208 protein-coding genes, 4 tRNA genes and 1 pseudogene (2 of these 213 running past the window's edge) are annotated in these 230,686 nt (G+C 48.6%); 106 read left to right on the top strand and 107 right to left on the bottom strand.

Annotated elements, in window-relative coordinates:
* Positions 1-172 carry the 3' end of a DMT family transporter gene (locus BMW65_RS06495; protein WP_090603766.1) on the top strand. Its footprint begins 704 nt before the window's first position, so 172 of the gene's 876 nt are visible here — the last part of the coding sequence; its start codon lies beyond the left edge, outside the window; the stop codon is at positions 170-172.
* A 24-nt stretch (positions 173-196) separates the two neighbouring features.
* On the opposite strand, the gene BMW65_RS06490 is transcribed toward BMW65_RS06495, so the two are convergent.
* The 3 genes from BMW65_RS06490 to BMW65_RS06475 form a co-directional block, all read right to left on the bottom strand.
* On the bottom strand, positions 197-367 hold the full coding sequence (locus BMW65_RS06490; protein ID WP_090603764.1) for a type II toxin-antitoxin system antitoxin: 171 nt from the start codon (positions 365-367) through the stop codon (positions 197-199).
* A 43-nt stretch (positions 368-410) separates the two neighbouring features.
* Positions 411-1,265 (bottom strand): SPFH domain-containing protein, encoded by an 855-nt coding sequence (locus tag BMW65_RS06485; RefSeq protein ID WP_090603763.1) that lies wholly within the window; start codon positions 1,263-1,265, stop codon positions 411-413.
* 264 nt (positions 1,266-1,529) lie between these two features.
* Positions 1,530-2,075, bottom strand: a complete 546-nt coding sequence (locus BMW65_RS06475) for a hypothetical protein (RefSeq protein WP_090603761.1) — start codon at positions 2,073-2,075, stop codon at positions 1,530-1,532.
* Between the two features lie 87 nt (positions 2,076-2,162).
* Between BMW65_RS06475 and BMW65_RS06470 the strand changes: the two genes are divergently transcribed.
* On the top strand, positions 2,163-2,885 hold the full coding sequence (locus BMW65_RS06470; RefSeq protein WP_090603760.1) for an SDR family NAD(P)-dependent oxidoreductase: 723 nt from the start codon (positions 2,163-2,165) through the stop codon (positions 2,883-2,885).
* 3 nt (positions 2,886-2,888) lie between these two features.
* Here BMW65_RS06470 and BMW65_RS06465 read toward each other — a convergent pair whose 3' ends face one another.
* From BMW65_RS06465 to BMW65_RS06455, 3 genes are all read right to left on the bottom strand, one after another.
* Entirely contained in the window at positions 2,889-4,133 is a 1,245-nt protein-coding gene (locus tag BMW65_RS06465; RefSeq protein WP_090603759.1) for an RNA polymerase sigma factor, read from the bottom strand.
* 6 nt (positions 4,134-4,139) lie between these two features.
* A complete protein-coding gene (locus tag BMW65_RS06460; RefSeq protein WP_090603758.1) occupies positions 4,140-4,487 on the bottom strand; it encodes a YciI family protein in 348 nt (115 codons plus the stop codon).
* Between the two features lie 65 nt (positions 4,488-4,552).
* A complete protein-coding gene (locus BMW65_RS06455; protein WP_090603757.1) occupies positions 4,553-6,382 on the bottom strand; it encodes a CocE/NonD family hydrolase in 1,830 nt (609 codons plus the stop codon).
* A 122-nt stretch (positions 6,383-6,504) separates the two neighbouring features.
* On the opposite strand from BMW65_RS06455, the pseudogene BMW65_RS24825 reads away from it, so the two are divergent.
* A pseudogene (locus BMW65_RS24825) lies at positions 6,505-6,852 on the top strand (DoxX family protein); the annotation flags it as partial.
* Here the strand turns inward: BMW65_RS24825 and BMW65_RS24425 are convergent.
* A complete protein-coding gene (locus tag BMW65_RS24425) occupies positions 6,736-9,357 on the bottom strand; it encodes an OstA-like protein (RefSeq protein ID WP_218145353.1) in 2,622 nt (873 codons plus the stop codon). The pseudogene BMW65_RS24825 and the gene BMW65_RS24425 overlap by 117 nt on opposite strands.
* Here BMW65_RS24425 and tilS point away from each other — a divergent pair.
* The 5 genes from tilS (at position 9,298) to BMW65_RS06415 (ending at position 12,959) form a co-directional block, all read left to right on the top strand.
* On the top strand, positions 9,298-10,626 hold the full coding sequence (tilS, locus tag BMW65_RS23845; protein WP_143053829.1) for a tRNA lysidine(34) synthetase TilS: 1,329 nt from the start codon (positions 9,298-9,300) through the stop codon (positions 10,624-10,626). The genes BMW65_RS24425 and tilS overlap by 60 nt on opposite strands.
* A gap of 6 nt (positions 10,627-10,632) precedes the next feature.
* Complete coding sequence (locus tag BMW65_RS06430) at positions 10,633-11,124, top strand: hypothetical protein (RefSeq protein WP_090603754.1); 492 nt, start codon at positions 10,633-10,635, stop codon at positions 11,122-11,124.
* A gap of 91 nt (positions 11,125-11,215) precedes the next feature.
* A complete protein-coding gene (locus BMW65_RS06425; protein ID WP_090603752.1) occupies positions 11,216-11,524 on the top strand; it encodes a DUF4834 family protein in 309 nt (102 codons plus the stop codon).
* Positions 11,525-11,550: 26 nt separating this feature from the next.
* On the top strand, positions 11,551-12,669 hold the full coding sequence (gene recF / locus BMW65_RS06420) for a DNA replication/repair protein RecF (RefSeq protein WP_090603750.1): 1,119 nt from the start codon (positions 11,551-11,553) through the stop codon (positions 12,667-12,669).
* Positions 12,666-12,959 carry a DciA family protein gene (locus BMW65_RS06415; RefSeq protein ID WP_090603747.1) on the top strand — a complete coding sequence of 98 codons (294 nt, stop codon included), beginning with the start codon at positions 12,666-12,668 and terminating at the stop codon, positions 12,957-12,959. Before recF ends, BMW65_RS06415 begins: the two co-directional genes overlap by 4 nt.
* A gap of 5 nt (positions 12,960-12,964) precedes the next feature.
* On the opposite strand, the gene BMW65_RS06410 is transcribed toward BMW65_RS06415, so the two are convergent.
* From BMW65_RS06410 to BMW65_RS06400, 3 genes are read right to left on the bottom strand one after another with little or no spacing between them, the layout of a single operon-like run.
* Positions 12,965-13,330: a DUF1304 domain-containing protein gene (locus BMW65_RS06410; protein WP_090603745.1), complete on the bottom strand. Its 366-nt coding sequence runs from the start codon at positions 13,328-13,330 to the stop codon at positions 12,965-12,967.
* A gap of 17 nt (positions 13,331-13,347) precedes the next feature.
* On the bottom strand, positions 13,348-14,046 hold the full coding sequence (locus BMW65_RS06405) for a response regulator transcription factor (RefSeq protein WP_090603743.1): 699 nt from the start codon (positions 14,044-14,046) through the stop codon (positions 13,348-13,350).
* A 14-nt stretch (positions 14,047-14,060) separates the two neighbouring features.
* Positions 14,061-15,485 carry a sensor histidine kinase gene (locus BMW65_RS06400; RefSeq protein ID WP_090603741.1) on the bottom strand — a complete coding sequence of 475 codons (1,425 nt, stop codon included), beginning with the start codon at positions 15,483-15,485 and terminating at the stop codon, positions 14,061-14,063.
* Positions 15,486-15,750: 265 nt separating this feature from the next.
* On the opposite strand from BMW65_RS06400, the gene BMW65_RS06395 reads away from it, so the two are divergent.
* The gene (locus tag BMW65_RS06395; RefSeq protein ID WP_090604286.1) at positions 15,751-16,467 is read left to right on the top strand and encodes a basic secretory protein-like protein; all 717 of its coding nucleotides are present in this window, start codon (positions 15,751-15,753) and stop codon (positions 16,465-16,467) included.
* 31 nt (positions 16,468-16,498) lie between these two features.
* Positions 16,499-18,787, top strand: a complete 2,289-nt coding sequence (locus BMW65_RS06390; RefSeq protein WP_090603739.1) for a GH92 family glycosyl hydrolase — start codon at positions 16,499-16,501, stop codon at positions 18,785-18,787.
* Positions 18,788-18,951: 164 nt separating this feature from the next.
* Here the strand turns inward: BMW65_RS06390 and BMW65_RS06385 are convergent, their stop codons facing one another.
* From BMW65_RS06385 to BMW65_RS06360, 6 genes are all read right to left on the bottom strand, one after another.
* Positions 18,952-20,469, bottom strand: coding sequence for an ATP-binding cassette domain-containing protein (locus BMW65_RS06385; RefSeq protein ID WP_177181023.1), 1,518 nt, complete (start codon positions 20,467-20,469; stop codon positions 18,952-18,954).
* 23 nt (positions 20,470-20,492) lie between these two features.
* Positions 20,493-21,113 carry an L-threonylcarbamoyladenylate synthase gene (locus tag BMW65_RS06380; RefSeq protein ID WP_090603735.1) on the bottom strand — a complete coding sequence of 207 codons (621 nt, stop codon included), beginning with the start codon at positions 21,111-21,113 and terminating at the stop codon, positions 20,493-20,495.
* Positions 21,114-21,138: 25 nt separating this feature from the next.
* Positions 21,139-22,584: an asparagine--tRNA ligase gene (asnS, locus tag BMW65_RS06375; RefSeq protein ID WP_090603733.1), complete on the bottom strand. Its 1,446-nt coding sequence runs from the start codon at positions 22,582-22,584 to the stop codon at positions 21,139-21,141.
* A 44-nt stretch (positions 22,585-22,628) separates the two neighbouring features.
* The gene (lgt, locus tag BMW65_RS06370) at positions 22,629-23,462 is read right to left on the bottom strand and encodes a prolipoprotein diacylglyceryl transferase (RefSeq protein WP_090603731.1); all 834 of its coding nucleotides are present in this window, start codon (positions 23,460-23,462) and stop codon (positions 22,629-22,631) included.
* Between the two features lie 89 nt (positions 23,463-23,551).
* Positions 23,552-24,742 carry an ADP-forming succinate--CoA ligase subunit beta gene (gene sucC / locus BMW65_RS06365; RefSeq protein ID WP_090603729.1) on the bottom strand — a complete coding sequence of 397 codons (1,191 nt, stop codon included), beginning with the start codon at positions 24,740-24,742 and terminating at the stop codon, positions 23,552-23,554.
* 72 nt (positions 24,743-24,814) lie between these two features.
* Entirely contained in the window at positions 24,815-26,755 is a 1,941-nt protein-coding gene (locus tag BMW65_RS06360; RefSeq protein WP_090603727.1) for a KUP/HAK/KT family potassium transporter, read from the bottom strand.
* A gap of 136 nt (positions 26,756-26,891) precedes the next feature.
* Here BMW65_RS06360 and BMW65_RS06355 point away from each other — a divergent pair, with 136 nt between their 5' ends.
* The 5 genes from BMW65_RS06355 (at position 26,892) to BMW65_RS06335 (ending at position 31,328) form a co-directional block, all read left to right on the top strand.
* The gene (locus BMW65_RS06355) at positions 26,892-27,554 is read left to right on the top strand and encodes an ABC transporter ATP-binding protein (RefSeq protein WP_090604284.1); all 663 of its coding nucleotides are present in this window, start codon (positions 26,892-26,894) and stop codon (positions 27,552-27,554) included.
* A gap of 17 nt (positions 27,555-27,571) precedes the next feature.
* Positions 27,572-28,060 carry an ATP-grasp domain-containing protein gene (locus BMW65_RS06350; protein ID WP_143053828.1) on the top strand — a complete coding sequence of 163 codons (489 nt, stop codon included), beginning with the start codon at positions 27,572-27,574 and terminating at the stop codon, positions 28,058-28,060.
* Between the two features lie 82 nt (positions 28,061-28,142).
* A complete protein-coding gene (locus BMW65_RS06345) occupies positions 28,143-28,757 on the top strand; it encodes an HAD family hydrolase (protein WP_090603723.1) in 615 nt (204 codons plus the stop codon).
* A 37-nt stretch (positions 28,758-28,794) separates the two neighbouring features.
* Entirely contained in the window at positions 28,795-30,237 is a 1,443-nt protein-coding gene (locus tag BMW65_RS06340; RefSeq protein ID WP_090603721.1) for a S41 family peptidase, read from the top strand.
* An 80-nt stretch (positions 30,238-30,317) separates the two neighbouring features.
* Positions 30,318-31,328 (top strand): LacI family DNA-binding transcriptional regulator, encoded by a 1,011-nt coding sequence (locus BMW65_RS06335; RefSeq protein WP_090603719.1) that lies wholly within the window; start codon positions 30,318-30,320, stop codon positions 31,326-31,328.
* Positions 31,329-31,336: 8 nt separating this feature from the next.
* Here BMW65_RS06335 and BMW65_RS06330 read toward each other — a convergent pair whose 3' ends face one another.
* Positions 31,337-32,410 (bottom strand): acetate and sugar kinases/Hsc70/actin family protein, encoded by a 1,074-nt coding sequence (locus BMW65_RS06330; RefSeq protein ID WP_090603718.1) that lies wholly within the window; start codon positions 32,408-32,410, stop codon positions 31,337-31,339.
* Positions 32,411-32,576: 166 nt separating this feature from the next.
* Complete coding sequence (gene lpdA, locus BMW65_RS06325; protein ID WP_090604282.1) at positions 32,577-33,965, bottom strand: dihydrolipoyl dehydrogenase; 1,389 nt, start codon at positions 33,963-33,965, stop codon at positions 32,577-32,579.
* Positions 33,966-34,151: 186 nt separating this feature from the next.
* Between lpdA (BMW65_RS06325) and BMW65_RS06320 the strand changes: the two genes are divergently transcribed.
* Positions 34,152-34,460, top strand: a complete 309-nt coding sequence (locus BMW65_RS06320) for a DUF3817 domain-containing protein (RefSeq protein WP_090603716.1) — start codon at positions 34,152-34,154, stop codon at positions 34,458-34,460.
* Here BMW65_RS06320 and BMW65_RS06315 read toward each other — a convergent pair.
* From BMW65_RS06315 to BMW65_RS06280, 8 genes are all read right to left on the bottom strand, one after another.
* On the bottom strand, positions 34,457-34,846 hold the full coding sequence (locus BMW65_RS06315; RefSeq protein WP_090603713.1) for an acyl-CoA thioesterase: 390 nt from the start codon (positions 34,844-34,846) through the stop codon (positions 34,457-34,459). The two genes, BMW65_RS06320 and BMW65_RS06315, sit on opposite strands and share 4 nt — an antisense overlap.
* A gap of 120 nt (positions 34,847-34,966) precedes the next feature.
* A complete protein-coding gene (gene lpdA, locus BMW65_RS06310; protein ID WP_090603711.1) occupies positions 34,967-36,373 on the bottom strand; it encodes a dihydrolipoyl dehydrogenase in 1,407 nt (468 codons plus the stop codon).
* Positions 36,374-36,490: 117 nt separating this feature from the next.
* Entirely contained in the window at positions 36,491-37,024 is a 534-nt protein-coding gene (locus BMW65_RS06305) for a plastocyanin/azurin family copper-binding protein (RefSeq protein ID WP_090603709.1), read from the bottom strand.
* Positions 37,025-37,164: 140 nt separating this feature from the next.
* The gene (locus tag BMW65_RS06300; protein ID WP_090603707.1) at positions 37,165-38,778 is read right to left on the bottom strand and encodes a response regulator; all 1,614 of its coding nucleotides are present in this window, start codon (positions 38,776-38,778) and stop codon (positions 37,165-37,167) included.
* A 2-nt stretch (positions 38,779-38,780) separates the two neighbouring features.
* A complete protein-coding gene (locus tag BMW65_RS06295) occupies positions 38,781-39,398 on the bottom strand; it encodes a chemotaxis protein CheB (RefSeq protein WP_177181022.1) in 618 nt (205 codons plus the stop codon).
* Positions 39,391-40,203, bottom strand: a complete 813-nt coding sequence (locus BMW65_RS06290; protein ID WP_090603704.1) for a CheR family methyltransferase — start codon at positions 40,201-40,203, stop codon at positions 39,391-39,393. Before BMW65_RS06290 ends, BMW65_RS06295 begins: the two co-directional genes overlap by 8 nt.
* Positions 40,204-40,210: 7 nt before the next feature.
* Positions 40,211-41,746 carry an ATP-binding protein gene (locus tag BMW65_RS06285; protein WP_090603701.1) on the bottom strand — a complete coding sequence of 512 codons (1,536 nt, stop codon included), beginning with the start codon at positions 41,744-41,746 and terminating at the stop codon, positions 40,211-40,213.
* 56 nt (positions 41,747-41,802) lie between these two features.
* Positions 41,803-42,969, bottom strand: coding sequence for a hypothetical protein (locus BMW65_RS06280; RefSeq protein ID WP_090603699.1), 1,167 nt, complete (start codon positions 42,967-42,969; stop codon positions 41,803-41,805).
* Between the two features lie 166 nt (positions 42,970-43,135).
* Here BMW65_RS06280 and BMW65_RS06275 point away from each other — a divergent pair, with 166 nt between their 5' ends.
* The 5 genes from BMW65_RS06275 to BMW65_RS06255 all read left to right on the top strand — a co-directional run bounded on the left by BMW65_RS06275 (position 43,136) and on the right by BMW65_RS06255 (position 47,347).
* Positions 43,136-43,855: a head GIN domain-containing protein gene (locus BMW65_RS06275; protein WP_177181021.1), complete on the top strand. Its 720-nt coding sequence runs from the start codon at positions 43,136-43,138 to the stop codon at positions 43,853-43,855.
* Between the two features lie 114 nt (positions 43,856-43,969).
* Complete coding sequence (floA, locus tag BMW65_RS06270) at positions 43,970-44,956, top strand: flotillin-like protein FloA (RefSeq protein WP_090603695.1); 987 nt, start codon at positions 43,970-43,972, stop codon at positions 44,954-44,956.
* A 418-nt stretch (positions 44,957-45,374) separates the two neighbouring features.
* Positions 45,375-45,875 (top strand): KdsC family phosphatase, encoded by a 501-nt coding sequence (locus tag BMW65_RS06265; protein ID WP_090603693.1) that lies wholly within the window; start codon positions 45,375-45,377, stop codon positions 45,873-45,875.
* A gap of 1 nt (position 45,876) precedes the next feature.
* On the top strand, positions 45,877-46,440 hold the full coding sequence (locus BMW65_RS06260) for a Maf family protein (RefSeq protein ID WP_090603691.1): 564 nt from the start codon (positions 45,877-45,879) through the stop codon (positions 46,438-46,440).
* Positions 46,441-46,504: 64 nt separating this feature from the next.
* Positions 46,505-47,347 carry a VOC family protein gene (locus tag BMW65_RS06255; RefSeq protein ID WP_090603689.1) on the top strand — a complete coding sequence of 281 codons (843 nt, stop codon included), beginning with the start codon at positions 46,505-46,507 and terminating at the stop codon, positions 47,345-47,347.
* A gap of 70 nt (positions 47,348-47,417) precedes the next feature.
* Here the strand turns inward: BMW65_RS06255 and BMW65_RS06250 are convergent, their stop codons facing one another.
* The 4 genes from BMW65_RS06250 to BMW65_RS06235 form a co-directional block, all read right to left on the bottom strand.
* Entirely contained in the window at positions 47,418-49,979 is a 2,562-nt protein-coding gene (locus BMW65_RS06250; protein ID WP_090603687.1) for a TonB-dependent receptor, read from the bottom strand.
* 111 nt (positions 49,980-50,090) lie between these two features.
* Entirely contained in the window at positions 50,091-50,465 is a 375-nt protein-coding gene (locus BMW65_RS06245) for an HYC_CC_PP family protein (RefSeq protein ID WP_090603685.1), read from the bottom strand.
* 178 nt (positions 50,466-50,643) lie between these two features.
* Complete coding sequence (locus tag BMW65_RS06240) at positions 50,644-52,218, bottom strand: flotillin family protein (RefSeq protein WP_090603683.1); 1,575 nt, start codon at positions 52,216-52,218, stop codon at positions 50,644-50,646.
* Positions 52,219-52,255: 37 nt separating this feature from the next.
* Positions 52,256-52,849 (bottom strand): hypothetical protein, encoded by a 594-nt coding sequence (locus tag BMW65_RS06235; protein ID WP_143053827.1) that lies wholly within the window; start codon positions 52,847-52,849, stop codon positions 52,256-52,258.
* Positions 52,850-53,017: 168 nt separating this feature from the next.
* Between BMW65_RS06235 and BMW65_RS06230 the strand changes: the two genes are divergently transcribed.
* Entirely contained in the window at positions 53,018-53,467 is a 450-nt protein-coding gene (locus tag BMW65_RS06230) for a PepSY-like domain-containing protein (RefSeq protein WP_177181020.1), read from the top strand.
* An 11-nt stretch (positions 53,468-53,478) separates the two neighbouring features.
* Here the strand turns inward: BMW65_RS06230 and trpA are convergent, their stop codons facing one another.
* The 4 genes from trpA to trpD all read right to left on the bottom strand — a co-directional run bounded on the left by trpA (position 53,479) and on the right by trpD (position 57,129).
* The gene (trpA, locus tag BMW65_RS06225) at positions 53,479-54,252 is read right to left on the bottom strand and encodes a tryptophan synthase subunit alpha (protein WP_090603677.1); all 774 of its coding nucleotides are present in this window, start codon (positions 54,250-54,252) and stop codon (positions 53,479-53,481) included.
* 3 nt (positions 54,253-54,255) lie between these two features.
* On the bottom strand, positions 54,256-55,440 hold the full coding sequence (gene trpB, locus BMW65_RS06220; RefSeq protein ID WP_090603675.1) for a tryptophan synthase subunit beta: 1,185 nt from the start codon (positions 55,438-55,440) through the stop codon (positions 54,256-54,258).
* Positions 55,433-56,035, bottom strand: a complete 603-nt coding sequence (locus BMW65_RS06215; RefSeq protein WP_245747520.1) for a phosphoribosylanthranilate isomerase — start codon at positions 56,033-56,035, stop codon at positions 55,433-55,435. The genes trpB and BMW65_RS06215 overlap by 8 nt, the downstream gene beginning before the upstream one ends.
* A 107-nt stretch (positions 56,036-56,142) precedes the next feature.
* Positions 56,143-57,129, bottom strand: a complete 987-nt coding sequence (gene trpD / locus BMW65_RS06210; protein WP_090603671.1) for an anthranilate phosphoribosyltransferase — start codon at positions 57,127-57,129, stop codon at positions 56,143-56,145.
* Positions 57,130-57,366: 237 nt separating this feature from the next.
* On the opposite strand from trpD, the gene BMW65_RS06205 reads away from it, so the two are divergent.
* Both BMW65_RS06205 and BMW65_RS06200 read left to right on the top strand, forming a co-directional pair.
* Positions 57,367-58,023, top strand: a complete 657-nt coding sequence (locus BMW65_RS06205; protein WP_143053826.1) for a TatD family hydrolase — start codon at positions 57,367-57,369, stop codon at positions 58,021-58,023.
* The gene (locus BMW65_RS06200) at positions 58,024-58,815 is read left to right on the top strand and encodes a tRNA threonylcarbamoyladenosine dehydratase (protein ID WP_090603667.1); all 792 of its coding nucleotides are present in this window, start codon (positions 58,024-58,026) and stop codon (positions 58,813-58,815) included.
* Positions 58,816-58,962: 147 nt separating this feature from the next.
* Here BMW65_RS06200 and BMW65_RS23840 read toward each other — a convergent pair whose 3' ends face one another.
* The 8 genes from BMW65_RS23840 to BMW65_RS06160 form a co-directional block, all read right to left on the bottom strand.
* Entirely contained in the window at positions 58,963-59,310 is a 348-nt protein-coding gene (locus BMW65_RS23840) for a hypothetical protein (RefSeq protein ID WP_143053825.1), read from the bottom strand.
* Entirely contained in the window at positions 59,307-59,702 is a 396-nt protein-coding gene (locus tag BMW65_RS06190; protein WP_090603663.1) for a hypothetical protein, read from the bottom strand. Before BMW65_RS06190 ends, BMW65_RS23840 begins: the two co-directional genes overlap by 4 nt.
* 154 nt (positions 59,703-59,856) lie before the next feature.
* Positions 59,857-61,341, bottom strand: coding sequence for an FAD-binding oxidoreductase (locus BMW65_RS06185; RefSeq protein ID WP_090603661.1), 1,485 nt, complete (start codon positions 61,339-61,341; stop codon positions 59,857-59,859).
* A gap of 153 nt (positions 61,342-61,494) precedes the next feature.
* Complete coding sequence (locus BMW65_RS06180) at positions 61,495-62,088, bottom strand: Crp/Fnr family transcriptional regulator (RefSeq protein WP_090603659.1); 594 nt, start codon at positions 62,086-62,088, stop codon at positions 61,495-61,497.
* Positions 62,089-62,164: 76 nt separating this feature from the next.
* Positions 62,165-62,386: a DUF2795 domain-containing protein gene (locus tag BMW65_RS06175; RefSeq protein WP_002996718.1), complete on the bottom strand. Its 222-nt coding sequence runs from the start codon at positions 62,384-62,386 to the stop codon at positions 62,165-62,167.
* Positions 62,387-62,606: 220 nt separating this feature from the next.
* Positions 62,607-63,365, bottom strand: a complete 759-nt coding sequence (locus tag BMW65_RS06170) for an ABC transporter ATP-binding protein (RefSeq protein WP_090603657.1) — start codon at positions 63,363-63,365, stop codon at positions 62,607-62,609.
* 40 nt (positions 63,366-63,405) lie between these two features.
* A complete protein-coding gene (locus BMW65_RS06165) occupies positions 63,406-64,137 on the bottom strand; it encodes a lysophospholipid acyltransferase family protein (RefSeq protein ID WP_245747519.1) in 732 nt (243 codons plus the stop codon).
* Positions 64,138-64,169: 32 nt separating this feature from the next.
* Positions 64,170-65,537, bottom strand: a complete 1,368-nt coding sequence (locus BMW65_RS06160) for a dipeptidase (RefSeq protein WP_090603653.1) — start codon at positions 65,535-65,537, stop codon at positions 64,170-64,172.
* 267 nt (positions 65,538-65,804) lie between these two features.
* Between BMW65_RS06160 and BMW65_RS06155 the strand changes: the two genes are divergently transcribed.
* The 3 genes from BMW65_RS06155 (at position 65,805) to BMW65_RS06145 (ending at position 70,804) form a co-directional block, all read left to right on the top strand.
* Positions 65,805-68,597, top strand: coding sequence for an outer membrane beta-barrel family protein (locus BMW65_RS06155; RefSeq protein WP_090603652.1), 2,793 nt, complete (start codon positions 65,805-65,807; stop codon positions 68,595-68,597).
* 4 nt (positions 68,598-68,601) lie between these two features.
* Complete coding sequence (locus BMW65_RS06150; protein WP_090603650.1) at positions 68,602-69,381, top strand: GLPGLI family protein; 780 nt, start codon at positions 68,602-68,604, stop codon at positions 69,379-69,381.
* 112 nt (positions 69,382-69,493) lie between these two features.
* Complete coding sequence (locus BMW65_RS06145; RefSeq protein WP_090604280.1) at positions 69,494-70,804, top strand: PQQ-dependent sugar dehydrogenase; 1,311 nt, start codon at positions 69,494-69,496, stop codon at positions 70,802-70,804.
* Between the two features lie 107 nt (positions 70,805-70,911).
* On the opposite strand, the gene BMW65_RS06140 is transcribed toward BMW65_RS06145, so the two are convergent.
* The 8 genes from BMW65_RS06140 to BMW65_RS06105 form a co-directional block, all read right to left on the bottom strand.
* Entirely contained in the window at positions 70,912-72,402 is a 1,491-nt protein-coding gene (locus tag BMW65_RS06140) for an NADH-quinone oxidoreductase subunit N (protein ID WP_090603648.1), read from the bottom strand.
* Between the two features lie 13 nt (positions 72,403-72,415).
* Positions 72,416-74,020 carry a complex I subunit 4 family protein gene (locus tag BMW65_RS06135; protein ID WP_090603646.1) on the bottom strand — a complete coding sequence of 535 codons (1,605 nt, stop codon included), beginning with the start codon at positions 74,018-74,020 and terminating at the stop codon, positions 72,416-72,418.
* A complete protein-coding gene (gene nuoL, locus BMW65_RS06130) occupies positions 74,017-76,062 on the bottom strand; it encodes an NADH-quinone oxidoreductase subunit L (RefSeq protein ID WP_090603644.1) in 2,046 nt (681 codons plus the stop codon). The genes BMW65_RS06135 and nuoL overlap by 4 nt, the downstream gene beginning before the upstream one ends.
* 12 nt (positions 76,063-76,074) lie before the next feature.
* Positions 76,075-76,380: an NADH-quinone oxidoreductase subunit NuoK gene (gene nuoK, locus BMW65_RS06125; RefSeq protein ID WP_090603641.1), complete on the bottom strand. Its 306-nt coding sequence runs from the start codon at positions 76,378-76,380 to the stop codon at positions 76,075-76,077.
* Positions 76,377-76,919 carry an NADH-quinone oxidoreductase subunit J family protein gene (locus BMW65_RS06120; RefSeq protein ID WP_090603640.1) on the bottom strand — a complete coding sequence of 181 codons (543 nt, stop codon included), beginning with the start codon at positions 76,917-76,919 and terminating at the stop codon, positions 76,377-76,379. Before BMW65_RS06120 ends, nuoK begins: the two co-directional genes overlap by 4 nt.
* Positions 76,920-76,925: 6 nt before the next feature.
* Positions 76,926-77,486, bottom strand: a complete 561-nt coding sequence (locus BMW65_RS06115; protein WP_090603638.1) for a 4Fe-4S binding protein — start codon at positions 77,484-77,486, stop codon at positions 76,926-76,928.
* 20 nt (positions 77,487-77,506) lie between these two features.
* Entirely contained in the window at positions 77,507-78,583 is a 1,077-nt protein-coding gene (gene nuoH / locus BMW65_RS06110; protein WP_090603636.1) for an NADH-quinone oxidoreductase subunit NuoH, read from the bottom strand.
* A 110-nt stretch (positions 78,584-78,693) separates the two neighbouring features.
* Entirely contained in the window at positions 78,694-79,980 is a 1,287-nt protein-coding gene (locus BMW65_RS06105) for a citrate synthase (protein WP_090603634.1), read from the bottom strand.
* Positions 79,981-80,140: 160 nt separating this feature from the next.
* On the opposite strand from BMW65_RS06105, the gene BMW65_RS06100 reads away from it, so the two are divergent.
* Both BMW65_RS06100 and BMW65_RS24755 read left to right on the top strand, forming a co-directional pair.
* On the top strand, positions 80,141-80,506 hold the full coding sequence (locus BMW65_RS06100; protein ID WP_090603632.1) for a BlaI/MecI/CopY family transcriptional regulator: 366 nt from the start codon (positions 80,141-80,143) through the stop codon (positions 80,504-80,506).
* A gap of 2 nt (positions 80,507-80,508) precedes the next feature.
* Positions 80,509-82,122 (top strand): M56 family metallopeptidase, encoded by a 1,614-nt coding sequence (locus BMW65_RS24755; RefSeq protein ID WP_090603630.1) that lies wholly within the window; start codon positions 80,509-80,511, stop codon positions 82,120-82,122.
* An 8-nt stretch (positions 82,123-82,130) separates the two neighbouring features.
* On the opposite strand, the gene pth is transcribed toward BMW65_RS24755, so the two are convergent.
* From pth to BMW65_RS06075, 4 genes are all read right to left on the bottom strand, one after another.
* On the bottom strand, positions 82,131-82,697 hold the full coding sequence (gene pth, locus BMW65_RS06090; protein ID WP_090603628.1) for an aminoacyl-tRNA hydrolase: 567 nt from the start codon (positions 82,695-82,697) through the stop codon (positions 82,131-82,133).
* 90 nt (positions 82,698-82,787) lie between these two features.
* A complete protein-coding gene (locus BMW65_RS06085; RefSeq protein ID WP_090603626.1) occupies positions 82,788-83,378 on the bottom strand; it encodes a 50S ribosomal protein L25/general stress protein Ctc in 591 nt (196 codons plus the stop codon).
* A 70-nt stretch (positions 83,379-83,448) separates the two neighbouring features.
* Positions 83,449-84,393, bottom strand: coding sequence for a ribose-phosphate pyrophosphokinase (locus BMW65_RS06080; RefSeq protein WP_090603624.1), 945 nt, complete (start codon positions 84,391-84,393; stop codon positions 83,449-83,451).
* Positions 84,394-84,611: 218 nt separating this feature from the next.
* Positions 84,612-84,682: transfer RNA gene (locus tag BMW65_RS06075), tRNA-Gln, on the bottom strand.
* Positions 84,683-84,886: 204 nt separating this feature from the next.
* Here BMW65_RS06075 and BMW65_RS06070 point away from each other — a divergent pair.
* The 17 genes from BMW65_RS06070 to BMW65_RS05990 all read left to right on the top strand — a co-directional run bounded on the left by BMW65_RS06070 (position 84,887) and on the right by BMW65_RS05990 (position 107,897).
* The gene (locus BMW65_RS06070) at positions 84,887-87,916 is read left to right on the top strand and encodes a glycosyltransferase family 117 protein (RefSeq protein ID WP_090603622.1); all 3,030 of its coding nucleotides are present in this window, start codon (positions 84,887-84,889) and stop codon (positions 87,914-87,916) included.
* Positions 87,917-87,925: 9 nt separating this feature from the next.
* Positions 87,926-88,618 (top strand): helix-turn-helix transcriptional regulator, encoded by a 693-nt coding sequence (locus tag BMW65_RS06065; protein WP_090603620.1) that lies wholly within the window; start codon positions 87,926-87,928, stop codon positions 88,616-88,618.
* A 129-nt stretch (positions 88,619-88,747) separates the two neighbouring features.
* Entirely contained in the window at positions 88,748-91,765 is a 3,018-nt protein-coding gene (locus BMW65_RS06060) for a protein O-mannosyl-transferase family (protein ID WP_090603618.1), read from the top strand.
* A gap of 77 nt (positions 91,766-91,842) precedes the next feature.
* On the top strand, positions 91,843-93,267 hold the full coding sequence (locus BMW65_RS06055) for a TlpA family protein disulfide reductase (RefSeq protein WP_177181019.1): 1,425 nt from the start codon (positions 91,843-91,845) through the stop codon (positions 93,265-93,267).
* 39 nt (positions 93,268-93,306) lie between these two features.
* Positions 93,307-94,296 (top strand): WD40/YVTN/BNR-like repeat-containing protein, encoded by a 990-nt coding sequence (locus tag BMW65_RS06050; protein WP_177181018.1) that lies wholly within the window; start codon positions 93,307-93,309, stop codon positions 94,294-94,296.
* A gap of 119 nt (positions 94,297-94,415) precedes the next feature.
* Complete coding sequence (locus BMW65_RS06045; RefSeq protein ID WP_090603612.1) at positions 94,416-95,897, top strand: M56 family metallopeptidase; 1,482 nt, start codon at positions 94,416-94,418, stop codon at positions 95,895-95,897.
* A 52-nt stretch (positions 95,898-95,949) separates the two neighbouring features.
* Positions 95,950-96,387 carry a type II RES/Xre toxin-antitoxin system antitoxin gene (gene parS / locus BMW65_RS06040; protein WP_177181017.1) on the top strand — a complete coding sequence of 146 codons (438 nt, stop codon included), beginning with the start codon at positions 95,950-95,952 and terminating at the stop codon, positions 96,385-96,387.
* 2 nt (positions 96,388-96,389) lie between these two features.
* Positions 96,390-96,854 carry an RES family NAD+ phosphorylase gene (locus BMW65_RS06035; protein ID WP_090603608.1) on the top strand — a complete coding sequence of 155 codons (465 nt, stop codon included), beginning with the start codon at positions 96,390-96,392 and terminating at the stop codon, positions 96,852-96,854.
* A gap of 89 nt (positions 96,855-96,943) precedes the next feature.
* The gene (gene pyrR, locus BMW65_RS06030) at positions 96,944-97,492 is read left to right on the top strand and encodes a bifunctional pyr operon transcriptional regulator/uracil phosphoribosyltransferase PyrR (RefSeq protein ID WP_090603606.1); all 549 of its coding nucleotides are present in this window, start codon (positions 96,944-96,946) and stop codon (positions 97,490-97,492) included.
* A 21-nt stretch (positions 97,493-97,513) separates the two neighbouring features.
* A complete protein-coding gene (locus BMW65_RS06025; protein WP_090603604.1) occupies positions 97,514-98,449 on the top strand; it encodes an aspartate carbamoyltransferase catalytic subunit in 936 nt (311 codons plus the stop codon).
* Positions 98,450-98,609: 160 nt separating this feature from the next.
* The gene (locus BMW65_RS06020; RefSeq protein WP_090603602.1) at positions 98,610-101,639 is read left to right on the top strand and encodes a tetratricopeptide repeat protein; all 3,030 of its coding nucleotides are present in this window, start codon (positions 98,610-98,612) and stop codon (positions 101,637-101,639) included.
* An 18-nt stretch (positions 101,640-101,657) separates the two neighbouring features.
* On the top strand, positions 101,658-103,391 hold the full coding sequence (locus tag BMW65_RS06015) for a TonB-dependent receptor (protein WP_177181016.1): 1,734 nt from the start codon (positions 101,658-101,660) through the stop codon (positions 103,389-103,391).
* Positions 103,392-103,479: 88 nt separating this feature from the next.
* Complete coding sequence (locus BMW65_RS06010) at positions 103,480-104,505, top strand: SPOR domain-containing protein (protein ID WP_177181015.1); 1,026 nt, start codon at positions 103,480-103,482, stop codon at positions 104,503-104,505.
* Between the two features lie 55 nt (positions 104,506-104,560).
* Positions 104,561-105,262: a MotA/TolQ/ExbB proton channel family protein gene (locus BMW65_RS06005; protein WP_090603597.1), complete on the top strand. Its 702-nt coding sequence runs from the start codon at positions 104,561-104,563 to the stop codon at positions 105,260-105,262.
* Positions 105,263-105,276: 14 nt separating this feature from the next.
* Entirely contained in the window at positions 105,277-105,684 is a 408-nt protein-coding gene (locus tag BMW65_RS06000) for an ExbD/TolR family protein (protein WP_090603595.1), read from the top strand.
* Positions 105,685-105,751: 67 nt separating this feature from the next.
* Positions 105,752-106,573 carry an energy transducer TonB gene (locus BMW65_RS05995; protein WP_090603593.1) on the top strand — a complete coding sequence of 274 codons (822 nt, stop codon included), beginning with the start codon at positions 105,752-105,754 and terminating at the stop codon, positions 106,571-106,573.
* A gap of 31 nt (positions 106,574-106,604) precedes the next feature.
* Complete coding sequence (locus BMW65_RS05990) at positions 106,605-107,897, top strand: bifunctional folylpolyglutamate synthase/dihydrofolate synthase (protein ID WP_090603591.1); 1,293 nt, start codon at positions 106,605-106,607, stop codon at positions 107,895-107,897.
* Here BMW65_RS05990 and BMW65_RS05985 read toward each other — a convergent pair.
* The 4 genes from BMW65_RS05985 to BMW65_RS05970 all read right to left on the bottom strand — a co-directional run bounded on the left by BMW65_RS05985 (position 107,886) and on the right by BMW65_RS05970 (position 111,787).
* Entirely contained in the window at positions 107,886-108,902 is a 1,017-nt protein-coding gene (locus tag BMW65_RS05985; RefSeq protein WP_090603589.1) for an asparaginase, read from the bottom strand. The genes BMW65_RS05990 and BMW65_RS05985 overlap by 12 nt on opposite strands.
* A 38-nt stretch (positions 108,903-108,940) precedes the next feature.
* Positions 108,941-109,708: a TatD family hydrolase gene (locus BMW65_RS05980; RefSeq protein ID WP_090603587.1), complete on the bottom strand. Its 768-nt coding sequence runs from the start codon at positions 109,706-109,708 to the stop codon at positions 108,941-108,943.
* A gap of 90 nt (positions 109,709-109,798) precedes the next feature.
* On the bottom strand, positions 109,799-110,755 hold the full coding sequence (locus BMW65_RS05975; protein ID WP_090603585.1) for an FKBP-type peptidyl-prolyl cis-trans isomerase: 957 nt from the start codon (positions 110,753-110,755) through the stop codon (positions 109,799-109,801).
* Positions 110,756-110,776: 21 nt separating this feature from the next.
* The gene (locus tag BMW65_RS05970) at positions 110,777-111,787 is read right to left on the bottom strand and encodes a DHH family phosphoesterase (protein WP_090603583.1); all 1,011 of its coding nucleotides are present in this window, start codon (positions 111,785-111,787) and stop codon (positions 110,777-110,779) included.
* A 283-nt stretch (positions 111,788-112,070) separates the two neighbouring features.
* On the opposite strand from BMW65_RS05970, the gene BMW65_RS05965 reads away from it, so the two are divergent.
* Complete coding sequence (locus BMW65_RS05965; protein ID WP_090603581.1) at positions 112,071-113,786, top strand: IlvD/Edd family dehydratase; 1,716 nt, start codon at positions 112,071-112,073, stop codon at positions 113,784-113,786.
* A 20-nt stretch (positions 113,787-113,806) separates the two neighbouring features.
* Entirely contained in the window at positions 113,807-114,571 is a 765-nt protein-coding gene (locus tag BMW65_RS05960; protein ID WP_090603579.1) for an SDR family NAD(P)-dependent oxidoreductase, read from the top strand.
* 2 nt (positions 114,572-114,573) lie between these two features.
* Here the strand turns inward: BMW65_RS05960 and BMW65_RS05955 are convergent, their stop codons facing one another.
* The 5 genes from BMW65_RS05955 to BMW65_RS05935 all read right to left on the bottom strand — a co-directional run bounded on the left by BMW65_RS05955 (position 114,574) and on the right by BMW65_RS05935 (position 120,800).
* Positions 114,574-115,779, bottom strand: coding sequence for a DUF763 domain-containing protein (locus BMW65_RS05955; RefSeq protein ID WP_090603577.1), 1,206 nt, complete (start codon positions 115,777-115,779; stop codon positions 114,574-114,576).
* 598 nt (positions 115,780-116,377) lie between these two features.
* On the bottom strand, positions 116,378-117,007 hold the full coding sequence (locus BMW65_RS05950) for a tetratricopeptide repeat protein (protein WP_090603575.1): 630 nt from the start codon (positions 117,005-117,007) through the stop codon (positions 116,378-116,380).
* Between the two features lie 13 nt (positions 117,008-117,020).
* On the bottom strand, positions 117,021-119,159 hold the full coding sequence (locus tag BMW65_RS05945; RefSeq protein WP_143053823.1) for a TonB-dependent receptor: 2,139 nt from the start codon (positions 119,157-119,159) through the stop codon (positions 117,021-117,023).
* Positions 119,160-119,344: 185 nt separating this feature from the next.
* Positions 119,345-119,713, bottom strand: coding sequence for an aspartate 1-decarboxylase (gene panD / locus BMW65_RS05940; protein ID WP_090603571.1), 369 nt, complete (start codon positions 119,711-119,713; stop codon positions 119,345-119,347).
* A 25-nt stretch (positions 119,714-119,738) separates the two neighbouring features.
* Positions 119,739-120,800: a DUF6695 family protein gene (locus BMW65_RS05935; RefSeq protein ID WP_090603569.1), complete on the bottom strand. Its 1,062-nt coding sequence runs from the start codon at positions 120,798-120,800 to the stop codon at positions 119,739-119,741.
* A 185-nt stretch (positions 120,801-120,985) separates the two neighbouring features.
* Here BMW65_RS05935 and BMW65_RS05930 point away from each other — a divergent pair, with 185 nt between their 5' ends.
* On the top strand, positions 120,986-124,024 hold the full coding sequence (locus BMW65_RS05930; protein ID WP_090603567.1) for a ThuA domain-containing protein: 3,039 nt from the start codon (positions 120,986-120,988) through the stop codon (positions 124,022-124,024).
* Positions 124,025-124,049: 25 nt separating this feature from the next.
* The gene (locus BMW65_RS05925; protein ID WP_090603565.1) at positions 124,050-125,195 is read left to right on the top strand and encodes an acyltransferase family protein; all 1,146 of its coding nucleotides are present in this window, start codon (positions 124,050-124,052) and stop codon (positions 125,193-125,195) included.
* Here BMW65_RS05925 and BMW65_RS05920 read toward each other — a convergent pair.
* Positions 125,192-127,825, bottom strand: a complete 2,634-nt coding sequence (locus tag BMW65_RS05920; protein WP_090603563.1) for a hypothetical protein — start codon at positions 127,823-127,825, stop codon at positions 125,192-125,194. The two genes, BMW65_RS05925 and BMW65_RS05920, sit on opposite strands and share 4 nt — an antisense overlap.
* A gap of 150 nt (positions 127,826-127,975) precedes the next feature.
* On the opposite strand from BMW65_RS05920, the gene BMW65_RS05915 reads away from it, so the two are divergent.
* Together BMW65_RS05915 and priA are read left to right on the top strand one after the other, a co-directional pair.
* Complete coding sequence (locus BMW65_RS05915; RefSeq protein ID WP_090603561.1) at positions 127,976-128,365, top strand: DUF423 domain-containing protein; 390 nt, start codon at positions 127,976-127,978, stop codon at positions 128,363-128,365.
* Between the two features lie 24 nt (positions 128,366-128,389).
* A complete protein-coding gene (gene priA, locus BMW65_RS05910) occupies positions 128,390-130,873 on the top strand; it encodes a replication restart helicase PriA (protein WP_090603559.1) in 2,484 nt (827 codons plus the stop codon).
* On the opposite strand, the gene BMW65_RS05905 is transcribed toward priA, so the two are convergent.
* Entirely contained in the window at positions 130,867-131,601 is a 735-nt protein-coding gene (locus BMW65_RS05905) for a hypothetical protein (protein ID WP_143053822.1), read from the bottom strand. The genes priA and BMW65_RS05905 overlap by 7 nt on opposite strands.
* A 105-nt stretch (positions 131,602-131,706) precedes the next feature.
* On the opposite strand from BMW65_RS05905, the gene BMW65_RS05900 reads away from it, so the two are divergent.
* Genes BMW65_RS05900 through BMW65_RS05890 form a run of 3 tightly spaced genes read left to right on the top strand, consistent with a single transcriptional unit; the run spans position 131,707 to position 134,652 of the window.
* A complete protein-coding gene (locus tag BMW65_RS05900; protein ID WP_090603555.1) occupies positions 131,707-132,363 on the top strand; it encodes a protein-L-isoaspartate(D-aspartate) O-methyltransferase in 657 nt (218 codons plus the stop codon).
* 53 nt (positions 132,364-132,416) lie between these two features.
* A complete protein-coding gene (locus BMW65_RS05895) occupies positions 132,417-134,228 on the top strand; it encodes a MutS-related protein (RefSeq protein WP_090604278.1) in 1,812 nt (603 codons plus the stop codon).
* 19 nt (positions 134,229-134,247) lie between these two features.
* Positions 134,248-134,652 (top strand): acyl-CoA thioesterase, encoded by a 405-nt coding sequence (locus BMW65_RS05890; RefSeq protein WP_090604276.1) that lies wholly within the window; start codon positions 134,248-134,250, stop codon positions 134,650-134,652.
* Positions 134,653-134,678: 26 nt separating this feature from the next.
* Here the strand turns inward: BMW65_RS05890 and smpB are convergent, their stop codons facing one another.
* The 4 genes from smpB to BMW65_RS05870 all read right to left on the bottom strand — a co-directional run bounded on the left by smpB (position 134,679) and on the right by BMW65_RS05870 (position 137,569).
* Positions 134,679-135,134: an SsrA-binding protein SmpB gene (smpB, locus tag BMW65_RS05885; protein WP_090604274.1), complete on the bottom strand. Its 456-nt coding sequence runs from the start codon at positions 135,132-135,134 to the stop codon at positions 134,679-134,681.
* 53 nt (positions 135,135-135,187) lie between these two features.
* Positions 135,188-135,850 carry a metal-dependent transcriptional regulator gene (locus tag BMW65_RS05880; RefSeq protein ID WP_090603553.1) on the bottom strand — a complete coding sequence of 221 codons (663 nt, stop codon included), beginning with the start codon at positions 135,848-135,850 and terminating at the stop codon, positions 135,188-135,190.
* 140 nt (positions 135,851-135,990) lie between these two features.
* On the bottom strand, positions 135,991-136,869 hold the full coding sequence (sucD, locus tag BMW65_RS05875) for a succinate--CoA ligase subunit alpha (protein WP_090603551.1): 879 nt from the start codon (positions 136,867-136,869) through the stop codon (positions 135,991-135,993).
* 151 nt (positions 136,870-137,020) lie between these two features.
* Positions 137,021-137,569, bottom strand: coding sequence for an RNA methyltransferase (locus BMW65_RS05870; protein ID WP_090603549.1), 549 nt, complete (start codon positions 137,567-137,569; stop codon positions 137,021-137,023).
* 151 nt (positions 137,570-137,720) lie between these two features.
* Here BMW65_RS05870 and rpsT point away from each other — a divergent pair, with 151 nt between their 5' ends.
* Positions 137,721-137,975, top strand: coding sequence for a 30S ribosomal protein S20 (gene rpsT, locus BMW65_RS05865; RefSeq protein WP_090603547.1), 255 nt, complete (start codon positions 137,721-137,723; stop codon positions 137,973-137,975).
* Between the two features lie 60 nt (positions 137,976-138,035).
* On the opposite strand, the gene BMW65_RS05860 is transcribed toward rpsT, so the two are convergent.
* From BMW65_RS05860 to BMW65_RS05850, 3 genes are all read right to left on the bottom strand, one after another.
* Positions 138,036-138,806, bottom strand: coding sequence for an alpha/beta hydrolase (locus tag BMW65_RS05860; protein WP_090603545.1), 771 nt, complete (start codon positions 138,804-138,806; stop codon positions 138,036-138,038).
* 83 nt (positions 138,807-138,889) lie between these two features.
* Positions 138,890-139,738, bottom strand: a complete 849-nt coding sequence (locus tag BMW65_RS05855) for a 3-keto-disaccharide hydrolase (RefSeq protein ID WP_090603543.1) — start codon at positions 139,736-139,738, stop codon at positions 138,890-138,892.
* Between the two features lie 36 nt (positions 139,739-139,774).
* The gene (locus BMW65_RS05850; protein WP_090603541.1) at positions 139,775-140,587 is read right to left on the bottom strand and encodes a helix-turn-helix transcriptional regulator; all 813 of its coding nucleotides are present in this window, start codon (positions 140,585-140,587) and stop codon (positions 139,775-139,777) included.
* Positions 140,588-140,726: 139 nt separating this feature from the next.
* On the opposite strand from BMW65_RS05850, the gene BMW65_RS05845 reads away from it, so the two are divergent.
* The 7 genes from BMW65_RS05845 to BMW65_RS05815 all read left to right on the top strand — a co-directional run bounded on the left by BMW65_RS05845 (position 140,727) and on the right by BMW65_RS05815 (position 148,896).
* On the top strand, positions 140,727-142,217 hold the full coding sequence (locus tag BMW65_RS05845) for a succinate CoA transferase (protein WP_090603539.1): 1,491 nt from the start codon (positions 140,727-140,729) through the stop codon (positions 142,215-142,217).
* A gap of 270 nt (positions 142,218-142,487) precedes the next feature.
* Positions 142,488-144,905, top strand: coding sequence for a TonB-dependent receptor (locus tag BMW65_RS05840; protein ID WP_090603537.1), 2,418 nt, complete (start codon positions 142,488-142,490; stop codon positions 144,903-144,905).
* Positions 144,906-144,937: 32 nt separating this feature from the next.
* Positions 144,938-146,110 carry a PepSY-associated TM helix domain-containing protein gene (locus BMW65_RS05835; protein ID WP_090603535.1) on the top strand — a complete coding sequence of 391 codons (1,173 nt, stop codon included), beginning with the start codon at positions 144,938-144,940 and terminating at the stop codon, positions 146,108-146,110.
* Complete coding sequence (locus BMW65_RS05830) at positions 146,100-146,285, top strand: hypothetical protein (RefSeq protein WP_090603533.1); 186 nt, start codon at positions 146,100-146,102, stop codon at positions 146,283-146,285. The genes BMW65_RS05835 and BMW65_RS05830 overlap by 11 nt, the downstream gene beginning before the upstream one ends.
* A gap of 62 nt (positions 146,286-146,347) precedes the next feature.
* A complete protein-coding gene (locus BMW65_RS05825; RefSeq protein WP_218145351.1) occupies positions 146,348-147,451 on the top strand; it encodes a serine hydrolase domain-containing protein in 1,104 nt (367 codons plus the stop codon).
* Between the two features lie 109 nt (positions 147,452-147,560).
* A complete protein-coding gene (locus BMW65_RS05820; protein ID WP_090603531.1) occupies positions 147,561-147,752 on the top strand; it encodes a cold-shock protein in 192 nt (63 codons plus the stop codon).
* 76 nt (positions 147,753-147,828) lie between these two features.
* Positions 147,829-148,896, top strand: a complete 1,068-nt coding sequence (locus BMW65_RS05815; protein ID WP_090603529.1) for a fatty acid desaturase family protein — start codon at positions 147,829-147,831, stop codon at positions 148,894-148,896.
* A gap of 43 nt (positions 148,897-148,939) precedes the next feature.
* Here the strand turns inward: BMW65_RS05815 and BMW65_RS05810 are convergent, their stop codons facing one another.
* Positions 148,940-150,190 (bottom strand): DEAD/DEAH box helicase, encoded by a 1,251-nt coding sequence (locus BMW65_RS05810; protein ID WP_245747517.1) that lies wholly within the window; start codon positions 150,188-150,190, stop codon positions 148,940-148,942.
* Between the two features lie 169 nt (positions 150,191-150,359).
* Between BMW65_RS05810 and BMW65_RS05805 the strand changes: the two genes are divergently transcribed.
* Complete coding sequence (locus BMW65_RS05805; protein WP_090603525.1) at positions 150,360-151,859, top strand: acyl-CoA dehydrogenase family protein; 1,500 nt, start codon at positions 150,360-150,362, stop codon at positions 151,857-151,859.
* Here the strand turns inward: BMW65_RS05805 and BMW65_RS05800 are convergent.
* Positions 151,852-154,455 (bottom strand): hypothetical protein, encoded by a 2,604-nt coding sequence (locus tag BMW65_RS05800; RefSeq protein ID WP_090603523.1) that lies wholly within the window; start codon positions 154,453-154,455, stop codon positions 151,852-151,854. The two genes, BMW65_RS05805 and BMW65_RS05800, sit on opposite strands and share 8 nt — an antisense overlap.
* A 223-nt stretch (positions 154,456-154,678) precedes the next feature.
* Here BMW65_RS05800 and BMW65_RS24100 point away from each other — a divergent pair, with 223 nt between their 5' ends.
* Positions 154,679-154,849: a hypothetical protein gene (locus tag BMW65_RS24100; RefSeq protein WP_177181014.1), complete on the top strand. Its 171-nt coding sequence runs from the start codon at positions 154,679-154,681 to the stop codon at positions 154,847-154,849.
* Between the two features lie 50 nt (positions 154,850-154,899).
* On the opposite strand, the gene BMW65_RS05795 is transcribed toward BMW65_RS24100, so the two are convergent.
* The 5 genes from BMW65_RS05795 to BMW65_RS05775 all read right to left on the bottom strand — a co-directional run bounded on the left by BMW65_RS05795 (position 154,900) and on the right by BMW65_RS05775 (position 157,593).
* Positions 154,900-154,985 (bottom strand) — tRNA-Leu (locus BMW65_RS05795).
* Positions 154,986-155,305: 320 nt separating this feature from the next.
* Positions 155,306-156,064 carry a nuclear transport factor 2 family protein gene (locus BMW65_RS05790; RefSeq protein ID WP_090604270.1) on the bottom strand — a complete coding sequence of 253 codons (759 nt, stop codon included), beginning with the start codon at positions 156,062-156,064 and terminating at the stop codon, positions 155,306-155,308.
* Between the two features lie 43 nt (positions 156,065-156,107).
* Positions 156,108-156,770, bottom strand: a complete 663-nt coding sequence (locus tag BMW65_RS05785; RefSeq protein ID WP_090603521.1) for an SDR family NAD(P)-dependent oxidoreductase — start codon at positions 156,768-156,770, stop codon at positions 156,108-156,110.
* 69 nt (positions 156,771-156,839) lie between these two features.
* The gene (locus BMW65_RS05780; RefSeq protein ID WP_090603520.1) at positions 156,840-157,202 is read right to left on the bottom strand and encodes a nuclear transport factor 2 family protein; all 363 of its coding nucleotides are present in this window, start codon (positions 157,200-157,202) and stop codon (positions 156,840-156,842) included.
* A gap of 19 nt (positions 157,203-157,221) precedes the next feature.
* Positions 157,222-157,593 carry a VOC family protein gene (locus BMW65_RS05775; protein WP_090603518.1) on the bottom strand — a complete coding sequence of 124 codons (372 nt, stop codon included), beginning with the start codon at positions 157,591-157,593 and terminating at the stop codon, positions 157,222-157,224.
* Between the two features lie 161 nt (positions 157,594-157,754).
* On the opposite strand from BMW65_RS05775, the gene BMW65_RS05770 reads away from it, so the two are divergent.
* On the top strand, positions 157,755-159,188 hold the full coding sequence (locus BMW65_RS05770; protein ID WP_090603516.1) for a hypothetical protein: 1,434 nt from the start codon (positions 157,755-157,757) through the stop codon (positions 159,186-159,188).
* Positions 159,189-159,370: 182 nt separating this feature from the next.
* Here BMW65_RS05770 and BMW65_RS05765 read toward each other — a convergent pair whose 3' ends face one another.
* The 3 genes from BMW65_RS05765 to BMW65_RS05755 all read right to left on the bottom strand — a co-directional run bounded on the left by BMW65_RS05765 (position 159,371) and on the right by BMW65_RS05755 (position 161,665).
* Positions 159,371-160,177, bottom strand: a complete 807-nt coding sequence (locus tag BMW65_RS05765; protein WP_090604268.1) for a helix-turn-helix domain-containing protein — start codon at positions 160,175-160,177, stop codon at positions 159,371-159,373.
* A 20-nt stretch (positions 160,178-160,197) separates the two neighbouring features.
* Positions 160,198-160,695, bottom strand: a complete 498-nt coding sequence (locus BMW65_RS05760; RefSeq protein ID WP_218145349.1) for a nuclear transport factor 2 family protein — start codon at positions 160,693-160,695, stop codon at positions 160,198-160,200.
* 88 nt (positions 160,696-160,783) lie between these two features.
* Positions 160,784-161,665 (bottom strand): oxidoreductase, encoded by an 882-nt coding sequence (locus tag BMW65_RS05755; protein ID WP_090603514.1) that lies wholly within the window; start codon positions 161,663-161,665, stop codon positions 160,784-160,786.
* A 766-nt stretch (positions 161,666-162,431) separates the two neighbouring features.
* Between BMW65_RS05755 and BMW65_RS05750 the strand changes: the two genes are divergently transcribed.
* Positions 162,432-163,106 (top strand): TetR/AcrR family transcriptional regulator, encoded by a 675-nt coding sequence (locus tag BMW65_RS05750; protein ID WP_143053821.1) that lies wholly within the window; start codon positions 162,432-162,434, stop codon positions 163,104-163,106.
* 216 nt (positions 163,107-163,322) lie between these two features.
* Positions 163,323-163,658 carry a hypothetical protein gene (locus BMW65_RS05745; RefSeq protein ID WP_143053820.1) on the top strand — a complete coding sequence of 112 codons (336 nt, stop codon included), beginning with the start codon at positions 163,323-163,325 and terminating at the stop codon, positions 163,656-163,658.
* Here BMW65_RS05745 and BMW65_RS05740 read toward each other — a convergent pair.
* The 12 genes from BMW65_RS05740 to BMW65_RS05685 all read right to left on the bottom strand — a co-directional run bounded on the left by BMW65_RS05740 (position 163,648) and on the right by BMW65_RS05685 (position 177,222).
* On the bottom strand, positions 163,648-164,508 hold the full coding sequence (locus BMW65_RS05740; protein ID WP_090603508.1) for a hypothetical protein: 861 nt from the start codon (positions 164,506-164,508) through the stop codon (positions 163,648-163,650). The two genes, BMW65_RS05745 and BMW65_RS05740, sit on opposite strands and share 11 nt — an antisense overlap.
* 12 nt (positions 164,509-164,520) lie before the next feature.
* Entirely contained in the window at positions 164,521-165,579 is a 1,059-nt protein-coding gene (locus BMW65_RS05735; protein WP_090603506.1) for a glycosyltransferase family A protein, read from the bottom strand.
* Positions 165,580-165,708: 129 nt separating this feature from the next.
* Positions 165,709-166,731: a redoxin domain-containing protein gene (locus BMW65_RS05730; RefSeq protein ID WP_177181013.1), complete on the bottom strand. Its 1,023-nt coding sequence runs from the start codon at positions 166,729-166,731 to the stop codon at positions 165,709-165,711.
* A 263-nt stretch (positions 166,732-166,994) separates the two neighbouring features.
* A complete protein-coding gene (locus BMW65_RS05725; protein WP_090603502.1) occupies positions 166,995-167,180 on the bottom strand; it encodes a hypothetical protein in 186 nt (61 codons plus the stop codon).
* A gap of 255 nt (positions 167,181-167,435) precedes the next feature.
* Positions 167,436-169,076 (bottom strand): vitamin K epoxide reductase family protein, encoded by a 1,641-nt coding sequence (locus tag BMW65_RS05720; protein ID WP_090603500.1) that lies wholly within the window; start codon positions 169,074-169,076, stop codon positions 167,436-167,438.
* 163 nt (positions 169,077-169,239) lie between these two features.
* Positions 169,240-170,517 carry an HlyD family secretion protein gene (locus BMW65_RS05715; RefSeq protein WP_090603498.1) on the bottom strand — a complete coding sequence of 426 codons (1,278 nt, stop codon included), beginning with the start codon at positions 170,515-170,517 and terminating at the stop codon, positions 169,240-169,242.
* 6 nt (positions 170,518-170,523) lie between these two features.
* Positions 170,524-172,701 (bottom strand): peptidase domain-containing ABC transporter, encoded by a 2,178-nt coding sequence (locus BMW65_RS05710; RefSeq protein ID WP_090603496.1) that lies wholly within the window; start codon positions 172,699-172,701, stop codon positions 170,524-170,526.
* A 571-nt stretch (positions 172,702-173,272) separates the two neighbouring features.
* Entirely contained in the window at positions 173,273-173,929 is a 657-nt protein-coding gene (locus BMW65_RS05705) for a TetR/AcrR family transcriptional regulator (RefSeq protein WP_090603494.1), read from the bottom strand.
* Between the two features lie 56 nt (positions 173,930-173,985).
* On the bottom strand, positions 173,986-175,239 hold the full coding sequence (locus tag BMW65_RS05700; protein ID WP_245747516.1) for an aminotransferase class I/II-fold pyridoxal phosphate-dependent enzyme: 1,254 nt from the start codon (positions 175,237-175,239) through the stop codon (positions 173,986-173,988).
* A 434-nt stretch (positions 175,240-175,673) separates the two neighbouring features.
* A complete protein-coding gene (locus BMW65_RS05695; RefSeq protein WP_090603491.1) occupies positions 175,674-176,429 on the bottom strand; it encodes a phage integrase N-terminal SAM-like domain-containing protein in 756 nt (251 codons plus the stop codon).
* A 192-nt stretch (positions 176,430-176,621) separates the two neighbouring features.
* Positions 176,622-176,697 (bottom strand) — tRNA-Gly (locus BMW65_RS05690).
* A gap of 63 nt (positions 176,698-176,760) precedes the next feature.
* Positions 176,761-177,222, bottom strand: a complete 462-nt coding sequence (locus BMW65_RS05685) for a regulatory protein RecX (protein WP_090603490.1) — start codon at positions 177,220-177,222, stop codon at positions 176,761-176,763.
* A 23-nt stretch (positions 177,223-177,245) separates the two neighbouring features.
* Between BMW65_RS05685 and BMW65_RS05680 the strand changes: the two genes are divergently transcribed.
* Together BMW65_RS05680 and BMW65_RS05675 are read left to right on the top strand one after the other, a co-directional pair.
* Positions 177,246-179,735: a bifunctional UDP-N-acetylmuramoyl-tripeptide:D-alanyl-D-alanine ligase/alanine racemase gene (locus tag BMW65_RS05680; protein WP_245747514.1), complete on the top strand. Its 2,490-nt coding sequence runs from the start codon at positions 177,246-177,248 to the stop codon at positions 179,733-179,735.
* 43 nt (positions 179,736-179,778) lie between these two features.
* Entirely contained in the window at positions 179,779-180,375 is a 597-nt protein-coding gene (locus BMW65_RS05675; RefSeq protein ID WP_090603486.1) for a DUF502 domain-containing protein, read from the top strand.
* Here the strand turns inward: BMW65_RS05675 and BMW65_RS05670 are convergent.
* From BMW65_RS05670 to BMW65_RS05655, 4 genes are read right to left on the bottom strand one after another with little or no spacing between them, the layout of a single operon-like run.
* Positions 180,349-181,371, bottom strand: coding sequence for an LLM class flavin-dependent oxidoreductase (locus BMW65_RS05670; RefSeq protein ID WP_090603484.1), 1,023 nt, complete (start codon positions 181,369-181,371; stop codon positions 180,349-180,351). The two genes, BMW65_RS05675 and BMW65_RS05670, sit on opposite strands and share 27 nt — an antisense overlap.
* Before the next feature lie 43 nt (positions 181,372-181,414).
* Positions 181,415-182,605 (bottom strand): THUMP-like domain-containing protein, encoded by a 1,191-nt coding sequence (locus tag BMW65_RS05665; RefSeq protein WP_090603482.1) that lies wholly within the window; start codon positions 182,603-182,605, stop codon positions 181,415-181,417.
* The gene (locus tag BMW65_RS05660) at positions 182,602-183,810 is read right to left on the bottom strand and encodes a polysaccharide pyruvyl transferase family protein (RefSeq protein ID WP_090603480.1); all 1,209 of its coding nucleotides are present in this window, start codon (positions 183,808-183,810) and stop codon (positions 182,602-182,604) included. Before BMW65_RS05660 ends, BMW65_RS05665 begins: the two co-directional genes overlap by 4 nt.
* A 31-nt stretch (positions 183,811-183,841) precedes the next feature.
* The gene (locus tag BMW65_RS05655; protein WP_090603478.1) at positions 183,842-185,029 is read right to left on the bottom strand and encodes a cysteine desulfurase family protein; all 1,188 of its coding nucleotides are present in this window, start codon (positions 185,027-185,029) and stop codon (positions 183,842-183,844) included.
* Between the two features lie 74 nt (positions 185,030-185,103).
* On the opposite strand from BMW65_RS05655, the gene BMW65_RS05650 reads away from it, so the two are divergent.
* The 9 genes from BMW65_RS05650 to BMW65_RS05610 all read left to right on the top strand — a co-directional run bounded on the left by BMW65_RS05650 (position 185,104) and on the right by BMW65_RS05610 (position 191,038).
* Positions 185,104-185,520, top strand: coding sequence for an OsmC family protein (locus tag BMW65_RS05650; protein ID WP_090603477.1), 417 nt, complete (start codon positions 185,104-185,106; stop codon positions 185,518-185,520).
* 81 nt (positions 185,521-185,601) lie between these two features.
* A tRNA-Thr gene (locus BMW65_RS05645) sits at positions 185,602-185,674 on the top strand.
* Between the two features lie 139 nt (positions 185,675-185,813).
* Positions 185,814-186,593, top strand: coding sequence for an SDR family oxidoreductase (locus BMW65_RS05640; protein WP_090603474.1), 780 nt, complete (start codon positions 185,814-185,816; stop codon positions 186,591-186,593).
* The gene (locus tag BMW65_RS24095) at positions 186,590-186,793 is read left to right on the top strand and encodes a hypothetical protein (RefSeq protein WP_090603472.1); all 204 of its coding nucleotides are present in this window, start codon (positions 186,590-186,592) and stop codon (positions 186,791-186,793) included. Before BMW65_RS05640 ends, BMW65_RS24095 begins: the two co-directional genes overlap by 4 nt.
* A gap of 1 nt (position 186,794) precedes the next feature.
* Positions 186,795-187,148, top strand: coding sequence for a hypothetical protein (locus BMW65_RS05630; RefSeq protein ID WP_090603470.1), 354 nt, complete (start codon positions 186,795-186,797; stop codon positions 187,146-187,148).
* Between the two features lie 63 nt (positions 187,149-187,211).
* Complete coding sequence (locus BMW65_RS05625; RefSeq protein WP_317040417.1) at positions 187,212-188,075, top strand: helix-turn-helix domain-containing protein; 864 nt, start codon at positions 187,212-187,214, stop codon at positions 188,073-188,075.
* 174 nt (positions 188,076-188,249) lie between these two features.
* Positions 188,250-189,617: a sensor histidine kinase gene (locus BMW65_RS05620; RefSeq protein WP_090603466.1), complete on the top strand. Its 1,368-nt coding sequence runs from the start codon at positions 188,250-188,252 to the stop codon at positions 189,615-189,617.
* Position 189,618: 1 nt separating this feature from the next.
* Positions 189,619-190,002: a response regulator gene (locus BMW65_RS05615; protein WP_090603464.1), complete on the top strand. Its 384-nt coding sequence runs from the start codon at positions 189,619-189,621 to the stop codon at positions 190,000-190,002.
* Positions 189,995-191,038 (top strand): adenylate/guanylate cyclase domain-containing response regulator, encoded by a 1,044-nt coding sequence (locus tag BMW65_RS05610; RefSeq protein WP_090603463.1) that lies wholly within the window; start codon positions 189,995-189,997, stop codon positions 191,036-191,038. Before BMW65_RS05615 ends, BMW65_RS05610 begins: the two co-directional genes overlap by 8 nt.
* Positions 191,039-191,051: 13 nt before the next feature.
* On the opposite strand, the gene BMW65_RS05605 is transcribed toward BMW65_RS05610, so the two are convergent.
* Genes BMW65_RS05605 through BMW65_RS05590 form a run of 4 tightly spaced genes read right to left on the bottom strand, consistent with a single transcriptional unit; the run spans position 191,052 to position 193,763 of the window.
* On the bottom strand, positions 191,052-191,924 hold the full coding sequence (locus BMW65_RS05605; protein ID WP_245747513.1) for a YitT family protein: 873 nt from the start codon (positions 191,922-191,924) through the stop codon (positions 191,052-191,054).
* 20 nt (positions 191,925-191,944) lie between these two features.
* Complete coding sequence (locus BMW65_RS05600; RefSeq protein ID WP_090603461.1) at positions 191,945-192,514, bottom strand: HD domain-containing protein; 570 nt, start codon at positions 192,512-192,514, stop codon at positions 191,945-191,947.
* 32 nt (positions 192,515-192,546) lie between these two features.
* Positions 192,547-193,101 carry a DUF6266 family protein gene (locus tag BMW65_RS05595; RefSeq protein ID WP_090603459.1) on the bottom strand — a complete coding sequence of 185 codons (555 nt, stop codon included), beginning with the start codon at positions 193,099-193,101 and terminating at the stop codon, positions 192,547-192,549.
* A 5-nt stretch (positions 193,102-193,106) separates the two neighbouring features.
* Complete coding sequence (locus BMW65_RS05590; RefSeq protein WP_090603457.1) at positions 193,107-193,763, bottom strand: DUF6266 family protein; 657 nt, start codon at positions 193,761-193,763, stop codon at positions 193,107-193,109.
* A gap of 317 nt (positions 193,764-194,080) precedes the next feature.
* Here BMW65_RS05590 and BMW65_RS05585 point away from each other — a divergent pair, with 317 nt between their 5' ends.
* Positions 194,081-195,019, top strand: a complete 939-nt coding sequence (locus tag BMW65_RS05585) for a hydrogen peroxide-inducible genes activator (RefSeq protein ID WP_090603455.1) — start codon at positions 194,081-194,083, stop codon at positions 195,017-195,019.
* Between the two features lie 6 nt (positions 195,020-195,025).
* Positions 195,026-196,819, top strand: coding sequence for a chloride channel protein (locus BMW65_RS05580; protein WP_090603453.1), 1,794 nt, complete (start codon positions 195,026-195,028; stop codon positions 196,817-196,819).
* Positions 196,820-196,923: 104 nt separating this feature from the next.
* Here the strand turns inward: BMW65_RS05580 and BMW65_RS05575 are convergent, their stop codons facing one another.
* Complete coding sequence (locus BMW65_RS05575; protein ID WP_245747512.1) at positions 196,924-197,664, bottom strand: 3-keto-alpha-glucoside-1,2-lyase-like domain-containing protein; 741 nt, start codon at positions 197,662-197,664, stop codon at positions 196,924-196,926.
* A 295-nt stretch (positions 197,665-197,959) separates the two neighbouring features.
* Between BMW65_RS05575 and BMW65_RS05565 the strand changes: the two genes are divergently transcribed.
* Positions 197,960-200,299: a TonB-dependent receptor gene (locus BMW65_RS05565; protein ID WP_090603450.1), complete on the top strand. Its 2,340-nt coding sequence runs from the start codon at positions 197,960-197,962 to the stop codon at positions 200,297-200,299.
* Between the two features lie 3 nt (positions 200,300-200,302).
* Positions 200,303-201,082 carry a DUF4249 domain-containing protein gene (locus BMW65_RS05560; RefSeq protein ID WP_090603449.1) on the top strand — a complete coding sequence of 260 codons (780 nt, stop codon included), beginning with the start codon at positions 200,303-200,305 and terminating at the stop codon, positions 201,080-201,082.
* A gap of 18 nt (positions 201,083-201,100) precedes the next feature.
* On the opposite strand, the gene BMW65_RS05555 is transcribed toward BMW65_RS05560, so the two are convergent.
* The gene (locus BMW65_RS05555) at positions 201,101-201,709 is read right to left on the bottom strand and encodes a polysaccharide deacetylase family protein (RefSeq protein WP_090603447.1); all 609 of its coding nucleotides are present in this window, start codon (positions 201,707-201,709) and stop codon (positions 201,101-201,103) included.
* Positions 201,710-201,783: 74 nt separating this feature from the next.
* On the opposite strand from BMW65_RS05555, the gene BMW65_RS05550 reads away from it, so the two are divergent.
* From BMW65_RS05550 to BMW65_RS05520, 7 genes are all read left to right on the top strand, one after another.
* On the top strand, positions 201,784-203,136 hold the full coding sequence (locus tag BMW65_RS05550) for a TolC family protein (RefSeq protein ID WP_090603445.1): 1,353 nt from the start codon (positions 201,784-201,786) through the stop codon (positions 203,134-203,136).
* A gap of 29 nt (positions 203,137-203,165) precedes the next feature.
* Entirely contained in the window at positions 203,166-204,518 is a 1,353-nt protein-coding gene (locus BMW65_RS05545; RefSeq protein WP_090603443.1) for an efflux RND transporter periplasmic adaptor subunit, read from the top strand.
* A 73-nt stretch (positions 204,519-204,591) separates the two neighbouring features.
* Positions 204,592-204,954, top strand: coding sequence for a hypothetical protein (locus BMW65_RS05540; RefSeq protein ID WP_090603441.1), 363 nt, complete (start codon positions 204,592-204,594; stop codon positions 204,952-204,954).
* Positions 204,955-205,051: 97 nt separating this feature from the next.
* Positions 205,052-205,576 carry a ferritin gene (locus BMW65_RS05535; protein WP_090603439.1) on the top strand — a complete coding sequence of 175 codons (525 nt, stop codon included), beginning with the start codon at positions 205,052-205,054 and terminating at the stop codon, positions 205,574-205,576.
* Between the two features lie 176 nt (positions 205,577-205,752).
* Positions 205,753-208,482, top strand: coding sequence for an outer membrane beta-barrel protein (locus tag BMW65_RS05530; RefSeq protein ID WP_245747511.1), 2,730 nt, complete (start codon positions 205,753-205,755; stop codon positions 208,480-208,482).
* On the top strand, positions 208,479-209,453 hold the full coding sequence (locus tag BMW65_RS05525; RefSeq protein ID WP_317040414.1) for an NAD(P)H-quinone oxidoreductase: 975 nt from the start codon (positions 208,479-208,481) through the stop codon (positions 209,451-209,453). The genes BMW65_RS05530 and BMW65_RS05525 overlap by 4 nt, the downstream gene beginning before the upstream one ends.
* Positions 209,454-209,569: 116 nt before the next feature.
* Positions 209,570-211,855, top strand: coding sequence for a GH92 family glycosyl hydrolase (locus BMW65_RS05520; protein ID WP_090604256.1), 2,286 nt, complete (start codon positions 209,570-209,572; stop codon positions 211,853-211,855).
* A gap of 98 nt (positions 211,856-211,953) precedes the next feature.
* Here the strand turns inward: BMW65_RS05520 and BMW65_RS05515 are convergent, their stop codons facing one another.
* From BMW65_RS05515 to BMW65_RS05505, 3 genes are all read right to left on the bottom strand, one after another.
* On the bottom strand, positions 211,954-212,340 hold the full coding sequence (locus BMW65_RS05515; protein WP_090603435.1) for a type II toxin-antitoxin system VapC family toxin: 387 nt from the start codon (positions 212,338-212,340) through the stop codon (positions 211,954-211,956).
* Between the two features lie 2 nt (positions 212,341-212,342).
* The gene (gene vapB, locus BMW65_RS05510; protein ID WP_090603432.1) at positions 212,343-212,555 is read right to left on the bottom strand and encodes a type II toxin-antitoxin system VapB family antitoxin; all 213 of its coding nucleotides are present in this window, start codon (positions 212,553-212,555) and stop codon (positions 212,343-212,345) included.
* Between the two features lie 116 nt (positions 212,556-212,671).
* Positions 212,672-213,535 (bottom strand): AraC family transcriptional regulator, encoded by an 864-nt coding sequence (locus BMW65_RS05505; RefSeq protein ID WP_090603431.1) that lies wholly within the window; start codon positions 213,533-213,535, stop codon positions 212,672-212,674.
* Between the two features lie 160 nt (positions 213,536-213,695).
* Here BMW65_RS05505 and fucP point away from each other — a divergent pair, with 160 nt between their 5' ends.
* The 16 genes from fucP to BMW65_RS05425 form a co-directional block, all read left to right on the top strand.
* Positions 213,696-214,961, top strand: a complete 1,266-nt coding sequence (gene fucP / locus BMW65_RS05500) for an L-fucose:H+ symporter permease (RefSeq protein WP_090603429.1) — start codon at positions 213,696-213,698, stop codon at positions 214,959-214,961.
* 22 nt (positions 214,962-214,983) lie between these two features.
* A complete protein-coding gene (locus BMW65_RS05495) occupies positions 214,984-215,337 on the top strand; it encodes an L-rhamnose mutarotase (RefSeq protein WP_090603428.1) in 354 nt (117 codons plus the stop codon).
* Positions 215,330-216,988, top strand: a complete 1,659-nt coding sequence (locus BMW65_RS05490; protein ID WP_177181012.1) for a UxaA family hydrolase — start codon at positions 215,330-215,332, stop codon at positions 216,986-216,988. The genes BMW65_RS05495 and BMW65_RS05490 overlap by 8 nt, the downstream gene beginning before the upstream one ends.
* A gap of 38 nt (positions 216,989-217,026) precedes the next feature.
* Positions 217,027-217,797, top strand: a complete 771-nt coding sequence (locus BMW65_RS05485; protein WP_090603427.1) for an SDR family NAD(P)-dependent oxidoreductase — start codon at positions 217,027-217,029, stop codon at positions 217,795-217,797.
* 30 nt (positions 217,798-217,827) lie between these two features.
* Entirely contained in the window at positions 217,828-218,670 is an 843-nt protein-coding gene (locus BMW65_RS05480) for a fumarylacetoacetate hydrolase family protein (protein ID WP_090603425.1), read from the top strand.
* Positions 218,667-219,497: an amidohydrolase family protein gene (locus BMW65_RS05475; protein WP_090603424.1), complete on the top strand. Its 831-nt coding sequence runs from the start codon at positions 218,667-218,669 to the stop codon at positions 219,495-219,497. Before BMW65_RS05480 ends, BMW65_RS05475 begins: the two co-directional genes overlap by 4 nt.
* Positions 219,498-219,506: 9 nt before the next feature.
* Positions 219,507-220,286, top strand: a complete 780-nt coding sequence (locus BMW65_RS05470; RefSeq protein ID WP_090603422.1) for an L-fucose dehydrogenase — start codon at positions 219,507-219,509, stop codon at positions 220,284-220,286.
* Between the two features lie 195 nt (positions 220,287-220,481).
* Positions 220,482-220,871, top strand: coding sequence for a helix-turn-helix domain-containing protein (locus BMW65_RS05465; protein ID WP_090603421.1), 390 nt, complete (start codon positions 220,482-220,484; stop codon positions 220,869-220,871).
* Between the two features lie 110 nt (positions 220,872-220,981).
* Positions 220,982-221,368: a hypothetical protein gene (locus tag BMW65_RS05460; protein WP_143053819.1), complete on the top strand. Its 387-nt coding sequence runs from the start codon at positions 220,982-220,984 to the stop codon at positions 221,366-221,368.
* A gap of 161 nt (positions 221,369-221,529) precedes the next feature.
* Positions 221,530-224,862, top strand: coding sequence for an RHS repeat domain-containing protein (locus tag BMW65_RS05455; protein ID WP_090603418.1), 3,333 nt, complete (start codon positions 221,530-221,532; stop codon positions 224,860-224,862).
* Between the two features lie 10 nt (positions 224,863-224,872).
* Positions 224,873-228,457, top strand: a complete 3,585-nt coding sequence (locus BMW65_RS05450; RefSeq protein WP_090603416.1) for a DUF6443 domain-containing protein — start codon at positions 224,873-224,875, stop codon at positions 228,455-228,457.
* A gap of 12 nt (positions 228,458-228,469) precedes the next feature.
* The gene (locus BMW65_RS05445; protein WP_090603415.1) at positions 228,470-229,354 is read left to right on the top strand and encodes a hypothetical protein; all 885 of its coding nucleotides are present in this window, start codon (positions 228,470-228,472) and stop codon (positions 229,352-229,354) included.
* A gap of 101 nt (positions 229,355-229,455) precedes the next feature.
* Positions 229,456-229,677, top strand: a complete 222-nt coding sequence (locus tag BMW65_RS05440) for a hypothetical protein (protein WP_090603413.1) — start codon at positions 229,456-229,458, stop codon at positions 229,675-229,677.
* Positions 229,653-230,093: a hypothetical protein gene (locus BMW65_RS05435; protein WP_090603412.1), complete on the top strand. Its 441-nt coding sequence runs from the start codon at positions 229,653-229,655 to the stop codon at positions 230,091-230,093. Before BMW65_RS05440 ends, BMW65_RS05435 begins: the two co-directional genes overlap by 25 nt.
* Before the next feature lie 8 nt (positions 230,094-230,101).
* Positions 230,102-230,401 carry a hypothetical protein gene (locus BMW65_RS05430; RefSeq protein WP_090603410.1) on the top strand — a complete coding sequence of 100 codons (300 nt, stop codon included), beginning with the start codon at positions 230,102-230,104 and terminating at the stop codon, positions 230,399-230,401.
* A 218-nt stretch (positions 230,402-230,619) separates the two neighbouring features.
* On the top strand, positions 230,620-230,686 hold the start of the coding sequence (locus tag BMW65_RS05425; RefSeq protein WP_143053817.1) for a putative toxin. The gene runs 317 nt beyond the window's last position; 67 of the gene's 384 nt are visible here — the first part of the coding sequence; its start codon is at positions 230,620-230,622; its stop codon lies beyond the right edge, outside the window.

Below are 230,686 nucleotides of genomic sequence, written 5' to 3'. Positions count from 1 at the left end.
TGCCGTGAAACTCATTGGTGCTCAAAAGACAAGCCTATTGGCTGCCGCAGAGCCACTTTCCGCTGCCATCATTGCCGTATTTTGGCTCGGTGTTTCGTTTACGCTGTCCGATTGGGTAGGCAGCATGCTCGTAGTCTCCACCGTGTTTTTATTAGCCCGATCAAAAGGATAGGGGCACGAGCGGTATGCGCCGTGTTTACTTTTTTTCCTTTTTTGTACGCTTCCGATGTGCCAAAGCTTGGGCAAGCAGGAATTCAATTTGGCCATTGGTGCTTCTGAATTCTTCTGCTGCCCATTCTTCTAGTGCTTTCAGCATCTCTGCATGTATGCGAAGTGCAAATGCCTTTTTATCCGCTTTATCAGCCATTAAAAAAAATCCCTGTTTATGATGATGAAACGCAAAGATACCATTAATGATACAAGGTGCCTGCGTTGACTATCGGAGCAACATTCCGTTCACCGCACAAGACCACCAACAGGTTGCTTACCATGGCAGCCTTTCGTTCCTCATCGAGCTGTACGATGTCTTTTTGCGACAGTTTTTCCAACGCCATTTCTACCATACCTACGGCACCGTCTACGATTTGCCTCCGCGCAGAAACTACAGCGGTGGCCTGCTGGCGCTGGAGCATGGCACTGGCGATTTCCGGTGCATAAGCCAAATGGGTGATCCGGGCCTCAATCACATCAATCCCGGCCATCGCGAGTCGTTCATTCAGCTCTTTTTCCAATATGCCACTGACCTGCTGTGCCCCATCTTTGAGGGTGATTACAGCGTCTTCATCCTCAAAATTATCATAAGCAAATTGGTTCGCTAAGTGCCGAACAGCGGCCTCGCTCTGTATTTGCACATATTTGGTATAATCGTCTACAGCAAATAATGCTTTGGCGGTGTCACGTACCTGCCAAACCACTACAGCGGCGATTTCGATCGGATTGCCCAGCTTGTCGTTTACTTTGATTTTCTGGCCATCAAGATTTCGAGCCTTTAACGATACCGTTCGTTTCACGACAAACGGATTCACCCAGAAAAAACCGTCTTTTCGCACCGTGCCCTGGTAGCTGCCAAACAAAATCAGTGCAGCAGATTCATTGGGATTGACAATAAGCCAGCCTTTCAACATGATCAATGCAAGCACAATGCCTACTGCAATGAGCCAAATCACTTGGCTGTAAATTCCATAAGCAACCAAGCCGAGGGCGGATAGGAGAATGAAGAAGGACAAGTATCCCGAAATTGCAGTCGTGTTTTTTTCGTGTATCATGGTTGTTTTTTTGATATTATATTGATATCACAATAATATTAAAAAATATACAGAATCAAAAATAATTTGATCAAAAAAATACACCAAAATAGGTATTGCCTATCCAAGCTGTCTTCTCTAACTTGCATACGATCATCCCAAGCGTTCTTTTTCTTGCATGAGATGCATGGAGTATTGGGAACGCCCCATGCGTTATTTAGTGTCACTAACACTTGCATATGTGCAGGATAAAATATCCTGCACATTGCAAATTTCAATGCATCTTCAAAAAAGCAGTGGATAGTCCAACCATCGCTTCCTTTCCCCGTTTTCTATTTCTTTTATTTGGATGTGCAGGTATGTCTGGCCACTTCGATCGAGCCTGCCAAGGGTAAACCTATAGCGTCGACTATCCCGCCCATCATGTTCCTCAAAAGACCAGCAGTGGCCTTGCCATTTGCTTTGCAAGTTGTTTTTGTCATCGGTTACGATTACTTTGCCCGCATAAACCAATTCCAAACCACCGATGATAACCACGTTTTTTTCGAGATTAATGGAAGTCAAATCCAGCATTGAAGGTTGCGGGGAAGAACTGTCGTAGGTGTAAAACCAGATTTTGGTTCCATCGCTTGCGATGGATAAGGTCAGTTTATATTTCATGTTGTCTGCGATAGCTGCCGTCATTTCGCCTTCGGGAAGCATGGCTTCGATAGCTCGTTTTATGTCTTCTGCGGGTAAGGCGGTGGGCTGTGCAAGTACGGTAAAACCCCCGCTAAGGAAAATAAAGCTTGGTATTAGGATTTTTGTCAACGAAAAATACATGGTGTTCATCGGTCGAATATACTATTTTAAGCTTCTTTTACTGATACTTTGATTTTCTGTTGCTATATTGAACCGTTTTTTAGCGCAGCTGAGACGATGAATGAGAAAAAAATAATGGTTATAGGTGCCTCTTCGGGGATAGGCCGTGCATTGGCCGACACGTTGGCATCAGCGGGTAGCATTGTAGGCATCGCGGGTCGGCGGGAGGCGCTGTTGCACGATTTAGCGGCGACGCGGCCGGATCGCTATCGCGTACATGCTTTTGATGTCACGGAGGCTAATACCTGTATTGCTCACCTGGAAACCCTTGCCAAGGCGATGGGTGGTGTTGATGCGGTCGTCATCAGTGCGGGCGGGGGAGATGTCAATGAGGCACTTGATTTTGAGGTTGAACGCAAAATGATAAACCTGAATGTCTTTGCCTTTACACAGCTGGCCGACTGGGCATTCAACTATTTCAAGCGCCAAGGATTTGGCCACTTGGTAGCCATCACGTCCATTGCAGGTATTCGGGGCAGTAGGCAAGCACCGGCTTATAGTGCAACAAAGTCTTATCAAATCACCTACCTGCAAGGATTACGGCAAAAGGCCCATAAGGAGCGGGCATCCATTACCGTTACGGACATCTGTCCCGGTTTCGTGGATACCCCATCGGCCAAGTCGCCCATGCGTTTCTGGGTAGCACCGCTGTCCAAAGCTGCCGGGCAGATTTACCACGGGATGCACAAACGCCGGAAAGTGGTATATGTCACCAGGCGTTGGCGCTTTATCGCCTGGCTCTACCGATGGTTGCCCGCACAATTGCATGAACGGCTGTAATCGTCATAATGCGCGCATCCGTTTTCGGATAAACTTGATGTCCAGGGGGTTTTGTGCTAATGGAAGTGCTGCACTGTAAGCGTTGTTTGCCTGTTCGCTACTACCTATACGTTCATATACGTGTGCTTTCACCATTTGCAGGAGAAATGCCGTGCCCGGACGCTCATCAGGCGTAATAGCCTCCAGTTCGGCAATGACGGCGAAGGGCCCGCAGGCATAACTTTCCGCAACCAGCCGGTTGAGTTGGATCAACGTAGATGGTTCAAGATCTTCCAATAGGCGATACAGGCTAAGAATAATTCCCCAATCGGTTTCCTCAAAATACTTTGCCGTGCAATGCAGCGACGCAATTAAGGCTTCAAGGTAGTATTTGCCTGCGAAATCGCTTTGCTTCGCACATTCCAGGTAATGAAATCCCTCGGCAAGCAGCTGCCGATCCCATAGCGTCCGATCCTGTTCGGCCAATGGAATCCAATCACCATAAACCATCAGCCGTGCAGGAAAACGGGCGGCATTGAAAAACATTAATGCCAGCAACGCATTTACTTCTGCCGAAGGAGGAGCAATAGGGCACAGGAGCTTTGCAAGGCGCATCGCTTCATAGCAGAGGTCGGTATTGATACCTTTTTCGTCGCGCGTGGCCTTATATCCCTCATTGAACATCAAGTAAAGGATGGTGCAGACGGTAGCCGATTGCCGGGTTGCCCGTTTTGCAGCTTGCGGATCCAACTGGATGTTTCTGCGCAATAGTGCAGCTTTGCTACGTTGCAAGGCTTTCTTGACAGCTTCATTATTCATTCGCAGGGCATTAGCCAGCTCGGGAACCCCGAAACCACATAAGATATGCAGGGTGATGAGGATACGGTCACGTTCGCCGAGTGCGGGATGGCAGCAAGCCACCAACAGTTGTACTTGGCTGTCTGTGGCCGTCCCGTCCCCGATCGAAAAAAAAGGATCGCCATCCGCAGTGGATACTTGTGCCATATGGACGTCTTTCAATGGGACTTGCCGGGCAGACCGTTTGATGGTGTTGACGAGCTTATTGCGCGCCACGCGCAATAGCCAGGCCGGTGGATCTGCGGGCATCCCATGGTAACGCCAATGCGACACGGCGGTTTCAAAAGTGTCCTGCACGGCATCAAGGATATTATCCAACTGGGCTATGCCAAACACCCGGGCGAGGGACGCTATCATCCTGCCCGAGTGTTCCCGGAAAAAATGAGCAAGCAATTGTCCGGTGTCCTCCATCACGGCTTATTGTTCGTCCATCGGCATGATTTCCCGAACCTCCACCGTACGATCCCAATCCAGATCAGGGTTCCCTTTAGCGATTTCAACGGCTTCTTCAAGGGATGTGGCCAAGAGGATGTAGTAGCCGCTGACACATTCTTTTCCCTCTAGGAAAGGGCCATCCGATACGATTTTTTTTCTTCCCTTAATGTAGGCACCTCCGGCATCAAGCGGCTGGGCTTCCTTGTATTGGCCCTTTTTCTTGAGTTCTTCCACCCAATGGTAATGTTTTTCGATACACGCTTGCATTTCTTCCGCAGACAATTCGCCGTAATTGGCTTCTTCACGGATCAACATCAAAAATTCTTTCATAACGTTTTTGTTTTGTTTATACCCCTTGACAATCAATACCGTCGTTTGGGGACATTTTTTTTACGTTATTTCAGTATCTGCACGGTGATGTGGCTTGAGTGCGTCGCATCGTGGTACACCTTGTGTTCAGCCTTGGTATAGTCCGTTGGCTTGGCCTTGTAAGGGTTTTCGGTGAATTTCTGTGGATTGCGGTCAAACAATGGGAACCATGTACTTTGCACTTGCACTTGGATGCGATGACCCTTTTTGAACGTATGGAAAATGTCCTGTAAGTGCACAGGTACTTCGGTCACACGGTTTGGCGTGAAAGCTTCGGGCCGCTCAAAACTATTGCGAAAGCGGCCGGGCATGATGTCACCCCGTACCAGCATGTGATAGTTGCTCAACGTTTCGCTTCCGGGAAAAACATCAACTAACTTGACTACCCAATCGGCATCTGTACTGCTGGTGGATACCCACATGTTGGCCAGCAGGTTGCCACTGAGCGTGATGTCTTCCGTGAGCGTATCCGTCTCGAAGACCAGTACATCCGGTCGGCGGGCATTGTCGCGCTGATCGCTGGTCATGTAGCTACGTGGGGTAAAGACGATCTCTTCAGCTTGTGAATAAGGTACCGGCTTCAACGGATCACTAATAAAAGCGGACGACGCCTCGCCAGCAGCGGGTTTGTTAAAAGTAAGCTTTCCATCGGGCTGCAAATATAGCGAGGTCGCAGTGGCTGTCGCTGGCGGCCATTGCTGGAAATCCTGCCACTGCTTTTTGCCGGTATCAAACATATGGGCTTCGGGAAGATCAGTTTGTCCGTCGCCTTCTCCTTTAAGGAAATGGTCAAAAAATCGAAATTCGATGTCACGCTGGTAGGCCGTGGAAAGGCTGTCTCCAAAGTAGATATCGCCAATTTCTTGCCTGCCCCGTTCGCGCGCCCAATCGCCATGGCTCCAGGGACCCATCACAATGGTATTGTAATTGCTGCTGTTTTTTTCAATGCCCCCATAAATGTGGAGTGGGCCGTATAAGTCTTCAGCGTCAAACCAACCCCCTACCACCATGATGGCAGGCTTCACGTCATTCAGGTGCTGGATAAGTCCCCGGCGCTGCCAGAATTCGTCATAGTTGGGGTGATCCAGCAGCTCGCGCCAGAAAAAATTATCCTTGCCCTGGTAAGGGGTAGCATTTTCGATGGCACCAAGGCGCAGGAAGAAATCATACGAATCTTGCGTATCCGGGCGTGCCGTGGGATACCAGCCCTTTTGCTGGGGACCATCTTTATGAAAACCAAATACAGGCACAGCAAAGAAGTAACTGGCCAGCATGCTGCCATTGTGATGGAAGTCATCAAAAAAGAAATCACCGATGGGGGCTTGCGGAGAGGCGGCTTTTAATGCGGGGTGGTTGCTCAATGCGCCTGCAGCGGTATAGAAGCCGGGATAAGAACCACCCCATAGGCCGACACGGCCATTGTTGCCAGGCACGTTGTTGACCAACCAGTCAATCGTGTCGTATGTATCGGTGCTTTCGTCGATTGCGGTCTTGTCACGCCGTTCTTCCGCAGCAAGCTGCGGCCGCATGTTGGTAAATTCACCTTCGCTCATGTAACGGCCCCTTACATCTTGGTATACGAAAACATAACCGTCGCGCATGAGCAATGCATTGGGACCGAGGGCGGCCTTCAGGGCATCGCCATAGGGTCCGGCGGAATAGCATGTACGCTGCATCAGGATGGGATAGGACAGGCTTTTGTCTTTAGGCGAATAGATGACGGTGTAAAGCCGTACCCCATCGCGCATGGTGATGTAGGTTTCGGTCTTTTCATAGTGGGTTTTTACATAGTCGTCTTGTGCAAAACTTACGCTGAGATACACAACGAAGGCGACTAAAAGAAGGATACGTTTCATGTTGCTTGGTTTTTCTAAGGGTTTTTATACCGATGGTAAAGTTGCATTTTTTTTGCGAACGTTCTGCCTTGTTGTGTATAAAAATTATTTAGATAATTTCTAAATAAACATACATTTGTGCCATGAAAAGATTAACGACTAGCGGATATCGTGCGCTTTCCCATGATTTGGCGGCATTGATTTTACGTTTGGGTGTCGGCGTATTGATGATTCCCACTTATGGTTACGGAAAATGGGTAAATTTTGCGGCGAAGAAAAACGATTTTTATGATTTCCTTGGTTTGGGTGGTACCATTTCCATGGGGCTGGCGATTTTCGCAGAATTGTTTTGTTCTATTTTATTGATTCTGGGATTATTTACTCGTTTGGCTACCATTCCGCTTATCATCACGATGCTGGTGGTCATCTCGGTGCATGATTGGCAACTGTTTGGCAAGCATGAGCTGGCTCCGGCCTTCCTGACCATGCACTTGGCGATACTGTTGCTGGGACCGGGCCGATACAGCCTTGATGCGTGGATTACCAAGCGGCAGGCGTACCGCCGATGAATTTCCCAAGCTATCTTTACCGATGCGTTGCCGCGGGATAGTATCCGGTACAGCGGGCAGGGAGTCATTTCCTGGCGTGACCGGACGTCCGCCAGGCGGCTGAAGCACATCGGTTGAGTCCGGAGCAATCGCAACCTCTGCCGCCGGACGTCTTCGGGCGAGCAGATCTTCTTTGGAGGTGGGGCGATCACCGGGTTTCCACACGAAGCCTTCAAGTATCTCGACATCCTGCGGAATGAGGTGCATGGGGTAGACTTTTCCATCCACTCGCCTAATGGGGTTAAAATATGTGATCTGATTGCTGTCGACCAATATTTTTATGCGGCTGCTGCGGCTATGATACATGTTGGTATATATCTTCCGCTTTTCATCCACGGTGTAATAGATGCTTTCCGCATTGCCATCAACAAACATTCGATCCAGGGCATTGCTCGTGAAAAATCCTGTAATCCGCCGCCCTTTGATTTGGTTGTACTTACTCGAATCCAATTGGGTATTTACCATGAAGCTATTGCTCACCAGCAGCATATTGTCCAATTGCTCATTACGGATTTGCATGTAAATCGTATCTGCTGTCATCTGCGACCCCTGTGCCCATATCATCGGGCGGCCGAAAAAACGCATCATGGAATCTGGATAACCATAATAAACGGAATCGGCCACGGCTTGTAAGTCCGATTTAAAAAGCCGGACGTTGTAATAGGCCTTGATGATGCGCGTTTTTACCGTATCGCTGGCCAGCGAATCGCTTGGCAGGGTCTCTGCCGTTGGCGGACGCGAAACAGCGGCCACGGCCCCTAACAGCAGGCTGTCGGCCTCACCGCCGATAGGTATCACTGCCTGGTCGCGGAGTATGCTATCTGCCTCGAGATTGCGTGTCAATGCGTCCAATCCGGTAGTGGATAGCCGTACAGCAGCCACGGAATCTACAGCCTTGGCCAGGCTAGCACTATCCGGTGGCGCTTTTAGCACATCCAACAGGGAATCTGGCGATGTTGTCAACGTATCCACAGGCTGTCGTTGGAGGCTGTCGATAAAATTAGTGTCCGCGCCCAGCGAATCCCTGCTTAATGTTGGTTTGCCCAAGTCGGTGGACAAATCCATGTCGTCCATGGTGCCGAAATCTTCCCCATAAACCTCGTCCTCATAATCATCAATTTCACCGCCTTCGCGATCGAGATCGAATTCCTTGGGAATGTAATCTTTCAGCAGGATGAGCTGCGAAAACAGCGTATCAGCGGTCATATAGATCGTGTCTACGGCTGGGCGTTGCGGTTGTTGCAAGGTATCGAGCTGGCGCAGGGAAGAATCTATCGGGGTTGTGCGGATGCTGTCTATGGGTGTGACGGTGCTATCCGAAGCGGCGCTATCCGTCGCGGTGCTGTCATTGCGGGTCACGGTCATGACCAGTGGATTTCTGGTCATCGTGATTGATTCGTTGCTCCGGTCATATACTCCCTCGCCGCCATAGGTAAAATATTGCTGCGCAGTATCAATGAACACCACATTCTGCACGGCGCGCCCGTTGCCCGACGTGCCATCGTAGTAGAGGCTATCACCGCGGAGGAAACGACTCCCTTCCGTATACAGGTTGTTACGGTCAAACCAAGCCTGTTCCGTATCGGTATTGTATTCACCACGTTCCGTATAGAGGTTTTCGCCGTCATTGCCCTTGATATTGGTAGGCCCATAAAAATAAGTCATTTTGGTGCCCGAATTGTAGCGCATCGTATCCGTGTATATTTTCACGTCCGGCGTACGCACGACCACGTCGTAGCGGAAATAGGCATCTTTTGTATTATCAAAATAGTAGGCGTTTTTGCTCGTGATGGTATCCGTTGTGTTGACGATGCGGCCCCCGCCAGTATAGGTTCCCACGCTACTTTTCATATTGTATGTCAGGTGGTTGGTGGTGAGCACGGAATTGTCATCCACCATGCGCACGTTGTTGGTGAGCGTAGCCAGCTGGGTTTCGGCAATGTAATGCAGCTTGTCTGCATAGATGACCGTGCCATTGGGCTGGGTGATGATCACCTTGCCAAATGCATCGAAAAATTGCCTGCCGTCATCGTCATTATAGACATAGCCGCTATCCGCGGAGAGGGTAGAGCCGTGGTGTTCGTATACTGGCCGGTAGTTCATCATGTTGCCCGTGGTGGCATTGAGACGGCTATGCGAAGACGATATCAGCCGCAGTTCATCACGCTGCTGTGCATGCGCCAGCGTAGAAATCAATGCAGTAAAACAGATAAACAACAGGCACTTCTTCACAGGCGCAAACTTAGCTAAAATGGATGGATTCACGAATACCTCCTGAATAATCGTAGAAGCAGTCAATTGTGCTTTATATGCCGTACCTTTGGCCTTATGAGCATGCAGGAGCGATTTATCCAATACGTAGCCGACCAAGCATTGTGCCAATCGCATGAGCGTATCCTCCTGGCTGTCAGTGGAGGCAAGGATTCGGTATTGATGGCCCATCTTTTTGCTGGAGCAGGGTATACCGTTGGTATTGCGCATTGCAATTTCCACCTGCGGGAAGAAGCGTCAGATGCGGATGAGGCGTTGGTGAGTGAACTTGCCAACGTGTTGGAGGTGCCCTTCTATTCAACCGGATTTGATACGGAAACCTATGCCCGGCAGCAAGGCATTTCTACCCAGATGGCTGCGCGCGAGTTGCGCTATGCGTGGTTTGAGACCATCAGGTCTTCCCAAGGTTATGATTACATCGCTGTCGCGCAACACCGCAATGACCATGTCGAGACGGCGTTGCTCAACTTGGTTCGTGGCACGGGGCTGGCTGGTCTCGGGGGCATACGGCCTAAACGCGGTTATATCATCCGCCCTTTACTGTTTTTAGGTGCAGATGAAATAGCAGCATACGTACACACCCACGGATTGGCATACCGTGATGATGCTTCCAATTTTTCCACCAAGTATGCGCGCAATAAAATCCGCCTTGAGGTTATCCCCCGGCTGAAGGAGCTCAATCCCAATCTGGAACGCACCATGGCCAGAAATATGGACCGTTTTGCGGATGCTTACACCGTGGTGGAAGCCTATGTAGATCAAATACGTGACGGTTTGTTTACGGAGCATCGACCTGGAGAATGGCATATCCCCGCCGCCGATCTGATGGCATTGCATCCCCTGCAGTTTATGCTTTACGAGCTTTTCCGGCCTTTCGGGTTTACCGAAGCGGTGGTAGGTGACATCGCCGGGACATTCCCCGGTACACCGGGGAAACGGTTTTCCTCGTCCTCGCACACCTTGTATGCCGATCGGGGAACTTGGGTTCTGAAAGCCATTGAGCCACCGAGGGACGAAGTCGCCACTATTGTGCGTCCGGGGGACAGCGTAAGGTGGGGTGAATATTGCTTCCAGTCGGGATTGGCTAACGACACGGCGATCGGCAACGATCCGAATGCTGTGCAGTTGGATGCGGCATATGTCATCTTCCCCATCCAAATCAGGGCATGGCAGGAAGGCGATGCTTTTCATCCGTTGGGCATGGCGGGCCGCAAAAAATTAAGTGATTTCTTCGTGTCACTCAAAGTGCCTGTATACCAGAAGCATGGTGTACCCATAGTGATCAATGGCAATGGCGATATCTTATGGGTAGCGCTCTACCGGATGGACGATCGCTATAAAATTACAGGCAAAACAAAAAAAGTAGTTACATTAGCATGTTTGTAATAGCCGATGGCAGAAAAACCGATATACATAGAAAATCAATACATGGGCCGGGACCGCAGTTGGGTAAGCGTCCGGTTGTTGCTGGCGCTCTTTTGTTTTGTAGCCTATTACATCAATATCGAGCGGGAAAACGAAAGCCAGCTGTTCCTCATCGTAGGAAGTGCCGTTATCTTTGTTTCTATCGTGATGATGTACATGCTTCACTACCGCGTCACGGTAGAGCAGGGCAGCGTGAAATTGAGCGGGCTCTGGACTACCCGCCTGGTAAAGATAGACCTCAACAGCATCGTGAACGTGGAATGCAAACCCTACAGCAGTTTTTTTATCAACAATCCGGTGTATAACCTCCACCAAAGGGGAAAAATCAAGTTTTATGCAGGGGGCAAAGATGCGGTGTGGCTCACCGATCGCGACGGGCTCGTCTATATCATTGGTACTCAACGGCAAGTTGAACTCCAGCAGGCTATCTTGAAGGCCAAAACCAAGCCGGGGATATAGCCCTGTTTTGTTTGTCAATTAGACGTTAAAAGTTCGTTAAAATTAAACCATCTAAATTCTTTTATCCAATTTTTAATTATATTTGTAGGATATGGGATTATTGAAATTCTTATTTATTGCAATAACCGTCCTGTGGCTGATACGTATGGTAGCTAGGCTCCTTTTCCCTTGGGCGATGCGCAGAATGGCAGAGAAAGTGATGGGCAATGCCCAACGGCAGTATCAATATAGGAACAATCCTTATAACACAAATGCCAACGGAGGCAATTTCCAGCAGCCGCGCCAGCCAGAAGGCGAAGTACGCATCGATTATATGCCTCCCCAGAATAAGCCAAAGCGGGGAGCGAAAAGCGCTGGTGAGTTTGTGGAATTTGAAGAAATTAAGTCGTCTGCCAAATAGCCAGCGAAAACCTTACCTTTGCAGGTATGTGGCTGAAACAATTGTCTGTACTCAATTTTAAAAATTATAGTGAAGCTACGCTTCACTTTGCTCCCGAGGTGAATGCCTTCACAGGGAGAAATGGTGCAGGCAAAACCAATCTCCTTGATGCCATCCATTACCTATCGCTTTGCAAAAGTTATTTCAATCCAGTGGATTCCCAGCAGATTAAGCAGGGTGAAGAGTGGTTTATGGTGCAGGGCGAATTTGACAAAGACGGCCGACCCGACGTAGTGGCCTGCAGCTTGAAGCGCAACCAGAAAAAGCAGTTCAAAAAAAACAAGAAGGAATACACGCGTTTAGCCGACCACATTGGCCTCTTTCCTTTGGTGATGATCTCGCCCAATGATGCGGTCATCGTGACCGACGGTAGCGAAGAGCGCCGCCGTTTCATAGACAACGTGATTTCACAGACCGACCCGCATTACTTGGATGGACTGATTGCTTACAACCGTTGTTTGGCACAACGCAATAGCTTGCTGAAGCAAGCAACCAAGACGGGCATGCTGGACAAGGGGGTGCTTGATGTGCTGGATATGCAATTGGTGGATTTGGGAGTGCCGATTTTCGAAAAACGGCAAGCGTTCATGACAGCGTTTATCCCCGAATTTAACCGGCATTACCAATTTCTCACCGATACGGCTGAAGAGGTGTCACTGGTGTATGAATCGCAGCTGATGGCAGCGACCTTCGCTGGCCTACTGGCGCAGCACCTGGATCGCGACCGTGCACTGGAACGCACCACCGTAGGCATCCACAAGGATGATCTCCTGTTTGCCATCCATGGCGACATGCCCCTTAAAAAATTCGGTTCGCAAGGACAGCAAAAGTCTTTCCTCATCGCATTGAAATTGGCACAATACAGCTTTTTGTATAAGCAAAAAGCATTCAAGCCGCTGCTCCTGCTGGATGATATCTTTGATAAGCTTGACGAAGGGCGTACCCGTAAATTGATGCAGATGGTATCGGCAGATGATTTTGGGCAGATATTTCTCACGGATACAGATGCTGTACGCATAAACCGTATCTTTGAAGAAATAAATCGGAAAGTGTGTGTTTTTGAAATCAATGGCGGCGTGGTAAACCAACTGGAGGTAGCAGTATGAACAGGAGAGGCAACGATATGACGATCAAGGAAGCCATCGAGAAGATGCTTGATGTATATAAACTTCGGCGTAAATTCGATGAAACGGCGTTGATTTCGGCCTGGCCTCAACTGATGGGAAAGGCCATTGCCAACCGTACCAAGCAGTTGTATATCCGCGATAGGAAGTTATTCGTAAAAGTAGAATCGTCCGTCATCAAAAACGAACTTTTACTGATGCGTTCGCAAATCATCGGTCGTATGAACGAGTACGTGGGACAGGTGATTATCGAAGACGTCGTGGTGTTGTAAGACCTTCACAACAGCATCAATACACCTAGCGCAATGATAGCCGGAAGCCCTTGGAGGACCAATATCCGCTTACTCGCGGTAACCGCACCGTACACTGCCGCAACAATGATACACCCCAGGAAGAACGTAGCTACATGTCGGCTCCATAAAGGATCGGTTATCAGTAAAGACCAAATGAGGCCGGCGGCAAGGAAGCCGTTGTAGAGCCCTTGGTTGGCCGCCAATTTTTTGGTCGGCGTAAAAAGATGGGCTGGCAGGCTGTTTCCAAATGCCTTCTTACCCGCTGTTTCCCAAGCAAACATCTCAACCCATAGGATGTACAGATGCTCGATAGCGACCAAGAGTACCAATGTGTTTTTTAATAATTCCATGATTTAAATAATATCGATTAAGGGATGGACAAGATGAACCCGACACCATAGATGTTTTCAATCCTGACGCCTGAAGTAGAGTGCCGTAATAGTTTGCGCAGCCTGGAAATGAAAACATCCAAGCTGCGGCCCATGAAATAATCGTTTTCACCCCAAAATCGGATAAGCAGATCTTCCCGTTTCACGATGGAGTTGCGATGGGTATGGAGGTATTCCAGCAATTCGGCTTCACGCAACGTTAATGTGGTGGTTGTATGTCCTTCGATGGTGAGGCTAAGCGTTTCTTTATTGAGCTTGATATCCCCGATTTGAATCGTGTCTACCGTATTGAGTTTTTCCGTCGGTTGTACGCGTCTGGTGATGTTGCGAATGCGCAAAATCAATTCGTCGATATCAAAAGGCTTGGTAATGTAGTCAATTGCGCCGATGTCCAACCCATATAACCTATCTGTTTTCTCCTTCCGTGCCGTTAAAAATAAGAAGCATGCATTTTTATCGTGTGCCACGATTTTCCGGGCCAAATCGAATCCATTGATGTCCGGCAATTGAATATCGATGATGAGTAAGCTGTAAGCATTACGGTTTGTCAAGTATTCCTGATAAGCGCTTTTTCCCGTCATGCACCAGGTTACTTTAAAATTCATGGTTTCAAGGTATTGCTTGGTCACATTGCCCAAATCTACTTCATCTTCAACATATAGCAATCTTGGTTTCATAGGTGCACGGATTTTTAATAGGGGATATTGATGGTAAACTGGCTGCCTTTCATTTCTTCACTTGTCACGGAAAGCGTCCAGCCATGACTTTTGATGCACTGGTACGTATAATAAAGCCCTAGTCCCAGTCCGGCGATATGTTGGGTACCCTGTTTTTGGATACGATAGAATTTTTCAAAAATATGCTCGATTTCTTGGTCGGGAATGCCTATCCCGTTGTCAGCTATCTGTAAGTGGATAGCCGCATCGGCTATCTCAATAGTTACCGTGATGCGTTTATGGTCGTTATGATTATATTTGATGGCGTTGTCAAATAAGTTAAACAGCATCGTCGTGAAAAAGAAACGGTTCAATTCAACGACAAAGGGTTGTTTGACTTCGTTCAGTTCGATAGCAATGTGTTGAACCGAGGCTTTCACGTTGTAATCCGTGATGATTTCGTACAGCAATTGGTTAAGTTCGTACGCTTCTTTCTGCAAGGACGAATTGTCCATCGTGGTGATATCCATCACCTGTTCAAAGAGTTTCTGTAAGCGCAACGATTGGCGCTCGATAATTTTCGTGAGTGGTTTGATGTTGTTGGGATCGGCAAGTATTTTGTCGTTCTGCATGTTTTTGTTGGCCACGATGATGGTAGATAGCGGCGTATTGAACTCATGCGTGATGCTGTTGACAAAATCCGATTTCATTTCTGCAAGTTTTTTTTGCCGGATCCAGTTACGGAAGGTAATGTAATAAATGGATACTACACAGCCGATGGCAAATAATGCCAATAAAAATGTAGGCATCATCAATTTTACAATATGCCAGGTGCGATTGCTGTGATCCGCATACAGTGAAAAGGTCATCCAATAGTTGTAATCTGTAGGGGAGCTCACCGTGATACCAGCAATTTGGTTTTGTGGTCTTGGTTTTCCCAGTTTACCGCCGATATACACACCATAGCGAGTTTTTAGGCTGTCCGGGATGAATGGATACGATTCATCCGCCTGATAGATGGTTACGACACGTAAGTTTTTGAAAACCAATTGGATGGAATTGATAGTGAGCAGGTATTGGAGATCTTCATTGAGCGTATACTCGGCTTTGATTTGTGCAAATAACCTGTCCATCGTGTTGGTTTCCCGGAGTGCATGAAACATGCTATCCAGGATCCGGTTTTTGTAATGCTCGAATGCAACCCTGTCTTGGTCGTACAAAACCTCCATCGTGTACATGTTGCCCATTAAATAGGGGTCAATGATGGCTACACCACCAGGAAACACCTTATCGTTCCGTATACGCTGCGTATACCTGTTGTTGATGAGCGTTTTTTCTGCCGCTTGGTATTGCTCATCTCTAAGCTTGAAGGCATTATAGGTGAGATAAAATAATACAGCTATCAGCAGGACGAGCCCCAGTAAGGATATCCCTTTATGTATGGCTAATGAATACTTCATCAAGCTATCCGACTAATTAAGCACATGCAATAAACAGGAGCGAATATAATAATGAAATCAGCAGTATAAACGCTCAAAATGAGGCTATTTGGTTTTTATTAACAATTCATTGAGTATTCATTAACATGCTTCATGGACAAGATGTATTATTTTTGTTATTAATGAATGCAATCGCACCCTATTAAAACAAATTTATATATCCAAAGTAGGATGGGCAATCTTTGTAACATAAAGATTGTCCATTTTGCTTTTTAGCAAAAATGAGATGATACGATTTTTATTTGCCGCTTTGTTGTTTCTGCAATTTCAAGGTAGTTTAGTTGCCTGTGCCATTGATCGTCCGCTGGCAACGCTCAAAAAAGAGCAAGGCAAAGCAGATACACTTGTCCAAAACGGATTTCAGCTTATCTTTGTCCAGCAAGATCCGGATTTCGACTCACATGTGGCGACCCGGCTAAAGGAGACCTTCTTTCAGGTATATCCTGTATTGGTAGCGACATACAATCCGGACGCGGTACACCATGTAACGCTGACCATAGATACGGCTTATGACGGTGTGGCATATGCCCACGATGGCCGGGTGGTCATTAGCCAGGCCTGGCTGAAAAAGATGCCGCGTGATGTGGACGTCGTAACCCACGAAGTAATGCATATTGTACAGGCTTATCCATCAGGAAGCGGGCCGGGATGGATTATTGAAGGGATAGCCGATTATGTGCGTTATAAATATGGTGTGGATAATGTTGGAGCGGGTTGGTCATTGCCCGATGTTCAGGAAGAGCATCATTATACCAATAGCTACCGGATTGCTGCCCGTTTCTTGGACTGGATAGAACAGACACGGAAAAAAGAATTTGTAAAGACACTTGACAAAGCCATGCGCGTACGCGCTTATACGGAGGCGATTTGGAGAGCCGAAACCGGGCTTGGATTGGACGAGCTTTGGGCCGCATATGCGACGAGTGGCAATGGCAAGGAATAATCACTAAGAAAACAACAAGCAGACAGCTATAATGAGGCAATTACTTTTCGTTTTATTGGCGACCACGGTGAGTGTTCAAGCGCAGCCGCAAGATAGCCTAATACGCTATGTGCAGCCCCTGATTGGCACAGCCAAAATGGGCCACACCTTCCCCGGGGCTACCGTACCTTTTGGAGCAGTACAGCTAAGTCCCGATACGGATACCATTCCGTATGCCGTAGATGGCAAATACAATCCCGATGTCTATACCTATTGCGCTGGATACCAGTATGACGATCCCACCATCGTGGGCTTCAGCCATACCCATTTCAGTGGCACCGGGCATTCCGATTTGGGTGATTTCCTCGTCATGCCCACCGCAGGTGCCTTGCAGCTCAATCCCGGTGTGGCCGAGGCCCCGCAGACCGGATTCCGATCGGCCTACCAGCACGCCAACGAGGCGGCCGAGGCCAATTATTATCGCGTAAAACTGGATGACCACCAGATTCTCGCAGAGCTGACGACCAGTACACGGGTAGGCTTGCACCGCTATACGTTTGCCGGGCAGGAAGAGGCACATATCATCTTGGATTTGATGCATGGCATTTACAATTATGACGATAAAAACGTATGGACGGTCGTACGGGTGCTCAATGACAGCACCATTACGGGGTATCGGCAGACCAATGGTTGGGCACGTACGCGCACGGTGTATTTTGCGATGTCATTTTCTAAACCATTTAAGTCGTACGGCAGTAAAAGCTTCGAAGACGAATCGGTATACCGGGGCTTCTGGCGCAAGTTCGATCAGACCGACAACTTTCCCGACATCGCCGGGAAAAAGCTGCGTATGCATTTCGATTTTGATGTGGAAGTCGGTGGGCAGGTACTGGTGAAGGTAGCGCTTTCATCAGTGAGCATGAGCAATGCGCTGGCTAATATGGAGGCCGAGATACCGTATTGGGATTTCGACCGTACTAAACGCGACGGGCGGGCCTTGTGGGAAAACGAGTTGAGGCGCATTGAGGCTACCTTGCCCACGGAGGCTGATTACGTGAATTTCTATACGGCCATGTACCATGCAGCACTGATGCCTACCGTCTATATGGATTTGAATGGGCAATACAAGGGGCTGGACTACGAGGTGCATACGGCCAAGGGCTTCACCAACTACACCTCCTTTTCGCTATGGGATACCTTCCGCGCGTTCCATCCCTACTTAAACATTGTAAACCCTTCCCGCAATGCGGATATCGTGGCATCCATGATGGCTCACTATGATCAAAGCGCCCTGAAAATGCTGCCCATCTGGTCGCATTATGCCAATGACAACTGGTGCATGAGTGGTTACCACAGTGTGTCGGTCATTGCCGATGCCATCATTAAGGGCGTGTATCAAGGCGATGCGCAAGCAGCACTGGATGCTTGTGTGGCCACGGCCAACTACCGCAGGTACGAAGGCATCGGTGATTACATCGATTTGGGGTATATCCCCGATGAGAAAAACGGTACCTCCGTATCCAATACCTTGGAGTATGCGTATGACGATTGGTGTATTGCACAACTAGCGAAGTACCTCGGCCGACAGGACATTTATGATACGTTTATCAAACGCTCCGAAAACTGGCGCAATATGTACGATTCATCCATCGGGTTCATGCGGCCACGGCATATTGATGGCACGTTCAGGAAGGATTTCGATGTGCTGGAGACCCACGGGCAGGGCTTCATCGAGGGCAACACGTGGAACTACAGCCTCTATGTGCCACACCATCCAGAAGGATTGATGGAAGTGATGGGCGGCAGGGCACGGCTCTTGGGCTACCTCGACTCGCTCTTTACGATGCATCTGCCGGACAAATTTTTTGCCAATACGGAAGACATCACCCGCGAGGGCATCATCGGTAATTATGTGCACGGCAACGAACCCGCCCACCACGTCGTGTACCTCTACAATATCGTCGGCCAACCATGGAAAGCGCAGGAGCGTGTGCGCATGATTCTTGAAAACCAATATCATAATGGCGCGGATGGCCTGGGGGGCAATGACGACTGCGGGCAGATGAGCGCTTGGTACCTTTTCAGCAGCCTCGGCTTCTACCCGGTATCGCCGGGCACGGATGAGTATTGGCTGGGCAGCCCGCTGGTGCAGTCGGCCACCATCAACCTTGAGAATGGAAAGCGATTTACGGTGGAAGCCATCAACCAAGGAGCTAAAAACGTGTATGTGCAAGAGGTCTTGCTCAATGGAAAACCATTTGAAGGCTACAAGCTGAAACACAGTGATATCGTCAATGGTGGAACGCTGCAATTCCGGATGGGAAGTAAGGCGAAGAAATAACAGGAATGAAGTAAAGCGGCAACTTGATGCCGATAGCCTATCGAAAAGGTGCCCGGCTTTTATTCATAAGGCGGGCGCCTTTCGTTAAAAAGCCGGGCACCTTTTACCAAAAAGGCGCCCGGCTTTTCAGTAAACGACCGAAGCGGGTATCCGTCCTTTATTCGTTAAGTCGTTTTTTCCACGACTTTGCCTTGATCCAATTTGATGGAACGTTGTACGCAGGAAGGAATATCTTCCTGATAATGGCTTACATAGATGATGGTGGTGTCGCTTGCCCCGTGGATTTCATCCACCAGTGCCTTGAAAAATTCGCGGTGCTGTGGACTCAATCCCTGGCAAGGTTCATCGAGAATAAGCAGGTTGGGGTTTTTAATAACTGCACGGGCAAGCAGGCACAGCCGTTGCCTGTCCGGGCTTAATTGCACCAGCCGCTGCTGAACGGCATCGGCCAAGCCGAAAAGCTGTAGCCATTGTAAGGCTGCCTCACGCTGCAATGGCGTCACTTGGCGGAATAGCCCTACCGTATCAAAGTAGCCCGATAGCACCACCTGTAGGACGGCCTGGTTTTTTGGAAAGTACTGATGCAGTTCGGGTGATACATAGCCAATTTGTTTCTTGATATCCCATATACTTTCGCCGGTACCACGCCTGCGGCCAAAAAGTGTGATGTCATTGCTGTATGCCTGGGGGTTGTCCCCATTGATGAGGCTGAGCAGGGTAGATTTCCCGGCACCATTGTGCCCTTTCAATGCCCAGGCTTCGCCTTGTTCGACTCGCCAACTCACCTTATCCAGAATAAGTTTGTCGCCGTAGCGAACGGTTATGTCGTTCAGGGCCACAATGGGGTTTTTCATCGGCTGCTGGCCACGTTGGCGAAATAAGGTACTGATGCTGTGGCGCAAGGTATCGGGCAACGCATAGTTGCCGCCGGCCGCTGGCTGTTGGTACTTATCCAGGTTTATCGTATCCCTTGGCCCTTGTGCGGCAATGGTATCGTTTTGGATGACGGCAATGTGGGTGACGCAATCGGGGATTTCCCGTATCGTCGTCGTCATGATCACGTGGATGCCCGACTGGATAATGGTCTGCAAAATGTTGTCAAAACGACCCCTGGTCTCGACGTCCAGGCCAACCAACGGATTATCCAGCAAAAGGAGGGCGGGATTTTTAACAAGGGCCGTAGCCAGCATGAGCCGCCGGGTTTCACCATTGGATAGCTTAATAAGCGCCTTATCGGCAAGTTTTTCTAAGTTGAAAAGTGCTATGGCGCGCTCCGGTGTCCAGTGGATGTTTCCGTGTTTGGGTTGGATGGTGTTTAGTAATTCACGCACCGTGGCTGCATCATCGGCATCCGCACTATTGAACCGTTGCTGGTAATAAAAATTCTGCGTATTGTTTTTACTTCGGAAGTGGTGGTGAAACGGCACGTACGCCACCAAATCATGATGGCTACGATAGCCCTCATTGCCTGCCGCGTCTTGTAAGTATTCGGTGGCATGGTGATGTTGGATAATGCCTTGGCTGATGGCCACTTTACCCGCCACGGCTTGCAGAAAACGGTTCTTGGCAGTCTCTGGCTCACCGGTAATGGCCCACTGTTGGCCTTGGTATAGCCTGAATGTGATATGTTGCAGTGCGATCGTCCCGTTTTGGACTACCATCGCATCTGTGATCGCAAGCAAAAGGTTAGCAGGTTCCATTTAGATTATAAAAAAAGGCTTAAATCTCCTTTGCCCTCCCGGATGATTTCAAATTCACCCGCTGTTGTATCAACAACGGTTGAGGCCACATTTCCGCCGTATCCACCGTCAATGACCATATCGACAAGGTCTTTGTATTTTTCATGAATAAGTTCCGGATCCGTGGAATATTCGATAATCCCATCTTCATCGTGGATAGAAGCGGATAAAATCGGGTTGCCCAGTACACGTACGATTTCGCGGGCAATCGGATTGTCGGGCACACGGATACCTACCGTCTTTTTCTTTGAGCTTAACAGTTTCGGTACTTGACTGCTCGCATTGAAAATAAAGGTAAAGGGACCCGGCAAAGCCTTTTTCAATACCCTGAATGTAGCCGTGTCAAACGGTTTGGTATATTGGGCGATATCGGTGAGATCATAACATACGAATGAAAGGTTTGCTTTTTCGGGTCTAATGCCACGAAGCTCGCAGACCCGTTCGATGGCTTTTTGGTTGTTGATGTCGCATCCCAAGCCATACACGGTGTCCGTAGGGTAGATAATAAGCCCACCTTTGTGCAGTATGTCCACCACTTGTTGGATGGCCTTGGGGTTCGGATTTTCTTCGTATATTTTGAGTAGCATGACCTTGACTATCTGGTGTCAACAATCAAAATTCCGCATTGTTTGGTGTCCTTGGGAAGGGGATGACATCCCGGATATTGGTCATGCCCGTGACGAATACGACGAGGCGTTCGAAGCCAAGCCCGAATCCGGCATGAGGTGCCGTGCCGAAACGGCGGGTATCCAGGTACCAATCCAGCTCTTTTGCCGGTACGTTCATTTCCTCCATGCGTTTGACCAGTTTGTCGAAACGCTCTTCGCGTTGCGAGCCACCAACCATTTCCCCGATACCGGGGAAGAGAATATCCATGGCACGGACGGTATGCCGTCCCTGTTCGTCGGGGTCGTTCTGCCGCATGTAAAACGCTTTGATTTCTGCCGGATAATCCGTCAGGATCACGGGCTTCTTGAAGTGTTTTTCTACAAGATAACGCTCATGTTCGGATTGCAAATCGGCGCCCCAGCCCTCGATAGGATATTTGAACTGCTTCTTTTGGTTGGGCTTGCTGCGATGCAGGATGTCAATGGCCTCCGTGTAGGTGATGCGCTCAAATCGGTTGTCTAAGCAAAAGTGGAGCTTAGCTACCAGATCCATTTCCGAGCGTTCGTTTTGGGGCTTACCTTTTTCTTCATCGAGCAACCTGTTTTTGAGGAACTCTATTTCATCCGGGCAATGATCCAGCGCGAAACGGATGACATATTTTAGGAGTTCCTCAGCCAGATCCATGTTGTCTTCCAGCTCGTAAAACGCCATTTCAGGCTCAATCATCCAAAACTCCGCCAAGTGGCGCGTGGTATTGGAATTCTCGGCGCGAAACGTGGGGCCGAAGGTATAGATATTACCCAATGCCATGGCGGCAAGTTCACCTTCCAACTGGCCCGATACCGTGAGGTTTGTTGGTTTACCAAAAAAATCTTCTTTATAATCCACGGCCCCATCGGGAGTCCGTGGCGTGTGATCAAAATCCAGCGTGGTTACCTTAAACATCTCTCCGGCACCTTCCGCATCTGATCCGGTAATGATGGGCGTGTGCATATATACGAATCCACGTTCATAAAAAAACTGGTGGACAGCGAAGGAAAGGGCATTACGTACCTTAAATACCGCATTGAAGGTGTTAGTGCGAAAACGCAGGTGTGCGATTTCACGCAGAAATTCGAGGCTATGCTTTTTGGGTTGCAGCGGGAATTTCTCGGGATCGCTGTCGCCCAGAATTTCCAAGGTGTCTACTTTGACCTCCACACGTTGGCCTTTGCCAAGCGATTCCACCAAAGCACCCGTAACGGCAATGGCGGCACCCGTGGTAATCCGTTTCAGCAGCGCTTCATCCGTATTGTTGAAGTCGACCACGGCCTGGATATTGCCCAATGTGGAACCATCGTTGATAGCAATGAATTGGTTGTTGCGAAATGTTTTTACCCATCCTTTGACGGTCACTTGGTGTCCGTATGTTGTGGCGTTCAATAAATCCTTTATACGAGTATGTTTCATGTGATTGGAGACTTGAGACGTCAAGACGTCGGCCCTTTCTATTTTTATTTCATTGTTGTTGATAGTATTTTCTGTCCGTTCTTGTAAAACGCCAGCGCCAGACCGGCTAATACAAACGGTACGCTCAGCCATTGCCCCATGTTGAAGGCCATTCCATGCTCAAAAGCTACCTGATCTTCCTTGAAAAACTCAAGGCCAAATCGGGCCGAAAATAGCAAGATTAAGAATATTCCGAAAATAAAGCCATCCGGTTTTGTGTTTCTTCGATACAGGATGAGCATCGTGACAAAAATGAGCAAATAGGCACATGCTTCATACAGTTGTCCGGGATGCCGAGGGACGGTGTCGACCAATTGGAACACAATGCCGTAGTCGCCGCCTGTAGGTTTGCCAATCATTTCGGAGTTCATGAAATTGCCTATGCGGATAAACGCGCCGGTAACGGGGCCGACAATGGCTAACCGATCGGCTACCCATAGAAAATGCTGATTGGTTTTGCGGCAATACAGGAGGACGGCGATGATGATGCCGATGGTACCGCCATGGCTGGCCAATCCCCGGTAGCCCACAAACGCATAGGAGCCATTGATTTTTTCTATTGGAAGAAAAACTTCAATCGGATTTGTCCAAAAATAAGACGGCTGGTAAAAGAGGAAATGGCCGAGCCGGGCACCGATTACGGTTCCCAGTAGTACGTATAGGGTTAGCCGTTCAAAGTGTTCATTCGGGATATCTTCCTGTTTGTAGATGCGTGCCATCACATAATAGGCCAACCCGATCCCGCCGGCAAACAACAAACCGTAGTAGGTGAGTGGAAATACACCGAAGAGCTTGGTGATTTCAGGAGACATATGCCAATAGATGATGCTTGCGATCATATCGTGGGATTTAACGTAAAAAACCCCCAAATAGCTGGAGGTTTTTTATCAACTAAATTTATGCTTAAAATCGTTGAACCCAACGAGACTTAAGACAAGACCTTTTTTACCAATTCAGCCGCCTCTTTGAGCAGAATCGCAGAGTATACCTCCAATCCGGATTCGTCAATAAGCTGTTTGGCTTCTTCGGCATTGGTACCCTGCAAACGCACGATGATGGGCACGGGAATGTTGCCGATTTCCTGGTAGGCGTCAATGACCCCCTGGGCCACACGGTCACAACGTACGATGCCGCCAAAAATATTAATCAGGATGGCCTTTACATTGGGGTCTTTCAGGATGATGTTAAATCCAGCCTTCACTGTCTGGGCATTGGCTGTGCCGCCCACATCCAGGAAGTTGGCCGGTTCACCGCCTGCAAGCTTGATGATGTCCATCGTGGCCATGGCCAACCCGGCACCATTGACCATACAGCCTACGTTTCCGTCAAGCTTTACATAGTTCAGATTGGATTCGCCAGCTTCCACTTCCGTGGGATCTTCCTCGGCCACGTCGCGCAAAGCAGCATAGTCTGCGTGGCGGAACAGGCCATTTTCATCCAGGTTCACCTTGGCATCTACCGCCAATATTTTGTCATCGGAAGTTTTGAGCACCGGATTGATTTCAAAAAGTGAGGAATCGGTGGCATCATACGCTTTGTATAAGGCAGCCACAAATTTGGTCATATCTTTAAATGCGGCACCCCCTAGACCAAGGTTGAATGCGATTTTCCGGGCTTGGAAGCCCTGAAGCCCTACCTTGGGATCGATTTCTTCCTTAAAAATCAGGTGGGGTGTTTTTTCGGCAACCTCTTCGATATCCATACCACCTTCCGTGGAATACATGATAATGTTGCGGCCGCGACCACGATCAAGCAATACGCTCATGTAAAATTCCTTGGTCTCGCTTTCGCCGGGATAATAAACATCCTGTGCAATCAACACTTTATTTACTTTCTTACCTTCAGGGCCAGTCTGTGGGGTTACCAATTGCATACCAATGATATCAGTAGCTCGTTGTTTCACTTCGTCGAGGTTTTTGGCGAGCTTCACGCCGCCGCCTTTACCACGGCCACCGGCATGGATTTGGGCTTTCACCACTACCCAGTCCGAGTTGTAGCCTTCCTTCAGCTTTTTGGCTGCTTCCACAGCTTGCTCAGGCGTTTCGGCTACGATGCCTTCCTGCACCCGCACACCGAAACTTTTCAGTATTTGTTTGCCTTGATATTCGTGAATGTTCATTTGCGAAAAATTTGGCGTAAAAATAGCGTTTTAATTGAGAACGGTCAAGGAAAATAGCCAAAAAACAGGGATCTATTTAATCCTTTTTAGCTTTCCACGCTTGGACTGTGAAGGCACCATCAGCGGTACCCGCTCAATGGTTACGAAGCTGGAGTCAAGGCCAAATCCGCGCTCTTCCGATAAGCTGAACATCCGCAGCATGCTATAGATGTCCAGTATGATCCGTTCTACGAAATTAAGCTCGGAGGTATTGGACAAGATGCGCTCCAGCACCACAAAGCGGAAATCACCGTCAATCTTGTGTTTACGGAGCGTGTCAAAATTGCTTTTGATGTCTACTTCCCCATTGGCGACGAGGTTTTCCACAACTTCCCGAAACAAGACGCTGATACGTTGTTCATCACGGAATCCCAGCCTGAAATCTATCCGAATTAATTTCCCCGGCACCAATTGCATGACTTCATACTCACCAGTGTATGGAGCATCGGTTACATCCACGTGTACCAGCCAATAGACATCCGCCCGCTTGGGTTTCTTTTTTATGATCGAGTAGATGATGCTCTCTTCGATTTCCGAATCAAAGTTTGCACTCGTCAAGTAGACAAGCTGCGACGCATACAACGGTATCGATTTGTCTGTGCCGATTTCGGAGATAATCGGCAGGTACTGCTCGACGTCTACAAAGCGGGTATGCCTGTTTTTAATTTTCCGGGCCCACCACCAGCAGAGCATCAGGAAAAAAGCGATTGCCGTAATCAGCAGGGTAAGCCACCCACCATGCGAAAATTTAGATACATTGCCGATAAAAAACGTGATTTCGATAATCAGGAACAGGGTGAGAAAACTGTAGGCAAGGAATTTGGATACCCGCTTTTGCAAAAGAAAAGCGGTCATCAATGCCGTGGTCACGATGAAGCTGATATTGATGGCTAGTCCGTAGGCCGCCTCCATGCGGGCAGATTCACGGAATACCAGTACCACAAGAATACAGCCCAGCAACAATATCCAATTTACAGAAGGCACATAGAGCTGCCCTTTTAGCATGTTGGGGTGCACAATACGCACCTTGGGCCAAAGATTGAGCCGCACGGCCTCGGAAATCAAGGTAAACGCACCAGAAATCATGGCTTGGCTGGCAATCACGGCGGCAATGGTTGCCACGGAAATGCCATAAGGTATAAACCACTTGGGCATCGTTACGAAAAACGGATTGCTGCTGCCAAGTAGCGCGCCCTCATGTTCAAGCAACCAAACACCCTGCCCGAAATAGTTGCATAGTAAACAGGCCTTTACGAAAATCCAGGAAATCCGGATATTCTTCAGCCCACAATGGCCGAGATCCGAATACAATGCTTCCGCGCCCGTTGTACAGAGAAACACGGCGCCGATAATCAAAAGCGCATTGGGATGTGTGGCGATGGTCTGGATGGCAAAATGCGGACTTAGGGCCTTGAGGACTGCAGGATTCCCGATTAGATAGGCAAACCCGATTACCGCCAGCATGGAAAACCAGACAAACATGACCGGGCCGAACATCCGTCCCACGATAGCGGTTCCAAACCGCTGCAGGGAGAAAAGAGCGACTACGATGACCAGTACAATGGGGACGGTCTGCAAACCTGGATAAAAGATGTCCAGCCCTTCCACGGCGGACGAGATGGTGATGGCTGGCGTGATCATGCCGTCGGCCAACAAGGCCGCACCACCGAGCATAGCAGGAAATACGACCCATCTGCCCTGTTTCCGGACTAGCGAAAAGAGGGAAAGGATACCACCCTCGCCCTTGTTGTCGGCTCGCAGGGTGATGATCACATATTTGACCGTCGTTTGTAAGGTGAGTGTCCAAAAAATGCACGACAGCCCCCCGTAGACCACGTCGGCAGTAATGGCATCCTGCCCAATGATTGCCTTGAAAACATAAAGCGGCGAAGTGCCAATATCCCCGTAGATGATGCCGAGAGCAATGAGTAATCCCGCGACGGTCAGCGGATGTTTGGGAGACAGCTGTTGCATTGTTGCTGTTGTTATTTTTCGCATGCAAACATAAGGGATTATACTTATGATATCCAAAATAACTTAATAACGGCTGCACTGTTTTTGTTTCCTTTCCATTTTCCATATTGACTTGAAATTTTCCTACCTTCGCGGAATGCTACATGCAACGGGCATCTATAAATCGTATGGTACATTAGCAATCCTTAAAGGAGTAGACCTGCACGTCGCCAAAGGGGAGATTGTCAGCCTCGTGGGAGCCTCCGGTGCCGGGAAAAGTACCTTATTGCACATCATCGGAACACTGGATCGCCCGGATAAAGGGACTGTCGTCATTAACGGCACCCCCATCGATAAGTTGAATGCCAGGCAATTGAGTGCTTTTCGCAATGCGCATATTGGCTTTGTTTTCCAGTTTCACCACCTGCTCCCCGAATTTACAGCGTTGGAAAACGTTTGTATTCCGGCCTTTATCAAGCGGGTGAGTAAACGGGAGGCGGAACATAGGGCTTCTGAGCTATTGGAGTTGCTGGGCGTGAGCCACCGCAAGGGCCATAAACCCGGAGAACTCTCTGGCGGAGAGCAACAACGGGTAGCCGTGGCCCGCGCCCTTGTAAACAACCCTGCTATTGTGTTGGCCGATGAACCGTCGGGAAACTTGGATTCAGAGAATGCTGCGGCCTTACACCAATTGTTTGTTGAATTGCGTAATCAATTAAACCAAACATTTGTTGTAGTCACACACAACGAGGAATTGGCGAACATGGCCGATCGCACGGTGCATATCAAGGACGGAATGATTGAATCCCACCAAGGATAATGGAACAACCGGGGAAAATGTTGATTACACAAGGTATGCGGCCATTCGCGCAACGGGTGGCCAATCAGCTATCGGAAAGGCAGCGGAAGCACGTATTATTCGGCTCCTCAGAAGAAATGCCGCAGGTATTGCTACGTTTGGACAATTACCTAAAAATCCCCCAAGTCTCCACGGCCGCCTTTGCACATGAAATGCTTAAAACTTGCCTTGACAAACATGTTGCGATTTTAATTCCGCTTGGCGTTGATGAACTTTATCCCTTGGCGGAAGCGCGGCAACTTTTTTCGGAATACGGCATTACCATTTGCGTGCCTTCTCCAACGGAACTCGCTGAGCTGGCCATCATTGAAAATCCACCAAAACAACTGCCCTTGCTGTTGCTGCACCACGGCAGGCCAGTGGTAGCTGATCAGGAACAAGCAATTGGCCAATACGGGACGCTGTCAGGTGTTTTTTCGCCGGCAGATTCCGGCGACGAATTGGCTTTGTGCTGCGTGGCAGATTAACATAGTGAAACGATCTCAATGATTCCGCTAAAACGAACACGACATCATTAAACCATTCCCGTGTTTTTGATTCAAACCATATATGCTGACATACGCGGATATCGACAGCGCTAAGAAGGCGGTTGTGTTTGAATTGGATGATGTGCTTTTTCCAAGAAAAGATTATTTGTTACAGGTATATTACTTGTTTGCCAATTTGCTGGAGTACACGGAGACAGCGCCTCCGGCGGGCGATCTGACCGATTTTTTCAAGACAGCGTACACGCATCATGGCGAAGAAGGGATCTTTGAGCGGGCAGCGGAAGCATTTGGTATCGACCACAAGTATAAAGAACACTTTGACAGTCTGCATTTGGCGGCACGGCTGCCCTTGAGGTTGTTGCTTTATAAACCCATGCTGGAGATGATGCAGGCTTTGCACCAGCATGGAAAACGATTATTTGTATTGACGGAAGGTAATCCAACCATGCAATTGAATAAGTTAAAGCACATGGAATGGGACGGCCTTGACAAGGTGATAAACGTATATTTCCATGAAGAACTTTTGAAGCGGCAGCTGGATCCACTGGCTTTTTTATTAGCCGACAACGGCTTGCATGTACAGGATGTGTTATATATCCATGCTGCCGGCAGGCCCGCATTGGCTGGTACCCTGGGCATTGATAGCATCAATGCTGAACGGTTTTGGAATCCGTAGCTGACCCTAACCGATACGTGACGATCATAAAAACAAGATGAAGATAACCTCCATTAAACTCCTTGCAGGCTTGCTGTTATTGGGCAGCATGTTCGTTGGCTGTAGCCGGGATACGGTGATGCCCGAATTGGAACGGCCGGCGCGCACCGATACACAGGAAGATCGGTTAAAAGACCAAGTCTACATGGATACTTACCAAATCTATTTGTGGCAAGAGGACTTGCCCGACTGGTTCTCCGATGTACGCGGAAATACCAGCCGCTACAATTCCGCCGATGCTGTGTTAGAAGCGCTCAAGGGCTATGCGCGGGATGATGAGGGCAATCCGTACGATCGGTTCAGCTTTTTGGATCGATGGGGTACCGTAAATGCCGAGGTGCAACAGGGGCTTGCCGGTAGTTTTGGTTTGGATGTACGCTATCAGGATGACGAGCGCTTGTACGTGAAAAAAGTAGATATCGGCTCACCGGCTTATGCTGCGGGGATAAGACGGGGGTGGCAACTATTGCAAATCAATGGCAATAGCGATCTTTCGCTTGCAGCGTTGGAACGGGACAACCTTGATTTCCTTTTCAATGCATTGAGTGATACACACATCAGCCTGTCGCTACGTAAACCGGACGGCGGGGAAGTATCCATCAGCCTCGATAGGGGAAATTATCAGTTGCAGCCTATCTCAGCACATCAGCTATTCACCGTGGGTGCCAAGAAGGTAGGATACTTTGCTTTCGATAGTTTTATATCTACCCTCAATAGTCGGGGCAATGCCACCTATGTGAAGAATCAATTAGACCAACTGGTTGCCGAATTTGAGGATGCGGGTATCCAAGAGTTGATTGTAGACCTCCGTTATAACGGCGGCGGCGCCGTAGTGACCGCTGAATATTTATCAAATTTATTGGCGCCGACGACTGTTGGCAATAGGCTGATGTACACCAATAAGATAAACGGCGGGCTTGAGGACTTTTTGCAAGCCGAAGGTGTATTCCTGGATTTTTCTCCAGTTCACTTTAATAAGGTGAATGCCCTTAATCTTCAGCGGATTTATTTTCTCGTGACTGAAGGTACGGCTTCGGCCAGTGAATTGCTCATCAATAACCTGAAACCTTATATGGATGTCAAACTTATTGGTGAACACTTGACATATGGAAAGCCCGTGGGCTATTTTAATTGGAATATATCGGGGGTTGATCTATATGCGGTTTCGTACCAGACGTTCAATGCACTAGGGGAGGGCGACTATTTTTCGGGGATGCCTGTGGATAAGCTGGTATATGATGACCTGACAAGGGATTTTGGAGATGTGCAGGAAGACATGGTCGCCGAAGCACTGTACCATGCTGCCAATGGCCATTTTTCAGCTGAAGGTGTTGGTTTGCAATCAAGTGGGCAGACGAGCAGTGCCAAGCGGACATCCGTTCATATCAATAGGGTACTGGATCGGCACGGGACCAAAGGAATGTATCATTTTGCACCGTGATTCCGAATCGTACTTTTCCAAATTATTAGTATATTGCGCTTGCTTTGTGCATGAAACCGGCTTTATACTAACTGAATCCGATGAAAGAAGGTAAACCTGCAACAATAAAGGAGATTGCGAAGCGGTTGAAGATATCGCCTTCTACAGTTTCCAGGGCATTGAATGACCATCCGAGCATCGGTTTGGTGACGACGATGCGTGTCAAGAAGGTTGCAGCGGAGTTGAACTATGAACCTAATCAGACCGCCATTTTTTTTAAACAACGTAAGACCTTCACGATAGGTGTGGTCTTGCCGAGCCTGTCAGAGCCGTTCTTTTCCGCTGCCATCAGCGAAATTGAAAATGTAGCCCATGAAAAAAACTATACCGTTATCATGGGGCAATCACTTGATGACGCCGACCGAGAGTTCCGTATCTTACAGACGTTAAAAACACACCGGGTAGATGGCGTACTGATGTCGATTGGTAAAAATACGCAAGACTACCAGTTTGTCGAGCTGCTGAAAGGCGCCGGTATCCCCATCGTTTTTTTTGATTGTGTGCCGGATTTGGATAATATCCATACCGTGGTGAGCGATCTGGAAACAGGCATGTTGGAAGCTATCGATATGTTCGTCTCCTGTGGCCATCATGCGATATCCCTCATTAATGGACCCGCACGGTTGCCTGCCAGCATCGAACGTAGAAATGCATACTGCAAAGGGCTGGAGAAATGCAATATCCCATTCCGGGAAGAATACGTCGTGAATACCGATCTGACGTCCGAAGGAAACGAATCCGCTATTTTGCAACTGCTTGCGCTGCCTGACCGACCATCTGCCGTAGTCTCCTTTAACGATTATGTGGCGTTGGATGTGATGATGATCGTTCGCCAACGGGGCCTTACACTCAACCAGGATATCCATTTTATCAGCTATGCCAATTACCCCCTTTGGAAGTATATGGAAAACCCGCCCATGGCTTCTATCGAACAATTTCCTGGCGATCAGGGGAGAAAAGCCGCAGAGCTGCTCTTTGAGCTCATCCAAACCCCCGAACGCACCGATCCTGTAAAGATTGTCTTCAAATCAAGCCTGATCAATCAAGCCTGACCTTTCCTTCAATCTTCCAGGAATGCCGATACCTCTTCTTGTTTGGCCACGGGTTTTTCAGCCTCATGGGTAGAAATAACGGTATATGCATTGCCGATATCGAGCCCTACCGCACGTTCGATGTGATTGGGGCCACACCATAGGGCCGACCGTAAGTAGTACCCCAATGCGGCAAAATTGTCAGCGCCTTCGGGAACGATGACGTCAAGTACACCGTCAAATTCCTGCTTGAAATGCGCGACCAATTCGGGATATTTTGCACCGCCGCCAACCAAATACAACCGGTTGGTTTTTTCGAAGTCAGTGTCTGTAAAAGCTTTCCGCATCGCTGGCGATAGTACTTCATCGTAATAGCTCGCCAAATGGCTGTTCCTTGCGCCGAGCAGGCTCATGCGCTTTCGACCGATGACCATATCCCCACGCTGGAAACTCTGATTGATCATGTGTTCGTTTTTCATGGAGAGGTAATAGCTGGCACTCAACTCGTCATAGAGCGTATTGACAGCATGCCGAAGTCCCGGAACGCTCACGCATGTCCGCGCGATGGGGCCTTCAGCTGTGCTTAAAGCCGTTTCACAGGTGCCATAGCCCAAGCTTACAATGAAGAAATTGCCATTGTCTGCCAACGGTCCTTTTCGAACCGCATTGATACAGCCCATAATTTCAGACATGACCTCCAAATGGGAGATAGTTAGTTGTACACGGCTCCTGCCGCCACCATTTAGGGTGTCGCTATTGTACTCGGTAATGACGTCACGCACGGCAAAGAACTTCTCCGCTTGTTGTCTGAACAGCTCGTAGACTGCCGAAGGGAAGCCCGTAGTCACCACCAATTCGCCGGATTTAGCCCCGGAGGCCAAGAGTAACCCCGTTTTGGCCAGCAATTGATAATCCATGTCGGAAGGAGAGCTGTTGATGTTGCGGTAGGGAACATGCCCTTGGGATAGTGCCAAGTCGCCTACCAAAAAACCACCATCGCCTTCAAATAGTTGAATGCGTTTCTCCAGGGCAGACGTGAGCTGCGTTAAGGGTTTGTCATGCCGCTCAATAACACTGGGGATACTTAGGAATTTTGTTGCCATCTTATTTTTAGGTAGTGTAATGGCAAATATAATAATTGTTTTAGCTTAGGTAAACAATTCGGCGGTTTTTTTGCTGTTACATTTTTGTTAAGTTCAGCTGATTAGACTGAGATCCGGAGACCGACGATGGAAATTTAAACTTCCATCGTCGGTCTCCGGACTCCTGTTATAGATGGATCACTTCACCATACGCATCAGCGGCAGCTTCCATAATGGCTTCGCTCATGGTGGGGTGCGGGTGCACCGATTTGATGATTTCGTGTCCCGTGGTCTCCAGCTTGCGGGCCACAACCACCTCGGCAATCATTTCGGTGACGTTGGAGCCAATCATATGGGCTCCCAGAAACTCACCGTATTTGGCATCGAAGATGACCTTTACAAAGCCATCCTTCGCGCCGGCGGCGCTGGCTTTGCCAGATGCTGAAAATGGAAATTTGCCCACTTTGATTTCATAACCGGCGTCCTTGGCCGCTTTTTCGGTATAGCCTACAGACGCAATTTCGGGCGAGCAATAAGTACAGCCCGGTATGTTGTTATAATTGATGGGCGATACATCCAGCCCTTTTATTTTTTCAACACAAGTAATGCCCTCAGCGGAGGCTACGTGCGCCAATGCCTGGCCTTTCACGATATCGCCAATGGCATAAATACCGGCGATGTTGGTTTTATAGAAATCATCTACCACCACACGGCCCTTTTCCGTTTTGACCCCTACTTCTTCCAATCCGATGTTTTCAATATTTGGGGTAATACCCACTGCGGAAAGCACGGTTTCGGCTTCGATGGTTTCGGTACCTTTTGCCGTTTTGACTTGCACCTTGCTGAGTTCGCCGGAAGTATCTACGGATTGGACTTCTGCATTGGTGAGCACCGTAATGCCGGCCTTCTTCAAGCTACGCTCCAATTGTTTGGATATTTCTTCGTCTTCTACGGGCACGATGCGGTCAAGGAATTCCACGATGGTCACCTTGGTGCCGATGGCATTGTAAAAGTAAGCAAACTCGACACCGATGGCCCCGGATCCGACGACCACCAAAGATTTGGGCTGTTTTTCAAGATTCATGGCCTGGCGGTACCCAATAATCCGTTTGCCATCTTGCTTCAGGTTGGGCAGCTCGCGCGAACGTGCGCCGGTAGCCAATATGGTATGTTTTGCACTGTACTCCTTTGTCGCACCCTCAGCATCTTTGACCTCCACCTTGCCGCCTTTCTTGATTTTGGCAACACCCGTGATCACGTCAATCTTATTCTTTTTCATCAGGAACTGGATGCCTTTGCTCATCCCGTCGGCAACACCACGGCTACGTTTGATAATGGCACCGAAATCGGCCTCGCCGCCATTTACTTTGATGCCGTATTCTTCCGCATGATTAAGGTACTCAAATACCTGGGCGCTCTTGAGTAGCGCCTTGGTGGGGATACATCCCCAATTGAGGCAGATGCCACCCAAGGATTCCCGCTCTACAATAGCGGTTTTAAAACCAAGTTGGGAAGCCCTGATGGCTGCTACATAACCACCTGGTCCGCTCCCGATTACAATGATGTCGTAGTTCATATAGTTAATTGTTTCTTGAGATTGATTCACTTTGCGTTGTCCAATCAAAATACGGTGGCTACAAACTTACATATTTTTTTGATAAGCTGTAGGTGGGTTCCATCGTCACATTTCCGTCAAACCCTTTTTAAGTAATCCCATGCACATTGGATAATTGCCTATACTTGCACCAGCAAATTATTCGTCATGAGCACAACTAAACAAGCGCTGTCCTGGTTTCGCAATGTTGCCCTCATTGAGGGGCTTTCATTAATTGTATTGCTTACGTTCTCCGTATTAAAGCGCACCACTACTTATGCGTGGGCGGTACTTGGTGTTCAGTATATCGGCATGGCGCATGGCCTGCTTTTCATCGCCTATGTATACCTGTTGTGGGCATGCGCTTCGAAATATCGATGGAACTGGCGTCGCGTGGCCCTTTTCCTTTTTGCATCGATTATCCCTTTTGCACCATTTTTTGTCGAAAGAAAACTGAAGGATGAAATGCACGGCTAGGGCCGATCACCTGCAAAAGCATATGTGATTTCCGTTTTCCCATGGGGAGTCGGATTGCCATCCAGGTCGAGATTCACAAATACCAGCTTGTCTATCGTCAGGATGCTTTTGCGTGTGATTTTATTACGTACCTGGCAGGTGAGCGTAATCGATGTGCGGCCGAAATGCGTGGCGGTGATACCCAGTTCAATGATGTCGCCCTGCTTGGCTGAACTTACAAAATTGATTTCGGAAATAAACTTGGTCACGACATGCGGGTTGCCTAATTGCACAATGGCATAAATCACCGCTTCCTCATCGATCCACCGAAGCAACGTGCCCCCAAACAACGTCCCGTTGGGATTGAGATCTTCCGGTTTGACCCATTTACGTGTATGGAAATTCATATGCGTATTATCAGTAAAATTTTAACCATTTAACTTTTTTCACTGCATAACACGGTTTATAGAAAGGTATGTCTCGTATATTGCTGCTGTGCTTGCAGGCACAGCAGCAATACGGATTTTTTACATGTGTATGGCCCTGTTGGCCGTTGCCGCAAGGGAAGCTTCCCGGAATGCTTCGGTAAACGTGGGATGCGCATGGCAGATCCGGGCAATATCCTCTGCGGATGCACGGTATTCCATCGCCACGGTAGCCTCGGCAATCATGTCGGCCGCACGTGGGCCTATCATATGCACGCCCAGTACCTCGTCGGTTTCGGCGTCGGCCAGCACTTTGACAAAGCCATCGGTGTCACCGCTCGCCTTGGCGCGGCCACTGGCTTTGAAGGGGAAGGAACCGGTCTTATATTTTTGGCCCGCAGCCTTCAGCTGTTCTTCCGTTTTCCCTACGCTGGCTACCTCAGGCCAAGTATATACGACGCCGGGTATCAGGTTATAGTCGACGTGTGGTTTTTGGCCTGCAATGCGTTCGGCCACAAAAACACCTTCGTCTTCAGCCTTGTGGGCAAGCATGGCTCCCCGGATCACATCGCCGATGGCATAAATGCCTTGTACCGGGGTTTCGAGGTGTTCATTCACCGGTACTTTTTTGCCGCGCTCTTCCAGGGTAATGCCGATATTTTCCAAGCCCAGCCCTTCGGTATAGGCCGTACGGCCTACGGCCACGATACAATAGTCGCCTTCCCATTTCACGGCTTCTCCTTTGGAGTCTTCCGCCGTGACGGTCACCTTCTTGCCCTTGGCTGTGGCACCAGTGACTTTATGCCCGAGGAAAAACTCCATGCCAAGGGATTTCTTTAATACCCGTTGCAACTCCTTGCCTAAGCCACCGTCCATTGTCGGAATGATGGATTTTTCGTATTCCACAACCGATACTTTGGCTCCCAAGCGGGCGTAGACCGAGCCAAGCTCCAGCCCGATGACCCCGCCCCCGATGACGATGAGGTGATTGGGCACCTCCTTAAGTGTCAACGCCTCGGTAGAGGTAATGATTCGTTTTTTATCTACCGGGAGAAACGGCAATGCGGTGGGTTTTGATCCGGTGGCGATAATCACGTTTTGACCTGTGATTTGCTCCGAAGAGCCATCGCTCTTCGTCACCTTGACAGTGTTTTTGTCTACAAAAGAACCCACACCAATGAAGCTGTCTATTTTATTCTTTTTGAACAAAAATTCAATGCCGGATACATTTTGGGCAATGACATCGTCCTTCCGCGCTATCATCTGCTTCATGTCTACCTGGAGGTTACTCAGGTTGATGCCATGGGAGCCGAAGTGCGTGGCAGCATTGTGGTAATGTTCGGACGAATCCAATAGGGCCTTTGAGGGAATACATCCCACATTAAGGCAGGTGCCGCCAAACGTATTATATTTTTCGATAACGGCTGTTTTCAAGCCTAGTTGCGCGCAACGGATAGCGGCCACATAACCACCGGGCCCGCTACCGACTACAATGACGTCGTATTGCATGTGATGAAATTAGTCAATTCGATAATTCAAAGGTACATATAATTCTACTGGGGCAGAAAAGCGAATAACAAAAAAGACAGCCGTCTGACTGTCTTTTTTGTTATAGAGTCGTTTACATTATTCCGCAACGATTTTTCCTTGCATGACGCCATAGTGGCCGGGGAAGCTGCATAAAAAGGGATACACCCCTGCTTCCAGCGTAAACTCGATGGTATCGGTTTCTCCAGGTCCCAATAGTTTGGTATGGGCGATGATGGAAGATGCGAAAGTCGCGGGGATATATTCTGCGTCCGGCGCTTTGATGGCTTCGCCACCGAAAGCAGGCAAATCAGTACCCGGCTGAAGGATTACGACATTATGTCCCATAGATTCTTTGGGCATTTCACCTGCGTTGTGGAAGGTAAGCTTTACCGGTTGGCCGGCTTTGACCCTGAAAAGGGTCTTGTTATATTTCATCAGGTCATTTCCCTCTAAGGCCAATTCATTGCTCACAGCTACCGTATCCAAGCCAGGGATGTTTGCCGCAGGGGCAGCTGGCTGTTCGGTTGCCGTTTCGGCCGTTTCAGCGGATTCTTCCTTTGTCTGGCTGCCACCGCATGCAGCGATAAAAACTGCTCCTGCTACTACAGGGACTAAAAATAACTTTTTCATTGTTCTTTTTTGTGTTATAATCTTTCAGGTTACCAAGTATACGTTAAACAATTTAACTCCATTTTGGTGTTTGCGCCCCAAAGGTAGTTGAATTTAGAGAGGTAGAAAAGTGCATTTATCATGTAATTGTAATTTTGGTGTTACTCGCTGGCCCGGGTATTTGCTCGGGTCAGTGTTTTAATGATTTGGTACAAGGATACCGGGTCGAATGGTTTGCCCACTACTGCATCGGCTCCGGCCGCGTAGGCCGCTTGTTGCTCGCGTTGCAATACGGATGCAGATATGGAAATAATCGGAATGCGCCGGATGTGTTCTCGTTGGTCGTTTCGGATGATTCGGATGGCGTCAAACCCACTCATCACCGGCATGTGTGCATCCATGAGGATAAGGTTGTAAGCCGTATGTTCTACTTTATCCAATGCCTCTTTGCCGTTTTTGACGGTGTCTACTGATATGCCCCACGTATTGAGCATGTGTTTCACCATGAAGCTGTTCAGCTCATTGTCTTCGGCAAGGAGGACATGGATATCGTTGAATGGCGGCATATCGGTATATTGTTTCTTATCCGATTTTGGAGCCGCGTCAGCGGCTTCCTCGTCAAACCAACATTGAAATACAAACTCACTGCCCTTATCGAGTTCACTATGGGCATAAATCTGTCCCTGGTACAAGTTTACCAGCCGTTTTACAATTGCCAGCCCTAGGCCTGTGCCGCCAAAGCGCTTGGTGATGCCTTCTTCTCCTTGTTCAAACGACTGGAAGATTTTGTCGATGGCACTGCTATTGATACCGATGCCCGTGTCTTTCACCGAAAATTGGATATGGACGCGTTGCTTGGCACGGCTGAGCAATGTCGTTTCCAGGGTGACACTTCCTTTTTCCGTAAACTTAATGCCATTTGAAATCAGGTTGCTTAATATTTGGGTCAGCCGAAGGGAATCTGCAAGGATGAACTTAGGTAGGTTATGATCCGTGACGACATGGAATGTAATGCCTTTCTGCTCCGCTTTATAGGCAAACAGGTTGTTGAGCTCCTTGATAATGTTAGAAAGCGATGTTTTGGCATAGTCAAGCCGCATCTTGCCCGAGTCAATTTTAGAAAGATCAAGGATATCGTTGATGATGAGCAGCAGTTGCTGCGATGCATTTTCGAGGTAGTCCAGCCATTCGGACTGTTCTTCATTGAGCGGGGAGTTCCTCAGCATGGTGGTGATGCCCATGATGCCATTGATCGGCGTACGGATTTCATGGCTCATGTTGGCAAGGAAGTTTTCTTTTGACTTGCGGGCAAGGTCGGCCTCTTTTTTGGCTTTGACCAATTCCATGTGCGAACGTTCCAGTTCTTCATTTTTCCGTTTCAGTTCCCGTTGGATGTATACCTGTTGCATAAACGATTTCACCTTGGCCAGCGTCACGTCTGGATTAAGGGGTTTATACAGGTAATCCACGGCACCGCTATGCAATCCTTTGAGCAGGGATTTATCTTCCTTGGATATCGCCGTAATCATGATGACCATGATTTGCCAGGTCTTTGGGTTACTTTGCAATAAGGAGACAAATTCAAAACCGTTGATTTCCGGCATCTGTACATCTACCAGTGCAATGGCTACATCTTGGTTCCAGCAATACCGCAAGGCCTCATTTGGAGAAGTGCTGCCCCAAATGTCCAGGTTGTCTACGTCAGCTAATAATGCCTTTAGACTCAGTACATTCTCTTCTTTATCGTCTACGATGACCAGCTTCAATTTCTCCATTGTTAGTCGCGCTTCAAAATATGGTTATTTAATTCCTGACTGAAGACCACCAGTTCTTCATCATTAAGGATGAGCGTTGCCGCGCCCCGCGCAATAGCGGCCTCGGGCATTGCCTTGATTTCTGCGTATTCTGGATGCTGCACAATACATAAACCGCCAGCATTCCGGATGGTTTGCATACCCTGGGCACCGTCCTGATTGGCGCCGGATAACAGTACGGCGGCTACGGACGCACCATACACATCAGCGGTGCTTTGCATCGTCACATCTATCGAAGGTCGGCAAAAATTCACCGGTTCGGAAACGTCCAAAGACAGGCTACGGTCAGGCTCAACCAATAGATGATACCCTGCGGGTGCGAAATATGCGGTAGCGGGTTTAATGGGTTCTTTTTCTTCGGCAACTTTGATAGCAATGCGGCATTTCGTCCCGATACTTTCTTCGATGTTGGTCTCGTATTTGGGACTCCGATGGATGATGACCAGTACCCCGATTGATAGGTTTTCTGGAAATGCCTTCAGCATTTCCACCAAAACCTTAAACCCACCCGCAGAACAAGCCAGTAATATTACTTCAATCCGTTGAAGTCTGTGTGCGATATGTGGGGCCAGCCTAAGCAATTTTTTGATAAATATTTTGTTTTTTATTGATTAAACGAAATTTATGCTTCAACTGCTCGGATCGGAGGCTTTCTTTTGTTCCCAGGCAAAGAAAGCCAAACATTGCCAGGCTTTCATACAACAGCTTGAGTACACGCTGTTGCAGCGTCAAATCGAAGTAGATGAGTACATTGCGGCACGTGATGAGCTGAAATTCATTGAACACCCCGTCAGAGACTAAATTATGAATCGAAAAGAGGATATTTTTACGCAATTCGTGATGCATGATGGCTGCGTCGTACCGGACAGTATAGTATTCGGAAAGTGATTCCCCGGATTCGGTTTGAAGGTAATTGTCTGAATATTCTTTCATCTTCCTCAAATCGATAATGCCTTGTTTGGCACGTTCCAATACCTTGGAATTGATATCCGTGCCATAGATAAAGGAACGTTCGTATAATCCCTGCTTTTTTAATAAGATGGCCAAGGAATACGCCTCTTCACCACTCGAACAGCCGGCACTCCAAAGCTTGATATGCGGAAAGGTGGCGAGGTAAGGAAAAACTTCTTCTCGCAAGGCTGCATAAAAAGCCGGATCGCGGAATAGCTCCGTCACGTTGACAGTCACTTCGGTTAAAAACCGATTGAAGAAACCGGATGTATTCACCAGGTTGTCCTTCAGGTTATTGAAATCAAGGCGGTACAATTCCATGATATGCGCCACCCGCCTTTTAAGTGACGCACGGGTATAGCCTCGTAAATCAAAACCATGGACGTGGTTGATCAACTCAATGAGTTCTTCCAGATTTTCAAACGATATACCCATTATTTTATTAGCTTAGCCATACCCGTATTAGGGAGAGTAGTTCATTAATAGCTATCGGCTTGGCAATGTAATCATTTGCCCCTGCATCAAGTGCGTGCCGCTTGTCCCCCTGCTTGGCTTTGGCAGTCATTGCGATAATGGGCAATTTGGCAAGCCGATCGATCGTCCTGATTTTCTTGATAGCTTCATAACCATCCAATGCCGGCATCATGATATCCATCAATACCAAATCAATGTTCGGCTGCTGCTGAATCACGTCGAGTGCCTCAATCCCGTTGTTGGCGATTTCTACCTTGATCCCATAAGTCGAGAAGACCGTGCTTAGCGCAAATATGTTGCGCATGTCGTCATCCACAAGGAAGATACGTTTGCCTTTTAGTGCCTGATGCACATCGGTAAATACCTGCGGCACGTCCGTATCCTGAGCTTCGGTGAGCAACGCATTTTTCAATGGTGGCGCGACAGCTTGAGGTAACGTAGCAAAGACTTCGTCGAGTGATTCAGCAGCTTGCTTCCCTGTGATGGTTGGTACTTCGGAAAGCACCGGTTGAAGATCGCTTCCCGCCCCGCCCACATACCGCAGCGGAATAAATAGTGTAAATGTGCTGCCTTTATGCTCTTCGCTTGTGACGTGGATTTCGCCGCCAAGCGCAGTGGCCAGCTCCCGGCAAATGGATAGCCCAAGCCCGGTGCCGCCAAATCGGCGGCTGGTGGAGCCATCCGCTTGTTTGAATGCCTCAAAAATCAGCTGTTGTTTGTCTTCGGCGATGCCTATGCCTGTATCGGTCACGGACACAGCAACTACCTGATCGGCAGCAATACCATTGAGCATCCCTGCTTTCCATGCCGGAGATTGATTCGCCCTGGCGAATGACAACGCTATCCGCCCGTTTTCCCCTGTGAATTTAAAGGCATTGGCCAGTAAGTTGTTCAGGATTTGCTTGAGGCGCTGCCCATCGGTAATGATGAACGGGGGCAACTCGTCATCGATGGCCATGTGGAAATCGATGGCTTTGCTGTCGGCTACGCTGCTAAATAGTTCGAACAAGTCTTGGGCGATATCCGAGTATTCAATGCGTTCGATGATCAGCGCTACGTTGCCAGACTCAATCTTGGCCAAATCAAGGATGTTATTGATGAGGTTGAGTAACTCGCTGCCCCCGCGATGGATAATCGTGGCATATTGTACCTGCTCAGGCAGGAGATTGCCCGGTTTATTGTTTTCCAGCAATTTGGCCAATATGAGGATGCTGTTGAGCGGCGTGCGTAGCTCATGGCTCATATTGGCAAGAAATTCATTTTTGTATTGGCCGGACTGCTTGTCATTGATCGTACGGAGTTCCTCCTGCTGGGCCTGCAGCGCTCCCACCGATTTGGCCACGTAAACGAATATCCATAGGATGGCCATGAATGCCAAAACGGCGGCCATCAGAAAAACAACCCGCCCAGACAGCAAGAATCCATACAGCAGACTGGCTGACAGAAGGATAATTAAAACGGAAAAACCTAAATAGATAGGTGTCTTGAACGTTAGCTTTTTCATTATTAACGCTATCCCCCCGGTTTTGCAAAGATACAAACAATTGTGATCTCGCCCAGCTACAGGATAGGATGCCGCTCGAACGGTTTATGCCGGTCAAACAGGTAGCGGTAGGTGTGGTGGGTTTTATAGATGGTACCACCGACATACCGGGCCACATTCATCATTTTCGGATTGAAATCACCTATCCAGTTCATCTGCAAGTCTTCGTAGCGCAGCTGTGAACGATCCCGCATCACCTTTGCGGCAGCCATTGCGAGGGCGGCTTCCACGCCTTTCCGCTGGTGCTCTGGCACTACGCCAAATACAATGCCAAACATGGTCTTGCAACGTTTCCGCCAGCGGTTCCAAAGGAAAAGCACCTTGCCCCACCATGCCAGGCGTCCGTTCATGTATTTCACGATAAGTTGGTTTACGTCTGGGATGTTGACCCAGAAACCCACCGGCTGGTCTTGGTGGTAGGCAAACCAAATAATTTTCGGATCGATGATGGGTTTCATGGTTTGCATGAGCTTCAAGGCGCTGTCCCTGCTCATTGGGCTTACCCCTTCATGCCGGGCCCACGCTCCATTATAGACCGTCCGGAAGTCTTCGGCAACCTTTTCGAGCTGGCGGTGGTCAATAGGACGAAAGGTATAATCGGTATCCCGTAAGGCATATGCCGCTTTTTCAGCCACCCTGTTGGAAATTTCGGCGGCGATTTCGCGGCGATAGGTGAATTGTTTAAAATAGAGCTGAAAGCCATATTGCTCGAAAAGCCGTTGATAATACGGCGGATTGTAGTTGCAGCAGTAGCAGGGTGGGTGGAAACCGTCAGTAAGTAAGCCCCACCAACGTTCCCTGTTCCCGAAGTTTATTGGCCCATCCATGGCCTGTATACCTTTTTCGCCAAGCCATGCTTTTGCCGTGTCAAACAATAAATTTGCCGCCTCTTGGTCATCAATGCATTCGAAGAAACCACAGCCTCCAATGGGAAATTCATCGCGATCAAAGGTGTCAAAATTATAAAACGCTGCGATACGGCCAATAACGCGATCGGTGTCATCGTGGAGGAGCCAGCGGGCGCATTGGCCGCGTTCGTGATACGAATTGGTGAGGGGGTTAAATACATCCAGCACGTCCTGGTCCAATGGCCTTAGGTAATTGGGATCTCCATGGTAAAGCGGGGGAGCCATGGTTACAAACAACCGATCCAGTTCCGTTCCGGCTACGGGAAGAATTTTCATAAGCGATATCGTACAATATTCGAAAACGCGTTAAAAATAGCAGTTTGTAGTGGTTTATGCAATAATGGCATATGGTGAGGAGTTGGTTAAAAAAAATGGCGCCACCGCTGCAACGTATTCCATTTTATGGCGTCTTATCAAAAGAACACAAAGAAAAAAGAATACCATGAACAAAAAACTATCTTCATTAGGCTGGTTGACATTGTTGTTGCCATTTTTTAGTATCGGATTGGTTCATGCGGCCGCGGGGCTGTCTTTTGGCGATGAAGTCCGCGAAGTCCAAGGCTTCCATGCAATAGCCAATAGCGGCAGCATTGATGTGGAAGTACATTTTGGCGACCGGGAATCCGTACGGTTAGTGGGTGACGATGCTGCCATCCGTGAAGTCGAGACCAAGGTGGAAAACGGCACGTTGGAAATCGGATTTAAAAAAGGTTCTTGGAAAATGGGACGCAACTGGGGTAAAGTGACCGCTCATGTAACCGCCAAGCGGCTCGATGGGATTAAGCAATCTGGCTCCGGGAATGTTACCGTATCGGGAATCCTGTCGGGCAATGAGCTTAGTGCGGCGCTGAGCGGATCCGGGCGCATTACTTTTGAATCTGATGTGCAGGTCTTCAATGGTGCGATCAGCGGATCAGGGCGGATAACGGCTGCCGGAGACGCAACGGAGAGTAATATTTCCATAAGTGGATCGGGACGGTTTGATGGCGGTGAACTAAAAAGCCAATCTGCAAACCTTAAAATATCCGGATCGGGCAATATTACCATCCATACCGATAAACAATTGGATGCATCCATTAGCGGATCTGGCAATGTCAATTACAGCGGAAATGCACAAACGAACGTAAGGACATCAGGTTCCGGTCGGCTTCGCAAGATTTAGTGCGCCGATGTTTTATAGCGCGCGACGGTTTTAAAAAGCGCAACAACCTTTGAATCGCCATTAAAAAGTTGTACCTTTAGAAACTGTATTAGCGCTATAAAACATATTGACCTTATGGATCCCAATTTCACCCCTATTTTAATTATTGTAGGAGCTATTGTAGCATTCTTCGTATTGCTCTACCTGCTCCCCGTAAATCTGTGGTTCACCGCACAGTTATCCGGTGTTCGTGTCAACCTGTTGAACTTGCTGCTGATGCGGTTGCGCAAGGTTTCACCTGCATTGGTTACCAATGCAATGATTACTTCTACGAAAGCAGGCTTAAACATTACTTCAAACGAAATCGAAACCCATTTTTTGGCTGGTGGTAATGTCAACAACGTGATAAAGGCGTTGATTTCGGCGGATAAGGCCAATATTCCATTGGATTTCAAACTGGCTACGGCGATTGACCTCGCAGGCCGCGATGTATTTGATGCGGTGCAACTATCGGTAAACCCACGGGTCATCAATACACCGCCGGTAGCAGCCGTAGCGAAGGACGGTATTCAGCTTATCGCAAAAGCAAGGGTAACAGTACGGGCCAACATTAATCAGCTGGTCGGTGGAGCTGGGGAGGAGACCATCCTCGCACGTGTGGGAGAAGGCATTGTGACCACTATCGGTTCGGCGTTAAATCACAAAGAAGTGCTTGAAAATCCCGACCGCATTTCAAAAACCGTTTTAGCAAAAGGATTGGACAGCGGTACGGCATTCGAAATCCTCTCTATCGATATCGCAGACATCGACATCGGCGAAAACGTAGGCGCAAAATTGCAAACTGATCAAGCCGAGGCCGACCTTAAAGTGGCCAATGCCCGTGCAGAAGAACGAAGGGCCATGGCCGTTGCTTCCGAACAGGAGATGCGGGCCAAAGCGCAGGAAGCCCGGGCGAAGGTCATTGAAGCCGAAGCTCAGGTACCCCTGGCAATGGCCGAGGCGTTCCGCAGCGGCAATCTTGGTGTGATGGATTATTACCGGATGCAAAATATCCAAGCCGATACCGATATGCGCGGTTCCATTGCAAAGCCTGGAGGGGGAACCGGCAAAGGCGACAAATAAATAAAAAACAAAACCCCGATGATGGGCACCGGGGTTTGTTACTAACCAATTATAAACCTAAATTATGAAAAGACAATCTAAATCCCCGGTATTACTCGGGTTAAATACATGATGCAAAATTAACACCATTTTTTTATTTCTCAATGAACCTTTTGTTAACAAATTGTCAAAAGAACATTGCCGCTTTTGTGGCTTGAAACACTTTTAAAGCGCTTTCACGGGTATACTGTCAAATCCTATGCCAAAATATATAAATGCAGGCCTGCGTGTATCCCCTACACCATTTCAGTAGGATACCAGTATAGTTGAGATCAGAAAACAAGACAAGATGTACCTGCGATTGACGCCATGTTTTTTTAAAAGGAACATGGCGTTCGGCGGATTTTGGCTAAGTTTGGTCGCAATTAGTCGAAGTGCCATGTTATTTGATAAATTTAAACAGGTAAAAGCTTTTGTACTGGATGTGGATGGCGTACTGTCCGATGGAAACATCTTGGTGACGGAACAAGGCGAACAATTACGGTCTTTCAATATCAAAGACGGTTATGCGTTACAATTGGCGGTCAAAAGGGGGTATCCGGTAGCCATCATCACGGGGGGTAAATCCTTAGGAGTTAAGAAGCGAATGGAAGGATTGGGTGTCACGGATATTTTTTTAGGTATTGATGACAAAAATGCAGTGCTTCGTGACTGGTTGTCAGCAAAGCGGCTTTTACCTGAAGATGTCCTGTACATGGGTGATGATATTCCCGATTTAGCCAATATGCAGGTTGTCGGCCTGCCTACGTGCCCAGCCGATGCGATGGAAGAGATTAAGGCCGTGGCGGCATACATTTCATTCCGCAATGGGGGAGCGGGCGCTGTGCGGGATGTCTTGGAAAAGGTGATGAAGCTTCAGGGCACTTGGGAGGATCGGTGAGATGAAGATTATCCTGGCTTCACAGTCGCCGCGCCGAAAAGAATTGCTGTCACTTATGGGGATTCCCTTTGAAGTCGTGGTCAAGGCGGTGGATGAGTCGTTCCCCGATCAGGCCGATCCAATTACTGCCGCCCAATATGTTGCCGAAAAAAAGGCCAGGGCATTCATCACCGACATCACGGATGAGTTGGTCATTGCGGCGGATACCATGGTGGCCATTGATGGCCTAGTCCTCGGTAAACCCGCTGACAAAGCACAGGCAACGGATATGCTCATGCAGTTGTCCGGAAGAAAACATGAGGTAATTACCGCAGTGGCGTTGCTTCACCAGGGAGATATCACCATATTCTACGAGGTGACAGCGGTTTATTTCCGAACGCTTGCCCCCGGAGAAATCACCCATTATATCGACCATTACCAGCCGTTTGATAAAGCCGGTGCCTACGGCATCCAGGAATGGATTGGTGCCGTCGCCATTGAAAAGATTGAAGGTTCGTATACCAACGTTGTGGGTTTGCCTACGGCACGTCTTAGTGTTGAATTGCAACGGTACGGATTGTCATGAATGCCCCCGATAGTTGTCGCTTTTGCACAGCTTCTTTTCGATGAGGTGATACTAATTTTGCTTTATGAAAAATTCCATTTATCCATGTCTTTGGTTTGATGGCAACGCTAAAGCAGCTGCCAATTTGTATTGTTCAGTTTTTGCCAATGCAACCATCACGGCAGACACGCCGATGGTGGTCACCTTCGAACTTGATGGTATCAAATTCATGGGTTTAAATGGTGGTTCCCAATTCAAGCCCAACGCGGCCATATCGTTTTACGTGACCCTCGAAGACCGCAGGGCATTGGAAGGTGCATGGAGCCAGCTTGCCGATGGCGGTACCGTATTGATGCCCTTGGATAAATACGGGTGGAGTGAGCGGTACGGATGGGTACAGGATCGCTTCGGGGTCAATTGGCAACTGTCACTGGGCAATAGTGATGACGTGGGGCAGCGGTTTGTGCCCTTGCTGATGTTCTGTGGCGAGCAACAAGGAAAGGCTGGCGCGGCAATGGATCACTACATGTCGGTATTCCGTGATTCAGCGATCACATTTTTGGCAAATTATGCACCCGGCCAGGTAGCGCATGATGCCACCATTGTTCATGCACGTTTCCGCTTGCTTGGTGATCAGGTGTTTATGGCGATGGACAGTGCGGTTCCGCAGCCGTTTACGTTCAATGAAGGAATCTCGCTGGTGATCGATTGCGAAACGCAGGAAGAAGTAGATGATTACTGGGATAAGCTTACTGAAGGTGGCGAAGAAAGCATGTGCGGTTGGGTGAAAGACCGATTTGGGGTATGGTGGCAAGTCGTGCCAACGATTTTGCCCAAGCTCTTGGGTGATCCCGGACGTGCAGAACGGGTCATGCAGGCTTACATGAAGATGAAGAAGTTTGATATCGAAGCATTGCTGGATGCTTAAATGAACAAGGAGTAAGATTGAAGGAATAAGGATATCCTTACTCCTTCAATCTTTGCTCCAAACCTAAATCCTACTTGATGCCGAACCGAATCCCGGCATAAAACATCCTGCCGGTGATGGGGCCCCAAAGCAGCGAGGAGTCGAAAAACTGACTGAAGGGCTGGTCTGCGGCCAATATCGGATTTTGCTGGAAAAAGTCCGTCAGGTTTTCACCACCGATGTAAAGATCAATGGGATGGATCTTGCCTACGGTTTTGCTGATTTGGGCATTCATCGTGGTGTATGTACGCGAATGTCCCGGTACCTGGTATTCGACGGGGTTGGCCGTCGTGGACGGCAATCGCTTCTGGCCCGTGATGTTGAGCGTATAGTCAACATGCCAGCCGCCGCTAGGAGTTGCGTAGCCAAGGTTGAGGAAACCGCGGTGGCGGGCTACCAATGGCCTTTGCAGCAACGTATTGCCGTAGGTGGTCTTCACGTCAAAAAATCGATAGGCCATCCGTGCTTCGAAATTCGGCAAAGGCATAAGACGTAGCTCGGTTTGCAGGCTATTGGAATACGACTGGCCTTCCAGGTTGTAAAACGCCAGTTCGCGTGGGTTTTCATAATCAACCACCACCTGGTTGGTGAAGTTGTTTCTGAAAAATTCGGCACTGATGGATGCCTCACGGTGGAACAGCCGAAACGACTGGTCAACGCTGATGCCCGTGTTCCAGGCGACCTCCGGTTTGAGTCCGTAGGCGTTTGCATTGCTATTAGCCGAGGCGATGCGTACCATACGCGAGCTGGCCAATGCCGCCGTGTTTTCCGCAAAGATGTTGGCCGTACGCTGTCCACGGCCGCTGCTGATCCGGAAGGTGGTACCGGCCACAGGTTGGTAGCGCACATGTGCGCGGGGCGTGGCAAACCAGCCGTATAGGTTGTTGTAGTCGCCCCGCATGCCCAAGACGGCATCAAATTTTTCGGATGGGCTATACGTGTATTCGAAGAAGCCTCCCGGGACGATTTCGGTACGTGCAAAGCGTTGCCCGATGTAATGTTCATGATACCGATCGTACTGCATGCTGAGGCCCGTGCGGTATTTGTGCACGACGGTACCGATGATGTCCTGGTAAATCAGGTTGGCATAGGCATTGCGTTGTTCGGCGTCGTATGTGCGCAGACCGAAATAGGAGCTTTGGTCGTACGATGTGCCCGAGAGCTGCAATCCGATACTCCGTTGGGTATGCTGGGGGAATACGTAGCCTATCTTGGCAAATACCTCATAACGCTCGATATCAAAGCCCAGCCCGTATCGGTTTTCCGTCAGCTTGTCCGTGGCGGGGTCGAAGTCTATCTGGCCACCGGTACGGCCGTCGCTGAGAAACTTGGCACCGAATTGGAGCATGAAGCCTTTCCCGTCTTCGTATTTCCACCTGCTGACACCCGAGAAGAGGTTACCCACTGGGATATCCCGAAAACCATTGTTGCTGAAATTCATGTTTTTATTATACATGAAATTGTCATGCAGCAACAGTCCGCCCGTCCACCGTTCATTGAATCGGTGGGACAGGTTGAGGTTGATGTCGGATCTGCCCATGTTGTTGGTGTAGGCATTAAAGAAGAGTTGCTCAGAAGTTTCCGGTTTCTTCAACTCCACGTTGATTTGTCCGGCAATATTTTCAAAGCCGTTCACCACGGAGCCGATGCCCTTGCCGATTTGGATGGACTCAATCCATGTTCCGGAGATGCTGTTCAGTCCGAGTGGCACAGCCAGTCCACGTGGCCCCGGCAGGTTTTCCACCGTCAACTGCGTGTAGATGCCGCTTAGGCCGAGCATCTGGATTTGTTTACTGCCCGTGACGGCATCGCTGCTCACCACGTCTACCGATGCATTAGTTTCGAAGCTTTCGCTGAGATCACAGCACGCGGCCTTGAACAGTTCCTGCCCCGTCAATACCTCCAGCCGGGTGGGGCTGAGCGCTGAAATGTAGTTGGATCGCCGTCTTGCCGATATGGATACCTCGGCCAGCACGTTGTCCTTCGCGGTGACCACCACCACTTCACGTGGGTTGGTGATGGTGAGCGTGTCCGGTTGGTTTCCCGCATGGGAGATAACGAGCTGCTTAAAGTGTTGTTGGTGGCCAATCTTGAATACCCCGGAAGCATCGGTCTGCGCATGGATGGTGGCGTCTTCTACCCAGTGTATGTTGGCTGATTCGATGGGCGTAAGTTCGCCACGGTTGTTTTCCTGCATGACCACGCCCGTGACCAAATGGTCGTCATGGCCTTGTGCGGCGGCCTTATGGATGTTTGTTTCATCCCGGTAATGGCAGCAAGCAGGCAGTCCTTCATAGACACCGTCGTCTGCACGCAGCCCATCCACGTCGTGGCCTGCGGCAGCGACGCTTTTTTTAATGGCCTCAGCACTTGTTGTTTTGGGATTGATGACCAGCCGGAGCTGTTGGCTCCCGGCATCCCATATGGCCGTTTCGGCGCCTGCATCTTTTGCCGCTTTCTCGATACGGGCCTTGCACATGTCGCAGTTGCCTGACACGGTAAAGGTAAGGTCGTTCCGATCCTGGGCCATGGCTGGCAGCGAGGTCGGTAGCAAGAGCAATAGCGCAATGTACGCTTTGATAAGATAAGTCATGGTATACGAATTTGATTGCTGATGTTGATTTAAAACAAAATCTGGTGCGGTTGCACCATTGTCGCAACGGGCGAAGCAGCTGGGCTCTACCCGAGGGCAAACATTCAACAATCAAATGCGGTACGTGCAGTGCTGGATGAATAAAGGGACAGCCGTGTTGGGCGGGCCGTCATCTGCCGTTTGGACGGCATGGCGGATATTCAGCGGCAGGTCGATGACGTAGGCTAAGGTGAAAACCAATAGCTCCAGCGGATAGATCTTTGCCAGCTTTTTGTCCACACTGGGAAGGTGTTCCTCGGTGGTTTTCTTCGCTTCCACCTTTACATTCTGGCAGTGTGCGTATCCTGCCCGATCGGTATCACAACTGGCATTGCTATCGTCGTCACTATTGCTGCCGTCAGTACAGCAAATGGTATCTTTTTTTTCCGATCCGTGGTGTGTTAAACAGAGCGGGCAATCTTCATGTCCAGGTTTTTCATGTTCCATCGCTAGTCTCTGGGGCTCCCCGCAGCAGTAATGCAAATGCATGGTTGCACCCGTTGCCGAGAACGCATAGATGAAAGTGAGTAATATGACGAATACCTTTACCACAATAATGCAAAGGTAGGTAAAAACCTACCAAGTTTCCAACGTATGGCCTTCAAAACTTGGCAGGTTTTAACAGTTATTTCACTTCTTCGGCATCTTGTATGCCACTTCCAGGCCGATCTTTTTTGGGTTGCCTGCTGGCGAGCGGTGGCTGGTCGCCCTTGCTTTCGCCCAGGTAGCTGGGCAGTTCCATCCCGGCCATATCGAAGATATCCTTCAGTGGCGGTACGGATTTATACAGGCCAGACACGAAGTTGGCCGTGGAGGTTTTGCCGTCCTCACCGCCACCGTTTCCACCATCCCATACGGTGACTTTGTCAATCTTGATGTTTTTGATGGCTTCGGTCTGCAGCTTCACCAGCTCGGGCAATTTATCGGTAATCAGCAGCAGTACCGCATCCTTCGGGTTGTCACCCGCCGACTTGACGATTTCCTTGAGGCCCTCGGCCTGCTTGGTCAGCATTTCATATACCCCGCGTGCTTCAGCTTCCAGTTTGGCAAAGATGGCATCTGCTTCACCCCGGGCTTTCTCCCGTAGCTGTTCAGCCTCGGCCTGGGCTTCGATGATGGCTTTTTGCTTTTGGATTTCAGCGGCCACCACGATGGTGGCGTTCTGTGCGGCGCGATCACGCTCGGCACGTGCATCTTCCGCCCGCTGTTCAGCCTTGTAGGCTTCTTCGAGTGCTTTGGCTTGTTGTACCTTTTCGGCTGCCACGGCTTTTTTAAGGGCCTCAGCCTCCCGCTCGCGACGTTCGGCATCAGATGCTGCTATCTGGATCTTGGAAAGGTTTTCGCCCTGTACGGCAATGGCGTTGGCATCAGCGATCTTTACCCGGGTATCCCGCTGGGCTTCGGCTTTACCGATATTTTCATCACGGGCTGCCCCAGCAATGCTGACTTCTTTGTCTTTGGTAGCAATGGCGACCTCGGTATCCCGGTCACGCAGCATTTCGGCCACCTTGATGTCACGTTCTTTTTCAGCTTCCGTTTTTCCCACATCGCCAAATCGCTCTTGCTCGGCCACCCTGATTTTAGCGTCATTGATTGCTTTGGCCGCCGCTTCCTTCCCCAAAGCATCAATATAGCCGCTCTCGTCCTTGATATCCGTTACGTTTACATTGATCATCTTGAGGCCGATTTTGTTGAGCTCGGCTTCCACATTGGTGGCGATATTGTGCAGGAATTTGTCCCGGTTGTTGTTGATTTCCTCAATATCCATCATGGCCACCACCAAGCGCATCTGACCGAGGATGATGTCCTTAGCCAGTTCATGCACCTGCGGGCGTTGCAATCCCAGCAGCCGCTCTGCCGCATTCTGCATGACGGAAGGTTCTGTGGATATGCCTACCGTGAAGCGCGACGGCACGTCTACCCGGATGTTTTGCTTGCTAAGCGCGCTGGTCAGGTTTACTTCGATGGAAATGGGCGTGAGATCCAGGAACGAATAGTCCTGAATCACAGGCCAGATGAAAGCAGCTCCACCATGAATACATTTTGCGGTGCGGGTACCATCGGAGGCATTTTTGCCGACCTTGCCATATACAACCAAAATGCGGTCCGAAGGGCATCGCTTGTACCGCTTGAATAGTGAGACAATAAAGACAAATACGATAATGATGCCTACAGCAATTGCAATCAAGATAAATTCCATACGGTTTTGTGTGTTATTAGGTGTAAAAATCTGTTGACTACTTCATCCCGGTGACCAGCAATACGCTTTCATTCACGATGCCGACGACCGTCACGGGTTTCCCGGTCGGAATATCGTTTTCATCGTCAGTGAGTGCCCGTAGTTCGCGGAGCGATCCCTGTACCCGCACATGTACCTTACCATAACCGCTTCGCAAAGCAGGTATCCGCAGGTAAGTCTCTGCCTGTTTCTGCAATGCATTTTGAATCTGTAAGGTGCCACTGGAGCGAAGCCTGGCCATTCTGGAAAAGAGGAAAAACATAATCAGTACGATGGCGAGGCCTGATAAGGTCGACCAAAGGACAATCTGGAACATGGATAAGCCGCCTTGAAGACAAGCTAAGCCAACCCATCCAAAAACAGTAAAAAACGTAATGAAGTTTTTGATGGTAAAAAACTGGTAGTCAATACCACCATCGCCTTCCACGTATTCGTCTGAATCACCGAAGGTGCCATCATCGTCACCTCCGATGAAGGAGATGACGGTCTGCACGACGAACATGAAGGAGAATAACAGGGCTACAGCCCAGAAGAATTTTTCGACTCCTGCTAAGGTGTGCCACCAGGTTGCTATGGATAATGTGTTTGCCATGTTACGAATAGATTTATGGGTTCTTTTCTCCAGGTCCTGTGGTATTTCAGGGGCCCCGGTTTTCGCTTATTTGATGCCGAATTTGGGTAGATGTTACAGCAAATCCCAATTTCCAAAGTTTTTCCTACTTTGATGAGTTGATTTGTACCGAATCAAAAATGTATGAACATGAAAAAGTTAGTATTCAATCTATTTGTCCTTTTTTTGACAGGGCTTTCAGTGATGGCGCAAGGCGCTTCGCCGCGGGGAGTGCCTGCTGTGGTAATCAATGCGTTCCAACAGCAATTTTCAAAGGCACGCCAAGTAGAATGGGAGCGGAGAAAAGATGGTAGTTATGAGGTCGAGTTCAACGTTGGTTTGATAGGAAGAGACCAAAAGGCATTCATCAGCCCAGAAGGGAAGGTGTTGAAGCATGAGGAGGAAATCGCTTCCAGCGCGCTCCCGGAGGCGGTCAAGAAACAGCTGAAAACGGAATTTGATGGCTACCGCGTCGAAGATGCAAAAAAAATAGACACAGCAGGAACGGTTGCCTACGAAGTAGAGCTGGAAAGCCGTTATGGTGATTTACAGGTGCGCTTTGATTCGGACGGAAAAATCCTAAAAGAGCGGATGGACTGATGCCCATCCGTTTAGCCCCTCAATTGGTGGATAAACTGGGGTATTTTCTCCCGGTAATCCGCCTCACCCAGCAATCGTACGAAGGCGCTACCCACAATAGCGCCTTCGGCGTATTCCGTTGCACGGACAAACGTTTCATGGTCGGAGATGCCGAAACCGATAACCGTAGGATTCTTTAGGCCCACGGCGCGGACACGCGAAAAATAAGCCGTCGTGCTTTCGGATACCGAAAGGTTCTTGCCCGTGGTGGCCGAGGAAGAAAGGAGGTAAATAAATCCCGTGGATAAGCCATCAATTTTACGGATACGTTCTTCAGAAGTCTGAGGTGTCACCAAAAAGATATTGCTCAACCCATTGGCTTCGAACACAGATTGATAGTGTTCTTCAAACTCATACATCGGCAAGTCCGGCACAATCACGCCATCCACGCCGACTGCTCTGCACGATTCACAGAAATTCTCCACACCATATTGCAATACCGGGTTCACGTAGCCCATCAGCAATACCGGAATGGAGACGCGTTTGCGCAGTTCCTTGAGCTGTTCGAAAAGCACGTGGAGGGTCATGCCATTATGCAGGGCCACTTCCGAGCTGTGTTGGATGACCGGCCCATCGGCTACCGGATCGGAATAAGGGAAGCCAATTTCGAGGAAATCGACACCAGCTTTTTCCAAAGCCTCGGCAATATCAAGGGTGCTCTCCAATGTGGGGTAGCCTGCGGTAAAATAAATGGAAAGTATACGTCTGTCGCCTTTGTCGGCGAATAATTGATTGATCCGATTCATGGTTTAAAACCCAAAATACTTCATGTAATTATCCAAATCCTTGTCGCCGCGGCCGGATAGGCACACGACAACATTTTCGTCGCCCTTGAAAGCCATTTTTTCAAGCTGGGCCAATGCATGGGCGCTTTCGATGGCCGGGATGATTCCTTCAAGCCGGGTAAGCAGGAGACCGGCTTGCATGGCCTCGTCATCCGTGATGGCCGCGTAGGTTGCCCGGCCCGTTTTATGCAGCCAGGCATGCTGCGGTCCGATGCCGGGATAGTCCAGCCCTGCGGAGATAGAATAAGGTTCGATGACCTGCCCATCTGCGGTTTGCATCAGGATGGAGCGGCTGCCGTGCAGTACACCCTCGCGGCCAAGGACGGTCGTGGCTGCAGATTCTCCGGAATGTATACCCCTTCCAGCGGCTTCTACGGCGACCAACTTTACCGAGGGTTCGTCAAGGAAATGGTAGAACATGCCGGCAGCGTTGCTGCCGCCCCCTACGCAGGCCACGGCATAGTTGGGCGTTTCACGTCCGGTCTTTTCCAGCAGTTGTTTCCGGGTTTCGGCAGAGATGACCGATTGGAACCGGGCAACCATATCCGGGTAGGGATGGGGACCTACTACCGATCCGATGATGTAATGCGTATCCACGGGATTGTTTATCCAGTCGCGCAGGGCTTCGTTGGTGGCATCTTTGAGGGTCTTGCTGCCCGAATTGGCGGCCACCACTTCGGCTCCCATCATCTTCATGCGGGCAACGTTGGGTGCCTGCCGTTCGATGTCAATGGCTCCCATATAAACCACGCATTGCAACCCCTTCAGTGCACACACCGTGGCCGTTGCCACGCCATGCTGGCCAGCCCCCGTCTCGGCGATGATGCGTTTCTTGCCAAGCCGTTCGGCAAGCAGGATTTGGCCAATCGTGTTGTTTATCTTGTGGGCCCCGGTGTGGTTGAGATCTTCCCGTTTAAGGAAGATGTTCGCACCATAGCGTTCGGAAAGGCGCGCAGCTGGATATAGCGGTGAGGGTCTACCTACATAATCCCGCAGCAGCCTGTCAAATTCCCGTTGGAAGTCACCGCTTTGGATAATGGCAAGATACTGTTGCCGCAATTCTTCCACGTTGGGGTAAAGCATTTCGGGGATGTAAGCACCGCCAAAATTGCCATAATATCCGTTGTCGTTTACCTGGTATTCACTCATCGTTCATCGTTTGTAACGTTCGTTTCAGTAATTCAATATTTTTGACGCCCGGTTCAATCTCGAATTTGGAGTTCAAATCCAAGGCATATAAGCGATCATCACCCAGGTGCAAGGCATCTTGTATGTTTTCTGCACTTAGGCCGCCGCTTAGGAAAAAAGGCTTGTCGGATCGATAGCCATCAAGCAATCGCCAATCGAAGCGGGTGCCGGTACCGCCGTATCCGGTGCTTTTCGTATCAAACAAATAATAATCTGCCACCGCTTCATAATCGTTCAATACAGCCCAGTCAAAGCCTTCTCCGATACCGAATGCCTTGATGATTTCCACGTCGAGATCATGCAGTCCGGCGCAGTACTCGGCACTTTCGTCTCCATGCAACTGCACCGCTTCGAAGTGGTATTGCCCGATTGCTGCCCGTACCTGATCCAAATCCGCATTGACAAATACGCCAGTCTTTTTTGCTCTGCTTTGTAATCCCGCCACCCAAGTCGCATCCAATGCCCCGGCAAAACGTTTAGAGGCAGCGTGGAAAATGAAGCCGATATAATCCGGTTGCAATGCCAGCACCGCCCCGATGTTTTCGGGGAATTTCAAACCGCATATTTTTATTTTCGGGTTCACGCTTTTGTTTTTCTGAACGCTGATGACACACATTGATACTTCCGATAATCACGGATACCCTATGATTATCCATGTTCGCTTTATTGAACCAACCTGCGAAAACTCTCCAGCGCTTTCTTGCTCAATAGCGAAGCCTCGGCTTCATAGTAGCAGTCGCCGAAACTTTTCTCCGGATGGATTGTCTGTATGGCGATTGCCGCATTGGCGAGCACCACATTGTTTTGCTCCGTGGTGCCACTACCGTTGATGACTGCCGTAAATATTCTTGCCGCTTCCTCCACGGTTTCCCCACCGTGGATGCTTTGGGCGGATTGCGCGGCAAAGCCTAATTGTTCGATGGTATAGAAGTGTTCCCCTTTATTAGTAACCGTCTTAAAGTCGCCTGTCAGCGAAATTTCATCATAGCCGTCCAGCGCATGGAGGATGGTATACTGCTTGTCAGATTGCTGGTAGAGGTAACCATAGAGGCGGGCCAGCTCCAGGCTGAATACCCCAACGGACTGGTAGCGGGGATTGGTCGGATTGACCAACGGCCCAATCATATTGAAGAAAGTCTTTACACCCAATTCGCGACGGATGGGTGCCACGGTCTTCATCGCCGGATGGAACAGCGGTGCATGGAGGAAACAAATATTAGCGTTTTCCAACTGGCGGCTGATGGTATCTTTATCATTGGTAAACTGATAGCCCAGGTGCTCCATCACGTTGGACGAACCGCATCCGGACGAAACGCCGTAGTTGCCGTGTTTTGCCACGGGATAGCCGGCACCCGCCACCACGAAGGAAGCCAATGTGGAGATGTTGAAGGTATTTTTACCGTCACCGCCCGTACCGCAAAGATCAATCAGTTGATACCCCGGAAAATCGAGCTTAAGGCACAGGTCATACATCGCATCGCGAAACCCTTCCAGTTCTTCCACCCGGATGCTGCGCATGCCGTATGCCGTCATGAACGCCGCTATCTGCGAGTTGTTGTACTTTCCCGAAGCGATGTGGGTCAGTATCTCATACGCTTCACTCTTGGTGAAAGTCTTAAATTCAAATAAATGTGCTAATATCTGTTTCATCATATATATAGACGCCATAAAAAAAGCCTGCCGGTGATGGGCAAGCCGCTATACGTTTCAGTAACACGATTACTTACAATAGATGGATTGCCACAACGTCAGTTGCTATGCCACCACCAAGTAATATGTTCTGTTTGAAAATTCATTTTGCTTGTGGCAAATATGGGTTTTTGTTTTGAAAGATGCAAGGAAGTGAAATAAATAGTTGAAATTTGACCCGGCATCAATTGTGTTCCCGTGATTTTTCTTGATATCCATACCCACCATTGTACACCGTACTCACTCGGCGCAAGGGCAATTTATAATGCCCATTCTTCACTTGATAAGCCGATGCCTGTGGACAAATGGATTTCTCTTGGCCTGCATCCGTGGTACCTCACCGCCGGTAATATAGCGTCCCAATTGGCTTTCTTGGAAGCCCATATCGGAGACGAAAACGTCAGGCTTATTGGCGAATGCGGCTTCGATAGGCTGCGCGGTCCGGCAATGCCCGTCCAACGTGCCGCGTTTGAGCGACAGGTCGATTTGGCCTTGGCCCACCGCAAACCGTTGATTATTCATTGTGTACGGGCGTTTGACGAGCTACAGCCCGTTGGCAAGCGGTATGCCCATAAAATACCGATGATCGTGCACGGATTTAATAAATCGAGCGAATTGGGGGAGCAGTTGATCAGGCAGGGCTTTTTTCTTTCCTTTGGTGCCGCGATATTGGATGAAGCCAGCGGTGCCGCGAAGACCCTCCGCCAGGTAAACCAGCCTTTTTTCCTCGAAACGGATGATAGCGGGCAAGGCATCGAAGCCATCTATGAGCAAGCCGCTTTTTTGCGTAAGGTCACAGTAGATGAGTTGAAAGATGCTATTTTTGCGGCTTGGCAACAGATTCAACTGATTTAAATGACAACGATCAACTGGTTATCACGCTCGGCATTGCTGGTGGGCGATGAAGGGATTGCATTATTACAACAAAAACACGTACTGGTGGTGGGCCTTGGTGGTGTGGGGTCTTTTGCTGCGGAATTTATCTGCCGGGCAGGAGTGGGGGAGATGACCATCGTTGATGGCGATGTGGTGGATCCCACCAATCGCAACCGCCAATTGCCAGCGTTGGCCACCAACCATGGCCAAAGCAAGGCGCGCATCATGGAGGATCGCCTGCTGGCCATCAACCCTGATTTGAAACTGCATGTCGTGGAAGAGTTCCTCACGCCGCAAAAGTGCCGTGAAATCCTGAGCAAACCTTATGACTATGTCATGGATTGCATCGACAGCATTACGCCGAAAGTGACCTTGCTTTCGACGGCATTGAACGCAGGTATGCCCATCGTGAGCTCGATGGGCGCTGGCGGGAAGCTCGATCCTACGATGATACGCGTCACGTGGCTACCGGAAACCTACCAGTGTGTATTTGCGCATTATGTACGCAAGCGACTGAAAAGGCTGGCCAATGCAAGTACGGTAAAGGCCGTATTTTCGACGGAAGAAGTAAGGCGCGATTCGCTGGTCATGACCGACGGCAACAATTTCAAGCGCTCGGCGTATGGTACCATCTCCTATTTGCCGGCCGCATTTGGTGGGGCATGCGCATCGGTGGTTATCCGCGATCTATTGGATATCCCGGTAGAACTGGTATCCCGGCCGAAGCGGATACAACGGAAAAAAACCAAGGTAGGTAAGCAAGTATCATGATACCAAGCCCTTCCCCAGGAATATTTTGTAATTAGGTTGACCATCGTAGCCTCAACGATGATAGTTCTAAAAATGATAAACCAAAATTCCCAGTTTTTGGTAAACATAAAGCGCTGGCCATACAAGATTGAGTGTAGTCACGGTGTTTCAGTTTTGTTGCAATTCTTTTTCCGAAAGATAAGGCAGGGTAAATCGGTCAAAATGATAATACCATTCGTGCCACTCCCAGAAACGCCAGGGGTCTAAAGTGAATGTACGGTAGAGTTGCTTGTCTTTAATGTCGGGATTGCGTTTAAGGAAATTGTGATATGCTTCATTTCTTGTATGATATGAAATACCTTTTAACCTCATTTCATCAAATCTAAAAGTGCCATTATAGTTGCTATAAGTGTAATGCCTTTTCAAGAAATATCCAATGATAGTGAGATTTGTTACTAAGACAACAGCAATGAATACGGAAGACCAAACAATTAATCTAACATGTTTCTTTTTCATGGCAGCGAATCCTTACGTTGTTCGTTGTCCAGCCCTTCCAATGCGCGATTGCGCTGTATCTCTTTCTCCGAAATATAAGGCAGTGTGAATCGGTCAAAATGATAATACCATTCGCGCCATTCCCAGAAACGCCAGGGGTCTAAAGTGAATGTACGGTAGAGTTGCTTGTCTTTGATGTTAGGGTTACGTTCAAGGAAAGTTCCATATCGATTATCTCTTCCTTCATATGATTTGCCTTTCAGTCTGTCCTCATAATGTCTAAAGCTGCCATTGTAATTACTATATGTGTAGTTCCGCTTTAGAAAGTATCCAACAATGGTCAAGTTGGTTCCTAAAACCAAAGCAATAAATAATGATGACCAAATGATTAATCTTACATGTTTCTTTTTCATAGCTAAGATGTTTAACAAGGGCCTTTACTAGTAGGTACTTTGGCGTTATTGGCAGTGTCTATACGATTATCCCCTTGTGCTTTAGCACTACGCATCGCCTGAGTCATGCACTGCTTTCTAACCTGCTACTCCACATGGCGTACTAATAGAGAAGTCACCTGTAATACGTGTAAAAGTTGTTTTTGAATACTTCCTGCGGGTCGTATTTCAATTTCAGACTGAAAAAATCATCGGCTTTCGGGTATATCGCTTTCATGGTGTTTTTATCTACGTGTAGCCGGTAGGGCAGGTAAAATGTACCTTCATACTTGAGGGCTAGTTGAGCCAACACATTGGTAAGTGCTTTCATGGCTTCTTCGTCTTGAGTTGTTTTCTTTTGATTAAAAAGGAATACAAATCCAAATACATTTTCCCGTGCGTAATTGAGGTAACTGATTTCGTCCTGATAGACATCCCGTATGGTGATATTTAGCAAATCGATGTTTTGGTGGGGGAGAACAGTTTTCAATTCGTCGATATAGGTGTTGAAATGCCTCGCTGGGATGAAATATTCCTGTAAAATATCGGTCGATTTAGCATCTTTGTTTTCGATGAGACTGACATCATCATGTAGTAATTGGTTTCGGGTTACGGTGTTGTTTGAGGCAAATCTGCCTAACGTTGTTTCTAAATCCCAACGTAACCGTTTTCCATATTCACTATTGACCGTACTCCTAAAAACCAATCGTTTGACCTCAATGGGTATTTGGCTATAGCTATTTTTGCCATTTGCATCCGATTGCTCACCTGTTTTTTTGAAAACATTTAATGTGGCGTTTTCAAGAAACTGTTTGTTGGTTATATTGAGTCGGCCAAATACAAGCTCAACACTGTTGTCATCGCTCGCATATTTTTTGAACGCATCCAGGTATTCGGATGAATTAATTTTGTAGCGAATGAATTTTAGGTTGGTGTTGTCTACGATTTTCAGTGTTACATCGAGGATTATCCCGAATAGCCCATACCCACCTATGGCCAAGCCAAATAGCTCCCGGTTTAGGGTTGGGCTACAGGCGATGATTTCGCCATTGGCGTCCATCAATGTAAAGGAAACCACGCTTGACGATATTGGAGGGGTGTTTTTCTGCCACCCGTGGCCGTTTACGCTGATGGATCCCCCGATGGAAAACGAACTGAATGCCTGCATGACCGCCACAGACTTGTTGTATCCATTTAAGTAATCAATCACATCTGCCCAAAGCGCCCCGGCACCCACTGTTAAGATATTATTGTCCAAGTCTATTTGCATGTGGTTGTACGGACGCATATTGATGAGTATGCCGTCGGGGTACATGGTGTGTCCTCCCATGCTATGCTTAGCACCTGCAATAGAGATTGGGATGTTTTTTGTTTTGCTGTAGGCAATGAGCCTCCTGAGCTGGTTTTCAATAGCTGCTTTTGACGAGGCCACATCAATGATGGTATCCATTTTGGTGAGATTGAGTCGACTTGCATCATTGGTGTAGCCTTTCGGGGTTTCGACAGCGATTTTATCCTCTTTCAGGTAAGTTCTGTAGATATGAAAAAATGGAATTGCTATGAGAATCAACAGCATAGCCCCGGCAAGTAGTATCAAGTAAACGACATGCTTTTTCTTCATGGTCAATGGTGGATTTTTTTATTTTCAATACGGCGTGGATATTCAATCACCGAAGTAATCACCCATAGTTGATTTCCTTTCTATATTTAGTTTGTATAACTCATGCAAAACTAATCCCATACATTGGGAAAACTTTTGACAAAAGTCAAAAAATCAAATACTTGCCCGGATTCTGCTTAGGGTGGATTGGTTGATACCCAAGTAAGATGCAACGTATCCCAGGGGCACGCGTGTTAGCAGCTGTGGTTGGCTTTTCAGCAAGTCCAGGTAGCGTTCCTTGGCGCTCAGCATGCGAAGCGTGTTAGCCTTCGCTTCGCTGCGGATGTAATAGTGCTCGGTGAGGTGGCGACCGATGAAGTTGAATTCAGGGTATTGGCGATACAAAAGGGATAGTTTTTCGTAGGTGAGCGCAAGCAGGGTACACCTCTCTAAGGTTTCAATGGCTTCAAAGCTGGGCCGCTGGCTGAAAAAACTATATACCGATATGGCCAGTTCGCCTTCGAAGAGCAACCACGAAGTGATATCATTGCCTTCCTTGTCGATATAATACGTGCGCACGCCGCCCCGGAGGATGAAATAAATGGATTTGCAGGTCTCGTCAATGTGTAGCAGTTGCGCCCTTTTTTCGACCGTAATCACCTTGCTGTGCTGCCGGATGCTTTCGGATAAGCCAGCGCTGATTGGGTATATCTCGTTAAAAAGCGCTGCAATGCGTTCGTGGGCCGTGTGATGCATGCTGTTTTCCATAACGATGGTGTGTATAGGGAAAGGTTGACATTAAAACAACACCGCCCCGGACGTTTTCGTGCGGGGCGGCTATCCGTTAATATTCATCTTCATTGAAGAAGAAGTCGTCCTTGGTAGGGTAGTCGGGCCAAATTTCCTCTATATTTTCATAAGGCTCACCATCATCCTCCAAAGCTTGCAAGTTTTCGATGACTTCCACTGGAGCACCTGAGCGTATCGCATAGTCAATAAGCTCGTCTTTTGTTGCTGGCCAAGGTGCATCTTCCAAATGTGAGGCTAACTCTAGTGTCCAATACATAACCTGTCAATTTAAGTTTCATTTTTGCGCAAAAATATAATATTTCTATTATGATTTTTAAATTTTTTGTCAATATTTTTTGGCGTTAATTTAAATGGTTGATCAGTAGGGTTTTGTTTGGTAATGTAATGTTGTTTTTACGTAAAAACCGCTTTTTTGCACGTACATCATGCTGGAGAAATGAACCTAAAACCGCTTGAGAACGCACGTAAATGCAGGGTTAGATATTTTCAAAATCGGTACCCTTTTCCCGTAATGCGGCAAGCCGTGGCGATACGCTTTTGATGTCTTTATTGGGGTAGTCATCTTCAATGAGTCCGTCCCGCATGCGGACAATCCGGTGTGCGTGCTGGGCAATGTCTTCTTCGTGCGTGACGAGGATGATGGTATTGCCATGGGAATGGATTTCTTCCATCAACCCCATGATCTCAATGGACGTCTTGGTGTCCAGGTTGCCGGTGGGTTCATCAGCGAGGATGATGGACGGGTTGTTTATCAGTGCGCGGGCTACGGCCACCCGTTGGCGCTGGCCACCGGAGAGTTCATTGGGCTTGTGGTCAACACGGTTGCCTAGCCCCACGCTTTCCAATGCCTGCTGTGCCATTTCATCTCGCTTTTTCTTGCTATATCCTGCATAGACCAGGGGCAATGCCACATTGTCCAGGGAGGTCGAGCGCGGCAGCAAGTTGAATGTCTGGAAGACAAAGCCGATCTCTTTGTTGCGCACTTCGGCGAGTTCGTCGTCGCTCATGTCGCTCACATTGATGCCATTGAGGATGTATTCCCCCCGTGTAGGCGTATCCAGGCAGCCAAGGATGTTCATCAGCGTGGATTTGCCCGAGCCAGAGGGTCCCATCAAGGCAACAAATTCACCTTTATTGATTTCAAGGGTCACCGACTTCAATGCGTGGATGGTTTCCGCGCCAATCACGTATTTGCGTCCAATGTCCTTGATTTGTATGAGTGGCTGTTGCGACATAAATTTATCTTTTCCTTAAGACGTACGAAGATAGCAAAAGTTACAAGCCCCCTGTCCGGTTCCAGTGTTTTTTTATCAGCTGGTGCACGTCGTCCCGGATCTGGTTGGCTTGTTCCAGCTGTAGATTAGCGGTTTCGATAGGCTTCAGCACTTCGATATCGATGATTCCCGGACGGCTGCCATGGGTCTTGCCATCGTCCCAGAAGATTTTCCACGCATTGTGGATGATAATGGGGATAATGGGCGCTTGGGCTTCGATGGCCAGCCTAAAGGGACCGTTTTTAAAATCGTAGAGGTAGGGCGGGTATTCTTCACCGATATGTCCTTCGGGAAATATGGCCATGCTCCGCCCTTTGCTTAGGTATTCATCGGCACGCTTGAAGGCTTTGAAGGCCGAAATTTTGCTTTGGCGGTTCAGCGGGATGTCAATGGTCTTGAAAAATAGGCCGGTCACCGGATTGTCCAGCAGCTCGATTTTTCCCATGAAGGAAAAGGCTGATGGACAGAGCACCACCATGGCCGTAATATCGAGGTTGGAGGTATGGTTGGAGCAAAGGATATAAGGGTGCGACCAATCGATGGGTGTTTCAAACCGGAATCGGTAAAATATCCCCACACATGCCGAGCTGAGGAAGCCGATGATGCGGCGACAACGGGCGATGGCGTGGAAATGCCGTTCGGGATTCCGTGCCAGGATGGCTAACAACGGATAAAAGAGTGCAAAGAAAACTAAAACAGATGCCAAATAGAGGCATCTGTGTACTTTTCTCATTACGCGTATCATCCCGTTCACGCCCCCCTTTGTTAGCTCAATTCCGCAAAATACTTGTGAAACAGCGGAATTGTTTCAATACCTTTAAAATAATTGGCGATGTCGTACTTCTCATTGGGCGAATGCAAGTTGTCGCTATCCAGCCCAAAGCCCATCAACACGGTTTTTAGTCCCAATTCGTTTTCAAATAACGACACGATGGGAATGCTGCCGCCACCGCGCGTCGGGATAGGTTTCTTTCCGAAAGCCTCTTCGATGGCTTGCTCGGCAGCCCGGTAGGCCACGCTGTCCGTGGGTGTTACCGCCGGTTGCCCGCCGTGGTGGGGAGTTACTTTCACCGATACATAGTCCGGCGCGATGCGTTCGAAGTGCTTCGTAAACAGGGCCGTGATGGTGTCCGAATCCTGGTTGGGCACCAGCCGCATGGAAATCTTGGCAGACGCTTTCGATGGTAGTACCGTCTTGGCGCCCTTGCCGATATATCCACCCCAGATGCCATTCACTTCCAACGTCGGGCGTATACCGGTACGCTCGATGGTGGTGTATCCTTTTTCGCCCCAAAGGGCCTTTACACCGAGATCCTGCTTGTATTCATCTTCATTGAATGGTGCTTCATTGAGCGCCTTACGTTCAGCGTCACTGAGTTCGGCCACATCGTCATAAAAGCCAGGGATGGTAATGCGGTTGTTTTCGTCATGCAATGAAGCGATGAGTTTCGTCAGGATGGTAATCGGATTGGCCACAGCTCCACCGTACACGCCGGAGTGCAGGTCGCGGTTCGGCCCTGTCACTTCCACTTCAACATAAGATAGGCCCCGCAAGCCCGTTTCCAATGAAGGCGTATCGAGGCTGATCATCGCTGTATCCGAGATGAGCACAACATCAGCGGCCAGGCGTTCCTTATTGGCTTTCACGAATGTGCCCAGGTTGTCCGACCCGACCTCTTCTTCGCCTTCAATCATGAATTTGACGTTGCAGGCCAGGGTTCCCGTGGCTTGCATCAATTCAAAGGCCTTAATGTGCATATAAAACTGCCCCTTGTCATCGCATGCGCCACGGGCAAATATTTTACCATCGCGAACGGTCGGTTCAAACGGTGGCGTTTCCCAAAGCTCCAGCGGATCAGGCGGCTGTACGTCGTAATGGCCATATACCAGCACCGTGGGTTTGCTGGCATCGATTATTTTTTCACCGTATACAATAGGATGGCCTGCGGTGGGATATATTTCCACGTTGTTTCCACCTGCGTCCCGTAATTTTTGGGCTACATATTCCGCTGCGTTTCGAACATCTGCTGCATACTTTGGATCCGCACTGACTGATGGAAAACGAAGCAAATCAAACAGTTCCTCCAAAAAGCGCTGTTGGTTCGCTTCTACATATTCTTTGATTTTCTGCATAGTAAGAGGCTTTGCCACAAACTTAGGCAAAGTAGATCGCTTATGCAACATTTTGTCCGCAATCGCGCCCTAAAGCCGGACGCAATCGTCTGGCCTGAAAGGGCAGGATTTGCAAAAAGATGTTAAAATGCATGAATTAATTTTGGAACTATTTTTTTAGTTTTATATTTGCAACAGTTGGAAGCATGGGGCAATAACGACGCAGCCTAAATGATCCAGTGCCAATGCGTTGATTAAAGCATATTTTGTAGCATTAAAACCCGGTTTATGAAGAGATTCCTCGTTACGCTGTTGATGGTATGTTTTTGCTGGTTACTTTCGATGGCCCAGGATGGTTATGCCATTAAAGGTGCGGTGGTTGATACGGCGTCCAGTATCAAGCTTGCCAAGTCGTCCATCGTTTTGGTACATGCCAAAGATTCCATGCTTTATACATTTACGCGTGCGGACGCTTCCGGGAATTTCCAACTGGAAGGCCTGGATACTGGCGAATACATCCTTTTTGCTACCTTTCCCGAATACGCCGATTATGTGGAGCGGTTTACGCTGGACAGCGCAAACAAGGTTATGGATTTTGGCAATTTGGGGTTGGTGCTCCGTGCTAAGCTGCTGGAGGAAGTGCTGGTGAATCGTCGGCAGGCCATCACCATCCGGGGGGACACGACGGAGTATGACGCAGCGAGTTTCACCATCCAGCCCAATTCCAAGGTCGAAGACTTGCTCCAGCAACTACCGGGCATACAGGTAGACCAGGATGGGAAAATCACAGCACAGGGACAGACGGTCAACAAAGTATTGGTGGATGGGGAAGAGTTTTTCGGCGACGACCCGACGTTGGTGACCCGCAACCTCCGCGGTGACATGGTAGACAAAGTGCAGCTTTATGACAAGCGGAGCGACCAGGCCGAATTCACGGGCGTGGACGATGGTGAGCGGTCGAAGACGCTCAATATTGTACTCAAAGACGACAAGAAAAAGGGCCATTTCGGGAAAATAGACGCAGGCGTTGGCAGCAAAGATTTTTACCAGGGCCAAGCCATGTTCAACAGGTTCAATGACAAGCAGCGTTTTTCAGCCTTTGGTACGATAGGCAATACGGGCCAAACGGGATTGAGCTGGCAAGATGCCGATCGGTATGCTCCGTCGGGCAATACAACCTTGATGGAAGACGGGGGCATCATGATCATGATGACGGGTGGACAGGACGACATTGAATCATGGGGCGGCCGTTATGACGGCCGGGGTATTCCCTCGGCATTGAATGGAGGAGCCTTTTACAGCAACAAATGGAATGATGGTAAGCAGTCCATCAACGGAAACTATAAAATCGGTGAGCTCAGCGTAGAAGGTGTCAACAATACGATCACTCAAAATAACCTACCTACCGGAACCATCAATACCGTGTCCGGCCAGACCTTTGACCGACGGATATTCCGTCAGCGCGGCGGGGCCATCTTTGAAACCCAGTTTGACTCGACATCTACGTTGAAAGTGACCGTGGACGGCACATTGCGGAATGGCGAGACAACGGAATTCAACCAATCATCAGGTACGGACGGGGCAGGGGATATGCTCAACCAGTCAATCCGCCGTACCACCAACGATACCGAAGGCGTTAGTGCTTACCTGACCGCCCTGTGGACCAAAAAGCTTCGCAAGCAGGGTCGGACACTTTCCTGGGAGCTCAATGAAACCATCGAGCAAAGCAATGCAAACGGATTTTTGTATTCAGAAAATACATTCTATGAGCGCGGTGCGGTGGATAGCATATGGATAGTCGACCAACACAAAATCAATGACAACAACAGTTCAGTATTCAACTCCAATGTGACGTATTCCGAACCATTTTCACCTGCACTTGCCTTGGTCTTGAATTACCGGCTCACGGCGAGCAATGGTACATCGCTCAGGCAATCGTTCAACCCGGCGGGTGTTGGCAATTACACCGATCTGGATTCCTTGTTCAGTAACGATTTTAAACTCAACCAGCTTTCGAACCAGTTGGGAGCCATCTTTAATTTCAAGAAAGGAAAATCCACCGTTAATTTTGGTACCCGGGTCAGCCGGGTACAATTTGACCAAACGGACAGGTATGCCGACAGCCGCTTTGAACGCAGCTTCACCAACCATAACCCGCAAGTGCGGTGGCAATACCGTTTTTCCCAGCAGAAGTCGTTTACGTTGTCTTATAATGGCAATAATACCCAGCCTAATATCAATCAAATCCAGCCCGTACGGGTGAATGATGACCCCATGAACATCGTGCTCGGTAATCCCGATTTGAAGCCGTCGTATACTAACCGCTTTAACGTTTCATACAACTCATTCAAGGTGATCGGTAATCAATATGTATATTTTTCGGGAAGCTTCTCCAATACCAATAATCCGATTGTCAGCAATACGTATACCGACTCGGTGGGCCGCAGCACCTTCCAGTACGCAAACCTGGACGATGAATCGCCGTTCAATTATTATTTCTATTCCAATTTCAGCAAGAATCTGAAGAAGTGGAATGTTAATGTGGGGGCGGGATTGAATACGAACGGCAACATTTACTATAACTTAACCAACGGTGAGCTCAATAAGACGCAAAGCTCAACTTACGGTGGGAGCATCAATATCCGGCAGTATATCCAAAAGAAATACGATTTCTTTGTCAATTTCGGCCCAACTTATACGTATGGGCAATCGTCATTGCAACGGCAGCAGAACAATAATGGGTGGGGGCTGAACGGTAACTACTCCTTCAATATTTACCTGCCATTGAAATTCCAGATCACGTCCGACGGCCAGTATACCTATACCGCCGCTACCCAGTCATTTGATGAAGAATTTGAGCGGTTCATTGTCAATGCATCGGTGAGCAAAAAATTCCTGAAAGATGAAACCCTTCGCTTTTCCGTCGGCGTAAATGACTTGCTCAACCAAAATGTCGGCTTCAGTCGGTCGGCCAGCAACAATATCCTTTCGCAAAACAGCTATACCACCATTACACGCTATCTGATGTTTTCACTCACGTGGGATTTCAATCGGATGGGCGGTGTATCCATACAAAATTAGCGCTATGAAAACGAAGATAGTTCACCTGTTATCCTGTTTATTTACGTTGATGGTCGCCTCCCAACCGCTGCGGGCGCAGTATGCCCGCTTTGTCGAGAGCGGTGTCGTCGAATTTGAAAAACGGGTAAATATGTACGCGAAGATCAAAAACCAGATAGGCGGCAATTCATTTATGGAGCAGGCTTTTGAGCAATACCAGAAAGCCAATCCGCAATTCAAATCATTCAAATACAGCCTGGCATTTGGCCAAGGGAAGACGCGGTTTTGGCCCCATGCGGCCCCGGGCAGCAATACCGGTTTTTTTGGCAGCGATCCATCCGTCGATATGGGAAATACCATTTTTACCGATTTGTTGACGGGACAAAGTACCAGCCAGAAAAGTATTTACGAGGAGACGTACTTGATTACGGACAGCACGAGGCGCATCCAATGGCGGCTCACCAATGAGACCCGTGAGATTGCCGGTTATGAATGCCGGCGTGCCAATGCGCTTGTGCTCGATTCGGTTTACGTCGTCGCGTTTTATACCGACCAGATTCCGGTGGCAGGAGGTCCGGAATCATTTACTGGTTTACCCGGCCTGATTCTGGGCGTAGCATTGCCCTACGAGAATACGACCTATTTCGCCACCAAAGTGGAGGACAGGCCAGTGACAGCCAAGGAACTGGAAATGCCAAAAAAGGGCAAAGCCTTGAATTACCGCGAGTTGCGTACGCAGTTGGAAGCTAGCTTGAAAAACTGGGGCGATCGTGCACAGGCTATCCTGAAAGCCATACTACTGTAATCGCCGCCTCACCATATGCCGTGTCAAATCCACAATGGATGATGACAAACATTTGCGACAGCCAGTTGTTGGCTTTCGTGTAATCGGGTCATTGGATTTAGTCACGGACATTATGGAATCACGAAGATCAATAGCCACATTTTGCAAATATTCGATTTTAGGGGTATCCGCATTGATTTATGCAACATCGCATTTGTATGCCCAAGCGGTTGTCGAGTATGGAAAGGACGTAAACTTACCAGCACCGATGGCTACGCCATCCGAAACCAAGCTGTCCAAGGTGGTCGGTTGGCCGGAAGGGAAGACACCCACTGCTCCGGAAGGATACAAGGTTGTCAGGTTTGTTGAGGGTCTGAACAGCCCCCGGTGGATCTATGAGGCACCGAATGGTGATATTTTCGTTTCGGAGGCGCGCACAGTGAAGCGTGGCGTAGATCGCATCAAGGATTTGGTCAGCGGAAAAGCTCGGTCGCAAAATGAAAACCTGGAAGTGAGCTCCCACCAAATCATCCTTTTCCGGGATACCGATGGCGATGCCAAGCCGGATGTGCAGCGCGTGTATCTGGATGGCCTCAACCAGCCCTTCGGCATGCTGGTATTGGGCAGCCACTTCTACGTGGCCAATACGGATGGACTGTGGCGATTTCCTTACGATCCGGCAGCATTGAGCATTGTTGCGGAGGGAGAAAAGCTACTGGATTTACCGGCGGGTGGATACAACAACCATTGGACGCGCAACATCATTGCCAATGCAGACGGGAGTAAGATTTATATATCAGTCGGTTCGGGCAGCAATGTCGGCGAAAATGGCATGGAGCATGAGGTACGGCGGGCCAATATCCTGGAGGTTAATCCCGACGGCACCGGTGAGCATGTTTTTGCATCCGGCCTCCGAAACCCTGTAGGAATGGATTGGGAGCCGCAAACGGGAGCCCTGTGGACGGCCGTCAACGAGCGGGATGAACTGGGCGATGCGCTGGTGCCGGATTACATAACCGCCGTGCAGGAGGGTGGCTTTTACGGGTGGCCCTTCGCCTATTGGGGGTCGCATCCCGATCCGAACTGGAAAGGGGAGCGTAAGGAACTGATTGAAAAGAGCATAGTACCGGATTATGCCCTGGGCTCGCACACCGCATCCCTTGGGCTGGCCTTCAGCAAGCATAAAGGATTCCGGCCGGGGGCTTACATCGGCCAGCATGGCTCATGGAACCGGTCGGCGCTTGTGGGCTACAAGATCTTGTATGTGCCTTTTGAAAACGGCAAGCCCACCGGGATGCCGGAGGATTTCCTCTCGGGCTTTATTGCTGACACGGAAAAAGGTGAAGTATATGGCCGTCCCGTAGGGGTGACGTTTACGAAGCGAGGTTACCTATTGGTGGCAGATGATGCCGCAAATACCATTTGGGCGGTAGTACCGGACTAACAGCGGTTCACTGTTTAAGTAAGACCAACTGCCGCAGCTTTCGGTTCCATCTTCAAGATGCCTGTTTACGGGTTGTAAATCAGTAATAGCGTGCGTGCGATATCGGTTTAGAATAGATCCACCAACCAGCCCGGGAAAATACCCAGCAACAGTACAGCCGCCGTAATCAGGGTGGCTAGCACCACGACATAGGTACGCGCAGGTCTGATTTCCCTGGCGTCCTCCGATGTTCGCAGGAATGCATTCAGCGGCACTTTGAAGTAGTAAAACAGCGAAAGGACTGTAGTAAGCGCACCAACAATGAGCAGCAGCACCATGCCCGTATTGCCAGTGAGCTGCCAGTTGCTGAATACCGCGCTGAATACAAATAGCTTGGCGATGAATCCAGCGGTAGGGGGTAAACCGGTGAGGGATATCAGCAGGATGACGAAGCTGACGAAGGCTGTGGGTAGGGTTTTGCCCAGCCCGCGGTACTCGCTCACATTGGTGGCACCGGTACGTGCTTCAATATAATCGGCGAGTATGAATACGCCCATGTTCATCAGTGCATATACAGCAAGGTAAAACAAGAGTATAGCATATTCGCCAGATGAATAGGCCAACACCGCCATCATGAGGAAGCCGGTATGGCCAATGGATGAGTAGGCCATCATCCGCTTCACGTTGGTCTGGCGGAGTGCGGCGAGGTTGCCGAGCAGCATGGTGGCTATGGCGGATACCAGCACAAGCGTCTGCACGTATTGGAAGGCGGCACTATCGGCGGGCCAAGCATACATGATACGCGACAACAAAGCGATCCCGGCGATTTTTGGTGCAGTGGAGAGGAAGGCCGTCACCGGTGTAGGTGCACCTTGGTATACATCGGGTGTCCAAAAATGGAAGGGCACAAATGATAGCTTGAAGCCGATGCCCGTGAAGACGAACAGCAGCGCCGTGGCGGTAAGCAATGGCGCGGTACCCGCCAATCCGCGGATATGTGCGGCGGATGTAAAATCAAGGTCACCCGTGAAACCGTACAGGAACGACAGGCCGTATAGCATCACGGCCGAGCATACGGAGCCAAACAGCACGTACTTCATGGCGGCTTCGGTCTGCCGTGCTTCGTTCGAGAGGTATCCCACCATGAGGTAGGAACCGATGGACACCATTTCAATGGCCACAAAGACCATCAGCCAGTTCGTGGCCATTCCCATGAGGTTGAGCCCGATGTGCACAGCGAGCAGGATGCTGTATAGATCGGATGTCTTCTTACGATGTGCATTGAATCCGGGATTTGCCTTTACAAACAGCACGAATAGCAAGCAAACGGCTGAGGTAAGGATGCGGACGTACTGGCCGAGGGCATCCATCGTTGCCATCCCAAATAGCAGATCATCTACCGTGGGCAATGCGAGTTGCAATGCGCCGTATATCCCAGTGAGTACAATCCCTGCGGTGGTGACCACATATGAGCCGTTCCGCCAATGGTGATCAACGAACAGCCCGGACGCTATGGTCGCAAGGAACGCCACGGCCAAAACCAATTCGGGCAGCAGCATGGGAAGGCCGGCGAGTATATGATCTAGCTTATCGGTGATATGGGGCAGCAATTCGGTCATTGTACGCACATTGTTAGTTCCCTGTCACTAATTCTACCAACGCCAGCACGGAGGCATTGATGTTGTCCAATGCTAAGGCCGGGTATATCCCCAATAGGAATGCCAACGCGAGCATAGGTACCATGATGAGCGTTTCGCGGGGAGAAGCGTCGGAGAGGGCTGCTGCCCACTCCACCCCCCCCTTGAGGCGGGGCTGTCCGAAAAACATCCGTTGCAGTGTCCAGAGGAAATATGCGGCGCTTAGCAGGATACCCACTGAGCCGCTGATGGCCATCCACCGTGGCAGTAGACCATGTATGCTCTCGGCATTGAAAGCCCCGATGATGACGAAAGCTTCCCCAATGAATGCCGAAAATCCGGGTAGACCCAGGGATGCAAAAAATGCGATAGCCACGAATACCGTAAACCGGGGCATCAAGCTTGCCAGTCCCCGGAAATGGTAGATGTCACGGTCATGCACCCGATCGTATAACATGCCCACGAGGAAAAACAGCGCGGCCGACAGGAAGCCGTGGCTGATCATCTGGAATACCGCCCCTGCAGTACCCGCCGCGGTGAGGGAAGCTATGCCGAGCAACACAAAGCCCATGTGGGATACAGACGAATAGGCGATCATGCGTTTCAGATCACGCTGGGCAAGGGCTACCAATGCTCCATAGGTGATGGACACGACGCCGATGAGCCCGAGCCACCATGCCGATTGCAGCGCCGCATCGGGAAAAATGCTGAGGCAAACCCGTAAGATGCCGTATCCGCCGATTTTGAGCAGGATCCCCGCAAGGATGATGGATACGGGGGTAGGGGCCTCCACGTGCGCATCCGGCAGCCACGTATGCAGCGGTACGATGGGTACCTTAATGGCAAAGGCGATGAACAGGACGATAAAGCCCAGCAGCCGGGCCGGCATGCCGAACAGTTCCCGCTGGGCGATCGCTGAAAACAGCGAATCGGGGACGTAATTGGCCGCATCCATCATGTGCAGCATGTTGAACGTGTGCGCGCCGGTTTCGGGATTGATTACCGAAAAATAAAGCCCCACGATGATAAGGAGCATAAACACCGAACCAAACAGGGTATACAGGAAAAATTTGATGGCTGCATATTCGCGCCGCGCCCCACCCCAGATGCCGATGAGGAAATACAAGGGAAGCAACATCAACTCGTAGAAGATGTAAAACAGGAAAAAATCCAGGGCGGAGAAGACCCCCATCACGGCCATGTCGAGTACCATGAGCAGGATGAAATAGCCTTTTACACGCTTTTGCACATGCCATGATGCCCCGATGGCAATGAGCATCACCAGCGATGTAAGAAAAAGAAAAGGCATGGAGAGGCCATCTACCCCAATGAAATAATCGATTTCCAATCGGCCGAGGCTTCCCATGTCCAGCCGTATCCAAGGTACATGGTCTACAAACTGGTACAGCCGTTCGTCGGTGATGCCTGCTCCCTTTGGATGGAAGAGGTGGTACATCGCCCCGCTCAGCACCAGCTGCAGCAGTCCCGTGGTGAGCGCCATGTACTTATAGGCAGCCTTTTTGGCCGATGGCACAAGCAACATCGACGTGGCAGCGGCCAATGGCAAAAATATCAGTATGGTCAATAAATGCGGGTTCATGCTTGTGCGAATATATGATAAAGCAAAATCACCAAAACAATAAAAAATACCAGGGCAACGTATTGCTGCACCCGGCCGGTCTGCGATCGCCGCAGCACATGGCCAGCCCCCCAGGCGAGGTTACCCACCAAACGGATGAGGCCATCCACAAGGTGGTAGTCTATCCATGCGGCTATACCGGCAAGGGATCGCCCAGCCGTAGCCATGCCGTTTATGGCACCGTCCACAACGTGGTGATCTATCCACAACAACAAGAGTGACAGTTTTAGCAACGGGCGGACAATGATGGCATCATACAGCTCATTCAGGTAGCCCTGGCGCTCCGATAGGCGGTACAATACACCCTTTGTCCTGATTGGGTAGTGTCCGTTGACATACCAGCGCCAAGCAAGGGTAGCCATGACCAGCGTCGCCGCCGTAGCCAGGGCAGGCACGAGGATGTGCAGCGGCCGGAGGGGCGGCAACGTAGGTGCCTCAGCGACAAGCCCGTGCAGCAGCCACACCTGGCCATCGTTCAGCGGATGGAATGTGAATATGGGGAAGAGCGAGCAAAAGGCGAGGAACGCCATCGGGGCCAGCATCCAGCGCGATGCCTCATGTATGTGGATGTCGTTATTGGCCAATACGGACGGGCGGGCGAAAAATACCTTGGCCAACAGACGGAAAATGTAAAAGCTGGTCAATATGCTCACGATGACCAGCACCAAAGGAATGGCAATGGCCGCTTCTCCATGTAAGGCTGCCCATTCGAAAGCATGGACAAGCAAGGCATCCTTGGAAAGGTAACCTGCGGTAAACGGGAATCCCGCCAGCGCGAGTGAGGCGATGAGCATGGTGGTGAATGTCAGGGGCATATGCCTACGCAGCCCGCCCATGTGGCGGATGTCCTGCGGGTCGATATCCAGCTGGTGCTTTTCCTTGGCATGCTGCATCCCGTGGATGATGGCCCCTGCCGAAAGGAATAGCAAGCATTTGAAGAAGGCATGGGTGACCAGGTGGAACAATGCTACGTGGTACATACCGATACCGATGCCAACCATCATGAACCCCAGTTGCGAGATGGTGGAGAAGGCCAATATTTTTTTAATGTCGTATTGGGCGAGCGCAAAGTAAGCAGCAGCAAAGGCCGTGACGGTGCCCGTGGTGGTAATGACCAACAGCGTGGTATCATCGAAGATCGGAAATACACGGGCGAGCAGGAATACACCTGCGGCGACCATGGTGGCGGCGTGGATGAGTGACGACACCGATGTAGGCCCTTCCATGGCATCAGGCAGCCACACGTGCAAGGGAAACTGTGCCGATTTGGCCATCGTGCCAAGGAAAAAAGCAAGCCCTGCCACGGTGAGCCAGCCGGAAGTGATGGTGCCTTCTGCGGCAATGGCTGGTGTGTCTGCCCCCATCGGTGCTGTAAGCAGCCCCTGCGGACCGAAAAGCGCCTGGATGTCCAACGTGCCAAAGCTACTGTGCAGGATGGCAATGCCGAGAAGGAAACCGATGTCGCCGATACGGTTGACGATAAATGCTTTTTTGTTGGCCTGGACGGCCGCATCCCGGGTATACCAAAAGCCGATGAGCAGGTAGGAGGCGAAGCCCACAAGCTCCCAGCAAATGTACATGAGCAACAGGTTGTCAGCTACCACCAGGCCAAGCATGGCAAAGCAGAACAAGCTGAGGTAAGCCCAGTAGCGGTGGATGCCGGGGTCGCCCCTCATGTAGGCGATGGAGTAGCAGTGCACAGGCAAAGCAATAAGGCAAACCAGTACCAGCATCAATACCGCCATGTTGTCCAATAATAGCCCCACATGGAAGGCGTGGCGGCCAATGGTAAACCAATGCCATTGGATGTGGATGGGGGTATTCCCCCACACTTGCGTGAATGCATATCCCGCAGCCAACAAACTCAGTGAAATGGCAACAATGGAAATCGTTCCATGCTTGGCTTTTTTACCCAATACGGCAGTTAATAAAAAGGCAGCGAAAGGCAACAATACCGCCGATAAGGCAGCCAATAGCGGATATGTCAGCGTGTATGCAGGCAATGTTGTCTTTCTTTAATCTTTTAAGTTGCTGATATCTTCGGGGTTAACCGATTTGTAAAATTTGTACACATTCAGGATGATGGCCAATGCAACAGCTACGGCCGCAGCGGCCAGCACGATAGCAAAAAGCGCAAAGACCTGCCCACCGTAGAGCGATTTGTCGTAGCGGCCGAAGGCCACAAGGTTTACGATTGCGGCATTGATCATCAGTTCGATGCCCACCAGTACCAATAGGGCGTTGCGGCGGGACAATACGGCATATAAACCTGTTGAAAACAGGCATGCGCCGACAACAAGAAAATGCGTAAGTGTAATCATGGCGTCTCCTCCTTCCGGGTCAGGTGTGCGGCGCCGATCAAGGCCATCATCAATAGCACGGATACCACTTCAAACGGCAGCAGGTATTGCGTCATGATCTGCAGGCCGATTTGTTCGACCGTATTGTCTGTGGGGTGGATGGCCGTGCCCGCCATTTTGGAAGCTGTTATCCAAGCCGGTTCGTCAGTACCCCCTTGTATGGCCGTATAGACCAGTATAGCGAGGAATGAAGCGGCGATGAGCAGTGCCTGCCACACCGGAAGCGCAAAGAAGTGGGACGTGCCGCTGTGGAGCTGCTGGAGCAGTTCCTTGTTGGAAAGCATAAACGCAAACAGCAGCAACACCAATACGCCACCCACATAAATCAGGATCTGCGTGATCGCTACGAAGTCGGCCAAAGCAAATAGGTACAATCCAGCGACCGAAAAGAGTACGATAAAAAAGAGGAACAGTGCGCGCGCGATGTTGCGCATGCTGACCAACAGGAGGGCCGAACCAACGGCCGTAGTCGCAAAGCCGTAAAATACAATTGTTTCCATAGGTGGTTATTTGGTCTTTGCCGCCTCCTTTTCAGCTTGGAATTGCGTCCATTCCCGTTTTTTTTCTTCGACCTCTTCGGGAGTCATTTCCGCAAAGGCGTAGGTCAGTTGCGCAAGGTTGGTCATGCTGCGGTCGTATTGGTCGGTCATGGTGATGCATTCCGTGGGGCATACCACGGTACATAAGCCACAGTACATGCATTTGGCCATGTCGATATCAAATTTGGCGGCATATAAGCGTTTGACGCTGCCATCGGAAGTTTTGCCGATGACGCCCGTGGCTTTGACCGATTCAATGGTAATGCAATCCACAGGGCAGGCCTTGGCACATAAATCACAGACAATACAATCGTCTATTTCGACATCCAGTTGGTAGCGTGCCACCTCAGGAATAGGCATTTTTTCCTTGGGGAATTGTACGGTGGTAATCCCCTCCTGGTTGCCAAAGTAGTCTGCCTTGCGCACATCCAGTACCTTGCGCGACCTGCGGGCACCGAAAAGGTGGGCAAGGGTGATGGCCAATCCCTTCGCTGCGGTAATGAACGCTTGTAAGGCTGTCTTAAACATTTTTTTCGTTATCCTATTTATCAACCACCGATTACCCATACCCGCCAGATGCCCGAAAGCGCCATGCATAAGAACGCCAACGGCGTGAGCACTTTCCAGCAAAGCGCCATGAGCTGGTCGGCACGCAGGCGGGGCAACGTCCACCGTATCCATACCTGTATGCCCACGATAAGCAGTGTCTTGGACAGTGTCCACAAAATTCCCCACGCCAGTCCCGTGGTCCAATCGGCCAACTTCACCACCCCGATGTTGGGCAGCGGCGTATTCCACCCGCCGAGGAAGACCACGACGCCGATCATGGCCACCAGAAACATCATGGCGTATTCCGCGAGAAAGACAAACGCAAAGCGCAGTCCGCCATATTCGGTATGGAATCCCCCCACCAATTCGGATTCGGCTTCGGGAATGTCAAACGGTGCACGGTTGCATTCCGCAAGCGAGGCGATGAAAAAAATGACGTAAGCCAGCAGGAGGTGCGGCGCTTGGAATACGTTCCAAGCCAGTATGCCGCCAATATCGCTGACATCCCATAAGCCGAGAAACAGCAGGGTGTCTTCCGTACCGATGCCCTGGTTGCGCGTGATTTCTTGCATGTCGAGTGTTTGCGCAACCATGACCGCCGCAATCAGTGCGATGCCCGCGGGGATTTCATAGGAGACAATCTGTGCTACGGCCCGCATGGATCCGAGCAGTGAAAACTTGTTGTTCGAGCCCCACCCGGCCATCAAGAGGCCGATCGCATCAATTGAAATGATGGCAATGGCATAAAAAAGCCCCAGGTGAAGTGCTGCGGGAGCGATACCCGGTGCCCATGGCATCACCGCAAAACCAAGGAAAACAGCCACAAAAATGACGACGGGGGCCACGCCAAACAGTATCTTGTCTGCCGCCGAGGGGGTGATGAATTCCTTTTGGATGAGCTTGAGGATGTCGGCAAAGGTTTGTAACGTACCGTATTTGCCCGTTTCCATCGGGCCAAGCCGATCTTGGACAAAGCCCGCTATCTTACGCTCGCTGTATACCGCAAATAAGGTAAAGAGGGCAATGAACCCAAATAAAGCAATAGCGACAATAATATATGTAATGTAGAAAACCACGTTGTTTTACACGCTAAAAACATCGTGCAAACATAAGGAATTTATTTTGAATGATTCTAAGAGTGAGGCCCCGGCAAGCATGATAAATCTGTCGGGGCTTCAAAACTGGATTATCGTTGATCCAGCGGCACGTAGTCCCTTGTCGTGCTGCCGGTATATATCTGCCGGGGGCGACCGATAGGCTCCTTGTTGGCTTTCATTTCTTTCCATTGTGCAATCCAGCCGGGTAACCTGCCCAAAGCAAATAGCACGGTAAACATGTCGGTGGGGAAGCCCAGTGCCCGATAGATGATGCCAGAGTAGAAGTCTACGTTGGGGTAAAGCTTGCGATCGACGAAGTATTGGTCTTTCAATGCCGCCTCTTCGAGTTCTTTGGCAATGTTCAGTACAGGATCATTGATGCCTAGTTTTTCCAGCACTTCATCGCACGCTTCCTTGATGATTTTGGCACGGGGGTCAAAATTCTTGTATACGCGGTGGCCGAAACCCATTAGGCGGAACGGATCGTTCTTGTCCTTGGCCTTCGCCAACCATTTTGCGCTGTTTCCACCATCATTCTTGATGTTTTCAAGCATTTCAATGACCGCCTGGTTGGCCCCGCCGTGCAATGGCCCCCAAAGCGCAGAGATGCCTGCCGATATCGACGCGTAGAGGTTGGCATTGGATGAACCAACAATGCGGACGGTGGATGTAGAACAGTTTTGCTCATGATCCGCATGCAGGATCAGCAACTTGTGCATGGCACTCACTATTGATTTATCGATGGAAATGTCTTCAGTAATTTGCCCAAACGTCATGTTCAGGAAATTGTGCACATAATTAAGTTCATTGCGGGGATAAATCACCGGATGCCCAAGCGATTTCTTATAAATCCATGACACAATGGTCGGCATTTTGGCCAACAGCTTAATGATGGTCAGGTTTTCTTCTTCTTCGCTGGGGTTCGGGTTGAGTGATTCGGGATAAAAGGCGGACAGTGCGCCTACCAAGCAAGACAACTGCCCCATGGGATGCGACTTTGATGGAAAACCATCAAAGAATTTTTTCATGTCTTCATGGATGAGTGTGTGGCGGCTGATTTTCTTCCTGAAATCCAGCAGGGTTTCTGAAGAAGGCAGTTCGCCGTATATCAGTAAGTAAGCTACTTCCAAAAATGTTGATTGTTCAGCCAATTGTTCAATCGGATACCCGCGGTAACGGAGAATACCTACCTCGCCATCCAAAAAAGTAATGGCACTTTTGGTAGCACCGGTATTCTTGTATCCCGGGTCAACGGTGATTGCTCCCGATACATCGCGAAGTTTGGATATATCGATACCTTGCTCATTTTCTGTGCCCGTAATAACAGGCAGTTCATAAGATTTTCCGTTTAATGATATTGAAGCTGTTTCTGACATAATCGAGTTGGATGAATTGCAAATGTAATGAAATTGAGAAAATATAAAAGCGTTTAAACAGATTATTTGATGCCATAGTAATGTTAAATTAATGTAACAGCTTGGAAGGATTTGTAGTTCTACGTTATTTTCGTATTTTTACGTCATAAACGTAAGTCCAATGGAAAAACTGACCATACAAGAAGAGGAAGCCATGCAATTAATTTGGCGAAACAATGGCGGATTCGTCAAGGAATTGTTGGATAGCATGCCTGGTGAAAAGGTGCCGTACACCACGCTGGCCTCTACAATCAAAAATTTGCAGCGCAAGGGCTATGTAAAGGCGGTAAGGTATGCCAATGCTTATCGGTATGAGCCGATGGTCGGGGAGGAAGATTACAAGAAGGTGTTCATGAACGGGTTTGTGAGTGATTACTTTAAAAACTCCTATAAGGAACTGGTTAGTTTTTTTGCCAAGGAGGAAAAAATCAGCACCGATGAGCTGGATGAAATCATCAAGATGATCAAAGAAGAAAAAAGCGAGTAACCATGCCTGATATCGTCTTATACCTCCTGAAAGCCAATCTTTCCATCGTCCTGTTTTATTTGGTATACAGGTGGCTGTTGCGCAAGCTTACGTTTTATCACCTCAACCGATTCTATCTGCTGTTCGCATTGTTTTTTGCCGCCGGCTATCCGTTGGTGGATGTGGAGGCCTGGTTGTCCACTACACAACGCAAACTACCGGAAGGAATCGGATATGTCATGCCGGACTGGCGGCAATTGCCTGCCGATACATTCAGCTTGTGGCCTTTTGTTGTTGCAGTCATCTGGGCAGGAATGGCTTACTGTCTGTTCAGGCTGCTTGTCCGTTTGGTGAGCCTTTGGCACATCCACCGTAAGTCGCAGCCCGCGATGTGGCGGGTTTTTCGGTATCGACAGCTATTCGACAATGTAATACCTTTTTCTTTCTGGCGGAATATCTACCTCAATGTGCATAATCATGAAGAGGGAGAGTTGAATGGTATCTTTGAACACGAGCAAATCCATGTGAATGAGTTGCACACCGTGGATATCTTGGTGGCCGAATTATGCGGTGTGCTGTGCTGGTTTAATCCCGGTGTCTGGTTGATTCGCCATGCTATCCACGAAAACCTTGAATTTATTACAGACAGCAGGGTGTTGCAAAGCGGCATCGATAAAAAAATATACCAGTACAGCCTGCTGAAAGTCGGCGAATATGCCCGCACTCACCCCTCGGTCGCCAACGGGTTCAATTTGAAGAACCTGAAACAGCGCATCATCATGATGAACAAAAGGCGGTCATCCAACTTACAGTTGGGCAAATATGTATTTGCGATTCCCGCAATTGCGGTTTTTGTACTGGTTTTTACGGTTACGAGAGCAAGAGACGAGCAGCAACTGCATCAGGATCCCCTGGTCATTGGGTGGGATTCTCATACCAAAGCGGATGAAAAGCCGCTCTACATATTGGATGGCAAACCAATCGATGAGAATAGGTTGCGGAGCGTAACGCCGGAAAGCATCGAAAGCATTTCTGTCCTCAAAGATGCGTCAGAGACTGCAATATACGGCAGTCGGGGCGCCCACGGTGTCATCCTCATTACGACCAAAAAAGAAATGAACGATAAGCCAACATTGGTGAAGGCAGTAGACAGGCCAATGAAACCCGAGGGCACCGCCATTACGAAAGTCCGTATCACCGGTTATGGTCAAAAAAGGGATCCACTTTACCTCTTGGATGGCGAACCCATAGCGCAAAAGAAATTTAAGGGATTGGATCCGATGCGCATTGAAAGCATAAACGTGCTTAAAGAGACATCAGCCACAGCCATGTATGGCAGCCGGGGAGCCAATGGTGCAATCCAAATTAAGACCAAAAAACAAGCGGATTACTCGGTAGCAAATCCGGCTGATTCCAGTAATCTTGCAGTTGTTATCAGGAGACAGTCCAAGGGCGACGGGCACAACGTGCCGTTAATCATTGTCGATGGAGAAGAACAAACGTCTGATGCACTCGGTAAACTTTCTTCGGATGATATAGACGGCATACGCGTATGGAAAGATAAAGCCGCTACGGACAAATATGGAGAGAAAGGAGCCAACGGCGTGATTGAAATCACGACAAAGGACAGGCAATAGTTGCCGCTTTATTTGTTGAATTGCGTCATGGTGAGTTCGACACCCACATGGACGAAGCTGTTCACCATCTGTACGGAACGTTCGATGAGGCTGGGTAGCTCCGGTAATTCATCACCGTCAAACCCGCTGAGCACGTAATCGACCTGCCTGCCTTTCGGGAAATTGTCGCCTATGCCAAACCGTAACCGTGGATAGCCCTGCCCGCCGCATAAGGCTTCGATGCTTTTCAGCCCATTATGCCCGGCACTGCTGCCCTTGGATCGGAGCCGTATCTTGCCGAATGGCAAAGCCAGATCGTCTACGATCACCAAGATGTCTTCCAGCGGAATTTTCAGCTCGTGCATCCAGTAGTTGACGGCTTTGCCGCTCAAATTCATGTACGTGGTTGGTTTGATGAGGTACACACTGCTGCCGCGCTGGCGGTATTCCGTATAAAAAGCATGCCGTAGGGTAGAGAAGGTGGTCCCGGCTTGTTTGGCAAGCTCATCGGCCACCATGAACCCGATGTTATGCCGGGTATCGGCATACTCCTGGCCGATGTTGCCAAGCCCCACGATCAACTGTTTTTTTGCCATGTTTAAGCACAATTCGTAATGGACTGCAAAAAAAAGCACCAGCTTAAACGGCTGATGCTTTTTGTCTGTTCACGGATTAGCGTGATAATGTTATTTTTTCTTGTCAGCCTTAGCCGCCTCTTGTTCGGCTTGACGTAACGCACGTGACATAACTACGGATACAATGGTATCATCGCCGTTATTAAGTATCCGTGCATTTTTCAATTGGATTTCATCCACGCGGACAGACTTGCCCACTTCCAGGCTTTCTATGCTCACTTCGATGTATTGCGGTAAGTCCTTAGGAAGCGCTTTTACGCGTAGCTTACGGAGTTTTTGAATCAATTTACCACCCATTTTTACGCCGGGGGATGTGCCGGTAAGCTTGATGGGAACTTCCAATGCAACTTCTTTTTTGTCATTTAATTCCAGGAAATCCACGTGGCGAATCTTATCCGTCAATGGATGGAATTGTGCGTCTTGTACGACGGCTTGGAATTTTTGGCCTTCGACGTCCAAATCGATGAATTGAATATCCGGCGTATAGATTGCCGGCTTCAAATCAGTTGCGGATACGGAAAAGTGGTATTGTTTGTCACCACCATAGAGCACTGCGGGTACTTTACCAGCGTAGCGTAGCTCTTTCGCATCTCTTTTCCCTACGTTCTTTCTTAAAGAACCGCTAATAGCAATTGATTTCATTTTGAATCTAAATTATAAATAAAATTAAGGCCGCAAAGGTATGCAAATTATTCGATAATTAAAAGTACCATTATTCTACTTTGAATAGATCGCTGATGGAACCATGCTCATTGACGTTCTTGATGGCTTCTGCAAACAAGTTAGCGGTAGAAAGGACCTTAATTTTGGGACTGGGATGTTTCAATGGGATGGTATCGGTGACAATGAGTTCGGTAAGCGCAGAATTTTCAATGGTCTCGTAGGCCTTGCCGGACAATACGGGATGGGTACATACTGCCCGCACGCTTGTCGCTCCGTTTTCCATAATGAGTGAAGCGGCCTTGGATAAGGTGCCGGCAGTATCGCAGATATCGTCAATAAGGACAATGTCTTGCCCGGTGACGTCGCCGATGATAGACATGGATTCGATTTCGTTGGCCCGTTTGCGCTGCTTATCGCAGATGACCACCTCGGCATTGAAAAACTTGGCAAACGTACGCGCACGGTACGAGCCGCCCATATCAGGAGAGGCAATGGTCAGGTTCGGCAAGTTGAGCGATTTGATATGTGGTACAAAGATGACCGAGGCATCCAGGTGGTCGACGGGAATGTCAAAGAAGCCTTGTATCTGGGCCGCATGGAGATCCATGGTCATGATGCGGTGCGCACCGGCGGCGGTGATGAGGTTGGCAATCATCTTGGCACCAATGGCTACACGAGGTTTGTCTTTGCGATCCTGCCGGGCAAAACCAAAGTAAGGCACCACGGCCGTGATGTAGTGCGCAGACGCCCGTTTGGCCGCATCAATCATCAATAGCAATTCGAACAGGTGGTCCGTGGGTTGGTTGGTAGACTGGATAAGAAATACGTCGCATCCACGGACAGACTCATTATAAAACGGCTGGATTTCGCCGTCGCTGAAGCATGAGACGGTCATTTTGCCAAGATCTTTGCCATAAGACAGGGCAATTTTATGGGCTAATTCCGTGGATCCGGAACCGGAAAAAAGTTTTACCGGATTGAATTGCAAGGGCATGGTCTTACTGTTGTTTTGTGGGTTAGCAAATAGACTGGGATATTGTGATGTTTCACTGTAAGGCTAAGATAAAAATTGTTTCCACAACTTTCCTATTTTTTTTCAAAACAATTTATTCACAGATAAACCGTTTAACCAATACGGTGTGCTGCTATTGTATTAAAACAAATATCCGTTAAAAAATTACGGATTGCCGAAAGACAATCCGTAATTTCTTGTTGCCCGACCAGGATTCGAACCTAGACAAACAGAACCAAAATCTGTCGTACTACCATTATACTATCGGGCAATCCGAGTTTTGTTTTGCCACCCTTGCGAATGGGACTGCAAATATAGGGCGACAAAACAATTATTGCAAAAATATTTTATTTTTTGCTGCAAGGGCCTGATAGTATGCCTAATGTGTTAAAAATCCAAATATTATGTTTGTGTTACCATACTATTCTTTATTTTCGGGGCGTGATTTTATAATGAACCATACGCACAATACTTTATGAACTACAATAGGATCAACAATATTATAGGCTGGTTATGCGGATTGCTGGCGACCACGGTGTATATATTCACGGCGGAGCGCACGGCAAGCTTTTGGGATACGGGCGAGTTTATTGCATCAGCTTATAAGATGCAGATTGTGCACCAGCCGGGAGCCCCCCTGTTTCTGATGTTGCAGAACGTATTTTCCAACCTGGCCTTCGGCGATCCCGGGCGCATTGCGTTTTGGATGAACGTGGGTTCGGCGGTATCCAGCGGATTGACGATTGTCTTTCTTTTTTGGAGCATTACGGCACTGGCTAAGAAAGTGGTATGGAAGGTGGGGGCCGAACTCGCCGAAGGCGGATTGTTCCAAATCATGGGTGCCGGGGCGGTGGGTGCTTTGGCGTACACCTTTTCAGACACCTTCTGGTTTTCAGCGGTTGAATCTGAAGTATATGCCATGTCTTCCCTCTGCACGGCAGTGGTCTTCTGGGCAATCCTGAAATGGGAGGCGCATGCGGATGATGCAGGAGCGGACAAATGGCTTCTTTTTATCGCCTATATAATGGGGTTGTCCATCGGTGTGCACCTCTTGAACCTGTTGGCCATCCCCGCCGTCGCGTTGGTCGTCTATTTCCGCCGTGCGCAGCAGGCCACCAGCAGTGGTGCAATTAAGGCGCTGCTGATTGGTTTTGTGGTGGTGGCCGTGGTGCTCTGGGGGGTTATCCAATACCTCATCAAATTTGCGGCCTACTTTGACCTGTTTTTTGTGAATACGCTGGGCATGGGCTTCGGTTCGGGCGTGGTGGTGTTTGCATTGCTGCTCATTGGTGGTACCGTTTATGGTATATGGTACTCGATACAAAAAGCGAAGCCCTTGCTTAATATGATTCTGCTGGCATTTGCCTTTATTGTCTTCGGTTATAGCTCCTTCGCGATGATCCTCATCCGGGCCAAAGCAAACCCGACGTTGAATAATAGCGATCCGGACAACGCATTCGCTTTCCTGAGTTACCTTAACCGCGAACAATACGGTGATAATCCGCTTTTTAAGGGCCCTTATTTTGATTCACGGCCCGTGGATATCAATTATGGAAGTAATATCTATCGGCAAGGAGCGGAGAAGTATGAGGTGGCCGGCCAGAATTTCGACTATGTGTTTGACCGGGAGACCGTTTTTCCAAGGATATACAGCTACCGGGAACCGGCTCACCAACAGTATTACCGCAGCTACCTTAACCTGGGTGAAAGCCAGCAACCTACGTTTGGCGACAACTTGCGCTTTTTCTTTAGCTATCAGGTAGGCCATATGTATGGGCGGTATTTCCTTTGGAACTTCGTGGGCCGCCAGAATGATCAGCAGGGGCATGGTGATCTCACCACGGGCAACTGGATTAGTGGCATCAAGTTTATTGACGAGTTGCACGTGGGTGGGCAAGACGCGCTTCCCCAATCGCAAATCACCGATCCTTCTTATAATAAGTTTTATTTCCTGCCCTTGATTTTGGGATTGATTGGTGCACTCTGGCACTTCAAGCGTCGCCAGCGGGATGCAGGCGTTGTGGGGCTGTTGTTTTTCATGACAGGCTTGGCCATCGTATTGTACCTCAACCAGACGCCATTGCAGCCCCGTGAGCGGGATTATGCTTACGCAGGGTCTTTCTATGCCTTTGCTATCTGGATTGGGCTGGGCGTGATGGGTATCAACGATTGGCTGGTGAAAAAACTCAATGCGCGGACAGCGGGAATCGCAGCGGCGGCGATCGGCCTGCTAGCCGGCCCGGTAATTTTGGCTAAGGATGGATGGAATGATCACGATCGCTCCCAAAAATTCCTGGCCCGGGATATTGCCAAGGACTACCTGGAGTCCTGCGCTCCAAACGCTATCTTATTTACCTATGGTGATAACGATACCTACCCGTTGTGGTACGCCCAAGAAGTAGAAAAAGTACGACCGGATGTACGGGTGGTCAATCTGAGCTTGTTAAGTGCCGATTGGTATGTACGGCAGATGAAGGATAAAGTGAACGAGGCGGAGCCATTGCCCATCAACATTCCGGATGAAAAATATGAAAAAGGGGTGCGGGATGTCATCTACTTTCAGGACGCTAAAATCCCCGGATCGGTGGAGTTGAAAAATATCGTCGCGCTGATGCTTTCCGATAATCCCAACGACAAGCGGCAAATCCAGGGCGAGGAACCCGAAAATTTCCTGCCGACAAAGAATTTACAACTGAGCATCAACAAAGCGGACGTCATCAAGCACCAAGTAGTCCCTGAGCAATGGCAGGATAGCATTGTCGACGCCCTACGGTGGACATATAATCGTAATTACGTATCCCGTGCCGAATTGGCTATCATGGATATTCTCGTGAATAACAACTGGGAGCGGCCTATCTATTTTGCAACTACCGTACCGAGTGAAAATTTCATGGGCTTGGACAATTACCTGGTGTCCGAAGGATTTGCACTCCGGTTGATGCCCATCAATATGGAACAGAATACCTCACAAGGGCTGGTCAATGCAGATGCCGTGTATGATCACGTTATGAACAAGTATACATGGGGCAATATCCGCAATTCGCCATACATCGATCCAGAGTCATACCGCATGATCAGCTTGATATTGAACAATATCTATGCTGCCCCCGCGGAGGCTTTCATTGCTGAAGGCAGGGTGGAAGAAGCCAAAAAACTGCTGAATAATGCCTTGGAGATCATGCCGGAACGGATTTACCGAATCATGGATGTGTACAGCTACTCCTTTATTGTAGATAACCTGTATGCGGTAGGGGAGACCGATAAGGCCAATGCATTGATGGAGCGTGGTATCGGCTATCTGGAGGAACAACTTCGCTATTTTGCCGCTATCACCGAAACGAAACCCAACCTGGAGATGCAAAATATCCAATACTGCATGTTTACGTTGAATCGGTTTGCCGAATCGGCCAAGGAACATGGCCAGGAGGAGTTGGCGGCGCGTGTCTCCAACATTTTCGGGCAGTATGAAGCCCGGTTCTTCGGCGGAGGGATACCGTCGAACTAAGGCGTTGCTATGAATAGGATCGATCGGTTGTTTGGTATGCTCACCCTGTTGCAATCGCGCCGATACGTGACCGGGGATCAGCTTGCGGAAAAATTCGCTATCAGCATCCGTACCGTGTACCGCGACGTTAAAGCGCTAAACGAGCAGGGGATCCCTGTAGGCTTTGAGCCGAACAAGGGATATTTTGTCGTGGAGGGATATTTCCTGCGCCCGGTGTCGTTTAACCTGGAGGAAGCCAATGCGCTGTTGCTCATGGAGAATCTGCTGGCGGGATTTGCCGATAAATCCATCCAAAAACATTATTCCAATGCGCTGAATAAGGTAAAGGCCGTCATGCGGGATTCCCAACGGGAAAAGCTGGAGTACTTGGTCAGCAATACGGGCTTCCAGCTTCCCCGCGACTTGAAGGGCCACGATTATGAACACCTGTCGGCGTTGCAGGAGGCAATCGTCTCCAAAACCATACTCGAAATCCGTTATTGCAAGGGGGATGGGGAGGAAAGCGGCAGGCGTATCGAGCCTGTTGGCTTGATATTCTATGCATTGAACTGGCACGTCATTGGCTGGTGCTACCTGCGGAAGGATTACCGTGATTTCCGGGTATCCCGGATTGTGAGCCTGCGCAATACGGGCCTGCCTTTTGAGCAGGCAAACCATCCGCCTATCACAGAGTTTATGAAACAATTGCCGGTCGACTACTGAATCCGGTCCACCGGGTCTCGGTGTTAAAAAATGTTAAATCCGGTTTGGACAAGCACGGTATAAACACTTATCGCCTAACTTTAGGCAGTAATTACAGTCAAGTGTTGAATACCCACGAACCGGACAAACATGAACTACCAAAAAACCAATAACCTTATCGGTTGGCTATGTGCGGCGATAGCCACAGCCACTTACGCATTGACCATGGAAGCGACCACCAGTTGGTGGGATCCCGGGGAGTTCATTGCGGCTGCCTATCGCATGCAGGTAGTGCACCAGCCCGGTGCACCACTGTTCCTGATGTTGCAAAACGTATTTTCGAACCTTGCGCTGGGCAACCCGCAGCGTGTGGCTTACTGGATGAATTTCGGGTCGGCATTATCCAGCGGGCTGACCATCTTGTTCTTGTTTTGGACCATCACTGCCCTGGTGCGGAAAATCGTGTGGAAAAGCGGGGAAACCCTCACGTCCATGGCGTTGCTGCAAATCATGGGTGCAGGCGTGGTGGGTGCGATGGCTTATACGTTTTCGGATACGTTCTGGTTTTCCGCAGTCGAGTCGGAAGTCTATGCCATGTCTTCATTATGTACGGCGGTGGTCTTCTGGGCCATCTTCAAATGGGAAGCGCGGGCTGATGAGCCGGGCGGTGACAGATGGCTCGTATTCATCGCGTACATCATGGGGCTATCCATTGGTGTGCATTTGCTCAACCTGCTGGCCATACCAGCGTTGGCGTTGGTGGTTTATTTCCGCAGGGCATCCAGGGCGACGGCGGGGGGCATAGCCAAGTCCTTATTAATTGGCTGCGCACTGCTGGGGGTAATCTTATGGGGTGTCATTCAATACCTTGTCAAATTTGCTGCCCATGCAGATTTATTTTTTGTGAATACATTGGGAATGGGGTTTGGGACAGGGGCAGCGGTTTTCGTCCTTGCGTTGGTGGGTGGTATCGGCTACGGTATCCGGTATTCCATCCGTAGGGTAAAGCCCCTGCTCAATATGGTGCTGGTTTGCCTGAGCTTCGTCATCTTTGGATACGGTTCGTTTGCCATGGTACTTATCCGGGCAAAGGCCAATCCCTCATTGAACAATAGCCAGCCGGATGATGCTTTTTCGTTCCTGTGGTACCTGAATAGGGGGCAATTTGGTAGCGAACCGTTGGTAAACGGCCCATACTTCGATGCTAACGCCGTCGATATCAAGCAGGGAGCCGACATATACCGGAAGGGCGGGCACAAGTACGAGGTGGCGGGGAAAGATCTTTCGTATATATATGACCGCACCACTTTATTCCCCCGTATCTACAGCGATCGCGACTTCCATCCCCAGGCATACCGTGCTTGGCTGGGCTTGGGAGAGCAAGAGCAACCGACATTTGCGGATAACTTCAAGTTCCTGGCCAACTACCAGCTCAACCACATGTATTGGCGGTATTTCATGTGGAATTTTGCAGGAAGGCAAAACGATAGGCAGCCGCTTTTCGAGAACTATACAGAAGGCAATTGGATAAGCGGCATCAAGGCCATCGATCAATGGCGGCTTGGCGGGCAGGATGCATTGCCGGAGGCGATGCGTATCGATCCTTCACGGAATACGTTTTATTTCCTTCCCTTGCTGCTTGGCATCGTTGGATTGGTGTGGCACCTGAGACGCCACCGCAGGGACATGGCAGTGGTGGGGCTGCTGTTTTTTTTCACGGGACTGGCGATTGTCCTTTACCTCAACCAAAGTCCGCTGCAACCCCGTGAACGGGACTATGCCTATGCCGGGTCGTTTTATGCCTTTGCAATATGGATAGGTATGGGAGTGGCCGGGCTTGCAGACGCTTTGAAAAAGCGTTGGAACCAGCGTATTGCCATACCGGTTGCCGTGGTATCTGGGTTATTCATGGCCCCCATCCTGATGGGAGCGGAGGGATGGGATGATCATGACCGTTCGCAGAAATTCATGGCACGTGATATGGCCCGTAATTACTTGGAGTCGTGTGCGCCAAACGCCATTTTATTTACTTATATCGACAATGATTCGTTTCCTCTTTGGTATCTGCAGGAGGTGGAAGGTGTGCGGCCGGATGTCCGTGTGGTCAACCTCAGCTTATTGGGGATGGACTGGCAGGTGCGGCAGATGAAGAAGCCCGTCAATAGCGCCGGGGCGCTGCCGATTACCATGACGGACGGACAATTCGTCAAGGGGCAGCGTGATGTGTTGTATTACCATGACTACGGTATTAAGGATTCCGTGGAGCTGGAGACGTTGCTGGCCTTACTACTGTCTGACAACCCTTCCGATCAGCTGGAATATTCAAATGGATCGCGACGGAATTTCCTGCCCACCAAGCGGTTTAAGCTGACGGTGGATAAGGAGCAGATAGCCAAAAACCAAGTGGTTCCCGAAAAGTGGCACGATGACATCGTCGATACGATGGTGTGGACATATAACCAAGAATTTGTAACCCGCGCTGAGTTGACGATGATGGATGTCTTGGTACACAACCAGTGGAAGCGCCCGATATATTTTGCGTTTTCCGTGCCGGAAAGCCAACGGCTTGGGCTCGATGATTACTTAGTGTCCGAAGGGTTTGCATTGCGATTGATGCCGGTGAACGCCCGGAAAGAAGGGGGTAGCGGCGAACGGTTGGTAAATACCGACGCCATGTACGGCAACCTCATGCAAAAATATGCTTGGGGCAATATGAAGGAGGCGACCTATCTTGACCCGACGTCGTATACCTTGGTGGGCCAATCAGTCAAGGTGTTTTCAGATACGGCGGAGATGCTCATTGCCGAAGGGAGGAAGGATGCAGCTAAAGATATCGTCAACCGCGCCGTTGACGTATTGCCTGATCGAACACATTTGGTGGAGCTGGCTGCACACTATCCGATATTGGCCGATCAATTATACGACGTGGGCGAAATGGCGAAGGCTAACACATTGTTGGAACGCAATGTGGCGTTCTTGGACGGGCAGTTGGCTTATTATGCCGCTATTGCCGAGACCAAGCCCAATGTTGAAGGTATGGCTATCCGCGATAGCATGGTGGCGTTGCAGCAGTTTGCGCTGGTGGCAGAAGCACACGGGCAACGAAAGCAGCACGAGGCAGCCACAGCCTTGTTTGATCGATATAGCCAGGTGTTTTTCGGGGAATGATAATGATGGATATGACGGTAGACAAAAAAGCGCAGCTAATCGGATTTGTGTTGCGTATATCGCTAATATTTGCCGGGATGGCAACTTTTGTTGCTGCATTCGCACAGAAACAGTCGGCCGGAGAACCTTTTATTATTCAAGGGCGGCTGATCAATTCACCCGAACGGACTTTGAAAATCTTTTTCGAATCGGACAGCGGACGGGAATACCAAATTGAGACTCTTAACCTGGACGAACAAGGGAATTTCTACCTGAAGACCTGGGGTGTAAAATACCCTCAGCGTACCAGTATCCAGCAAAACAGGACACAAATCAACGACATCTATATAGCTCCGGGGTACGACCTCACGATTACGGGCGATGCAACCGATTTCCGGACGTTAGTTAAGACATTGGCGATTACAGGGCAGGGGGCAGCAGCCAATCAGTACAAGATTACACGCGCCGCCACGTATATTGCGTTGAATGATACCACCCAGTATTGGATGCTGGATCCGGAAGCATTGGCGGCGTATGCCAAAAAACAGCGGGCATTGAATGACTCCCTCGCTTCGGCTGTCTTTACTAAAGACCCGGTTGACGATCCGTATTTTGCGTATTTTGCCAATATGGTGCGGCTAGATAACCAGTTTATGGAAGCGTATTACCTGTTGGAAGCGGTCAACCGGGCACCGATGGGTTTCGAGGAATCGATGGATTTTGCGAAAAAGCATATTGATAACGAATTGTTGGCTAATTTCTCGCAGGATGCATACTTGATTTCACAAGACTATAAGAATTGGGCGCTTGACCAATATGTTACTTACAGAAGATATCTCGACGCGAGGAAGGATTCGTCCTTAGTGAAAGAAAAAGGTCATGCTATCCGGAAAATCAACGAAGTATTAAGCGGACGTGTAAAAGACTATTACCTCAATGCAACGGTGACTTCCCGCATTCCCTATACAAAGACTATTGAAGAATTGAATGGGGCAAAGGCGTCCCTGAAACCTTTTATCCAGTCCATAGCAAGCGAAGCGTATAAAACGGCCATCCAACAGCTCATTGCTGATAAAGAACAGGAACTGCTACAGACCCAAACCGGCAAACCGGCACCGGCTTTTACCTTGAAAAGCGCCGAAGGAACGGTATATAACCTGTCGGATTTCAAAGGAAAGGTCGTCTATATCGACCTTTGGGCAAGCTGGTGCGTGCCTTGTAGGCAAGAGACGCCAAGCTTTAAGCAGTTATATGAAAAGTATAAAGACGATGAACGTGTTGAGTTTGTCAGTGTTGCGGTATCGGACGGAGAAAAGGAATGGCGGAAGGCTTTGGAAGAAGACCAGCCCCACTGGTTGCAGCTCTACGATGAGGATGGAAAAGTGAATCAGGCTTATGTCGCCAATGCGATCCCTAAATTTATTGTGGTAGACAAACAAGGAAATATTGTGGATTTTAATGCCCCAGCGCCAAGTAGCGGAAACGTGTTGGAGACTTTGTTGTTGGAAGAAATGGCCAAATAGTTGTATAAAATGAACCAGTTGCTGTGGATGATTAGTTGTATGTTTATTTTACCCGTTTACGGGCAACAGCCTAAGATCACGATGCTGGAAGCAGGCACACCAACCAGCATACGCGGGCTTTCCGTGTTGGATGATTCGGTGGCTTGGGTAAGCGGTAGCAATGGGTGGATAGGACGCACGGCTGATCGTGGGCAAACGTGGCATTGGCAGCAGGTCGCAAGCCATGAAGCAATGGATTTTCGCGATATTGAAGCTTTTTCGGCAGACGAAGCACTAATCATCAGCGCCGGCTCGCCATTGGTGATACTCCATACCACCGATGGGGGTGGTTCTTGGCAGGAAACCCACCGCGATGAACGGCCGGAAATCTTTTTTGATGGCATGGATTTCTGGGATGGACAGCGGGGACTGGCCTATGGTGATCCGATAGGCGGGATCATGCAATTGCTGGCAACGGACGATGGCGGCCAGACATGGCAGGACATCAGCAACCAAGCCCAAATCCGTCTGGCCGACGGTGAAGCCGGCTTCGCGGCCAGCGGCACAGGTATCCGGGTATTGCCAGACGGGCATGTGTTTATCGCCAGTGGGGGGAGCCAATCCCGGCTTTTCCACGCAACGGATTACGGCCATACTTGGACGGCGTACACCTGTCCGATTATCCAAGGCACCGCCTCCACGGGGATATTTTCCATCGCCTTTCGGGATAAGCAGCACGGGGTGGTGGTAGGAGGCGACTTCCAGGAAGACGAGCACAATGAAAAGGCGGTATTCGTGACAGCAGATGGCGGTGCCACTTGGCAGCAGCCCACCGTACCCACCAACGGGTACCGATCGGCCGTGGAGTATGTGGGGCCGTATCATGTGGTAGCCGTAGGCACATCGGGCGTGGATGCCTCAACGGACGGCGGAGCCTCGTGGGTAGCCGTCTCAGACGAAAGCTTCCATGTCCTGCGAAAGGCCAAAACCGGCAGTTGGGTGGTGCTGGCTGGAGCGGATGGACGGATAGCTTCTTTGTTCCTAAATTAAACTTGAACATATCCATTTCAAAAAAATGCAAAAATATTTTGTGTTTACGAAAGTGTTCGTATATTTGAGTACGAAATAAATCGTAGTTTGTGATTGTAGAACTTCATCATCATAAAACCATGTATATCTCCTTGGATAATATCATCGAAGCCACGGGATGGAGCATCATCCATTCCCTGTGGATTGGCGCGCTGGTTTACGGTTTATTATTGCTACTGTTTGCGGCATTTCCGGAGGCCAACGCCCGGATCAGGTATGTGATGTCTTTTTCTTCATTGCTGGTGCTTTTTGCTGGCTTTATATCGGTTTTTTTCAGCCTGCTGGAGTTTTCTTTTCGCAGCGGGGGCGACGGCACGCCGGAGCTGGGGTTTCTGGCGGCGTTTCTATTGTATTCAGACGTCACAGTGAATCCTGTGGTGCCCATTTTCCGTTACCTCGCAACGGGATATGTTGTGGGGCTTTGCTTGCAGTTTGCCTTATTGGGCGGCGGTTACCTTCGCCTTAGCCGCTTGCGCAGGGTAGGTTTGCACACTGTTCCGGACGACTGGAACGGCATCTTCGCTCAAATGTTGCTGCGTATGGGGGTGACCAAGCAGGTGGGGTTTTGGCTTTCAGCGCAGGTGAAGGCCCCGGTGGTCATCGGTTATTTCAAGCCCCTGGTGCTTTTTCCGCTGGCACTGCCTAATCACTTGGACGGGGATCAGGTGGAAGCCATATTGATACACGAACTATCGCACATCCGGAGAAATGACTACCTGCTCAATCTGTTTAAGACGACAATGGAAGCCTTGCTGTTTTTCAATCCGTTTGTGTGGCTTCTGGGCAGAATCATCAGCCAGGAACGCGAGCATGCCTGCGATGACAAGGTGCTGGAGCAAACCGGCAAGCCGATTTTCTATGCACAGACACTGCTGCATGTGGCGTCGCTGTCTGGAACTGGAAATCATGGGTTGGCCATGGCTGCTACCGGCAGGCAGCAATCGCAATTATTTCAACGCATCAAACGTATTACCAGCATGAGTAACGCATACCATAACGTCAGGCAGCAGCTAATTATCGTGGCCGTAGCCGCTTTGGCGGCAGCATCGCTGGCCTGGGCGAGTCCGAAGAAAACAGGAACGGATACCGTCAATCGCATAATCGCCGATGGTGGAGAAAGGGAGCTGTCGCCGTTGGATACATCGGCAACGGAACTTTCAATCCGGCTTGCGCCGCCGGCGGATTCAACAGACACCACTGCCAACAGGAAAATTGTCATTGTCACCAAACGGGACACGCTCAGCAAAAGGATACAGATGGTTTATCGCGATTCGCTCGTCTTATTTGGTGATTCGCTAAAACTGATGAACCTCAAACCCCAACCCGGCAAGATTTGGTTTGCCGGTGCTGATTCCATGATGTTTGAACTAAAGGCTATGCCATACCTGATACTGGATTCCATCTTCGATGGAAAGCCATTGGAGATCCCCAAAGGATACATGGGCAAATTCGATGATTTTTTTGACTTGGAGTTGTACAACTCCCCGGAGTACAAAGCCCTTCGGGATAAGTTTGAGCAGGATGTCAAAAAGTTAAAAGAAAAACAGTCAAAGCGGAAATAATAGTTGGTGCATGGTGATATTTGTCGTATATTTGTATGACAAAAGGCGTAAAATGAAAACTATCCAGTACGATAAGCCTCAATCTTCAGTCCGTGACGCACGGGGCATAGCTGAGCCTGCAGCGATCTATCTGTCGTCGGCACAGGCCGATTTGTTTGCTATACCCCAGTTTGAGTCCCTCAATGAAAAACTGCCTTTCACACAGCAGGAATGGGCAGACATGCTCCACATCAGCGAACGTACTTTGCAGCGTTACCTCAAAGAACAGAAATCTTTTGAAGGATTGCACGCGGAGCATCTTCATCAGTTGGCTGCCCTAGCCAGCATTGGGTTGGCTGTTTTCGGCAATGCGGCAGCTTTCGAAGCATGGCTCCGCATTCCCAAGACCATCCTGGGCAAAGAAGTTGGCTTTGAGGCGTTGCGGTCTTTTGGCGGGGTACAGCTTATTGCCGATGAGCTGGGCCGCATGGCTTATGGCGTGTATAGCTGAGCATGCGGGTATATCGGTTGGCGCATCGCGATTACATCATGGACAGGACGGGCACTGGAGCCCGGTTATATGGTGGGCGCTGGAATCCCAAAGGGATGGCCTGCCTGTATTCAAGCGAATATATCTCACTTGCCTTGCTGGAGAAATTTGTGCACGCCCAGGGTAAAGAGGACGCCGCGGAGCTGATGGTAATGCAAATCGACATACCGCAGGAAGCGGGCCGGATTTACCATACCGATACTGCTCGCCTGGCAGGCAATTGGGCGCATGATATTGACTACTCGCAATGGTTGGGCGAGCAAATGCTCAGGGAAACTTCCATTGTAGCCTTCTCGGTGCCATCGGCTATTGTCCCGTCCGAGCGCAATGTCATCATCAACACGCGGGCCATAAATTTCGCCGTTGTAAAATTTTTCAAACCGACAGCTTTCGGTATGGATCCGAGGCTTTTGGATAGGCTGCTGTAGCGGAAAAATATTCAATCAGGGGCACCATAAATAAAAAAAATGTAGTAGGTTTGTGGCGTGTTCCGTGCCACTTTGAAAGTCAGTTTCGAATGAAACAATCTATATTATTGGAAGGTCAGAAATTCCAGATTACTATCCAGCGGCTATGCCACCAACTGATAGAGAATCATGCCGACTTCTCCGACGCGGTGATTATTGGCATCCAGCCCCGGGGTACCAATCTCGGACGACGGATTGTGGAAGAATTGAAACAGATCCAACGGGTATCTGCCATTGCTTATGGCGAATTGGATATCACCTTTTTCCGTGATGATTTCAGGCGAAAAGACAGCGGCCCATTGGTGCCGAGCAGTACCCATATCGATTTTATCGTAGAAGGCAAGAAGGTCATCCTCATGGATGATGTGCTGTGGACGGGCAGGACCATCCGCGCGGCAATGGATGCGCTGCAGGCGTTCGGGCGACCGGCTAAGATAGAATTATTGGTCTTGGTAGACCGCCGTTTTTCACGGCAATTGCCCATTGAACCCGATTACATCGGTATACAGGTGGATTCGATAGACTCCCAACGGGTGACCGTGGGCTGGAAAGAAGTGGATACGCACGATCGGATTACACTACTGACAGAAGAAGATTAATACCATCGTTTTTTGCATTAAATGACAACACCAAGGCAACTCAGCACACAGCACCTTTTGGGTATCAAGGATCTCAACGAGGAAGATATCCAGCTTATTTTCGAGACCGCTGATAATTTCAAGGATGTGCTGAACCGCCCGATCAAAAAAGTCCCTTCGTTGCGTGACATCACCATCGCCAATGTCTTTTTTGAAAATTCTACGCGTACGCGGCTATCGTTTGAGTTGGCCGAGAAGCGGCTGTCTGCGGATACCATCAACTTTGCGGCTTCTTCTTCGTCCGTGAGCAAAGGGGAAACGCTCATTGACACCGTAAATAACATCTTGGCCATGAAAGTGGATATGATCGTGATGCGGCACCCTTATCCGGGTGCAGGGATTTTCCTGAGCAAGCATGTGAAGGCCCAGATCGTCAATGCCGGTGACGGCGCTCATGAACATCCTACTCAAGCGCTATTGGATGCATTTTCCATCCGTGAACGTTACGGCGATATAGCGGGCAAGAAGGTGGCTATCATCGGTGATATCCTGCATTCCAGGGTAGCATTATCGAATATCCTGTGCCTTCGCCAATTGGGTGCGGAGGTCATGGTGTGCGGCCCGACAACCTTGATACCGAAATACATCAGCTCGCTGGGGGTAAAGGTTGAATATAACTTAGTCAATGCCCTCAACTGGTGCGACGTAGCCAATATGCTGCGTATCCAATTGGAACGCCAGGATATTGCTTACTTCCCATCCCTGCGGGAATACTCCATGCTTTATGGGTTGAACAAACAATTGCTCGACTCGCTCGACAAAGAAATCACGATCATGCATCCCGGGCCGATAAACCGTGGTGTGGAAATTACCAGTGACGTGGCCGATAGCCACCATTCGATTATCCTTGACCAAGTGGAGAATGGTGTGGCCATCCGGATGGCCGTTTTGTACCTGCTTGCAGGTAAACGCGGATAGCGGTGTTTCTAAGTGCAATGTTATTAACATTTGTGGACAACTTTTGGGGAAAACGTTGCGGTTTCTCCCTTAATTTAGTGGGTCAAAACGGGTAACACTATTTTGTGGCCCCAACTTTGTGTGAAATTGAGGAAATCGAAAAATTAGCTAATTTGACAGCATGTGTAACCGGATTTATCAGTTAGGGATTATATTTATTTTAGCCGCCTCCTCAGCCATGGCCCAGCAAAGCGCATGGCAGGAGGTCAATCAGGCATACAAAACGGGGATGGAGCTGTATGAAAAGGGAAAGTATGCCGCCGCTGCCAAACATTTTGACAAAGTAGACGCCATCCGGATAAATTCGACCTTGCAGGAAGATGAGCATGCTGAATTGACGCTGCTGAAGGAAAACGTCCGTTTCTACCAGGCTATCTGTGCACTGGAACTGGAGGAATCCGATGCGGAGAGCCAGTTTCTCCGTTACATCAAGGATTATCCGGCCAGTGCAAATGCAAAAGCGGCTTACTTCCAAGTAGGCCGGTCCTATTTTGCCAAGAAAGATTACAAGAAGACGCTGGAATGGTTCAACAAGCTGGATAGCCGGAACCTGGCGGGCCGGGAAAATAAGGAGTTTCGCTATAAGCAAGCCTATTCCTTTTTCATGATGGATGACTATGCGTCGGCTAAGCCGCTTTTCCAGCAGTTGAAAGACGAAGGCGGTATTTACCAGGAAGCCTCCATTTATTACTATGCCTACCTGAGCTACCTGGATAAGGACTTCAAAACGGCGCTGGCTGAATTTGAAAAACTAAAGGGTTCAAAAACCTACCAGGCGACATATCCTTACTACATTACAGCCCTGTATTACCTGGACAACCGCTATGACGACGTGCTGGAATATGCGTTGCCGATATTGGAAACCTCTGACCAGGTGCACGAGACGGATATGTTCCGTATCGTAGCCGCTACGTATTTTGCCAAGAACGATTTTGAAAACGCCAAGGAGTACTACGACAAATTCCAGGCTGATGATCAGGGGAAAACCCAAAATAACCAGGACAGCTACCAGATTGGTTATATCGCTTACAAAAATGGCGATTATGAAAAAGCAATTACGGAGCTGGAGAAAATGGAAGACCCCGATGCCTATTACCAAAGTGCAATGATTGCCCTCGGCGACGCATTCCTGAAAACAGATAATAAACAAGCCGCGCGCAATGCTTTTTTCAAGGCGTCCAAACTGGATTTTGATCCGGCGTTAAAAGAGGAAGGGCTATTCAACTATGCGAAGTTGTCTTATGAGCTTGAGTTCCACCAGGTGGCATTGGAAGCAACCCAGGAATACCTGGATACCTATCCGAATACCAAGCGGCTCGAAGAGGCCAAAACGCTTTATGCGGAGACCTTATTAGGTACGAGTAATTATCGGGCAGCGGTGGATATCCTCGAATCCATTAAAAATCGTGGCCGGGAGGCCGACGCGGCCTATCAGAAAGTGACCTATTACCGGGGATTGGAGTTTTATAATGAACGGGCATTTGAAAACGGTATTTCCTTGTTTATGCGGTCGGAGCAGTATCCCATTGATCCGGAGATAGCGGCGTTGGCGACGTATTGGAAAGCAGAAGCCATGTATGAAGTGCGCAAATACGGGGAAGCGGTACAGAATTTTTCGCGTTTCCTGCGGACATCCGCAGCTCGCAAGACCGATGTATACGCCTATGCAAATTATGCGCTGGCGTATGCCGCGTTCCGGAACAACAGCTTTAATACCGCCGCCAACTATTTCGAACGTTTCCTATCCACGGGGGGCAATGCCATCGAACCGAATGTGCGTAATGACGCCATCGCCCGCTTGGGTGATTCGTATTTTTCCATGCGCAATTATGGCCGGGCCATGCAATATTATGATCGGTTGATCAATAGCAAAGCACCCAGCCAAGACTATGCCCTGTTCCAACGGGGGATTATCCAGGGGCTGCAAGGCAGCAATGACGCAAAGCTCGGTACACTGCGTTCGGTGGTGGAGCAATTCCCCAACTCGAACTATGCCGATGATGTAGCTTTTGAGATTCCTTATACGTATTTCACCATGGGCGATTATGACACGGCCATCGAAGGATTGCAGCAAATGATTGAAAAGTATCCACGGAGTAGCTACGCCCCGCGGGCATTGATGACCATCGGCCTTGTCCAATACAATAAAGACGATACCGAAGCGGCCATGGCTACCTTCAGGAGGGTGGTGGAAGAGCACGCGACCACGGACGAGGCCAGGCAAGCGCTGCGATCCATCGAGAATATCTACCTGGATAGGGGTGATGCTTCCGGCTACATCAACTACGCCACCAGTACAAATATCGGTGATCTGTCTTCTGCCGAGCAGGACAACCTGGCCTTCCAGGCAGCCCATACCTTATTTGCAAGAGGCGAATACCAGGCTGCCGTGGAAGCTATCAATGCGTATTTTGACAAATTCCCCAAGCCGATACAGGAGAAACATGCCCGCTATATCCGGGGAGTGAGCCTCTATCGCACAGGACACCCCAAGGAAGCGTTGCACGACCTGAACATCATCCTCAACGACTGGACCAGCCAGTATACGGAAAACACTTTGCTCACCGTATCGGAGCTCTACTTAGGTCTGAAACAGTATAATGAGGCGATTGTGCACCTCAAAAAACTGGAATTGACTTCGGAATACAAGGCCAATTATGGCTACGCGGTGAATAACCTCTTGGTTTGTTACTATGAGATCGGTGATATGGAACAAGTGCTCAAGTATGCCAAGCTGATTAAGGAATACGATCGTTCGTCGGAAGAAGATGTTGCAAAAGCGCATTTATATACGGCCCGCGCCTTGCTGCGGCAGGGGGATACCCAAAATTCGATGAAAGAACTGAACCTCGCGGCATTGAAAAGCCAGACCGTGGTGGGCGCCGAGGCACGTTACCGGGTGGGTCAATTGCAATACGAGGCGAAGGAATACGACAAAGCCATTGAAACGGCATTTGACGTGATCAACAACATGGCTTCGCATGACTATTGGGTAGCCAAGAGTTTCATCCTGCTGGCTGATGCTTACGCAGGTAAAGGGGATGATTTCCAGGCGAAGAGCACACTGGAGAGTGTGATAGAAAATTACGAAGGGGAAGACGATATCATACCTTCCGCAAAGGAGCGTTTACAAAAATTGAACAATAAGTAACGGGTATTTTAATAACTTATGATCTTTCAAACATCAATGCGCTACGGGTATTTGCTTACAGGAATTTTTTCGGGCATGATCATGATGGGGTATGCCCAGGAGGAGCGGCGGGACGAAAGGTCTGCTACTATTGATTCCATTGATGTCGTGCGTGATTACCGTCCGATACTGGCCGATGCCGTGAAAATACGGCGCAGCCCCGATATGAGCAATAAACGGCAATACCAACCTAAGTTGGCTTATCAAATCTTGGATAGGAAACTGGATATCAATACGGGTACAAAACAACTCGCCATCCAGGAAATGCCCTTCACGCGGACGCAGACGCTGACCAACAACTATGTGAAGATCGGTGCCGGAAACCTGGGTACTATATTGGGTGAAGTCCATTTGAGTTCGGACTACTATGTGGATACCCGGTTGGGGGGCTACGTAAAGCACCTGAGCCAGCAAGGAACCTACGAAGAGCAAAAATTTTCATCGCAACAAGTCGGGGTCTTCGGCAGGACCATACTGGGGCCTGTTACACTGGATGGGGAAATCGGCTTTAATCGGTACGGGACGCGGTTTTATGGCGTGGTTGGCGACGTTGATGGCACGAACCTGAACCTCAATCCCGCCAAGCAGGCGTTCAATGACATTTATTTTACCGGTGAGCTGACCAGCAATTATGATGAGCAGGCCACGGATGCATTTTCCTATTCACTGAAAGCGGATGCCTATAGTTATAGCAATGCGTATGACACGAAGGAAAGCGCCGTTGCCTTATCTGGTTATGTGAATAAACAGCTAAACGTATTCAACGTGGGAGCCAATATTTCGGGAGACTTTACTTCGGTAAAAGACGCTTCCTATGATCTCGGCAACAACATTGCGCGAATCAATCCCTATATACGGTTTCAGGGATCCAATTACAACATTACGCTGGGCGCTAATTTTGTGTCTGAGTTCGGCGATTCTTCACGGACCAATATCTTTCCCTCAGCAGAAATCGATTTTGCGCTCATTCCGCAATTTGCCCACATTTTTGGAGGGATTAATGGCGATGTGAATAAGACATCGGTCAAAGAGTTGACCAAGGAAAACCCTTGGCTGGGTGCGCTGGGCAATACAAACTACATCCGCAATTCCGTGGATCGTATGCAGGTATTTGGCGGTATCAAAGGGAATGCCGGTGCTACCTTTGGCTATAAGGTGAAGGCGTTCTACCGCCGCATCGAAGGCATGCCGTTTTATGCGGTTACACCGGGAACGCCCTATGCGTTCCAGCTGGTTTATGAAGACGGCGAAAATGCCAGCACCATCATCGGGCTTGAGGGCGAGCTCAACGTCCGTGTATCGGAGGTCGTAACAATAGGCGGCAAATTGAACTTCAATGAGTATGATCTCCAGCGTGAAGAAGAAGCTTGGTATATGCCCAAAATGCGCCTGGCTGCCAATGCGCGGTTCAATATCAGCGACAAGCTTTATATCGACGGTGAGTTGCTGTTCCAAGGGCAAACATATGGACTCGTGCGGGATCCCAATGTGGATCTATCGGAATATTCAATGACCGAGCTGGGCAGCACGGGGGCAAGGAAGACCACCATACCTTCATTTGCCGACTTGAGTGCCGGTGCGGAATACCGGGTTACCGACCAGATAGGCGTTTATATGCGGTTGAACAACATGCTGGGTACCCACTATGAGCGTTACTTGTTTTACCCGAGGTTGGGGCTGAATGTCATCGGTGGCGTCAACTTTTCATTTTAACGACTTAAGGCATTACCTTTGTGAGGTGAAGGTGCCAAACGACGTAAGTTGAGGAAGAATATATCGTATGAATTTGGGTTTGTGTATAGTGAATTTGTTAAGGCGATACCCAGCAGTGGAGGTGCCGGAAATCGGCGTGTTTACAGTGACGCATGTTGCTGCATCTTATGATGAAGAACAATCGATGTTTCTTCCCCCTACAAGCCATGTCGCACTGGCCGAAAGCGGCAGACCGGATGCTTTTTCAATAGCCGCTTATGTGCAGGTTCAGTATAAGGTGGATGAGGCCGCGGCAAAACGTATACTGGATGAGGCCATTGCAAAAATAATGGAATCCATAAGCCGCAATGGTCAGGCGCTGTTGAGCGGGCTGGGTTATTTATTGGCTGATGGTGCGTCGTTTGTATTCAAGCCTTTTGAAGCGGAAGGTTTCGGGCGCAAACCGGTAAAGGAGGTTGCCCCCGTGGAAAAACCGTTGCATACGACAGCTATCGAAGAGGTACAACAACCAGTGGCGGTGGCGGAGACCGTTGTGGCGGCCGACGAAACAACGGTTGCTGAAGAATCCATAAGTGAAGGACGTGGTTCGCGATGGTTGATTGCGACGGTGGTGGTGGTCGTGCTGTTGTTTGCCGCCGTAGGATGGGCTTGGTATTACAAGCCTGCATGGCTGGAGCGAACAAAGATCGCCTCCCTTTTTGGGCGGGAAGGTGATACCGCCCGGGGGGGCAGTAGCGAGCCAAGTAGGCAACCGGTCCAAATACCGATCGTCACCGTTGATACCGTCGCACTTGACACAACGCAGGCACAGCCTGTGGATAGCCTATCGGCAGATAGCGTGGTAAACCCTCCGGAAGTGGTGGCAAAGCCAGCGGTCACCTACGAAATCATTGTAGGCTCGTTTGCCACGATGGCACAGGCGGAAAAATATGTTGCCCAGATGAAAGCCAAGGGCTATGAACTCCATGCCATCAACAGCAGGATGCCCGGCAACCGTAAGAAGATAAGCTGGGGTTCATTCGAGACAGAAGAAGAAGCGTACAGGGAATTGGCCAGGGTGCAGAAAACCTTTGAGCCTGGCGCATGGATAGCGAAAGTAGAACGCGACCAATAACAACACATTAATAAGCAGATTATAAAACAAGCATAGGAAACCATACCAACAATTTATGTCACTATTACAACAAGACACCGTATACCCGCTTGACACGTTGGCGGGTGCAGCGCAGCAAACTGTAGAACTTGCGAATGAACAAGTAAGCTTGATAGGTTTATTGGTCAAGGCTGGATGGATAATGATCCCGTTGGCGTTATTGCTCTTTGCTACACTGGTCATTTTTATTGAGCGGTACCTGACCATCAAGAAGGCGTCCAAATACGATCCCAGCTTGATGTCGCATGTGAAGCAAAGCGTGCTATCGGGTAGGCTGGATTCGGCGCTGTCCGTTTGCCGGGCGAGCAACAGTGCACTGGGGCGAATGCTTGAGAAGGGCTTGCTACGGATAGGTAGGCCGATTAAAGATATTGAAGGGGCCATTGAAAATATCGGCAAACTGGAGGTTGCCCGGCTGGAGAAGAACCTCAATATATTGAGTATCATATCCGCTGTAGCGCCGATGCTTGGTTTTGTCGGAACGATTTTCGGGGTTATCATTATCTTCAGGGATGTGGAGGCCGCGGGTGGTATCGATATCGCCAGCGTTTCCGGTGGATTATACGTCAAGATGATCGCTTCCGCTGCGGGGTTAACCATCGGTATTCTGGCTTTCTCCGGCTACCATGTGCTGAATACGATGCTGGAGCGGCTGATTCTCCGGATTGAAACCGATGCAATCGAGTTTGTTGACTTATTGGATGAACCGGGCTCTTAAACTGTGCTAATGCGATGAATTTACGAGCAAGACGAAATAAATCGGAAATAAGGGTTTTCACGGATTCCCTGAATGACATCATGTTTTTCCTGATGTTGTTTTTCCTGCTGGCATCTGCCGTGGCTAACCCGCAGGTTGTCAAATTACTGTTGCCGCGTTCGAGCGCGGGCGAACAGTCCGTAGCGAAGAAGACGGTGACCGTGTCTGTGACCCAGGATTTGAAATATTACCTCGATAAACAGGAGGTGCCTTATGCCAACTTGTCAAACGCTGTCCAAGCATACGTCCAGCCCGGGGAAGAACTGACCATCATGCTTTATGCTGATAGTACAGTGCCTATCCAGAATGTGATCTCCGTGATGGACATCGCCAACAAGCTGAAGATACGCTTGGTACTGGCTACGGAACCGATGCGGGAATAACGAAGGTTGATTTATGGAATGCGCATGTGGCGCGCATCTAATTGAAACAAAGACGTATTGAAATACGATGGGCTATTATCATTTACAGGAAGACAACAACTACCCGAAAGCATTGTGGATATCGGGTAGCGTGATGGGGGGATTGTTGCTGATCAGTTTTTTTATTATGATTGGGTCGGCGTTTCCCGAAATTGGGACAGGCGGCATTATTGTGAATTACGGCACGTCCGAAGTGGGCATGGGCGACGATTATATGACCGTGGACGAGCCGTCCACGGATCCGAATGCCAATAATGTACGGCCGGATAGGATTGATCCGCAACAGGAGACACAACCGACGCCCTCCCAGCAGGTGACCGAGCGTACCGTGGCTACGCAGGATATGGACGACGCTCCTGCAGTGGTGGCCAATGAAACCAAAAAGGCCAATGCGGAGGAAACTACCGTGGAAAAAAAGGAGAGTAAACCAGCGGTAAACCCCAATGCCTTGTATACAGGCAAGCGCAACAATGCCCCGGGCAAGGGCGATGGTACGGGGGCGGAAGCTGGCAACCAAGGTAGTGCGCAGGGCGATCCACTGGCGGCAAACTATGGCGAGGGCGGATCGGGCTTCGGTACGTCCGGGCTTACCATAGCCAATAGGCGCTGGGTGGTGCCTCCCCAAATCGAGGACAACGGCCAACAGGCAGGCGTGGTGGCCGTGGAAGTACACGTTGCGCCCAATGGGACAATCACCTATGCACGGGCAGGGGTGAAGGGTACCACGTTGCCAGACCGGAGCCTTTGGGAAAAGTGTGAGCGGGCTTTGCGTGGTGCGCGGCTGAATGAGCTGGAGCGGGCACCAACTGTCCAGAAGGCTATTGTCCCAGTTCGGTTTCGCTTGAAATAATAAAGCTATTCCCATACTTCCCATACCTGCTATGCAATACAACGAGGCGGTTGAATACCTTTATGCGCGTTTGCCCATGTTTACGCGTGACGGCGCATCGGCAATAAAGAAAGATCTGACCAATACCTACCGGCTTTGCGAAGCACTTGGCAACCCCCATGAACGCTTTAAATCGGTGCATATAGCCGGAACGAACGGCAAGGGTTCCACCTCGCATATGCTCGCGGCTATTTTGCAGGCAGCGGGCTATAAGACCGGGCTCTATACGTCGCCCCATCTGCTGGATTTCAGGGAGCGGATACGCGTAAACGGCACGATGGTTGCCAAAGAGGCAGTCGCAGGCTTTGTCCGTGATCACCAAGCATTGATGGCAGCCGTGGAGCCTTCTTTTTTTGAGGTGACCGTTGCGATGGCCTTCAAGTGCTTTGCCGATGAGCAGGTTGATATCGCGATTGTGGAGACCGGGTTGGGGGGAAGGCTCGATTCGACCAACATCATCACCCCGCTGCTCTCCATTATCACTAACATCGGCTATGACCACACCCAGCTATTGGGTAATACGCTACAGGAAATCGCCAGCGAGAAAGCGGGCATCATGAAGCCGGGCATACCGGTGGTCATCGGTGAATGGCAAGCGGAGGTCTCCGGTGTTTTTGAACGTTTCGCGGCCGAGCGAGGCAGTCGGCTTGCTTATGCGTCCCAGCTGTGGCAGGTCACAGGAATGAGCAAAGATTCGGGATTGTTATACGTGGATGCCACCCATCGGTCTAGTACCACGGGATCGATCTATGCGCTGGATTTGACAGGTAGCTATCAGGTCAAGAACGTCGCAACGGTACTTTGTGCGGTGGATGAATTGCGCCGGGCGGGTTTTTCCATTACCGATGCGCATATTAGGCACGCCTTGGCGCGGGTGCAGGAACTCACCGGCTTGATGGGACGCTGGCAAACCTTATCGACCAACCCGTTGGTAATTTGCGATACCGGACACAACTTGGATGGCTGGCGCGAAGTGCTGGCCAACATTATGGCTACGCCCCACCGGGATCTGCATATCGTCATCGGCGTCATGCGTGACAAGGATTTGGATAAGATGCTGCCGCTACTGCCCAAGGACGCCCGGTATTACTTCAGTGAAGTGGCAATGCCCAGGGCATTGCCAGCATCCGAATTACGCGCTACGGCTATGCGCTATGGGCTGCATGGTGAAGCATATGGCAAGGTAGCGGAGGCTGTCCATGCCGCCCGGGAGCATGCCCATCCTGCCGACCTCATCTTCATTGGGGGGAGTACCTTTATCGTGGCGGATGCCCTACGCGGTTAATTCACCCCGGATATTCTGTTCCGCCCAGTAGGCTACATCTTGTTGGTTTTCAAATTCCCCTTGCAGGTACATCAGTTTGGTCACAGCGGCTTCGAAGGTCATGTCGTATCCGCTGATTACGCCCATTTCTTTCAGGTAGCGGCTGGTTTCATAGCGCCCCAGCTCTACGCTGCCCACCTTGCACTGGGAGATGTTGAGGATATTTTTGCCATGGCGGATAGCTTCATCGATCAGGTCAAGGAACCACTGAGCGGTGGTCGTGTTTCCCGAGCCGAACGTTTCCATGATGACAGACCGGGCCTCGGATTCCAACACGGCACGCACGACCTGCGGGCTGATACCCGGGTACAACTTGAGTACGGATACCGAATTGTCCAGTTTGGTATGCAAGATAAATTCTTTGTCGCTGTTGTCAAGCAACGCGTCCTTGGTATACTTGAGGTGCACACCAGCTTCCACTAGTACCGGGTAGTTAGGCGACCGGAAGGCCTCGAATTTGGCTGAGTTGTATTTAAACGATCGGTTGCCACGGAATAATTTATTGTCAAAGAAGATGCACACTTCATGGATGAGTGATTTGCCTTTCTTTTTTGCGGAAGCAAGTTCCAATGCGGTGATTAAGTTTTCCCTTGCGTCTGTACGTATCTCGCCGATGGGTAGCTGCGATCCGGAAAGGATGACCGGTTTTTGAAGCCCTTCAAGCATGAAACTGAGCGCTGATGCGGAAAAAGCCATCGTGTCAGAGCCGTGGAGGATGACGAAGCCGTCGCAGGTATCATAATTTTCCCGGATAATATTGGCCATTTCCACCCAGATGGCCGGTTGCATATTGGAAGAATCGATGATGGGCGTAAAGGAATGCACACGTAGGTTGTAATTAAGCCGCGCGAGTTCGGGAATATTCTTGGCGATGAGGTCGAAGTCAAACGGGATAAATGTGCCGTTTTGTTCGTCTTTGACCATTCCGATAGTCCCACCCGTATAAATTACGAAAATATTATTCATCCAGTTAGCGTTATGGTTATCCCGATTGGTATCGGGGTCTAAATTCCGAAAACCCGCTTGGCATTTTCCGTGGTGGTCGCGGCCACGGTATCCAATGTCACCCCGTGCAAATCTGCAATTTTTTGCGCAATATACAATAAGTAACTGCTTTCATTCTTTTTGCCCCGATGTGGCACCGGAGCGAGGTAAGGGGCGTCGGTCTCCAACACGATATGATCGAGGCTGAGTGCTGCCACGACCGCATCGAGCCCGGCGTTTTTGTAGGTGACCACGCCACCAATGCCCAGGTGCAACCCCAAGGCTACCGTGCGCTGGGCTTGTTCGTGATTTCCAGTGAAGCAGTGCAGCACACCGGTAAGCCTGCCATCTTGTATTTCTTCAAGCAATTGGAAGAGCTCATCAAACGCATCGCGGCAATGGATGGACACGGGGAGCCCAAGTTCCTTGGCCCAACCGGTTTGTATGCGGAAAGCTTCCTGTTGCAGGGATAGCGTTGTTTTGTCCCAATGCAGATCAATGCCGATTTCGCCGATGCCGTAAATGTTGTTTGCGGCTATTGTTTTTTCGATGGTAGCCAATTGGCTAGGATAATCGGCCTTTACGTCGCAGGGGTGCAACCCCATCATCGGGTAGCAGCTGTCCGGGTAGGTAGCGGCTGTACCCAACACCTTCGGTATGGAAGCGCTGTCTACGTTGGGCAGCAGCAAATGCCGTACGTCATTGTCAAAACAGCGTTGCATCTGGCTGTCCAGCTCGGGCGTACCATATAAATAGTAAAGATGTGTATGGGTATCGGTAAGTGTCATTGTCAGAAGTGGGGGTACGTTGCAAACTTAGCTAACTTGCCCTTTAAAAGCAAGAACGCCTTCCGAAGGGGAAGGCGTCCGTTTGTTTTTTTATTGCTGCGCAGTGGTATCCTGTACTGCGGGCTTGAGGATGTCGATGAGCTCGACATCGAAAACCAACGGAGCAAAAGGCGGGATGACGCCACGTCCGTCTCCGCGTTCGCCATAGCCCAGTTGGGATGGGATGATCAGTTTAGCCTTGCTTCCCTTGGGCAATAACAATAGGCCTTCGTCCCATCCGGGGATGACCTGGCGGACACCGATAGCAAACTTGGCCGGTTCATAGGGCCGCATCGCGTTGTATATTTTGTTTGTTTCGGCTACCTCCTTGATGGACGTGTCAAACACATCACCGGATGCAACCAATGAGCCGGTATAATTGACCTTTACCGTATCACCTGCAACCGGTTTTTCACCGGTACCTTCTTCGGTGATTACGTATTGCAAGCCAGATGCGGTCTTTACCGGCTCCAACTTGTTCTTTTCAATGTAGCTGCTAATTTTGCTTTCTTCGGAAGCCTTCAGTTTTTCTATTTCGGCATCGAAATAGGTGTTTACCTCTGCGTACAGGGCACTATCTGTTAATTCGCCCTTTTTGAAATGTTTATTCACCTTTACATTGAAGGTCACATACTTATTGGCAAAGTCTGGCTTTGGCTGCATGGTTTTGGCCGCCATGGTATCCAAATCCAGTTGGAATACGGCACTGTCGCCTTCGCCGAGCATCCGGAACATGGAGTTATAATCACCCGGATACAATCCGGGAAGCGAGTCGGCAGCAATCGTTACGATTTGCGGCAACCCAATTTTATAGGTGCTGGATAACAATGAATCCCTATCTGTAGTGACGGTCAGGTTTACCGAGAGCAGGTCTCCTGTTTGTGCTTTCGGCTGGCCGTTGTCCTTCACAATTTTGTATTTCAACCCCCCTTCGCCCGTCTTGAATTGCTGGCAGGCACTGGCCAGCACGACGACTGCAAGCCCTAAACTAAAAATTGATTTCTTCATTTTTTTGTGTGTAATTAAAAATTATTGTATTAAAAGCGCTTTATATTCTGGTAATATCGATTTGAATTTCAGTACGACATTCGCCAGTGGCTCATTGGAATTGCCACCGGCTGCATTGCGATGGCCCCCACCATTGAAATGCGTTTTGCATACCTCATTGCAGGGAAAATCCCCCACAGATCGCAGCGAAAGCTTCACCTGCTCGGTGCGGTCGATGATTAATGCTGCAAGCTTCATGCCGCTGATGGCCAAGGCGTAGTTCACCAGCCCTTCGGTATCCCCCGTAGTGATTTTAAACCGGTACAGGTCTTCACGGGAGATACTAAACAAGGCCGTGTGGTATTCATGGAGTACTTCGAGCCTGTTTAACAAGCAAAAGCCGAGAAACTTTAATCGGTTTTCGGTGTAGCTGTTGTATATCGCCTCATGTATTTTCCAGTTTTTGGCCCCCAAGGTGATGAGGTCCGCGGCAATGAGGTGTATAGCAGGTGTAGTCGTCTGGAAGCGGAAAGATCCGGTATCCGTCATGATACCCGTATACAGGCATGTAGCGATTTCCGGCGTGATAGACTGCCGATCATCCATTACATTGGCGATGAAATCATATACCAACTGCGCAGATGCGGCAGCATGGTTGTCCCAATGCCGGTAGTCATCGAAACCTTCCGGATCCAGGTGGTGATCGATCATGATTTTCGTTCCCGATGCATCCCTCACAGCACCTTCCATCGCATGGATACGAGCCAGCCCATTGAAATCCAAGCAGAAAATCAAGTCGGCAGCAGCAATCAACGCATCATTGGCGGCCTTATCGTCAAGGTATATCCGCACATCCTGCCTGCCGGGCATCCAATCCAGAAAAGTGGCAAAGTCAGATGGAACGATGACATGTATGGTATGGCCCTTGGCTTTCAGCCAATGGTAGACAGCCAAAGACGATCCCAATGCATCCCCATCGGGTTTATGGTGCGTGGTGACAATGATAAGCTTTGGTTTGGCCAGCTCGTTCTTAAGCACTTCCGGTATAAACATTCAACTGCTAAAAGTGTGCAAACCTACTATAAAAAATCCGATTAAGGAATTTTTGGTCGGTGAAATCGGAAAAATTTATGCCCGGTCTTTTTTCACTAAGTTAACAAATTGGTAACCATGTTAAAAAAATTAGTATATTTGCGGCGGTTTAGGTTGATAGCCCCTAATCCCATTGGGGCGGCCGCTCGTTTATGACGGGCGGTTTTTTTATGGAAATTTTTCATAGCTTTGAACGAGGTATCGTCGGATACCGATACTAATTATAAAACTAAACACATTTTTAATGGCTACAAAATCATTAAGGAGTCAGGAATGGTTCGGTAGGAAGGGTAAAGATGGATTTATCTACCGGGCGTGGATGAAAAACCAAGGGATACCCGACTACGAATTCCGGGGGAAGCCCATTATCGGTATTTGTAACACCTGGTCTGAGCTTACGCCCTGTAATGGCCATTTCAGGGAGTTGGCCGAATCGGTGAAACGAGGCATCCTCGAAGCTGGCGGATATCCGGTCGAATTTCCTGTCATGTCATTGGGGGAGACGCTGATGAAACCCACGGCCATGCTTTTCCGCAACCTCGCCAGCATGGATGTCGAAGAATCCATCCGGGCCAATCCCATTGACGGCGTGGTATTGCTGTGCGGCTGTGACAAAACCACCCCATCATTGGTGATGGGGGCATGCAGCGTCGATCTGCCCGCCCTCGTGGTATCGGGAGGTCCGATGCTCACAGGCAAGTACAACGGGCGGGATATCGGCACCAGCGATGTATGGCGGTTTTCCGAAGATGTGCGTACCGGCATCATGAGCGAGGAAGAATTAAACCTGGCGGAGGCTGGCTTATGCAGGAGCCAGGGGCATTGTGCCGTCATGGGAACGGCTTCCTCCATGGCCTGTATGGTGGAATCCTTGGGGCTCACATTGCCCGGGAATGCCGCGATACCGGCGGCAGATGCCAACCGGAAAGTGCTTGCTCAATTGTCCGGCAGGCGTATCGTGGAGATGGTAAACGAGGACTTGAAACTATCTACTGTGCTCACCCGCCAGGCCTTTGAAAATTCCATCAAGGTAAACGCTGCAATCGGCGGATCTACCAATTTTGTCATCCACTTGCTTGCCATCGCGGGAAGGATCGGCGTGCCGCTTACGATAGATGACTTTGACGCGTTCTCCAGAAATATCCCGCTGGTCGCGAATTTGCAGCCTTCGGGCAAGTATTTCATGGAAGACTTGTATTATGCAGGCGGGCTGCCGGCTGTGATGCATGCCATCGGCAGGTATCTCCATAACGATTGTATCACGGTGAATGGCCGTACGGTAGGGGAGAATATCGCCGGCAGGGTAAGTTTAAACCGGAACGTCATTTCAGATCTGGATCAACCCTTTAATGAAGTCTCGGGCGTGGTGGTACTGAAAGGCAACCTTTGTGAAGCCGGGGGTGTGCTTAAGCCTTCCGCGGCCAGCGTGCCGTTGATGCAGCATACGGGAAAGGCAGTCGTTTTTGAAGACATTGAGGATTATAAGCGTAAAATTGATGATCCCGACCTTGATGTGGACGAAAACAGCGTATTGGTGCTGAAGCACGTGGGGCCAAAGGGGTATCCCGGGATGCCCGAAGTGGGGAATATGGGCTTACCGACGAAACTGCTTGCCAAAGGGATTACAGACATGGTGCGGATTTCGGACGGACGGATGAGCGGAACGGGGTTTGGGACCGTAGTGCTGCACGTTTCGCCGGAAGCCGCCGACGGGGGCATGATTGCGCTGGTGCGGGATGGCGACCTCATCAGGCTGGACGTTGCTGGTCGGCGGCTTGATCTATTGGTAGATGCCGCCGAGCTGGAGGAGCGGAAAGCGTCGCAGGCTTACCCTACCAATCCGTTTACGCGGGGCTACGCGAAGCTGTATGTAGACCACGTGGAGCAGGCCCACCTGGGTACTGATTTTGGTTTTCTGAAGGGCGGATCGGGAAGTGAAGTTTCCCGCGATTCACACTGATAGTTATAATTGCTAATTTGATGACACCAGGAAGATTTAAAGACAAAACTGCCATTGTGACCGGCGCCGGGCAGGGCATCGGTTTTGAAATATGCAAGCAACTGGCCCTTGGCGGGGCAACCGTATTGCTTAACGATATCGACGAATCATTGACCGCTCATGCCGCACACCAGGTGCAGGAAGTAGGGCGGTGCATCGCCTGTCCGGGGGATTCCAGTGATCTGGCGATTATTCGGGAATTGGTCGCTACCGCGGTTTCGGAGACGGGGCGCCTCGACATCGCGGTAGCCAATGCCGGAATTACCCTGTTTGGCGATTTTCTGGGATATTCCCCGGAATCGTTCCGAAAAGTGATGGATGTAAACCTCGGCGGCACGTTTTTCCTTGCGCAGGCCGTGGCCAAGCGATTTATTGAAGAAGGAAAAGGGGGATCAATACTCTTTACTTCGTCGGCGACCGGCCACCAGGCGCATAAAAACCTGGCAGCCTACGGCATGTCCAAAGCTGCATTGGAGATGCTGGCAAAACATTTGGTCGTGGAATTGGGCCCGTTCGGGATTAATGTAAACACGGTAGCTCCCGGCGCGACGCTGACTGAACGCACCGTGGCCGACAATGAATATGAAGCGGTTTGGTCGCGCTTGACGCCAATGGGTCGGCCGGCGACCACGGCCGATATCGCCGCAGCGGTACTCTTTCTCGTCAGCGATGAAGCACGGCATATCACGGGGCAGACGCTTATCGTCGATGGCGGATGGACTTCATTGAGCCCACCGCCGTATTGATGTCAATCAAACAGCCGCAATTGCTTGTTTACCGGAGGCATGGAATCGCCAAGGACGGTCTTTCCACCGTATCGCCAAGCATTGCCCCGTTCCCGTTCCAATAGTTCATCAAGGTTGTCCTTGGCTATGAAGTCTTCTTCTGCCCGGAAAGCGAGGTTGCTCAACGCCTGTATGGCTTGTTTTTTGTCATTCAAGCCAAGTTTGGATTGCTGGACGGCCTTATGGAGTATATCGATGGTTTCGTCGTAGACTTTTGTAGGCACGGGGAAGGGGTGCCCATCTTTGCCGCCATGGGCAAACGAAAACCGGGCAGGGTCGTCAAATCGGGTTGGCGTGCCGTAGATCACTTCGCTTACCAAGGCCAGCGACTGTAATGTGCGTGCGCCCATACCCTGTAGCAATAGTAGCTCATCAAAATCGGCAGGTCGTTTTTCATGGGTAAGCCAGAGCATGGCCCCCAACCGTTTGAGGTTGATGTCGTTGGCGGTGACGTAGTGGCGGTTGGGCATGGACAGGGTAGACAGTTCAGCGAGGACAGCGGTCGGTTTTTCCGTACATAAATTGAGGATAGCGGTTTTTGTGGGTTTCGCTTCCAACGCCGTCATGTCAATAATCTTCCCTTGGTTCACACCACAGATGCCACTGTGCGGCTGCTCGGTAAACGACGTAAACCCATCCGAGTACCAGTGGTACCTTCTGGCCGTGGCGTCTGCATCCTTCATCCCCTGCTGCACGACGGTCCACCCACCTTCGTCGCTGACGATGAACGTGTGTAAATAGAGTTGGTAGCCATCCTGTATGGCAGAATTATCCACTTTGGCAACCAGCTTTGAGACCCTTGCCAACCCCGCTCCATCCAAGCCATGCTTATCGCTATACAGGTACAGCTCCTGCGGTGTATTTTTGGAATGCCTGCCCTTACCGCCGCAGATATAGATGCCCAACTCTTTCGAAAGTGGGTTGACGGCCTTTTTCAATGCGCCGAGCACGGAGGTGGTAATGCCTGAGGAATGCCAATCCATGCCCATCACGCAGCCCAAGCTCTGGAACCAGAAGGGATCGCTGAGCCTTTTCAAGTATTCTTCCTTCCCAAAGTCTTGCAGGATGTGCTCCGTGATGACCAATCCCAGCTTTGCCATTCGTTCAGCAAGCCAGACCGGTACATAACCATGGTGCAGGGGAAGGTTGGCAATGCCTGATCGTTTCATTCCGTGTCTCCTTTGTTGGGCAAATATACTAAATAAAATAGCGTAGTGCTGTATTGCTATCGCTCAGGGCCACGCCACCTGCATTTAACTTTTGATGGTGGTAAATGAACTTTTTTTGCTTTTGCCCGCAAAGGCTTTCCGTCGCTCGCCGCGACAGGCGTGGTACTTTTGCGATCAAAAGTACCCAAAAATCACCGCTTGGATCTTTTGCTACAAAGGTAGTGCCTCAACCTGCTTGCCGCAAAATCTCCTATTCGGTAACCTATGCTATACGGAGGGTTGTTGCTGAAAGCCGCACGGAATTATCATCTGAGCCGGACCGACCTTGAAGGATATGGAAGCAGCGAGCGGCAAAGCATTTGTAGTGCCCTCTGTACTGGCAACTCACCAAGCGGATTGAGGGAGCGCAGCGGCTGCAATCCGCGCCGTGGATGCTTTGCTATCAGGCTGCAAGATAGCCTTCACAGTCTTGATTTTTTTGCTTCCTTTTTTCATCAAGGAAAAAAGGAAGGCCCTGCCGTGGCAACGGCGGAAAGCCTTGCGCTGAGGCAAAAGCATGCTCCTCACGCAGTGAGTAATTGCCTAAACAAAACCTTCGTCAATATTCAGCTAAAAGCTGCGCCGTCTCGTTCTTGCCCCATCGGGGATCCAGGGGGGAAACGTCTTTCAGTGTATTGAATGTCTCCATAGCCTTGTCCAGATAAGGCCGGGCTTTTTTTTTGCCGCCGCCGAAAGCTGCCGGTGTGCGGAAAATGCCCATTCCCCGGACATAATAGGCCCGCGGATTGTCGGGGGCCAGCTCGAAAGCTTTGTTGAGGTGCTCCTTGCTTTGGCTGCCCATGCTGGCTCCCCTGAACATGGGGTTTACATTGATGCGTGCGCTAAGCAGGTAAGCCATCAAGACATAATTTTCGACCTCTTTTGGGCGTATCCCAACAGCCTTATCGAGGTACTCCACCGCGCGGTCACAAGTTGCATCAATCTTCCCCTTGGGCAACTGGAATGCCAGCACTGTGTACGCATAAGCGGTATAATATTGGGCATGCCAATTTTTCGGATGCGCCAGCGCGATGCGCTCAAAATCGTTGGCCAGGCGTTGGAGGTTGTCCGCGCCACGTGCGGTTTCCAAGGTAGCGATTTTTGGCGTGAGCAATTGCTCGATGGACTGTCCACGTGTTTCAGTGTTACGGATTGTCAATCCTATGAGTACGAATAAGAGCAGTTTCATTTTTTCCCTCCTTTTATGGTAATTGATTTAATAGTTCATCCGATCGGTCTTTGCCCATGCTGATAAATAACCCCAATAGGAGGCTGCGGCCATAGGGGCGTGCTATTGGCATATGGAAACTGCCGTCATCAGCATACTGGTAGTTGAAAACCTGGTGGCTACCCACGACGTTGTTTAGCGCCGCAACAAGGGTGATGAACGTGTTACCCCATTTGCGCAATACAGCCGTGTTTACGTTTACATTGTGGTATACCGGTGTGCGATCAGCGAGGAAAACCGGGTTCAATGGGTTAAAGTAAGGCCTGCCTGCCGCCAGGGTGTAAGAAGCACCGATGAAGATCCCCCAAGACTGTATGAATTGCTTGGCTACTGCGTGGAATGTGTGCGGGCTTGCAAAAGTAGGTGCCGTGCTTATGGGGTAGTCGAGGTACCTGCGTTTCGTATGCAGCCAGCTGTATGAAATCCAATAATCGAGGCCGGTTACCGACTGTTGATCGCGCCAAAATGCATCCAGCCCATAAGCAAATCCGGTTCCATCGTTTGTCCCGCTGCTGGCAGCGGTGGTAAGTAGTCCGTGGTAGGCTTTGTGGTAGGTTTCGATGCGTAAGGTTTTACCGTCTTTGCCCCGCTGGAAATTGGCAATGTAGTGGGTAGCACGTTGGTAACTGGGGTGCTGGGTCGGCAACGGGTAGCTGTACGCTGGTTGCTGTGTGTAGCTGCCCACCACCAGTGAGATGCGGTCGGCAGTGGTGAGCTGGTAACTTCCCGTGATACGCGGTGAGAGCACAGGCCGGGGGAGCAGGCGGCTGTAATCGACGCGGACACCAGACCTGATGGTGGCACGGCCCAAGGCCGCCACGGTAAGTTCTGTCCAAGCGGCTACCTTCCGATCAGCGATAGGTGTTGCATAGGGGGCGGATTCGAAGTGTACGAGGTATCCCTCGGTACCCACATCGAGCCGTACGGAAGCGGATAGTGGCCTGTGCACGGCAATGCGCAGCTGATGCTGGGACTGGCGGGTTTCAGCCGTGTGATCCGTTGTGCGGAGGTTATCCTTGTTGAAATTAAAACCATAGCCGATATACACGGAGCCGTTGCCACGGGAAAGCGGTTGCTGGAACGTCAGGAGCGATACAGCATTATCATTAGCTACATACAAAGGACGTAGTAGGCCCTGTGCATTTACGTCGGGAAGATTGGCCGATTGGGACGACGTGTTGGCATACCCAAACCATTTGATGATGCCTTTTCCGGGCGTGTTTTGCCTGAAATTTGCATTGGCCATCCAGTTTTCCGGCGCACGTATCCAATCCGTGCGGTGATGGATGAGGTTGTAATACGGGCCGAAGTTGGAATAGCCGACATCAAAACCAGCGGAGGTTGTTTCGCTGAAAAGCCGATCATGCCCCAGCTGAGCGCCATAGGGGATAAGTGCCAATACGGTGGAGTTTTTTTGCGGGTGGTTGCGTGTGTCCAGCGACAGGATGGAAGACAGCGCCCCGCCATAGGCAGGGGCATACCCCCCGGTGCTGAACGTGATGCCCTCAAACAGATGCGGCGAGTAGCGGCTACGCTGCGCGATATCCGGGACACCCGTAAAATAGGGATGGGTGATTTCCAGCCCATCGATAAACGTTTTGCTTTCTTCGTCGCTGCCACCCCGCACAAAAAGCGCCCCGCTTTCCCCAATGGCCTGTACCCCCGGTAAATCCCGCAGGGCGGTGGTGACATCGCCATCGCTTCCGGGCGAGGTATCCACATCCATCGTTGTCAGGCTAATCGAGCGGTTGTTGTCCAGGGCGGCGTAGTTGCTGATGCTTACGGAAGCTTCATCGAGCAGGTTATACCGCTGATGAAGCATGATCATGATAGGTATGATGCTCGAATCGATTGAAAAGGCAATTTCCCGGGTTTCCATGGCGACATGGCGGGCGACCAAGACGGTGTCTCCCCGGATAGTGGTGGCGAATGAAAATGCGCCCGTTTCATCGGTGGAACTACCGGATACGGTACCCTTAATGAATACATTGGCACCCTGTAGCGGATCGCCATCCGGATTTACCACCCTTCCCTTGATGATCACCTCCTGGGCAGTAGCGGTAAGCATCCCCGTCATCAACGGTAATAGCAGATAGAAACAAGCGCTACGCATATCCTGCCTAAAGCCTTTAGTTTCCTGCAAGCTTACACAATCATCGTAACGTAGCTGTCATGCGCGGGTCAAGAAACTTATGACCAGTGGCAGCGGCCGGCATGGTTTTATGTGTCTTTACATCTGCGGATGAAAAGGCATACCGTGCCGTGCCGAATAACAGCCGTAAGACGCGGGGCTAACCGTTAATAATTATACCGCTCCACAGACGCTATTTGATTGCCCACTTTGGTAAACACCAGTATGGGCTCGTAGTTGTCAGCCTCTTCTTCGCTTACCTTGCAGAAACTCAAGATATGCACGGTATCACCCACTTTGGCGTGCAGTGCGGCCCCACCATTCATGCACACTTCACCACTTCCGCGTTTTCCGGGAAGCACATAGGTCATAATCCGGCTGCCGTTTACCGCGTTATTGATATATACTTGTTCGTATTTTTTGATTTGGGCGGCATCCAGTAAATCCGCATCTACGGTAATGGATCCATTATATTCGACATTGGCTTCGGTTACTTTTACAGTGTGGATTTTTGATTTTAAAATAGTTAACTCCATGTTGTTTGTGTGTGTTATAGTGACGTTAGGCAGTGCCTGTGCGCTTCATGGGAAGGCTGAACGTTTCCAGCGCAATTTGTTTGCCGTTTTGAATAAGGATATGCCGTTGATAATGGCAATGGTACGTAAACGTATAGGGCAGGCTGAGATCAATGGGGTGTTTGGCGATGCAATCGACGCAGTAATCTTCGCTGCCATCGGTAGCATACCTTGTCACGATGAACTGCGCTGGTACGTCCCCATTTTCAAGCGAATACCAAGCCCCTTCCCCAATACCGCCCAGCCAGCAGGCGGATTCCGGCACCGACGTCGGTTTTTCCGGTTCGCCCATGCTGCCCGGCTCACGGTCGCACGGCAGGTCCTTAGCTTTGGCGGAAGACAGGTTATGGCACAGCAGGCCCACCTGAAAACGCAAGGACTGCCACCTGGTCATCCGCAGTGATTCCAACACGTTTCCTTGATGGCAATAGATAATTTTATCAGGTGATGCGTTCACCACGTTGCTTACCGGGCTTGCTTTGAGGCTTTCCGGTAGGCCTATCCGTATCCGGGCCGGATGCCGGGCTGGCAGGCCAGCCAGAAGCACTTGGGCCACGAAGCGCGAGCAACTGTTATTGCCCTGGGCAATGGCACCATACTTTATCGGGCCACGTGCCACGATACATTGGGCAAATTGGCTTGATGCTGCGTAAGATAGTTCCGATATCACGGAAAATAGTAACCGTCCACCACCGTGGGTGGCGTATTCAATTTGTTCGAGTTCGGCGAGCACCGTTTTCAGATTACCGATGTTGCCTTGCTGGTCAAACCGGGCTTGTGTGAATAACTTCAGCCGCGGATCGGATTCGGCATCGCGTGCCCTTCCGTATCCACGAGGCGTGACATAACGGCCGAAATCGTAATAAGCCAGTGCGCCGCTTCGCCGATTGATCAACACAATGGCTGCATGGCCTACTTTGAAATTTAGGTTTTTAACGATACCAAGTTGCTTCAGTAAAGCCATCCAAAACTCGTCGCCACGCGCCGTTTTATCTGGCCAAGCGATTACCATCGCTAAATCTTGGTATGCTTCCAACTTATCCATCATTCACTACATATTGTCGTCGGCAGTGAAGTAACCGCCCAAATCTGTAAAGAATTGGGAATTTGGTTGGGTAGGTTGGGATTAGCCGATTGTACCAGAAAACTTACTAAAGTATTTGAAATTTATCGCGGAATTATTACGAAAATTATCATTTTTGCAATCCAGATATAAACATGATAGACCGTAGCATGAAAAAATTTTCTCAGTGGACCATTACTAAATCGTTTTTATTCATTTTATCCTTGGTCGTTTTTTTCGCGGTGCATTCCTGCAATAAGCGCAGCGGCAAGCCTAAAATTTTGGTGTTTAGTAAAACTGCGGCATTCTACCATGAATCCATACCCGCAGGTAATGAAGCATTGATTAAACTTGCTGCGGAGAACGGATTTGATATCGATACGACTACCAATGCCGAGTGGTTTAATGACGATAGCTTGGCAGCCTATTCGGCCGTGGTATTCCTGAGCACCACGGGTGATGCCCTCAACCATTACCAGGAGGCGGCTTTTGAGCGGTATATCCAGGCTGGGGGTGGTTTTGTGGGCGTTCATGCTGCATCAGATACGGAATATGATTGGGGATGGTATGGTCGCCTGGTCGGCGGGTATTTCCAAAATCATCCCAAACCCCAGGAGGCAACCTTCCATGTAGTGGCTGCGCAACACCCGATTACGGAAGGGCTACCGTCCACATTCACTTACAATGATGAGTGGTATAATTTCAAGAAGCTTAGCCCGGATATCAATGTGTTGATTACGATTGATGAGGGTAGCTACGAAGGTGGTGAAAATGGTGAAAACCACCCCATGGTTTGGTACCACGACTTCGACGGAGGCCGATCGTTTTTTACGGCTTTTGGCCATTCAGATGCTTCATTCACCGATTCGCTGCAACTGAAGGTGCTGTTGGGCGGTATAAAATATGCCATTGGGGATAATTTGAAGCTGAACTATTCCAAGGCGAAAACACAGCCGGTACCTGAAAGGCAACGTTTCGTCAAGACACAATTGCTCCAGGGTGAGCTTTTCGAGCCAACGGAAATGGCTTTATTGCCCAATTTCGATATCCTCGTCGCGCAACGGCGCGGGGAGTTGATGCGCTACAGCCAAGAGAGCAAAACGGTGAAGCAAGTAGGGTACTTGGATGTATACCATCATACGGAGACGCCCAACGTGAACGCCGAGGAAGGGTTCTTGGGGCTGGCCCTTGACCCGGACTATGAACAAAACAAATACGTCTATGCCTTCTATAGTCCGGCCGATACGTCGGTAAATCGGTTATCGCGGTTTGTATACGACAACGATACATTGGATACGAGTTCGGAGAAAGTCATTTTGCAGTTTTATTCGCAACGGGATATTTGCTGCCATACAGGTGGCTCCCTGGCTTTCGGGGGCGATGGATTGTTATACCTCTCCACGGGGGACAATTCCACGCCGTTTGACCAGCCGGATCCTTCTCCTTATAAAAACAAAGGATTTGCACCCCAGGATGGCCGCCCGGGATACGAACAGTATGATGCCCGCCGTTCATCGGGAAATACCAATGACCTTCGGGGCAAAATCCTCCGCATCAAGGTACTGCCGGATGGCAGCTATGAGGTGCCTGAAGGTAATCTGTTTGCAAAAGGTACGGAAAAGACCCGGCCAGAGATTTATGTAATGGGCAACCGGAATCCTTACCGCATTGCGGTAGACCAGAAAACCGGCTTCCTCTACTGGGGGGAAGTGGGTCCGGATGCGAATAACGATAGCTTGGCCACCCGTGGCCCCCGTGGGTATGATGAAGTGAACCAGGCACGTACGGCAGGATTCTTCGGTTGGCCACTATTTGTGGGCAACAACTACGCCTACCGTCCGTTTGACTACAACACCGGCCATGCGGGCGAACCCTTTGATCCGGCGAAACCGGAGAACAATTCGCCAAATAATACCGGCTTGCAGGTACTGCCTCCGGCCCAACCGGCCTATATCTGGTATCCCTATGCGGCCTCACCGGATTTTCCGCAAGTGGGTACGGGCGGGCGCAACGCCATGGCTGGCCCGGTGTATTATACCGATATGTTTCCCAAGGATACCCGGTATCCTGACTATTACCATGGGAAGCTGATTATCTACGATTGGATACGCGGATGGATTAAGGCGGTGACCATGTTGTCGAATGGCGATTTCGACAAGATGGAACCCTTTATGGAAGGCGAGCCTTTTGCTAATCCGATTGATATGGAAGTGGGCAAGGATGGCCGCCTGTATATCTTGGAATATGGCAAAGGCTGGTTTGCCAAGAATGCAGACGCTGGCATCGCACGCATCGATTACATCGCGGGCAACCTCCCACCGCAAGTAGGGGAAATTACGGTGGAAAAAAGCAATGGCAAGGTGCCTTTCACCGTGAATGCTACCGTAGCTGCTGAAGACAACGAGAATGACAAGCTCGCCTATACGTGGAAAATCGGCGACATCACGCAACAGACGGAAGGCCCTGCACTGACCTATACGTTGGATCAGAAGGGCGAATACGCCATCAGTGTGACGGTGTCTGACGGCAAAGGCCAGTCGGAAAGTAATCCCGTCATGGTTTATGCAGGTAATGATAATCCGGTTGTCGACATCGTATTGACCAACACATCCGGCGTATACACACCGGGGGAGACTATCGGATATGAGGTGAAGGTAGATGACGGTGGCCGCGCCATCGATGCGGCTAATTTGGTGATCGCCATTGATTATGTCAAGGGAACGGATATGGCGGGAGCTTCCCTCGGTCATCAGCAGGTATCGGAGCTTGTGTTGGGCAGGAGCCTGATGATGGCATCCGATTGCCAATCGTGCCATAAAATCAATGAACCCAGTGTGGGACCTTCATTTACCCAGGTAGCTGCACGGTATAAAGATCAGCGTGAAGCAGCTGCCTACCTGGCGGAGAAAATCATGCAAGGGGGAAGCGGCGTATGGGGTGAAGTGGCCATGGCCGCCCACCCCGACATGAAGGAGGCTGAAGCCCGCCAGATTGTACGGTGGATCCGGTCGCTGGCAGATGATCAGGACGCCAAGCGGAAATCGCTACCTGCGAAAGGTACCATTGTAGCCCGTCCGCCTGCTGGCGGTGATGGTGAGCAGACGGTACTGCGGATTACGGCACAGTACACCAATAGCCCGGGCATGGGCGTGCGGCCGTTGTCTGGCTCAAAGACGGTGAATCTGACTGTGAAGCCAAACATGGACTAAGGATGCGGGCATCAGGTGATTAGCTATGGGTGGGTACTGGCGGCACATACTGGATGTCGATCGCAAGCACCTGGCAGGTTTGGATCACCTCCGTGCGTTGGCCATTATTCTGGTATTCCTTTGCCATTACCGGGCCTATGAACGTCCGGGATGGGTCAATGAGATCGGGCTTTTTGGTTGGAGCGGTGTTGACCTTTTTTTCGTGCTGAGCGGTTACTTGATTGGCAACCAGCTCATGCGCCAACTCAACACCGGGTCTATCCACTTCGGCGAATTTTACGTGAACCGTGCCTTGCGGATTTTTCCGGCTTATTTTCTTGTTGTATTTTTATATTTTACCTTCCCGATCATCCGGGAACGTGATGGCATTGCGCCGCTGTGGCAATTTCTGACATTCACGCAGAATTTTGATTTGGATTTCGGCAACGAGGGGACATTCTCCCACGCTTGGTCGTTGGCCATCGAAGAGCAGTTTTACCTCCTTTTGCCGCTTACGCTTTCCTTGCTTGCAGGCTCCCGCATTTGGCGGCAGGGTTTATGGGTCTTCTTAGGCATATTGGTGCTTGGATTGCTCGTCAGGAGTGTCCTCTGGCTCCAAGTGATGCAGCCCTTCTACGACAATGCCATTACGGAAAATCGATTTGTGGCTTATAACAAATGGATTTACTACCCTACGTACAATCGGCTGGATGGACTCGTGGTGGGTGTGGCAATTGCATCGGCAATGAACTATCGCCCACGTTGGCAGGCCTGGCAGGCCAAGCATGGCAATCTGCTGCTGGTGGTTGGGTTGCTCCTATTGGCGGTGTCGTATTTCCTCTTCCGGGGTGATCGGCTGACGTTCTGGCCGACGGTGATTGGCTACCCTTTATTGTCCGTCGCCTACGGTGTCCTCGTTTTCGCGGCACTTTCCCCATCCTGCATCTTATACCGTACTCGTTGGAAAGTGAGTGCTCTTATCGCTGCATTATCATACGGTATCTACCTTTGCCATAAATTTCTGAACCACCTGCTGCAACAACCGCTGGATGCCATGGGACTGGAAAAGGATGGCAACATGCGGGTATTGATTTGTGGGATGGTATCGGTGCTAGGTGCGTTGTTGCTCAATATGGTGGTTGAGTACCCGTTTATGAAGTGGCGCACCAGGCTCAATAAACGAAGGGCCTAATCGTAGCGATAACCGTATAATTTCCGGTCGCCTTTGCTGTATAGCAGATAACGATGGTTGTCCCTTTCCAGCGGCCCAAAATAAAAATACGGTGCCCCTTCCGTTGGAAATCCATTGACGATTGTACCATCAGGGTTAAATATGTAAATCAGCTCATTGCCTTCCGTTGCGATGCCGATTTGGTGTGTGCCATTGGCCTGCGCGAAAAACCGTGGCCGGTCTGCGAGCTGCTGCCTGAAATCGTAATGGTAAACCAACGCGGTGTCTTGATAAACGGATAACTGCCCCTTGTCGGTAAAGATCAAGTCAGGAGCCTCGCTATTCGACACGGTTGCCATGTCAAAGGTGTGTGCCGGACTCCATTGCCGGATGTGCTTTTCGGTATGCTGTTGCCCAAAATTGACGATTTGCAAAGTGCCGGACGTGTCCGTGGTGGCTACCCATGACCTATCGGGTTCGCCCGCTGATAGGTACATGCCGATGGGATTGCTGAATCCGACTTGCTGGCCATGGTCTTCAACGCCTATCAACTGCCCATTGGGATTGAAAAAATACAACCGCCCGGCATCCGTAGCGGCGATTACGTAATGGATATCCGTTGCATGGGCTGTTTTTAGGTCAAACAACAAATCACCCGAAACCGTTTTGTTGTCCCAACCCCGAAGGCGTGACCCACGGCCATCGTACGCCAGGATATGGTTTTTTGCTGGTACAAACAAGCGCACGTCTTGGCCGTCTTCATACACGGTGGCACCGTAGGTGGCGTCACGCGGAAGCTGCAAGGAAAACCCCGGCAGCGGATCACCATTGGTATCAAGCCGATAAAGCCTTCTTGCTGTCGTAAGCATGATGCTACCGTCGGTCAATTGCTGGATGTCGCCCAGTATCGGGCCAGGCAACTGGGCGTTCCAAAGCTTTCGTCCATCGGTCGCTATGGCATGTAAAATATAGCTGGCGTCCTGCGCGAGTATAAACGAACTGGTATCGTTGTAATGGCAGACGATGGGATCAGTGATGAGTTGGCCATTCAGGTCGAATGCCCATTGCGCGGCAACGCTTGTCGTTTCATTGCGGTCGTATTTGGCAAAAAAGCTGGTAAAAAAATTTCCCGAAGCGCCGGAGAGCTGGAAGGAACATCCATAAAACCGTTGGTAACCAAAGTGGACGGTGTCACGGTAAATCGCTTCAAATGGTGTGACTAGCCGCTGTGTGATGGTACTTGCGGCATTATCCCTGTTTACAAACCAGGTCACGTTACTGCTGTTGGCCAGCAAGGCTTCAAAATCGATGTAGCCAAGCGTGGTAGCCAATGTTTTTTGCGCGGCATAATCCACGGCAAACTGCCGGAGCGTATTGGGTTGGTTGGCACAAATCAGGTATTGGTCTACCAGTAAAAAATAAGGCCGGGTGAACGTTTTCAGCGGATCGCCAAAACTGTAATAGAGCAGGTTGGAATGGTTGAGCCGGTATAATTTTTCAGGGTAGGCCGTGCTAATCCGCTGGATGGTATTGGCAAATGACAGCGAATCCTTTACCTCGATGATGGCGAGTTTTTCCTGGTTGGCTAATTCGAGCACGGCGAATTCATCCCCCCATTCGGGCAAAAGTTCCGCTTGTATGGATAGCCCGGATGAATGCTGGATCAACCGATGCTGTTCCTGCATTTGGGTGAGTTCGTCCCGGATGGTAAGCAGCTGGACAATGCCCGTATGCAAAGCGGGGAAGTCACTGATGCCGAATGCCAGGTAAGACGCGGTGCTGGCCGGAAATAGATGTTCCAAGGTCTGTTCGACTGGGCGTTGCTGACCATAAAGCGAAAGGTAAGTGATTGTGTCGGCATTTAGGGAGCTATTGCCACTGAACATCAACGCATCGCTTTTGAAATTCATGTGCAGGGTGGAGTATCCGGGTAGTCCCTCCAGCAAGGAGGCCATGCCTTGAGGTTGGCTTTGCAGGATCCCGGCAGTGAAGGCGGCCAGCTGCCCGTGGTTGATGTGCCATGTCATCGGTGAATTAGCGTTGTTTGCACGGTGGAAATGGTCAATGGCATCGGCAGTTAGCCGGGGGGTATCCTCGTTGAGGGCATCGGACAGTAGTTCGCTGCTGAAGCTGGCCAATAGCATGCCCTCGCGCTCGGCGACATAGAGCATGGAGCTATCGGGCAAATGCAATAAGAATGCCTGTGGCAGTGAATCGGGATCCACCCATTGTGGGTTGAAAAGTGTATCCATGCCACCCACCTTGTCAAACAAGGCCTGTACAGAGAGGGGCTCATTGAGGGGAAGGCCCATTAAGTAATGGAGCTGGCTTTCCCGAAGGTGGAAGGAAAGTACGACTTCTTGCCCGCTGACGTAAGAGGTAAGCTGTTCGTCCCGCAAAATATGTTGGATATCGTGCAGCCGCTGGGACTGGATGTTGCCAAGGATAGCTTCAAATAAGCTGAAGCCAGTGAACATACGGGTTGCCGCGTCTTCATTTTTAAAAGAGACCAAAAAAGCGGCGTCGCCGGGAATATAGGAAAGGGGCTGCCGGTTGGATCGTTCGCCTTTCCTGAGATCGGAAAAATAAAAAATCGAGGCGACCACCACGGCTATGAATGCTATCGATGTGATGATAATGGTATTCCTCATTCCCTACAAACCTAACATAAAAAGTGCCGAAAGTAAAATTTTGGGTAACTTTATTCCCATTTGAACCAGCTTGCATATGACTTCAATTATGCCTAAGTTTGGCAAATATTACTATCATTAAATTGGCCTTAATTAATCATTGTTATACCGATGAATAAACGCATTATACTCACTGCTTCGTTTTTTGGTCTTGTAGCTGTTGTATTGGGTGCATTTGGAGCGCATGGTTTGGAAGGCAAAATCAGCGAAGACCATCTGGAGACCTGGGATACTGCGGTGGAGTATCAATTTTATCATACGGTCGCCCTATTGTTTTTAGCGACATTTTCCCGGGCAAAAAATACCTACATTCGGTTTTCATTTGTGACATTCACATTGGGGATATTGTTGTTTTCCGGATCGCTGTATCTATTGAGTACGCACGCCATCACCGATTTTGGAGCTCCGTCGATTATTGGCCCGATTACACCGATTGGTGGGTTGTGTTTCATATTAGGATGGCTCGGTTTATTTATTGCTACCATCAAGAATAAGGGATAGTGCCTGCTTGATTTTTGCCTTATTATGCTTGAATTTACGGAAGGTAATGCTGCTATACGCACCACGTTGTTCGTGGAGGTGGTGTTACCGTTGGCCATATCGAAGACCTATACCTACCGCATTCCAAGTGCGTTGGATAGCCAAGTGGCGATAGGCAAACGTGTCATCGTGCAATTCGGGAAAAATAAGGTCTATTCCGCTATTGTATACCGCATGACGTACCAAGCCCCGTCTTTATATGAGGCCAAGTATATCCTTGATGTGCTGGATGAGCAGCCCATTGTGGATGATGTGCAGCTGCGGCTATGGGATTGGATAGCATCGTATTACCTCTGCACATTGGGGGAAGTGATGCAGGCTGCTTTGCCGTCGGCCTTGAAATTGGCCAGCGAGACCAAGATTATCGCAGCCAGTACGGAGATCATCGACCGATCGGCCTTGAATGATAAGGAGTTTCTTATCCTGGATGCATTGGATCTCACACCGGAATTGAAGGTAAGCGATATCGTCAAATTGCTGGGGCAGAAAACGGTTTTTCCCATTCTCAAAAGGCTATTCGATAAGGGGCTGATCTTGATTTCGGAAGAAGTTGCTCCGAAATATAAGCCCAAGGTAAAGACGTTTGTCCAATTGCATGATGATTATGTGGACGAGCTTGGCCGGAAGTTGCTGCTGGACTCGCTTGATAATGCACCCAAGCAACAGGATGCCGTATTGGCTTACATCCAACTAAGCCGTAGGCAACCAAAGGTGGCAAAGTCGGAACTCATGGAAGCAAGTGGTTGTAGTGGAGGTATTATTTCGGCGCTTGTGGAAAAAGGTATATTGGTGTTGGAAGAGCTGGCGGTAAGCCGCCTGGACGGCGAGGACATCGAAGTCACGGGCGACTTTACGTTTAACGACGCGCAGTCGGCCGCGTTTAAGGCGATCAAAAGCAACTTTGAGGCAAAGGATGTGGTGCTGCTGCACGGCGTCACGGCTTCAGGCAAGACGCAGCTCTATATCCGCCTGATGGAAGAGGCGGTGGCCAAGGGTACCAACGTATTGTATCTGCTGCCGGAAATTGCATTGACCACGCAGATTACGGAGCGGTTACGGATGCATTTCGGCAATAAATTGGGGGTTTATCATTCCCGTTTCAGTGATAATGAGCGTGCGGAAGTGTGGCACAAGATACGCAATAATGAATATCAGGTCATTGTAGGGGCACGTTCTGCCGTCTTTTTGCCGTTCGGGGCACTGGGTCTTGTCATCGTCGATGAAGAGCATGAAACTTCCTATAAGCAATTTGATCCGTCACCGCGCTACCATGCGCGTGATACGGCCATTTACTTAGGCCACATCCACGGTGCGAAAGTCTTGCTGGGTTCAGCGACGCCGTCGGTCGAAAGCTATTATAATGCACGTGCGGGCAAATACGGCCTGGTCGAACTTAAGCAACGCTATGGAAATGCCAAGCTGCCTGAAATCGTGACGGTGAGCATCAGCGAGGAAAGCCGCAAGGGAAACATGTTTTCTTATTTCAGCGGTACATTGCTGCAAGAAATGGAAAAAGCCCTTGCACAGCAGCAACAGATCATCCTTTTTCAAAACAGGCGGGGCCATACGCCGCTGTTGCAGTGCAAGACCTGCGGCTATATTGCCAAATGCATCCATTGCGATGTAAGCCTTACCTACCATAAAAGTAGTGGTAAACTGCACTGCCATTACTGCGGGTTTTCGGAAGAACCCATACAAGTGTGCCCAGCGTGTGGTTCTACCCATATTGAAAGCAAGGGCTTTGGCACCGAACGGGTGGAAGAGGAGCTCGAAATGTTGCTGCCCAATGTACGCATCGGTCGCCTTGATCTGGACTCCACGCGGGGCAAGCACGGGTTTGACCGGGTATTGAATGCTTTTGATGAGCATCGCTATGATGTGCTGGTAGGCACCCAAATGGTAGCTAAGGGACTGGATTTTGGAAAAGTGAGCTTGATCGGTATTGTTAATGCCGATGGATTGATCAACTATCCCGACTTCAGGGCTTATGAAAGGGCCTTTTCGTTGCTTGCCCAGGTAAGCGGACGGGCGGGAAGGCGCAATGACAGTGGGAAAGTGATTATCCAATCGTATGCACCCAACCACCGCATCATCCAGCAGGTCATCGATAATGACTATGAGGGCATGTTCATGACGGAAGTAGCGGAGCGCAAAAACTACGCTTATCCGCCTTTTTACCGCTTATTTAAGATTGACGTAAAGCATAAAGAACAGCAGGCCCTGCACGATGCCGCACATCGCCTGGCAACGGCATTGCGTGAAGGGCTGGGACAACGTGTATACGGGCCGGAAGTGCCGTTGGTGGGGCGGGTGCGCAACTACTATATCTACAGCATCCTGCTCAAAGTGGAACGCAGCGGCACGAGTATCACCAAAGTAAAAGAACTGGTAAAAGCGACCTTATTGCGCTTCGAGGCGGATAAGCTCAATAAAGGAGTGCGCGTACAAATTGACGTGGATCCCTATTGATTGATCAAACCAAAATTATACTGGAGGGTGACAGCGGCTACGGGTGAGAAAAAATACTCCCAACGGTGGCGTTTGGTTTGTTCCGGTTCGCCGGTAAATGTGTTGTCTGCATAAGCGTTTATCTTTTGGTAGGTGTAGGCGATATTGAAATTGGCTTCGATACCGATGGCTACCCGTGAAACCACATAGAATTTGGCACCGATAAACGGTGAAAAGAGCAACGCATTTTTATTATCCTCCGCAAATACGTTAGCGTCATAACCCTTCGTATTGAGCGTTTGCATCATGAAGCCCAAATCGCCCCCGAAATAAGGCTGGAAGCGGGAGTAATTGACACTTTTTTCAGCACCTACCTTAATTGCCGTGTTTTGGAATTTTCCCGTTACTTCGGCGCATCCGTCACATTCGTTGTCAAATGTAATTTCGTTGTTGAAATGCGCTGCTTGCAAGCGGTAAGCGACTTGGTTGTCATTAATCTTAAATAGGATGCCGTTGAATGCTGAACCCAAGGATGCCGATTGCCCTGATGGTTGGTCAAGCAGCTGCGGGAATTGCTCGTAAGCATAAGCCCGCACAGCGACGGTATACCAATAATCCGTATTGAAATTGTATTGTTTCCTTTTTGGGATGGTCGGATTGGGGTAGTTGACCGTATCAATGCGCGTTACTTGTGCAAGCAATTGATCGGCTGTGGAGCAAAGCAAAACAACTAGAAGAATATACCTCATGTGTAAAAAAGTTTATACCGTGCGAAAATAGTAAATTTAATTATATATTAACGGAACGATGGCAACTTCGCATATCTCGTTTAATATCCTTATTTTTGGGCCGTAATGGCATATAAATTTATTGACAACTACCGTGAGCAAGGAGCTCGTAAGCAATTGGTTGAATTGCTGAAACGGCGGGGCATTGAAGACAAAAACGTTTTGGAAGCCATTGGCAAAGTACCCCGTCATTATTTTTTTGATGAGACTTTTTGGAACCAGGCCTACAAAGATATTGCCTTTCCCATCGGTGATGGGCAGACGATTTCGCAACCCTATACCGTAGCTTACCAAACGGAATTGCTCCATATCAAGCCCGACGACAAAGTGCTTGAAATCGGCACCGGATCCGGCTACCAGACCTGTATCCTGATGGAGCTGGGGGCTGATGTCTATACCATCGAACGGCAGCAGAATCTGTATGACCGGACTGTTCAGGTATTGCCCTATTTGGGCTATAAGCCCAATTTTTTTCTCGGCGACGGCTCCAAGGGCATTCCTCAATATGGTCCCTATGATAAAATACTGGTGACTGCTGGCGCGCCTTTTGTGCCCGAGGTAATGCTCAAGCAACTCCGTATCGGAGGTGTCATGGTCATTCCGGTAGGAAGCGAGAAAGAACAAAAGATGGTCACCATTCTTCGGGTGGGGGAGCAGGAATATGAGCGTATCGAGCTGGATACCTTCCGGTTTGTTCCGCTGGTGGGTGATCAGGCATGGTGAGCGAGTAAAAGGCAAGAAGGGCTTGGATGATTAATATGATGAACGGCAGTACCATGGCAGAACACGTTTATAATGCCTATCAAAAAAATATAGCGGACACCAATGGGCGGTTGGCCGTGTTGCGAAAGTCCATAAATGGCAATTCACTGCTGCGCCTCGCCACCATTTTGTGCGGTGGCGCTGCACTGTTCATGGCGGTGCAGTCCGAGTGGTTGTGGTTGGTCATGGCACTTTTCTTCACCATCATTGTGCTTTTCATGGGACTGGTATGGCGGCAGAGCAAGCTGGAGGCCCGTAAAGCCGCGTTGGAAGATTTTCTGGCTGTAAACCAAAATGAAATAGACGTTTCCAATGGCCTGCCCAATCGGTACCCGCACGGGGAGCTTTTTGCGGACAGCCATCATCCCTATGTGAGCGATCTGGATGTATTCGGGCCATCCTCGCTTTTTGCAATGGTCAATCGCTGTGCGACTCAATTGGCCAACCGGCTATTGGGCGGCTGGTTGTCTTCGCCTGCTGGTGCGATAACGATAGGGATGAGGCAACAAACCGTGAAGGAGTTGGCCGGTGATCGGGATTGGTGCCAGCAGTTTCAGGCCAAACTGTGGTTCAATTTACAGCATCGCGGTGATTTCAAAGCGCAGTTTGACCGCTTTCTGAATAATGAGCATGTTGTCTTTGGCAATTCCTTGATGCGCTTATACGTAAAAGTAGCACCCTGGTTGATGGCATTGCTTATTGGATTGGCCCTGTTTGAACCTGTCTTTTCGCGCATAGCGCTCTTTTTTGCTTTGGGCCATTTCTTGGTAGCAATCGGCTACGGCCGAAAAATCAACCTTATCGCGGGCGAAGTGGGTAAAGCCGGGCGGCTGTTAGGTGCTTTTGCCGCATCATTTGAGCTCATTGAGACTCGGAAGTGGCAAAGCCAACTGGGCCAAATGTCTGCATCAGCGTTGTACGCAGAGGGGGAGACTAAGCCTGTTTCCATCGTCTTCCGGGAGTTGGCCGTGCTGATTGATCGCTTGGACTACCGGCTAAACATGCTGGTGGGTGCCGTGCTCAACATGGTGGCACTTTGGGATTTACGGCAGGCATTTGCCATCCTCGATTGGCGTAAGCGGTATGGGGTGAATATGCTTAACGCCTTTGACTCCGTTGCCGAAATCGAAGCCTTGGTAAGTTTGGCGACGCTGAGCCGTAATCACCCGCAGTGGGCATTTCCCGAAGTAGTCGAGTCAAAAAAGCCAATTGTACATGCCCAGGCACTTGCACACCCGCTGATTTCCCCGCGTGTCGCTGTGGCAAACGACTACTCCCTGGAAAATCACCGCGTGGCATTGATAACAGGCTCAAACATGGCCGGAAAAAGCACGTTCCTCCGTACCGTGGGCATTAATGCCGTGCTGGCCCTGTGTGGCGCACCCGTATGTGCAAAAGTGATGCGGTTGTCATCTTTCCACCTGGTCACGTATATGCGCATTGCAGACTCGCTAAACGAAAGCACCTCCACGTTCAAAGCCGAACTAAACCGGATACAACTGGTGTTGCAGACCGTGAAATACCAGCCCAACACGTTCTTCCTTGTCGATGAGATGCTACGGGGCACCAATTCCATGGACAAATACTTGGGTTCGAAAGCGATTATCAAGCAGCTGATTGCCGATGATGGCGTAGGTATGGTAGCCACGCACGATTTGCAGCTGTCCAAACTGGCCGGGGAATACCCCGGAGTGCTCGCCAACTACCATTTCGACATCCAGGTGAAAGATGCCGAGATGCTTTTCGATTATAAGCTTAAATCCGGCGAATGCACCATTTTTAATGCATCCCTTTTACTGAAGGGGATAGGAATAAACATCAATTAAACATTAATTGTCAATGACCATGAACATAACTGCCAACTTATCCATTGAAGAGCGTATTGAACAATCCGAAACGCATATCTTCAAGGCGGTTTTCCCGAATACCACCAACCACTATGATACCTTGTATGGCGGAACGGCCATGGCGCTGATGGATGAAGTCGCCTTCATTGCCGGGACACGGTTTTGCCGGAAGCGCTTGGTGACCGTTTCATCCGATCGCATTGATTTCACCAAACCGATACCAGCGGGCACGATTGTGGAACTGATAGGGAAGGTGGTACACGTGGGCCGTACCAGCCTTAAGGTCGAGGTGGAAATTTTTGTGGAGCAGATGTACCACGACCACAGGGAACTGGCTATCAAAGGCACATTTACTTTCGTGGCTATTGATGAGCATAAAAATCCAGTTCCGGTGCTGGGGTAAATAGTTTGGCCGTTGCCTATAACTGGTTATCCCTTCATCACCCGATCCAGCTCCCGTTTGGTATCCCGCTCCTTGATGGTCTCCCGCTTATCGAAGTCTTTTTTGCCCTGTGCCAATGCGATTTCCACTTTGGCAAACCCGCGTTTGCTGATGAACATGCGCAGGGGGATAATCGTGAATCCACGTTCCTCGCTTTTGGTTTTCAGTTTTTTGAGTTCCTTTTTATTAAGCAGCAACTGGCGGTCGCGTTTGGCCTCGTGGTTGTAAAATGAGCCGTGCGAATACTCGGCAATATGCATATTGCGGATATATAGGCCGTCGTCGAAAAACGAACAGAAGGAATCGTTGATGTTTGCTTTGCCCTCGCGTATGGATTTGATTTCCGTACCAAGCAGGCGTATGCCAGCCACATAAGTGTCCAGTATGTGGTACTCAAAAAACGCCTTTTTATTTTTGATATTGATGTCTGAAGATAGTGCCATATGGTGTGTCGTGCGTAGTTCCTGCGGCCACAACAGGCCGCAGGGCGTATAAATTACAAAGGTTTACAATAGATATTCTGCGCCACTTTGTCCGAGATGTTGATCCGGGAGTTATCAATGGCCAACATCATGGAATGATCAAATTCATATTGCTGCAAAACGGCTACCTGGCTATTGATGCGGATGCCGATTTGGCTTACATACTGCAAAAACGATGGGCTATTATCCTTTACTGCCACAATGGTATAGTGTTTGCCTACACAGGCCTCGGCCAGTGTGAGGCGGGCTTCATTGATATAGTCGCCATCGGCGGTGGGGATGGCATCGCCATGTGGGTCAAATTGTGGGAATCCAAGGAATTTATCGAGCTGCTCCACCAATTTTTCGGATTTGATGTGTTCCAATTGCTCGGCGATATCATGCACTTCATCCCAACTGAACCCCAGTTTATCAAACAGGAAGGTTTCCCAAAGCCGGTGTTTGCGGATGATGGCTATCGCCAAATCGCGTCCCGTATCGGTGAGTGATATTTTACCGTATTTTTCGTAATTGACAAGCTGCTTTTCCTTCAATTTCTTTAACATATCGGTAGCCGTGGCCGGACGCACGTTGAGCTTGCCGGCCAATTGGTTCGTCCCGGTCTCGCCAGCACCGCCATGCTCACCAGTAATGCGCAGCAGGGCTTTCAAGTAATTTTCCTCGGTGTCGGATAGCATAGCTGCAAAGGTAGGTAAATTGTTAGGAATATTGCGATCGGAGCGGGGGAGCTATTTGCCCTTTGGTGGGTACGGTAGCTATAAAAAAGGCGTTGGGATATACACCCAACGCCCATTATATTGTGGTCTTGTATTATAACCTATACATTTACGCCTAATTCCTCGGCGATGGCTTTGCCGATTTCGGCAGGCGACTCCACGACACGGATGCCGCATTCGCGCATGATTTTCATTTTGGCAGCGGCCGTGTCGTCTGCGCCGCCCACGATGGCCCCAGCGTGGCCCATGCGGCGTCCCGGAGGCGCGGTTTGCCCAGCGATAAAGCCCACCACCGGTTTGGTGCCGTGTTCTTTAATCCAGCGGGCAGCTTCAGCTTCCATGCCGCCACCGATTTCACCGATGACAATGATGCCTTCGGTCTCGGGGTCATTCATCAGCAATTCCACAGCCTCTTTCGTCGTGGTGCCAATGATGGGGTCGCCACCAATGCCGATAGCTGTCGTAATGCCTAGTCCGGCCTTTACGGTTTGGTCTACCGCCTCGTAGGTAAGCGTGCCGGATTTGGATACGATGCCCACGTTGCCTTTCTTGAAGATGAAGCCCGGCATGATGCCGATTTTTGCCTCGTCTGCCGTGATAATGCCAGGGCAGTTCGGCCCAATGAGCCTTGAGTTTTTGTCACTCAGGTAAGATTTTACCTGAATCATGTCTTTGGTGGGGATGCCTTCGGTGATGCATACGATGACTTCGATACCGGCAGCAGCGGCCTCCATGATAGCATCTGCAGCAAAAGCCGGCGGAACAAAGATAATGGATACATTAGCTCCCGTTTGGTCTACGGCGTCCTGTACAGTGTTGAATACCGGTCGTTCCAAATGCGTCTGCCCGCCTTTGCCGGGAGTCACGCCACCGACTACATTGGTGCCGTATTCAATCATTTGCGAGGCGTGGTAGGTGCCTTCGTTGCCCGTAAAGCCCTGTACGATTACTTTCGAATCCTTATTTACTAATACACTCATTGTTCTGGATTTTTGTACCGCAAACTTAGATAAAATTGCTTTCATATGCAAGTTTGAAGGAACGACATATGAAAGCAATTTTATCGGCCGCTCACCTGCTACTGACGAAACAGATTTTGACAGATGAAACCTAAGATTTTACGGTGAAATTTTACAGTGAATCCGTTACACGGAGGTGAAGTTTGGTGTAGAAGTCCCACAGCACGATGCCGATGGATACCGCGATATTGAGCGAGTGTTTCGTGCCCGACTGCGGAATTTCGATGCATGCATCTACCAGCCCCATCACGTCATCGGCCACGCCATGTACTTCATTGCCAAAGACCAATGCATACTTTTGGCCGACTGCGGGCGCGAATAGCTGCAGGGGAGTGCTGCCCTGGGCTTGCTCCACAGCCAGGATGCGGTACCCTTCTTCGCGGAGCTGCTGGACGGCCTGTGCCGTATCTGCCGCATGGAGCCAAGCGACAGATTGCGTAGCGCCGAGTGCCGTTTTTTCAATTTCGCGATGGGGGGGCGTGCCGGTGATGCCGCATAATACGATCCGTTCGAGCGCAAAAGCATCCGACGTCCGGAAGGCTGATCCCACATTGTGCATGCTACGGACATTGTCAAGTACCAGCGTGACCGGGAGCTTGGCCTGTACTTTGAATGCCTCGACCGATGGCCGCTGTAACTGATCCATGGATAATTTTTGCATGGGGGCAAAGATAGGGAAAGTTTGAAAGTCCGGTGTCTAATGGCTAATGTCCAGTGTCACACCCTAAAAATTATAAGATTTGTTTTGAATATTAAAAAGAAGGTAGTAACTTTGCGGTCTGAAAATTGAAAGAAAAAATATAGCTAAATAGATGGCAAACCATAAATCAGCACTTAAGAGAATCCGTGCCAACGCTGCGAAGCGCCTGCGGAACCGCTACCAAGCGAAGACTACGCGTAATGCGATTAAGAAATTGAGGAATACAACAAATGCCGATGAGGCAAAGGCGTTGTTGCCACGGGTGATTTCCATGCTTGACCGCTTGGCCAAGAAAAATGTCATCCATAAAAACAAAGCTTCCAACAACAAGTCGAAGCTGACTAAACTCGTGAATAGCTTGTCATAATACTACAGATACAATAAGCGAAAAGCCGTCCCGATATGCATCGGGACGGCTTTTTTTATGTTACAGCTGCTCATACCAATCCAGGATATCATCCGCTACCTGTTCCCAGCCCGGCTCTCCGGCGATGAAATGACTTTTCCCTTCATATACTTTCAGATCAACCCAGCTGTTTTTATCGCGGTACTTTCCGGCAATTGTTCGGGTGAGTGATGCAGGGAAAATATGGTCGCTGCCCCCGCCAACGAAGAGAATCGGTGCATGTGGCTTCCGGAAATCAATATTGGAATAGGCATCCAGTACCAATTGGCGGCTTACCTTGAGGCTTTCCGGGACAGCGTATCTGTCGAACATTTTTTCCTTTTCGGAATCAGGCAAGGTGTTGAAGAATGCGTGGTTGTACCATTTTCTCGAGCCCATGAAATAGTCTTTCCCTGAAAAAAAGCCGAACGTACCCAGCACGGTTTTTACGGTCGCAAACGGAGGGAATACATTCTTTGGGGGAGCTCCGTCGATACTGACCGCGGCAGCGCCTTTGCCCATTTCCGTCAGTTTCAATACTGCCATTCCCGCCATGGAATGCCCGATGATCAATGGTGTTTCAGGAAGGGAGTCGATCAATTGCGCGATGTTATCCACCACGTCCTTGAAACCCACGGCTGCCAGCTTGGGGTGTACATTGGCCCGTAAATCGGAGGGGGTTCCCTCGTGTCCTGGATTGGCTGGCGTGTATACCGTATAGCCTCTTTGTTCGTAGCGACTTTTCCAGTCTGCCCAGGTAAGATCATTCACGAAATTTCCGTGGATGAGTACGATTGTTTTTGACTTTGACATAGCTTTTGTTTTTTGATATGTCAAAGTTAATGCGTAAAACTATCAAACTTTTTAACTTGGGTTAAAATCGTATGGAAGGCGGCTCATTGGCCGTTCCGTAGTCGTCCCAGCACCTGCTGCAGCTTTGCTTTATCCTGCATATAAGGTTCCAAATCAAGCAATTCCACTTTCCGGAAGTCAATGGGGTGGCTTTCGCTTTGCAACGAGATGTAGCCGCTTTTCAGTAATTTGCCGTCTTCCTTTACCGCCGGGTCATAATTGGATACACTTCCGCCGCCAATTTGGGGCTTGAAATAGGTCAATACCGTATCGCCTTCGAGGATGTGATGCACCACGGAGTCTGCCAGCACCAAAAATTCAGCAGTCACCCATTGGTCGCCGTGGTAGGTTTTTGAAGATGAATTGATGCAATGTGGGGTAAACAGCTCGCCGTCCACCTCCATGAATACATTGGTGCCCGGCGTACACAGGTTGCTGGTGGTTCGGTCGTTTGTGCCGTCACCCCCCAGCAATTGCCCTTCAATGGAAATGGGAAAATCCTGGTCTTTCAACATCGTTTTCGGATCCTGCCCATGTAGCATGGCCCCGCTGTTGCGCCAGGCCCAGCCTTCGCCCCCCGGTGCCTGTTCGCCGGTAAAACGGTATTCCACACGCAGGAGGTAGGCCGAATAAGGTGTGTTGTAATGGATATGCCCATATTGGAAATCAAAGTCTGTATAGCCATCATACCGTACCTTTAGCAAGCTGTCTTCCACACGGAATGTATTGGCATAATTTTCACCTACTTCGTGTTTGGCGATTTTTACGGTCCAGTCGTTGAGATCCTTGCCATTGAAGAGCTGGATCCATTTCAATTCGTCATTGCCGTTGGTCGTTGTGCAGGCCGCTACTGCTGAAGCAAGTGCCGCCGCAATGATAAGAGATGCTTTCATCTGATTGCTATTGAGGTTAGTGCTAGTATCGTTGTTTTATCTGTCCCATAGCCCGCGGTGTTTGACGTATTCGCTTGGCCTTACACCTATTATCTTGGTAAATGTATTGCTAAAGGTAGGCAGGCTGCTGTATCCCACTTTCGCAGCTACTTCATTGATGCTGAGTTTATCGTCCAATAGCAATTTCAACCCTTTCAGCATCCGTAGAATCGTAAAGTACTGGATGAAGGACATGTTGAGTTCTTTTTGGAATAAACGCGCCAATGAGCGTTCGCTGACCCCGAAATGGTCAGCAACATGTTTAAACCCGATGCTATCGGCGACATGTTTATCCAGGTATTCCACGATTTTCACCAGGCGGCTGTCATCCGGATAAGGCAGCGCCAAAGGCAGTGCACCCTTGCCCAATTCGGGCAGCAACATTTTGAACGCCTTGGCGATGCTGTACCTGCTTTCATCCTCCGGCCGGATATTGCCGTTCCAGCGGTTGGTAAACATCATCAATTCCATCAATAAATCGTCCACGGGGTAAATGGCCGTTTGCGAAAAAAATACATCATCGCAGGTGTACACCGGAAAATATAGGTTGCGCATGATGACCTCGGGTGTGCTGGGATGGATGCTGTGCTGTACACCGGCGGGGATCCAGATATAATGCCTTGCAGGTAGAAAATACGACTGCTCTGGCGTGTTTAGGTAGACGACGCCACCTTCGGTATAGAGGAATTGCCCCTTTTTATGCGCGTGTTCGGGGATGAATTTTTCACCCATTACAGCATGATGGCAATAAATGGTGTCCGGATACCGATCCACTTCCGTGATATAATACCTATTTACATAATTCTCCATTCAGGCTGTAACATAATCGCGGGCTAAAATAAGGAGAAAACACGAGTATTTGTCTAAAATGAATAAATTTATGACGCAATGTAATAAATGTGGTTGGCGGATAACACTTAATATTGCAAGGATATAAAACGAACTGGGAATGCCATACGGAAGAATCAAGGCGGAAGAACTGTTTGAAAAAGTGGTCACCGCGGAGCAGGCCGCGCAACTGTTTAAGCACGGCATGGTGGTAGGGTCAAGCGGGTTTACAAAAGCTGGGGACAGCAAAGTCGTGCTCGATGCGTTAGCCAAGCGTGCGGAAAAGGAAGAATTAAAAGTGACGCTGATGACAGGGGCATCATTGGGCCACGATACCGATGCGAAGCTTACCCGGGCGGGGGCACTGACGAAGCGGATGCCATTTCAAGTGGATCGCGTGCTCCGTGAAGCCATCAACAAGGGCGAAGTGCTGTTTATCGATCAGCACCTCAGCGAAAGTGCCGAGCTTTTGCACAACCAATGCTTGCCGCCCGTGGATATTGCCGTGATTGAGGCGGCATTCATCGAGCGGGATGGGAGTGTCGTACCCACCACTTCCGTAGGCAATTCGGTGACATTCCTCAGCTTGGCCAAGAAAATTATCATCGAGATCAATACCAAAGTGCCCGAATCCATCTATGGCCTGCACGATATTTTCCAGCCGGAGAATTATCCGCACCGCAACGTCATCCCGATTGTCGCGCCGGAAAACCGGATAGGCAGGCGGTCCATACCCGTGGATATCAATAAGATTGCCGCTATCGTATTTACCGACATCCAGGATAGCCCGGCAGATATTGCACCGCCCGATGCGAAAACCATCGCCATTGCCCAGCATTTGCTTCATTTTTTCGAAGATGAAGTCAGAAAGGGCCACCTGACGGATAGGCTGCTCCCGCTACAAGCCGGGATTGGCAAAGTAGCCAATGCCGTACTTTCCGGCTTTAAGGATAGCAATTTTTATGATTTGCGGATGTTTTCGGAGGTATTGCAGGACAGTACCTTTGATTTGCTGGACAGCGGGAAGATGAGCTTTGCTTCAGCATCATCAATTACCGTGTCTTCCGCATGCTACGACCGCGTTTTCGGCAATCTACAGAAGTACAAAGACAGGGTGGTGCTGCGGCCGCAGAACATTAGCAATACCCCGGGCTTGATTCGTCGGCTGGGCGTCATTGCCATCAATACGGCCATCGAGTTTGACATCTATGGCAATGTCAATTCGACGCACATCAGTGGCACAAACATCATGAACGGCATCGGCGGATCCGGAGACTTTGCCAGAAATGCATACCTCAGTATTTTTGTCACCCAAGCGGCTTCCAAAGGAGACCACATTTCGCACGTCCTGCCCATGGTATCACATGTTGACCATACCGAGCATGATGTGGATATCCTGGTCACGGATATTGGACTTGCTGATTTGCGCGGGCTGGCACCCCGCGAACGTGCACAGACGATTATCGACAACTGCGTACATCCCGATTACCGTGAAGCATTGCAATCCTATTTTGATCGTGCCCGTACGCTCCGGGGTGGCCATACCCCCCATATCCTTGAAGAAGCATTCAGCTGGCACACCCGGCTCAGGGAAACGGGGAGTATGAAATAGCCCATAAATGAAAATCCCTGAAACGGGGAGAATCAGGGATTTTTCTAACTAACCAATTATAAACCTAAATTATGAAAAGACAATTTTATAACCAACCGTGTTCAATAAGTGTGCCTAAAGCATCTGCAGATTGTTAATGTTTTGTTAAATTCCTTGACGGATTTTCATAATGTGTCGTATGCCGAAGAATAAATTTCGCGAACGATTTGTCATTTGCTATTGTTTAGAATAGATTTAAATAATAGTTTTGCCGGCTGTAAAAATAAGGGCATGAACAGCAAATTTTATTGTACAATTCTTTTTATAGCAGCTTCGATCGGAGCGTTGGCACAAACCGGCACCATCAGCGGAACGATAACAACATTCGACGGCCGTCCGGCTGAATCGGTGAATATCACCGTAAAGGGTACCAACCGGGGTGCCAGGGCAGATGGGAGTGGAAATTATCAGATTACAAATGTCCAAGAAGGGATACATGTGGTTGTCGCTTCCTTTATTGGCCTTGAAGCGCAAGAAAAGACCGTGACTGTCCGACCGGGTGAATCGGCTGTCGCCAATTTCGTGCTCAAGGAAAATGCTGCCCAGTTGCGGGAAGTCATCGTTTCAGCCCAGCAATCACCCAACCGGAATACTGAGGTGGCTAAAATCCCCTTAAAGAACCTGGAAAATCCACAAGTGTACAACTCCGTCTCAGCCGAATTGTTAAAGCAGCAGGTGGTCACGTCTTATGACGATGCCTTCCGCAATGTCCCCGGGATAACAAGGACGTGGGAATCTACCGGAAGGGCGGGAGATGGTGCTGCCTATTTTGCCCTACGTGGTTTTGACGCCCAGCCTTCCTTGACCAATGGACTCCCCGGCCTGGCCAGTGGGAACCTCGATCCGGCCAACGTGGCCGAAATACAGGTGATCAAAGGCCCCTCGGCGACACTGTTTGGTGGTAGTTTCTACAGCTATGGCGGGTTGATCAACACCATCACGAAAAAACCATATGATGGCTTTGGCGGCGAAGTCACCTACAGTTTCGGGAGCTTCGGCCTGAACCGTATTGCTGCGGATATCAATACGCCGCTGAGCAAGACCGAAAAGATCACGGCGCGTGTGAATACGGCCTACCATTCGGAAGGGAGCTTTCAGGATGCCGGGTTTAAAAAGTCTTTTTTCATCGCCCCTACGTTGGCCTATGAAGTCAATGACCGGCTGTCGTTTAATATAATGGCCGAGATTTTGGAAGAAGAACGGGCCGTGGCACCCGTATTCTTCAATTCCGATCGGCTGAGTCCGCTCGACTTCCGTACCATCGAAGAATTGAACCTCAATCCTTCGCTGTCATTCACCAGCAATGACATTACGATAAAAAATCCCAAGTACAACCTCCAAGCGCAAATGCTGTATAAATTGTCTGACCAATGGACTTCCCAAACGGTGGTTTCCCGTGGGACAGTCAAATCCAATGGTTATTACAGCTACCTTTGGGATGACGTGGCGGGCGACAACTATTTTAGCCAGATCTTCCACAAAGAGCAGCAGACGACCAACACCACCGATATCCAGCAGAATTTCAACGGTGATTTCAAAATCGGTAATCTGCGGAACCGCCTGCTTATCGGGCTTGACTACTATAGCCGCAACGTCATCGACAACGGCTCGGGATGGGGATGGGCGCGGAGTGTGACACCCCAGGGCGAGGTAGACTATGTCGATCCACTCATCGGGGAGGAAATGCCGCCCGTATACCTGACGCAGGCATCCATAGAAAACCTGCTGGGTGGCCTGGAAGGGACAATGAGCAACATTGCCAATAGTTCCTATAGTGCCTACTTCTCCAATGTGCTTAATGTGACGCCCGGTATCATGGCCATGGTGAGCCTTCGGGCTGATTATTTTGACTCCAAAGGGGAGAAGCAGGTTGCTGATGATGATTTTGACCAGTTTGCCCTGTCACCGAAATTCGGGTTGGTATACCAACCTATACGCGATAAAATCTCCCTTTTTGCCAATTATATGAATGCCTTCATCAATGTAGATCCCCAGCAGGTATTTGATGTAGACGGCAACTTCGTTGAAATCAAGTCATTCAAACCAGAGCAGGCCAACCAATGGGAATATGGGGTGAAAGCCAACTTGTTTTCGGATAAGCTATTTGGTACAGTGTCGGTCTACGATATCAAAGTATCGGACCGGGTGTATCCCGATCCGGCAAATCCGAACAGCTCCGTGCAAGGGGGCAAGGTAGGCAGCAAGGGCTTTGAGGTGGATGTAAATGCCAATCCAGTGTCCGGATTGAATATCATGGCAGGGTACAGCTATAACGAAACTAAAGTGATAACGGGCAACAACGATGATTTTTATTCAGAGCCGGGCAGAAGCCCCGGAGGCCAGGGCCCGCAAAATTTGGCCAATATCTGGGCAACCTATCGGTTCCCTGAGGGCAAGCTTAAGTATTACGGCATTGGCATCGGCGGCAACTACGCCAGTCGTTATAAAGTGATTGACAATAGCCAGACCGGCGTATTTTACTTGCCCGAATATACCTTAGTCAATGCGAGTGTATTTTACAATGGCGATCATGTCCGGATTACGGCCAATCTGAATAATCTTGCCAATACACAGTATTATACCGGTTATTGGTCGGTCAATCCGCAGAAAAAGCGCAATTTTGCGGCAAGCGTGGCCTATAAATTTTAACAAGTTCGAAGAATTGCTTACCTTTCGGGAACATGAAGGCACGGACGATAAAACTGTGGTTTGAAATACACAAATGGACCAGTTTGGTCTGTACCCTTTTTTTGCTCATGCTGTGCGTCACCGGACTGCCATTGGTATTCTATGAGGAAATAGACCACCTTATGCACGACGAGATCGAGGCCGCGCCATCGGCGGAGGCTGCCCGTTTGTCCAAAGACGTGGTGCTTCAGGCCGCGATGGAACAATTGCCCGGCAAGGTGGCCAAATACATTTTCTGGGATGAGGACCACCACCCCGGCCAAATGTTTGTCACGCTGGCCGATTCGGCGGAAGCGCCCATCACGGCCGACCATTACCTGACGATGGATGAGTATACGGCCAATGTGCTGGAAGCTCCGCCCAACGAAATGGATTTCATGCTCGTGATGTATTACCTTCATGTGGAGATGCTCGCCGGCATACCGGGCAAGCTCTTCCTGGGCTTTATGGGGTTGTTATTCACCCTGTCCATGGTGTCAGGTGTGGTACTGTATGGTCCCATCATGAAGCGGTTTGACTTCGGGATGATCCGCACCGAAAAATCACGGCGGCTGCGGTGGCTGGACCTGCATAACCTGTTGGGCATCGTGACACTGGCATGGGCAGCCGTTGTCGGTCTTTCCGGTGTCATCAACACGTTGGCCGATCCCGCACTGGAGGCGTGGCGGGAAGGGCAGCTTGCCGAAATGGTGGCTGATTATAAAGACCAACCCAAAGCCAAAGGGTCGCTTGGCTCGCTACAGGCTGCCCTTGACAGCGCGAAAGCGGCGGCTCCGGGGATGGACGTCTCGTTTGTAGCCTATCCGGGTACATTGTATTCCAGTGGCCATCATTACGCCGTGTACATGATAGGTACCACACCGCTCACTTCGCGCATTATCAAGCCGGCTCTCATTGATGCCAAGACCGGGCAGCTGACGGATATGCGTGACATGCCGTGGTACCTGAAAACGATTTTTATCTCCCAGCCCTTCCATTTCGGTGATTATGGGGGGATCCCCATGAAAATCATGTGGGTGGTTTTTGACCTTTTTACGATTGCCGTACTTATTTCCGGATTATACCTGTGGTTTGCCAGGCGCAAAGCACGGCAGGCGCAGTTGAAAAGGGCCATCCGGCAAGTGGAATCACTTACCCTATCAAGCGAGCAGGAGCATGTTGGATAAGCATAAATTTGTCAAGGTCTGGGGCAAGCCGATTTGGTTGTTTTTGATTACCATCGCCGGGCTGTTGTTTGCCATTATGGGTACAGGCATTGCCTGGTACGCCCTTTCCTGGATAGCCTTGGGCATCCCTTTATATGCCATGGTCAAGCATGGGCGGGCGTTCTTCCGTCAGTAGCCCCTTATCAGGGTCGGAAAAAAATTGTATTTTAGCAGACAAGCTAAAACTACAACCGCTACATGATGAAAACACGCTATTTCTTAATCCCGCTATTGTTGGCCACGGCGACCCTGTCTGGCTGCAAGCTGGGCCGCTTCGTATGGTTTAATTTTGCAGGCATCGGTGACTACAAGATCTTCCCGGCGCGGGAACTCCACGGTGCATCCGATCCCTTCCTGTTTCATACGGCCGTGGAAGAAAAAGGACCCAAAACCATCGATCTCGGCAGTGGCGCAGTCGCTTTCGATGATTTTCTCCAGCAGACGGAATCCGTGGCTTTCCTGGTTATCCGCAATGACAGCATCCTCTACGAGCGCTATTTTGACGACTACGATCAGGCGTCCATTGTGCCTTCGTTTTCAATGGCCAAGTCCGTCCTTTCCATGCTCATCGGTTGTGCCATTGAAGATGGGTTGATCGGCGCTGTGCAAGACCCGGTAAGCCGGTACGTACCCGAAATGGCCAAGAACGGGTTTGACAAAGTCACCATCGAACACTTGCTCCAGATGACTTCCGGCCTTCAATTTAATGAAGGGTACAGCAATCCCTTCGGGGAGGTGGCCACCTTCTATTACGGCCGTCGCCTCCGCAAAGCTACCACCAAGTTGAAGTTGGAGACCGAACCCGGCACCCGTTTCGCCTACGCCAGCGGCAACAGCCAGGTACTGGGCTTGGTGCTGGATCGGGCCTTGGGCGACAAGACCATCACCCAATACCTTGATGAGAAGATTTGGCAACCGATAGGTATGGAGTACGACGCTACATGGAGCATCGATCGCAAAAAAGAGGGGCTGGAAAAGACCTTCTGCTGCCTGAATGCGCGGGCACGTGACTTTGCCAAACTGGGCCGGCTATACCTGCATCACGGCAATTGGGAAGGGAAACAGTTGGTACCAGCTGATTGGGTGCGCCAATCGACCAAGGTGGATAGCACAGCGGGGAGTAATAAACGCTACCAATACCAGTGGTGGCTGCCTACATTTCAGGGTGATTTTCTTGCCCAAGGCATCCTCGGGCAGTATATCTACGTCAATCCAGCTAAAAACTTGATCATCGTGCGCCTGGGGCACAAAGTGAAGGCCAATTGGTTCAATGTGTTCATCAACCTGGCAAAGGGGTATTAAGGGATAGTTTTCGGTTGCTGCGAGATAGATTGGAAAAAAATACTGATTTTCAATATTTTATTGCTATCTTTATGGCAATTAATTAAGTTTTTTATTTTATAAAGTAGCCATGCAACAAGGCAAAGTTAAATTTTTCAATGAAACCAAGGGTTTCGGATTCATCACTCCTAATGACGGTGGACGTGATATTTTTGTCCATTCATCGGGATTGGTTGATAATATCCACGAGGCAAGCGAAGTTTCATTTGAAGTAGCCCACGGCCAAAAGGGCCCGAACGCGGTAAATGTCAAATTGATATAAATTTTCTTTTTTTCAGATATTGTGTAAACCATCCGGTGTTACTCACCGGGTGGTTTTGTTTTTAATACCCATTTTTATGTCCAAAACCAGTTTCAATAACTGCAACAAAGCCTTTTCAGCGGCGCTTCGTTCACGCGTTAATCAATATTTTAAAACCAATAACCTATCCAATACCGGTAATACCAGGTTGTATATCAAAAGCATCGCCTTATTAGCGGGAGCCATCGGATTTTACGCCGTGCTGCTTTTCCTTCCCATGCCTATATGGGGATGCATTTTTATTTGTGCCCTATTGGGGGCAAACCTCGCTGCCATCGGATTTAACATCATGCATGAAGGGGGGCACCAGAGTTTCTCCAAGAAAACCTGGCTTAATACCATATCCGCTTACTCGCTAAACATGCTTGGTGGCACGATTTATTTCTGGAAACAGAAACATAACATTAGCCACCACACCTACACGAATGTGGATGGCCTGGACCACGATATCGACATTAAGTTCATGCGCACGCATGCCGACCAACCACATCGGTGGTACCATCGGTTTCAGTTTGCCTATTGGTTTGTGCTGTATGGCATATCCTATATTGCCTGGGTGTTTTTTCAAGATTTTGAAAAATACTTTAGCGGAAAAATGGGTATCAAAGCCGAACGGAAATCGATGCCATTGCGCGAACACCTGATTTTCTGGGCAACCAAAATAGGTTATGTGGGCATTTACCTGATCATTCCCATTACCATGGTTGGATGGCTCCCAGCCCTGCTTGGGTGGCTCGTTGTCGGGATATCCTGCGGATTCTGCTTAGCGGTGGTATTCCAGTTGGCACACGTGGTCGAGGGAACCCAGTTTCCGGCAATTGATACCACATCAGGTAAGATCGAACAGGAATGGATGATACACCAGCTCAGCACGACATCCAATTTTTCGACGGACAATCGGTTGGTATCTTGGTTACTCGGCGGGCTTAATTTTCAAGTAGAGCACCATCTTTTCCCCCGCATCAGTCACGTGCATTACCCCGCCATAAACAAACTGGTCAAAGAAACCTGCAAGGAATTCGGTGTCGTTTATCTCGAACACCGTACCATGGGACATGCCTTCATGTCCCACCTACGGCATATCTACCGGCTCGGTATCGCATAGTACGAAACAAGCATGCCGACCCATGCGGGCCTATCCAGCGATCTTATGCCGCTGAATAGGCCCGTTTTGTTTTCCTTTTGTTTTTATTCCGCTTGTTTTTTTGCGGATGATTTGCGGAGCGTGCTGGCTGCTGCTTTTGCGGTTTCGCGAATGATACCGTGCCATCCATGGGAAACGGATGATCCGTATTCCGGTCGATTTCCCTGCCTATCAGTTGTTGGATATCCCACAAGTATTCACGTTCTTCGATATCGCAAAAAGACCATGCCCGTCCGCTCGCACCGGCCCTGCCGGTACGCCCGATGCGGTGTACATAGGTTTCCGGTTCATTGGGCAGATCATAATTAATCACCAGGTGGAGGTTATCCACATCGATGCCACGGGCGGCAATATCCGTGGCGACCAAAACCTTGATCGTTCCATCCTTAAATTGTTTCAGCGCCTTTTGCCTCGCCTGCTGCGACTTGTTGCCATGTATGGCCTCTGCGGTGATGCGGGACTGCTTCAATTTCCGGACGATGCGGTCCGCACCGTGCTTGGTGCGGGAAAAGACAAGGATGTAGCCGTCTTTCTCCTGCTTGATGAGGTGCTCCAGCAACCCCGGCTTATCTGATTTGGCGACCGGAAAGACCAGTTGTTCGATTTTTTCAGCCGTTGAAGATACAGGAGTCACCGCAATCCGTTCGGGATTAGTCAGGATAGCTTGGGCAAAATCCTCGATGTTTTTGGGCATGGTAGCCGAAAATAGCAGTGTCTGCCGCCTGTCGGGAACCAAGCTGATGATTTTTTTGATGTCTTTGATAAAACCCATGTCCAGCATGCGGTCTGCTTCATCGAGTACCAGAAAGCCGATGGCACTAAGGGAAACTGCACCCTGGTTTAACAAGTCCAGCAGCCTGCCCGGAGTAGCCACGAGGATTTCCGGCCGCTTGCGGAGTTCACCAATCTGATTATTGATGGAAACCCCACCGAATACGACGGCGTGTTTAATGCGGGTCAGTGCAGCATATATGCCAATATTTTCGCCTATTTGAATGGCGAGTTCACGTGTAGGGGCTAAGATAAGTGCCTTAGGACCTGCAGGCCTCCCTGTGCCCTGATGCAAAAGCAGTTCGATAAGGGGTAAGGCAAACGAAGCCGTCTTGCCCGTTCCGGTTTGTGCACATGCCAAAACATCCCGTTTCTGCATGATGGTCGGGATAGCCTGCGCCTGTATAGGGGTAGGGGTGTGGTATCCCGCTTTTTCCAGAGCCGATAATAGGGGCTCAGAAAGATTGAATGATGAAAATTGCAAATTATATAAATTTAACGTGTTGAATGTATGACAACACCAGCATCCCGTCGAATACGGATGATTAGAAAGGACGGCGCAAAGGTACGTTATTTTTCCCACGCTGCATGGTGTCTTTTCCAAATTGAATACATAAATTTGTCCACCTTTCATTAAACAACGGGCAGAAAACATGGGCGACTACGATGCTGATTTACTTATATTCATCTCTAAATTTAAGCAAGCACTTAAAAAGGTCTTCCATGAACAGCATGATATCAATGAGTTGAGCCTGGAGCGGGGATTGCCTCCGCACATCTGGATAGATATCATGGACACGCAGCCACTTTCCGTAGCTATTCCCAAAGCATACGGTGGTAGAGGATGTATTGTGAAAGAGTGCCTTAGTCTGCTGTCGGCCGCATCGTATGAATCCCTGTCCTTATCGTTGACTTTCGGCATTAATATCGCCCTATTTCTGGAGCCGCTTGCGAAATATGGCAATGTGCGGCTAAAAGAGGAGGTATTATCCGCATTTCTCAAAGGGCAGCATATGGGCGGATTGATGATCACAGAGCCCGATTTTGGAAGTGATGCGCTGAATATGCGGACGGCCTATAAAGAAGCCGGTGGAATGTATACGATACAAGGGCGCAAACATTGGCAGGGGTTGACAGGGCAGGCCGATTACTGGCTGGTAGCGGCGCGGAAAGATCTGGGCGATGGAAATTTGTCCCGGGATGTCGACTTCTTTTTGACAAATGATGCCATAGCCAAGCAACAGATCAAGGTAGAATCACTATACAGCAACCTGGGACTGTACATGATCCCGTATGGCTTGAACAGCATTGACGTCGAAGTACCCAGCTACCATCGGCTGGAGCCGGAAAGTACGGGCATAAAAATGATGTTGGACATTCTGCACAGGAGCCGGATGCAATTCCCGGGAATGGGAATGGGCTTTATCAAACGGATGCTTGACGAGGCGCTGCTGCATTGTAAAAACCGGATTGTCGGTGCCGGCAACCTATTGACATTAGATTCCGTACAATTCCAGCTGTCAAGGATACAGACGGCTTATACGATTTGCTCAGGTATGTGCGCCCGGAGCAGCAACATCAGTGGCATCCAGCACAACCTAGCAACAGAAGGGTTGGAAGCCAACAGTATGAAAGCGCTCGTCACCGATCTGATGCAGGAGTCTGCCCAGCTGTGCTTGCAAGTTTCCGGCGCGAATGGCTACAAAATCAGCCACATCGCGGGGCGGGGAATCGTGGACAGCAGGCCCTTCCAGATTTTTGAAGGATCGAATGAAATGCTTTACACACAGATTGCTGAAATCATCTTAAAGCTCATGAAAAAGCAGAAAGAATCCGGATTTTATACGTTCCTTTCCCACTTTGAGCTCACAAAGAAGTCGGCCCCTCACTTCAAGGAGCAGCTCAGCTCCGTATCGGGAGAACACATTCTCCAAAGAAGGCTGGTGGATCTCGGCAAAATAATTGCCCGGCTGGTAAGTGTAGGATATGTCCTGGACCTTGGCGAAAAAGGCTTCCGGAGCGATCTGGTGGATAATTGCCTGACGAATATCCGGATGGATATTGCCCACCTTTCTTCAAACCTCTCGCTTGAAGGCTATGCGCATCTTGTAGAAGAGTTTGGCGAAGCCAGCGAATGGTCTGCTTTTATCTGAAGTGGATTATTTTATACGGTGTTTCTTTGTTGAGGTCGGGGTAAATGAATCCTTTACCGTTCATGTCCATCATTTCTATTAAATACATCAAGTCGTACTGTGGGTCAACCTGGTCAGCGGGTATAATTGCCTGGAACAGATCTTTTTCGCCGGTCGCAGACATGGGCAACATCTCAAAGTCCTTATATTGATTCATGGCGCGGTATTGCAGGTGTACCCATTTTAATCCTGCGGGCGCATGCACGCGGACCTGTATGGTGATGGGCAGCCCCACGGCCGCAGTGTCTGGAGCTCGGTGGCTGATGGCAAAGTACTTGCTGTTTTCCGGATCGTCGGTAGGCTTATAGCTGGGCGATGTGGTTGCCGGTCCGTTTGGTTTAAAAGCCGAACGTTCTGCTTGCAATTTTTCCAGTCCCCCGTTTAGTAATACCAGTTCATCTTTCCAGTGTCCCGAAAGCGGTTTTTTACCGATCAGTATCGGATCCGCATACACATCGCCGGCAGCGTTTACCAGCTGCGACCACGCTTCGATCGCGTTTGCTTCGTGGTTGATTGCTTCGTCCAGCGCCGAAGCATCCTGCGTATGGAGGAACAAACAGTAACTTATCGCTGCTGGAATCCTGCGCGAATGGTAAAGCGCTAAGTTTGCGAGCATCCTGAGATCGGTGACCGTCGAATTAAACTCTTTGTTGTCTTGGCTTCCGATGAAGGTTTCCGCTTCCGCGACTTTTTGGTTAATATCCGCAGCCAACTGCGCCAGCCACATGCTGGTCGTTGATGGTAGCGTTTTAGCCGTTTCCAGCTCGCCCAAGAGGACCCGTGCTTCCTCGTCAAAGCTGGCAAATTGCTGTAGGTCGCTGCCCTCCGCTTTCGCATACAGCGGCAAATCCCCTAAACGCTGCTTTTCAGGCCAAGCGCTGGTCGTCGGGAAAAAGCTGTAGGGATAACAGGCCCCCACGATCCGTGGCAATACCCAGCTGGCTTCATTTAAGGCGGATCGGATCAGCGGCCCCGCCTTTTCTCCAAATCGTTTCTCGAATTCCTTGTCCCACACCTCATCCGGCGTGTTCGGGTCGTACCCGATCAATCCAAAGGTCTGGTAGAAGTTCCAATAACGTTCAAATTCATACTCATAATACGAATAGGAGGGGTTGAGCAGTTGGAAAGGTACAGCATCATGCATTTGCGATTCCATTTTGGTGGCCATGGGCTCATACACGGAATAAGCATCGCTGTTATACAAATGGCTGCTGGCCGCAAAGCGCCTCACATATTCCGGGTCGCCCCATAGGAACACCCGGGTTGAGCCCCCGTTCCATAGTTTCCATAGCATTTGATAATGCTGCGGATAGCGCAATAGATCAGCGTACCCATGACGCCGGTTTTTCTGATCCTCCCGGTTAATGTGGGTCGGGCTGAAAGGAAGCCCCATCTGTTCCATCCAGAATTTGGGTGCGATGCGGAACTTGATACCCATGTCGGTCGCACTTTTTATCAATGCGTCGGTAAGGCCTTTCGCATGAATATCGATAAACATATCCGGAGCCGTTTCCTTGACCGTCTCGAAGAAATTCAGGCTGAACGCATGCAATTCGCTTTCCTTGAGCCCGGATTCATTGTTGGTTTTAAACAGGATGGCATCCAGCTCGGGGAATGTCTTCAGGAACTTGGCAAATGCCGCTTTGGTATACAGGTTTAGGTTGGTAGAATCAAGTCCGGTCACCTGCCAAGGCAAGGGATGGCCTTCACGGTATTCAAAATCCGGATTTCCACCGGCCTGCACACCCCCTCGATATACATGATCCCATATGCCGAGCCGAATGGCAATGCCACGGTCATGCGCCATCTTGATCACTTGGTGCATGGTGGTTACATTCCGTTGCTGTTGCTCCGTGGTGATATCGGCCATTTTTACGTCCGGATATTGGTCCACGTTAAAAAAATAGGGGTAACAGGGTGCCATAAAGCCACCATTCTCATATCCAAATAGAATTTCGAGCATGTTCAGCCGATTCTGTGCCATCATGTCGAAATATTGCGCCCAAAAGTTCTCGTCGTAAAAACGGCTTTCCCAGTATGCGCGGTTCATCGTGTACATCGCAATGCCGCGCTCTTTGATGTCAGGCGATGACGTAACTTCTTTTACGAAATGCAGTGGATCCGAAGGGTCTGTGCTCCAACTGATGCGGTTGGCAACATCAAGCAGCCCATACATCAAGCCTGTATCGTCATATCCGCTGACAACGGTGGCTGGCTTGTTTTGCCAGCTGGTGTTCCAGATAGTCAGCGCCTCTTTCATTTTTGGCACCGCATGGTTGCCTGCTTTCAACAGGCTTGCCGCCAAACCGTCCCCATGAGCAATGCCGGTTACCAGTATAATCCGGCCTTTGGCCGCATCGGTAGATGTCAATGTCTCAAACGTTAGCTGTTTGCGCTCAAGTATGCCGATCAACTTGGTTAATCCATGGCTCGCCACCGGACTTAGCTGGGCATCCGTAATAATCGATATATCCGGATCTGCCGAAACCGCACGGGCATGGGACAACAGCAGGGGAAATACAAGCAGCAAGGTACGCAGACAGTTTGGGATTTTCATAATAGCGAATTGGTAAATTGATTTAGCAATCTGATAACAGTTTATAAAACTTGGCTGCCCTGAAAGCAGGACGTAGAGCAAATGTCGCAAAAAAAATGATAAAGATGACTGCGCAGGCAAAAAAATACGATCAGGTAGCGATAGCACGTTTTAGTCGACACAATCGAACCGCTTTGTAAAAGATTTGAGAAGAATATCGGCTTTGGGGGCCTGAAAATGCACTTTGAAAATAACTAAGCCGGATAGAGGTCGAACCGAAGACAACATTTCCCAATATATATTGAACCGCAAACGTAAGCTTTCCATCAATATGATACGGAGGCTTCATGAGGCGATGCAGATACCGGCGGATGTATTGGTGCAGGAATACCAGTGCTCAAAGACAGATGTATAACAAAAAACCGTATATCCAACATACGTTGGACATACGGTCTGTGATTTTCGTACCTAGGGCGGGAATCGAACCCGCACTCGCTTTAGGGCGAACAGGATTTTAAGTCCTGCGTGTCTACCAGTTCCACCACCTAGGCAACTGACGGTCTTTTACTAAGACCCTATCGGGCTGCAAATATAGGTTGTTTTGCGCATTTATAAAGTATATTTTGATTTTTTTGATCAAGCGCTTTTTTTTAATGAGGTTTGGTCCTTTTTGGGAACCCGCGTTGGCCTATGCGGGTAACGATGTTTTACGACGGGTATGGCAGGGTAGTCAAAAGCAATAGCGAAGCCAACAGGGATGCATTTGGAAACCCTTATCAGGATCACTTTGTATCGTTTTCCACTGCTCCATAGATATTAACTAAAAGCCATTGAAACTATTTGTATCTGGCTTTGGGTTAGAAACACGGTATTAGAATTTACCATTATCATTTTTCCAGGCCTCCCTTGGTGGAATTTCCATGATGATATCCCAATGCTCGGCTATTTTTCCGTTCTCAACGCTGAACAGGTCATAAAATGCGGTATGTTTTCCATTGGATTGACCTTCGCTGATTACGAGAACAAAATTGCCTTCGCCCAGAACCTTGTGGATAGTATCGTACTTTATCCCTTTTGCCGACCATTCGCCCAATTGTTTTTTAAAGCCGGAAAGGCCATCCGCAACCGATGGACTGTGTTGGATATAATTGTCGCCATCAAAGTAACCAGCAAGCTTATCAACTTTGCCCTGTACATAAACTTCATTCACAAAATTGCTGACCAGTGCTTTGTTTTCATCTGTTTTGTCCGGGTCTTTTACTTCCGTAGTGCCGTCTATCATGGTCCTGCCGCTTGGATTTGGCAGGGCAAACTCCTGTATATTGTCCCAATGTTCCACAATGAGCCCATCTTCGAAACGGAAAATATCTATGGCCGCCTGGCGTCCGAAGAAGTTATATTCCGTGTGCGTGAATACGGTGTCCCCGTCTTCAATGGCACGCACGATATTGGGTTTTGGCGACCCCTCCGGAAGAATGTTCAACAGCCCTGCCATTCCTTCTACACCGTCAGGGGCAGCGACCTCGTGTTCGATGTATTTTGTGGGATGGAGATAATCCAATAGATGTAATGCCCCTGTTTCAAAACCTGCTGTGAAGGCAATTGCTTTTTGTCTGTTACTTGTTTTCATTTTTTTGTTTTTTAAATCCGATTGTGATTTTTGAGGATTAATTTCACCCTCCATTGATGTTAAAATCAATGATAGTCCTCTTTTCCTTGCCCTCAATGATATCCTGTATGGTGTCCGCAATCGTGTAGGGGGTTGTGAAATCCGCATTGTCACCATGCCCGTCCCTTTCGATCCGGATCGTGCCGGGCAACAGGATATGCGAGGTAATTCCAAAACTCTTTTCGGATTCATTGATGAGTGCTGAAAAATTAAACAGTAACTGTTTCGATAATGAATATGCCAGATTATATTGGGCTGTACTGAAATCCATAGCGGACTTTGCACCGATAAAAATAAGTTTACCCCCTCCGGCAGACCTGAAATGGGCAATGAGTTTCCGGGCTAATGTATATGCCGTTCCAAAATTTACCTGGATCATTTGGTTAATGTCCTCCAGCTGTGTATTGTCGAGATTGCCCGGGTGGAATCCTCCGGCCAAAAAAACAGCGGCATGGATAATTTTGCCATCACTGATGATTTTACGCACAAGCGCCCCGGACTGTTCACTATCAATGATGTTTGTGTGGTATGATGTTGATGTCTTTTTTCCATGCCCCTCAATAGCTGTCCTGACAGGGAGGTGTAAATGATAACCTCCTTGCAGGAGTGAATCTACAACATACGTTGCTAAGTTTCCGGTACTACCGGTAAGTAAGATGTTTTCCATAGCTGTTCAGATGAATGATTTGTGCGGGCTACAGACCTGTCGTCCGCACAAAGATCGGGCAATTGATTTTTAGCCCAGGTTAAAGAAAAACTGATCGGATACAATTTTTCCGTCTTTAACTTCGTACACACAGATTTCGGCCAATCGCTTTCGTCCGATTTCCTTATAAGTGGCATCAATGTCCATCACAATGGCGAAATGGTTTTCCGCTACAATCGGATCAGAGACGGTAGCATGATGGATTTCCGCTACGCTGGCTTCCCAATTTCTGGTGCTGGTTTTTACCGCTTCTTTACCTTCGGTCACTTCATGCGGATGCCCTTCTGGCTCCCTGCTGATTACGTCATCTGCGTATAGCTCGTCTATAGCCTGTAAATTCCTGCCTTCACGGCAGCGCTGAACTAATCTGTCAGCAATTTCCTGTACTGTCATATTTCCCGGATTTTAAATGTTATTTCATCGAGTGCAATGCTACCCTGTTGCCTTCCGTATCGATGAACTGCGCCATATAGCCGTTTTCTCCTATTGATGTTTTGGGCGTGAGGATCTTGCCTCCGGCTTTTTCCACTTTTGACAGGGCAACGCTGAGATCCGGGCCGGCGTTCAGGTAAACCAGACTGCCCTTGCCGGAAGGTGCAAACCCCTGTCCATGTACGATTGCCCCGCCAACCTCATCCTGTGTCCCAATTGGCAGGAAGCCATACTTGATGCCATTTTCATGGTTTATTTTCTGTATATCCCATTCCATGATCCGGCTATAAAAAGCACAGGCTCTGTCGAAATTTTTTGATGGAATTTCAAACCAATGGATTGCGTTTGCCATGATATATTAATTTTTTATGATGATTTTCTTATAGCAAAAGTAGATGTTCATGGGGCAGTTTGCAATATTTAAAAAATCAAAAACGTAGTATTCATAATTATCTATACTCCCTACTATTGCTCTAAATTATTTATTTTTATGCCTGAAAAACGTAAGATTCAATGAATAAAAAAGGCAATCTATTTTTACTGATCAGATCACTTTCAAAGAGTGAAAAAAGGTATTTCAGGATTTTCGCCGGCATGGGTGGAAGGGACGCCAACTACCTTCAACTGTTTGATGTGATCGATAAACAGGAACAATATGATGAGGAAGCGGTACGGGAAAAGTTCAAAGGCGAGAAATTCCTAAACCAGCTGCATGTCACCAAAATATACCTGACGGAGCTCATCATGAAGGCAATGAGGAACTACCACGCCGATTCATCAGTGGAATCCACGATTCTGGACCTCATCAAAGATGCTGAACTGCTCTTTAACAAAGAACTTTATGACCTATGCCATTCCAGAATCCTGAAAGCGGAAGAGCTGGCAGATAAGTATGAAAAACTACCCTTGCTGGTTGAAGTCCTTTCGTGGAAAAGAAAACTTAATTTAACCATTTCCGGTACGCCTCCGGACGTAAACGCCATACTTGAAAAAGAAAGTGAAGCTATTGAGCAGATGAACATCCTAAATACGTATTGGGCGCAGATTATGAATATCCGGACCGCTATCATGGATAACACGGATATAAAAAGTATTAAGCCTGCGGCGTCGGGAAATGACTTTACCCTTCAATCAAAAATCCTGCATATCCACATTGCCTATACGATCCATTTTTTCAGCGGCGACACCAAAGGAGCAATCAGGTACAGTACGGATCTGATCGAACTTCTGGAAAAATTCCCTGGCCGGATAAGGGAAGATCCACATTCTTATGTTACAGCTATCAGTAATAAGATCAGTGTACTCCTTGCCGTTAAACGATGGGAGGAAATCCCGCCATTGATCGATAGGATCCGGGAAGTACCGCGGAAATATAAATTGGAGCATGAAAACAAGTTTACGGTCAGGTTGTGGTTAAGAACTTTCAATGTGGAGCTTGAGATGTACCGGGACTCTAAAGAGCATGAAAAAGGAATAGTGCTCATGCATCAGATCCAAAAATTCATAGCAGCCCGCCGTACGGCTATCCCGGATGATTACATACTGATGTTCTACTATCAGTTCGCAAGTATATTTTTCCAAAAGAAGGCCTATTCCCAATCCCTCCACTGGCTGAACGAAATCATAAATTCGGGTTTTGGCAATGCAAGGGAAGATATACAGGCCTATGCCCGGATCTTAAATCTTATCGTACACTTTGAACTGAACAATATCATCGTGCTCAGGTATGCCGTAGATAGCTGCCGCAGGTTCCTGAAGAAGAGAAGGATTGACAATGGGGCGGTGAAGGAGGTTTTAAATTTATTCTCCGGGCTCAGCCGGGCATATCCAACCGCATATGAGCCAATTTTCAAAAAATCTTATGCAAAGTTTTCGCGGTCCGATATCGGGCAGTTGCAGGATTTTATAGACATAAAAGGCTGGCTTGAAGAGAAAATGAAAATTTAATGCACCTTAATGGTCAGCCGTATAAACGTTTTTACTTTCGAAAAAAGGCCTGCGCGTAAAAAATGCCAAAACGGGGAAGAAGTGCATCGGAATAGCAAGTCCGGGGAACAGTTCCGCTCCCTGTAGCAAAAACTTTTTCCAGATGTAATGAGCATACCAGCATATGCAAATTTATGCCGTTATTAACTACCCAGCTCTCTCGGAGGATATCCAAAATGTTTTTTGAATGCATAGGAAAAATGTGAAAGATTTTCAAAACCTAAGTCAAGATAAATATCCGAAACAGTCTGTTCTTTCTCTGTCAATAAATAATAAGCTTCCTCTAAACGCCTTTGTTGTAGCCAGCTCCGTGGCGAAGTGTTGAATGTTTTTTGAAAATCCCGTTTGAATGTTGCCAGGCTTCTGCCTGTCAAATACGCAAACCTGTCAAGATGAACATTAAAGTGAAAGTTTTTGTTCATAAAGCTTTCCAAATCTATTTTATACGGTGGGGTAAAATCAAACAAAACGTCTTTTAGCGTAATGTCGTATTTAAGGAGCAGTATCAACGCTTCTTTTTGTTTCAGCCGGATAAGCGTCATATCGCTGTTATTGTTCAATATATCATCATAGTCCAACAACGACTGCATAAAAGAAGTGAGTGCTTTATTGGGACGAAAGGAAATGTATGCAGAAGATTTTTGTTTTGCTTCGGATTTGTAATCATATTCTTTACTGAAATCACGCAACAACTTTTCGTCAAAAGAGAGCGTCAATGATTTAAACGCTCCATTTTCAGGCGGATGTTTTACGAACTTCATTAAGTGATTTTTCCTTGTCGAATACAAATCTCCTTGTTTGAATTGTTTTTTCCTTTGTCCGTCATTCAATTCCATAACGCCCGAAAGAACGATGCCCAAACTATGGAAGGCGTTAAAATGTTCGCCTTCCCGATAGTCTGAAATGTGGCAGGAAAAATTTATCAGCTCTGTTGTTTCGTTCTTATTCATCTGGTCTGAAAGGTACATTTTTATTGTTTCAGTTCGCGGTTGTCTGTCCAGTCAATAGACAAGTTCCGCTCGGCAAACAACCACTTTCCGTTTTGTTTTACCAGTATGTCTTTGTAGCGAATACTCATAATCAATAACATTTTTTTATCGTATTTGATGTGATGAGCCAAACAATAGCTTTCATTTGTGGCTTTATCACCATTGACTGAAACGGTACTTTGCCCGTTAAAATGTGTCGTTACGTCATATTGTTTCAATGCCTGAAACGCTTCCGCTAATTCTTTACGTCCGTGTAAAGTTTGCACGGCCTGTTTTTCTTTTCCGTTAGACACGTGTACAGCCGCATTTTCGGTAAAAAGTTCTGCCTGCTTCTGTGCTTCCCGATTGTCCGCACATTGGGCATAAGCATTGATTAAATCTTGTATTTCAATTCTGTCTTGCATTGCTGTTGATTTTTGATTGCAGGCATTGATAAAAGGCAATACTGCAATAAGGATTAATAAAAGTAATCTTTTCATTTTTAACTTTTATATGCTCATGGTTTAGATGCCAAACTTTACGCCGTCCACAATTCCACGCCTCTGTTATCCAATTCCAGGGATCATTTTAATTGTTTTTTCTAAGAATGCTTTGTTTTCTTTCTTCCGAAGCATAGGGGTTTTCTACATCATCAAAATCGGTAGACCTGCTTACGGCTTTCCATTTTTCAAACTCTGTTTTTCGGTCTGCATCAACTGTTTCTAAAACCGTAACAGCGTCTGAGCCTAAAACCAGATGAACAGGTGGTTCCGGGTGTTCAACCAAATCAAGAATTACTTTGGCAGCCTTGTCGGGATTGCCCAACGCTGTAACGCTTGCCAAATAACCTTTCAACGGATCTAAAACAGGTTTGTAATCTTCAATTTCTTTGGCGTAGCTCATAGAATCGCCACCCCAATCGGTGCGAAACCCGCCCGGCTCGATAGAAGTAACTTTTATGCCTAATGCGGCAACTTCTTTGCTTAATACTTCTGTGAAACCGGCAATGCCCCATTTGGCTGCCTGATACATAGAAAGTCCTGCCGAACCAACCCTGCCGCCAACGGAACTGATGTTGAATATGTAACCTGAACGCTGTTTGCGCAAATGCGGTAAAACGGCCCTTGTAATTTCAATCGGTCCATACAGATTTACTTCTAATTGGCTTGTTACCTGTTCGTCTGTAAATTCTTCAATTGCACCTGTGATGCCGAAACCTGCATTGTTTACCAAAACATCAATTCGTCCGAAGTACTTTACTGTCTGTTCAACTGCCGAATGGATTTGTGATTTGTCTGCTACGTCTAACTGTAAAGCCAGCATTTGATTTGGATATTTGTCTGCCAAATCATTTAATTGTTTTGGGTTTCTTGCTGTTGCTGCAACCTTATCGCCATTTGCTAAAACCGCTTCTGTAATGCTTTTGCCCAATCCCCTTGAGCTTCCTGTAATAAACCAAACTTTTGCCATTGTTATTAAATTTTATTATGCAAAGTTCGGTTGAATTTCAAGTACTAAGTTTGCTGTATGGCTCAAAAGTCACTTTGTTGTGTGGCTCATAAGTATCAGATGATGGGAGCGGTCTGTTGCATACGAAAAAACCCCCTCTAACATTATTAGAAGGGGTTCATGTGGAGCGAAAGACGAGGTTCGAACTCGGAAATTTTCGTTTTTTAAATTGCCTTGTTGATTAGTTGAAACAGGTGAGTCTTTTTCAGAATGCTTAAATGGCCATTTTTAGGTCATGTTCTAAGCGATTTTTTTCTGGTTTAGTTTCCAAAACGAAAAATTCTCTAATTGTCAAATTTTGGTGGGAGTTTTGGTTAGTACTTATCCATGTTGTCAGTGTGTTAAATTATAATACAATCTAAAAAAACAGAGTAAAGCCCCGATGATATTCATTAAAATGATTGTGATTAATAGATATAAATATAAGAATTTATACGCTTTTATAGATGCAAATATGTATAAAATTATGAGTTAATAAATAAGACTTTAAGAATTGGTTATGGGAACTTTTAAACAGCTTATTCTTGGATTCGGTAAGTTAGCCTAACTGAAATATAATATAAATTATACATTTGCAAGGTTTTATTGATCGATCCAATGGAATGACGTACATTTGGGCAAGCTGTACTAAACCAGCAGGTTCGGATCAGTTTTTGATAAATCGTCCATACTTGTTTTGGATTTCTGCAAAGGAAACCAGACTCTTTCCCAATATATATCAAGCGAAATGAAAAGAAAAGATCCCACTGGTAACACTAAAGCCAAGGAAAGGAAAGTAACCAATGGCCCGGTAAAGTCCAAAGCACGTACCATGAGTAAATTGATTATGGCGGTAGGTAAAGTGTTAAATCGAAAGGGATATACCGGTTTAACTGTATCCAATATTGCCAAGGAAGCAAAAGTAAACCGCAAGCTTGTTTATCTTTACTTCGGAAATGCGGAGAATTTGATTGAGGCGTATATTCTTGGAAAGGATTATTGGCAATTCGATGCAAAAAACAGCATAGAATCAATTCTTGAGAAAAAGAACACAGGACAAGAAGATCTTTTGATGTTGTTGAAAAATCAATTTAAAGCCGTTTTTAAGAATCCAGAATTACAAAAAATAATTCTTTGGGAGATTAGCGAAAGCAATGCTTTGATGCAAAAGATAGCGTCTGAACGAGATAAAATTTCTGATAAATTGGTGCAATTTGTGCATCCCAAACTAATAAGTGAAAAAGTGGATCTTCCTGCCATTGTATCGCTATTAATAGGTGGTGCGTATTATCTTCCTATTCATGCTACAAATAATGGAAGTACGATATGTGGCATTGATATCAACGAAAATGTAGGAGAGGAACGTGTGCTAAGGGCATTCGAACAAGTGATAAATCTTTGCTATAATACAATAGGAGAGTAGCTTAAAAAATTAGGCAAGCGTCTTTCCCTGCTGTAAAGTTTTTGTGACACAATGTGGCATAGATATCTGTTTATTTTCCTTAAATCCCCTAATAGGTTTATATTTCTCGTATATGAGAAATTTACTATATTAGTAACCTGTTAGTTAATAAGGTTATTTGAGTTAAATCTGTGCTGTTTCATAGCAATGCGGATGTTTTTTTGGGATGGTATTTTTATGAAGAAATCAAAAGCAGAACAATACAAAGAAGCTAAGCAAAACGGAGATTTGTCGATTACTGATTGGGAATTGGACGGTGGGTATGTTCACTCAAACATGTATCTAATAGTGTATAAGGTTATTGAACGCGTGAGGTTTTGGATTTGGATAAATGAAGAATGGCAAGGTTGGGATTTTAAGCATGACGGTGTAATCGGTAAGGAACTGGCAATCATGAAGGTTGAAGATTCCAACCTACGTTTAACTGATCCCAAAGATGTCCCGCTCAGCTTATCGGACAAATTCGAATACAAGAAATACGCCGACTTTATACATCTTATTTTTACGATATGATTTTTTCGGTGGAGCGTTCGTTGAAATATGATTTCATGATGTTGAGAAGATATAGCCAAACCATAGGCTCGATTCCATAGTGATTTTGTAAGAGCTCCTGAAGTTGTAAATATCTGCTGAATATGACCTTTTCATCACTATTACCTAATAAAATTTTGTTTGCTAAATCCCTGAATTCTCCGAAATTCCCCTCAATAGTTTCATTGTCCCTATAATTGTCCAATTGTCCCCGGTTTTGTTGTACAAAAGAATTTGCATTTTCTTTTAACCGAAAATAGAACTCGTGTTCAATGTTGGCTTCGGTAGCACCTTCATAATACGAAAATAGAAACGAGTAGATTTTACGGCAGAGTTCATCAGGAAAAACACTGCAAAGGCAAAAATGCAATAGCATCGCTTCGGCAATCGTGTTTTCATCATCGTTGACAAATGGTAACGAATCGTAGATCATAACCTTACTGATCGCTATGCAATAATCAGTATACCAATCCTCTGGAAAGCTGGTTAAGACTTCACAAAGGAAAGAATTGTTCGAATAATGCATCCAAAGGTCTTTCCCTGGAATAAAATTGTTTCGGGGAGCGGGGGAAGGGTTTTGTTTCAAAAATTCCTGCAATGAAGAATGAAACTGTTGATATATACTACCCAGGGAAATTGCTTTCACGCAAATGACCAATTTTAGTTGTTCACCTTTGAAATTTGAAATGTAAACCAGGGAATAATTAATGTCTTTTTCATGTTCCGAGAGTATTTTTTGAATACACTCGGTTATCAACTTGGATTGGCTCGACTTCGAGTAATGTATTTTAATACCGATGTATTCTTTGCCGGATGTAGCAAGTTGCTCCATTATCTAAAGGTTTTAATAAATTTTGCGGCTGTGTATCCGATTTGCATCTCCAAGCCCGAAGCCCTGGGGGTTGATTTGAATGTCCAGTTTTTCGCCTTTTTTATGCCTTTCGTATTTTTTTCTGTTTTCGACTTCGGTTTTAATTAGGATCAGGCTGTGATTTAGAGCTTGGTCGTCAACCATATAGTATATTTGTCTATCCTGATCACAATGAAATACTGCAACATGTTCACAAAATCCCAAAATTCGCTTGCCTTCTTTTTTGTTTTCCAGATGAATTCCTTTCCCATCTACAACCCACTTTCCGAATGTTGGGGCAGACTTGAATTCGATCAACCCATCCGAATCGACTGATTCATCATCCAATAAGTGAACCTCTTCATAATTAGAATCTTTAAATAGGTAGACCGCTTTTGTCTCATTTGGATGAATGTATGAAATTAGTATCGAATCCAGATTTTTCCCGATGTAATCATTGTTGAATCTGTCGATGTGCGAATGAGAAATAAAATTTAAATAGGAGGGATCGTCATATTCAAATTGGACGAAACCTTCAGCTTTGAGCCGTCCATATAGTTCAAGGTCTTCAAATCCATATCCTTGCATTGATTCATCAAACCCATTCATTGATTCAAAGTCTTCCTTTCGTATGCACACCCTGCCCATAAAATCTCTTTTTGTGAAGACCGGAACCATAAAGATGTTTTCATTTGATTGGAAAGTTTCATTTATGAAAAACGCGAATTCAGAGCCGAGGAAATTATCTGCGTCAACATTGCAAAGAATATCTCCGGAAGCCAATTTAAAAGCCATATTCCGGGAATGACTACGCTTGAAATGTTCAGATGCTGTCGTCTTGTAATATTTTAATATTGCAGAATCAAGATATTGACTAAGATTATCCAAAACCCATCTGTCGATATCGTCAGAGGAATTATAATTTAATAAAACGAATTCAAGGTTGGGATATGAAATATTATCTTCGATGTTTCTTGCCATTGTTGCTTTCAGGTGATCCAATCTATTCATGCTCACCGTGCAAAAGGATATTTTAAGATGGTCTTTTTTCATTTGGATCTGTTAAACATGTATAGATTTCCAATGCGGCTCCTGAAATTTCAAAATTTTAGGGAGCCGGTATTGGAGCGTTTTCAAAGACCAGAGGACAATTGATTCTAAAATCGATTAAACCTTCCCGATTCATTCTAACGTCTTTTGGAGGAACTCTGCTAATGCCACATGCCTAACGTTTACCAGTACGATATTACCGTCATTATCAACCAAAAAAGAAGATGGGTAAGCATGAATGCCTAATTCATTAGCCGCCAGTCCGTTTTCATCCCAATATTGTGGCCAAGGAAGGTTTTGCTCTTTGATCCTTTCTAACAATTGGCTGCGCTGCTCAGTTCTGTCCGTGGAAATTCCAATAATGTTAAAGCCCTGGGATTGATATTTCTCATACAATTCTTTGAGATAAGGAAATTGCGCTATGCAGGGAGCACAGGACTCATACCAAAAATCAATGAGTGTATACCTGTGCATACTAAAATAATCTTTTTCCAGAGGCTTGCCTTCCATATTATTGGCGTTAATAGGAGGCATGGAGCTGCCCACACTGGTTCTTCTTGCAGAAATCAAGGATTCATTCAAATGTTTGCCAGCATATGTACTCTGGACATTCTTGTCAAGGGAATTCATTATATCTTCGAAAATCGGTTGGTAACCGAATTTGGTAAGTTGGGCGAACTTCCACAAACCAAGGAATGAAGAAGGATGATCGGTTGTAAACTTCAATAGTGTTGAATCGTGCATTTGGTAACTTTTTTCCAGCATGGAATTTAACATTTCCTGTTGGTCTTTTGATAGTTCCCCTTTTGATTCAAGGCTGTCCCTCAAACGGTAATAACTTTCCCTTGCCTTTAGGGTTTCCTTGAAATACTCATTATAAGTGCGAAATTCTTGGCTAAAACGGCCTTCTACTTGGGGGACTTGTCTATTGTTTTCAATGTTAATTTCGTAACGCTGGTCACCATCATAAACCACAACAAGGTCAGACATATAAATTTCATCAATAATAATGTAATATCCGAGGGGAAACGGTATTTCACCGGCAAACTCAAACCTTCCGTTATTAATCGTTGTTTCAAGCGTTTTAAAAGATTCTGGATACAAATTTTCGTTTGCCACAGGCACGAGTGCCACGGAACCTGAATCAACGTTCACACTCCCATAGATCTTGTATGGCAGGGAATTTCTATTCTGGCAGATTACGGAAGAAAAGGACAATAGAAATAATCCGATAAATATTAACTTCATAATAACTAAAATGAAAAAATAGATGGATACAGCAAATCCATCTATTTTGTGTTTCGACCATAACTTAAATATGGCGAAAAATGTATTCCAAAAACAATAAATGGCCTTATTGTTTTTGAAAAGCCATATACAACTCTATTTGTTTTACCACCGCTGGTCGCAATATCCATTCACGCACCAATCTTCCGCTCTTTCGCATTTGCATTTATAGTTGCACCGATAAACACAGGTTGGCGTATAACCACCGCTGATTTGACGTAACTCATCTCTGGACAAAACCTGCCCAACATTTCCGAAATTGAAAGTTCCTCTTTGCATGTTGTTTGAATTTTTAGTGAAATATCTTTTTTTAACATTTTTTTTGCCTTCTTAAGTGAGGCGTCAACTTGTCAAAACAAGATCCTCGAAATTAATTTGACGGGTAAAAATAATTTGGTTCTTTAATGTACTTCAATAATTAGCTTGAAGTCAAATATATAGAGATTAATAGTTAGGTGCAAACATTTTCTTATAAAATTTCTCACATATGTAGAAAAAAAATTAGTGTGTCAAGGTGCTTCTTTTTTTGCCGTTTTTGTTAACCAGAAAGTTAATAAGTTTAAATGTTTTAATTAGGTTAGCATATATTTTAGATCGTCAATATCATATATATCTGGCAGTTGTTGTCCGTTAAAGAAGAAAGTCGGTGTATACAAAATGCCTGCATGATTGCACCAGAGCCACATTTCATCCAATTTTTTGCCCTGCTCTTGTAGATCCGTATCACTTACAGGGTATTTTGAGGCAAATTCTGTATAATTTTTTGATGGTGAGGTATACCAATAATGTAATGCGCTTCTTGTTAACTCTTCGTCGTTTCTTGATGCAATTGCCATGAAATGCTTAACCGGAACAGCTTTGTAGTCCCTTTCACTGTTTCGCGACGTAAAAACAATCTGCACTTGCACATCTGGATTTAACCTTAATATCTCATCTATTGAGGGATGTGCTTTGGCGCAGGGATCGCAATAAGGACTGCACACTTTGATTATTTTATTTTGCGAATCCGGCTTTCCCAAAGTTATCCCCAATCCTTCTATATCCCCGCTAAAGCCTTTCTGGCGCATTAGTAGAGAATTGAAAACTTCGCCATTGTGTTTGAGGCGCTGGAAATTGTTCTTAAAATGCCCCGCTTCCTTGGCTGTTCTTAATGTCGGCACACCCCAATACGCCAATAAAAATACCAGGAGAAATATAGAAACAATGATAATAATATCATTTGCAGCAAGCGCAGTAATTGGGTTTGTGGCCAAGCCACCCGCGACAATAAATATAATAGCTTGCAAGGCTAAAACAGCTTGTATGGAAAGGCATAAGGGGCACCATTGCCTTGCTACACGCCATTGGTAGTAAATGGAAAAAACTATATAAGGAGTGCCTAATAGCCCAAGCCATCCCATTGACCAGGAGATATCCATGTCAAAAGAAGAAAAAACAAAAGTCAACAATTGGCTGGTAAAGAATGTAAACCCGATGGCGCTCCAGCTAACGCCAAATACCTTAGATGCTTCCGAGTTTAGGATGGCATTACAATTTGACCGCTTTCCAGAGCATACCCTCATTAACAAGGGCGAATGGCTGTCTATTTCAAACCAGATCAAAAGGCAGCAGATAATCGCCCCCGCAAATGACAGCAACGAATATAACGTAAACCAATAGTTAATTGCACCTTGAAATATCCAATAGAACAAGACAATGACTATAAAAAGCAGAGGAAAGGATAATATGGAAGCCCAAGCCCTTATCGCGTTATTTTTTTCAGATCGGCGTTTATTTTCATAATCGGCTTCCGGTGTTACAGTCTCCCCATTGACAACTAAGCCAACACCTTTGTATATTTCTAAGAATGATGTGGTTTCTGTCTCTATCCAAAGGGTTTTTTCCGGATCGTAATAACAAACTTTCTTGTCATCAAGATTTTTGACAACTGTAAATATTTCATAGAAAGTGTTAGGAGATTCAATTTGTGCAATAAACGGCTGTTTGATTTCCTTCAGTTTATCGCCATCGATTTGCGCAGCATAGACATTCGCCCCAAACTTTGCAAAGACATCGTATACCGCAAGCATGCTTGGGTAATCCGGATGCTCATCGATAGCTTTTCTTAATCCCTCTTTACTGATGGGCAATTCGAGAATTTGCGAATATATTAATACTACACTGTTAATGTTTTCTTCGCTGGAAATGGTCGATTTCTTAAATAGGTTTATCATACTTGACGGTTTAATAGGGTTTTTACAAAAAAATGTTTCAACGGGCGTTCGCCCTTAATTTTCTGTCTTTAATGAAGGATAATGGTGGCCGGTTTGTACAAATTCTTAAACGGCGATAGCAAATCTACATTATTTCAACGAAAAAATTCACGCATGTGTGATATTAATTTTGATTTGCTATCAGCTTTAAATTTCTGATAAGCCGCATTAATAAAGAAGCATCCTCAGTAATGATTTCTGCCGTCCCCTTCAATCCAGTGCGCAACTGAACGGGCCGTTTTGTAGGTACGGGGTCCAGAATTATTTTTGAGATAAATAGACTGTCTTGATGTGGTACAGAACTTACCTGTCCCACTGTTCCTTTAATAATACCATATTCCTCAAATGGGAAACTAAGAAGTTTAATATGTACTTTTTGGTTTTCCCTAACCTTCCCCATATTATATTGAGGAATCACTGCTTCCCCAAAGTAGTCCGTGTTACCTGGATTTATATAAAACACGGTTTGTCCTTGATCTATGTGTTGGTTTTCCTGAATTATTCCGGCATAGCTAACCCTGCCTTGCTGCCTGGCAGTCAATAAATATTGGCTTTTCCATTGTTCAGTTGCACTTATTAGACTATTGAGAGCCTGTATAAATTTAGATTTTTCTTCTTGTATTGTATTTTCCAAATCCGATAATTCCCGAATCTTCGAGGTATACGAGGACTCGTTTGAAAGAATTGCCGAACGTGTTTCTTGAAGTGGGTATTGTTTCGAAATCAGTATGCTTTGCTTTTGTTGATATTCGGAAGGGGATATGACTTTTTTTTCGGCAAGGACTTTGTATCGTTCAAAGTCTTCCTCCGCTAATTTCAATTCTTCACTATATAATTGTAGTCTCTTTTCTAAATGAAGTTGTTGTGTTTTTATGTTTTCCAGATCTCTGTTAATGTAGGTTCTCTGCCTTAAATATATCCCCCCTTCAGTTGCCGCCTTATAGGAAAGGTAAGATTGGTAGAAAACCTGGAATTCTTCTTGAAGCTCGCCCAAACTTCCTTCCGTTGGTGGTATAAACCCTACCGATGAGAGAGGTTCCCCTGAATTGGTAGCGATTCTCAATTCGTAAAGTTGTTTGGATAATTCCAGAACTTGGTTATGATCCGCAGTGCTTTCCAACCAAGCCAATGGTTGGCCGGCGTCCACCTTTTCGTTTTCGGGAAAGAGGATTCTCACAATATTTCCGGATATCCTATTTACCACCGGCTTAGGGGAGTTAGACGAGTTTATTCTAATTTCCGTTCGAATGATATCCGGATACCTAATTATGGCTGATAGTCCGAGGATTAGCAATAGACCCAATAAAACTATTGTTGTGCCAGATTTTAACAATGTGGATGGCGGTTTTCCGATTATTTCCTGGATGGCCTCGCTATGTTTTTGATATGATTGATTTTTCATCGCAAGTCAGTTTCCTAATTCCAGTTGATTTCTTACAAGATTATAGTATTGACCTCGCTTATTGACCAAATCTTGGTGTGTTCCCTGTTCAATTACCCTTCCGTTGCTTAATACAACGATATTGTCCGCATAGCTTACGGTGCTTAGCCGATGGGCGACTATAATAACCGTTCTATTTTCAAAAAAATTCTTAAGATTTTCAATGATTATTCTTTCGTTTTTGGCATCCAAGGAATTTGTTGCCTCATCCAAAATTATGTAATGGGGATCTTTGTAAACCGCCCTTGCAATCAGAATTCGTTGCCTTTGACCCTGGCTTATGCCCTTGCCCGCAATACCAATTCTTGTTTTTAGCCCAAAGGGCTGCTCGTCAATAAATTCTGTGAGGTTAGCAATTTTCAGTGCCAATTCAAGTCTTTCTCTATCTGGCTCTTTTCCGACAATAATATTGTTCTCAATGGTATCTGCGAAAATAAACCCGTCTTGCATTACAACGCCGCAGTCATTTCTCCATGTACTGAAGGAAATGTTCTTTTGCTTTATATTGCCAACATACAATTCTCCTTTTTCTGGCATAAAAAACCGGAGTATCAGCTTCAAAACCGTAGTCTTTCCGCTTCCGCTCATGCCGACGATTGCTGTTGTCTTCCCGCCTGGAAATACTAAATCAATGTCAGACAATACGGGTTCGTTTCCCGCGCCTGGATAACGGAAAATGACCGACTTAAATGTAATACTTCTATCATGAGGAAGCTGTGTAAGCAAATCGTTTTCTGCGGGCTCTTCGTCCGGCTCCTGATATATTTCGTTGATTCGCTCCAGGCTTATCTTTGCATCTTGATAGTAATGGATGAAGCCGAGCAGTTGTTGTATTGGGTTGCTTACCATCCCTACGATGTACTGAATGGCCATCATAGTACCCAAAGATAATTCACCATCTATCACAGCCCTTGCGCTGATAAAGATTATTAATATGTTTTTCAATTGCTCTATTGCCATCGCGCCAGATTCTTGGTACTGGGAAAGGGCAAGACTCTTAACCTTGAAACGGAAAAGCCGGGCTTGTATATTCTCCCACGACCAACGTTTTTGCCGCTCAAAATTGTTCAGTTTAATTTCTTGAATACTACTTACGATCTCAACAACATTGGTTTGGTTATCGGATGCAATCGTGAAGTTTCGATAATCAAGTTCTCTTCTTCTTTTCATGAAAAGAAGTATCCAACCTGTGTAAAGCACACTGCTGGCAGCGAATACAACAAAGATTCCCAAATGATAAAAAGCTAATACGATTCCGAAAACTACCAGGTTTACAAATGAGAATAATGTGTTCAATGTCGAACTTGTGAGAAAAGTCTCTATTCTTTCTTGATCCTGCATCCTTTGCATAATGTCACCGGTTGTCTTTGTGCTAAAAAATTCCATTGGGAGCTTCATTAGCTTAATAAGTAGGTCGGTAAGGATCGAAATATTTATACGGGTACTTATATGAAGTAATATCCAAGATCTGATGAATGTGATCGATGACTGGCCGATAAACAACATCAATTGTGCAATCAATACTAAATATATGAAATTCAGGTTGTTGGTGTTAATACCGATATCAACAACCGATTGGGTCAGAAATGGTGTTACTAATTGGAGAGAGCTGCCGATAATGACGCCTAAAATCAATTGTACGAACAGTTTGCGATACTCATAAAAATATAGCAATATGGTCTTCCATTTCATTGCGTTATCATCATCCCCTTGTTGGCTGTAAAACTCCGGTCTCGGTGATAAAATCAAAACCAACCCATAACGCTGATCATTATCGGGATACCAATTATCCGTGAATTCTTTTTCGGATAGGTTTACCTTACCGATTCCCGGATCGGCAATGAAATACCTGTTGTTTTTTATACGGTATAAAATCACGAAATGGTTCTGTTTCCAATGCAGAATGCAAGGAAGCGAAATTTCCGGAAGCTGTTCGATTGTCAGGCGCAAGCCGAGACTTCTGAAACCAAGCTTTTCAGCCGCTTCACTAAGTCCGAGCATGTTTACCCCTGAATCCGTCATAGAACTCAACTTACGGATTCTTTGGATACCAATGCTACGACCAAAACATTTGCTGATCATTCGCAGACAGGTCGCCCCACAATCCATCTGATCTTGCTGTTCGTAAAATGGAAACGATTTCACTCCTTAATCGCTATTCTTAATAAAAGGTTTTACTTAGGGTAAAGCTTTGTTTATGTATGGAATCAATCGACGAAAATTGAACGAATGATTCAAAGGTTAAAAATGGATATAAAAAACTGAAATTTCACAATTTTTATAAATAAATCACAAATATGTGAAATTTTATATATTCAACGGTTGGGACCGGAAAGATTTCCCGATTTACATGTTAGAATAGATTTCCGAGCGGATTTAAAGGGTTGCGACTTGTTTAATATTAAGGGGTAAGATCCCGGTAAAAATTTGATAGCAGATCTATTTTAAACGTATTAGCTGGTTGTTTCGGTAGTTAAGAAATTTCAATTAAGGTAAACGGTTTATGTTATTTGCGGTTTAAAGACTTGAATCCATTGCCATATCGTATTAAAACCGTAAATAAAAGTGTGAAATACTTGGTTCATGTATGCTTCTGTATTCGTTGTGGTTTATAGGTACACTGTGTCTGGAAACAATTTTATTGATTGGCAGTCTCTCGATTTTCTTGTTTGTACGTTGCTTTTGGCTTGGGCTGTTGGATGGGCTGTTGTTGAAACTATAGTTTAGCCAGTTTTACTCTTTCCGCTTCATTATAACACATTTCTACGATGGTTTCCATAGCCTTAATGAGACGCTGCTTTCCTTCGTCTTTCTTGGAATCGATTTCGCAGACCGTACCGCCAGCTCCGTTCGCGTGGAGCGTCATGTAGTAAACCCCGCCCAATAAAATTGCGTAAACTGCCCGCAAGTCGATACCTGTCCCCTCAAAAATAGGATCAGTCATTTTGAAAAGCTTGGAACCGAACATCTCACGAACCATACTGATTTCATGCAGGAGCTTGTTGTTCTCAGACAATTCATATAGGATGATCTTTTGGGCTTCCGGCCTGTCTTCCAAGTGTTCGAACAGGCTTCCGAGGAACGTCGAGGCGAGATCCCTTCCAAAGTTATGGCTGTGTATATTCGCCAATTCGTCTTCCTGCGAACGCAGGGTCATCCAAAAGTCCATTTCCTTGATGTAGGCTTCTATTAGGTTGTCAACTGATTCAAAATACCGGTAAATCAGTTTTTTACTTACACCTGCGTGGTTGGCGATGTTATTAACGCCCAGTTTGGTGTATCCTTCCCTGCGGAGGACTTCCCCTACACTGTCGATCAATTTCTTTTTGGTGAGTTCCTTGTTCCGGTGTTCGCCCTCAATTTTTCTTGCCATGATGATTTAAATTTTGGTTTACAAATAAAGGTTGATAGTTTATACATAGAATGATTTTATACAAGGTTTAATTTTTTACTAATATAGTCAAATGCATCAAGAACTTTGTCAAGTTGTTCTTTGGTGTGTGTTGCAGAGAGGCTCATGCGTATCCGCGCGTCTTTTTTTGCTACTGCGGGATACAGGATGGGATTTGCATTGATGCCGCGCTCCAGCAGCATCCTTCCTGCATCTCCGGTCTTATGTGGATCGCCTATTTTGACCGGTATGATTGCAGATTCGGTCGTGCCGACATTCAGCCCAAGTTTTGTCAGCCCCTTTTTTAGGTAATCCATGTTTTTATTAAGGTCATCTTTCCATTTTGGTTCTTCGTCAATCAGTTCGATGGCCTTTACAATGCCCAATGCTGAAGGGGCTGAAGTCGCCGAAAATATCTGTTGCCTCGACTGGAATTTCAGGAATTTTATATCGTCCGGGTTAGCTATCACATACCCGCCGATGCTTGCGAACGTTTTGCTGAATGTGCCGGTGAGGAAATCCACTTGGTCAAGCAGGCCGGTACGTTCAAGTACGCCCCTGCCGGTTTGTCCGATTACCCCCACACCGTGGGCATCATCCACCATTAGATAGGCACCGTATTTCCTCGTTAGGTATAAAATGTCCGCAATGGGCGCGACGTCCCCATCCTGCGAAAATACACCATCGGTGATGACCATCTTTGTGCGGTACTTATCTTTGGAGATTTTCAGGATATGTTCAAGGGACTCAAGGTTGTTGTGCGGGAAAGTTTTTTTGTTGGTGAGGATGCAACCTTCGTGCACCGAGGCATGTACGGCCATGTCTATAATGGCAAGGTCTTCCTTTTGCAAAAGGCAAAGAAGGGATGCGCTGTTTGCTGTATATCCGGTAGTGAATATTACAGAGTGATCGGCAGGTTTTCTAAAAAAGGCCGCAATTTTCTTTTCAAGTAATTCATGGTATTCGAAATGGCCCCCGATTAAGGGAGATGCACCCGCTCCGGTGCCGTATTTCTCAATGCCATCTTTTGCGGCTTGCTTGACTTTCGGGTGCTGCGTGAAACCAAGATAGTCGTTTGATACAAGACTGATGTAGGTTTCACCGTTATCCGATCCGGTAAGCCTGGTTTTCATTTCGGGTGCACATCCTGTTTCATTGAGCAGGCGGTAATTCATGTGCCCATTCTCTTCCATAAATTCAAGGAATTGGCAGAATATCGCGGAGCGTTGTCGGATGTCCATCCTCGGAATGTTCTCGAAATCCTTGAATGTCGCTTGGTTGAAATCAATCATAATAGTTTTAGTTTGTTCTTTTTTGGCGGAAAAGATAGGTACAAAAAAGTAAACAAGTGGTGACATAGGACAGCAATAATCCTTTGTTTCAACACTTTTTTTAGCGTACAGTTTATCCGATTGATTTACAGGAGAATATTAAATAAAAGAAATTTTTTATTTTGTTGTACTTTTTGTGGAACCCCAACCAATCCTTATGGAATGTTGTCACCGTAACCAAAAATTTCAAATTGGCTTTCATTCAACCAAAGTAAATTTCGCCAACAAGGTGAAACGGCCTTAAAGGAAAAACACAAAAGATGCAAGGTGGTTCAGCTACCTAAGAAAGAAAACGCTTGGCGGCAAATACTCAAGCCTTTCTCTTTGGTTTGGTAACATGGAAAAAGTACCAGAAAGTCACAAGCGCCGCAATGCCTAACCCAACATACGGGTGGTCACTTCCCAAAGAGGAATAAGACGCGACAAAAACCACAATGGCAACAAATATGAACAGCAAAAAATTCATGCCTCCAAATTAATAAAAAAATCAAAAGACCTGCAAGATTAATTGCTAAAAAATTTGGTTTTATACTTCGTTTGTTTTCCTCTTTTTCCAGTTTCAGGACGCAGTTGAAAAGCGTTAATAGGAAATCAAGGTGGTTGTTGTATGTCCATGGCGACCAGCCTTCCTCGTCGAAATACTCATCGAGGAACTCCTTGGCTTTGAACTCGTCAAACCTGCTGCATGGGGAGTCAAGGAGCTCGGCATCCACCAGCCAATCGGTGAAGTTGTTAATGTAGGTGTCGTAGGTGGTTATGGTGCGCTCCGAATAGTTCCGGCCCTTGCAGTATTTCCGGTATTGTTCAATACCTTCTTTCAGAGTCCAGCCCTGCAGTTCTGTCTGATCTTTAGCGGCTGTTTGGATTCCTGTAACTTCGGAGGTATTTTGCGGGGATTCAGCAATTTTAACCTCAAATTCTGCCTGCTGAATTTCGGCAACGTGGTCTTTCTTTTCCTTAATTTCTGCTATGAAGTCGGTTTCCGCATTTTCAAAGAGCGGATCGAATCCTTTAGCGAGAATATCCTTCACTTCGTCGAGCAATGCCCGCATTTCCCGCTCCCGCCTGGCGAGGTCTTGGATTCGGTTCAGCCCTGCGGAAATTTCAAATTTTTTGTGGGTGCCTTTTTCTCCGGGTGGTTTTCCGGCCATTGGTAATAGAGCGCGATGAACCAGCCCCGCTTGGCGCGGACGATCTTAGGCTCCCTGTAGCGTTCGACCGTCCTTGCCATCTTTTTTATCCTCGTGCCGGTGGGGTTTCTGGTGGGAGTTTTGGTGGGAGTTTCCCTTCCGAACCCCTCGAACACGAAAAACCCCCTCTAACATTATTAGAAGGGGTTCCTGTGGAGCGAAAGACGAGGTTCGAACTCGCGACCTCAACCTTGGCAAGGTTGCGCTCTACCAACTGAGCTACTTTCGCTTGCTGTTTGTGGATGCAAATATAGGGAGTTTTCGGCTTCTGTCAACAATTTTTTCAAAAAAATCACAAGTCGTTGTCATTCAGTAGTTCAAGGGCTAATTCACTTTCATATCCCTTGCTGATGGCATATCGGAGCAGTTTGTGTTTCCGTTTATAGGGGTGTTTTTCCTTTTCCAGCCGGGCTTTGGCTTGCAGCAATTCATGTAATTTTTCGCGATAGGCCTGGTCATCCAAGCTGGCCAGCGCCATCTTAATCAGCGGCTTCGATACGGACTTTTGCTGTAGGCCCTGCTTGATTTTGTGCTTGCCCCAGCTTTTCAGCCGGAACTTGCCCGAAGCATAAGCCAGTGCAAACCGCTCTTCATTCAGGAAGCCGGCCGCAATTAAATCAGCGATGAGGTTTTCCACGTCCAACTGGTGTAACCCCCAACTGTATAATTTATCCCGTACTTCCTGTTGTGATCGCTCCTGATAGGCACAGTAATGTTCGGCTTTGGCCCGAGCGTTTTCCTTCGACACTTCCATGGATCCAAAATGGTAAAAAATTCTTGGAGTACCCAAAAAATGCTGAAATTCGTGCCATGTACGAACGGTCTTACACCATCCGCCGGATTTCCGAGCTTATGCCTGCCATAACGGTCTCTTTCAGCGATGAAGGGGCTGAGGTGCGCACGTTGTTGTATGACAGCAGGAAGCTGTCGGATACCTTGCACGGTTTATTTTTTGCGTTGGAAGGGCGGCGCGATGGTCACCAATATATCCGGGATGTGTATGCTGGGGGGGTGCGCAATTTCGTGGTAGCCGATGGCAAAACGGATACCACCGGATTTCCAGGCGCCAATTTCATTGTTGTAAAGGATACATTGGAAGCCTTACAGGCGCTTGCTGCTTATCACCGCAGCCAGTTTGCCTATCCGGTCATCGGCATCACGGGGAGCAACGGCAAAACCATCGTGAAGGAATGGCTGGCACAATTGCTGGCTCCGGAATACCGCATTGCCCGTAGTCCCAAAAGCTATAACTCGCAGATAGGGGTGGCCTTGTCGTTGTGGCAGTTGGACGGCAGCTATGATCTCGCCATCATTGAAGCTGGCATTAGCAAACCGGGAGAAATGGATGCATTGCATGCGATGATCCGGCCGGACATCGCTGTGCTCACCAACATCGGCCCTGCGCATGATGATGGATTTGCCTCACGCGGGGACAAAATCCGGGAAAAGCTCCGATTGTTTGAAGGAACCGCACAGGCTATTTATTCACCGGATCACCTGCAAGGCATACCGATGCCTTCGGCAGGGAGGCATGTGACGTGGGGTGATGGCGAGGTGTCTTTGAAGGTCACGGGTCATGAGCTGGTAGACGGCCACAAGTGCCGGATACACGCGGAGTATGAAGGGAGGCCGGTGCAGCTTACCATCCCGTTTACCGATGCCGCTGCAAGGGAAAATGCCGCATGTTGCTGGACAGTAATGCTGGCCATGGGGTATGGACAAGCCGTCATCACTGAGAGGATGGCGATGCTGCAATCGGTGGAGATGCGGTTGGAAATGAAAAGAGGTATCAACAATTGTACGGTGGTGGACGATAGCTACAGCAATGACCTATCGTCGCTGGCTATTGCGTTGGATTTTCTCCGGCAACAGCAGCAGCATGCTACACGTACATTAATTTTGTCGGACATCCCCGGTGCTTCTGGACGTGAAGAAGAAGTTTATTCGAATGTAGCGAAGCTGCTTGCTGACAGTAAAGTTAATCGATTGGTGACCATAGGGGCTGCACTGCTTGAACAACAGGGCAAATTCGGATTCGTAAAACATGAGGGGTTTCCGGATACGGCGGCATTTCTGGCCTCGTTTGACGAACTGGCCTTTCACGACGAAACCATCCTTTTGAAAGGGGCGCGGAAATATGCCTTCGAGCGCATTAGCCAGCTGCTTACGGCCAAATTGCATGATACGGTGTTGGAGACGAATCTCAATGCCGTGGAGCATAACCTGAACCAATATAAGTCGCTGTTGCCCAAACAGGTAAAACTGATGGCCATGGTGAAGGCGTTTTCCTATGGTAGCGGCAGTTTTGAAGTGGCCAATCTGCTTCAGTTCAACAAAGTGGATTACCTCGCTGTAGCTTACGCGGATGAAGGTGTGGAGTTGCGCAAGTCGGGCATTCGGCTGCCCATTATGGTGATGAGTCCCACGGCGGCATCGTTTGACGCGCTGCTGGCGCATGAGCTGGAACCGGAAATATATAGTTTTAGTATACTGGATGATTTTGTTCGCCTATTAGCAGGCAAACGGATGAGTGGTTATCCTATCCATATCAAGGTCGACACAGGCATGCATCGGCTGGGTTTTGGTGCTGGCGATATCGAACAGGTAATAAGCAGCTTGCAGGAGACAACTGCCGTAAAAGTACAGTCGGTGTTTTCGCATTTGGCTGCAGCAGGCGATACGGTTCACGATGCATTTACGGAAAAGCAACTGACTGCTTTCCATGGATTTGCCGAGCGTTTGCGCGAAGCATTGGACTACCCGTTTATCCGCCATATCGCCAATACCGCAGGTATCCGGCGATGGCCGCAGGCACACCTGGATATGGTGCGTTTAGGTATCGGGTTATATGGGGCTGGTAGCAAACGATCTACCACCTTGCAGCTACAGCAGGCAAGCACGTTGAAAACTATCATCACGCAAATCAGGCAAGTGCCCGCAGGGGAAAGTGTGGGATATAGCCGCAGCGGCATGCTTACCAAGGATAGTACCATCGCTACGGTAAACATTGGCTATGCGGATGGCTATGACCGCCGGTTTGGCAATGGCGTGGGCCACATGGTCGTACGGGGCGAAAAGGTGCCCACCGTGGGGGATATCTGCATGGATATGGCCATGCTGGATATTAGCGGAGTGGATGCACGGGAAGGCGATGAGGTCATCGTGTTTGGCGATGTGGATCAGCTGGCGAAAGCCATCGGCACCATCCCTTATGAACTGCTGACGGGAATATCCCAGCGTGTCAAAAGAGTCTACCATTACGGGTAGTCCGGAGACTAAAATCTGTTGTCTAACGTCTAATAGCTAATAAATGAAAAACAGAACAATACGTTTATTTTTTAATTACCTCATCAAGGGTACCTTGGTGGTGGTGCCGCTTGCAGGGGCGTTATTCCTGATTGTCTGGATTGTTGCGAGCGTCGATTCGGCCCTCAACCTGAGCAGCTGGTTTTGGGAGGATGACTTAGGAAAACCACTTTATGTGCCCGGCTTGGGTATCCTTACCGTCATCACGGTGCTGGTCATCGTCGGGATGGTATTTACCAACGTCGTCACCGAGCCGATAACCAATTGGCTCAATGGCCTGCTCAACCGTATTCCGCTGTTTAATACCTTGTATTCTTCCATCAAGGATTTTACGGAAGCATTCGTGGGGGATGCCAAGAAGTTCAACGAACCTGTACTCGTGGAGGTCAATGAAACGGGTTTGAAGAAAATTGGCTTCCTCACCCAGCGGGACCTCAGCAAAATAGGCTTGGAGGATGAAGTAATCGTTTACTTTCCCTACTCGTACTCCTTTGCCGGGCAGGTTGTTGTGGTGAAAACCGAACGGGTGAGACGGCTCAACATGAGCGCCACGGACGCGATGAAACTGGTCGTGTCAGGCGGTGTGAGCGGCTTGGAATAAGGGTTGAGACAACACCTCTTTGAGGATGCGGTACGATTTCAACCTTGCCCCCTGATCATAGATATTTCCCGTGGTCATCAGCTCGTCAATACCGGTCTCTTCAATGAACCTGGAAAGTTGCGCAGCCAGCGTTTCGTGGCTTCCGATGAAGGTACAGGCAGTCATCTGCTTGACGGCATTTTCCACATCGGGCGACCAGTAAGGTTCCATGGACGGAACGGGCGGCTGCAGCGGCTTGCGCGTGTTCGTAAGGATGCCGAGGAACATGCGGTACATGCTCGTCGCCAGTATGTGGGCTTCTTCATCCGTATCGGCCGCGATGACATTCACGCAAGCCAACACATAAGGTTTGTCCAATTGGGCAGACGGTTTGAAATGCTGGCGGTACAGGGCGATAGCTGCGCGGAATTGTGCTGGCGCGAAATGTGCAGCAAAAGCATAGGGAAGTCCCATCTCGGCAGCCAGGTAAGCGCTGTCGGTACTGGAGCCGAGTATCCAAAACGGGATATCGAGCCCTTCGCCCGGAAATGCCCGCACGCGCCCGTCGACGTTGTCGTTGCTGAAGTACAACTGCAATTCGCGGATTTCCGAAGGGAAATGGTAAGCGGTATTGAGGTTGTTGCGGCGCAGTGCCATGGCGGTCAGCTGGTCTGTACCCGGTGCGCGGCCCAAGCCCAGGTCAATACGGCCCGGATAGAGCGTTTCCAGCGTGCCGAATTGTTCGGCAATGGCCAGCGGGGCATGGTTGGGCAACATGATGCCGCCCGAACCGACACGGATGTGCTCCGTTTTGCCGGCTACATGGCCAATAAGCACCGATGTGGCCGAACTGGCGATAAATTCCATGTTGTGGTGCTCGGCGAGCCAGATGCGTTCATACCCTAATTGTTCGACATGGCGGGCAGCCTCTACCGTGCGGGCGATGGCCGATGAGGCATCACCACCTGCGACGACGACGGAGAGGTCAAGTGCGGAAAGCTTTACTTGCTTGGACATGGCTGCAAAGTACCGCATTAAGTGCAGGATGCGCAAGCAGGCGTCAGCATTTTGATGCAAAGATGACCAAAAGCATACCGTCGATGCCGGTGCAGAAAAACAAGTACAGGTCTTCGCCCTCGCGTATGCGGTGGCGCTTGCGTAGGTCTTCGGCTTTCAGCGGGAAATTCCGGGTGCTTACAGCAGCATGCCATACCGCTTTGTCCTTTTTGAAATCGCCATAGGACATCACTTTGCCAATGGCAAATGCCTTGCCCGGGAAGTCAGGCACCGGTGTCTCCGATGAGTAAAGGTGGGTATGCTGGTGGAGTTTTTTCAGGCCATACCGCTGGCCGATGAGTTTGAACGCACCGGACTTGAGCAGTGCCGCATCGGGCTCGTACAGGTAGTGCGCGGGTTGGCCAAACTCGGAAACAGCTGTCTTTTCCTCGGTTGCCGTAAATGAAAAAGTACGTACGCTTTCATCTTTCAATAATGCGGCGGTAAATTGGGCTGTACCGGTATATGCCCGGTCAAGGACAAACAGCAACTCCTTGCATTCATTGTCTATGCTGACGATGTGCACTTCGCTGACGTTTTCAAGCGCTTGGAGAGCAGCGGAGATATCGAGCAAGGGCGCAGATTTGATGACTACGTTCCCCGCTTTTTGCAGCAGTTCCTGCTGCGCTTCCACGACATTCGGTTCGCAGTCCTCCAGCCGGAAGACCTTCCGGCTTTCCACCCGGCGCGAAGGGTCGACATACACGTAGTCAAACGCATTGTCGGGCTGGCTATGCAGGTAGGCGATGCCATCGGAGGCGATAAAAGCAATATTGGTAGTGCCCAGTACGAAGGCGTTGTGTGCGGCAATTTGTGATAAGGCTTCATTTTTTTCGCAATGGACCACGGTGTTCGCCCGCTGGGCGAAAAAATAAGCGTCTATGCCCAGCCCTCCGGTAAGGTCGATGACGCGGGCTTGCCGGGGGATGAGGCTGGCCTTATACTGGGCCGTGGCCTGCGAGGAGGCCTGTTCCACGGATAGCTTTTCGGGATAATAGATGCCCGGTGTACCGTGCCAAAGCGGTAGTTTTTTCCGGCAACGTTGCCTGCCGTCCAGTTGCTGGGCCAGTTCCAGCGGGGAAACACCGGGAAACGGGCTTTTGCGTAGCGCCATATCGGCGGGGGGCATGGTTTCGTGGGCATGCAGGTAGTGCTGCACTTCGGGTGCGAGGACATGGGGGTTTATCGCCGTCATGATGCGAAGACGAGCTGCCGGATACGCGAAAAAGAGGCTTGGGCGGCTGCCAGCTGCTTGCTGCGGGATTCATCAAGCGCGGCTTGATCGGCATTAAGCGCGCGCTGGAAACCTTCGGATAGACCATCAAGTGCTACGGTACGGTTTATGCCGGCGATGCCCCACGTCTGGAGGTAGCTGTGGAGCTTGGGCACGGCCACACCAACGTACGGCACGGCATAGCTCATGGCGGTAATCGCGCCGTGCAGGCTGGTGCCGATGTATACCCGCGCATTGGCGATGAGGTACATGATGTCCCAGATACCGACCTCGTCAAATACCGTGCAGGGGTGTTTCAGCAACGGGGCAATGCGGCCCAGTGCCAAATGGTCGTCGTGGTTGAGCGCCTTGCCAATCGGGCAAAAGCAGAGATCCATGCCGGTCTGCGCGGCAATCAAATCCAACTGCTGCGCAATGCGCTGTTCGTTATTTTTAGCGTGGTTGTTTTTGATCTGGAAAAACACATACGTTCCCCGTTTGGCAGCGACATATTGCCTAACGGCAGGGGATACCTGCTCGGCCAATAGCGTGGTGGGGTAAAACGTAGACATCAGGATCGCCGAGTCGGGATAAAGGTGTGTCTGTACTTCCTGTGCGGTGAGGTTGCGCTGCGTGGCTTCATCACGCACCGCAAAGTAGTCAATTTGCCGCAGCTTGTCGCGGAGGCCGGGAAGCTGATCGAAAATAGCCGGATTCAGCTCCGAGCCGCCAAGTGAATTGAAGATGACACGGTCTACGCCCTTGAAATCGGACTTCGTGAATACAAAGGGCAGGTCGGTCTTGCCATGCAGCGCCCGTTTGGCGAAGGCATTGAGATCAAATACCTTGTTTATGCGGCCATGGAAACGGTGCGTGCGTTTGTAGAGGCTGTTGAGCGCCAGCAGCAACGAACTCCACGTGACGGCCACGGCCTCACCGCCCGCTACGATAACGCTGGTATGGCCCGCTTCTTCATTGCATTTGCGGTAAAATGCCCGGATATCCTCCGTTGGCTTGCCGCCCAATGCACTGAGGTCACTTTTTACGAGGCCAAAGTAGGAAGCCTCGAAGGGTTGGCCATAGGTCTTCAACTGGGCTTCGATGACCAGTGGGAATAGTAAATCCCCGTAGTTGTAGCGGTCAAATGCGCCGATGATCAAAATGTTGTTTTTCGTTGTTGTCGCCAATCGTTGAACGTTTTTTTAATAGTTAATTTATTTAATCCATTACCCCTGCTTCGTATAGCTGCCAAATCGGCGAGGAGGCCCGCAGTCGCTGTACCGCTGATGTGATCTGTGTGATGCCTGTGCGGATGTCTTCCTCGGTGTTGAACCGGCCGAGGCTGAATCGCAGCGCGGAATGGGCATCGGTATCGGAAAGCCCCATAGCTTTGAGCACATGCGATGGGTCACGCGTGCCGCTCACACAGGCTGAGCCGGATGCCAGCGCGATATCGGGTACCGCGACCATGATTTGGTCTGCCTTAAGGTGCCTGAAGGTGATGTTGCTTACATGGGGCAGGCGGGGAGCGGTTTGCCCGTTGGCAAAGGTGGCAGGCAGCGCTAATAATCCGGCTTCCAAGCTGTCCCGTAGCTGCGCCAGGCGCAACGACTCCGGGGCAAGCTGTTGCTGGGCAATTACCGCAGCCTGGCCAAGCCCGACGATACCCGGCACATTGAGTGTGCCCGCGCGGAGCTTGTTTTCCTGTCCGCCACCATGCAGCAGCGCACCGGTCTGTATCCGTTTGCTCCTGCGCCTGATGTACAGCGCACCCACGCCTTTGGGGCCGTAGAGCTTGTGCGCACTGAGGCAAAGCATGTCAAGCTGCATATCGCCAACGGCTATCGGCACTTTGCCCACAGCTTGCGTGGCGTCACAAAAAAACAACACGTCATGTCTGTTGGCAATATCGGCAATTTGCTGGACGGGGTGGATGACGCCGGTCTCGTTGTTGGCATACATCAGTGCAATCAACACCGTATCCTTGCGGATAGCGGCTTCCAGCTCCGCCAGATCGAGACTGCCATCCGGCGCTACGGCCAAATAGGTGACTTCGGCCCCTTTCCGCTCCAGGTAGGCAAAGGTGTCCAGCACCGCCTTGTGCTCCGTGCGGCACGTGATGAAGTGCCTGCCTTTGATGGCGTAGTGTTCGAATACCCCTTTCAGGACCATATTGATCGCCTCAGTGGCTCCGGAAGTGAACGTGATTTCCTTTGGGGTAGCCCCGATGAGGGCAGCTACCTGCTCCCTGGCTTTTTCCACCGTGGCGGCAACCTGCCGTCCTGCGCGATGCGTCACGCTGGAGGCATTGGCATACTGCGTGGTGAAGTAAGGCATCATAGCCTCCAGCACCTGCGGATCGAGCGGGGTAGTGGCGTTGTTGTCAAAGTAGATGAGCCTGTCCATGTTGCGAATTTATAAACAATTTTAGCGCAAAGCTTGTTTCCCTTTTATAACTTTACATAAAAATCACGAACACCATGAAGTTTACCAGAAATGCAAGTGCCAATTGGAAAGGCACTGGAAAAGATGGCAGTGGTACGCTCACCACGCAAAGCACGGTATTGGATCATACCCAATATTCATATAAAACGCGGTTTGAAGATGGCGTGGGTACCAATCCGGAAGAGCTGATCGGGGCAGCACATGCGGGCTGCTTCACCATGCAGCTCAGTTTTTTGCTCAGCGAAAAAGGGTATGATCCGACCAACTTGGATACCGAGGCTAAAGTAGTTTTTGAAGACGGAAGCATCACGACCGTGCAGCTGAAGCTGACCGGGGAGGTGGATGGCATTTCCGAAGCCGAGTTTACGGAAATTGCCGAAAAAGCCAAGGAAATCTGCCCAGTATCCAAATTGCTGAAGGCAAACGTTGAGCTGACCGTCGCATTGGCTTAATAAGCAATAGGGGTTAAAAAAAGCGTGGCCAATTTTTGCAATTGCCAAGCTTATTTTATATTTGCGTCCGATTTTACCGATGCCGACGTAGCTCAGCTGGTAGAGCAACGCATTCGTAATGCGTAGGTCGTAGGTTCGAATCCCATCGTCGGCTCCCGTTTTAAGCCCCGGAACGATACGTTTCGGGGCTTTTTCATTTCAAGGGCAACTTATTTTTGACTACAACAAAAAGCGTTTAGGCTAAATCTGTTTTTTGCGTGTTGCTGATCTTTGTGACATTAGAAAACAGAAAGATGGAATTAAAAAACAGTACCGTCCTCATCACAGGCGGAACCAGCGGAATCGGGTTGGAGCTTGTAAAACAACTGACCGAACAGGGCGCGAATGTCATTGCCACCGGACGTAACCTTGACACACTGAACGAAACAAGAAAACGGTTTCCAAAAGTTCATACCTTTCAAAGTGACGTGAGCAATCCGGCAGCCATTGAACAGCTATACGCGGAGGTTACATCGCAATTTCCTGAATTGAACATCATTGTCAACAACGCAGGACTTATGCGGCTGATCGATTTGCAGGACACCACATTGGATTTGGAAAACATCAACCGTGAAATTGTCACCAACCTTTCGGGAACTATCCAAATGGTGCATCAGTTTTTGCCGCATTTGCTGACAAAGAAATCGGCTGCGATTGTCAATGTTTCCTCGGGCATTGCATTTATGTCCTATTCTTCCGCACCTGTTTACAGCGCTACAAAAGCCGGCGTTCGGGCGTATACACAAGCCTTGCGTTTGCAATTGGAAAACACGAGTGTGAAAGTGTTTGAAATGATACCCCCGGGCGTCAATACAAATCTGCAAAATGACTGGGTGCTGCAACCGAATCCCAGGATGATGATGGATGTGGATAAAATGATCAACGTTGTCATCAAAGGACTTTTGAGAGATAAACCGGAACTCAAACCGACGATGGTGAGCGTGATAAAGTTCGCAAGCAGAATGGTGCCCAATACACTTTTGAAGTTTGGGCATCGGGAATTTAAAAAATTTAAAGAACTGAATAAGAAATGAACAACGAAAACAACAAAGACGGACTATCAAGACGTTGGTTTATACGTTCCAATGCTGTTCCGCCAATTGGATTTTTACTGTATTTCAAGCACAGGCAACAATATCCCAATAAAGCTAAAAGCGCTTTGACAAGCGCAATAATCGGCATCCCCATGGCGTTAATAGCAGGATACATCATGAACACTTATATCCTTAATTAACATGGTAAAGATCATCCTTTCATTAGTCTTATTGATCGTATCCGTATCGCTAAGTTTCAAACACGGTTGGGACGCATTCAATTACAAAAACAATCCGCAATCCGTTAAAATGATGGCTGAATTGGGCATTAGCGAGCCGGTCATTCCGTTCTTTGGCGTGTTGACCATTGCGATTGGGGTATTACTGCTGATACCTAAAACTTTCTTCTTGGGGAATGTATTGAACGCCATGTCGATTCTACTCATCATGGCCTTATCGCTGAAAGCAGGAAATTACAAAACGGCGTTGATAGAAATTCCGTTTTTAGCATTGCCTTTGATGTTGATTTGGCTTAAATATCCGTTTAAAAATTAATTGTGTGCTATGGCAAATGCAAAGCCCTATCGAATAAAGTCCATAACGGAAATACATCGTTTAATGCGGCTCCCAAAGCCTCATCATCCGCTCATTGGTATCGTTGATGTATCAGGGCTGAAAAATGATTCCGCTATAAATGCCGTGCTATTTGATCTTTATGTCATATCGCTGAAAAGGGGGTGCGATAAACTTCATTACGGACAACAGCGATACGATTTTGACGAGGGCTTAATGGCTTTTATGTCGCCCGGACAAATTTTGCGTGGTGAAGAAAACGGCGTACCTGCGAACCTTGAAGGTTGGATGTTGTTCATACACCCCGATTTTTTATGGAACACCCCGCTTGCCAGAAAAATTAAGCAATACGAATATTTTGGTTACTCCACAAATGAGGCCTTGTTCCTTTCCGACAAAGAAGAAACTATCATCAACGGAATAGTGGAAAACATCAAAAATGAATACTACGCAAACATTGATAAGTTTAGCCAGGATATTATTATTTCGTACCTGGAAACGTTGCTGAACTATGCGGAACGCTTTTACCAACGCCAGTTCATCACCCGGAAAATAGCCAATCATCACATTCTTGACCGATTGGAAAAACTGCTTTCGGACTATTTCAATAACGATGATTTAGTGACAAAAGGATTGCCTACCGTTCAATATATTGCGCAGCAGCTAAACATTTCGCCTAATTATTTGCGGAGCCTGCTCAACATGCTGACAGGACAAAGCACCCAGCAACACATTCATGATAAATTGATTGAAAAAGCCAAAGAAAAACTATCGACAACCGACCTGTCAGTCAGCGAAATTGCTTATGGATTGGGCTTTGAACACCCGCAATCATTCAGCAAGCTTTTCAAGACAAAGACCAACGTTTCGCCTTTGAGGTTCAGACAATCGTTTAATCAGGTTATATAAAAAGAAAAACAAAGCGTCTTCCAAACACCGTCTTCGGCTCCAAAAGCGACTCCGGAACTGTCCGTTTCGGAGTTTTTTTGTTGTTTCTGAAAGCAAATTTGCCTATGTTTGGCATGATTAACCGATAAGGCAGGTAGAAAAAAAAGGATTCAACAGTCCCAAGCCCAATACTGAATGTTAATAGAGCTTTTATTTGCGTTTTTTATACTTAATTACCTCGGCAAAAAGGCCGATCCTGCGCAGGCGAACTATGATCTTCTCCAATATATCACCAAGGGAAGGTACGTAGTCATCATGCTTATGGTCGTGGATTTGCTTACCGATTCGGAAATCATCTCCAATGTGATCAGGCTTGCGGTAATTGCGCTGATGTGGGTTGTCTACAAGCGCCCGGAGTTGCGCGTGGCCCGGAGTTTGGTGTACGCGGCGCTTCCTTATGTGATTTTTTCACTGCTGGCCGACATCGTAGAGCTCGTCAGTCCGGAGTTTTATGACGAATATAGTCAGGTCTTTGAAAGCATCGGCCTTTTCGGCGTACTCTGGTTTGCAGCGATGTGGTTTGTCAATCGCAACCAACGCCGGGCATTGGAGCAGGAACGCACAAAACGGGAAGCCGAGGAAACCCGTAGCCGCATCATGGCGGAGATGAAGGAGAGCCTGGAGGTACAGGTTGCCGAACGCACGGCAGAGTTGGTGAAACAGAAAGAAGAACTGGAAGGCACGCTGGACGAACTCAAGCGCACGCAGACCCAACTTATCCAATCTGAAAAAATGGCATCACTGGGTGAATTGACCGCAGGCATCGCCCATGAAATACAGAATCCGCTCAATTTTGTGAACAATTTTTCGGAAGTGAGCATCGAATTGCTTGACGAACTGAAAACCGAACTTTCAAGTCGGATCGCGCCCGAAGGCGTCGAAGAAGCCGAGGATATCATCAGTGATCTTACCCAGAATCTGGAAAAGATCAACCTGCATGGCAAGCGTGCCGACGGGATCGTGAAGAGTATGCTGCAGCACTCGCGGAGCAGCTCGGGAAAAAAGGAAGAAGTAGACATCAATGCGCTGGCTGACGAATACCTGCGCCTGAGTTACCATGGCCTACGCGCCAAGGACAAGACCTTCAACGCGACGATGGAAACGGATTTCGCTACGGATCTGCACCGGATAGCCGTTGTCCCGCAGGATTTGGGGAGGGTATTGCTGAACTTGTTTAACAATGCGTTTTACGCGGTGAGCGAAAAGAAAAAACGTACCTCCGGGGATTATACGCCCGTTGTGCGGGTAACCACCCGCAATACGCAAGGAACGGATGGCGATGCAGCCATCGAAATCACCGTTCATGACAATGGTTTGGGTATTCCTCAAGCTATTGTGGATAAGATTTACCAGCCTTTCTTTACGACCAAACCGACCGGGGAAGGCACGGGCTTGGGGTTGTCAATGAGCTACGACATCGTCCATAAAATGCATGGCGGTGAAATGGTCGTAGACACGGTAGAAGGCCAATATGCCACATTTATCATCACGATACCAGCATGAGATGAAGATATTAGTAGTAGATGACGAAGCGGATATCCAACCGCTGTTTAAGCAACGGTTCCGTCGGGAAATCAAAAACGGTGAGCTCGCATTTGAGTTTGCGCTCTCGGGAGAGGATGCCGTACATTATTTGGCATCCGAGGAGTCTGAGGTGGTGCTTATCCTTTCGGATATCAACATGCCGGGAATGAGCGGATTGGAACTCCTGCAACACATCAGGGAATCCCATGGTACTGCACCCCCATTTGTCATGATGATTACCGCGTATGGCGACGAGGCAAACTACCAGCAATCCATGCAGCTTGGTGCTGATGATTTCCTGAGCAAGCCATTGGATTTTAATTTATTAAAGGATAAACTAAAACACCTCGATACGCATGGCTAAGATATTGGTGGTAGATGACGAGGCTGATTTGGAAGCACTCATCCGTCAGAAATTCAGGAAAAAAATCAGGGAGAATACCTACTCGTTTGCATTTGCCCGAGATGGCAACGAGGCATTAGCCGCGCTGAAAGAGCAGGATGATATCGATATCATCCTGACCGATATCAATATGCCCGGAATGGACGGCCTGACGCTGCTGACCAAACTTCCCGAGGCCAATCCGGTGATCAAAGCGGTCATGGTGTCGGCCTACGGCGATATGGACAACATCCGCACGGCCATGAACCGCGGCGCATTCGACTTTGTTTTCAAGCCGGTGAATTTCGATGATTTGGGCACCACCATTGAAAAGACGCTGCAGCACGTCGAACAGCTAAAAACAACATTGCGGGCAATTAAAGAAAACGATATCCTCAAAATGTATGTTGATGAAAATGTGCTCAATTTCATGACCCACCAGGAGTTTGAAAAAAGCCTGATGGATAATGAAACCATTGAAGGCACGGTGGTATTTGTCGATATCTGTGGATTTACCGCCATCACCGAACACGTAGGTGCCGATAGCGTGGTGAAAATGCTCAACACCCTCTTTGACGTGATCGTAAAAGAAATCATCAATCACAACGGCCATATCGATAAGTTCATGGGGGATGCCGTGATGGCCGTATTCAAGGGCGACTACCACATCGACCGGGCCATCGATGCGGCGCTGGCCGTTAAAGATAGCATTACGCGCATAGCTGCCGCAGATTTGAGCGAGCATGGATTTGAACCGATGGTGTCCATCGGCGTCAATTCCGGGGAAATGATTTCGGGAAATATTGGTTCGGCTTCATTGAAACGATTGGATTACACCGTGATAGGGGACACCGTCAATGTGGCGCAGCGACTGCAATCGGTCGCCAAACCCGGCCAGATTTTGGTGGCCGAACACATCTACGAACAGGCCAAGCAGTCGTTTGGTTTTAAAGCGTTGGGTTCCATGGCCTTGAAAAATAAGGCGCAGCCAGTAGCTGTCTACGAAGTACTCGAATAGCCAACGGGGGCATTTAATGGGATCGGGCACGTTTTTTCAACACCCCGCCAGCCACTTCCTTGATCGTGTTGGTGTATATAAATGCCTGGGGGTCTATCTCCCTGACCATCGCTTTCAGTCGCCTTACCTCAAATCGGGTCACCACGGTAAACACAATATCCACGGGATGGCTCACGTCAAAGCTGCCTTTGAGGAATCCCCGCTCACCCTTATACACCGTGATGCCCTTGCCCATTTCATTGACCAGCCGATCTTTGATGGTATCACTCTTGGAAGATATGATGTTTACGGCGGTATATTCCTCCAAGCCCTCAATGACGAAACTGATGGTACGCGAAGCGGTATAATAGGTCAGAATTGAATAGAGTGCCGTGGGAAGGCCGAGTTGTATCGCGGCAATAAGAAAGATGATGATGTTGATGCCCAGGATGATTTCGCTGATGGTAAAGCTGCTTCGTCTGAGCGTATATAACGCCAATACTTCAATGCCATCAAGCGCGCACCCGCCCCGCATAGAAAGGCCCACGCCTAACCCCATGAATACACCGCCGAAGATGGAAACCAGCAATTTATCCGACGTGATGGGCGGATAAGGCACATATAATAGGCAAATCCCTAATAGCATGACACAGCCCAGGGTTTTCCATGCAAATTTGGCATTTATCTGGAACGCACCCATGATAATCAGCGGCAGATTGGCCAATACAATGACGTAGGCGATATTGAAATTATAGATTTCATGGATAAGGAGTGCGATGCCCGTCACGCCGCCATCAAAAAAATGATTGGGGATCAGGAATCCCTTCAGTGCAAATCCGCAAAACAACACGCCGCATATCACATAAATGATGTCTTGGGCCACGGCCCGCCATTGGTTAGTTATCATGGTTCGCCTATTATCAATGATTAGGTTAATAGCTTATTATAATTTTCTTCTTTTTTGGAATCCCTGAGCCGTTTGGACGTTGCCGTAAAGTATTGGTGGTTGTCCAGAAACGCGATTTGTATCTTACTGTATTCGTCGCGGGAGGCGACGGTGCCCAAATGGCGCATCTCTTGGTAGAGTAGTTGGCTCCGATCAAAAAAATCATCGCGGCCGAGGTAATCCAGGTCGGCATCGCAAATGATTTCTTCCAGGTGCTGCCGTGGCCGCTGAGGGATCTCCGTAGCCATGATAAGGCGGCAAACCATGGCGATGTCCGCATCGGTATAACCGAAACCAGGTAACACTTCCTGCGCAATAGTGCATGACGAAACCTCATGCGCTTTGGCATTAACCAGAAAACCTGCATCGTGGAAAAGCGCCGCGGTGAGGAGCCATTGGAGTTGTACGTCCGATAGGCCTTCCTGCTGGCCGATTTGCCTTGCCGCATTGTACACATCAAAGGTATGAACAGCATTATGGTAGGTCAAATCAGGCGAAAGTTCATCGTTTAACCTGCTTAAAATATAGTCCTCAGCCAAATCGAGTCGCATATCCGATTGTTATCGGTCGCTAATATATCAATTTATTTCTTTCCAAGATAGCTGCTCTTGCTATACTGTTTTTTGTTGGCGCTGTGTACGAACAGGTAGGCATGAAACGGTGCCGCCCACAGCTGCGGAGGCAGCTCCACAACGATATGCCCGCCCGTTCGTGTGCAGGAGTGGGTGTTGCGTCCGGCGATACCCGCTTCAGGGCTGTACACCACCAGCACCACCTCGTCATTGGAGCGGGCCATCGGATTTTCGGCACTGGAAAAATAGACTTCCAGTTCCTGTTCATGGAAGATGACGTCGCTGATCTGCACGGCCGGCAATATGCCCATACTGATGCTCACGCGCTCAGGCACTACCCGCTGTTCGGGGTATTCGCCTTCCAGCGCGTCCTCCATCAGCTTTTTCAGCGCTTGCCCAAAGGCTTTCTTCTTGCTTCCCTTGCCCTGGTTCAACCAGCTTTCGGCGATGACTGGCCGCAGCGGATTGAGGAAGACCATGGCGATCCGCATCCGCTGCTGGACGGCAAGCTTGCCATATGATTTTTCGTTGGTTTTGGGTTTATTAATGTCGTAAAAGAAATCCATGATCGTCAAGATTGGAGAGCCAAATCCGGGGTAGACACCGGTACATAAACCGTTTTTGAAACGCGTTTTCTTTGTTTGTCAGCAAAGAACAACCAAGCATGGATTTCCGTACCCCTAATCTTGCTCGGGAGATCAATACGTGCCGATCCAGCCTGGCGGTTTTCCTTGGAATTAACAAAGAACATGTGAAATTTCGGGCTGTAGGCGATGGCATATGAAATATCGTCCACCTCACCACCCATGCCGTAAGTCTTGGGATTCCAAGTTACATGGATGCCACCGTTATCCAGCCATGCTTGTTCTGCGCCGGCGGTGCATAGCGACCCGTGACTGAATTTCAGGGCAGCGTAGTCGAGGGAGATATTATCGCCATCGGTCGTAAATGCGTGGTCGTAATTGTATCGGAATGCCGAATTGACACCGGTTGACTTTTCAGTAAACGACCTGAAACCCGCATTCAACACCGTTTTTAACGGAATAAAAAAGGTGTTGAGCAGCTTGAATTTTTGTCGTTGAACAGCCTGCTCGGAGGTTGGGGGGCGTTTCAGGCCCTTATCGCGTCGAAGCCCCTTGATGTAGTTTATCTTTTTCCAGCTACTGCCGACTACGCTCCCCGCTTTTCCTTTGAATGGTCCGTTAATACCTTGCTCAATGATACCCATGGCGATATGCGTTACGTTTTCCTTACAAGCGTACAAAATTTAAAGCAAAATCCATAATAAATTTTAAATAAAAATTATAATATCCATAATATATTTTTAACTTATATCAATAAATAATATAAATTTTATCGTAAATTTATCGTATCAAATACGATAAATTTACGATAGATTTACGATGGCGATACGATGATTATTAAAGTAATTATAATAATTGAATAATTTTTAAATAAAATTTAGAAGGAAAATTGTTGGCAAAAAACCTTTAAATGGTTTAAATCCGGGGCTTTCCCTATCTTTGCATCAATTTTATTGATATCATGACCCTTGTGCAATTAGAATATATTATCGCTGTAGACACCTACAGAAGTTTCGTAGCCGCTGCCGAAAAATGTTTTGTGACCCAGCCAACGCTAAGCATGCAAATCCAGAAACTGGAGGAATCTATCGGCGCGCGTGTTTTCGACCGGAGCAGGCAGCCTATCGTACCCACGGAGGTAGGTGTGGAAATCATCAAGCAGGCACGGGTCGTGCTGACCGAGAGCCGCAAAATAAATGAACTGGTGCAACTGAAAAAGGGCGAGTTGGAAGGCGAGTTGCGTATTGGGGTGATTCCTACGATTGCTCCTTATTTGCTGCCCCGCGTGCTGGGCAGTTTCATGCAGAAATTTCCCAAGCTGCAACTGCAAATATGGGAATACACTACTGAAAAGATTGTCCGGGAGCTAAAGGTCAATTTGTTGGACTGTGGCGTGCTGTCTACCCCGGTGTATGATTCGGCATTGATTGAACGTCCGCTATTTTACGAGCCCTTCGTGACTTATGTCTCTCCCCAAAGCGCCTTGATCAAGAAAAAAGAGGTGACGGCTGAAGATGTGTTGGGAGATAAACTGTGGCTGCTTACCGAAGGCCATTGCATGCGTGGCCAGGTATTGAATATTTGTCAGCGAAAACGGAGCATGGATCCGCATGGTACGTTTGAATACAACACGGGAAGTGTGGAAACGCTTAAGCGGATGGTCGATAGCAATTCGGGCAGTACCATCCTTCCGGAATTGAGCATCGACGATTTTGACGAAGACCAGCTTGGCCGTGTACGGTATTTCAGATCTCCTGAGCCGGTACGTGAAATCAGTCTGGTGACCACGCATAATTTCCTGAAAAAGCAAGCGATAGAGGCATTGGAACGCGAGATTATTGCAGCTGTACCGAAACGGTTCAAATCGAAGAAGAAAAAGGACATCATGGAAATTGATTGATAAGCGATGCAGCGAAAGACCCAACAGTTTGTTCACCGGCTCAACCAATGGCGAATGCAGAAAATTTCCAATCGGAATTTTCTTGTCATCTTGGCCGTAATAGTAGGCGTCATCGGTGGATTGGCGGCTGCCGCCCTCAAAGGGCTCACCCATTCCATAGCGGCGTTCTTGCAGGACGATGTGCAAGGACAATATAAATATTACTTGTATCTCTTCTTCCCGCTCATCGGGATATTGTTGAGTGTCCTATACGTACGCCGCTTTATTCGCAAAGGCACCTTCGAACACGGCATGACACCGATTATTTACGCCATTTCACGCAAGTCGAGCCGTATACAATCGCATAATATCTATTCCCAGATCATTACCAGTGCCCTCACAGTTGGTTTCGGCGGCTCTGCCGGGTTGGAGGCACCGATTGCCTACAGCGGTTCGGCCATTGGTGCCAATGCCGGGCGTTTCTTTGGCCTCAACTACCGCGAAGTAACCATGCTGCTGGCTTGCGGGGCTGCCGCGGGCATTGCTGGTGCGTTCAATAGCCCGGTGGCGGGGATGATTTTTGCCATAGAAATTTTGTTACCCGAATTTTCCATCCCGGCATTCATTCCGTTGCTGATGGCCGCGGCGACGGCTTCCGTGGTGTCGAGATTGGTATACAGCGAGCCGCTTTTTCACTTGGTCACGGAAGATTGGGTATTCCATGCGCTGTTTTTCTACGTCTTGCTGGCTGTCATCATCGGGGGGTTTTCCATATATTTTGCCAAAGTCAGTACGTGGGCCAAGGCCGTGTTTGCAAGGATTACGAATCCCTACCAAAAAGTAGGAATAAGCGGAATAAGCTTAGGGATATTGATTTTTCTCTTTCCGGCTCTTTATGGCGAAGGTTACCTGGCGATACAGCAAATCCTTGACGGACGTATGGATGCGTTGCTGGCCAATAGCATTTTTGCGGATTACCGGCATATCGGTGTGTTGATAGTCGTATATGCCGTGATTACCGTATTTGCCAAATCCTTGGCAGCGCTCGTGACGCTCAATAGCGGGGGAAATGGCGGTGTATTCGGCCCTAGTTTGGTGATGGGTGGATTGTTGGGCTTTGCATTTTCCTACGGTATTAACCTGACTGGGTGGATTGAGCTGAATGTGGCCAACTTTGTGGTGGCGGGTATGGCTGCGGCGCTCAGTGGCATCATGCATGCGCCGCTGACCGCCATTTTCCTTATTGCGGAAATCACCGGGGGGTATGCATTGATGGTGCCGTTGATGCTGGTGACCGCCATCTCGTACTTGATCAACCGGGCGGCACTGAGGTATTCTATCTACACCAAAGTATTGGCTGAACAAGGCGACCTGCTTACCCATGAGGACAAGGATCGTACCGTGCTGAGCATGATGAAACTCCGTTATGTACTGGAACGTAATTTTACCATTTTGCGGCCCGACGAGCGGCCTGCCGATAGGCGGCATGATATTATCCACACCAAACGCAATATTTTTCCGGTGGTGGATACCGATGGTAAGCTGCTGGGGATTATCTACAGCGAGCGGCTCTTTGAAATATTGCTGGGCGAAAGCCCGGAAAAGGAAGGCAAGACCATGCGCCAACTGGCCGAGAAACCAATGGATATCATCAGCCTGGACGCCAATATGGAAGCTGTGATGCAGAAGATGAACCGGGAAGATATCTGGATATTGCCCGTGGTGGATGGCAGTGGGAATTATATGGGCTTTGTGTCCAAATCGGCGGTTTTCAATAAGTACCGCGCGTTATTGATGAGGCAGGGTGCTTACTTGGAGTAGGTTGCTGGTGGAAGATTAAAGCCGTTGCAGACGAAACCTAGGAGACGGCAGCGAAGCGAACCGGATCCAGTTGAGGAGCAACGGCTTTAATCACTGATCACCAATTAAAGTTCCTTAATGCGGATATTGCGGAAGGCTACGCCATTGCCGTGATCCTGCAAGGCGATTTTGCCTTTCGGATATTTTGCAAATCCTTCCCAGTCTTTGAACTTGCTGGCGCTCAATACCTGCTCCCATTCGGGGGTGCCAATGGTGACATCTGCAGTTTGGATATCATTGAGCCAAAGGGTAATCTGCCCGTTGTTTTTGCGGATACGGGCTTTGTTCCATTCGCCGACGGGCTTGGGCTGTGAAACTTCCTTGCTGCCAATCATGTCATACAGTGAGCCTGCGAGGTGATTTTCGATTTTATTGTCCCCGGCATCGATGTTGTCAAGTACTTGTGCTTCAATGCCTGTTTGATAAGTTGCACTGAATTTGGGATCTTCATGCACACCGAAAATGATGCCGCTATTGCCCCCGGATGAAATCTTCCATTCCAATTCAAGCTCATAATTTTCATACTCACCATCCGTCACGATGTCGCCGCGTTGCTCGCGCGATACTTCGGGATTGAACTGCAACTCGCCATTTTGTACGATCCAGGCAGCCGAAACGGTATCCCGTAAGTAGGTGTGCCACCCGTTGGTGGTCTGTCCGTCGAATAGCGATACCCATCCGTCATTTTCAGTAGTGGTAGCCGTGGCTGTGCTGTCTTGCCCTTCGTCGGTCTTTTGCCCAGACCCGCATGCCGTAAGCATTGCAACTGCTAAACCAACCGATAACGATTTTTTTAAATTTTCCATGTTTAATATTCTGTGATGTTTATGATTTATAAGTTTGTTTGGTGTCAATACTACGAACTTATTTTCAAAAACGGGCGTTTTGAAACATTATTTTTATAAACAGGTAAATGTTACAAAGCCTGAAATTTCGCTGTTGGTGTTAAGCATATGTTTATTTTTCTCTAATAAATAAGCAATGCGGCGCAAAATATGATGCCTTATAGCATTAATTAATGCAAAATAGGTAATATTGTGGGCCGAAATGGAGTTTAACTTACAGCGTGTATCTGCCATTTTTGATTCGTATATATAAGACATGTCCGCTAAGCTGCTTTGCAAATTCCGTTTTTTTCTATTCGTAGTGCTTACTGGTATACCATGCCGTGCATTCGCCCAGCCAACATATACGGTCAGTGGACATGTCCGTGATGCACGTACAGGAGAAACGCTGGTGGGGGCAAGCCTTCGGCTGAAAACCGATGCAACGGTGGGTACACGGACCAATAATTATGGTTTTTATTCACTTACCCTTGCCGAGGGTACGTATGTACTGGTCGTGTCACATGTGGGCTATCAATCGTATGAAACGACCATCAGCCTGGGCGAAGATAAGCGTGTTGATATTGATTTGCCCAGTGGCGAACTGCTGGATGAAGTGGTGATTAGCCAATCGGCAATCAGTGAAAATGTGCGGAGTCCACAGATGGGCGTGGCACGTGTTGGCGTTAATGAAATTAAGCATGTGCCGGTATTGATGGGAGAAAAGGACGTGTTGAAAACCATCCAATTGCTGCCCGGTGTGCTGGCTGGAGGTGAAGGGAGTAGCAATTTTTTCGTACGGGGCGGTGCGGGTGACCAAAATTTGATCTTGCTCGATGAAGCGATGGTGTACAATGCTTCCCATCTCTTTGGTTTTTTCTCCACGTTTAATTCGGATGCCATTAAAGATGTGAATCTTTTCAAAGGGGGGATGCCTGCCCAGTATGGCGGACGGCTGGCATCCGTGCTTGACATTGCCATGCTGGATGGGAATAAAAAGCGCTTGGGTGCGGAAGGAGGAGTAGGGCTCATTGCATCGAGATTAAAGATAGATGGGCCAATCGTGAAGGACAAGGGATCGTTCATGGTGAGCGGGCGGAGGACGTATGCCGACTTGTTCCTGAAATTGGCCAACGATGAAAGCATCAACAGCAGCCGCCTGTACTTCTATGATTTGAATGCGAAAGCCAATTACCGGATAAATGAAAAAAATGCGCTTTTCCTTTCGGGTTACTTCGGCAGGGACGTCATGGGGTATTCCACGCTTTTTGGTTTTGACTGGGGGAATACCACAACGACATTACGCTGGAACCACGTGCTCAATAGCCGGTTATTCTCCAATACTTCGTTTATATACAGCAATTTCAACTACAACGTCAATATCGATAATGACGATCTTAATTTCGTAATCGCCTCGCGTATCCTTAACTATAACGTAAAGCAGGATTTCCAGTTTTTTCAATCCAACAAAAGCACATGGCGTTTCGGCATTAACCTGCTTCGGCAAAACATTTCCCCCGCAAACATCGATGCCGATGAAAATACATCGGTAAACAGCCTTCGTCTTGAGCAGAGGAAGGGAATGGAACTGGCCGGATACCTTTCGCATGAATGGAAACCCCTGGATAGATTGAACTTGGTCTATGGCGTGCGGGCTACTAATTTCCTGTTGTTTGGCCCGGGTATGTTTTACGAATATGACGCTGGCGGGGATATCGTGGAAGGCCGGCAGTATGAACGTGGCGATGTTGTGCAAAATTACTTCAATTTAGAACCCCGTCTGTCAATGAGCTATCAGCTGCCGCGTAATAATAGCCTTAAACTGTCGTACAACCGCAATACACAGCATTTGCACCAATTGTCCAACTCGACGTCCAGCCTGCCTACCGACACGTGGGTAATGAGCAGCAACAACATCAAACCGCAAATAGCCGATCAGGCGGCCGTGGGGTATTACCAAAACTTCTTGAGCGATACCTATGAGTTTTCGGTGGAATCGTATTATAAGTACATGCAGAATCAGATAGATTACCGGAATGCGGCTGATTTGCAAGCCAATGAGCATATCGAGGCCGAATTGCTTTATGGTATTGGCCGGGCTTACGGTGTGGAATTGTTCCTGAAAAAAAGGGAAGGCAGGCTCAACGGCTGGCTGAGTTATACCCTTTCGAGGAGCGAGCGCCGCTTTGACGATATCAATCAAGGGAATTGGTTTACAGCACGGCAGGATCGTACACACGATGTGGCTGTGGTAGGAATGTACCAATTATCTCCCAAATGGAACCTTTCTGCGACCTTTATATACAGCACGGGTAATGCAGTGACCTTCCCCAGCGGTAAATACAGTGTGGAGGGCCGTACGCTTTGGTACTATACCGAGCGCAATGGATACCGGATGCCGGATTACCATCGGCTGGATTTGGGGGCGACATGGGAATCCAGCGTAAGCAAACGTTTTACATCGAGCTGGACCTTCGGTGTTTATAATGCATACAACCGCAAAAACGCCTATATTATTGATTTCAGGGAAAACGAACATAATCCGAACGTTACGGAGGCTTACCGGATAGCCTTATTCGGCATTATTCCGTCTGTTACATGGAATTTTAAATTTTGAACGATGCGTAGGTACTGTACTCCTATTTTTTTAATTGTCGGCTTTCTGTGGTCGTCATGCGAAGATGTCATCGATATCAACTTGAACGATGCCAATCCACAACTGGTGATCATTGGTGAAGTAAGCAACCAGACGAACCGCCAGCAGGTAACCATTGGCCGTACGGTAGCTTTTGGTTCGGACAATCCTTTTGATCCAGTATCCGGAGCTGATGTGGAGGTGCTGACCGGAAGCGGGCAGGTATTCCATTTCGATGAGCAGGAGCCTGGCATATACGTTGCGGATCATTTTCGTGGAAGGGAGAATGAATGGTATGAATTGCATGTACGGGTGGATGGGGTCCTGTTTACGGCAGTGTCTACCATGCCCCCCTTGGTCATTGCGGATTCCATTGGCACGTCCATACGAAACCTATTCGGCGAGGAAGAGAAACTGATTACGCTTAAATTCCAAGACCCACCCTTTATGCCCAATTACTACCGTTACCTCTGGAGTGTGAATGGCGCACCTTTTGAAATGGTGCACCTGGCACAAGATAAGTTCAACGACGGGAAATATGTGAGTGAGGATCTGATCGATTTTGATATTGAACTGGTTACCGGTGATTCCGTGATGGTCCAGATGCAATGTATCGACAAGGCGACGTTTGATTTCTGGAATGCGGTGGAGTCTACTAATCCGGGCAGCGCTGCTCCGGCCAACCCACCTGCTGCATTTGGGATAGGGGCGCTTGGTTACTTTAGTGCCTGTGCGATGTCCGAGATAGCTACGGTGGTGCAGTAAGGCGTCCGGAGACCGAAGCTATAATACACCGAACTCAAATCCCTTGTCCAGCCAGTGCTCTATGGCACGCGGAAGGGCATACGTGACACGGGGAATAGCTTTGATGTTATCGTGGAAAACTACGATGGATCCATTCCTTGTATGGCTGATGACGTTTTGCAAGCATTTTTGGGGAGCGAGGTTGGTGTCAAAGTCACCACTGAGGACATCCCACATGATGATTTCGTAAGCTGCCCGTAGCGTTGCATATTGCGCACGTGTACCTCGTCCATACGGTGGCCTGAAAAGGTTTGTCTGTACCAGTTGCTGGCATTGGGCTACATTCCGGACGTATGTTTCGTTGGGTATTTTCCAACCATTGAGGTGGTTATAGGTATGATTGCCAATACGATGCCCGTTTTCCAGTAGGTCATCGAATAAATCAGGATGTTTTTTAATATTTTCGCCAACACAGAAGAAGGTGGCTTTGATGCCATATTTTTTCAAGGTATTTATGATGGCCGGTGTAACATCCGGTATCGGGCCGTCGTCAAAGGTGAGAAAAATGCGTTTTTCAGCACGGCTGCGGTGCCAAGTGAGTGTGGGGTAAAGCCACTTTAAGATGATGGGGGCGCTGACTGTGTACATGGATTTACAAAAGAAACAAATATTAATCAGATTCTCGTAACAAGCTCACTGTTGTTTAATCGTAATATATTTTGATGAAGAAGAAGTTTTTACACCTAACGTATTTCGTCGCTTGTTTATGTACAATGCTACTTACTTCGCTGGAGGGTTCGGCCCAACAGGTAATCTCGGTAAGAACGGCAATTTCGCAAGCACTCGAAAAAAACTTACAAGTGAGGCAAGCCCAGTTTCAACAATCATTGTCTGAACAAGATCTCAGGCAAGCTAAGATGAACCTGTATCCGACGCTCAATGCGGGAGTAAACGGTGGATTCAACTGGGGTCTTTCGTTCGACCAGACTGCCGGTAGGCTGGTGACCCAGTCGGTCAGCTCTGCCGGGGGGCGAATCAATGCGAATGCCGATTTATTTACCGGCTTCCAACGGATAAACCAGATAAGGGCCAACCGGTACCAACTGATGGCCGACGAAAGTAACGTGGAACGGATGAAAAATGATTTGGTGCTTTCTGTGGTAACCACTTACCTCGAAGCGTTGACTAATCAGGGGCTGTTAAAGGCCAGCGAACAACAACTGTCTTTGTCGCAGCAGCAATTGGGCGTAGCCGAAGCAAACTATGAGGTGGGAAACAATACGTTGGCCGACCTCTCGCAGGCAAAAAACCAAGTGGCTACGGATGAATTGAATGTGACCTCCGCCCAAAATGCATTCGAACTTTCCATACTCAACTTAAAGCAACTGATGGAAATGGATCCAGCTGTAGCTATTGCACTTGAGAATCCTGCATTGCCTGATGTCGACGCTATTGAGCGTAATTATATCGCCAGTCAAATCTATCAGGAAGCAGTATCCAGTTTTCCGGATATCAAACAAGCTGAGCTATTGTCGCTTGTTGCCAAGCAGAATATCAGTATTGCACGAGGTGCTTTTTATCCTACGTTGTCAATGAGCGGTGGCCTCGGCACCAACTTTTCGTCGCAAGCGGTGGATTTTTTCGGTCCTTTTGGTGAGCAGTTGCGGCGAAACAGGAGCGAATCACTGGCGTTCACGTTGAGCATTCCGATTTTTAATAACATGCGTACCCGGATCAGCCTGGCCAGGGCGAAGATCGGTTATGAAAATGCGTTGGCAAGCGAACAACTTGCCAAGAATAATTTGAATAAGATCATTAACCAGGCGGTGCTCGACCTGCGATCGGCAGAGAAACGTTATTCTTCTACGGAGGCTGCCTTTGCATCGGCTAAGGATGCGTTTGAAGTGATTAACCAGCGCTATGAAGTGGGCTTGGCCAATTCGGTAGAGCTTTTCACTGCACAGACGACGATGAACAGGGCAGAGTTTGATCACATCCAGGCCCGGTATGACCTGCTATTCCGCAGCAAAGTGATAGACTTTTACCTGGGCAACGAAATTAATTTTGAAAACTGAACAATTAAATAGCAAATCATAGATAGACTATGGCAAAGAAAAAAAACACACTGAAATATGTAGTGATTGGTGCAGTAATCCTATTGGTGCTGGTCATCGTCGCCAATAAAATGGGTTGGATTGGCCAGGGCGATGTCATCAAGGTAGCCACGGACAAAGCGGAAAAAAGGACGGTGAATGAGCAGGTATCTGCCAGTGGGAAAATCCATCCTGAAGTAGAGGTAAAGCTCAGTTCAGAGGTTTCGGGTGAGATTGTGGAACTCAACGTGAAGGAAGGCGACGTGGTGACCAAAGGACAGGTGCTTTGCCGTATACGGCCCGATATTTTACAATCGGGATACGAACGGGCGGTGGCCTCGCTCAATGCCCAACGTGCTAGCTTAGCCATGGCCGAACAGCAATTGAAGCAGCAGGAAGCCAACTTTGTTAATACGGAGGCCATTTTTAACCGGAATAAGGAATTGTTTGACAAGAAAGTCGTATCGGCAGCGGAATTTGATAAAGTCCGGGCGGACTATGAAAGTGCAAGGGCAAGTTTGGAAGCCCAACGGCAAAACGTATTGGCGACGCGGTATGGTATCGACCAGTCGCAGGCTTCGGTAAAAGAAGCTGGTGATAACCTCGCACGCACAACCATTTATGCGCCAGTGGATGGCGTAGTCTCTCTATTGCAGGTGGAGCTGGGCGAACGTGTGGTAGGAACGGCCCAAATGGCTGGTACCGAAATCATGCGCATCGCCAATATGAACTCCATGGAAGTGGTTGTGGAGGTCAACGAAAACGACATTACCCGTGTAGCACTTAATAATGAAGCAACCATTGAGGTAGATGCTTTTCAAGGCAGGGAGTTCAAGGGTATCGTCACGGAGATAGCCAGCTCGTCTACCACCGCTGCAACGACTACGACCACGACGGCGGGTACGGATCAGGTAACCAATTTTAACGTGAAAGTGCGAATCCTGCAAGAATCTTATGAAGACTTGCTAAAAAAGGATCAACTGAATCCTTCGCCATTCCGTCCAGGCTTGTCGGCTACGGTGGATATACATACCCAAGCGGATACGGGACTGGCCGTGCCGATACAGGCCGTGACTACACGGGAGCCAAATGGAAGCGATACTACAGCAGCTGGCACAGTTGATACCAATGCCGTCAGTACGGTGGCAGGGACACCAAAGATGAAAGAATATGTATTCGTATTTAGCAACGGCACCGTGAAGCAAGTGGAAGTGACTACCGGGATTCAAGACGACATGTACATCCGTATCCTGACCGGCCTTAGCGAAGGGGATGAAGTGGTATCCCGTCCGTTCAACGCCATCAGTAAGACGCTGAAGGATGGCAGTAAGGTAGATAAGGTAGATAAGAATAGTTTGTTGTAGCTTTCGAAAATTTAGTTGGACTGATTATAAATAATATGTATATTCGCATCCGATTCATACATGTTATCAGCAAATGATCTGTCCGTTAGCTAATTTCGAAGACGTTTATAAAACTGACCATGGCGCTGTGTATCAATGCAGCAGGCAGAATTGTTACTGGTTGGAGTTTGCCGGCAGCACGACGGCGTTCAAGGTGAGTGATTTCTTCAGTTTCAAAAAGAAGATTGATGCGATCGATATTTCAGCGATGATTATCGATTCGTCGCGTACGGCTGATTTTACCATTGTGATGCCTTACCGCACTTCCCGTTGTTTTGTGTTGGACATCAATGACGTATTGAATCTCCGTGAGCTTTTAAATGGGGCTAAGTTTATGATCACATTGAATAGCGTCGTCCAAACTTGCCTGAAAGGAACTCCCTGCCGGGTAGCTTGAATCATTACCCATAATTTAGACTGAATTTGTATTGCGTTTACGTTGAGTGTTTTGCCACTTAGTTTGTGTATTTTTGTACAACAAAGGAGGTATAAATATGAAAGATTTATTGCGATTAAAAACGTCGTTAAACGAAGAGATAGAAAACATATTGAATGCACAAATCAAGGTGGAAGCGCATTCTTCGTCTATCTATTTGGCCATGTCATCGTGGTGCGATGACCAAGGCTATGACTTCAGTGCCGATTTTTTTTCCAAGCAGTCGGAAGAAGAGCGGAAACACATGATGAAGCTTTTCAATTATGTAAACGACAGGGGCGGGAAGGCGATTTCTCCGGAAATCGTGAATATTCCTGCAGATTTTGAGTCATTCCGCAGTGTGTTCGAACAAATGTTGGAGCAGGAAATGTATGTGACACAACAATTCAACAACATTGCTGATAAATGTATCAAATTGAAGGATTTTGTGACGTTTCAATTTATCCAGTGGTTCCTCGCTGAGCAAATTGAAGAGGAATACGTGGCCCGGCGCATCCTGGAAATGTTTGACGTGATTGGCGAGGATGGAACAGGCCGTTGGGAAATCGACAAACATGTGCCGAAAGTAAGTTACGAAGGGTGATTTATCGATAGGGGATCACCATACAATCGGGCTGTCTTTTTGAGAAGGCAGCCCGATTTTTTTTTGCACACGTACGGATTAAGTACTATCTTTCGTTGTTAATTATAAAATAAGGAGCGGATTCGGATTTCATATAGAAGACATTCCAAACCCATTCATCATATCTTGACGAAAAGTTGCCATCGATAGCTATACATAGGCTCCTCGTTTTCGTATTTCTTTTTGTGTCGTTGCAGGCATTGGGCCAGCCTCGGCGAAAAGAGATAAGCGGCATTGTAATTGATACAGCGGGCACACCTTTAGCTGGTGTGAATGTGCGCCTTACGTCCATATTGGATACCTCGTTGACCGTTAGCGGTAATGATGGAACGTTCCGGTTTTCGAACATTATCGGGCCTGAATTCCGACTTACCTATAGCATGATTGGTTACAAAATCCTGGAGCGGTCTTACCCGGCTACCTTCCCGGGTGCTGCAATGCAATTGCTTCCCATGGTGCTACCACCGCAGCAGACGTTGCTCAAGGAGATTGTCATCAACCGGATACAACCCATCATTCTTAAAGAAGATACCGTGCAGTATAACATGGATGCCTACCATGTGCGTGAAAATTCGCTGCTGGAGGAGGCGCTGAAGTTATTGCCCAATGTGCAGGTGCGGCGGGACGGGACGGTAATTGCCCACGGGAAGCAAATCAGCAGGGTACAGGTGGATAGCAAGAATTTTTTCGGTGGCGAAGTGCTCACCGCTACACGTAACCTTCCGGCTGAATTTATCCAATCCATACAGGTTATTGACTACTACGGCGATATGGCCAATAGTACAGGGATAAAGGACACGGAACCTGAGAAAATACTGAACATCGTATTAAAAGAAGATAAAAAGCGTGTGCTTTTTGGCCAGGTGACGGGAGGGGGTGGCACGAAAGAGCGGTATATCGGCAGTATGGGGGTAAACAATTACAACGATGGACAGGAGTTTTCAGTCATCGGATCGTTCAATAACACGAATACCAGCCTATTCAGCTACGGAGCCCCGACTGGCGCGGGTGTCCGGGATCGGGGCAATGCGGATTTGACGGGAATGATGGATCCGGTGGACGGCGTAAATACGACCAATTCAGCGGGAATCAGTTATTCAGACGATATTTCCGACAAGGTGAGTGTATATGGAAAATATACCTTTACGAATAGAAAGAACAGCACAGTAGGGAATTCGGTATTGCAGAGTGTGTTCGATTCTTATACCATTGTCAACCAAGAAGCACGGGAAGTCAACACAGACAATATCAATCATTTGATGGCTTGGGACATCGAAGCCCAATTGGACGCACAGAATTACTTGAAAATAAGCCCCAACATCTCCTACAGCACGATTAATTCCTTGCATCACAGCAATGATACCATCAGGAATCGGGGGATTGTAAGCGAACGGGCATACCGGGCTGGAGAAGAAATGTCATCACCTAATTTTGATATGGATGTGTTGTACTCCAGAAATTTTCACAAGCCCGGGCGTAAATTTGTGCTGAATATGCAAGGCAAGTATGCAGGCAGGGATAAGTTGGAAGACATCAATGATGTGTTTGAAAGTATAAATGCAATTACAGGGCAGCCCGTTCAGGACGGGTCCTATGCATTCTCGCAAGAAGTGGAAAGCGACAATCAGAACCGCGTGGGAAGGTTGAAGGCGTCTTACGTCGAACCCATTGATGATAAAAGCATTCTGGAGGTCAGCTATGAATATAATTATACAGCCATTGATAGCCGCCGTAGCGTTTGGGACACGGGCAAGGAACTATTTGTAGACTCGTTAAGCGTAGATTATGCGTATTTTTTCGAGAGTAATCGGGTGGGATTGATTTATCAAATGGAGCAAAGCAAACGTTTTAGGTATACCTTAGGTTTTGGTGTGCAACCGCTCTTGCTGGAGGGGCGTACACTTGATGCAGATACCACGACACAACACCGCAATGTCAATTTAATTCCCAGTGCGGGTTTCCGTTTCCGCATCAATGACGAAACCGAATGGTCCATCGAATACCTGGGCACGAATAACCAGCCTAATTTTTCCCAGATACAACCTATCCGGGATCTGACCAATTCGCAGAACATCATCATCGGCAACGCGGATTTGAAGGCTGAATTTGTTAATCGGATTACCACACGTTTCCGGCAAACCAAAATGGGGCGGAATCAATTTTTCGAAGCACAGCTCGCGCTCAATCAAATCCAGAATAAAATCGTGACCAATCGTTCGAACCCCAGCAGCACGGTACAGGAAACGAGCTTCCGCAATTCTTCAGGGTACTTTGATGCCCGGGGATATTATATGTTCAGTACGCCGGTATTCAATGACAACCTGCAATTAAATCTCAACGGGACGACGGATTACGTAAACAATATTTCGTACATCAATGACGAGAAAAATTTTGGGCGGAACTTTATCTATTCGCAGGCCGTACAAATGCGGTATACCCTGGAAGACGTCATCGAAACCGAATTGAACAGCAGTTACACCTTTAACCGTACACGCTACTCGCTGCGCAACTGGGAAAACCGGGATGGTATCGATGCCAATTCCGTATTATTTGGATTGGCTGGTAAAGGCTATCTGTCGGATAATTGGGCATTTGGCTTCGACCTTTCCCATCGGCTCAATACGGGATACAGCAGCTTTGTCAACGCAAACCCGACCTTGCTGAACGCTTATATTGAATGTACGTTTTTGAACAATAATATGGCATTGTTGCGTTTTCAAGGATTTGACTTGTTTAACCAAAATACCGGGATTACGCGCGAAGTGTTGGGCACGGACATCCTCGATGTCCGGAATAACCGGTTGGCCAGGTACTTTATGCTGTCACTCAATATCCGGCTGCAAAAATATCCTTCGAAAAAATCATGATGCAAGCTGCCTCCATTACCCAATATGGCGATGCGGATGGGCTGTCCATCCAGCGACGTCCTGTGCCGACACCCCGTGCCAAGGAAGTCCTTATCCGGGTACATGCTGCTGGTATCAATCGCCCTGACATCTTTCAGCGGAAAGGCAATTACCCCGCTCCACCGGGCGTAGTGGCGGATATTCCGGGCTTGGAAGTGGCTGGTGTTGTGGAAGCTTGTGGTGCTGAGGTGAAGCGATGGGTACCCGGCGACCGCGTGTGCGCTTTGTTGGGGGGCGGTGGATATGCCGAATTCGCGGCGGCAGATGAGGCGCATTGCCTGCCCATACCGGCAAACCTTGATTTTGTGGAAGCTGCCTGCTTGCCGGAAACGGTATTTACCGTTTGGCACAATGTCTTCCAGCGGGGAAAACTACAATGCGGTGAAACGTTGCTGGTGCACGGTGGCAGCGGAGGTATCGGCACCACGGCCATCCAGCTGGGTACAGCCTTCGGTGCACGGGTATATGCAACGGCGGGAACCCGTGAAAAATGCGACTTCTGCGAACAATTGGGAGCCGTGGCCGGTATCAACTACCACGAGCGTGATTTTGCTGAGGAACTGGCTGGAGAGCGGATAGATGTCATTTTGGACAGCATAGGCGCACCTTATTTTGAGAAACACTTGTCATTGTTAGCCGATGAAGGCCGGCTCGTATTCATCAATGCGGTAGCCGGCAAACACGTGCAAATGAACATCATAGCATTGATGCAACGGCGGCTTACCTTTACGGGAAGCACGTTGCGGAGCCGGGATAATGCCTTTAAAGCGACTTTGCGGGAGGCGGTTGAAAATCACGTATGGCCATTGGTTGAAAAGGGCGCATTCAAACCGATTATCCATCAGGTATTTCCGTTGGCTGCGGCATCCGATGCACACAGGCTAATGGAATCTGGCAATTTTATCGGTAAGCTGGCCTTGGAAGTCTTCTGATGGTCTTCAAAATAAGTGGCTAAATACTTTTAGCGTTGTTCTTCTCCGGTATTTTTGCCATATTAGCCAACGAAAATAGCACAGATATAAATCCTATAAAACAAATCCATACTACAATGAGATCGTTATTAACCTTGTCTTTTGCCTTGTCGCTCTTGTTCGGTCAGGCCCAGGAAGTCACGCATGTTGCGAACCCGCTGGATTACGTAAATACACTCATGGGGACACAATCCGTGCACCTGCTGTCCAATGGCAATACGTACCCGGCTATCGCCCGCCCTTGGGGCATGAATTTTTGGTCGGCGCAAACGGGAAAAATGGGCGACGGGTGGATGTACACCTACACGGCGGATAAAATCCGTGGATTCAAGCAGACCCACCAGCCTTCGCCCTGGATGAATGATTATGGCCAGTTTTCCATCATGCCCGCTACAGGCAAGCGGACATTTGATGAAAATGAACGGGCAAGCTGGTTTTCGCATAAAGCCGAAGTGGCCCAGCCGCATTATTACAGCGTTTACCTGGCCGACCATGATGTGACTGCCGAGATTACGCCAACCGAGCGGGCGGCTCGCTTCCGTTTTACCTTCCCGAAGACGGATAGTGCATATGTGGTTATCGATGCTTTTGACAAGGGATCCTATGTAAAGGTCATTCCCGGCGAAAATAAAATCATCGGCTATACGACCCGCAACAGCGGTGGCGTACCCGAAAACTTCAGGAATTATTTTGTGATGGTATTTGACCGTCCGTTTGCCAATGTGGGCACCTTTGCGGATTCTGTATTAGCGGATGGCCGTTTGGAAATACAAGCCAACCATGTGGGGGCCATCGTGGGGTTCAGCATTAGCCATAGGGGAGAGCAGGTGCAGGCGAAGGTAGCCTCATCATTCATCAGCCACGAGCAAGCTGAGTTAAACCTGCGGGAGATCGGTGATAAAGACTTCGAAAGCTTGAAACAGGAAGGTGCCGACCAATGGAATTTGGAGCTTGGCAAGGTAAAGGTGGAAGGTGGTACGATTGATCAGGTACGCACATTTTACTCGTGTTTGTACCGGACGATTTTATTCCCCCGCATGTTTTATGAATATGATGCCAATGGAAAGGTGGTGCATTACAGTCCTTACAACGGCCAGGTGCTTCCGGGCTACCTATTTACCGATACGGGTTTCTGGGATACGTTCCGGGCTTTGTTCCCATTCCTCAACTTGGTCTATCCGGAAGTAAACCAGCAAATGCAGGAAGGGCTGGCAAATGCCTATAAAGAAGGGGGCTGGCTGCCGGAATGGGCAAGTCCGGGGTACCGCAACATCATGGTTGGTAATAATTCGGCTTCGGTAGTGGCGGATGCTTACATCAAAGGGCTGCGGGGCTATGATATTGAAAAACTCTATGAGGCGCTGCTAAAGGGGGCTAATAATGCAGGGCCCATTACGGCCGTGGGGCGTGCAGGCGCGGAGTATTACACCACGCTGGGCTATGTGCCCTATGACGTAAAAATCAATGAAAATGCAGCTCGTACATTGGAGTATGCCTACGATGATTTTGCCATCTATCAACTGGCAAAGGCCCTGGGCCGCCCGGCCGATGAAATCGCCTTGTACCGTGAACGTAGTTTTAACTATAAAAAGCTGTTTGACAAGGAAACAGGCTTGATGCGGGGTAAAAACAAGGACGGCAACTTTCAGAGCCCCTTCAACCCATTCAAGTGGGGCGATGCCTTTACCGAAGGAAACAGCTGGCACTATTCATGGTCGGTCTTCCAGGATGTGGAAGGGCTGGCGCAATTGATGGGTGGTCATGATGCATTTGTGCAGAAGCTCGATTCGGTGTTCTCCCTGCCCCCTATATTTGACCACAGCTACTACCGGTTTACTATCCATGAAATTCGTGAAATGCAAATCGCCAATATGGGCCAGTATGCGCATGGCAACCAACCCATCCAACACATGACTTACCTCTACAACTACGCCGGTGCCCCGTGGAAAGCCCAGCATTGGGTACGGGAAACCATGGATCGGATGTACTTACCCACGCCAGATGGCTATTGCGGGGATGAAGACAATGGGCAGACCTCAGCGTGGTACGTGTTTTCGGCATTGGGCTTTTATCCGGTGACACCAGCGACGGATGAATACGTGTTGGGAACACCACTATTCAAAAAAGCCACCATTCAATTGGCTGACGGAAAAACCATCGAAATCCAGGCCCCTAACAATGGCAAGGAAAATCGGTATATTCAATCTGCGAAGTTCAACGGCCAGGATTACAATAAAAATTACGTCAAGCATAGTGAGCTTGTCAACGGTGCGGTGCTGCGTTTTGATATGACGGATACGCCGAATAAAAACCGGGGAACGAAACCGACGGATTTTCCATTTTCGTTGAGTTTGGAGGAATAGTCACTTCAAATAAGCCCTTTGGTAATTCAAGGGGCTTTTTCCAACTGCCGTGGACAAACATATTAAAAGCTTACGGGAGAGAAAAATTCCGCAACCATCTACCAGATCGTTTTCAAAGGATACTTCGCAATATTTGGATCAAGTGAAATAACAGTCATATCCGCATCTATTGCCGCAGCGGCAATGAGCCGATCAAACGGATCTTTATGATAGAAGCCAAGTCCTTCCAGTTTGATAAGATTAGACAACTGAATTGGCAATATAATGATGCCGCTTGTAATACAAGCTTCATATAGTTCGTTAAGCGAGTACGTTACTGCCAATTTGCCCAATGACTTTTTTATAGTGATTTCCCAAAAAGAAGCTATGCTGACGTGGAGATCGTTTGTGCTGTCAAGAATAATGGATTTAGCTGGTTTAGATAGCCGTGGGCTGTCGTCGTGAAGCCAAAGCAATGTATGGGTATCCAGAAGGTATTGGCCCATACTTACATATAATCTTTGAAATCCTCCAACGGGTCGTCAAAATCATCAGCCATTTGTAGCTTACCTTTTAGCAACCCTAATTTCCTTTGAGCACCTTTTTTAAGGGCTGCTGTAGGTTGCTTCTTGCTTAAAATAAAATCAATGAAATCCTCTACCTCTTGTTGATAAGCAGGCGGTATTTTTTTTACCTTCTCTAAAAGCTGGATATGCCCCATGGTCAATTCAAAAAATCCAAACTACACCAAAGGTACGAAAAATCAATTGTGAAACCAATGACCCCTATAACTTTTCAAACCTAACTTGTAGCATTGCTTCGAATGCCGAGGAATAGTCACTTCAAATAAGCCCTTTGGTAATTCAAGGGGCTTTTTCCGGTGATCTGCTTGAAGTATTTGTGGAATCCGGCGAAGTTATGGAATCCGCTCTCGTAGCAGATTTGTTTGACGTTCATGTGGTTTTCAATGAGTAGCCTGCACGCATGGCCCACGCGTATCTCAATGAGGAACTGCGAAAAGGTTTTTCCGGTGCGCGACTTGAAATAACGGCAGAATGCATTGCTGCTCATACCGGCGACCTCCGCTACGTCGTCCAATGCGATCCGCTGCTTGAAATGCTGGATCGCAAAATCATAGATGTTGTTGATGCGGTCTTTTTCTCCACGCTGAAAGTGCGGGTTGAACCCGACGGATGAAAGCAACTGAACGTCTTTCGAATGCGCAATCGTAGTAAGGGCCTCAACAAGCAAAAGGATGCGTTTGGGCCCCTCGGATACAAGCAATTCTTCCAAAAGTTGCTGGACATGCAGGCCGGCTGTGCCATTTACCGCAATGCCCTGCTTAGCGGTCTGGAGTAATAGCTTGATATTGGTATTCTCGGGCAAATCAAGGAAATGTATTCCCCAAAAGTCTTCATTGAAATGCACGACACGTACATCGGCTTCTTCGCGGCGGTAGTCGAAATAGCTGCTGTCAAAACTCCAGTAGTGCGGCAAATTGGAGCCAATCAGCACGACGTCGCCGGAAGCAAAATTGCGGATACTGTCGCCAATAAACTGTGTACCCCTGCCTTTTTCAAAATGGATAAGTTCAATTTCACGGTGGTAGTGCCACCGATTATTGGCATAAGGTATGGTATCGCGCCGTGCGCTGAACGAATGAGCGGGTCCTGTACTTACTTTTAGTAACTGGGGTTTCATGCAATTGCCTGATTGGTCAGTCAAAAAAACATAATATTTGTCAATTATACGAAAAATGCGCTAATATAGCTGAATACATCGCTAATATGTTGGCAGCTTTTCTATGCTTTCTTTGCTTATTTTGCGTAGTCTTTGGACGCTAACCAAAACGATAGGCTATATGACTAAACGACAAACCTTGATACCGGTAATTTTGATTACCTCATTGTTTTTCCTGTGGGGATTTGCCCATAACCTGAATCCCATACTGATCCCCCATTTAAAGAAGGCTTGTCAACTGTCTGATTTCCAATCGGCCTTTGTTGATTCTGCATTTTTTATTGCGTATTTTGCCGTTGCATTGCCGGCGGGATATTTCATGAAACGATTTGGCTATAAACGAGGTATTGTATTCGGGCTGATCATTTTTGCTTTTGGGGCATTTTTGTTTTTCCCGGCGGCCGATACGCGTGCATACGGGCTTTTCTTGGCGGCGCTCTTTGTCATTGCCAGCGGACTTACCTTCCTGGAGACCGCTGCCAACCCTTACATCAGTGTGTTAGGCAGTCCGCAAACGGCGGCACAGCGGCTCAATTTTGCGCAATCGTTCAACGGGCTGGCTGCTACGCTGGCCCCCTTTATCGGTGGGAGGTATATTCTTTCTGGAAAGATACTTGATTTGGAAGAACAGGCAGCGATGTCTGCAAATCAGTTGAATACCTATTTACAGGCTGAAGCCGATGCGGTAAAGCTGCCTTATCTCGTTATCGGTGCAACGGTGCTGCTTGTCGCGCTATTGGTGGTACGTACGCCACTGCCAGAGATTAATGAAGAAGCGTCGCATGCGTCGGATGGTGCTGGTAAAGGCAAGTCGCTATGGTCGAATGTTAATTTTGTGTTTGGCGTGGTTGCCTTGTTTTTTTATGTGGGTGCACAGGTGGGTGTCGTCAGCTTCTTTATCCGCTTTTCCGATCAGGTGGCTGGTGTACAGGAGAAAGCAGCCGCCAATCTGCTTGCTATTGCATTGCTTGGATTCATGGTCGGGCGTTTCGTAGGCACCTTCTTGATGCGTTTTATCGCTCCGGCTAAACTGCTTGCCGTTTTTGCACTGCTCAATGTACTGTTTACGGTGCTGTCGGCTTCGGTAGATGGTTTGTTTGCTGTTTACGCGATGGTAGGAGTTACTTTTTTAATGTCTATTATGTTTCCGACAATTTTTTCACTGGCCATCAGTGGGCTTGGCAAGCACACCAAACAGGGATCTTCCATTCTCATCATGGCTATTGTGGGTGGGGCAATCATCCCATTGATTATGGGAAGGGTATCCGATCGGTTTACCATGCAGGCAGCCTACTTGGTGCCTGCAGCGTGTTTTGCTGTCGTGCTGCTGTTTGCCTTGCGGAATATGAATAATAAACGTGTGCAGCAAGTGACCATTGCACATTAATGCATATAAAAAACTACACGATATGAAACGTTATGCGCTGGCATTGGATCTGAAGGATGACGAACAATTGATTGCTGAATATGAACAATTGCACCGGAACGTGGCTCCGGAAATCAAGCAATCGATAATCGATTCGGGTATCCTCCAGATGGAAATCTACCGGTTTGCCGATCGGATGTTTATGATCATCGAAACAACAGCTGATTTTTCGTTCGCTGAAAAGGCGGCGGCAGATGCCGCAAACCCGCTCGTGCAGGAGTGGGAACAATTTACGTGGAAATACCAAAAAGCAATACCGGGATCCAAACCGGGAGAAAAATGGGTGGTAATGGATAAAATTTTCGAACTTAGCCCTATTGAACATACAAATGGATAAACAACTTTTTTTGCAGATACACCCCGAAGATAATGTGCTGGTGGCTTTGCAGGATCTGCCCCCCGGCATGGAAATCGTTTTTGAAGATAAACGATTCCCGCTGATTAGCGGCGTAAAGGCCAAGCATAAGTTTACCCTTGAGCCGCTTGGCGACGGAGATGACGTGCGCATGTATGGGGTGCTGGTCGGAAAGACAAATGCCGCCCTGCCCCAAGGGGAAACCATCACTACGCAAAACATCCACCATGCGGCAAATCCCTTTACATTAGGTGAGCGCAAGCTGGATTGGAAACAACCTGACGTATCGGGATTCGAAGGCCAGACCTTTATGGGATACCACCGTACAAACGGTACAGTAGGTACGGCAAATTACTGGTTGGTCATCCCCCTGGTATTCTGTGAAAACCGCAATGTGCTGGTGATGAAACGCGCATTGGAGGAAAAGCTGGGCTACAGTAAGCGATCGCGTGACTATGAGCCGGAAGTGGAGCAACTCATCCAACTGTACAAGGCTGGCGCAGCAGTGGAAGACGTATTAAATGCCGATATCACAGCAAGCAGGGAACAGGAAAGCGGCAAGCGGCTATTCGAACACGTAGACGGCGTCAAATTTCTGAACCATGAAATGGGCTGTGGCGGCACACGGATTGATTCGGACGCGCTTTGCGGGCTGCTTGCCGGGTACATCACGCACCCGAATGTTGCAGGTGCTACGGTACTGAGCTTGGGGTGCCAGCATGCGCAGGCATCCATACTGCGTGAAGAAATAGCCAAGCGCGATCCGCTTTTCGATAAGCCATTGTATATCTTTGAGCAGCAATTGCTGGGAACGGAGACCAATTTGGTGCAGCAGGCATTGAAACATACGTTTGCGGGGTTGATGAAGGCGAATGAGCAGGTTCGGCAACCCGCACCATTGCATAAACTATGTCTCGGCCTGGAATGCGGCGGTTCGGATGGCTTCTCGGGCATTTCAGCCAATCCGGCATTGGGCTACGTGTCTGATATGCTGGTGGCGATGGGTGGCTCGGTGATCTTGTCGGAATTTCCCGAGCTATGCGGCGTGGAGCAGGAACTGAGCGACCGCTGCGTGGACGAGCCAACGGCACTGCGGTTCATGGACTTGATGAAAACCTATAATGCAAAGGCCGAAGCAGATGGATCGGGTTTTTATGCCAATCCTTCCCCGGGAAATATCCGGGATGGTCTGATTACCGATGCCATCAAATCTGCCGGGGCTGCCAAAAAAGGCGGGACTTCGCCGGTGACGGCGGTGGTAGACTATCCGGGAGTGGCCAACCAACCGGGACTAAACCTGCTCTGTACGCCGGGCAACGACGTGGAAAGCACCACGGCGGAAGTAGCAGGAGGGGCAAATGTCGTGTTGTTTACTACCGGATTGGGAACGCCTACGGGCAATCCGATAGCACCTGTCATTAAACTGGCTACCAATACCAAGTTGTATGAGCGGATGCCGGACATTATTGATATCAACTGCGGCACTATCATCGAGGGCGAGGAAACCATCGAGCAGGCTGCCCATCGCATCTTGCGTTTTGTCATTGACGTGGCCAGCGGTCGCGTGCAACCCAAGGCGGTGCAATTGGGGCAGGATGATTTCATCCCCTGGCGTAGGGGAATATCGTTGTAGGACTTTAGGTTTACTTATTTAGATTTACAATTTAATGCATGTCAAATAAAAAGTTAGCTGGAAAAACAGCGATTATCACGGGGGGCGGCAGTGGGATAGGACGGGCTATCAGCTTGCGCTTTGCTACGGAGGGCGCAGCTGTCCATATTTTGGAGTTGAACACAGCGGTTGCAGATACATTGGTGGCCGAGATCCACGCCTTTGGCGGGCAGGCTACCGTACACGCTTGCGATGTCAGTAAGCAGGAAAGGATATTGGAAGTAGTCAATGGTATTGGCGTTGTCGATATTTTGGTAAACAATGCGGGGATAGCCCATGTGGGCAGTTTAGAACATACCACGGAGGCGGATTTTGATCGGATTTATTCGGTGAACGTGAAGGGTGCGTATAACGCGCTCTATGCCGTGGTGCCTTTGATGAAAAAGCAAGGAAAGGGAGTCATCCTGAACATGGCTTCTATCGCGGCTATTGTCGGCATTACCGATCGGTTTGCCTATTCGACCAGCAAAGGGGCTATTGCTGCGATGACCTTGTCCGTTGCGCGCGACTACCTGCCGTATGGCATACGGTGCAACAGCATTTCGCCGGCGCGGGTGCACACGCCTTTCGTGGATGGCTTTATTGCCAAAAATTATCCGGGCAAGGAAGCGGAAATGTTCGGAACGCTCTCCAAAAGCCAACCCATCGGGCGTATGGCCCAACCGGAAGAAATTGCGTCGCTGGCGTTGTACCTGTGTTCGGATGAAGCGGGCTTCATCACGGGGAATGACTATCCGATAGACGGCGGGTTTGTGAAGTTGAATAATTAGACAATAGACATTAGACAATAGACAATAGACATGAAACTAATTCGATATGGTGATCCCGGCCGTGAACAAATAGGGGTACAGCTTGATGGTATAAACTACGATGTGTCTGCCTTTGGCGGTGACTACGATGAAGCATTTTTCGCAGATAATGGCCTTGCCCGACTGGAGGAATTTGTCAAAGCCAACGAAGGGAAATTGATTCCGGTGCCGGAGGGTACGCGCTTGGGAAGCCCGATAGCCCGCCCTTCGAAAATCTTATGTATCGGGCTCAACTACCGCGATCATGCCGAGGAAACCGGGGCTATCATACCTGCTGAGCCCATCATCTTTATGAAATCCACTACCTCATTGAGCGGGCCCTATGATGACATTATAATCCCAAAAAATTCAACCAAGACCGATTGGGAGGTAGAGTTCGGGGTTGTGATTAGCAAGAAAGCCAGTTATGTAGACGAGTCTACGGCGTTTGATTATGTGGCGGGGTATGTGCTGCACAACGATGTGTCTGAACGCGAATTTCAACTGGAGCGGGGGGGCACGTGGGATAAAGGCAAGGGGTGCGATACGTTTGCGCCATTAGGCCCTTTTCTGGCTACGAAAGATGAAATCGAAGATATCGATAACGTCCGGCTTTGGCTTACCGTGAATGGCAAAACGTACCAAGATGGCAATACGCGAAACCTGATTTTCAATGTCCCTTATATCATTAGCTACGTCAGCCAATTCATGACCTTATTGCCGGGGGACGTGATATCCACGGGAACACCGGCAGGTGTCGGGCTGGGCTTCAAGCCGCCGATCTACCTCCAACCCGGTGATGTGGTGGAATTGGGCGCGGATGGATTGGGGGTGTCACGCCAAACCGTGCGATGAAACGGATTGATGCGCACCAGCATTTCTGGCGATACCGTCCGGTAAAAGATGCCTGGATAACCGACGACATGGCGGTTATCCAGCGTGATTTCCTGCCGGATGATTTAAAGCCCAGCTATGACGCCAATGGCGTATCGGGATGTGTGGCGGTGCAAGCCGATCAGTCGGAGGCCGAGACGCTATTCCTGTTGGGTTTGGCAGACCAACACACCTTCATCGAAGGTGTTGTCGGCTGGGTGGATTTGCAGTCGACCAATGTCGCTGATCGATTGGCCTATTTTAGCCAGTACCCCAAGCTCAAAGGCTTCCGGCACATTGTACAGGGCGAGGACGATCCTCGTTTTTTGCTGCGTCCGGCATTCCTGAACGGCATTGCAGCCCTTGGCAAATACGGCTATACGTATGACGTGCTTGTAAAATCGCATCAACTGGAAGCGACGCTTGAATTTGTGCAATGTTTTCCTGGCCAACCGTTTGTAATAGACCACTTGGCCAAACCGGATATCAAAGCGGGAACGCGCCAACCTTGGGCGGCCCAGATGGAAGCCATTGCCCAATACGAGCAGGTGTATTGTAAACTTTCCGGCATGGTGACCGAAGCAGATTGGAAAAACTGGACACCGGCGGATTTATCGTATTATATACAACATGTTGTCGAGGTGTTCGGCCCCCGGCGAATCCTATTTGGTTCGGATTGGCCCGTTTGCCTGGTTGCTGCAGACTATCAGCAAGTGATTGCTGTGGTGGAAAGCGCTATTGGGCAGCTGCCGTACGAAGAACAGGAACGGATATGGCATAAGAATGCCACGGATTTTTATAGATTATAACCATAGCACATGAATTTGAACCTGAAAGATAAGGTCGTCATCGTCACGGGAGCCGCCAAAGGAATTGGTCGCGGTATTGTATTGGCGCTGGCCGGAGAGGGGGCCATCCCCGTGATTGTGGGCCGCAGGCAAGCGGACAATACAGCGGTGCAACAGGAGGTGGAATCGATAGGTGGGCGGGCATTCAGCGTGGAAGCCGAACTGACCCATCCGGAGGATTGCGAACGTGCCGTAAACGAGACATTGGCCCAATTTGGGCGTATCGATGGATTGGTGAATAACGCCGGGGTAAATGATGGGGTAGGGTTGGAGAGCGGCAACTACCAAAAATTCGTGGACAGCTTGCACAAATCCCTGATTCATTATTACCTGATGGCCCATCACGCATTGCCGGCCCTGAAAGCGAGCAAAGGGAGTATCGTCAATATCAGTTCGAAAACAGCAGAAACCGGGCAGGGCAATACATCCGCGTATGCAGCAGCTAATGGGGGGCGCAATGCCCTGACGCGGGAATGGGCCGTGGAGCTATTGGAATATGGCATCCGTGTGAATGCGGTAATCGTGGCCGAATGTTATACACCCTTATACGATACGTGGATTCGGACATTGCCTAACCCGGAAGATGCATTGGCAAAAATCACCCAGCGGATTCCCCTTGAGCAGCGGATGACCACTACCGAGGAAATAGCCAATACCGTCGTGTTTTTGCTGTCATCGCGTTCGAGCCACACCACCGGCCAGTTGATCCATGTGGATGGCGGGTATGTGCATTTGGATAGGGCGCTTTAAATAACGAGCGTTCGGGCACTTCGCGACTGATGCTCGAAACACGTTGCGTGTGTGCTTGCATTGTCGCGTCATAATGTGATCCCCAAGATACACATTTATAGCCTATGCCTATCAAATTTATAGCCAAAACGAATCATACGCAATCGATTCCCTGCTTAATTTTGCGTTCATAAGCAAATTTGCAGAATATAAGGTATGGTCAAACAACTTAAACACATAATTTGTACGAACCTTTCGCGCATCCGCGCGGCACGGCGGTACTCCCAGCGAGAAGTCGCGGCGGTGCTATCAATTAAACAGCCGTCGTACCGGAATATGGAAGTCGGCATTACATACATCAGTGCAATCCACTTAGCGTTACTTGCGGATTTTTATCGGATACCCATACAGGATTTCTACCAGAGCGAGATGGAATTGGATGCGGGAATTTCATCGTCGAAAGAACAAACTGAACGGTTGAAAGAACAGTTGCAAAACAGTAAAGTGCTGTTGGGTGTCTACGAAAAACGTATCGAGGAACTGGAGGCGAAAGTGAGGCGAAAGGATACGAAAATTGAATCGTTGCTGGCAAGAAGTACGCTTTGATAGCCATAGGCTATCAAAGTGATAGCTAAAAGGGAGCACATTGATAGCCAAAGCGGATCATGGGATGTCGGTTTAAACGGTAATATTGCTGTATCAAACTTCTCATGACCATGAACATCAGAAAAACGAAGAAAGCACTCGCCACCGCAACAGGTACGATAGCTTTTTTGGTGCTATGCACGACCGCTGCGCAGGCCCAGGAACAGGATTCGGTAGCGGTAAACCGCGTAGCACTGATTGCCGATGATTTGGAAATAAACCCGGATCAGGCCAAAGCGGTGATGGCTATTATTGATCTTGACAAAACCAAAGCACGGGAGTTAGTGCGGGAAACCTACCAGCAGTTGTCCTTAAAACTGCAAGCACTTGCTGGTGAACGGGATCAAGCATTGAAAGAGGTGTTGTCTATCGACCAGTTAGCAAAAATTCAACAAGTATTGAGGCGGGAGGATCTATGGTCGCCCGATGGACGTCCTGTACTGGAGCCCAAACACTGACGTGGAGTCCTTGTCAAATGCAAATGAATTTTGTCAACCAGCTAACCAATATGGTAATGAAGCTTCTGAACTCAATTTTGGTCAAATGTGTGACCTGCACTATTCTCTGTGTTTTAACTGGGGCCAGTTGGTGCCTGCAGGCCCAAATTCCCAGTGTGCCAATGAGCCTCCCCAGCCCCAACGCAGCATCGCTGGGGCTGTACGGTGAATATCCGGTATCCCATTTTACCGGAACACCCCAAATTAGTATCCCGTTGCACCTGCTACAGTCGGGCGAGGTAACGGTACCGATTGTTCTGGATTGCCACGCTTCCGGCTTCCGGCCCGATATGCACCCGGGTTGGGTAGGTATGTCATGGAATCTTCTTGCAGGGGGTGTAATTTCCCGGGTAATCCGGGATATGCCAGACGAATACAACAACGGAAACCTGTCATACGGAGCAAACAATGGATTCTATTATAACCACGCTGCGATTAATTCTACAAGCTGGGATACACCCACCTTCATGGAAAATATTGCGCAGAGTTTGGAATTGTCCACCAAGGATACGGAAGCGGATGAGTTTATGTTTTATGCAAATGGGCTGTCGGGTACTTTCTACATGGGGCACGACGGCCAATGGCGCGTGCGAAGCGACCGCCCCATAAAAGTTACTTTCAACGGTTCATTCCTTTCGGTACCCTTTAGCCCACCCACCGGCTCACCATTTTCTTATCTTGGGTATTTTAAGTCTTTTTCAGGCTTTACGATTACGGATGAGAACGGCGTACAATACACATTCGGCGGCACTACCGACGCCATCGAATACAGTATGGAATTTTTCCGCCAGCACGACAACCATTGGATTGCCAATTCCTGGTACCTCACCAAGATAACCTATCCATTGGGCGATGAAGTATCATTTACTTATGAACGGGATGGTTTCGTCAACCAAATGATGATAGCGGTAAATAATTCAATAAATATACGTAAGGTTGAGTTGGGTACATGGCCGGTCATTTGTTCCGGGCAGTACCATCCCATAAACCAGTCCTATGAGGGCATGTTGATTTCGCCTGTGTACCTCACCAAAATCCAAGCCAAGCACGAGGAGATAAAATTCCAGCGCTCCAATAGTACCGAACTCCGATATGCGCAAAGCGTCTACGACTGGCGATACTCCCAATGGTCTGCCTATAGCACTTATCCCAGTTTTTTGCCTTTCCTGGAAACAAACGACAACAACGATACTTACCCCGCTAATCTTAGTAAATTGCAATGGAAAAAACTGGACCAGATTCGTGTGGAAGTGGATGGCGAGCTTAAAAAGGCATTCAACTTCACCTACAGTGCCAGTACGTCGCAACGCCTGACCCTGCAATCCGTCAGGGAGCAGGGCAGTTCAGGTGGTTTGCTGAAACCCTATATCTTCGCTTACAATACCTCGGTATCCCTGCCGGCATACCTGGCAAACCGGAATGACCATTGGGGATTCTACAACAATACCTATGCGGATATCAGCAATACGAGCACTTATTACACAACTTACTATAACTACCGCCAGCCAAATGCTACGTACCTGCAGGCGGGTACCATCAGCCGGATTACCTATCCAACAGGCGGGGTAACGGATTTCACGTTTGAGCCGCACTACTATCGCATGGAAGTCCCTGAGCAGCGCTGGAATGCACCGGTAACGGTTGCTTCCAATACACTTGCCGGCGGACTCCGTATCCGGAAAATCAGCAGCTACGATCCCGAATTCCCGGCGGAAAAGGAGGAAAAGGAATATTTCTACGTGAAGAATTACACCAATTCCAGTAATGTGACCACCCTGGCATCGAGTGGTGTGCTGAGCGGCAAGGCGCAGTACTATTTCCCGGAATATCGGCTGTATGCCGTTAATCAGCAGGCGGGGTATTCGTTTGCGTTTTTTTCTTCCCAAACCTTGTTCCCTACCTCGCAAAACAGCAGCGGCAGCCACGTTGGGTACAGCGAGGTGGTTGAAAAAAGCAATGATAATTCCTACACGGTATTTAAGTATTCCAATTTTGACAACGGCTACCCCAATTATAATGATCTCCAACCGTCAAGGCGGCTTCAACTCACCCATATCATTCTTGAACCCTATACCTCCCGGGTACACCATCGCGGCAGATTGCTGTCTGCTGAAGGTTATAATGCATCGAACACGTTGCTATATAGGCGACTGCTATCTTATGTGGCGGTTGGCCTTGGCGCAGCACCACCACGGTCACTTCAGGCAAGGCATATTGTTATATGTAATGGTGCCAAGCTGGTGGAGGGCACCGCTTATCTGAATCATACCGATGCTTTCCTGCCGTCTGGCGAGACCGTCTATGTTTACGATGAAACCGGTGCCAACCCGGTAATAAAAGGGAATAATTACACCTACGATTCCAACTACAAGTTGCTTAAGGAGATTCATACATTTGACAGCCACGGGCAGATAAGATATACCAGGTACCGATATGCCTTTGATGTGCTGACCAACTACAGTAGCTCGTACAACAATGCCCAAACCTACCCATATTCGTACTTGGTTTATTCCCACAACATCGCCACGCCCATCGAAGTGGTCAACACGGTGGTGGAAGATGGCGACTCGGACAGGATAACAGATGTTTCGGTGCTTACCCATACTGGCACCAGGTTATATTACGATCCCTCGATCCATTGGCGCACGGTACCGCACAGAATTTACCGGCTCAAAAACCTGCTGCCCATAGCGATGTCCGGGTATGTTCCCTTTAAGGTGACCCGCTCGGGCAGCGGCGAAACACAAACATTGGATCCCGGCTTGTTGAAGGAAACGGAATACGAATTTGCGCCATCGCGCACCTACAACAAGACCAAACCCGTGGGCGTCACGGATGGTACGAGTAGCGTTGCTGCCACCATCTACGGCCAGTTCATGAAACACCCCATTGCCCGGATTGACAATGGCCGTTTCCTGGAGTCTGCCTATTCGAGCTTTGAAACGACGGCGAACGACAGCGACTGGCGTGGAGGCGGTGGGCAGGTGCTTACGCGATACAATAATCAGGACGCGCCCGTGGGTGCATACTGTACAAATAATACGGGGACCTCGGGATACATTACCACGTATGATAAGCAGCTGGTATCCAGTTTTACCTACGTGCTTACGTTCTGGGAGAAGGGCGGTACGGTGACCATCAGGAACAGCGGGGCCGTGGTGTCGAGCAATACTGTGCTGCAAACCAAGGGCAGCTGGCAACAGCGTGAAATCCGGTTCCGCAGCGTTTCCGGCAACCTGCAGATTATTCCGGCAGGCTATATCGATGACCTGCGGCTGTATCCGCTGGGTGCGCAGATGACAAGTTATACGTATAATCAACTTGGGTCGATTACCACATCCACGGACAGCAAGGGTTACACCACGTACTATGAATACGATGAGTTCAACAGATTGAAACGGGTGAAAGACCGCCAGGGACGTATTATCGAGGACTATACCTACCATCTCAAATAGCAGACAAGCCATGAAACATCAAAAGATAAACCTGTTGCTGCCTCTGATGGTGGCCCTGTTTCCTTTCGCCTTAGTGCTCGGGCAATCGACAAACAAGAATTATGTCCGCATGTCGATACCGATGGTACCGACCACGACACCTACGGCGCTGGATGCAATAATGGCGGACTATACCAAGGTACGGGTGAATATCGACTACTACGATGGCTTGGGAAGGGCGCTTCAGTCCGTGGCCTCCAAGGCGGCTCCCGGTGCGGTGGATTTGGTGACACCCATCGCCTATGATGCCCTTGGAAGGCAGGATAAGGGATACATGCCCTATCCGGCAGGCACCGGAAACGCTTTCCGTACAAACGCCGTATCGGCCCAGCAGACCTATTACAGCGGCACGGCCCCGGCGGGGCAACCCACGACTGGGAAAGCCCACACGGCAACGGTCTACGAGGCCTCACCGCTGAACCGCGTAAAGGAGCAGGGGTTCCCGGGTGAAGTATGGCAGCCAGCGGGTTCACGTACTGCCACGGCAGGCCGTACCGTGGCGACGTCGTACCTTTCCAACAATACGGTGAGCTTCACGACAAGGGCCACGACACGGATGGCTACGCGCTACTCGGTGACGCTTTCTACGGCTGGGGTACCGACGCTAACCAGTAATTCCTACTACGGTTCCAGCCAATTGACGGTGAAGGTGACCAGGAACGAGAACTGGGCCGGGGGGAGCGGCACTTTCGCGAGCCGGCTGCACACCACGGAAGAATACACGGACAAGCACGGCCGGATGGTGCTGAGCCGGACGTTCAACCTCAACGGCTCCACGGAGGAAATACTGAGCACCTATTACGTGTACGACAACCTCGGCAACCTGTGCTTCGTCCTCCCGCCGGAGATCAATCCCGACAAGACAAGCGGGGTGCCCACGGCAACGGAGCTCAACAACCTGGCGTACCAGTACCGTTATGACGGCCGTGGGCGGATAATCGAGAAAAAGTCACCCGGGATTGGCTGGGAGAATTTTGTCTACCTGCCGTCCGGGAAGGTGCTGCTCCATCAGGATGCACGGCAAGTCAGCGAAACTATCCCCGGATTTACTCCCGGACAGTATCACACGTTTTACAAATATGACCGGCAGGGACGGCTTGCGCTTTCCGGCATCGAGCGCAACCGGGTTTACAACCGGCAGCAGATTCAGGACATCGTAGATGCACAGACGCTATTCTGGGAAGATCGATCCACAGCCACCGGAAATGTGCATGGCTACACGAACGTAAGCATCCCCCAGGGAGCGGCATCCGGGGATATGGACGTAACGCTGGTAAATTATTACGACGATTATGCAGGAATCCCGGGCCTGCCGCACAACCAATCCGCCAGCTACAGCAAACTGACGCGGGGGCTGCTGGTCGCGAGCAAGGCGAAGGTGCTTGGCACGGCTTCGACCTACCTATGGACGGTCAACTACTACGACGATGAGGGCCGGTTGGTACGGCAGTGGAAGCAGCACTACCTGGGAGGCAGCTCCACAGCCAACAAATTCGACGACACCACCAATGAATACGACTTCAACGGCCAGCTGACCAAGAGTACACGTAAACTCCATACGACGAACGCCACTACACCCGAGGTGACAGTGGTGACGGAATATACCTATGACCACACGGGGCGGCTGCTCGATACGTGGAAGACGGTGAACCCTGCCCCTTCAAACCCCGCGGGAACCCGTACGCTGATCGCCCGCAACGGCTATAACGAAGTTGGCCAGTTGCGCACCAAACGGCTGCACAGCACGAACGGCACATCATTCGGACAGACCGTAACCTACGGCTACAACCACCGTGGTTGGCTGCGTACAACGAGCACGGCCCCATCAATGTTCAACCAGGAATTGCAGTATACCGAGGGGACGAACAAGCAGTATAACGGCAACATCGCCTACCAGTTGTTCACACGGCATAACCTTGCCACGCCCACACCTGCGCTGGTAACGAATACATACACCTATACTTATGATGCGGTGGGACGGCTCACGCAGGGTGCTATGGCAGGCAACAAGGGCCGGGAGACGCTGACGTATGACCGGAACGGGAACATCAAAACACTGGTGCGCACAGGTACGAACAGCACTGCGGTAGATAACCTGACATACAACCTGACGGGGAATAGATTGACGAGCATTGTGGATGCGGTGACCGCCACAGATGCGAATTACCAGCTTCCCGGTACGACAAGCTACACGTATGATGTGAACGGGAACGTGAAGACGCGGAGCAATACGGGAAGTACGGGCAACAATATCACCGCCATCACGTACAACTACCTGAACCTCCCGCAGAACTTGACAGCCGTTGCCGGCAATGTGACGTATACCTACGACGCTACGGGAAGGAAACTCCGGAGCGTGAACGGCATCAATACGCAGACGCGGGACTACATCGACGGCATCGAGTACACGGGTAACGGTGCGACAATGGAATTGATTTATACGGAAGAAGGGCGCATCACGCGGAGCGGTAGCACGTACACGTACCATTACTTCCTGCGCGACCACCTCGGTAACAACCGGGTGGGTTTTGCGGGCACTACCCCCGGAACGGCAAACTTCACGGCAGATTATTACCCGTACGGGCTACAATATCGTGAAGTTATCCGTGCTGGGGCGCCGATAATTAATTATCTTTACGCCGGTAAAGAGTTCCAGAACGGGCTGAAATTGTACGACTTCGGCTCGCGGTTCTACGATGCCACCATCGGCAGGTGGGGTGTGCCGGATCCGGCGGAGCAATTCGTCAATCCATACCTTGCATTGGGGAATAATCCCATAATTTATGCCGACCCTGATGGCGAATGGATACATATTGTGGTCGGAGCTTTGGTAGGCGGTGTGGCCAACCTGACGACCAAGTGGTTACAGGGGGATATAGGCAGCGTGGGTGATGGTTTCGCGGCATTCGGCATAGGAGCGGCTGCGGGTGCTGTGGGAGCAGCCACGGGTGGGGCTGCACTGGCCGCTTCGGGTATGGGAGCGGCGAGTATCGGAGGGGGTGCCTTGATAGGTGCATATTCCTCGGCCGCGGCGGGCCCGGTATTGGGACTGGGCAATGCGGCCTATTTCGGTGACCCCTATTCGGCGAACGACTGGGCTATGGGGGTGCTTGTTGGAGGCGTGACGGGCGGTATAGGCGGCGGTATAAGCAATGTCATCGGTGGCAAGGGACTAAATATCTGGACGGGGAAACCAAACAACATGGAGGTCGGTGTTCCCAGGATAACCCAGTTCGGGAATAGGGTGGTTGAGGGGGTAGATGATGTTGCTAACGGGGGAGTTCAATATTCTGATGATTTAGTAAAGGCTGCACAGAAAGCATATCCTGAGCTGGCAGGGAAAACACAACTACATCATATTACCCCTAAATATCTTGGTGGTGCAGCCAATGGTCCTCTTGTTCCATTAGATGCGGCATATCATCAACAAATAACAAATGCGTTTAGGCAGGCTTGGCCATATGGACAAGGAGTGATCAAAGATCCTGTGTTGATAAAACAAATAATGGATCAAGTTTACAAACGATTTCCTTTGCCACCGGGCTATGGCTATTAATTCCATAATAAGATGAAAGAAACTGTAGAATTTCGGATATTTAAAGATTACTATCATCTGCTATCAAAGCCAAATAATGCTAAATATAATGGCGTAGTATACGTTATTGAGGTTGAAAAAGAAGATCCTCTTTATAACGAGATTGGAAGACTTAATAAAAGTGTGAAAGAAAAGTATAGTGAGTATTTTTTTGGATATTATAGTATCAAACGGAAGTACAGTAAGAAGGAATTAGAAGGGGCCACGCTCTTACACCTTAAAATAAAAACCACATTTGAGCCAGCAGGTGAAGAATGCGGAACGATGTACGATGAGGTTACAGCGTGTGCAATATGCGGAGCAAACAGAAAACAGATAAACCCTTTAACTTTAATGAAAGGTTCTGTTCCTAAAAAAGATATAGCAAGAACAATAGCGGGAGAAGTTGTAGTGTCGGAAAAGTTTGCAGCGGCCTTTAAACAAAGAGGTTTGAAAGGAGCATTATTAGAACCTGTTGTTTTTAAAAAAGGAGCGTCTAATTATTACCAGTTAATTGCTTCTACAGAAATTGAATTATCTCATCATACAGTTGTAGGAGGAGACCCATTCGATTTAGGAATCGAAGGTGGTGAAGCACTGGAGTTTACTGTATCAGGCGGCTATCCTGTTGAGTTTGAAAAAGAAGTTTACAAATGCCCGAAAGGTCATACCATAGGTTTAAATCTTCTGTCAGAACCCTATGTTTTAAATAGCCAATTAATCGGAGAGTATGATTTCTTTGCAAGTAAGCAAAAAATTGGTGTCAAACGTGGGTTGCTACGGCCAGAACCGATTTACTTCTGTTCGCAAGCTTTCAGGAAAATGATAGAAGAAGAAAAGCTAAGCGGGTTTGAATTTGAGATAACACACATTGAATAAATCGAGTAGGAATATAGGGATTGGTTATTTGATAATGAAAGACTCTAATCAGTAATCAATCTTATCCTCGGAACGAAAAGGACGACTATCTTTATTGCGGTGTGGCCAACCTGACAACCAAGTGGTTCCAGGGAGATATAGGCAGCGTGGGTGATGGTTTTGCGGCATTCGGCATAGGAGCGGCGAGTATCGGAGGGGGTGCCTTGATAGGTGCATATTCCTCGGCCGCGGCGGGCCCGGTATTGGGACTGGGCAATGCGGCCTATTTCGGTGACCCTATTCGGCGAACGACTGGGCTATGGGGGTGCTTGTTGGAGGCGTGACGGGCGGTATAGGCGGCGGTATAAGCAATGTTATCGGTGGCAAGGGACTAAATATCTGGACGGGGAAACCAAACAACATGGAGGTCGGTGTTCCCAGGATAACCCAGTTCGGGAATAGGGTGGTTGAGGGGGTAGATGATGCCGCGAGTGTAGTCAATCAAACAAGTAAAGCTGTTTTAAAGAATGGCTATTATGAAGTAAATGGATTTAAGTTTAGTGAATATTACTACAACAAACTTTGGAGTACCGGAAGAGGAGCACCGTCTTTAGTTGCTAAGGAAATTTTGGAAGGTGGGGCTAAAACTGCCGTGTCTGATGCAATAAAGGCAGGATTTTATAAATATATTTACGGTGGTTGGGAAATGATATATAATCCAACAACAAAAGAAGTCTGGCCTTTATTACCTTTAAGATAACAATTTCAATGGCCAATTTTATTGAATTAATAGAAAGTAGTTTGTCCCAAAAAAAAGGGGTTGAATTCGTTGAGCAAGAAATCAAGCTATTGTTCTCTGCAATTGCTGGTACGAACAAAATCGATGATGCAGAATTATTATTTAAGAATTTAGAGGACATTCAATTTGTTTTAGCAAAATCAATCTTCAAAAATGGCATAAAGGTTACCTCTTTTTTGAAAAAGTTCGTGTATGATTTTGACAGGATAGATGATAATGATACAAAAAAAAATCTATACAATAAAATAAAAAGTGAAGCCGCCCAATAAATCTAAGCAGTTGTGACGAAATTACGGCTTTATTAAGTGAACCAGGTAGTGAGTTGATACATATAACCATTGGTTTCTTTTGGCGCTACCGCGAGTGCGGCGAACGACTGGGTTTTAGGGTTGCTTATGGGTGGTGTGACGGGCGGTATAGGCGGCGGTATAAGCAATGTTATCGGGGTGGCAAGGGACTAAATATCTGGACGGGGAAACCAAACAACATGGAGGTCGGTGTTCCCCAGATAACGCAGTTCGGGAATAGGGTGGTTGGGGAAGTGGATAATACCG

The organism is Parapedobacter koreensis, from assembly GCF_900109365.1.
In the GTDB taxonomy this organism is placed as follows: domain Bacteria; phylum Bacteroidota; class Bacteroidia; order Sphingobacteriales; family Sphingobacteriaceae; genus Parapedobacter; species Parapedobacter koreensis.
This window is presented reverse-complemented; position numbering and strand designations above follow the sequence as displayed.

Bases quoted from the DNA above. Each gene is read 5' to 3' on its own strand.
- BMW65_RS06185 (WP_090603661.1), bottom strand. From the start codon at position 61,341: ATGAAGAAAAAGCATGTCGTTTACTTGATACTACTTGCCGGGGCTATG.
- BMW65_RS05760 (WP_218145349.1), bottom strand. From the start codon at position 160,695: ATGAAAAGATTACTTTTATTAATCCTTATTGCAGTATTGCCTTTTATC.
- BMW65_RS05485 (WP_090603427.1), top strand. From the start codon at position 217,027: ATGTCAAATAAAAAGTTAGCTGGAAAAACAGCGATTATCACGGGGGGC.
- BMW65_RS05475 (WP_090603424.1), top strand. From the start codon at position 218,667: ATGAAACGGATTGATGCGCACCAGCATTTCTGGCGATACCGTCCGGTA.
- BMW65_RS05480 (WP_090603425.1), top strand. From the start codon at position 217,828: ATGAAACTAATTCGATATGGTGATCCCGGCCGTGAACAAATAGGGGTA.
- BMW65_RS05765 (WP_090604268.1), bottom strand. From the start codon at position 160,177: ATGAATAAGAACGAAACAACAGAGCTGATAAATTTTTCCTGCCACATT.
- BMW65_RS05820 (WP_090603531.1), top strand. From the start codon at position 147,561: ATGCAACAAGGCAAAGTTAAATTTTTCAATGAAACCAAGGGTTTCGGA.
- BMW65_RS06235 (WP_143053827.1), bottom strand. From the start codon at position 52,849: ATGGCAAACACATTATCCATAGCAACCTGGTGGCACACCTTAGCAGGA.
- BMW65_RS06300 (WP_090603707.1), bottom strand. From the start codon at position 38,778: ATGGAGAAATTGAAGCTGGTCATCGTAGACGATAAAGAAGAGAATGTA.
- BMW65_RS06085 (WP_090603626.1), bottom strand. From the start codon at position 83,378: ATGAAATCAATTGCTATTAGCGGTTCTTTAAGAAAGAACGTAGGGAAA.
- BMW65_RS05490 (WP_177181012.1), top strand. From the start codon at position 215,330: ATGGATAAACAACTTTTTTTGCAGATACACCCCGAAGATAATGTGCTG.
- BMW65_RS06065 (WP_090603620.1), top strand. From the start codon at position 87,926: ATGAATAGGATCGATCGGTTGTTTGGTATGCTCACCCTGTTGCAATCG.
- BMW65_RS06400 (WP_090603741.1), bottom strand. From the start codon at position 15,485: ATGAAGTATTCATTAGCCATACATAAAGGGATATCCTTACTGGGGCTC.
- BMW65_RS05980 (WP_090603587.1), bottom strand. From the start codon at position 109,708: ATGACACTTACCGATACCCATACACATCTTTACTATTTATATGGTACG.
- BMW65_RS06020 (WP_090603602.1), top strand. From the start codon at position 98,610: ATGTGTAACCGGATTTATCAGTTAGGGATTATATTTATTTTAGCCGCC.
- BMW65_RS05620 (WP_090603466.1), top strand. From the start codon at position 188,250: ATGTTAATAGAGCTTTTATTTGCGTTTTTTATACTTAATTACCTCGGC.
- BMW65_RS05665 (WP_090603482.1), bottom strand. From the start codon at position 182,605: ATGACGGCGATAAACCCCCATGTCCTCGCACCCGAAGTGCAGCACTAC.
- BMW65_RS05725 (WP_090603502.1), bottom strand. From the start codon at position 167,180: ATGTTAAAAAAAGATATTTCACTAAAAATTCAAACAACATGCAAAGAG.
- BMW65_RS05995 (WP_090603593.1), top strand. From the start codon at position 105,752: ATGGGCTATTATCATTTACAGGAAGACAACAACTACCCGAAAGCATTG.
- BMW65_RS06135 (WP_090603646.1), bottom strand. From the start codon at position 74,020: ATGAACCCGCATTTATTGACCATACTGATATTTTTGCCATTGGCCGCT.
- BMW65_RS05890 (WP_090604276.1), top strand. From the start codon at position 134,248: ATGAACATAACTGCCAACTTATCCATTGAAGAGCGTATTGAACAATCC.
- BMW65_RS05915 (WP_090603561.1), top strand. From the start codon at position 127,976: ATGAATAAACGCATTATACTCACTGCTTCGTTTTTTGGTCTTGTAGCT.
- fucP (WP_090603429.1), top strand. From the start codon at position 213,696: ATGACTAAACGACAAACCTTGATACCGGTAATTTTGATTACCTCATTG.
- BMW65_RS06320 (WP_090603716.1), top strand. From the start codon at position 34,152: ATGAGCACAACTAAACAAGCGCTGTCCTGGTTTCGCAATGTTGCCCTC.
- sucD (WP_090603551.1), bottom strand. From the start codon at position 136,869: ATGAGTGTATTAGTAAATAAGGATTCGAAAGTAATCGTACAGGGCTTT.
- BMW65_RS05675 (WP_090603486.1), top strand. From the start codon at position 179,779: ATGAAAAACAGAACAATACGTTTATTTTTTAATTACCTCATCAAGGGT.
- BMW65_RS05745 (WP_143053820.1), top strand. From the start codon at position 163,323: ATGAAGAAATCAAAAGCAGAACAATACAAAGAAGCTAAGCAAAACGGA.
- BMW65_RS06485 (WP_090603763.1), bottom strand. From the start codon at position 1,265: ATGATACACGAAAAAAACACGACTGCAATTTCGGGATACTTGTCCTTC.
- BMW65_RS06430 (WP_090603754.1), top strand. From the start codon at position 10,633: ATGGCAGAAAAACCGATATACATAGAAAATCAATACATGGGCCGGGAC.
- BMW65_RS05715 (WP_090603498.1), bottom strand. From the start codon at position 170,517: ATGAAAAATCAATCATATCAAAAACATAGCGAGGCCATCCAGGAAATA.
- BMW65_RS06490 (WP_090603764.1), bottom strand. From the start codon at position 367: ATGGCTGATAAAGCGGATAAAAAGGCATTTGCACTTCGCATACATGCA.
- BMW65_RS05920 (WP_090603563.1), bottom strand. From the start codon at position 127,825: ATGAGGAATACCATTATCATCACATCGATAGCATTCATAGCCGTGGTG.
- BMW65_RS05925 (WP_090603565.1), top strand. From the start codon at position 124,050: ATGGGTGGGTACTGGCGGCACATACTGGATGTCGATCGCAAGCACCTG.
- BMW65_RS05580 (WP_090603453.1), top strand. From the start codon at position 195,026: ATGCAGCGAAAGACCCAACAGTTTGTTCACCGGCTCAACCAATGGCGA.
- BMW65_RS06345 (WP_090603723.1), top strand. From the start codon at position 28,143: ATGCTGACATACGCGGATATCGACAGCGCTAAGAAGGCGGTTGTGTTT.
- BMW65_RS06005 (WP_090603597.1), top strand. From the start codon at position 104,561: ATGTCACTATTACAACAAGACACCGTATACCCGCTTGACACGTTGGCG.
- BMW65_RS05590 (WP_090603457.1), bottom strand. From the start codon at position 193,763: ATGGGTATCATTGAGCAAGGTATTAACGGACCATTCAAAGGAAAAGCG.
- BMW65_RS05605 (WP_245747513.1), bottom strand. From the start codon at position 191,924: ATGATAACTAACCAATGGCGGGCCGTGGCCCAAGACATCATTTATGTG.
- BMW65_RS06390 (WP_090603739.1), top strand. From the start codon at position 16,499: ATGAGGCAATTACTTTTCGTTTTATTGGCGACCACGGTGAGTGTTCAA.
- BMW65_RS05615 (WP_090603464.1), top strand. From the start codon at position 189,619: ATGAAGATATTAGTAGTAGATGACGAAGCGGATATCCAACCGCTGTTT.
- BMW65_RS05805 (WP_090603525.1), top strand. From the start codon at position 150,360: ATGGGCGACTACGATGCTGATTTACTTATATTCATCTCTAAATTTAAG.
- BMW65_RS06015 (WP_177181016.1), top strand. From the start codon at position 101,658: ATGATCTTTCAAACATCAATGCGCTACGGGTATTTGCTTACAGGAATT.
- tilS (WP_143053829.1), top strand. From the start codon at position 9,298: ATGAGCATGCAGGAGCGATTTATCCAATACGTAGCCGACCAAGCATTG.
- BMW65_RS06290 (WP_090603704.1), bottom strand. From the start codon at position 40,203: ATGGGTATATCGTTTGAAAATCTGGAAGAACTCATTGAGTTGATCAAC.
- BMW65_RS05955 (WP_090603577.1), bottom strand. From the start codon at position 115,779: ATGAAACGATCAGGCATTGCCAACCTTCCCCTGCACCATGGTTATGTA.
- BMW65_RS06260 (WP_090603691.1), top strand. From the start codon at position 45,877: ATGAAGATTATCCTGGCTTCACAGTCGCCGCGCCGAAAAGAATTGCTG.
- BMW65_RS06145 (WP_090604280.1), top strand. From the start codon at position 69,494: ATGGAATCACGAAGATCAATAGCCACATTTTGCAAATATTCGATTTTA.
- sucC (WP_090603729.1), bottom strand. From the start codon at position 24,742: ATGAACATTCACGAATATCAAGGCAAACAAATACTGAAAAGTTTCGGT.
- BMW65_RS06025 (WP_090603604.1), top strand. From the start codon at position 97,514: ATGACAACACCAAGGCAACTCAGCACACAGCACCTTTTGGGTATCAAG.
- BMW65_RS06105 (WP_090603634.1), bottom strand. From the start codon at position 79,980: ATGTCAGAAACAGCTTCAATATCATTAAACGGAAAATCTTATGAACTG.
- nuoK (WP_090603641.1), bottom strand. From the start codon at position 76,380: ATGATTACACTTACGCATTTTCTTGTTGTCGGCGCATGCCTGTTTTCA.
- BMW65_RS06170 (WP_090603657.1), bottom strand. From the start codon at position 63,365: ATGTCGCAACAGCCACTCATACAAATCAAGGACATTGGACGCAAATAC.
- BMW65_RS05465 (WP_090603421.1), top strand. From the start codon at position 220,482: ATGGTCAAACAACTTAAACACATAATTTGTACGAACCTTTCGCGCATC.
- BMW65_RS06240 (WP_090603683.1), bottom strand. From the start codon at position 52,218: ATGGAATTTATCTTGATTGCAATTGCTGTAGGCATCATTATCGTATTT.
- BMW65_RS05870 (WP_090603549.1), bottom strand. From the start codon at position 137,569: ATGCAAAAATTATCCATGGATCAGTTACAGCGGCCATCGGTCGAGGCA.
- BMW65_RS05720 (WP_090603500.1), bottom strand. From the start codon at position 169,076: ATGATAAACCTATTTAAGAAATCGACCATTTCCAGCGAAGAAAACATT.
- BMW65_RS05460 (WP_143053819.1), top strand. From the start codon at position 220,982: ATGAACATCAGAAAAACGAAGAAAGCACTCGCCACCGCAACAGGTACG.
- BMW65_RS05970 (WP_090603583.1), bottom strand. From the start codon at position 111,787: ATGTTTATACCGGAAGTGCTTAAGAACGAGCTGGCCAAACCAAAGCTT.
- BMW65_RS05825 (WP_218145351.1), top strand. From the start codon at position 146,348: ATGATGAAAACACGCTATTTCTTAATCCCGCTATTGTTGGCCACGGCG.
- BMW65_RS06120 (WP_090603640.1), bottom strand. From the start codon at position 76,919: ATGGAAACAATTGTATTTTACGGCTTTGCGACTACGGCCGTTGGTTCG.
- BMW65_RS05815 (WP_090603529.1), top strand. From the start codon at position 147,829: ATGTCCAAAACCAGTTTCAATAACTGCAACAAAGCCTTTTCAGCGGCG.
- BMW65_RS05880 (WP_090603553.1), bottom strand. From the start codon at position 135,850: ATGCTATCCGACACCGAGGAAAATTACTTGAAAGCCCTGCTGCGCATT.
- BMW65_RS06140 (WP_090603648.1), bottom strand. From the start codon at position 72,402: ATGACCGAATTGCTGCCCCATATCACCGATAAGCTAGATCATATACTC.
- BMW65_RS05625 (WP_317040417.1), top strand. From the start codon at position 187,212: ATGCGGCTCCCAAAGCCTCATCATCCGCTCATTGGTATCGTTGATGTA.
- BMW65_RS05430 (WP_090603410.1), top strand. From the start codon at position 230,102: ATGGCCAATTTTATTGAATTAATAGAAAGTAGTTTGTCCCAAAAAAAA.
- BMW65_RS05840 (WP_090603537.1), top strand. From the start codon at position 142,488: ATGAACAGCAAATTTTATTGTACAATTCTTTTTATAGCAGCTTCGATC.
- BMW65_RS06465 (WP_090603759.1), bottom strand. From the start codon at position 4,133: ATGGAGGACACCGGACAATTGCTTGCTCATTTTTTCCGGGAACACTCG.
- lpdA (WP_090604282.1), bottom strand. From the start codon at position 33,965: ATGAACTACGACATCATTGTAATCGGGAGCGGACCAGGTGGTTATGTA.
- BMW65_RS06245 (WP_090603685.1), bottom strand. From the start codon at position 50,465: ATGGAACATGAAAAACCTGGACATGAAGATTGCCCGCTCTGTTTAACA.
- BMW65_RS05640 (WP_090603474.1), top strand. From the start codon at position 185,814: ATGGAATTAAAAAACAGTACCGTCCTCATCACAGGCGGAACCAGCGGA.
- BMW65_RS06455 (WP_090603757.1), bottom strand. From the start codon at position 6,382: ATGAAACGTATCCTTCTTTTAGTCGCCTTCGTTGTGTATCTCAGCGTA.
- BMW65_RS05855 (WP_090603543.1), bottom strand. From the start codon at position 139,738: ATGAAAGCATCTCTTATCATTGCGGCGGCACTTGCTTCAGCAGTAGCG.
- BMW65_RS05755 (WP_090603514.1), bottom strand. From the start codon at position 161,665: ATGGCAAAAGTTTGGTTTATTACAGGAAGCTCAAGGGGATTGGGCAAA.
- BMW65_RS05835 (WP_090603535.1), top strand. From the start codon at position 144,938: ATGAAGGCACGGACGATAAAACTGTGGTTTGAAATACACAAATGGACC.
- BMW65_RS06080 (WP_090603624.1), bottom strand. From the start codon at position 84,393: ATGCCCTTGCAATTCAATCCGGTAAAACTTTTTTCCGGTTCCGGATCC.
- BMW65_RS05960 (WP_090603579.1), top strand. From the start codon at position 113,807: ATGACACCAGGAAGATTTAAAGACAAAACTGCCATTGTGACCGGCGCC.
- BMW65_RS06335 (WP_090603719.1), top strand. From the start codon at position 30,318: ATGAAAGAAGGTAAACCTGCAACAATAAAGGAGATTGCGAAGCGGTTG.
- BMW65_RS06050 (WP_177181018.1), top strand. From the start codon at position 93,307: ATGTTTATTTTACCCGTTTACGGGCAACAGCCTAAGATCACGATGCTG.
- BMW65_RS05950 (WP_090603575.1), bottom strand. From the start codon at position 117,007: ATGAAACTGCTCTTATTCGTACTCATAGGATTGACAATCCGTAACACT.
- BMW65_RS05935 (WP_090603569.1), bottom strand. From the start codon at position 120,800: ATGATGGATAAGTTGGAAGCATACCAAGATTTAGCGATGGTAATCGCT.
- BMW65_RS05670 (WP_090603484.1), bottom strand. From the start codon at position 181,371: ATGTCCAAGCAAGTAAAGCTTTCCGCACTTGACCTCTCCGTCGTCGTC.
- BMW65_RS06070 (WP_090603622.1), top strand. From the start codon at position 84,887: ATGAACTACAATAGGATCAACAATATTATAGGCTGGTTATGCGGATTG.
- BMW65_RS05735 (WP_090603506.1), bottom strand. From the start codon at position 165,579: ATGAAAAAAGACCATCTTAAAATATCCTTTTGCACGGTGAGCATGAAT.
- BMW65_RS06350 (WP_143053828.1), top strand. From the start codon at position 27,572: ATGTTGATTACACAAGGTATGCGGCCATTCGCGCAACGGGTGGCCAAT.
- trpD (WP_090603671.1), bottom strand. From the start codon at position 57,129: ATGAAACAGATATTAGCACATTTATTTGAATTTAAGACTTTCACCAAG.
- BMW65_RS06160 (WP_090603653.1), bottom strand. From the start codon at position 65,537: ATGCAGAAAATCAAAGAATATGTAGAAGCGAACCAACAGCGCTTTTTG.
- BMW65_RS05775 (WP_090603518.1), bottom strand. From the start codon at position 157,593: ATGGCAAACGCAATCCATTGGTTTGAAATTCCATCAAAAAATTTCGAC.
- BMW65_RS05550 (WP_090603445.1), top strand. From the start codon at position 201,784: ATGAAGAAGAAGTTTTTACACCTAACGTATTTCGTCGCTTGTTTATGT.
- BMW65_RS23840 (WP_143053825.1), bottom strand. From the start codon at position 59,310: ATGAAAAAGAAACATGTTAGATTAATTGTTTGGTCTTCCGTATTCATT.
- BMW65_RS05650 (WP_090603477.1), top strand. From the start codon at position 185,104: ATGAAGTTTACCAGAAATGCAAGTGCCAATTGGAAAGGCACTGGAAAA.
- BMW65_RS06200 (WP_090603667.1), top strand. From the start codon at position 58,024: ATGACAACGATCAACTGGTTATCACGCTCGGCATTGCTGGTGGGCGAT.
- rpsT (WP_090603547.1), top strand. From the start codon at position 137,721: ATGGCAAACCATAAATCAGCACTTAAGAGAATCCGTGCCAACGCTGCG.
- BMW65_RS05515 (WP_090603435.1), bottom strand. From the start codon at position 212,340: ATGGGCCAATACCTTCTGGATACCCATACATTGCTTTGGCTTCACGAC.
- BMW65_RS06355 (WP_090604284.1), top strand. From the start codon at position 26,892: ATGCTACATGCAACGGGCATCTATAAATCGTATGGTACATTAGCAATC.
- BMW65_RS06410 (WP_090603745.1), bottom strand. From the start codon at position 13,330: ATGGAATTATTAAAAAACACATTGGTACTCTTGGTCGCTATCGAGCAT.
- BMW65_RS05830 (WP_090603533.1), top strand. From the start codon at position 146,100: ATGTTGGATAAGCATAAATTTGTCAAGGTCTGGGGCAAGCCGATTTGG.
- BMW65_RS06360 (WP_090603727.1), bottom strand. From the start codon at position 26,755: ATGCAACAGCTGTCTCCCAAACATCCGCTGACCGTCGCGGGATTACTC.
- BMW65_RS06155 (WP_090603652.1), top strand. From the start codon at position 65,805: ATGAAGAGATTCCTCGTTACGCTGTTGATGGTATGTTTTTGCTGGTTA.
- BMW65_RS06165 (WP_245747519.1), bottom strand. From the start codon at position 64,137: ATGAGAAAAGTACACAGATGCCTCTATTTGGCATCTGTTTTAGTTTTC.
- BMW65_RS24095 (WP_090603472.1), top strand. From the start codon at position 186,590: ATGAACAACGAAAACAACAAAGACGGACTATCAAGACGTTGGTTTATA.
- BMW65_RS05860 (WP_090603545.1), bottom strand. From the start codon at position 138,806: ATGTCAAAGTCAAAAACAATCGTACTCATCCACGGAAATTTCGTGAAT.
- BMW65_RS05470 (WP_090603422.1), top strand. From the start codon at position 219,507: ATGAATTTGAACCTGAAAGATAAGGTCGTCATCGTCACGGGAGCCGCC.
- lgt (WP_090603731.1), bottom strand. From the start codon at position 23,462: ATGATCGCAAGCATCATCTATTGGCATATGTCTCCTGAAATCACCAAG.
- BMW65_RS05845 (WP_090603539.1), top strand. From the start codon at position 140,727: ATGCCATACGGAAGAATCAAGGCGGAAGAACTGTTTGAAAAAGTGGTC.
- BMW65_RS05630 (WP_090603470.1), top strand. From the start codon at position 186,795: ATGGTAAAGATCATCCTTTCATTAGTCTTATTGATCGTATCCGTATCG.
- BMW65_RS06470 (WP_090603760.1), top strand. From the start codon at position 2,163: ATGAATGAGAAAAAAATAATGGTTATAGGTGCCTCTTCGGGGATAGGC.
- priA (WP_090603559.1), top strand. From the start codon at position 128,390: ATGCTTGAATTTACGGAAGGTAATGCTGCTATACGCACCACGTTGTTC.
- recF (WP_090603750.1), top strand. From the start codon at position 11,551: ATGTGGCTGAAACAATTGTCTGTACTCAATTTTAAAAATTATAGTGAA.
- BMW65_RS05685 (WP_090603490.1), bottom strand. From the start codon at position 177,222: ATGGAAGTGTCGAAGGAAAACGCTCGGGCCAAAGCCGAACATTACTGT.
- BMW65_RS05930 (WP_090603567.1), top strand. From the start codon at position 120,986: ATGAAAAAATTTTCTCAGTGGACCATTACTAAATCGTTTTTATTCATT.
- BMW65_RS05565 (WP_090603450.1), top strand. From the start codon at position 197,960: ATGTCCGCTAAGCTGCTTTGCAAATTCCGTTTTTTTCTATTCGTAGTG.
- BMW65_RS06265 (WP_090603693.1), top strand. From the start codon at position 45,375: ATGTTATTTGATAAATTTAAACAGGTAAAAGCTTTTGTACTGGATGTG.
- BMW65_RS06275 (WP_177181021.1), top strand. From the start codon at position 43,136: ATGAACAAAAAACTATCTTCATTAGGCTGGTTGACATTGTTGTTGCCA.
- BMW65_RS05535 (WP_090603439.1), top strand. From the start codon at position 205,052: ATGAAAGATTTATTGCGATTAAAAACGTCGTTAAACGAAGAGATAGAA.
- BMW65_RS05540 (WP_090603441.1), top strand. From the start codon at position 204,592: ATGATCTGTCCGTTAGCTAATTTCGAAGACGTTTATAAAACTGACCAT.
- BMW65_RS05990 (WP_090603591.1), top strand. From the start codon at position 106,605: ATGCAATACAACGAGGCGGTTGAATACCTTTATGCGCGTTTGCCCATG.
- BMW65_RS05695 (WP_090603491.1), bottom strand. From the start codon at position 176,429: ATGGCCGGAAAACCACCCGGAGAAAAAGGCACCCACAAAAAATTTGAA.
- BMW65_RS06330 (WP_090603718.1), bottom strand. From the start codon at position 32,410: ATGGCAACAAAATTCCTAAGTATCCCCAGTGTTATTGAGCGGCATGAC.
- lpdA (WP_090603711.1), bottom strand. From the start codon at position 36,373: ATGCAATACGACGTCATTGTAGTCGGTAGCGGGCCCGGTGGTTATGTG.
- pth (WP_090603628.1), bottom strand. From the start codon at position 82,697: ATGGCAAAAAAACAGTTGATCGTGGGGCTTGGCAACATCGGCCAGGAG.
- BMW65_RS05905 (WP_143053822.1), bottom strand. From the start codon at position 131,601: ATGAGGTATATTCTTCTAGTTGTTTTGCTTTGCTCCACAGCCGATCAA.
- BMW65_RS06000 (WP_090603595.1), top strand. From the start codon at position 105,277: ATGAATTTACGAGCAAGACGAAATAAATCGGAAATAAGGGTTTTCACG.
- BMW65_RS06475 (WP_090603761.1), bottom strand. From the start codon at position 2,075: ATGAACACCATGTATTTTTCGTTGACAAAAATCCTAATACCAAGCTTT.
- BMW65_RS05520 (WP_090604256.1), top strand. From the start codon at position 209,570: ATGAGATCGTTATTAACCTTGTCTTTTGCCTTGTCGCTCTTGTTCGGT.
- BMW65_RS06340 (WP_090603721.1), top strand. From the start codon at position 28,795: ATGAAGATAACCTCCATTAAACTCCTTGCAGGCTTGCTGTTATTGGGC.
- BMW65_RS06100 (WP_090603632.1), top strand. From the start codon at position 80,141: ATGGAAAAACTGACCATACAAGAAGAGGAAGCCATGCAATTAATTTGG.
- BMW65_RS06460 (WP_090603758.1), bottom strand. From the start codon at position 4,487: ATGAAAGAATTTTTGATGTTGATCCGTGAAGAAGCCAATTACGGCGAA.
- BMW65_RS06060 (WP_090603618.1), top strand. From the start codon at position 88,748: ATGAACTACCAAAAAACCAATAACCTTATCGGTTGGCTATGTGCGGCG.
- BMW65_RS06035 (WP_090603608.1), top strand. From the start codon at position 96,390: ATGCGGGTATATCGGTTGGCGCATCGCGATTACATCATGGACAGGACG.
- trpA (WP_090603677.1), bottom strand. From the start codon at position 54,252: ATGAATCGGATCAATCAATTATTCGCCGACAAAGGCGACAGACGTATA.
- floA (WP_090603695.1), top strand. From the start codon at position 43,970: ATGGATCCCAATTTCACCCCTATTTTAATTATTGTAGGAGCTATTGTA.
- vapB (WP_090603432.1), bottom strand. From the start codon at position 212,555: ATGGGGCATATCCAGCTTTTAGAGAAGGTAAAAAAAATACCGCCTGCT.
- BMW65_RS06055 (WP_177181019.1), top strand. From the start codon at position 91,843: ATGGCAACTTTTGTTGCTGCATTCGCACAGAAACAGTCGGCCGGAGAA.
- BMW65_RS05525 (WP_317040414.1), top strand. From the start codon at position 208,479: ATGATGCAAGCTGCCTCCATTACCCAATATGGCGATGCGGATGGGCTG.
- BMW65_RS05435 (WP_090603412.1), top strand. From the start codon at position 229,653: ATGGGGGTGCTTGTTGGAGGCGTGACGGGCGGTATAGGCGGCGGTATA.
- BMW65_RS05575 (WP_245747512.1), bottom strand. From the start codon at position 197,664: ATGGAAAATTTAAAAAAATCGTTATCGGTTGGTTTAGCAGTTGCAATG.
- BMW65_RS05700 (WP_245747516.1), bottom strand. From the start codon at position 175,239: ATGATTGATTTCAACCAAGCGACATTCAAGGATTTCGAGAACATTCCG.
- BMW65_RS05560 (WP_090603449.1), top strand. From the start codon at position 200,303: ATGCGTAGGTACTGTACTCCTATTTTTTTAATTGTCGGCTTTCTGTGG.
- BMW65_RS05445 (WP_090603415.1), top strand. From the start codon at position 228,470: ATGAAAGAAACTGTAGAATTTCGGATATTTAAAGATTACTATCATCTG.
- panD (WP_090603571.1), bottom strand. From the start codon at position 119,713: ATGGAGTTAACTATTTTAAAATCAAAAATCCACACTGTAAAAGTAACC.
- BMW65_RS05595 (WP_090603459.1), bottom strand. From the start codon at position 193,101: ATGGATTTCTTTTACGACATTAATAAACCCAAAACCAACGAAAAATCA.
- BMW65_RS05705 (WP_090603494.1), bottom strand. From the start codon at position 173,929: ATGGCAAGAAAAATTGAGGGCGAACACCGGAACAAGGAACTCACCAAA.
- BMW65_RS06280 (WP_090603699.1), bottom strand. From the start codon at position 42,969: ATGAAAATTCTTCCCGTAGCCGGAACGGAACTGGATCGGTTGTTTGTA.
- BMW65_RS05600 (WP_090603461.1), bottom strand. From the start codon at position 192,514: ATGCGACTCGATTTGGCTGAGGACTATATTTTAAGCAGGTTAAACGAT.
- BMW65_RS05895 (WP_090604278.1), top strand. From the start codon at position 132,417: ATGGCAGAACACGTTTATAATGCCTATCAAAAAAATATAGCGGACACC.
- BMW65_RS05750 (WP_143053821.1), top strand. From the start codon at position 162,432: ATGAAAAGAAAAGATCCCACTGGTAACACTAAAGCCAAGGAAAGGAAA.
- BMW65_RS06115 (WP_090603638.1), bottom strand. From the start codon at position 77,486: ATGTTTAAGACAGCCTTACAAGCGTTCATTACCGCAGCGAAGGGATTG.
- BMW65_RS05610 (WP_090603463.1), top strand. From the start codon at position 189,995: ATGGCTAAGATATTGGTGGTAGATGACGAGGCTGATTTGGAAGCACTC.
- BMW65_RS06425 (WP_090603752.1), top strand. From the start codon at position 11,216: ATGGGATTATTGAAATTCTTATTTATTGCAATAACCGTCCTGTGGCTG.
- BMW65_RS05740 (WP_090603508.1), bottom strand. From the start codon at position 164,508: ATGGAGCAACTTGCTACATCCGGCAAAGAATACATCGGTATTAAAATA.
- BMW65_RS05965 (WP_090603581.1), top strand. From the start codon at position 112,071: ATGGCTACAAAATCATTAAGGAGTCAGGAATGGTTCGGTAGGAAGGGT.
- BMW65_RS06230 (WP_177181020.1), top strand. From the start codon at position 53,018: ATGAAAAAGTTAGTATTCAATCTATTTGTCCTTTTTTTGACAGGGCTT.
- BMW65_RS06405 (WP_090603743.1), bottom strand. From the start codon at position 14,046: ATGAAACCAAGATTGCTATATGTTGAAGATGAAGTAGATTTGGGCAAT.
- BMW65_RS06190 (WP_090603663.1), bottom strand. From the start codon at position 59,702: ATGAAAAAGAAACATGTAAGATTAATCATTTGGTCATCATTATTTATT.
- BMW65_RS05985 (WP_090603589.1), bottom strand. From the start codon at position 108,902: ATGAATAATATTTTCGTAATTTATACGGGTGGGACTATCGGAATGGTC.
- BMW65_RS06255 (WP_090603689.1), top strand. From the start codon at position 46,505: ATGAAAAATTCCATTTATCCATGTCTTTGGTTTGATGGCAACGCTAAA.
- BMW65_RS06250 (WP_090603687.1), bottom strand. From the start codon at position 49,979: ATGACTTATCTTATCAAAGCGTACATTGCGCTATTGCTCTTGCTACCG.
- BMW65_RS06315 (WP_090603713.1), bottom strand. From the start codon at position 34,846: ATGAATTTCCATACACGTAAATGGGTCAAACCGGAAGATCTCAATCCC.
- BMW65_RS05800 (WP_090603523.1), bottom strand. From the start codon at position 154,455: ATGAAAATCCCAAACTGTCTGCGTACCTTGCTGCTTGTATTTCCCCTG.
- BMW65_RS05655 (WP_090603478.1), bottom strand. From the start codon at position 185,029: ATGGACAGGCTCATCTACTTTGACAACAACGCCACTACCCCGCTCGAT.
- BMW65_RS06150 (WP_090603650.1), top strand. From the start codon at position 68,602: ATGAAAACGAAGATAGTTCACCTGTTATCCTGTTTATTTACGTTGATG.
- BMW65_RS05455 (WP_090603418.1), top strand. From the start codon at position 221,530: ATGAGCCTCCCCAGCCCCAACGCAGCATCGCTGGGGCTGTACGGTGAA.
- BMW65_RS06305 (WP_090603709.1), bottom strand. From the start codon at position 37,024: ATGAAAAAGTTATTTTTAGTCCCTGTAGTAGCAGGAGCAGTTTTTATC.
- BMW65_RS05975 (WP_090603585.1), bottom strand. From the start codon at position 110,755: ATGAAGAAATCAATTTTTAGTTTAGGGCTTGCAGTCGTCGTGCTGGCC.
- pyrR (WP_090603606.1), top strand. From the start codon at position 96,944: ATGAAACAATCTATATTATTGGAAGGTCAGAAATTCCAGATTACTATC.
- BMW65_RS05790 (WP_090604270.1), bottom strand. From the start codon at position 156,064: ATGAAAACAAGTAACAGACAAAAAGCAATTGCCTTCACAGCAGGTTTT.
- smpB (WP_090604274.1), bottom strand. From the start codon at position 135,134: ATGGCACTATCTTCAGACATCAATATCAAAAATAAAAAGGCGTTTTTT.
- BMW65_RS24425 (WP_218145353.1), bottom strand. From the start codon at position 9,357: ATGCGATTGGCACAATGCTTGGTCGGCTACGTATTGGATAAATCGCTC.
- BMW65_RS06175 (WP_002996718.1), bottom strand. From the start codon at position 62,386: ATGTATTGGACACTAGAGTTAGCCTCACATTTGGAAGATGCACCTTGG.
- BMW65_RS06180 (WP_090603659.1), bottom strand. From the start codon at position 62,088: ATGGAAAACAGCATGCATCACACGGCCCACGAACGCATTGCAGCGCTT.
- BMW65_RS05545 (WP_090603443.1), top strand. From the start codon at position 203,166: ATGGCAAAGAAAAAAAACACACTGAAATATGTAGTGATTGGTGCAGTA.
- BMW65_RS05770 (WP_090603516.1), top strand. From the start codon at position 157,755: ATGAATAAAAAAGGCAATCTATTTTTACTGATCAGATCACTTTCAAAG.
- BMW65_RS06395 (WP_090604286.1), top strand. From the start codon at position 15,751: ATGATACGATTTTTATTTGCCGCTTTGTTGTTTCTGCAATTTCAAGGT.
- BMW65_RS06380 (WP_090603735.1), bottom strand. From the start codon at position 21,113: ATGCTACTCAAAATATACGAAGAAAATCCGAACCCCAAGGCCATCCAA.
- BMW65_RS06415 (WP_090603747.1), top strand. From the start codon at position 12,666: ATGAACAGGAGAGGCAACGATATGACGATCAAGGAAGCCATCGAGAAG.
- asnS (WP_090603733.1), bottom strand. From the start codon at position 22,584: ATGAAACATACTCGTATAAAGGATTTATTGAACGCCACAACATACGGA.
- BMW65_RS05495 (WP_090603428.1), top strand. From the start codon at position 214,984: ATGAAACGTTATGCGCTGGCATTGGATCTGAAGGATGACGAACAATTG.
- BMW65_RS24755 (WP_090603630.1), top strand. From the start codon at position 80,509: ATGCCTGATATCGTCTTATACCTCCTGAAAGCCAATCTTTCCATCGTC.
- BMW65_RS06285 (WP_090603701.1), bottom strand. From the start codon at position 41,746: ATGAAAAAGCTAACGTTCAAGACACCTATCTATTTAGGTTTTTCCGTT.
- BMW65_RS05780 (WP_090603520.1), bottom strand. From the start codon at position 157,202: ATGACAGTACAGGAAATTGCTGACAGATTAGTTCAGCGCTGCCGTGAA.
- BMW65_RS05585 (WP_090603455.1), top strand. From the start codon at position 194,081: ATGACCCTTGTGCAATTAGAATATATTATCGCTGTAGACACCTACAGA.
- BMW65_RS06045 (WP_090603612.1), top strand. From the start codon at position 94,416: ATGTATATCTCCTTGGATAATATCATCGAAGCCACGGGATGGAGCATC.
- BMW65_RS05505 (WP_090603431.1), bottom strand. From the start codon at position 213,535: ATGAAACCCCAGTTACTAAAAGTAAGTACAGGACCCGCTCATTCGTTC.
- trpB (WP_090603675.1), bottom strand. From the start codon at position 55,440: ATGAGTGAATACCAGGTAAACGACAACGGATATTATGGCAATTTTGGC.
- BMW65_RS05945 (WP_143053823.1), bottom strand. From the start codon at position 119,159: ATGCGTAGCGCTTGTTTCTATCTGCTATTACCGTTGATGACGGGGATG.
- BMW65_RS05785 (WP_090603521.1), bottom strand. From the start codon at position 156,770: ATGGAAAACATCTTACTTACCGGTAGTACCGGAAACTTAGCAACGTAT.
- BMW65_RS05900 (WP_090603555.1), top strand. From the start codon at position 131,707: ATGGCATATAAATTTATTGACAACTACCGTGAGCAAGGAGCTCGTAAG.
- BMW65_RS05450 (WP_090603416.1), top strand. From the start codon at position 224,873: ATGAAACATCAAAAGATAAACCTGTTGCTGCCTCTGATGGTGGCCCTG.
- parS (WP_177181017.1), top strand. From the start codon at position 95,950: ATGAAAACTATCCAGTACGATAAGCCTCAATCTTCAGTCCGTGACGCA.
- BMW65_RS05850 (WP_090603541.1), bottom strand. From the start codon at position 140,587: ATGGAGAATTATGTAAATAGGTATTATATCACGGAAGTGGATCGGTAT.
- BMW65_RS05555 (WP_090603447.1), bottom strand. From the start codon at position 201,709: ATGTACACAGTCAGCGCCCCCATCATCTTAAAGTGGCTTTACCCCACA.